Here is a 230,686-nt window from a genome sequence, read left to right as displayed (position 1 = left end):
TATTTTTCCGGGTCCAGGCCCATGTTACGCACCACGCTAGGATGTACCTGGCCAGAGCCGGACACTTCCAGCCAGCGGCCTTTCAAAGGACCACTGCCAAAGGCAATATCGATCTCGGCAGATGGTTCTGTGAACGGGAAGTACGATGGGCGGAAACGCACTTGCAAATCGTCAGTCTCAAAGAAGGCTTTGACGAAATTCAGGTACACGCCTTTGAGGTCAGCAAAGCTGATGTCTTCAGCAATCCACAAGCCCTCTACCTGATGGAACATCGGGGAGTGCGTGGCATCGCTATCGACGCGATAAGTACGACCAGGTGCAATGACCTTGATCGGTGGTTTGTTCATACGCGCATAACGCACCTGCATCGGGCTGGTATGCGTGCGCAGCAATAATTGTTTGCCCTGGCTATCTTTGCCATCGACATAAAAGGTGTCCTGCATAGAGCGCGCAGGATGGTTTTCCGGGCTATTGAGCGCGGTAAAATTGGTCCAGTCCGTTTCGATTTCGGGGCCATCTGCCACGTCAAAACCGATGGAACGGAAAATTTCTTCAACACGCTGCCAGGTACGCATGACAGGGTGGATACCGCCAACGCCACGGCCACGGCCAGGCAAGCTGACATCGATCGCTTCTGCATTCAGGCGCGCCTGCATTTGTGCATTCGCCAGGGCATCGCGTCTTTCAGTCAGGGCTTCTTCTATCTGTACTTTGGCGGCATTGATCACTGCGCCCTGTACTTTTTTTTCCTCTGGTGGCAATTTACCCAGACTTTTCATCTGTTCTGTAATCTGACCACTCTTACCAAGGTAAAGCGCTTTCGCGTTCTCTAATGCTGCAGCATCATTTGCTGCCAGAAAATCAGCACGTGCCTGGCTGACGATTTGATCTAAAGGGTTCATGCCTTGTTCCCGCTTACTGTGAAGCTGAAATAATGATCTGAAAACAAAACGGGGCATAGGATTCAACCTCTGCCCCGCTTGATATTTGCAACTGACCTTGGTCAGTCACTACGACTCACTGATTGCGATCACTAATGTGATTAAGCAGCCAGGTTAGCTTTAACTTGATTAACAATCGCAGCGAATGCTGGTTTGTCAGTCACAGCCATGTCAGCCAGTACTTTACGGTCGAGTTCAATTGCGGCTTTTTTCAGGCCGTTCATAAACACGCTGTAAGTCAGGCCATGCTGGCGAGCCGCTGCATTGATACGTGTGATCCACAAAGCGCGGAATACACGTTTCTTGTTGCGGCGATCGCGGTATGCATATTGACCAGCGCGCATAACTGCTTGCTTGGCAATACGGAATACCTTACTACGACGACCACGGTAACCTTTAGCAAGGTTGAGAACTTTCTTATGACGGGCACGAGCTGTAACCCCACGTTTTACTCTAGGCATAATAACTCCTTAAATAATGAGTATGAGGTTAAGCTGTTGGCATCATGCGCATGACGGATACCATGTTGGTGTCATGAACACCTACGGAACCGCGCAATTGACGTTTGTTCTTGGTAGTTTTCTTGGTCAGAATGTGACGTTTGAAAGCTTGACCGCGTTTAACGGTTCCACCTGGACGGACGCGGAAGCGCTTCTTGGCGCTGCTTTTCGTCTTCATTTTTGGCATAGTACTATCTGTCTTTTAAGACAGCTCCACTTTTATATGATGGTAGGTGGCAGCAACAATCGCTACTCTTGGATGCCTACTTCTCACTTATTGTGACCCACCCTGAGGATGAGTCTTTCGCAATGCGCGCAAATGCGTGCCTCACAAACCTACTCAAGAAACAAACAGAAAATAAGCAAAACTTATTCTCTGTCATTTCTCATTATTTCTTTTTCTTAGGTGCCAGAATCATGATCATCTGACGACCTTCCATCTTTGGAAACTGCTCGACCTGGCCATACGGCTCCAGATCAGCCTTCAAACGCTCCAACATACGCATGCCGATTTCCTGATGCGCCATTTCACGACCACGGAAACGCAGTGTGATCTTGGTCTTGTCGCCATCATCCAGGAACTTGGTCAGATTACGCAATTTGATATTGTAATCACCATCATCTGTACCCGGACGGAATTTGACTTCCTTGACCAGTATGACTTTTTGCTTCAGCTTGGCTTCGTGAGCTTTCTTTTGCTCCTGGTATTTGAACTTGCCGTAATCCATCAAACGGCAAACTGGCGGCTGCGCCGTCGGCGCTATTTCCACCAAATCAACATTGGCCTCTTCCGCTAAACGGAAGGCTTCACCCAGTTTTACGATGCCCAGAGGCTCGTTCTCAACGCCGGATAAGCGCACTTCTGGCGCTGTAATTTCACCGTTGATGCGATGTGACTTGTCAGTAGCTATTGCAGTTTCCTTCGAAAATAATAATAAAAGGCTATGCAGCCCTGTTTAAAACAGGGTCGCTGCTAATCTGTTAAACCTTGGTTTCAACTTCGTTTTTTAAACGAGCTATAAAGGCGTCCAGAGGCATTACCCCCAGATCCAGATTGCCACGCGTACGCACAGCCACTGTATTGGCATCCCTCTCTTTGTCGCCTATCACGAGGATATATGGCAGTTTTTGAATGGAATGCTCGCGTATTTTATAGGTAATTTTCTCATTACGCAAATCAGTATTTACTCTAAACCCTTGTTTCTTCAGGATTTCTGCAACAGATTGTGAATACTCCGCCTGCGATTCCGAGATATTCAGGACAGAAACTTGCACTGGTGCCAACCACAAAGGCAAGGCAGCAGCATGATTTTCTATCAAGATACCAATGAAACGCTCCATGGAGCCAACAATCGCACGGTGCAACATGATAGGCACTTTGCGGCTATTGTCATCTGCAACATATTCCGCACCCAGGCGACCTGGCATGAAGAAGTCGACTTGCATAGTACCAACCTGCCATGGACGACCCAGGCTGTCTTTCAGGTGATATTCGATTTTAGGACCATAGAAAGCGCCCTCGCCCGGCAATTCTTCCCACTCAACGCCACAGGAACTCAGTGCAGTACGCAGGGTAGCTTCCGCCTTATCCCAGATTTCGTCGCTACCGATGCGGTTTTCAGGACGCAAGGCCAGCTTGATGAAGATTTTTTCAAAGCCAAAGTCTTCATACACTTTCATCGCTTGCGGATGGAAAGCCATGACCTCATCCTGGATTTGCTCTTCAGTACAGAAAATATGACCATCATCCTGGGTAAAACCACGCACGCGCATGATGCCATGTAGCGCGCCAGACGGCTCATTGCGGTGACATTGACCGAATTCGCCAAAACGCAAAGGCAAATCACGATAGCTCTTCATGCCAGAATTAAAAATCTGTACATGACCAGGGCAATTCATCGGCTTCAAGGCATATTCACGGCTCTCGGATTCAGTGACAAACATATTGTCTTTATAGTTATCCCAGTGACCAGTCTTACCCCACAGGCTCTTATCCAGAATTTGCGGGCCTTTAACTTCTTGATAACCACAGTCCTGATAGACCTTGCGCATGTATTGCTCAACTTGCTGCCAGATAGTCCAGCCCTTGGCATGCCAGAACACCAGGCCAGGAGCTTCGTCTTGGAAATGGAACAAGTCCAGCGCCTTGCCAAGCTTGCGGTGATCGCGCTTTTCTGCTTCTTCCAGCATGTGCAGATAAGCTTCCTGATCTTCTTTCCTGGCAAAAGCAGTACCGTAGACACGTTGCAGCATCTCGTTTTTGGAGTCACCACGCCAGTAGGCACCGGCCAGCTTCATGAGCTTGAATACTTTCAGCTTGCCAGTTGATGGCACATGCGGACCACGGCACAAATCTGTGAAATTGCCTTCTGTGTACAAAGACACATCCTGGTCAGCAGGAATCGATTCTATGATCTCGGCCTTATAGGCTTCACCTATGGATTTGAAGTAGGCAACAGCCTCATCACGCGGCAAGACCTTGCGCGTTACTGGCTCGTCTTTTTTCGCCAGCTCAGCCATTTTCTTTTCTATCGCTACCAGGTCATCCGGCGTAAATGGGCGCTTGTAGGAAAAGTCATAGTAAAAACCATTTTCGATGACTGGGCCAATAGTGACTTGCGCATCTGGATACAATTCCTTGACGGCATAGGCCAGCAAGTGAGCAGTAGAGTGACGAATCACTTCCAGACCATCAGCATCCTTGTCCGTGACAATGGCCAGATCTGCGTCAGTATCAATCAGATGCGAGGTATCGACCAGCTTGCCATTAACGCGACCAGCCAGAGCAGCTTTTGCCAGGCCAGCACCGATGCTGGCAGCAACTTGCGCCACCGTTACCGGCGCATCGAATTGTCGTTGCGAACCATCAGGAAGTTTTACTGAAACCATGTCACTCTCCAAAGCGGAAAAAATACAAAAATAATTGAGATAAAAGATGAGTCTAAAAAACGCAGACGAAAAAAAAGCACGGCTAGCCGCGCTTTTTCAGTTTGTTTCAAACGAAAAGTATCCTCGACTAGAGTCGCTCCCAAACCAGTTTAGTGGTAGTTCGCGGTGTCATAACCTGGGATGCCTTTCTCGCTCTTAACTATAATGTTTTAATAATTTTAAAATCTTTGGTAGGCACGATTGGACTCGAACCAACGACCCCTACCATGTCAAGGTAGTGCTCTAACCAGCTGAGCTACGCGCCTAAGAAACAAGAGTATAGCAGAGGCTTTAGGGAAATTACTAGCCCCCATGGGCAAAAAAATTCCATTCACCATTTTCCTGAGTAATTTGCGCCAGCAATTAAGGCAAGTACACAGCAGAAACCCGGTATGCCTATATACAGGCGCCCACCTTCGGCTACACTAATAACATATACAAAATGACAGAATACCTATCAATGCCTACCCACTCCCACCATCAAAGTAGCGATCATTTGCATGACCATCGACGCGGTGATGCAGAACACAGGCATTACTTCGAGAATCGCAGCCAAAAAATCCTGGCGTGGGCGCTGGGTTTGACGCTGGGCTTTGCCGGAGTTGAAGTCGCTTTTGGTTTTTTATCGAATTCCCTGGCTCTGATCTCTGATGCTGGCCATATGGTGACCGATGCCGCCGCTCTGGGCTTGGCCTTGTTAGCCCAAATCATTGCTAAGCGCCCACCTACCGCAAAAAATTCTTTTGGCTTTGGCCGCGCTGAAGCACTGGCAGCTTTTGTCAATGGCCTGGCCATGCTGGGTGTAATTGCCTGGATATGCAAAGAAGCGATACAAAGACTATCTGCACCGGAGACCGTGCAAGGCGGCACCGTCATGCTGGTCGCCGGCATAGGCCTGGTTATTAATATCGCGGTTGCCTGGGTGCTGTCACATGATAAGGAAAGCATCAATACCAAGGCCGCCCTGGTCCATGTCATGGGGGATTTATTGGGCTCTATCGCCGCAATTATTTCTGGTGCTGTAATTTATAAAACCGGCTGGATGCAAATCGATCCATTGCTATCGATCTTTGTATCACTACTGATTTTGAAATCCACATTCTCCGTATTAAAAGAGTCTTACCATTTCCTGATGGAAGGCGTGCCCCATCATATAGACTACGTACAAATCGGTACCGACCTGGAGGATATCAATGGCGTACTTTCCGTACACGATTTGCATGTATGGGAAATGTCGCCTGGTTATCCTGCCCTGATAGGCCATCTTGAAATCGAAGATATCAGTGCCTGGCCGCGCATATTACAAAGCGTCAAAGCCATGCTGCTCAGCAAGCACGGGATCGATCACATTACCCTGCAGGCAGAAGTAAGCGAAGAGGAAGAATGATGCGGCTTTGCTGCAGTTAAAATTATGGCTGCCGCTGAAGCTGCAGACCCAACACCGGATAGCGCTGAGCCAGCGCCACATCAAGCTGACGCAAATAACTACTGCCAAATTGACCCAATTCAAGACCACTCAACAGCGATCCCGGAATATCAACAACATATTCTGGCGCCAATGAAGCAAGCCCCATCGCGATCGCCGCGACACTGTCTACATCACCACCGAAATTGACACAATCAAGCAAGAGTGTTGACATGCAGCGATTAGCCTGCAAGGCGGTATTAACGGCATGTAAGGTTTGCAGTGCATCACATTCCACTTCATCATGCCAGTCATCCCGCAATACAAAACCTGTTATCTTCAATATGAGGTCAGGCAACTCGGCCAGCCTTGCCTTATCATATAAAAGTGCATGCGACATGAGCGCAACAACATGTGAAGACAAAATGCCTTCCACTGTATTGTGGGTCACCATGGCTTGCTCGCGCGCAGCTTGTGCCAACAGATTCTTATCCGCAATCAAACCCAAAGGAACGGAACGCATTGCAGCACCATTGCGACGACTCTCTGGTGAAATTCGCTCTCTGAGATCAGCACCGTCCCGACACAAATCCAGCAAACCTTGCAGTCCCCTGGCGTAGCCTTGCCGCTGATCGCGCTTATAGCATCTGACATAGGCATCGGCAAATGCATTGCCTGAGTAATCACTATCCGCCAGCAAGACTTCGGCAACTGCAATACTCATCTGCGTATCATCTGTATAGTGACCAGCCGCTATACCCAGCCCATGTGGCACGTATTGTTCAAGCGTATTGCCGAGTACGATCTTTTCTCGTGGACAAAACTCGAAGCCCGCACCATAGGCATCGCCTATTGCTATCTCTAACAGCAAATCATTTCTCCACGAGCTTCTCTACCTGCAAACTCAAATTATTGGAATTCAATTCCTGCGCACTTCCAGCACACCGCTGACTTCATGCAACACATGCAGTGCCTTTTGCAGTTGTGTAGTACCACCGATTTCCACAGTAAACGACATACGCGCCTGGGATTTTGCACTCTGGGTATTGACGCCGATGACATTGATTTTTTCGCGTGAAAATACCTCGGAAATATCACGCAACAAACCTTGTCTATCTTGTGCCAGCACAAAGATATCGACGGGATAGACCGTATCCCTGCCATGATCACCCCAAGTGGTTTGTATCACCCGCTCTGGTGCCTTGTTGCGCATTTCAGCAAAGTTCTTGCAAGTCAGGCGGTGTATCGACACGCCCTTGCCACGTGTGACGAAGCCAACAATATCATCTGGCGGTGCTGGTTTACAGCAGCGCGCGAGTTGCGTCATCAAACCTTCCGTGCCAACCACCAGCACGCCGGATTTGGCACCTTGCGTAACACTGGAAGCACGGCTCTTATTTGTGAAACTGAGTTCATCCGGCTCTGCTTCGGGTACATTTTCACGCAAGACTGTTTCGATTTGCCTGAGGCTGAATTCATCTTTACCTACAGACAGGAAGAGATCATTGACATCCGCAAAACCCAGCTTGCGCGCCAACTCTTCAAGATTGACTGCCGTCTTGCCTTCGCGCTGCAGGGTTTTCTCCACCAGGGCACGGCCATTCGACAAAGTTTCTTCCTGATCGATGGCATTGAACCAAGCGCGGATTTTAGTGCGTGTACGAGTGCTGGCAGAATAATCAGGTGAGAGCCAGTCACGCGATGGGCCAGCCTGGGAAGAACCGACCTTAAGCGTAATAATCTCTACCGTCTGGCCATTTTGCAGGGGCGTGTTCAGCGGCACCATGACATTATCAACCCGCGCACCACGGCAACGATGGCCAACATCGGTATGCAAGTGGTAAGCAAAATCGACAGGCGTGGAATTGCAAGGCAGTTCTATGACCCGGGCTTGCGGGGTCAACACATAAATTCTGTCATCAAGGCTGGCAGCCTTGAGCTTTTCCACCCATTCACGCTGCAGCTCTTCCTGCTCAACGACGACATCAGTGACGTCGGTTTTCCAGGCCAGCAATTGCCTGAGCCAGGCAATTTTTTCGTCGTATTCCTGAGCAGAGAAATTCGACCCACCCGACTCTTTATAACGCCAGTGAGCAGCCACGCCATATTCAGCAAACTGGTGCATTTCACGCGTACGTATCTGCACCTCCAGTGGCCTGCCATCTTCTACCACCACGACCGTATGCAATGATTTATAGCCATTCGGTTTAGGGCGGGAAATGTAATCGTCAAACTCTTTGGGTATCGGCGTCCAGGCATTGTGCACCAAGCCAAGGACGGTGTAGCAATCCTTGATGTCATCAACGATGACGCGAAAAGCGCGCACGTCATACAACTCATCAAAGTTGACTGACTTACCCTTCATTTTTTTCCAGATACTGTAGATATGCTTGGGGCGGCCAGACACTTCTGCCTTAACGCCAGCTATCTGCAATTCCTTGTTCAGCCTTTCTATGGCATTGACAACAAAGCTCTCGCGTTCCAGCCGTTTTTCTTCCAGCATCTTGGCAATGCGTTTGTATTGTTGCGGCTCGAGAAAACGGAAGGACAGGTCCTCCAACTCCCATTTGAGTTGCCAGACACCGAGGCGATTTGCCAGCGGCGCATACAAGTCCATGGTTTCACTGGCATATTGCTGGGCCGCGCCATCTTCTCGTTTGCACTCAGCAAAATAGCGCAAGGTGGTGACCCGGGATGCCAGTCGCACAAGGACCACGCGCATATCGATGGCCATGGCCAGCACCATCTTGCGCAGGGTTTCCATCTGGCTGGCGGCTTTTTCGGCAGCGTCTTTACCACGACCTACATCGTGTTGTGTCAAAGCGGCTTCGCGCAATTTCATCAGGCGACGTATACCTGTGACCAGGTCAGCGATTTCTTTGCCAAAGCGGATTTCTATCTGCTCTGCTGCTATCGGGTTCAGGTCTGGCAATTCAAACAAAATGGCAGCGATACGGGTATCAACATCGGTACGCAACATGGCCAGCGTCGCCACCACGCCATTTACAAATTGCAGTGCATTCTGCTCCGTGATCACACATTTACTGGCATACAACGGCGTCACATATTCCAGGGCAGCCATGACGCGTTCGGCGTCGGCTTCCGACAAGCCTTCCAGAAAAGCGGCTTCTGTTGCAGTAGTCGAGATTGATACCATATGATTTATATCTGTGCTGCAGTGACAACGACCTCTATAAGCCAATCAGGATTGGCCAGCCTGGCTTCTACCGTAGCACGTGGTGGAGAATTACCTTCTGCAACCCAGGCATCCCATACCTGGTTCATGCTGCCTATCAGGCTGATATCGGATAAAAATATCTGGCAACTGAGTATGCGCGACTTGTCGCTACCTGCTTCAGTCAGCAAACGGTCTATATGGGCCAGCACTTGCGCCGTTTGTCCTGCTATATCCTGGCTGGCATCATCAGGGATTTGTCCAGCCAGGTAGACAACTTTATTAAAAATGGCAGTTTCGGACAAACGTGGGCCTACGTGAAATCTTTGGATACTCATTTTTTTCTTAATTTTGGTTTAACAAAAAATCAACAACCACTGCTATCTGCTCAGGCTGGACAAACGTTGGCGCATGACCCACGCCTGCAAACTCCACCAGTCGTGCACGCGGTCCACGCTGCGTCATCGCGTGCGCCGACTCGGCAGTCAGCAAATCTGAATCTGCCCCGCGTACCAGTAAAGTCGGGCACTGTATCGCATCATACGCCGCCCACAACATGGTTTGGGCAATTGCCGCCAGTTCTGGCGTGCTGGCCTTGATAGGCTGAGCCAGGCCTAGATCATAGTGTCGCACCCACTGTCCCTGCTCATTTTGACGCAAGACGTCACGAGCCAGTTTTTCCCACTGCGCCGGGCTATGCGGACCAAAGGAAATCGAGATCGCCTTGATATAGGCTTGCGCTTCATCAAAACTGTCAAAGCGTACGTCCTGACCTATGTAGTCGCCTATCCTAGCCAGGGCATCGGGATTGAGAACTGGCCCCACATCATTCAACACCAATTTTTTGACAGGATTATCCGGCAAGCCTGCAAGACTCATGCCTATCAAGCCCCCCATGGATGTACCAAACCAGTGCACGGTTTCAGCATCCAGTCGCGCCAGCAGGCTGACCATATCGCTGACATACTGCGGTATCTGGTAGTGCATGGGATTGCGCAAGCGCCCCGAATAACCACGGCCAACCACGTCAGGACACACAACGCGGTATTCATGGCACAAGGCTGGCGCCAGGGAATCAAAGTCTTCTGCCACACGCGACAAACCGTGCACACAGATCAGCACCTTGGGATTAAGTGGGTCACCCCACTCTTTATATGACATGGCGTGCAAGCCGGTAGGCGAGATACATTGCACTGATTTGCGTCTGGCCTGCATGGATTATCCTCTTGAACAGTATTTTTACTAGCGCTTATGACCGACATTTTACCGTTCGTTGCGCTTAAAATCATTGTTATCTACTGGAACGCATGTTTTTTAGACAAAAATAGCATGCAATATGTCTTGTTTCAGCGCAATAAAGGGAGCAAGTTAAATCAGCGGGAGCTGGAATAGTGGTGCCACAAACTCACCATCCAAGAATGCGCTACCCAGCATTTGGCCAGACCTTCATGCCGAAGGCGAGAATGCGACATATACGTTTTTTTTGCTTTCATCCTGCTTTTTTCAGATGTATAGTAATCAACACTAAAAACGGGAGCTTCTCATGCATGTTCTTGTCCGCCTCACTGGCATTTCTGCCATCCTCATGACGGCTGTCACTTGCCTCGCAGCAGACAGAATGAAACCTGGCCTGTGGGAAATGACCATGAAGTCAGACGCCATGAAGGCCATGCCCAAGATACCGCCCGAACAGCTGGAAAAAATGAAGCAGATGGGCATTAAAATGCCCGATATGCAAAATGGTGCCATGGTGCATAAAGTCTGCTACACCAAGGAAATGGTAGAACAAGACAAACCACCTTCCGGTGGCCATGACCAGCAATGTCAAAACAAGAATTTCAGCCGTTCAGGCAATACCTATTCTGGAGATATCGTTTGCGATATGCCTGAACTGAAGGGTACGGGTAATATCAAAGGTAGCTTTAGCCCTGACACCTTGAGTTCCACCTATGATTTTAAAGGTGTATCTCATGGCAAACCAGTTACCCAGCATATGGAAACCACGGGCAAGTGGCTGGGCAATGATTGTGGCGATGTGAAGCCACCGATGATGCCACCGAAAAAATAAATCTCACTAGTCCAATATCAGAAAAACAAAAAGCCGATGCAGATAACATCGGCTTTTTGCTCATAGACGGCTTAGTTCACTAGCTAATCAGGCAACAGCACTGACATCCAGTGCCGCCTCTGTCTTGGCGATGATTTCTTCCTTGCTGACGCCGCTTGCCAGTTCCACCAGTTTCAAGCCAGCAGGAGTAACATCAATCACACCCAGATCGGTGATGATACGATTCACCACACCTACACCAGTCAACGGCAAGTTGCAGATTTTCAGGATTTTATGGACATCGCCCTTGGCGACATGCTCCATCAAGACTACGACGCGGCCTACGCCTGCCACCAGATCCATGGCACCGCCCATACCCTTGACCATCTTGCCGGGGATCATCCAGTTGGCCAGGTCGCCAAACTCACTGACCTGCATCGCCCCCAGAATAGCCAGATTGATCTTGCCGCCACGTATCATGGCGAAAGAGTCAGCCGAGCTGAAGATGGATGAGCCAGGCAAGGTCGTTACCGTCTGCTTGCCGGCATTGATCATGTCGGGATCAACCTCTTCTTCTGTCGGGAACGGACCTATGCCCAGCAAGCCGTTTTCTGACTGCAACCAGACTTCCATACCCTGTGGCACATGGTTAGCAACCATGGTCGGCAAGCCTATGCCCAGATTGACGTAAAAGCCGTCTTGCAATTCTTTTGCTGCGCGCGCAGCCATTTCATCACGATTCCATGCCATGTCTTGTCTCCTGCTCTGATTATTTCGATGGGCGTACGGTACGCTGTTCTATACGTTTTTCGGGATTGGCATTGACAACAATGCGCTGCACGAAAATACCTGGTGTGTGGACTTCATCCGGGTCCAGCTCACCAATTTCGACCAGCACTTCGACCTCGGCCACGGTGACCTTGCCAGCCATCGCCACGTTGGGGTTGAAGTTGCGCGCCGTCTTGCGATACACCAGATTGCCCGCCTTATCGGCTTTCCAGGCTTTGACCAGGGATACGTCGGATACCAGTGAGCGTTCCATCACATATTTTTGGCCATCGAATTCGCGGATTTCCTTACCATCGGCAACGATAGTACCTACGCCAGTCTTGGTGAAGAAAGCCGGGATGCCGGCACCACCAGCGCGCAGTTTTTCGGCCAGCGTACCTTGAGGCGTGAATTCCAGTTCCAGTTCGCCAGCCAGGTACTGGCGTTCAAATTCCTTGTTTTCACCTACATAGGATGAAATCATTTTCTTGATCTGGCGGGTTGTCAGCAACTGGCCCAGGCCAAAGCCATCAACACCGGCATTATTGGAAATGGCGGTCAGTTCTTTAACGCCAGAATCACGCAAGGCAGCAATCAGTGCTTCAGGTATGCCGCACAGACCAAAACCGCCTACGGCGATAGTCTGGCCGTCCTTGATAATACCAGCCAGAGCACTGGCTGCATCAGGATAAACTTTGTCCATATTGTCCCCTCTCCAGGTTGTAAATCGATATTTCTTTTCGTCAATTGGCCTCTGCAAATGCAGCAGAGCACCCAACAAATCATTAGCCTTACAGGATATGATGCTGCGTTATACTGCGCAATACCGTAAAAATACGCCTTTACTACAAACCTGTCAGTGGACCGCAGAAATGAATGCCGTACAGCCCATCGATTTTGAATCCATCTTTCAACATGCACCAGTTGGTATGTGTGTGTCGCAAAACCGCATAATCCATGCCTGCAATGATGATCTGGCGAAAATGTTTGGCTATCAAAAAGACGAATTGCTGGGCCAGTCTTTCCTGGTACTTTATCCTAGTCCTGACGAGTTTGAACGTACCGGTGCACGCATCACCCCCATCATGAATGCCAAAGGCTATTATTCTGACGAACGCATCATGAAGCGCGCCAACCAGGAACTGTTCTGGTGCCACGTTTCTGGCCGCGGCCTGAACAAGGATAACCCACACGCCGCCGGCATCTGGACTTTTGAAGATCTCAGCGCCAAACGCCCGGTCACCGCAGAACTGACACCGCGTGAACGTGAAATTGCGGCCCTGCTGGTAGAAGGGAAGACCAGCAAGCTGATCGCCCGCCAGATAGACCTCAGCCCACGAACCGTGGAAATGCACAGGGCCAAACTCATGCGAAAATTCAATTCGGCGACCTCCAGCGAACTGGTACACAAGCTGCTTGGCATCATGCGCTGAGCCTTACCACTGGCGACACCAGACCTGGCTTAACAAGTTGAACTTAAATATTCACAGCCTTAGTTTTACGTTTTGCGACCTTGATTTCACTTAATTTTTGCTTGATCGCTTCAGGTAAAGCCTCAGACTTGCCAGTCTCGGCTGACACCCAGACGACTTTGGCGCCCCCCTCCGCATACAGGGCATAGCCATCCCCAACTGAGCGCATTTCCTGCATGGTTTCAAAACTGCTGCGGCCTGCTGCACCGATATAGGTACACACTTCCACCTGTCCCGGATATTTCAAGGGTTTCTTGAAGGTACAATAGGCATTAACGATGACGGGGCCATTACCCTTGTCATCCGGCAGGCAACCCATCATGCTCAACCACTCTATCCGCGCTTGTTCCATATAGCGAAAGTACACAGTATTGTTGACATGGCCCATGGCATCCATATCGCCCCACCGGATAGGAATGGTGACGGTATAGACCAGCTTCTTTTCCGTAACCTTATTCTCTATCATTGCACGCTCATACCATCATCTGCCGTGACGATGGCACCATTGAGGAAACGTGATTCTTCAGCCGCCAGCAAGAGCAGCAAGCCATCCAGGTCTTCTGGCATGCCCACCCGTTTCCTTGGCAACATGTCGACCAGCTTTTGACCGGCGTCTGTAGAAAAATAATCTGAATTGATTTCGGTAGAAATATAACCCGGGCAAATTGCATTCACATTAATGCCATACTTACCCCACTCTACTGCCATGGCCTTGGTCATATGGATGACCGCTGCTTTGCTCATGCAGTAAATGCCTATCTGCGGCAATACACGCAAGCCTGCTACTGAAGCAATATTGATGATGCGATGCTGTTTTTTGGGATCACCCTTGTGGCGGGCGATCATGCGCTTGGCTGCTTCCTGCGCTACAAAAAAAGCGCCACGCTGATTGGTATCCATGACATAGGCATAATCGTCGGGTGTTACATCGACCAGGCGTTGCGTGGTTGATACACCTGAATTATTGATCAGGATATCGATAGGGCCCGCCTCGGTCTCGGCATGGGCAATTGCTGATTTGATGCTGCCATAATCAGTGACATCCAGAGCAACTACGTGGGCTGCACCACCTTCAGATTCGATTTCAGCACGCAATTCTTTAAGCCTGTCTATGCGGCGCGATGCCAGCACGACTTGTGCACCTGCCTGCGCCAGAATTTTTGCAAATCGTGCGCCAAGACCACTGGAAGCACCAGTTACCAATGCAATCTTGCCTTCGAAATTAACTTCTATGCCCATCTGATTCTCCGCAATATTTGGAATAAATTCACTAATCTATAAGACTCTATGATGACATACTGATTATGCTTATGTTGTATGGATTTGAGTTACTTGGAAATTTTTACAGAAATTTTCCTGCTATTTTGCACGATCTTGATGCATACCAAAGTTGGCTCTGCGATAATTCTGTGTATTTTAAGTATCTACAACAATAAAAATTCGAGCCCCTCCTCGCTTGCGCAATACATTCACAGCAGATAACATGCTGACAGCAAATAAGCACGCTCGTTCGAAAATCTTCAGAAAGTGAAAATAGCCATGACACAAAGCATACTTGAACAGTACGGTCCTCGCGACGCAATGGAATATGACGTCGTCGTCGTCGGTGGCGGACCCGCTGGCCTGTCAGCCGCCATCAAGATCAAGCAACTTGCGGCAGAAAAAGGTTCGGAAGTATCTGTCTGTGTACTGGAAAAAGGCGGCGAACCTGGCGCGCACATCTTGTCTGGCGCAGTCATGGACCCCAAAGCACTGACTGAACTCTTTCCTAACTGGAAGGAAATGGGTGCGCCGCTGAATACCGAAGTCACTGAAGACCGCGTACTGGTGCTGACCGAGAAAAGCGCATACCGAGCTCCAAACTGGACGCTGCCGGCCTGTTTCGAAAATCATGGTAACTACATCGTCTCACTGGCCAATGTGACGCGTTGGCTGGGCCAGCAGGCTGAAGCCCTGGGCGTGGAAGTATTCCCAGGTTTTGCAGCAGCAGAAGTCTTGTATAACGATGACGGCTCAGTCAAAGGTGTGGCCACCGGCAATATGGGCGTAGATCGCCATGGCCAGCCAAGCTCCGCTTTCCAGCTCGGCATGGAGTTACATGCAAAGTACACCCTGTTTGCCGAAGGCGCACGTGGCCATCTGGGCAAACAAGTCATCGCCAAATACGACTTGAACAAGGGCAAAGACCCGCAATCCTATGGCATAGGTATCAAGGAATTATGGGAAATCGATCCCAAGCAGCACAAGCAAGGTCTGGTCGTACACACGACCGGCTGGCCTATGATGGATCACTACAGCGGTTCTTTCCTGTACCATCTGGAAGATAATCTGGTGGCAGTTGGCTATGTGGTTGGCCTGGCATATGAAAACCCGTATCTCTCGCCTTACGAAGAATTCCAGCGCTTCAAGACCCATCCTTCTATCCGTACCTTCTTTGAAGGCGGCAAGCGTATTTCTTATGGTGCACGTGCTATCACCGCTGGTGGCTTGCAATCCCTGCCTAAACTAGTGTTCCCGGGTGGTGCATTGATAGGCTGCGACGCTGGATTCCTCAACATGAGCCGCATCAAGGGTAGCCATGCTGCCATCAAGACTGGCATGCTGGCAGCAACAGCCGCCTTTGAAGCCGTATCTTCCAATCGCCAGCATGACGAACTGAGTGCTTATTCAACAGCGTTTGAACAATCCTGGTTGCATGAAGAGTTGTACACCGCACGCAATGTCAAACCTTTACTCAAGCGCGGTACTTATGGTTCGCCTCTGGTGTGGCTGGATCAGGTCGTCTTGCGTGGCAAGGCACCATGGACCCTGCATCATAGCAAGGCCGACCATGAATGCCTGCGCCCTGCATCAGATTTCACGCCCATTGTTTATCCGAAACCGGATGGCAAGCTGACTTTTGATCGTTTGTCCTCCGTGTTTATCTCAAACACCAATCATGCAGAAGATCAACCCATCCATTTGACTTTGAAGAATGCCGATGTGCCGGTCGCAGTCAATCTGGCCAAATTTGCAGGTCCAGAAGCGCGTTATTGCCCGGCTGGAGTGTATGAGTTCGTGAAAACCGAGGAAGGTGCAGACCGCCTGCAAATCAATGCGCAAAACTGCGTGCATTGCAAAACCTGCGACATCAAGGACCCGACACAGAATATCGTCTGGGTGACGCCTGAAGGTGGCGGAGGACCTAATTATCCAAACATGTAGCCATGAGGCGCTGATTAAGCTACTGCGCGGGGCGATTTTGAGCCTGCTGTTTTTTGCAAATTCGTCATCGTACGTTCGTACGACTGCGCTTCTTAACTCAAACTTGCGTTGCTCGCTACGTTTACTCAGGCCTTCTTGACACTACTGTTTGAAATGAAGTCCTAATGCGAAAAAGCCGCTGATCAGCGGCTTTTTCGTTTTCAAGTTTTTTACAACTTCAAGTTCTAATCACCACTTACCAGCCAGGATTTTCTCCAGCCAGAATGTGCCTATGACGGTTTTTACGTCGGTGATCTGGCCGGATTTGATCCAGTCCAGCATCTCTGGCAGCGTGGCGGTGAATACTTCGAGGAATTCTTCTTCATCGAGGGCGGCCTGCCCTGCCGTCAAGCCCTTGGCCAGGTAGATGTCCAGGTGTTCGTCTGAATACGCGATGGCGTTGTGTATGGTGCAGACGAAAGACCAGTCGCTGGCGGTATAGCCAGTTTCTTCACGCAACTCGCGCTGAGCGCACAGCAAGGGGTCTTCACCCTCATCTATTTTTCCTGCCGGGAATTCTATGAAGACTTGATGCAAGGGATAGCGGAACTGTTTTTCCAGCAGGATGCGACCATCATCAAACAGGGGAATGATAACGACGGCACCAGGGTGACGTATGTATTCACGGGTCGCAGTCTGTCCATCAGGTAAAGACACGACATCTTTATCGACATTCAGAAAACTGCCCTCATACACTAGCTCACTGCTGATCTTGTTTTCTTGCAGATCCAGCTTGCTGGTGATTTTTTCAGCCATGACTACGCTTCAGGTAGCGATATACAAAACCAGGGAAAGCCAATACCAGGAACAGGCAGGCATTGATGGCATAGAACTCCCAGCCTTGCGGGAAACGGTTGCCCGCTGCTGACTCAAGAACAAAGGCGATGGCACCAACAATGAAATAGAGAACAATCAATTCAAAGAGGCGCAGCCACAGTGATTTAACAATTACGGCAGACGATTCGTTCAAGATTTCGGTTTGAGCCGGCTCATTAAGTGAGGCATCACTGAAGGAAAATATCAGTCCGTTAGCACGTGGATCCGAGGCAGCTACATCCACTATTGATATGAGCTCAGGAGCACGGGAGAAAATAGATTTGAGGAATGCAAAGCGCTGCAAAGCAATGATGCCAAAGCAGCGCTCATTCAAGAAAGGCAGGTTGGCAGCCAAAACTGCCAACACAATGATTAACCAGGTAGATGCAGAATTACCCACTGCTGGCCGTATCAGTATTTAAGTGTATTGGAAATGGCGTTCACACAGGCTGTCATCAAGGAGCCAGGCATGAGACCTAAAACCAGTACGAGCAGACCGTTTACGCTCAAAACCATACGCATGTCAGTACTGGCAGCGATAGGACTGTGATCCAGTGGTTCATCAAAGTACATCAGTTTGACGATGCGCAGGTAGTAGAAAGTACCAATCAGCGAGAATGCCACGGCAACCAGCGCCAGCCACAATTTACCGCTGGACAGCACGGCTTGCAAGACTGACAGCTTGGCGTAGAAACCCATCATAGGTGGGATACCAGCCAGTGAGAACATCAATAAAAGCATGATGAAGGCAAACCATGGATTGCGCTTGTTCAAGCCTTTCAGGTCATCGAGGTTCTCTGCTTCAAAACCCGAGCGTGCCAGCAGCATGATGATGCCGAAAGTACCCAGCGTGGTCAACACATAGGTAATGCTATAGAACATAGAAGAACTATAGGCATCCACCGCCAGATCCGCATTGCCATTCGCCACGCCAGACAACAAGCCCAGCAACATGAAACCCATTTGTGAAATGGTGGAATAAGCCAGCATACGCTTCAAATTGGTTTGCGCAATCGCAGTCAGGTTACCTATCGCCATCGACAAGACTGCCAGCACCACCAGCATTTGTTGCCAATCGACCGCCAGCGGGAATAACCCCTCAACCAGCAAACGGAAAGTAATCGCAAACGCTGCCAGTTTAGGCGCGCCGCCCAGTAACAAAGTCACCGCAGTTGGTGCGCCCTGATAAACGTCAGGCACCCACATATGGAAAGGCACGACACCCAGTTTGAACGCCAGTCCGGCAACCAGGAAAACGATACCAAAAACCAGGATAGTTTTGTTTGCCGTCGCTGTCGCAGTGGCTTTGACGACTTCATTCAATTGCAGGGAGCCGGTAGCGCCGTACAACATGGAAATACCGTACAACATGAAACCAGAAGCCAGTGCACCGAGGATGAAATACTTCATCGCCGCTTCGGTAGACACAGTATGTTCACGACGCAAGGCAACCAGGGCATACAAAGACAGGGACATCAATTCCAGACCCAGGTAAATCACCAGGAAGTTATTACCGGAAATCATCACCATCTGGCCCAGCAAGGCAAACAAGGCCAGGACATAGTATTCACCACCAAGATGCGTATTCGTCATGGCACGGTCACTGACATACTGACGGGAGTAGATCAGGGTCATACCTACAGCAATGTAAGAGAACAATTTCAGCAGCACTGACATGGGATCAGAAACAAACATATTGTTACTGACATACTCCGACTTCACTGGCTCAGCGAGTGCTACCGTCAAGACACCACAGACCGTCAATGCCAATATGCTCAAGGCATAAGTGACATTGCGTTTGCTGTCAGGCAAAAACATATCTATCAGCAAGATGGCACAGATAGCCAACAGCAAAAAGATTTCAGGATAAAGTGGTATCAGGTTCATATTATTCATTTTTTACTAACATTGATCTGCTGCCACGCCTGCCCTAAGCAGACTGCGTGGCTTGCTTATCCAAATTCCCGGTCAAGGTGTCAGCTTAGGAACTGCCACATGTTGCAACAGATCAGTGACTGAAACCTGCATCGCATCTGTAAATGGTGCTGGATACAAACCCATCACCAATACCGCTATCGCCAATACACCCAGCATGAAGAATTCACGTTTGTTGATGTCGGTCAGATGGGCAACATGTTCATTCGTAATATTGCCGAAGACCACGCGCTTGACCATCCACAAAGAGTAAGCTGCACCAAAGATCAGGGCTGTTGCTGCCAGCATGCCTATCCAGAAATTGAACTGTACCGCACCCAGGATCACCATGAACTCGCCGACGAAACCAGAAGTTGCAGGCAAGCCGCAGTTAGCCATGGAGAACAGCACGAACAAGGCAGCAAACTTCGGCATTTTATTGACCACGCCACCGTAGTCAGCGATTTCGCGGGAGTGTACGCGGTCATACAAGACACCGATACACAGGAACATGGCGCCAGAGATAAAGCCGTGAGAAATCATTTGTACGATAGCGCCCTGCACTGACATGTCGTTGAACATGAAGAAACCCAGCGTCACGAAGCCCATATGTGCAATCGAAGAATACGCCACCAGCTTTTTCATATCCTTTTGCACCAGTGCTACCAAACCAATATAGATAACAGCAATCAGCGACAGTGTAATCATGAAACCTGCCATGTAATGGCTGGCATCAGGTGCGATAGGCAGAGAGAAACGCAAGAAACCATAAGCACCCAGTTTCAACATGATGGCAGCCAGTACGACAGAACCACCAGTAGGCGCTTCTACGTGGGCATCTGGCAACCAGGTATGTACTGGCCACATTGGCACCTTGACTGCAAACGCCATCAGGAAGGCGCAGAAAATCATGATCTGGGTGCTCAATGGCAAAGGCAGTTTATGCCATACCAGGATATCAAAGGAATGACCAGCTTTCAGGTACAGGTAAATGATGGCAATCAGCGTCAGCAAAGAACCCATCAAGGTGTAAAGGAAGAACTTGAACGCAGCATATACGCGGTTCGGGCCACCCCATACACCGACAATGATATACATAGGGATCAGCGTGGCTTCAAAGAAGACATAGAACAACATGCCATCAGTTGCACAGAACACGCCTATCATCAAGCCAGACAAGATCAGGAAAGCGCCCATGTACTGGGAGACTTGCTTTTCTATGACTTCCCATGCTGCGATCACGACGATCACCGTGATGAAGGCGGTCAAAGGCACCAGCCACAAAGAGATACCGTCTATACCCAGGGCATAGAACACATTGAAGCGTTCTATCCAGCTATGTTTTTCAACAAACTGCATGCCATGCGCAGTATTGTCAAAAAGCTTGATCAAAGGCAGTGTGACGATGAAACTGCAAATCGAGCCTATCAAGGCCACACCGCGTACCAATGCATTATTGTTATCGCGGCCAAAAGCCAGTATGAAGATACCGAAAGCTATCGGTAACCAGATCGAAAGGCTAAGTAGAGTAGAAGTTGACTGCATAATAATTATCTTTTTATAGCCGTGGTCACTTATTTAGCAAAGGGAAACAGCACTGTGTAAGCCAGGAAACCCATCACGCCGAGTATCATCACAAAAGCATAGTGATAGATATAACCACTCTGCAAATGACGTATCAATTTGGAGACCCAGCCAACCAGTTTTGCACTGCCGTTAACTACCAGGCCATCGATGATGCCTTTGTCGCCAATATTCCACAAACCACCACCCAGCATGCGTGCGCCACCGGCAAACACGATCTCGTTGAAGCGATCCATGTAGTACTTATTGTCCAGCAAAGTGTAAAGTGGCATGAAAGTACTCTTGATCTTGGCCGGTATCTCAGGCTTGACCATATAGAACACATAAGCAGTTACCACACCCGCCAGAGCAAGCCAGAACGGTGGTGTCATGAAGGAATGCAGACCCATCGCACCAGCGCCATGGAATTCATGGTGCAGCTCTTCCATCGCATGATGTGCTTCATTGACAAAAATCACGTTCTTGAAAAAGCCACCAAACAACATAGGCTCAATTGCAATCGCACCGATGAACAGCGAAGGAATCGCCAACAGAACCAAAGGCAACCAGACAACTAATGGTGACTCATGCGGTTTTTGGCCAGGAGCCAGACCATGGTGATGGTCGTCATGATGATCATCAGCAGCATGGTGGTCGTCTTTGTGTGCATCTTTGTGCGCATTTTTATGATCATCGTGATGATCATGCGCATGCGCCTTGCCAAAGTTTTCCTTGCCGTGGAAGACCAGGAAATACATACGGAAAGAATAGAAAGCCGTCACGAATACACCTGCCAGCACAGCAAACTGGGCAAAACTGGCGCCGGGTAAATGGCTGGCCTGTACCGCTTCAATAATACTGTCCTTGGAATAGAAACCAGACAAGAAAGGAGTACCTATCAACGCCAGAGAACCCGCCAGCGATGTCAGCCAGGTGATAGGCATGTACTTCCTCAAGCCACCCATGTTACGGATATCCTGATCATGGTGCATGCCGATAATCACAGAGCCCGCACCCAGGAACAACAGGGCTTTAAAGAAAGCATGTGTCATCAAATGGAATACTGCAACCGAGTAGGCAGAAGCACCCAGTGCCACGGTCATATAACCCAGTTGTGATAGTGTGGAATAAGCCACGACGCGCTTGATATCGTTCTGGATGATGCCCATGAAACCCATGAACAGTGCAGTAATCGCACCTATCACCAGAATGAAGGACAAGGCAGTGTCAGACAATTCAAACAATGGTGACATACGTGACACCATGAAGATACCGGCAGTAACCATGGTCGCCGCGTGGATCAGTGCAGAAATTGGGGTTGGACCTTCCATGGAATCTGGCAACCAGACATGCAGAGGGAATTGTGCAGATTTACCCATCGCGCCGATGAACAGGCAGATACAGGCAACAGTAATCAGCATCCAGTCTGTATGCGGCAACAACATGGCTGCCAATTCATTTTTCTTGGCAAATACTTCAACATAGTTCATGGAACCAGTATTGGCGACCAGCAAGCCTATACCCAGGATGAAACCAAAGTCACCGACACGGTTGACCAGAAAGGCTTTCATATTGGCATAGATTGCCGTTGGTTTGGTGTACCAGAAACCAATCAGCAAGTAAGAGACCAGACCCACAGCTTCCCAGCCAAAGAATAATTGCAGGAAATTGTTGCTCATGACCAGCATCAGCATGGAGAAAGTGAACAAGGAGATGTAGGAGAAGAAACGGTTATAGCCTTCGTCTTCTGCCATATAGCCTATGGTGTAGATATGCACCATCAGCGACACAAAGGTCACGACGCACATCATCATCGCTGTCAGGCTGTCCACCATGAAGCCTACTTCCAGCTTCATGCTACCGACTTGCATCCATTGATACAGGGTTGCATTGTAAGTAGCAGCACCATCCAGCAAGGCAGACAAAGTCATGCAAGATATAACCAATGCTATCAGTACGCCAAGTATGGTCGCGGTGTGCGACACTTTTCGCCCGACCACATTGCCAAAGAACTTGGTTCCTAGCAAACCTGCAATAGCAGACCCGGCCAGAGGGGCCAGTGGTACTGCCAATAATAATTGTGGGTTAAGTTGCCCCGCCATGATGACCCTTTGTTAGCTTTATTACTTTTCTAAATCGCCAGCGTATACCGGACTGCCGCAGCAGGCGACAATCCGCACCATTAAACTGATTAACCTTTTAACGCATCCAGGTCTTCGACATTGATGGTGTCCAGATTACGGAACAGCACCACCAGGATCGCCAGGCCTATCGCTGACTCAGCAGCAGCAACGGTAAGTATGAAGAATACAAATACCTGCCCTGCTGCATCACCCAGATAATGGGAGAAAGCAATGAAATTGATATTCACAGCCAGCAACATCAATTCAATCGCCATCAGCAAGACGATGATGTTTTTACGGTTGAGGAAAATACCGACGATGGAGATCGCAAACAGGATCGCGCCCAAAATCAGGTAGTGCGTCAAACTCAAAGTCAAAGCCATTTAAGCCTCCGGATTCACAGTAGCTGCCGCAGCAGTGGCATTATTCTCAGCGCGTTCGGATTCAGCTTTCATGCTGACGATACGGATACGGTCCTTGGCTTTCACTTTGACTGCCGCAGCAGGATCAAAATACTTACTGTCTTTACGACGACGCAAAGTCAAAGCAACCGCAGCAACGATAGCCAGCAATAAAATGGCCGCTGCAATCTCAAAAGCAAACTGGTAATGCGTGAAAATTTCCATGCCCAGGTATTTGGTGTTACCTATCTTGTCAGCCGCTGCTGGCACATGATTATCCGGACGCAAAAAGCCGCGCAGCAAAACTGCCGACATTTCCAGCACGATGATGACGCCAACTGCAGCAGCAACCGGAAAATGACTCCAGAACCCTTCTCGCAGTTTATCGAGATTGATATCCAGCATCATCACCACAAACAGGAACAGCACCATGACCGCACCAACGTAGACCAGCACCAGCACGATGGCCAGGAACTCCGCCTTCAGTAACAACCAGATACCTGCAGCATTGAAAAAGGTCAGCACCAGGAACAAGGCAGCATGCACAGGATTGCGTGCAGAAATCACCTGGATCGCAGCGACTATCATGATCGCTGACAAAACATAAAATAAAACGGTAGTAAATTCCATATCGAACCAGGTCCAGTTAGCGGTATGTGGCATCAGCGGCACGCGCTGCTGCAATTTGTGTCTCGTAACGATCACCTACAGCCAGCAACATCTCTTTGGTGAAATACAGATCGCCGCGTTTTTCACCGTGATATTCCAGCACATGGGTTTCCACGATGGAATCGACCGGGCAGGATTCTTCACAGAAACCACAGAAAATGCACTTGGTCAGGTCGATGTCATAACGGGTAGTACGGCGGCTGCCATCGGCACGTTGATCAGATTCGATCGTAATGGCCATTGCCGGGCAGACTGCTTCACACAATTTACAGGCGATGCAACGCTCTTCCCCATTCGGGTAGCGACGTAAGGCGTGCAAGCCACGAAAACGTGGGGACTGCGGTGTTTTTTCCTCAGGAAATTGCACCGTGATCTTGCGGGCGAACATATAGCGGCCTGTCAGGGCCAGGCCCTTGATCAGCTCGCGCAGCATCAGGCTGCCAAAAAAATCCTTGATTGCTTCCATTTTTTTAGCCTCTTACTTCCAAATATTCCATGGAGTTTGCATCCATGCTGCGACGATCACCAGATACACCAGGGTCAGCGGGATAAATACTTTCCAGCCCAAGCGCATGATCTGGTCATAGCGATAGCGTGGGAAAGATGCGCGTGCCCAGATGAACATGGAAACCACAACAAAAGTCTTGATACCGAGCCAGATCCAGCCAGGGATGAAATCCAGGAAGCTGAACGGCGCCGACCAGCCGCCGAGGAACATCAGGGATGCCATGGCAGAGATTAAAATCATGTTGGCGTATTCAGCCAGGAAGAACATGGCGAAGGACATACCGGAGTATTCAACCATGTGACCGGCAACGATTTCGGACTCACCCTCAACCACGTCAAATGGATGACGATTGGTTTCAGCAATACCGGAAATCACATACACCACGAACATAGGCAGCAACGGCAACCAGTTCCATGAGAACAGATTGAAACCATGGCTGGCAGCAAAGCCTGTGGTTTGCGCATTGACAATGTCGGTCATGTTCAGGCTGCCAGATACCATCAGCACGATGACCAGCACGAAGCCCATGGCGATTTCATAGGACACCATCTGTGCAGAAGCACGCATGGCACCGAGGAAAGCATACTTGGAGTTGGATGCCCAACCGGCGATGATGATGCCATAGACCTCCATCGAGGTGATTGCCATGATCAGCAGCAAACCGGCATTGACATTCGCCAATACAGTTTCAGGGCCGAAAGGAATCACCGACCATGCTGCCAGCGCTGGCATGATGGTCATGATAGGTGCCAGCACGAACAAGACTTTATTGGCCTTGGCTGGGATGACGATTTCTTTGAGCAACAGCTTCAGCGCATCGGCAATAGGCTGCAACAAGCCTGCAGGGCCTACTCGGTTAGGGCCAAGACGGATGTGCATCCAGCCTATCATCTTGCGTTCCCACAAGGTCAGGTAGGCAACACAACCCATCACTGGCAAAGTGATGCAGACGATCTTGATCAGTGTCCACAAAGGCAACCACAAGGCACCAAGATAGTGCTGGCCCAGTTCCTGGATAGTGAGCAGCAAATTCATTATGCACGCTCCAGTTTGATCGCACCGAACATGCCGTCCAGATTAGCTGTTAGGGCATGACCCGCAGCAATCCTGATTACATTATCAGGCAGAGATTGATCGATTCCCACAGGGATCAGGGTAGAGCCTGTTTTGCTCAGTCTCACCATGTCACCTTCGGCAATACCCAGTTTGCTGGCATCAGCCTGGCTGATCCATGCTTGTGGTGCACGCGCATCGGCTGTCAGTTGCAGAGATTCTGCACGGCGTACGATAGCGTCTGTGCTGTAGATACCAACATCGGCAATACGTTCCATGCCAGCAGCAGCGTTGGCAGGAACAGCCGGAGCCAGCTTTGCCAGATTATTCAATTGTGTAGTCAGGTCAGCTTGCGTCAATACTGTTGCACGCACTGCTTCTGCTGTTTCAAAATCAAAGTTGTCCAGGCCCAGCAAATTGCCAAGTACGCGCAAGACTTTCCATGCCGGACGGGTATCGCCCAGAGGCTTGACCACACCGTGGAAACTTTGTGCGCGGCCTTCGCAATTCACGAAAGTACCGGATGTTTCTGTGTAAGGAGAAACTGGCAGCAAGACGTCAGCATATTCTGCACCATGCTTGAATGATGACATGACGACGACCATTTCAGCATTATCCAAAGCTGCCTTGGCTTGCACCGGATGCGCGCTGTCAAGCAAAGGCTCGGCGTGCAAGACGATGTAAGCTTTTTTCGCTTCAGTGAATACAGGCTTGGCATTATCGGCAGGAATGGCATTTGCCAGGTAGCCGCCAACTGTATTTGCTGCTTCTGTCAGATAACCAAATTCAGTGCCTGCGTTTTCAGCTATCCATTGTGCCAGCGCATGCAATTGCGACGCTTCTGGGTGGTAAGACGCTGTGTTGCCCAGGAATACGCCTGCATTACCAGCCAGCAGGCTGGCCGCAATCGCTTCTGCTTTGGCAGATGCTTGTACAGCCTCAAAACCAGCTGGTTTGGCGATTTCTTTTTTGGCTGCAATAGCAACTGCAACTTCAGCCAAAAACGCTGTCCACAGTGATGGTGCAACGACTGCATTGTTGGCCAGCTTGATGAGCAATTCATCATTGGTCGCATGCAGGATACTGAGCTTGGCACCCATTTTTACTGATTGACGCAGACGCGCTGCCAGCAAAGGATGGTCCTTACGCAGGAAGGAACCGATAACGAAAACATTTTTCAACTGACCAAACCTGGCGATGCTGGTACCCAGCCAAGGCTTGACAGAGGAATTCAAAGCGAAGTCTGACTGACGCAGGCGGAAATCGACATTATCAGAACCCAGGCCGCGTACTACGCGTTGCAGCAGTGTCAGTTCTTCCAGAGTGGAGCTAGGTGCAGCAACCGCGGCGATAGCATCAGCACCATGTTCGTGCTTGACGTTACGCAGACCATGCGCAACATATTCGAGTGCTGTCTGCCAGTCAGTTTCTTGCCATTCACCGCCCTGCTTGATCATGGGCCTGGTCAGGCGTTCCGTGCTGTTCAGCGCTTCGTAAGAGAAACGGTCTTTATCAGAAATCCAGCATTCATTGATTTCTTCGTTTTCCAGCGGTACTACACGCATGACCTTGTTGTTCTTGACCTGGACTATCAGGTTGGAACCCAGGCCATCATGGGCGCTGACCGATTTACGGCGTGACAATTCCCAGGTACGGGCAGAATAACGGAAAGGCTTGGAAGTCAGTGCGCCTACCGGGCACAGATCAATCATATTGCCTGACAATTCTGAATCAACTGTCTTACCGACGAAGGACGTGATTTCAGAATGTTCGCCACGGTTGAGCATGCCCAGCTCCATGACGCCAGCGATTTCCTGGCCGAAACGAACACAGCGCGTACAGTGTATGCAGCGGCTCATTTCTTCCATGGAAACCAAAGGACCTACGTCCTTGTGGAATACCACGCGTTTTTCTTCATCGTAACGGGATGCAGTGCCACCATAACCAACAGCCAGATCCTGCAATTGGCATTCACCGCCCTGATCGCAGATAGGGCAATCCAGCGGGTGATTGATGAGCAAAAATTCCATCACAGCTTTTTGTGCTTTTACTGCCTTGTCGCTGGAAGAACGGACGATCATGCCCGCTGTCACAGGTGTGGCGCAGGCAGGCAAAGGCTTCGGTGCTTTTTCAACCTCGACCAGACACATGCGGCAGTTAGCCGCAATAGATAATTTTTTGTGATAGCAAAAGTGCGGAATGTAGGTGCCAAGCTTATTGGCAGCATCCATTACCATACTGCCCTCTTGGACTTCGACTTTTTTGCCGTCTATTTCGATTTCAACCATGGTCTACTCTAAGTGTGCTAACCGAAGCTGGCTTACATGTAAGTGGGCACCAAGCAATGCTTATGCTCGATGTGATATTCAAATTCTTCGCGGAAATTCTTGATCATGGCGCGTACTGGCATCGCCGCTGCATCGCCCAGAGCGCAAATGGTCTTGCCCTGGATATTGTCAGCGATAGAGTTCAGCATATCCAGATCATCTGGACGGCCGTGGCCATGTTCTATCCTGTGCACCATGCGATACAACCAGCCGGTACCTTCACGGCAAGGTGTGCACTGACCGCAGGATTCTTCAAAATAGAAATAAGACAGGCGCAATAGCGACTTCACCATGCAGCGTGTTTCATCCATGACGATAACGGCACCAGAACCCAGCATGGAACCAGCCTTGGCAATGGAGTCATAATCCATGTCGGTCGCCATCATCACATCACCAGTCAATACCGGCATGGAAGAACCACCAGGGATAACTGCCTTGATTTTTTTACCATCACGCATGCCGCCAGCCAGTTCCAGCAAGGTGGCAAACGGTGTACCCATAGGTACTTCGTAATTACCAGGTTTTGCTACGTCGCCAGACATGGAGAAAATCTTGGTGCCACCATTATTTGGCTTGCCCAGCGCAGCGTATTTTTCACCGCCCATGGCAAACACGAAAGGCACAGCAGCAAATGTCTCTGTGTTATTGATCGTGGTTGGCTTACCATACAAACCAAAGCTGGCCGGGAAAGGCGGCTTGAAGCGTGGCTGTCCTTTCTTGCCTTCCAGCGATTCCAGCAAGGCTGTTTCTTCGCCGCAGATATACGCACCATAACCATGGAAAGCATGTAACTGGAAGTTAAAGTCAGAGCCAGCAATCTTGTCGCCCAGCATATTGGCAGCACGTGCTTCTTCCAGCGCTTCTTCGAAACGGTCGTAGTCAGCAAAAATTTCGCCGTGGATATAGTTGTAACCCACGGTGATGCCCATGGCATAAGCGCCGATGGCCATGCCTTCAATCAGGGCATGTGGGTTATAACGGATGATGTCACGGTCCTTGAATGTACCAGGCTCGCCCTCATCTGTATTACAGACCAGATATTTTTGACCAGGGAATTGACGCGGCATGAAGCTCCACTTCAAACCAGTAGGAAAACCTGCACCACCACGACCACGCAAGGACGAAGCCTTCAACTCAGCAATCACTTGCTCAGGAGGGATTTTGTCATTCAGGATACGCTTCAAAGATTCATAGCCGCCACGTGCTACGTAATCTTGCAGATGCCAGTTTTTACCATCCAGGCCAGCCAATATCAAAGGCTTAATATGGCGATTATGCAGACTCGTCATTATTTACCCTCTTTCAATTCATTGACCAAACCGTCAATTTTTTCATTCGACATGAAACTGCACATGCGCTTGTTATTCACCAGCATGACAGGCGCATCGCCGCAAGCACCCATGCATTCACCTTCAACCAGAGTGAACTGGCCATCGGCTGTGGTTTCCCTGTAATCAATGCCGAGTCTTTGCTTCAGGTGATGTGCTGCACGTTCGCCACCAGACAAGGCGCAAGGCAGATTGGTACAGACCGAAATCTTGAACTTGCCCACCGGCTTGGTGTTGTACATATTGTAGAAAGTCGCCACTTCCTGCACTGCTACTGCCGGCATGCCGATGTAGTCAGCCAGGGTCTGCATGACTTCCGGGGATACCCAGCCAGTTTCATCCTGGGCAATAGCCAATGCGGCCATCACAGCGGACTGGCGCTGGTCAGCCGGGAACTTTGCAAGTTCACGATCAATTTTTTTAAATGCCTGCTCTGATAACACCATAGCTAATGCCTCGATTCGACGTCCTCAGGACGCCGCTTTATCTGTCAATCTCACCAAACACAATATCCTGAGTACCGATGATCGTTACCGCATCAGCAATCATGTGACCTTTTGCCATCTCATCCAAACCCTGCAAATGCGCGAAACCTGGCGCACGGATTTTCAGACGATAAGGCTTGTTAGCACCATCGGACATCAAGTAAATACCAAACTCGCCTTTTGGATGCTCCACTGCGGCATAGGCTTCGCCAGCAGGAACATGGAAACCTTCGGTGAACAGTTTGAAGTGATGGATAAGTTCTTCCATATTCGACTTCATGTTCACACGATGTGGTGGCGCAACCTTGTGGTTATCCGTAATCACCGGACCCTGGTTATTTCTCAGCCACTCTACGCATTGTTTGATGATACGGTTGGACTGGCGCATTTCTTCCACGCGCACCAGGTAACGGTCATAACTGTCGCCATTGACGCCGACTGGAATATCAAAATCCAGCAAGTCATAGACTTCATACGGCTGCTTCTTGCGCAAATCCCACTCAATACCAGAACCACGCAACATAGGACCACTAAAACCCATGGCCAGGGCACGCTCTGGCGACACCACACCAATGCCTACCAGGCGTTGCTTCCAGATACGGTTATCAGTCAGCAGTGTTTCGTATTCGTCGACATATTTCGGGAAACGGTTGGTGAAGTCTTCAATGAAATCCAGCAGGGAACCCTGACGGTTTTCATTCAGCAGCTTCATCGCTTTTTCATTCTTCAAGGCCGATACAGTGAATTGCGGCATTTGATCCGGCAAATCACGATACACACCACCTGGACGGTAGTAAGCCGCATGCAAACGTGCACCTGAGACTGCTTCATAGCAATCCATCAGATCTTCACGCTCACGGAATGCGTACAGGAACACCGCCATCGCACCCACGTCCAGCGCATGCGCGCCTATCCACAGCAAGTGGTTCAGCAGGCGCGTAATTTCATCAAACATGACGCGGATGTACTGCGCACGCAAAGGCACTTCCAGACCCAGCATCTTTTCTATGGCCATGACATAGGCATGCTCATTGGCCATCATGGATACATAGTCGAGGCGATCCATGTAAGGCACGGATTGCAGGAAAGTTTTTTGTTCAGCCAGCTTTTCAGTCCCACGATGCAAGAGACCAATGTGCGGATCAGCACGTTGTATCACTTCACCGTCAAGCTCCAGCACCAGGCGCAACACACCGTGCGCAGCAGGATGCTGAGGACCAAAGTTCAGGGTGTAATTCTTAATCTCAGCCATTATTTCATCCCGTAATTTTCTTCACGAATCACACGCGGCACATTTTCGCGTGGTTCTATCGTGACAGGCTGGTAAACGACGCGCTTTTGATCTGCGTCATAACGCATTTCAACATAGCCAGAAACTGGAAAGTCTTTACGGAATGGGTGACCGATAAAGCCATAGTCAGTCAGGATACGACGCAAGTCATTGTGACCATCAAACAGGATACCAAGCAGATCAAAAGCTTCCCGCTCATACCAGTTGGCGGCATTCCAGATATCGATCAACGAAGGCACGACTGGCATTTCGTCATCCGGCGCAAATACGCGCACACGCAAACGCCAATTATGCTTGATCGACAGCAAATGTGAGACAGCGGCATAACGCGCACCTTCCCACAAGCCATCGCCATAGGCAGAATAATCAACACCGCAAAGGTCGATCAATTCTTCAAAACTGGTTTCTGCATGATCGCGCAAGCTGCGCATCACATCCAGATAAGCAGTTGCAGAAACCACGATAGTAATTTCACCCAGCGCATTCTTCAAATCCAGAATACGCTCACCCAGGACATTCTTTACTGCCGTCTCAAGGTTTTCCAGTTTGGTAGTCATAATTTAATGTTGCTCCAGCGAGGCCGCAATTAACGAGCAATGGTATTGGTACGTTTGATCTTGTTTTGCAACTGTATGATGCCGTACATCAGCGCCTCAGCAGTTGGCGGGCAACCTGGCACATAAATATCAACAGGCACAATACGATCGCAACCACGGACTACAGAATACGAATAATGGTAGTAACCACCGCCATTAGCGCAAGAACCCATGGAAATAACCCAGCGCGGCTCTGCCATCTGGTCATACACCTTGCGCAATGCAGGCGCCATCTTGTTGCACAGCGTACCAGCAACAATCATGACGTCAGACTGACGCGGAGACGGACGAAAAACCACACCAAAGCGATCCAGATCGTAGCGTGATGCGCCAGCGTGCATCATCTCTACCGCACAGCAGGCCAGACCAAAAGTCATAGGCCACATGGAACCAGTGCGCGTCCAGTTGATCAGCTTATCAGCAGTCGTCGTTACAAAGCTCTCGTTGAATACACCTTCAATTGCCATAATCCATCACTCCCAATCCAGAGCGCCTTTTTTCCAGATGTACCAAAATCCAACGCCAAACTCGAGCACGAAGCCGAGCATAATCAGAAAACCTGTCCAACCCAGATCACGCATTGCCACCCCCCAAGGGAAGAAGAATGCCGTTTCCAAGTCAAACAAAATAAACAAAATCGCTACCAGGTAATAACGCACATCAAACTTCATGCGCGCATCTTCGAATGCCTCAAAACCGCATTCGTAAGCAGAATTTTTTTGTGAATCTGGTTTATAGGGAGCAAGAACACGCCCCAGAATTTGCGGCACCACACCAACGGCGATACCAACCAGAATAAAGAGAAGAACTGGGAAATAATTTTCGAGGTTCACGTTAGGCTACCTGTAATTGAATGCCAGATTGAAGCATTTATTTCCTAAGATCAAACCACAAGAAATAAAGCTTCCTCGACCGGGCCAGCAAAGAAAACTGACCCTATTTTTTTTGGTGCCGACGACGAGACTCGAACTCGTACAGCTTTCGCCACTACCCCCTCAAGATAGCGTGTCTACCAATTTCACCACGTCGGCTTAAGCCCAGCATTCTACTATGTATAGCCTCATTGTTCAACGCGCAATTGCAGCAATTCAACGTTTTTTGCTGGGCAAGATCAAATTATTTTGGAATCTGACCCGCTTGACCAGCGGAGGACGCTGATGCGGATGCTGCAGTTGCAGCAGAAGCCGCTGCTGGAGCACTGGCAGCAGCAGCATTTGCAGCCGGCTGAGTCACAGTAGTAACACCCTCCATCACACCACCAGAAGGCTTGCGAGCACCAGAACTAAACACTGCCAGCCCCAGCGTTGCTGCAAAAAATATTGCAGCAGCAACACCTGTTGCCTTGGACAGGAAATTGGAGGACCCTGTTGCACCAAACAGACTACCAGAAGCACCGGAACCGAAAGACGCCCCCATGTCAGCACCTTTACCGTGCTGCAACAACACCAGGCCAATAATTGCCAATGCCGACAGAATCTGAACAATAATGACCAACGTATGTAAAGTTTGCATTCAAAACATCCAAGAAAAAATTAAGTACTACAATAAATCAATCAACTGGCAGCAATAATCGCGAGAAAATCTTGCGACTTCAGTGCAGCACCGCCAATCAAACCACCATCAATATCGGGCATTGCCAATAACTCCCTGGCATTTTCCGGCTTCATGCTACCACCATACAAAATCTGTACTTTTTCTGCCGCACCAGCATCACGGGCGACTACTTGCTGACGCAGAAAATGATGCACCTCTTGCGCCATTTCCGGTGTTGCAGTTTTACCCGTACCGATAGCCCATACAGGCTCATAGGCAATCACCACACCACTCAGACTATCCAGCACATCCAGGACTGCATTCAACTGTGCAGCAACGACTGCATTGGTTTGGCCACTCTCACGCTGCTCCAGAGTCTCACCCACACAGACTATAGGCAAGACACCATGCTTCAACAATTGCTGGGCTTTATGCGCCACCAACTCATTTGTTTCAGCGTGATAAGCGCGACGCTCGGAATGTCCAACGATTGCATATTTGCATGCGCAGTCTTGCAACATTGCCGCAGAAATCTCGCCTGTATAAGCACCATGTGCATGCACAGACACATCTTGCGCACCCCAGGTGACAGCCGTACCATCGAGCAATTCTGCACATTGCGCAAAATACGGCGCAGGAGCACAAACCAATACATCGCAATGCACATTGGCAGGCAAACCCGCTTTGATTTCAGACAACAATGTACGGTTGGCAGCAAAACTACCGTTCATCTTCCAGTTACCGGCTATTAAGGTACGTCGCATAGTGGGCCAAAATATAAATAACCGTCTATTGTAGCCTCCGGCGCAAGCAGGGTCAAACCAGCAAGACCAGTTTTACATCAAGATTTGCCTCAAAGACATAATTACATCAGATATATGAACAATATAACAACGTAAAGAGTTATCGCCGCATTTAGTTAAAAAAACATCTGAAATTTTAAGACGCAAACTTAATCCAAAGCCAGCATGATCTTACCTATATGCGCCCCCTCTTCCATCATGGCATGAGCCTGAGCCGCCTGCTCCAGCGGGAAAACCTGATGTATGACCGGAGCGATCTGCCCAGATGCCAACAAGGGCCAAACGTGCTGCTGCAACTCTGCAGCGATTTTCGCCTTGAAAGCGACGGAACGCGGACGCAAGGTCGCCCCCGTCACCGTCAGACGCCTGCGCAAGACCTGCCCCAGATCAAGCTCCGCCGAATTACCGCCAAGCAGGGCAATAATGGCCAAACGCCCATCATCTGCCAGGCAATTGATTTCTTTTGACACATAGGAGCCAGCCACCATGTCGAGAATGACATCCACCCCTTTGCCAGCCGTTAATTCCTTGATGACATCAACGAAATTTTCAGTCTTGTAATTGATACCGCGCTCTGCACCCAGCTTTTCTGTCGCCCTGCACTTTTCATCCGATCCTGCTGTCGCAAACACTCTGTGACCCAGGGCTTTGGCAATTTGTATTGCTGCCACACCGATACCCGAAGTACCACCCTGCACCAGCAAGCTTTCGCCAGGTGACAGGTGCGCGCGCTGAAATACATTACTCCAGACCGTAAAATAAGTTTCCGGCAGCGAGGCTGCCTCCATCAAGGACAAACCGGCAGGCAGCTTCAAACACTGCCACGCAGGTGCTGCGCAATACTCAGCATATCCACCGCCCTGCACCAGAGCGCAAACCTGGTCACCCAACTCAAAACCACTGCCCTGCAGCTCACCTCCAACCACCTCACCCGCCACTTCCAGGCCCGGTAAATCAGATGCACCAGGTGGCACGGGATAAAAACCAAGGCGCTGCAAAACATCGGGGCGATTCACACCAGCCGCACTGACCTTGACCAATAATTCACCCTTGCCCGGCACTGGCACGGGCCTGCTACAAATCTGCAAGACTTCAGGCTTGCCATATTGGGTAATTTCTATTGCGCGCATTTCTGTTTTCATCATCAGCCTTTGGGTGAGTACAGCCTTATCAGCCACAATTGTAAGCCAATAAAAAAACGCCCGTGCAAGACGGGCGTTCCCAACTCTTACAGACAAGCAGACCGCCGAATTTAGTATCGACGGACTCCCGGGCTGCGAATTTATTACTGCTGCTGTTGCTGCTGTGGCTGAGCTTCAGTTTCAGAAGCTGCTGCTTTCATCGACAACTTGAAGCGACCACGGTCATCAGTTTCCAGTACTTTTACACGTACTTGCTGACCTTCTTTGAGGTAGTCAGCAACTGCATTCACGCGCTCATTGGCGATCTGGCTGATGTGCAGCAAACCATCTTTACCTGGCATGATTTGCACGATCGCGCCGAAGTCCAGCAATTTCAATACTGTACCTTCGTAGATCTTGCCAACTTCAACTTCTGCAGTCAGCTCTTCGATACGGCGTTTGGCTTCCTGGCCAGCTGCTGCATCAACAGAAGCGATAGTGACTACGCCTTCATCGCTGATGTCGATTTGCGTGCCTGTTTCTTCTGTCAGAGCACGGATCACTGCACCACCCTTACCGATAACATCACGGATTTTTTCTGGGTTGATTTTGATTGTGATCAGACGTGGAGCGAAGTCAGACAATTCGGTTTTACCGACTGGTACGGCCTCTTGCATTTTACCCAGGATATGGATACGACCCTCTTTGGCTTGCGCCAGAGCGACTTGCATGATTTCTTTAGTGATGCCCTGGATTTTGATATCCATTTGCAGGGCAGTGATGCCTTCTGCAGTACCAGCTACTTTAAAATCCATGTCACCGAGGTGATCTTCATCACCCAGGATGTCTGTCAGAACAGCAAACTTGTTGCCATCCTTGATCAAACCCATGGCGATACCGGCAACGTGCGCTTTCATCGGCACGCCAGCATCCATCAAAGCCAGGCAGCCGCCGCAGACGGAAGCCATGGAAGAAGAGCCATTGGATTCAGTAATTTCAGATACCAGACGAACGGAGTAGCTAAAATCTTCCGGATCAGGCAGAGCAGCTTGCAATGCACGTTTAGCCAGACGGCCATGACCGATTTCACGACGCTTAGGTGTGCCAACACGGCCTGTTTCGCCAGTAGCGAACGGAGGCATATTGTAATGCAGCATGAAGCGGTCAGAGTATTCCCCCATCAACGCATCAATTTTTTGCTCGTCACGGGCAGTACCCAGAGTAGCAATCACCAAAGCCTGAGTTTCACCGCGTGTGAACAGGGCTGTGCCATGCGTACGTGGCAAAACGCCAGTGCGTATAGTGATAGGACGCACAGTGCGGGTATCGCGACCATCGATGCGTGGCTCGCCTTCCAGGATTTGGGAGCGAACAATTTTCGCTTCCAGATCAAACAGGATATTGCCAACTTCAGATGAATCAGGAGCAGCTTCGCCTTTGGCAGCGGCTTGCTCAGCCAGTGCTGCAGCAACTGTAGACGTTGCCGCCTTCAATTGCTCAGTACGCGCTTGCTTTTCTTTAGTTTGATACGCAGTGCGCAACAGAGGCTCTGCCACTGCTGTAACAGCAGCGATCAGTGGCTCATTTTTTGCAGCAGGCGCCCATTGCACTTCAGGCTTGCCACCGTCACGTACCAGTTCATGGATCGCATCGATCACAGCTTTCATTTGCGTGTGACCGTAAACAACCGCGCCCAGCATGATTTCTTCAGACAATTGCTGTGCTTCAGACTCAACCATCAATACAGCTTGCTCAGTACCGGCAACAACCAGATCCAGCTTGGATTGCTTCAGTTGCGTTGCTGTTGGATTCAGTACATATTGGCCATCAATATAGCCTACGCGTGCTGCGCCAACCGGGCCGCTGAATGGGATGCCAGCGACAGAAATCGCTGCAGAAGCACCGATCATGGCAGCGATATCAGGATCGATTTCTGGATTGACGGACAATACATGGATGATGACCTGAACTTCGTTCAGATAGCCTTCTGGGAACAGAGGGCGGATAGGCCTATCGATCAAACGGGAAGTCAGTGTTTCTTTTTCTGATGGACGACCTTCACGCTTGAAGAAACCGCCAGGAATACGGCCGGCTGCGTAAGTTTTTTCCATGTAGTCCACGGTCAGAGGAAAGAAATCCTGACCTGGTTTTGCATCTTTCTTGGCAACGACGGTTGCCAGTACAACGGTATCTTCTATGGATACCAGGACTGCACCCGATGCCTGGCGAGCGATTTCGCCGGTTTCCAGTGTTACCTGGTGCTGACCATATTGGAAGGTTTTAGTAATTTTATTAAACACAATGTGTCCTTTCTATTTGCCGACAGATTTTCAGGCGCTGTCGTTCACCTCACCACGAGCAATCCGCCTGGACTGCTTTTTGCCTGTTTTTCAATATTTACATCAAAAACCGGGCTAAAACTGGGTAAAACCAAAACTCTAGATGGACAAAAAGCCTGCGACAGTGAACTGACGCAGGCTTTTTGCTACAAATCTTTTGCTAAATTCAGCAAGAATTACTTACGCAAGCCGAGTTTTTCGATCAGTGAGCGATAGCGATTCAAGTCTTTACCTTTCAGGTAAGACAACAGACTCTTACGACGGTTAACCATCATGATCAAACCACGACGTGAGTGGTGATCTTTAGAGTGTGCTTTGAAGTGACCATTCAGGTCATTGATGCGTGCAGTCAACAGAGCAACTTGCACTTCAGGAGAGCCTGTGTCGTTTTGACCACGGGCATTGTCCGCTACGATAGCGGCTTTTGCATTTTTTTCGATAGACATGATTTTCCTTAACATGCGATAACAATAGTCATATTAACTATACAAACCATCATTATCGTGACATAACAATTCCGCCGGAATGACAGAACGCGTGACTATAACACCGTTTTTAGCCAGAATCAAATCCGGGCTTAAATCTGTGGATTCAGCTTCTCGGTTTTTGATTGCAATTTATTCAATGCAGACAAATAAGCTTTCGCCGAAGCAACGACGATATCCGGATCAGCACCAACGCCGTTGACGATGCGGCCAGCCTTGGACAGACGCATAGTCACCTCACCCTGCGACTGCGTACCAGTGGTAATCGCATTCACCGAGAACAACAGCAACTCTGCCCCGCTCTGCACCTTGGAGTCGATGGCATTCACGATGGCATCAACCGGGCCATTGCCATTACCTTCGCATGTCACTTCTTTGCCTTCAGAAGTAAATACGACTTTGGCATAGGGCAGTTCACCCGTTTCTGAACGCTGAGACAAGGACACATAATGGAAGGCATCATTGTTATGCGCATATTCTTCGTCAGAAACCAGGGCCAGAATATCTTCGTCAAATATTTCAGACTTCCTGTCTGCCAATTCCTTGAAGCGAGCAAAAGCGGCATTGACTTCAGTTTCTGATTCCAGTGCGATACCCAACTCTTCCAAACGCTGCTTAAAGGCATTGCGACCAGACAATTTGCCAAGCACCAGTTTATTCGCGCTCCAGCCTACGTCTTCGGCACGCATGATTTCGTAAGTATCACGCGCTTTCAAAATACCATCCTGATGGATACCGGATGCATGGGCGAAAGCATTCGCGCCGACAACGGCTTTATTCGGTTGCACGGCAAAACCAGTGATTTGCGACACCAGCTTGGATGCAGGGACAATCTGGCTGATATCTATACCCAGTTGTAAATCGAAATAATCTTTACGTGTACGCACCGCCATGACGATTTCTTCCAGAGCCGTATTACCTGCGCGCTCACCCAGGCCATTGATGGTGCATTCAATCTGACGTGCACCACCTATCATAACGCCAGCCAGAGAGTTGGCAACTGCCATACCCAGGTCATTATGGCAATGCACGGACCAGACTGCCTTGTCCGAATTGGGAATGCGTTCACGCAAGGACTTCAGCATATTGCCGTACAGCTCAGGCACGGCATAGCCAACGGTGTCAGCAAAGTTAATCGTCGTTGCACCTTCTTTAATGACTGCTTCCAGCACGCGGCACAAGAAATCCATATCCGAACGGCTACCATCTTCAGGACTGAACTCCACATCATCTGTAAAGTTGCGGGCATAGCGCACGGCTTGTATGGCTTGCTCCAATACCTGATCCGGCGTCATGCGCAATTTCTTTTCCATATGCAAGGGAGAAGTTGCGATGAAAGTATGAATACGCTTGCGCTGCGCAGCCTGCAAGGCTTCTGCGGCACGGGCAATATCGCGGTCATTGGCACGCGACAAAGAGCAAATCGTCGAATCCTTGATGATGGAAGCAATCGCCTTGATGGACTCAAAGTCGCCCGGCGAGGCTGCAGCAAAACCGGCCTCAATCACATCAACCTTCATTCTTTCCAGTTGCTTGGCAATACGGATTTTTTCATCCTTGGTCATGGATGCACCAGGGGATTGCTCGCCATCACGCAAGGTTGTGTCGAATATGATGAGTTTGTCGGCCATGCTATTGCTCCTGATATAAATTAAAGTTTGAAATGTCGTAGGTGTAAAAACTGCAAACTGTGAATATTCTCCGGCCTACCCTTGCAAGACGCACATGGGTGGCGAGACTACTCAAATTGTGGGTATAGGGGGATTTAGCGCGTGAACGCTAGTAGAGATGCCAACAATAGCGATAGCAGACCAGACAGACCTGCCATAGTGTTTTTTGCTATTGATGTGGATATAGAATTCATGCAAAAGACTATAAGCGCAAAGGCAGAAAAGTGCAAGAATTTATAGCAGGAAAATCCTATTTTTATGAGGCAGAAAAGCAAAAAAGCCGCGATACATTTTTCGTATTGCGACTTTTCTTGAAAAACACCGAATTTAATCCGGAATTACGAGTTTTGATGCGAGCTTATTTATCATCATGGTGATGATCATCAACGCTGGTCTGCACGATACTGACCGGCCTGCCCTTGCGCCAACGCCACAGCAGGACGGCATAGCCAGACAAGCCATACAGGACAAACAAACCAAACAAGACCTTGGGTGGATCACTGACCACGGCAACATAAGCCAGCACGATAAGGAAAGGTGCAATGAATGGCACTGAACGACGCAGATTCACATCTTTGAAACTATAGAAAGGCACATTGGTCACCATCGTCAGACCAGCGAACAAGGTAATGCTCCAGGTACTCCAGCTCAGGTCGCGTCCAGGGAAATGCAAGTCTTCCATCAACAATATAAAGCCAGCAACCAATGCTGCCGCAGCGGGACTGGGCAACCCCTGGAAATAACGTTTGTCGACCACGCCTATATTGGTATTGAAACGCGCCAGGCGCAAAGCGGCCCCGGCACAATACACAAAAGCAGCCAGCCAGCCGAGCTTGTTCATACCCTTCAGCGACCACTCATAAGCCACTAGTGCCGGAGCCGCACCGAAGGAGATCATGTCTGACAAGCTATCGTATTGCGCCCCAAATTCACTCTGCGTATTGGTCATGCGCGCCACCCGACCATCCAGGCCGTCCAATACCATGGCGACAAATATTGCCAGGGCAGACTGGTCAAAACGCTGGTTCATTGCCATGACGATGGCATAAAAACCACAGAACAAGGCTGCGGTTGTAAAGGCATTAGGCAAAAGATAAATGCCACGTCGCGGCTTGACTGGCACATGCAGACCATCTGCTTGCGCACTTGCCTGCGTATTTTTACGCAAACCCTTAGGAAAGAGCTTAAAACTACCTTTGGGCTTACGTCTTTGTGTAGGTGCCATTCGTGATCTATAAAAAATTACCCAAATTACATGAGTAAGATATGAAAAGTGGGCGAAGTATAACGCCGATTATCTTTGATGAAAACAATGTTAATGCCGTAAGCAAAGCAGCTTTCTAATTCATCCCAGTTTGCTTACCCAGTAATTCATGCAACCATTGCCTGGCCTCATCCGCTTCATCAAAGAAGGCATATGCGCAAACACCCTCATAAATACGTTTAAACGCAGACTCAACAACACCACGCCCAGCAACATCCGGAGTGGCAACTACAACATTGGCGATACAAGCAAAAGTAGTTACTCCATTCGCGGTAATACGCCCAAGCTCTTCCATGCCTTCAGGCGTGCTGAGCATGGACTTCTTGATAATAGCCAGCCCTGCCCAAGGGCCGCCATGCATTAATTGCAAGGAATAAGGGCGTACTGCGGCACCCCACTGACGTACCAACTCAACATTCCAGGGGCCTGACACTTCTGTCACCAAAATCCGGCCCTCAAGATAAATCTTGAATTGGCCGTGAGGCGGAAACGCGGTTTCCGTTTGCTGATCCATGGGCATCACCTGATTTCATCTTCTTTTCAAGATTCTAATCCATCTATATTGCGAGCAAGGAAAACTTCAGGCAGTTGCAACATTAAGTAGCAATCTACAAAAACCAAAAGCCGCCCACGTGGACGGCTTTTAGCCTTCGAGCTGCGTGCGCCTGCGAGCGCACACTAGATGATGCCCGGCGATCTTAAAGATTAGTTCTTTGATTGATCAACCAGTTTGTTTTTAGCAATCCAAGTGCACTTAAAGACGTAAAGAAAATCGCCCTGCGGGCGATTTTTAGTCTTTGAGCTGCGTGCGCCTATGAGCGCACGCTGGATGATGCCCGGCGATCTCAGCAATTAGTTCTTGCTTTGATCAACCAGTTTGTTTTTGGAGATCCAAGGCATCATGGCACGCAATTTCGCACCCACTTCTTCGATTTGATGCTCGGAAGTCAAACGGCGGCGGGAGATCAAAGTCGGTGCGCCGGCTTTGTTTTCCAGGATGAAGCTCTTCGCGTATTCACCAGTCTGAATATCTTTCAAGCATTGACGCATGGCGTTTTTAGTGTCTTCTGTAACGACTTTAGGGCCAGTCACATATTCGCCGTATTCTGCATTGTTGGAGATCGAGTAATTCATGTTGGCGATACCGCCTTCATAGATCAGGTCAACGATGAGCTTCAATTCATGCAGGCATTCGAAGTAAGCCATTTCTGGTGCATAACCAGCTTCAACCAGGGTTTCGAAACCAGCCTTGATCAGTTCAACCGCGCCACCGCACAGAACCGCTTGCTCACCGAACAAATCAGTCTCTGTTTCTTCACGGAAGTTGGTTTCGATGATGCCAGCACGGCCACCGCCGTTCGCCATCGCGTAAGACAAGGCGATGTCACGGGCGGAACCGGATTTATCCTGATACACAGCGATCAGGTGAGGCACACCGCCGCCTTGGCTATAAGTACCACGTACAGTATGGCCTGGTGCTTTAGGGGCGATCATGATGACGTCAAGATCGGCGCGTGGCACAACTTGACCGTAGTGAACGTTGAAGCCGTGGGCAAATGCCAGCACTGCGCCTTGTTTGGCGTGAGGCGCAACGTTTTCAGCATACACCTGGGCGATGTTTTCATCTGGCAGCAAGATCATGATGACGTCAGCAACTTTGACTGCGTCGTTCACTTCAGCCACATTCAGACCGGCATTTTTTGCCTTGTCCCATGAAGCGCCGCCTTTACGCAGGGCGACAGTCACTTTACAGCCGGAATCATTCAAGTTCTGTGCGTGTGCATGACCTTGAGAACCGTAGCCGATGATAGCAACGTTTTTGCCTTTGATCAGAGAGAGATCACAATCTTTGTCGTAGAAAACTTTCATTTTGTATCCTAATAATTAAGTATTTTTGTAGGGGATGGCGTATGCCTGAAACTATTTTTTAAACCTTGAGGATGCGTTCGCCGCGTCCTATGCCTGAACCACCGGTACGTACCGTTTCCAGAATTGCCGTGCGGTCGATTGAATCGATGAAAGCATCCAATTTACCTTTATTACCGGTCAATTCTATGGTGTAGGTCTTTTCGGTGACGTCGATGATGCGGCCACGGAAAATATCTGCGGTGCGCTTCATTTCTTCGCGCTCCTTGCCGACCGCTCTTACCTTGATCAGCATCAGTTCGCGTTCTATGTGCGCGCCCTCAGTCAGATCAACCACCTTGACTACCTCAATCAGGCGGTTCAAATGTTTGGTGATCTGTTCGATGATGTCGTCAGAACCAGAGGTCACGATCGTCATACGCGACAGAGTCGGGTCTTCAGTCGGTGCAACCGTCAGGGTTTCAATGTTATAGCCGCGCGCAGAAAACAGACCAACCACACGGGACAAGGCACCGGCTTCATTCTCAAGAAGGATGGAAATAATATGTCTCATTACAGATCCTCCGAACCAAGCAACATTTCAGTCAAGCCCTTGCCTGCTTTGACCATAGGCCAGACATTCTCAGTTTGATCAGTAATGAAGTTCATGAATACCAGCCTGTCTTTCATGGCAAAGGCTTCACGCACTGCGCCATCGACGTCTGCCGGGTTTTCTATCTTCATGCCGACGTGACCATAGGCTTCCACCAGCTTGGTGAAGTCAGGCAAAGAGTCCATGTAAGACTCAGAATAGCGTGAACCATAATCAATCTGCTGCCACTGCCTGACCATGCCAAGGAAACGGTTGTTCAACAAGATGATTTTTGGTGTCAGGTGATATTGCTTGCAGGTTGCCAGCTCCTGTATACACATCTGTATCGAGGCTTCCCCAGTGATACAGGCCACCGTCGCATCCGGGTTAGCCATCTGCACACCCATGGCATATGGCAAACCTACGCCCATAGTACCCAGACCACCAGAATTGATCCAGCGACGTGGTTTATCAAAGCGGTAGTATTGCGCAGCCCACATCTGATGCTGACCTACGTCCGAGGTCACAAAGGCATCGCCCTTGGTGACTTCCCAGACTTTTTCAACCACGGACTGCGGTTTGATGACTTCATTTGAAGTCGGGTATTTCAGGCATTCACGGCCACGCCATTCATTGACCTGCTTCCACCAGGTAGCCAGCGCCTTGGGATCAGGACGTGTCTCAACTGCACTCAGTTGTGACAGCATTTCCTGCAAGACGTCTTTGACATTACCCACGATAGGAATATCAACCTTGACGCGCTTGGAAATCGACGAAGGATCAATATCAATATGAATGATCTTGCGTGGATGCGAAGAGAAATGCTTAGGATTGCCGATCACACGGTCATCAAAACGAGCACCAATGGCGATCAGCACATCACAGTGCTGCATGGCCATATTGGCTTCGTAAGTACCATGCATGCCTGGCATGCCGACGAATTTTTCATCGCTGGCACGGTAGGCACCCAGACCCATCAGGGTATTGGTACATGGAAAACCGAGCAGATCGACCAACTTGTTCAGCTCCGGCGCAGCATGCGCGAGTATCACGCCGCCACCGGTATAAATCATGGGACGTTCAGCCTGCAACAGCAGTTGCACAGCCTTGCGAATTTGACCTGCATGCCCTTTATCGACTGGCTTGTAAGAGCGCATTTCGACTTCTTTAGGGTAGCTATAGGTAGTTTTGTGCATGCTGATATCCTTGGGGATATCCACCAGCACCGGGCCCGGACGACCTGTCGTTGCAATATAGAATGCTTTTTTGACGGTCTCGGCCAGGTCCCTGACGTCTTTCACCAAAAAATTATGCTTTACGCAGGGACGGGTAATACCAACGGTGTCACATTCCTGGAAAGCATCCTGGCCGATAACGGCACTGGGCACCTGACCTGAAATGATCACCATGGGAATCGAATCCATATAAGCAGTTGCCAGCCCGGTTACCGCATTGGTAACACCAGGTCCGGAAGTGACCAGAGCCACGCCTACTTTATTGGAGGAACGGGAATAAGCATCAGCAGCATGAACTGCAGCCTGCTCGTGACGCACCAGGATGTGTTGAAACTTGTCCTGATTGAAGATTGCATCATAGATATAGAGTACGGCACCACCCGGATATCCGAATACATGCTCAACACCCTCTTCGGCAAGACACTTGACAAGTATCTCTGCGCCTGTAAATTCTGAACTCATAAATTGTGTCCTTTCAAGGTCCATAGGAGATTGATCGGATGTTCTTTCCTGGCGAAATCGACATGTAAATACCGGAAAGCTGAGATCCCTTTACGTGCGGTCACATTCCCCTTTACACATCCGTTGGATATGGTGCCAGGCAAGGCTTAGTGCACTCGTTCAATCAGTATTAAGGCTTTTACAAGGACAGACTTCTCACGCTTGTGGCATGGGTCAGAACAAACAGCTTCTTAAAGCGAACTTGTCGGCGACAGCATTGTGAGCCGTTCCAGGCAAGTATTTTGTGCTCCGAGATTTTGGAGCGGACTCAAACAGTACTGCGTCGCAGCAATTTGGTCAAGGAAAATTCTATAAGAAAAGAAACTTATTTAGCTTTAAAATGTTAGTGAATGACAAGAAATCACAAAATTCAGGACATAAGCACGTATTTTTGCTAGCATGTGCGCAATTTTGCATGGTCAGATCCTTCGAAAAGTTAAAAAAAGGGGCTGAACCTGCTATAAACAACGTAAAGCGCGTAACTGCCAACAATGGCCACAGACAAAGAATTATCCAGCTTTTTGGAAGGTGTAGAGCGTCGCGCCTTTAAACATGCTGTCTATACCGTAAGAAATGAAGAATCTGCTCTGGACATCGTCCAGGAAGCAATGATTAAGCTCGCCGAAAAATATGGTGACAAGCCAGCGGCAGAATTGCCCATGCTGTTTCAGCGTATATTACAAAATACCATTCTGGATTTTTTTCGCCGCGAAAAGGTCAGAAACACTTGGGTCAGCTTATTTTCCAGCATTACACCATCCAATAATCAAGATGATGATAATTTTGACTTATTGGAAAGTTATGCCGCAGAAGATGGTACGGAAGCATCAGAATCCAGCGCCGACAAGATAGAACGTGAGCAAGTTCTCAATATAATTGACGAAGAAATAAAAAAGCTTCCAGCACGTCAACGGGAAGCCTTTCTCATGCGTTATTGGGAAGACATGGATGTAGCGGAAACCGCCGCTGCAATGGGTTGTTCCGAGGGTAGCGTCAAAACACACTGTTCCCGGGCAACACACGCATTAGCTGTCACGCTCAAGGCTAAAGGAATTCACCTATGAACTATTCAAAAGAAGCGAAAGACCTTGAATTTGCTTACAAGGTAAGAAGAGCGCTGAATGAGTCAGCGGAAAGCCTGCCTACCCCCACCTTGGACAGGCTGGCTCAGGCGCGCAAACTGGCTTTGACACGCAAGAAACAAGAAGCACCTGTAACTGTACAAGTATTAAAGGGCGCATTTGCTGGCAATTCTGGCTTTTCTTTCCAGGGCCCAGGCTCGTGGATGGGTAAACTGGGCCTGGCATTGCCTTTACTGGTTTTGGTTGTTGGCTTGCTGGGTATTTACGAATACGAACAACAGCAAAACATCAATGAACTGGCAGATATTGATACCGCCGTTCTGGTTGATGAATTGCCGCCAGCTGCTTATGTTGACACCGGGTTCAGTGCTTATTTGAACAAAACTGAGGAGTAGTAGTGAGGTTAGCTTTAATACCGAAATCTATTTGTTTTGTTATTATTTCTCTTGCAATACCGCTGGCTTTGGCTGGCGGTATTTCTGTTCCTGCGTCCATGGCACAAAGCACTGGCAAGCCAGCTACTGGCTTACTGGGTGGCAGCACGCTGAGCAAACCCTTGTGGACTGAACTTAGCCCTGTGCAGAAACAGGCTTTGGCACCACTCAGCCCGGAATGGGACAAAATGTCCGAACTGGGTAAGAAAAAATGGCTGGAAATTGCCAATCGCTATGCAGCGATGAAACCGGATGAGCAGGCCAGATTGCAAGAGCGCATGCGTGACTGGGTGAAATTGACGCCAGAGCAACGCATGGCCGCCCGTGAAAATTACGCAAAATCAACACAACTCAAGCCTGAGCATAAATCTGCACAGTGGCAACAATACCAACAGTTAAGCGAAGAAGAAAAAAAACGTCTGGCTGATGAGAATCAAAAAAAGAAAAGCGTGACAAATTTATCATCTGACTCCGTCAAGAATCCAAAGATCCTGGCGCCCATCAAAGTTGGCCCCAAGCTTGCTACGAGTCCAGCTCTGCCTGCTGTTAAGGTAGTTACTCCCGCTGCTGTCGTCACTGCCGCACCTGCCTCGACAGCTACCGCCTCTCCCGCAGGCAACGCTGCACCCGCATCCAGCGTGGCCGATTCAACAACAGCGAGTAACCCTGCGTCCCAAGGACCAGGCAAGTAATCCTGTGAATTCTGATCTGACTGCACCAGCTATACGCCGCCGCCTCATTTGCATGGTCTATGAGGCCATGCTCTTGTTTGGTATTGTTTTTGTCTCCGACTTTTTATTTGATGTTATCACTCAGAGTCGCCATGCTTTAGCGTTGCGCCATGCCCGCCAATTTTGGCTATTCCTGGTGATCGGTGCTTATTTCGTGTTTTGCTGGAGTCGCAGTGGTCAAACCCTGGCCATGCAAACCTGGCGCATCAAAGCAACGGATCTGGACGGCGGCAAATTACCTGTTGTCAAAGCCATAGTCCGTTATTGTCTGGCCTGGATGTGGTTTTTACCCGCCATGGGACTGGTTTACCAATTAAACCTGAAAGAATGGAAAATGGCAGGCGTAGTTCTGGTCGGCATGCTGGCCTGGGCTTATACAGCACGGCTGAGCAAAGATGGTCAGTTCCTGCATGACAGGCTGGCCAAGACCAGATTGATCCATATTCCCTCAGAAAATGAGCTGAAAGCACAGTCCGAAGCCTGATACTCTTTTGATGTTGGGCTTTCAATGTTATTCTTATGAAATAATTTATCGAGAAGAATGACATGCAACACAAAGCTCCTCGTCGCACCAGGGAACGCATATTAGAGCTATCCCTGCGCCTTTTCAATGAGTTCGGTGAACCGAATATCACCACGACTGTGATCGCGGAGGAAATGAATATTTCCCCCGGCAATCTTTATTATCACTTTCGCAATAAAGACGATATCGTCAATTCCATCTTTGTGCAGTTTGAGGCGGAGATTAATAAGAAATTAGCCTTCCCTGAAGGACGTAAAGCCAATATTCAGGATATCTGGACTTATCTGCACCTGACTTTTGAACTGGTCTGGCGCTACCGTTTTTTCTATCGCGACCTGAATGACCTGCTCTCCAGGAATCGCAAGCTGGAACTCAATTTCAAAGAGATATTGACGCACAAGATCAAGGTGGCGACCGGACTTTGCACCGGCCTGCGTGCCGACGGTGAGTTTGAAGCCAGCGATATCGATATTGATGCCCTCGCCACCAATATGGTGGTAGTGGCGACTTACTGGTTGTCCTATGAATATGTGCGCAACCCTCGCAAATATACAGAATTGCAAACCATGTCCGAGTCGCTGGCGCGCGGCTGCTATCAAGTCATCGTCCTGATCAGCCCTTACCTGCGTGGTGAAACCAAGAATGTCTTCGAGAAACTGTCGCAAGACTATTTGCGTAAAATGAATCCTACATGAAGAAGATTTGCGTTTATTGCGGCTCCTCGCCCGGCATCACGGAAGACTATGCCATTGCCGCTCGCCAATTGGCAGCCGAACTGGTTGGGCAAGACCTGGGACTGGTGTATGGCGGTGGCAATGTAGGCTTGATGGGTATTATCGCGGACGAAGTCCTGCGTCTGGGTGGGCATGTCACTGGGGTAATACCACAAGCCTTGATGGATAAGGAAGTTGGTCATACCGGCCTGAGCAAACTGCACATTGTTGCCAACATGCATGAACGCAAGGCCATGATGGCCGACTTGTCCGACGCATTTATCGCCATGCCAGGTGGCATAGGAACATTGGAAGAATTGTTTGAAGTCTTGACCTGGTCACAACTGGGGTTTCATGAAAAACCAATCGGTTTATACAATACCAATCATTTTTACCAAAAATTGCATGATTTCCTGTTGCATACGGTGGAGCAAGGTTTCTTGCGCCCCGCCCATCTGGATTTACTCTATATAGAAACAGATCCGGCTCAACTATTACAGAAATTTGCTGAGTATCGCCCCAAACATGTCAAAAAGTGGCTGGAAGTCAAAGATCTTTGATTTTATTGGCGCAATTGAATCTTTACTCAAGGGGCAAAACACCATAGTCAGGTCAAAAGCAGAGTAAAATGCGGCTTCATCCGACTTTTTGTGTTTATTTCAAATTATGAAATTCTCCAAGCAATTCTCGCTGTACGAATCCGAAGCAACCAACTTCATCAAAGACTTGAAAAAAGCCAATCCTGCGCTGGAGCAAAGCCAGCGCGATGGCCGTGCCCTGCTGTGGGACAAGCAAGCGATCGATCTGGATACGCAAAAGCGCACTGAGGAATCACGTATCAATCAGCAAGCTTATGTGTATCAAAACAAGGGCTGATTAAGCCCGCTTGATACCCTGCCATATTGCAATAATCCGAAAAGCTTGTGACTACCACAACTGCTTTAACGCCAAGCGATTTACCTCTGGTTGGCACAGTCGACAGCACACCTGATGTGGTCGATGGTTTGGCGTTTGCCAAACTATATGGCGAGCCTTTGTTCAAGCTGCCAAATGATCTGTATATCCCGCCTGATGCGCTGGAAGTATTCCTGGAAGCATTTGAAGGCCCGCTGGACTTGCTGCTTTATCTGATACGCAAGCAGAACTTCAATATCCTCGACATCCCGATGGCGCAAGTCACGCTGCAATATTTGCAGTATGTCGAGCAGATACGCAAACACAATCTGGAACTGGCAGCTGAATATTTGCTGATGGCGGCCATGCTGATAGAAATCAAGTCGCGCATGCTGCTGCCGTCGAATAAAAACAAAGACAGCGAAGAAGCCGATGACCCACGCGCAGAGCTGGTGCGTCGCCTGCTGGAATACGAGCAAATGAAGCTGGCCGCCTACGACTTGAATGCAGTGCCGCAACTGGGTCGCGACTTCTTGCATGCCCAGGTCTTTGTAGAACAAAACACGGTACTGCATTGGCCACATGTCGATATCGCCGACCTGCAATCTGCCTGGGCCGATGTACTGAAACGCGCCACGCTGGTGGCTCACCACAAAATCAGCCGCGAAGAACTCTCGGTGCGCGCACACATGACCGGTATTTTACGCAAGTTGCAGTCTTCCAAATTTGTAGAATTCTCCGACCTGTTTGACATCAGCCGCGGTGCGCCAGTGCTGGTCGTAAATTTTGTTGCCTTGCTTGAGCTGGCCAAAGAAACCCTGATAGAAATCACCCAGGCTGAAGCCTTCGCACCTATCTATGTGCGCCTGGCCTATTCAGCTGCCTGATCGCATTGAATAAAACTACTCCTCACTATAGAGCCGTAACATGAAAATCATTTCCTCCATTGAAGAATTGCGCGACCAACTGAGTGGACAATTGCGTACTGCATTTGTGCCTACCATGGGCAATTTGCATGAAGGGCATTTATCCCTGATGCGACTGGCAAAAAAGCATGGTGACCCGGTTGTCGCCTCGATTTTCGTGAATCGCCTGCAGTTTGGCCCGAATGAAGATTTCGATAAATATCCACGCACTTTCCAGGCTGACGTAGAGAAGCTGGAAAAAGAAGGCGTGTATGTCTTGTTTGCCCCTACTGAAAAAGACTTATATCCAGAACCGCAAGAATACCGCGTGCGCCCACCAGATGACCTGGGCAATATTCTTGAAGGTGAATTCCGCCCCGGGTTCTTTACTGGTGTCACCACAGTCGTATTAAAACTGTTTTCTTGCGTGCAGCCACGCGTTGCAGTGTTCGGTAAAAAAGATTATCAGCAGCTCATGATAGTACGCAATATGAGCAAGCAATTTGCGTTGCCGACTGAAATCATCGCCGCAGAAACTTTCCGCGCAGAAGATGGCCTGGCCCTGTCTTCTCGTAATATGTATCTGTCGCCAGAAGAGCGTGCCGAAGCACCTGCCTTGTATAAAGTCTTGAATGAAGTCGCAGCAGAAGTGCGCGGTGGTCATCTGGATATGTTTGAACTTGAACGTCAAGCCATGGCAAAACTGGCTGCACGCAACTGGAAACCGGATTACATCTCGATACGCAAACGCTGCGACCTGCAACCACCATCTGCAGGTGACATTGCTCAACAATCCCCGCTGGTTGTTGTGGCTGCTGCTAAACTGGGCGGCACGCGTCTGATCGATAATCTGGAAATCTGATGCGCTTGCCACAAGCACTGCAATCCACAGTCAAATTGGTCGCCAGCAGCACTGCGGTGGCAGCCTGCCTTGCATCCACCGCTGCGTTTGCATCCATCACCGTGCTCGATGATGCGCAACGCCAGGTCACTGTAGATAAACCTGTGCAGCGCATCGTCAGTTTGGCGCCGCATATTACGGAGTTGCTGTTTGAGGCTGGTGCTGCCAACAATATCATTGCCGTCACTGATTACAGCGACTACCCGGAAGCAGCAAAAAAACTGCCGTCCATAGGGAATATTTTTGCCCTGGATCTGGAACGTCTGCTTGCCCTCAAACCTGACCTGGTCATCGTCTGGGGCACCGGCAATGCAAAAATCCTGGCCAATAAATTGCGCAGCAACCACATCACTGTCTTTGAAAGTGAACCGCATAATTTTGAAATGGTGGCTACCTCGATAGAGAGGTTGGCGACATTGGCTGGCACTGACAATGCAGGCAAAGCCAATGCACAAAAGTTCAGGCAGCGTCTCGACAGTCTGCGCAAGACTTATCAATTGCCCGGTTCAGCAACACCGGTCAGCGTGTTTTATCAAATGATACGCAGGCCACTGATGACCATCAATGATACGCATATGGTGTCCGACTCCATACGCCTGTGTGGTGGCAAAAATGTATTCGGCCAACTCAAAGACCTGAGCTCCACTATCACCAATGAAGCAGTGCTGGCTGCCAATCCGGACGTCATATTCAGCAGTGGCGAAAATATCGACAGCATGACGGACTGGAAGCAATACCCTGTCCTGACAGCAGTAAAGAAAAACAATTTTTATGCCGTCAAAGGCGATTGGCTCAATCGCGCCGGACCACGCATACTCGATGGTACCGAAGCTTTGTGCAAACACCTGGCCGCAGCAAGAAACAAATAGACGCTGACAGCAAACAATTTCTTTTCAAGCGATAATGGTAGCCTTGCTTGCTGCTGCAAGCTTTATTGTTGATTGCTACTCATGCGCCAAGGTATCTTGTTTGCAGGCTCTGCTTATTTTCTCTGGGGCCTGTTTCCCATCTATTTCAAAACCTTGTACGATGTCCCGGCACTGGAAATTTTACTCAACCGCATGCTGTGGTCACTGTTATTTCTACTAGGTGTTTTGACCTGGCGCAAGCAATGGACATGGGTGAAAGGTGCAGCACAACAACCGAAACTGATTGCCGGTTTTGCCCTGAGCGCCCTGCTCTTGTCAGCCAACTGGTTTGTGTATATCTGGGCAGTCAATCATGGTCACATTGTTGATGCCAGCCTGGGCTATTTCATCACACCTCTGGTCAATATTCTCATCGGTTCAGTCTGGCTGCGCGAAAAGCTGCGCCCCGGCCAATGGTTGTCGGTGGCACTGGCGGCAACGGGTGTTGCCTGGTTGACCATGCAAACCGGCCATCTGCCCTGGATAGGTCTGGTACTGGCAATGACATTTGGCACCTACGGCTTGCTGCGCAAGACCTCTGCATTGGGCGCGCTAGAAGGCTTGTCGCTGGAAACTGCCCTGCTCTTTCCATTTGCCTTTGGCTGGTTATGCTGGATGACTTTTCAAGGACAAAACAGCTTTATCGCCAGCAGCGTGGATATCAAGATGCTACTACTCATTAGTGGCCCAATTACCGCCATCCCCTTGTTACTATTTGCCGCAGGGGCCAGGCGCATTCCCATGACGACACTGGGATTACTGCAATACATCTCGCCCCTGGTGCAATTACTGCTAGGCGTATGGCTTTATCATGAACCTTTCGATTCCAACAAATTGACAGGCTTTATCGCTATATGGACTGCACTCATTGTGTATTCCTGCGAGGGTCTTTGGAATAACTTCAGATCATCCGAAAGCAAGGCAAATCCATCAGCCTGATTTGAAGGGCTGCCCTAAAAATCGAGCTGCCCTTCAGGTATAGCAAAGCCGTCATTTAATGACTGGTGCTTAATGTGACTCGCACTGGAAATTGCATTTTGCATGCAACACCCTTGCACAGAGCTGGTTTATAGCGCTCTTCCATCAAGGCCATTGCCGCTATCTTTGTCATACGCTCATCTGGAGATGTCAACACGCCAACGGCGTTCGGCGTTCCATCTGCATTGACCTCAACAACGACCGTTAAATCCCCTTTCAGGTGAAGTACATCCTGGGCTTTCATGATCACCCTCAGTATGTCTTTTGTCCCCTTCAATGGATAAGGTGGCTCATCAGTTGCATCCAGATGCTCATACAGTGAACGAACTATGGCCTTCTCCCCGTTGCTCAACTCGGCATAAGGCTTATTGATCGCTACGCTGACATTTGCCACTGCATTTCGCGGGATATGAGAACCAGTCTCCAAGCTCTCATGCTTGAGGGAATATTCTGCTGCCGGTGCAGCTTGTTGCGCATATGCAGATGCGCCATTGAACAGGCAAAAAACTAAAACCCAAGGGTGAAATTTAGACATAAGCATAGGAGTCCAATCAGTGAATTGAGTGATAATGCAGAAAATGATCAAGTAGATACGTGTACAATTTATTAATTATACAAGCCCTAATCATAAAAACCATGAGAAAACCTGGTTTTTTCTTCAATGAAATAAAAGCCCTCATTGCGGGCCAGCATGCCGCGCCAGCCTTGACATGCCGTTTCATGGTAAAGTGTGGCCTACGCTAGGGGTCCTGGGAATTATAATTTCCGGGTGAGAGAGTCCCTTCTACCTGATCTGGATAATGCCAGCGAAGGGAAGCGCAAAGTCCCGGTCGTTCTTGCTTCTTTGTTTGCTCCCGCGCTGTCATCCACAACGCAATAAGAGCAAACCATGTCTAATATCACCATACGTCCCAGCATCATCGCCTTTTCCATTGCCCAAGCTTGTCTCTTGCTGTCATCTGCCCATGCGCAAAGCAACACTGCCAATGACAAGGCACTGCCAGAAGTCACCATTACAGGTAGCAAAGTGACCGAATCCAAGGTCGAGCGCAGCAAGGTTACGGGTTTTATTGACACCGCACTGGTAGATGCGCCTTACTCGGTGAACACTTTCAGTGCAGCACAGATGCAGGACTTGCGGATACGCCAGACCACAGATGCCATGAAGTTTGATGCCAGTGTCAACGATGCCTACAACGCCATTGGTTATGCCGAGCAATTCTCCATACGCGGCTTTGCCCTCGACAATGCCAGCAGCTACCGCAAAGATGGTTTTGCCATACCAGGGGATGCCTCCATCCCCTTGGAAAACAAGGAACGCATAGAAATCCTCAAGGGTATCGCAGGCTTCCAGGCTGGCTTTGCCACGCCAGGCGGTATCATCAACTATGTGACCAAGCGCCCCACCAGCTACGCAGTTCGCTCTGCCACATTTGAAATCAGCGAGCGCGGCACAGTCTATGGTGCCGCCGATATCAGTGACAATTCCAGTGACAAGCAATTTGGCTTTCGCATCAATGCAGCAGGTGAACGCCTGCGTTCTTATGTCAAAGGTGCGGATGGCAATCGTCAATTCGTCTCCGCCGCTTTCGACTGGCATATCACGCCACAAGCACTGCTGCAAATCGATGCCGACTACCAGCACAAATCACAATTATCAGTACCTGGCTTTCAATTATTCAATGGCACGGATTTGCCACGTGGCGTCCCTGCTGACCTGATGCTCAATGCCCAGCCCTGGGCCAAACCCGTCGATACCCGCAACAGCAACCTGGGCCTGCGTTTTGAATATCAGATCAATGCTGACTGGCGCGCCAGTGTCGCCGCCAACAAACATGAGTTCAAGCGCGATGATTACACTGCCTTCCCTTATGGCTGTGGTGCGGCCAATCTGTATCCTGGTTATTGCGCGAATGGTGACTATGATGTGTATGACTACCAAAGCGTGAATGAATCCAAATCACTGTGGGGCACACAAGCCCTGCTGAATGGCAAATTCAACGCTGGTGGCATGCAGCATGAACTGGCTGTTGGCATCAGCCATTCCCAACGCAAGGATTATTTTGGTGACTATGTCTATGACTATGCAGGCAGCAGTAATTTGTTCCGCCCTGTCAGCGTGATGCCATCAGCAAATAAAACTGGTCCAGTCTTTCTGCGTCGTACTGATAAGGAATGGTCAGCCTTTGTGCAAGACATTATCAGCCTGCAAGATAATCTGAAACTGCATCTGGGCCTGCGTCATTTGAATATCTCACGTACTCAGTTTGATAATCCTGGCTATGACCAAAGCAAATTCCTGTCCACGGCAGCCCTGGTATTTAAACCAACCCAGCAAATTTCTGTCTACGGCAGCTTTGCCCAGGGGTTGGAACACGGCGGTATCGCTCCTTTCGGCACCAGCAATGCCAGCCAGATGCTGAACCCTGGCAAATCCACGCAAATTGAATTTGGTGTGAAAGCAGATGTGCAGCGTGACCTGAGCCTGTCTGCCGCCATCTTCCGCATCAAAAAACCGCTGGAATATACCAATAACAGCAATACCTATGTCAGCAATGGTGAAGCACTGCACACAGGACTGGAACTGTCTGCTCAAGGCAAACTCACGCCACAGTTGAACCTCGGTGCCAGCCTGACAGCCCTTGATGCCAAACAACAAAACACGGGAATCAGCAGCCTGGACGACAAGCGCGTCATGAACGTGCCGCGCTTCAAATCTACTGTCTATGCCGATTATGCGGTAGCGGAAGTCAAAGGTTTGAATGTCAACGCAAGCTGGCAATATGCCAGCAGCAAGGCATTCAGTCCGGATAATAGTGTAACTGTGCCTGGCTACCATGTCGTCAATCTGGGTGCGCGCTATGCGACGCAGATCGGTACGACAGCCACTACCCTGCGCTTTAATATCGACAATGCGCTGGACAAATTTTACTGGCGTGACGTGACGCAATCCCTGGGTGGTTATTTATTCCCGGGCGCACCGCGCACTTATAAAGTGTCGGCACAATTTGATTTCTGATAGCTTCCAGATAACTTCACCTCATAAAAAAGACAGGTTCAAACCTGTCTTTTTTTATGTTATCTGCACATCCTGAGTACAGCATGACTTATAGGTGCAGCAATACAGCGTTTTTACCAATTTTCATTTAAGAGCCCGAATCCGGCAAGAATATCCCAGCCCGCGTGCTCAATAATACCTGCACGGATATTGCCACGCCAATGAGCGAGTATACCCAGGAACAGACCGTGCAACATGATGGCGATTACTGAGCTGAGCCCCTCATAGGCATGCCCAATACCGAACAGGATAGCCTGGAGCAAAATGGCGACGCCGACATTTCCCGTCATTAAAGCAAGCTGACGCTGGAGATAACCCCGAAACACGATCTCTTCACATATACCGGCACTGATGGATAAACATATCCAGGCAGTGATTCCGAACAAGCCCGTCGGCCTGGAAGAAAGTATAGGATTACTGGATGGTGAAACATGATCAGGCAAGAGGTGATGCACACCATATGAACATGCAAAAATCAGTACAAGCGCCAGTACGGCATAGGCACAATCAGCGATTAATTTATTCGGCATAAAGGACTTGAATTCAAAAAATTCCAGCACTGAACGGCCATAGCCCTGCATGCCTTTATAAATAAAAAATGCCCAGTACCAAAGTATGGCGATCATGATCAAATTCGTCTTGAGCATTTGAGATGGATCAGGCGTCTGGCTAACAGCAGGCTTGTTTGAAACATTCAACACCCCAGCCACCAGCAAAATCATGACGATGCCAAACAAAGTCAAGGTATGCCTTGGTGAGGCCAATAATTTCTTTGGATTTTCTATCGTTCCGGTCGCACTTGCTGAGTTGTTATAGAGTTGGTTCATGCTGGGCATATCCTTATATTTGGTGGATACCATGTGTGATAAGACATCAGAAGAATTTACTGATGTGATGCAAACCGGACGAAGAAAGACAATGGGCTCCTGCCATTTCACCTCGCCACTATCTTCAGGTTTTTACTTCCACAAAACACGGGATGCATGATCCTTATGCTTTGAATTTTTCATTGCCTTGACTTAACAACCTGACGAAGAATTTCAATGCAGCGGTAGTGCGATCCAGATCGCCCGTACTCATATATTCCAGCACCAGGCCATCGATCACGGCACTACATAAGGTTGCGATGGTACGGCGCTCGGCTGATTCAGGTAAGCCATGCTCAAGTACCTCCAGCCAGCTGGAACTGGTATCGGATAAAAATTGTGCATAGACTGCGGGATTTTGCAGCGCCAGTACTTGAACCTCAAACAACAAGCGCACATAGCGAATATTGTCGTTGTCGGTAATCCAGCTCCAGAACAACTCCATGCTCGCTTCACCTTGAGTGGCATGCATCATTTTGATCACTGATTGCTGCACACGAGAGCGTGCCTCGTCCATCACCACCGTGATCAGTTTTTCCTTGGATTCGAAGTGGTAGATTAATAGCCGCGCACTGGTTCCAATTTGCTCTGCCAGTGGTCGCAATGACAGCTCAGCCAGGCCATTAGCCAAAAAATAGTCAAGCGCGTTGTCGCGCAGTTCATCTCGTCTAGTCATGAAACATATGTTACATGAAACGATCGTTACATACAATTAAATTCAATAAAGCTTTTGATTTATTTTTGACGTATTTAAGAATTGCCGTTCAGCCTTGTCAGGCATCGCCTGCTTATTACCCCAGTATTGATATTCAATACTTTGCAGGCAGCACGTGGCATCACAGGTAGACTGTGTCATCCTGAACCTGACATTCCAACAAACCCCGGAATGATGAGGAGTGAAAGCATGATGAACACGTTCAGGTATATTTTTCTTGTTACAGGCAGCCTGCTCGCTGGCTTTGCAGGCGCGGAAGAAGTGTTGAAATGTCGTGCCAGCTTCCCCGATTTTGGCAATGGCAAACATCAATTTGAAATACAAATCGACAAATTGGCTGATGGAAGACTGGCAGGGGAAATTGATGGCAAAGCAGCCAACCAAGACTTCAGGATGAAGGAATATCTTGTGTCCAGGAATCTTGATTATGCAACTGATCCCTATTCAGCTGCCTATGGCAAATTCAACGAGGCTGAAGTTGCACTTATCCATATCCACAAACTGCAAAGCGACCAGCACCTGGGGGAACGGACTATTATTTCATTTCCACTAAAAGAAGTCAGCAAGGTTGACTTCTATGACATGGCAGGAGGTAAGCCAAACAAATTTGGCGGTACGGTGTTATTTACAGCCTATGATAAATCAGGCAAACTTTTAGGACGGGTATTCCGCTCCATCATGGTGGCTGATTGCATTTAATCGCATTTAATTGATCTCTAGCCCGTGTCCAGGCAAAGCACAGGACAAGGAGCTGCATGCATGATCCAGTGGAAATTACACATTTGCCCTGACGAGAAAATCCATCCCTATCTCGCGCCAGCATTCAATTTCTTTTTGCAACCAATAAGCTACGGTGGGATGTACACTGACCCAGTCACGCTTCATTTCCAGCTCGACCCGGCCTTTCATTTTCAGGCGCACATCTTCAAAGTCAATTTCTGCTCGCGAGTGCATAAGCATGACAGCCAGGCGCAGGGCCAGTACTGCCTTGGCAAAATCCTGGTCAGCCAGGCCATCGCCCACTTTACGCAGGTTACCTTTCTGGCTGAGGATAAGCTTACTCATCACCCTTTGCTCGCGCGCAGTAAAGCCTGCCATATCGGCATTTTCTATCATGTAGGCGCCGTGCTTGTGATACCCAGTATGCGAGATAGCCATACCGACTTCATGCAAGATTGCACTCCATTGCAATAAGCGCACATAGGTATCGCCAGCAGGTTTCAATTGCAGGTACAGGGATTTCACCATATCTGCAACCCGGTTTGCCCGCGACATATCAGTACGGAATAAACTGGCAAAAGTTTGCACTGCCACTTCGCGACGGTCACGCTTGGTGGCGCGCAAATACAGGTCCCACATCACACCCATGCGCAAACCGGCTTCTATGGGTAGCAAGACACTGATATTAAATTCCATCATCAAACCTATGAGTATGGCCAGCCCACCGACTACCATGGCGACACGCTCAGGCTTGATGCCACTTAACTCCAGTTGATTTATTTGCCCGCATTGCACACAATATTGTTTGAGTGCATTCAGACTCTTCAGGGTCAAACTGCCGTCACCGAGTCCACCTTTACTAATGGCATCGGAAATCGCCCGCATCGTGCCTGAAGAACCATAGGCCTTGCGCCAGTGCTGGGGTTGATAAGGTGGAGCTGCATCTTCAAACATGGAACGGGCTGACAGGATGGCAGCCTCAAATGCAGCATCCGTCAAACGCCCGTCAGGAAAAAAGCTGGCACTGTGCTTGACCGTGCCTATGCTAAAAGATTCCACTTTAACGATTGCATGGCCGTGACCAAGTATCACCTCGGTAGAGCCGCCACCAATATCCAGCACCAGACGACGCTCCTCTGGTATAGCCACGGCATTTGACACGCCCATGTAGATCAGACGCCCCTCTTCTTCGCCGGAGATTACTTCTATGGGACAACCTATGGCCGCCTCGGCCAGCGGCAATAATTGCGCAGCATTTTTGGCGATGCGTATGGTATTGGTCGCGACTACGCGCAGGCTTTCTATCGGGTAGGCATTCAGGATTTCACGAAACCGCGCCAGGCAGTTGATCGCTTTTTCCATGGCCTCTGGTGTCAGGTTGCCATTTTTATCGAGGCCCGCTGCAAGGCGTATGGGGTCGCGTGCGCTTTTGATGACTTTGATGACATCGCCTTCATGCCGGGCAATGTGCATGCGAAAACTGTTGGAACCCAGGTCAACGGCGGCCAGCATGTTTTCTATCCTTTACTGTGTATGGGTATGGCGATCAACAAACGTGCAGAAAAAGCAGGTAAATACAGAATAAGCATAAATGATATTAATCATTCTTTATGACCATACAGTGACCTTGACAAGTCACGGTGGTCTGCACACCACAAAATGGCTCAAGACTGTACAAAAAATCTTCTCTGCATGGCTTCCAGCCCTGTCGTTTTCAAGACTTCGGCCAGGCGCTCTGCCGGTCTTTTGGCGGGCAAGCCCTTGTATTCGGCCACGATCAATTCGTTTTTCATGGAATGCTCCCATCCTACCAGTTCTGTGACCCTGACCTGATAACCGTGCGCTTCCAGTTGCAAACAACGCAGTACATTGGTGATCTGGCTACCGAATTCACGTGTATGGATGGGATGACGCCACATTTCTGACAAAGGGTTATCCTTGACCGCATCGCCCTTGGTCTTGCGCAGTTCTGCCGCCACTTCCGCCTGGCAGCAAGGTACCAGCACCATGAACTGGGCTTTTTTCTTGAGGGCGAACTGGATTGCATCATCAGTAGCAGTATCACAGGCATGCAAGGCAGTGACGATATCGATTGTTTCTGGCAAGGCCGATGAAGTAATGGAATCGGCAACAGACAAGTTCAAAAAAGACATGCCAGGAAAATCCAGTCGCTGCGCCAGTTCGGTGGAGCGCTGCACCAGTTCGTCACGCGTCTCTATGCCATAAATCCTGGCCTTGCTTTGCGCCTGTTCTGACTTGAAGAACAAGTCATACAAGATAAAACCCAGATAAGACTTACCTGCACCATGATCCACCAGGCTGATATTCGCATGATCTTGCTGTAATTTCAGCAATAGCGGCTCTATGAATTGATACAGATGATAAACCTGCTTGAGCTTGCGGCGGCTATCCTGGTTCATCTTGCCGTCGCGCGTCAGTATATGCAGCTCCTTGAGCAGTTCCACTGACTGTCCTGGACGTATCTCATGCTTCTCTTGCGTCTCTTGTGTCTCTTGTGTCTTTTGTATGGCCTGCTTATTGACCTTGCCAGCTTTCTTTTTCATGGTATGACGCTCACAGAGAGTATGGGGACACGATAGTCCTGCAACCGATATTAAGACAAACGACTGGAGAGACGCCAGCTCTTTATGCTGGCGCTTCAGCACATCAGAGTATGCCATCAGCCAAAGTGAAAAACAAAAAAGGACTCAGGCATGACACCTGAGTCCTTTGTTTTGGTAGGCCGTGCGGGATTCGAACCTGCGACCAACGGATTAAAAGTCCGCTGCTCTACCAGCTGAGCTAACGACCCAAAACTGCTACAAACTGCTATAAAAATTTAAAGACTTAGTAAAGCGACCTAAGTCTTTGGTATTCGTGGTAGGCCGTGCGGGATTCGAACCTGCGACCAACGGATTAAAAGTCCGCTGCTCTACCAGCTGAGCTAACGACCCGAAGACCAAGATTATAGGTGGTTTCGGGGTCGCTGTCAACGTCACTACCAGATTAAGGGATATGACCCTATTTCAAGGCTGCCAGGCGGTTCTTGGCTGCCTGGGCTGCTTCGGTATCAGGATACTTTGCAATCACGCTTTCCAGCACCTTTTTGGCGGCAGGCTTTTCTTTCAACTCTATATGGCAGGAAGCGATATTCAACAGGGCATCAGGTGCCTTGGGATGATCGGGGTAGTTCTTCACAACCTGCTGCATGTTCAAAATGGTATTGCGGAAATCACGCTGAGCAAAGTAAGCAAAACCCAACCAGTATTGCGCCGACCCGGCAAATGCTGATTGCGGATAATTCATCAGAAAGCTGGAGAAAGCTGGCGTTGCCGCCTTGTAGTCACCTGCCTTGAATAAGGCCATGGCGGCATCATAAGTGCGCTGCTCACTGACATCCACAGTAGCTTCCTGCCCATCCACAGTCATGCGCTTGGGCTCCATCTTGCGAATGCGATTGTCGAGGTCCACATAAAAATCCTGCTGGCGTTTTTGCGCATTGGCGAGGTCGTTGGTCATTACCTCGATCTGGCCACGCAGTTTGGCGATTTCAGCGTGCAATGCTTCATTCTCATTTGCCAGCGACAAAGCGGTACTTTTATCTGCCTTGGTTTCCAGCCTGGAGTCCAGCTTGGCATTCACAGCATCCACTTTTGCTCGCAAATCCAGAATGGCTTTGCGAGCCTCATCATCATCAAAAATGCCGGCAGATGCCACCGAGGGCAGAAATGCGCAGGACAGTGCTGCTGCGAGGAAGGTAGTGCGTAGGGAATTGAGTTTCATGGCAATCTGAAAAAATGGATACGCACTGCATCTTCAACATCAAAGATGCAGCGCCAAATGCAAAGAAAGCCTCAAATGAGGCTTTCAGACACGAGATTACTTGTACAGAATGTCGGAACGACGATTTTCTGCCCAGGAAGCTTCGTCGCTACCGGTTGCCTTTGGTTTTTCCTTGCCCAAAGAAACGGCTTCAATTTGTGCTTCAGATACGCCCAGCAAACTCAGGGATTTACGTACGGCTTCTGCACGTTTTTGGCCCAATGCCAGATTGTATTCACGGCCACCGCGTTCATCAGTATTACCTTGAATCAGGATGTTGCGGTTTTTGTTCGCCACCAGGAATTTGGCATGCGCATCAACCACAGGCTTGAATTCTTCTTTCACAGCATAGCTGTCATAATCAAAATACACGCTACGCTTAGCCAGTGCACCTTGCGTCAATGGGTCAACGTTTGCAGTGACTTGCTTGACTGCATTGGTGTCAGTTTGCGTATTGTTTGTTGTTGAAACTGGCTTGTCTTCAACTTTCTTTTCTTCCAGAGGAACTTTGGAAGCACAGGCAGTCATCAGGACTACGCTGGAAATCAAGATTGCCAGGGTTTTGGATTGGGATGTAAAGCGCATTTTCTCTCCTGAGTAATTAAATAATTAAGTAAATAATTGAGCAAATAACTAAGCAAATAATGAAGTACTGCTTATTTCATAAAAGGACCCCAGGTGGGCTCCCGAATATCTCCGGCCTGGACCGTCAATTTCTGCTTCACCTTGCCATCTATGGACACCACGGCGAGCGAGCCACGGCGGCCAGACTCGGTTGCATACATAATGTAACGTCCATTGGGTGAAAAACTCGGTGACTCGTCCTTGGTAGTATCAGACAATCTTAATTCCTGGCCGCTGGCCAAATCCAGCGCATATAACTGGAACTTGCCTTCACGACGTGAAATATAAGCCAAAGTCTTACCATCGGGGGATATTCTTGGGGTGATGTTATAGCTGCCGCTAAAAGTCACGCGCTTGGGCTCACCACCATCAACACTGATTTTATAAATTTGCGGGCCGCCACTGCGATCACTGAGGAAGTAAATTGACTGACCATCAGCCGCGAATTGTGGCTCGGTATCAATAGAGGAACTGGAAGTCACTTTTTGCAAATTACCGCCATTGGCACTGACAGTAAAAATCTGGGTCTGGCCATCGCGCGACAAAGCCACTGCAAGCTTACTACCATCCGGCGACCATGCAGGCGCCGAATTATTACCCTTGAAATTGGCAACCTCTGTTCTATCACCAGTGACCAGGTTTTGCACCAGAATCACAGGTTTGCGCTTTTCAAAGGACACATAGGCAACCTTGGTACCATCTGGTGACCAGGCTGGAGAAATGATAGGTTCTGCCGAACGCAGGGCAACTTTGATGCCTTCACCATCAGCATCAGCCACTTCTAGTCTGTATTCGGAACCAGCCTTGGTCACATAGGCGATGCGGGTAGAAAATATACCGCGTACACCCGTCAGTTTTTCATAGATATCGTCAGCAATTTTATGGGCTGTCAGGCGTATATTGGCAGGAGGTGCAGATACTGCAAAGCCAGACAAGGTACTGGACTTCACGGTATCGAGCAGTTTATAGCGCACATCGAAGCGGCCATCAGCCAGGCTTTGCACACTGCCCACTACCAGTGCATCTGCGCCTTTGGATTTCCAGTCGCCGAAATTAACGACAGCGTTTTCATTCAGGACGACATTGGCATCAATAATCTTGAAATAACCACTGCGCGTCAGATCATCCTTGATGATACTGGTGACTTGTTGAGGTGTCAGTGCTTCGTCAGTGAAAGCGGCGATGGCAATGGGGATCTGGTTGGAGCCTACACCAGAAACCTCTACCCTGATTTGGGCATTCGCCGCTGCAAAACCAGATAAATTAGCTACCGCAGCAATAACTGCAGTAACAGCAATTTTTTTCAACATGGACATCATTGGAGTTTATTCTTCCTTCATACGATAAACCAGCGTCAGGCTGGTAGGTACTTGACCAGTCTTGTCACGCGGAAAAGGTGCAGACTTTTCTATGCCTGCAGCCACGGCGTCGTCAAAACTGGCAATCCCCGAGGATTTAACTTTGCGTATTGCACCACGGAGTGATCCATCTGGCAATAGGTTAATGCTGTATTCCACTGTAGGATTACCGGCCGTGCTATCAATTCCGCCAAAAACTGTATTGGATCTGACCTTGGCAGCAATTTTTGCGATATAGCTAGGGTCACCCCGGTTATTCCCGGTTGATTTCTCACTGACACCAGCCCCCCCACTACCTACCTTGGCAGCCTGATTGGCAACACGCGTCAATTCTTCTTTGTATAAGTCGTCGGATTTTTTCTTATCCTTGGCCAGCAATTTCTTCTTCTCGGCAGCATCTAGTGCAAGCTTTTCTTCCTTGCGTTTTTGCTCGGCAAGTTTTTCCTGTTGTTCCTCTTTGCGTTTTTTCTCTGCTAATTCGCGCTGATGCTCTTCTTCTTTTTTCTTTTCGAGCAATTTACGTTTTTTTTCCTGTGCCAAGGCGATTTCCGGGTCTTCCTGCCGCACTTCTTCCTTGACGGGGACAGGTTCTTTCGGTTTTTCTTCTACGACTGGTTCAGGTACCGGGACAGGTTTAGGTGCAGCTTCGCGCGTCGTCATATCCCACAGCTCGGCTTCGGTTTCGTTACTAGCCTTATTTTGCCAACTCACGCCCACCCACAAAAAACTTAACAAAACAATATGAACAAGGGCAGCCAGTACGATGGCTCGCAGCCGCCCTGTCTGATGCTGATGAAAATCCGGATGTGCTTGATTGGAAACCTGATTCATAGTCCTTAAGACTTTATTGGCATGACTTGGTTCCGGAATTGTTGACCACGTCAGTGACAAAAAATGCGCATTAATGTTGTAACAGCTGAAATTATAAACCGCAATCGGCTTTTTACCCCAGAGTTCGTCTCTATCTCTTATCTTAGCGCATAACAAAAAGCTATTCCGTGTAAAATTTGTAAGCAATTTGCGCCCACATAAAAGAAGACGATATGAATACACCTTCATCCAGCCCTTCCGCATTGAAGCAATTGAAAATCGAACGTGGCAGCGTCAATCCCGTTAGAAAAATACGCTGGGGTCGCTGGCTAGCTGCTTCTATCATCCTGGCCGGATTAATTGGCTTTGCCCTGAAACCAGGCAAAACTGAAGTACAGATCACCTCGGTGATCACCACCTACCCTTCCCAGCAATATGCACAACTCACTGCCTCTGGCTATGTGGTTGCACAAAGAAGGGCCGCTGTCGCCAGCAAGGCGACGGGTCGCCTGATACAACTAAACGTGCGCGAAGGTAGCCAGGTGAAACAGGGAGATCTGCTGGCCAAACTGGATGCCAGCGACATACTTGCAGCCAAAGCCCAGGCGCAGGCGGGCATCCGCCAGGCCGAGGCTGGAGTTGCCCAGGCAAATGTAGAATTACTCAATGCCGAGTCCGAGCTGAAACGCAGCCAGGGACTGCGTGCTCAGGGCTTCCTGTCACCACAAGCGCTGGACACCGCAAGCAATCGGGTGAATATGGCAAGAGCCGCTATTAAATCAGCACAAGCTGCTGTTGGGGTCGCTCAGGCACAATATAAGGTACAGCAGGTCAGCCAGGACTTCACTGAAATCCGCGCCCCTTTCGATGGTGTGGTATTGGTCAAGAATGCCAATGTTGGCGACATCATTACTCCATTTTCGAATGCTGCAGGGAGCCAGGGAGCGGTCGTCACGATGGCAGACATGACGACGCTGGAGGTGGAGGCGGATGTATCCGAAAGCAATCTGGCCAAGGCAAAGATAGGCTCACCTGTTGAAATAACCCTGGACGCCCTGCCAGATAGCCGCTTCAAAGGCAGTATCGTTGGCATTGTTCCCACAGTAGACAGGGCCAAAGCCACAGTCATGACCAAGATACGGTTTGAAAAACTTGATCCGCGCATCTTACCGGAGATGAGTGCCAAGGTCACCATCTTGTCGCAAGCCATTACTGATGCCGATCAGCTATCCCTGCTGGCTATTAACCCCAAGGCAGTCGTGGAGCATGAGGGTAAAAAACAGGTTTATCGCCTGAAAGACGAGAGCGTGGAATTGATTCCTGTCACCCTGGGCCGGAAAATAAGTGACAACATTGAAGTCAACGGTGCCTTGAAATCAGGCGACAAGCTGGTCTTGTCTCCGCCGGACAAACTAAAACCTGGCGTACACGTCATGGTGGCAACAAAATGACAAGTGACCCACATGAAGTCCTGATACGCATAACGCAGCTCAGTAAATCCTACGAGCGCGGCGGTCAGCATATACCGGTTCTCGAAGGCGTTGATCTGGATGTGCATGCTGGAGAATTTGTTGCCCTGATGGGCCCCAGCGGTTCAGGCAAGAGCACCCTGCTGAACCTGATCGCAGGAATCGACAAGCCCACCAGTGGCTGCATAGAGATAGGCGGTATCAATATTGCCAATCTGAGCGAATCAGCGCTGGCAGACTGGCGTGCCGCCAATGTCGGATTTATTTTTCAGTTCTACAATCTCATGCCAGTACTGACTGCCTATGAAAACGTAGAACTGCCGCTATTGCTGACGCGACTGACACGAAGTGAGCGCAAAACCCATGTTGAAGCCGCACTAGGCATGGTCGGTCTGAGCGACAGGATGGATCATTATCCAAATGAGCTATCGGGAGGACAGCAGCAGCGTGTTGCCATTGCCCGTGCTTTGGTGACCGACCCTACGCTGATCGTTGCCGATGAGCCTACGGGGGATCTTGATAGGGTAACGGCCAGTGAAGTACTTGATTTACTTGAGGAGTTACATAGTGAGTTAGGAAAAACTATCGTCATGGTGACCCATGATCCCAAGGCCGCCGCACGGGCAAAGCGCCTGGTGCATCTGGAAAAAGGGGTACTGGTGCCGGATGAAGCCATGGACACTAGCAGCAATGTAGCGGCACATTAAAAATATTCACGCACAACCATCATGTTCATCCTGCGCCTCTTGCTGAAAAATGCCTTTCGTCACAAATTGCGTACCTTGCTGACCATGGTCGGCCTGGTTGTAGCGATTTGCGCTTTTGGCTTGCTACGCACCATCATCGATGCCTGGTATGCTGGCGTCGAAGGCACTTCCAGCACGCGGCTCATCACGCGCAATGCCATATCACTTACCTTCCCCTTGCCTCTGAACTATGCCGACAGGTTGAAAACAGTGGAAGGCGTGACTGGCATCAGCTGGTCGAACTGGTTTGGCGGCATCTACATTACCGAAAGAAATTTCTTTCCTCAATTTGCAGTAGAGCCAGCCAGTTATCTGGCGCTCTACCCTGAATATGTTTTAAAGGATGAAGAAAAGAAAGCTTTCTTGCTCGACCGACAAGGGGCTATCGTCGGGCGCAAGCTGGCAAATCAGTATGGCTGGAAGCTGGGCGACCAGATACCGATACGCGGCACCATCTTCCCAGGCACCTGGAATTTCACCTTGCGCGGCATCTGGGATGGTATAGATGCCAAGACAGATGAATCACAAATGCTGTTTCACTGGCAATTTTTGGCTGAGTCGGTACGCAAACGTGCAGCCAGGAGTGCTGACTATGTCGGTGTATACGTGGTGCGCATCAATGAACCAAACAACGCACCGATTATTTCCGAACGTATAGATGCCCAGTTCAAGAACTCATTAGCCGAAACCCTGACAGAAACCGAGAAGGCATTTCAACTTGGTTTTGTTTCCATGAGCGAGGCTATCCTGGTGGCGGTAAATGCTGTCAGTTTCGTGATTATTGTTATCATCATGGCTGTCATGGCCAATACCATGACCATGACCGCACGCGAACGTCTGGCAGAATACGCAACACTCAAGGCCTTGGGATTTTCACCTGGCTTTGTGGTTAAACTCTTGTTTGGCGAAAGCCTGGTGATAGCCTTGCTAGGCGGTGGTATGGGCCTCTTGCTGACCATCCCTATCGCCAATGCTTTTGCCAAGGCTGTCGGAACATTGTTTCCTGTCTTCATGGTGTCAGATCTGACCATGCTGCTGCAATTATTGGCTAGTGTCATCGTCGGTGTGGTTGCTGCAACCTGGCCTGCATGGAAAATGAGTCGCATTGATATCGTCAACGGACTGAGGCATGTCGCATGAAGGCAATACCGCTTTCTTATATCGCCCGCAACCTCTGGGTAAGACGCGTTACGACACTACTGACTGCTGGCGGCATGGCTCTGGTCGTGTTTGTTTTCACTACCGTGTTGATGATGAGTGAAGGCATACGGGCCACCCTGGTCGCCACAGGTCAACCAGACAATGTGCTGGTCTTGCGCAAGGGGGCTGGTGCAGAAATCAACAGCGGTATTTCGCGCGAGCAGGCTGCGATTGTGGAAAGCCTGCCCGGCATTGCCACCAATGGCAAAGGTGAGCAGCTGGTCAGCAAGGAGCCTGTGGTATTGAATAACCTGCCCAAGCGTAGCAATGGCAAACCCAGCAATGTCACTGTGCGCGGCACCTCGGTACTGGGTCTGGAGTTGCGGCCGCAGGTCAAGCTGGTGCAGGGTCGTATGTTCCGGCCCGGCACATCTGAAATCATTACAGGCAAATCCATTGCCAGCGGCTTTCGTGGCACGGATCTGGGTGAAACCCTGCACTTTGCACAGCGTGACTGGGTCGTCGTCGGTGTTTTTGATTCGGGCAAAACTGGATTTGACAGTGAAATCTGGGGGGATGCGGAACAAATGATGGCAGCCTTCCGTCGCAATGCTTATTCAACAATGGTATTTCGTCTGGCAGATAAAACAGCCTTTGAGAAAACAAAAGCGGCGATTGAAGCTGATCCGCGCCTGCAAATTGAAGCCAAACCAGAAATTCAATTTTATGCAGAACAAAGTGAAGCACTAGCAACCTTTATACGCATACTTGGTCTCAGCCTGTCGATTATTTTCTCCATAGGTGCCATTGTCGGTGCCATGATCACCATGTTTGCCACCGTAGCACAGCGGGTAGGAGAAATTGGCACCTTGCGCGCACTGGGCTTCCGACGCAGTGCGGTGCTGATCGCTTTCTTGCTGGAATCTCTTTTGCTATCTTTGGTTGGAGGTTGCATAGGCTTGTTTGCTGCATCCTGGATGCAGACTGTGGACATATCAACAACCAACTTCCAGACTTTCAGTGAATTGGCGTTTCAATTCAAACTGACGCCCGGTATCGCCATGCAAACTATCGTATTTTCTTTATTCATGGGCTTCATAGGTGGCTTTATTCCATCCTGGCAAGCGGCTAGAATGAAGATAGTCGATTGTTTGCGTGCCAGTTAGCACAGTTTCATTTTTCTTTTACCCATGTCAAAGAACAAAGGAAAATCATGTCTCACTTAACTACCCCCGGCGCAGTCATCTACGCCAAAGATTTGAGCAAAGTCAGTTGTTTTTATGAGCAACTCCTGCAATCCATAGCAACACATGCAGAAGACGAGTATACCGTCCTGGAATTACCGCATTTCCAATTAGTTATCCATGCAATACCAGACCGCATTGCCAATACTTTCCAGATTAGCTCCCCCCCGAAAAGACGGGGGGAAGCCGCCACCAAATTAATGCTCCCGGTTGCCAGCATCAGCAAAGCCAGGGAAGTTGCTGCCAATTTGGGAGGGCAAATCGATGCAGTCGATCGTGAATGGGAATTCCAACATTGCCGCATCTGCGATGGTCACGATCCTGAAGGTAATGTTATTCAAGTCAGGGAATTGATATCCAGGTAAATGAAAAAATATTTAGCTGCCCTGAATTGATCTTGAAACTTCTGTGCCCCTATTCTGTCTATCCTCTTTTAAACTGACGAGTAAACGAGATGATGGATACAGCAAACCGGCTCAGCAAACTCACTATTTCTTTGCACTGGATCGTCGCCATCCTCATCGTGGTTTTATGCGCTGTGGGCTTGTACATGACCAGGGCTGAGGCTTGGTCGCTTTATCCCATACACAAATCCCTGGGCGTGCTGGTCTTGATTATTGCCATTGTGCGCATCATCTGGCGCATAATCAATGGCTGGCCTGTAGCGGCGGCAAACTATACAAGCTTGGAACAAGTAACGGCGAAGATCATTAAATGGGCCTTGATCCTGGGCACAATAGCCCTGCCCCTGAGTGGCATGCTGTTTTCCGCTGCCAGTGGTCATGGCTTTGGCCTGTTTGGCCTGGTCCTGGTACCTGCCCAACATATACCCGGCAATCCGGCAGAAGTTTTGGCGTATAGCGAATTTTGGGCAAACACTGGCGAAACCATGCATCACGTCAGCGCCTATGTCCTGATTGCTGCCATTCTCTTGCATATGGCAGGCGCATTCAAGCATCACTTCATCGACAAGGATGCAACACTGAAGCGCATGCTGGGTAAATAAGGCACTTCATTTTTTTACAGCATATATGTTCCGCAAATCCTGGATAAGCGGCTCTTGTTTGCCTTTGTCTTGCCCGCCACCATCTCGCAAACCAGCCCCCCGCCTTGGATGCCTGGTTGACAAATAATGCCAGTGATGACTATGCAGGCTGAGCTGACATCTTACTTGCAGCAAGGCTGTATTGAACTACCAGGCGCTGGGGCAATATGGTATGTACTTATCAATAGCACGTTTTATCTAAACTAGGTCACCTGTAGCAAACCATGAGACTGGCAATGGATGCAGCCCTCTACTTTTCGATAAACGACTTATAAAAATCAATAAAAGCCCTGACCTTGGCTGGAATATGTCTGCCTGGAGGTAATACGGCATACACCCCACCTCTGGGCAATTCATAGCCAGGCAAGAGGCGCTGCAGCTTGCCCGCCTTGATTGCCGCCGTGGAGCTCAACTCCTCCATGGCAGAGATGCCCGCACCACTTTGCAAAAGTGCCAGCAAGGCAGTCGGGGAATCTACCTGCATGCGTGACTTCATATGCAAGCTGTGCACGTTACCGTTAGCATCGCTGATTTTCCAGGTCAAAGGGGTCGGCAACAGGGACAATGCTATCCATCGATGCTCACGCAGATCTTCAGGAATTTTGGGTGTGCCATGTTTCTTCAAGTAGCAGGGCGCAGCCACGATATATTGTTGAAACTCGCCCAGTTTGATGGCTCTTTGTGAAGAGTCACGCAACCAGCCCATGCGAAAAGATAAATCTATGCCATCAGCAACAAGGTCTGATATGCGGTCACCAGTACGCATATCTATGCTCAATTGTGGATGAAGTCGAGAAAATTCAGCGACTGCTGGCGCAATAGCCAGGGTAGCATGACTGACACTGGCAGATAAACGAAGTAAACCAGTCAATTCCCCCTGCTGACTACCCACTTGCGTTAATGCATCGCGCAGGCCAGAGAGCAGGGGCTGACACTGCTCATGCAAATGTCGCCCTGCATCTGTCAAGGCCATCTGACGCGTGGTGCGCGTAAATAAGCTTAAGCCTAACTGGCGTTCCAGCCTGTTGATTTGCACACTGATCTTGGCCTTTGCCACATCCAGTCTGTCGGCTGCCGCGGTAAAACTACCCGCCTCAACAACAGCAGCAAATATCGTCAGGCTATTCAGATCAATCTGGTCCAGCGTTGCCACCTACATCCTCCACTTGTGCTCTTCATTCCAATCATTTTACCTTGGCAATGATGATTGATAAGAATTTTCTAACAATGAATTAATAATTATGACGTTTATCTATGCAATCAAAAATGTCAAACTGCATCCCATCAACTCATCGTTTAAGGAAAAACAAATGAATATTGCCCTCATAGGTGCCAGTGGCTTCATAGGATCCGCCATTTTGAAAGAAGCTTTATCGCGTCAGCACAAGCTTAGCGCTTTTGTCGCACATCCAGAGAAATTGGCAGCGACTGACAATCTGCAAGTATTTGCCACCGATGTACAGGATCTGGATACACTGGGCAAACAGTTGACTGGCTTTGATGCCATCATCAGCGCCTTCAGCGGCCATGCCAACGGTGATACCCTGGCTTATTATGTCAGCGGCATCAAGAACATCATTGCAGCAGCCAAACACGTACACACGCCACACCTGCTGGTCGTTGGCGGTGCAGGCTCGCTGGAAGTTGCACCTGGTGTACAAGTACTCGATACGCCGGATTTCCCTGAAGCGTATAGAGCATCTGCAGAAGGTGCCCGTACTGCTCTGCAACTTTTGCGCCAGGAAGGGACGCTCAACTGGACCATGCTCAGCCCTTCCGCCATGATTGCACCAGGACAACGCACTGCGAAATTTCGCCTCGGCAAAGACAATTTATTGGTCGCTGCAGATGGCAAAAGCCATATTTCGGTAGAAGACTATGCCGTCGCCATGCTCGATGAGCTGGAAAAACCTGCGCATCAGGGACAACGATTCACGGTCGGATATTGATGCAATGAGTGATGCGTTGAGCCAGAAAATTCCAAGGCATACTTAGGTATGGTGGTTGATACGGACAGGATTTAGTGTGATATCTTTCGATCTCACCCTAATCTGGCTTCCCGGTTGATTAACCGTTGTAGCCTCCACCTAATCACTTTGGAAAAGTTCTTATGAGCGCACTGGTAATCAAGGAATGGAAAGTTGGCACTAAGGCCATCGATGATAAAAACAATTTCATCAGCATCACAGGCCGCCAAAGCGGACTCATTGCCTGGATTTTGTCTTTGATGGGTGTAGATCCAACTACCAGAATTTTGGTTGGCTTGGACAGAGTGGAATTCACCTCCAACTCCCTGGCTGGAACAGAATCACGTATGTTACCGCTGCAAGGTATTTGTTCCACTTATTACGGCTATCACAAACCTTGGAAGAAGGCACTGAGCTTCTTTGCAATAGCTTTCTTTATTGCGTCTAGCTTGATGAAGGAGCAATTGTTTACTCCCGCAGTTGTAGTATTTTTAGCTGGGGCGCTTATAGGTCTGGTGTACTATTTTTTAAACCGCGAACTGACCATGGGTTTTGTTGAAAATAGTGGATTTATTAATGGTATACGATTCAAGCGCTCTGTCATTGAAAATATTGATGTCAATGAAGAACAAGCAAAGTCGGCCTGTGTCATCATACAAAAATTGATAGAAGCCAAGGACAAACGAACTACGACCAGCAGTAGCTAAATCACGGACCCACCTATTTCAAGAACCAGAATTGCAGGCGGGCTTGTCTACATTGACGTAGACAAGCCCGTTTATTTTCAACACCCTCAGCTTCAGCTAAGACGCTTCAAACGCCTTAAATATTGCCCAGGTGTCCCTACATTCAGATAATCCTTGCCATCAAACACAAAGCTGCGTTTTTGCACCGTCCCGGTATAAGCGCGCATGACATCGGCAAATACATTCATGACTATCGTGCCGCCCAGATGCGGGTGATTGGTATCCATCTCTACCGTATAGGTGCCAAAATAAGCATACGGGCTGGCAGTGGCAAAGCTATCCATCAGCAGGGAATGCGGCACTTCCCAGGGCTTTTGCGGTGTCAGCCACGACGATTGTGGTTGACCGCTAAACGGGTCTGCTGGTATCGCCAGCGGCGGATTTTGCGAAATCATCAGGCTGAAATTGCCGCTCTTGTCATACACCCAGTAACCTGCAGATGGGTTACCCCAGGGATAGGTTTTTTTGGTCGGGTCGCTGGGGTCATCACCTATATCCCAGGCTTCGACCATTTCCCAGCTACCGATGAGGGTTTGTGCATTGAGGCTCATGTGCGTTTCCTTTTGCAAGTTGCTTGGATAACTATTTTGGGTAACCTTCATTGATCCAGGTTTGGAACATCGCAACCTGTTCTTTGGTAAAAGGTGGATAAGGCGGTGGTGGCATGCCCCCCTGCAACTGGCTCAGCACCATGCTGGCGTTAAGCCTGACATCATCGTATTTGGTCAGGTCCAGCCGCCACATCATGGATGCGCGAAACTGATTGAACAGAGGCGCAATATCTTTTTCAAATGAAACCTGGTTCATGATGTCAGCTCCATATTATTGACGGGAATTTTCCAGACACAGCCACTACCAGCGCGTGCGCGTATATCTTTTTTTGCAGTAAATTCAAAATCACCAAAATCAACCACATACATGAAGCTGCCATCTGGCGAAAAAGCGACATCAATGGGCCGATGCCAGGGCACAGATGTCAATGCAGGCAAGGCATGCTTGCTCCAGTCGCTGGTATCTACACGGATAAGATTGCGCCCTACTCTTGGCCCCGGCGGCCCGGTCATGGGACGTTCATCGCCAAATTGCGCAACGATGAGATCACCGGCATGGCGCAAACCGGCAGGTATCTGCGCCATTTTCACAGCACAGGCATTGACGTCGAAGGCCAGCAAAGGTGTTTCTGGAGCTGGCAGTTCTGTATGATTAGCCAGCACAAAGGCCTGGCCTTCACCTTGCGGATTACGATAGACTGGCGCGTTAATGGGTAAGCCGCCGAGATAATCTGGCCAGCCATACCAGGCACCTGGCTTTACTTCAAACAGAAAATCAGGGCAATTCCAGATTGGCCGCACACCGCGTACATCAGTACCCTGCTCAGTCGCGATGAGTCTGCCATCCGGCAGGAATAACAAGCCAAAAGCATTGCGTATGCCCCAGGCTACCAGCTCCAGGTCTGTGCCATCCAGGTTGCAACGCATGATGCTGGCGGTGCATGGAGTCTGGCCTTGCAAGCGGGTCCCGCCTGCATGCACTTGTCCAAAACGGGCAAATGCACTGGTAGATATTTGCTGGCCTTCAGGGTCGCTGACTGTCGCTACATGATCACTGAGCGCAATGTCATAGCCAGGTATATCAGGCGCATGCCTGGTCTCACGCAGCCAGGCCAGGTCGTGTGAATCCCTGCCTATGATGCCGCTATTGGTCATCGCACCCTGGCCGAAATACATTTTATTGTCTGGCCCTACTGCCACCATATTAGTGTGGTAATTGCCAAAACCGGGCAAATCATCGAGCAACACTGTCCAGGTACTCGTGTGCAAATCAAGGCAACTGATGCGACCTGGGTAACCGCCTTCAGAAATGATAAGGCTATTGTCATGCCAGACCAAGCCATTCACTGGCTGGCGCAAATTATTCAATAATTCCTCGACCCTGCCATCTTCATTGACGCTGAGTACTCGCCCGCCCTTGGCAGAACCATCAAATGGCAAACCCGTCTCAGCAATATATACCTGCCCGGCAGGGGAAACAGCCACACTGCTGGGGAAATTAAGATGGCGCACATAGGCATGCATGGCCGTGCGCTCGCTTTGGTCTTTTGGCATACTCAAGCGCCCAATCGTCAGTCGTTATAAATCATGCGCACTGCCAGAAAACACATATAGGCACCGGCCAGCAATTCCACGCGTTTGGGCAAAAAATTGCGTATCCAGTTGGCGAAATACAGGCCAAAGCAAGCCATGCCCGCACTGATGACACCGATGATGATGGCCGAATTCATCACAGGTGCACTGGAAAAGCTGACACCTGCGCCAGCGACGACGTTGTCAAGGCTTAACGCAAGCGGTAAGCCCAGCAAAAAGCCTGGGTGATTGACAAATTGCGGCAAGCCCCTGGCTTCACTCCTGTAAGCCAGCCACAAGATAATCACACCGCAAGCCAGCATCGCAAATGGTGCAATTGTTGAGGCGACCGGTCCCAGCATGCTGATCAGGCCACGCCCGAGCATCAGGCCAAGGATGGCAGCACCCAGTTCACAGACACAGAACGCGATTGCCAGCATATGCATGCGTTTGCGTTGCATGGGCAAGAGCCCCAGGGAGCTGCTGGCCTGCAAATTGTCGAGCCCGGCGACAATACCAAACAAGATGACTTCAAGCATGTTGATTCTCCTGGTCTTTCAAACCATAGATACGCAATACTCCGCCCTGCTTGCCAAATACCAGCGCACCTGCCACCATGTAATTGCCCGCCACTGCTGGCCCCAGGCAATAGCCATAACCGCCATTCATGCCACCGGTCTGGTCACCCAGATTGTCTTGCCAGAGCATCTTGCCGCTATAGGCATCAAATGCATACACGGCCACTTTGGAAGTGGAGAAGAACACCAGATCATTGACGACCACAGGCGAGCTCAAACCAGACTCACCGGGTGTTCTGTACATGGGAGGCTGGGATTCTATATATAATCGCGGATCACTATCGTCCATGGCCCAGGCATCCTCCAGGGTCTCCCAGTCAAGCGCACGCATGAAGGGTGTGGTGCGATAATCAATGCCAGCTTCGACATTGTGATAGTTGTTGCCGCCTACGCCGATAAACAAGCGTCCCAGGCCAGTGTGCACAGCAGCTGTACTATAGGTGCCAGAGTAGTTTTCCTGATCCACGTCATCCGATGCCTGGTTTGGTACATACGGGTCCATACGTTGGTCATTGCCGGAAACATGCGGATCAACTGTAGGGATCTGGCTACCGTCATTGTAATAAGGCAGCAGTTGTCGCCATTGAATCAACTCCAGTGTGGCCGCATCCAGCATGAAGAAGCCACCATTCTTGCAACCTGCGGTGACTACCCGGCGACCATTGATCGTCAACAGGGTTGGCGATCCGCCAAAATCAACATCCACATCAGTTGCACGATAACTACTTTCTGGTGGCGGCTGGAAGAAACCGCAGAATTCACCAGTCGAGGCATTCAATGACAGTATGCCGTTGGAAAACCCCTTGCTGGGCAAGGCTGAGTCGGGGACAGGATTGCCTGTAGCACAGTAAAGTCGATCCAGTCTTTCATCGTAAGCAATGGATGACCAGACCGAAGCCCCACGAATTGCAGGGTTATTCGGCCCAACAGAATACATGGCCGGCAATGCAACACCTGCCACCGATTCAGGAGGCAAGATATTGGGCAGGTTGGGCACACCCTCTTCATATTGGCAAGTGCAGTATATCCATTGCACCTGTCCGCTCTGCGCATCCATAGCGTAGACAAATCCAAAACAACCTGGATTCTCGCCCTCCCCCATACCGACAAAGACCAACCCCTTGCTACCATCAACCGCAGCAATCACGGGCGATGACCAGCCAGCTGCAGGCACACCCACTGTCACGTCACCGAGATTGGTTGTGGGCTGATTGAAACAGAGATCGGCATGACGCAAATCGACTACCCAATTCAAACTCAGGTCTTGAGCCTGAAGACAATAGAATTTGCCATTGAAGGCGCTAAAGTAGATTTTTTCGTCCCAAATCGCGGGTGTACATCCCATCCCCATAAAACCATGCGTATCACCTTCAGCAGGGTCTATAGGCCATTCATAATGAGCCACAGTCTTGCCCGTGGCCAGATCTATCTTCATGAATTTGCCGCCGTTTGCCCCAGGTAATTCATGGTTGTTGGCTAAACCGACATAGAGATAGCCGTCAACAATAGCCGGCACAGACAGGACAGGGCCAGGAATGGCCAGGTCATGCAACAAGGTAAACTCGTCGAGCTTGGCGCGACAAATGCCGCTCCCCTGCACTTCGCCTGTATGTGCTGTATCACCATGAAACATCCACCAGTTTGTTTGCGTCATTGCATATCTCCAGAAAATCAGGCGGGAATATAGTCAAATGTCGGGCCGGCTGTCTGACCAGGAACAACTTCCTGCGTCATCAGCAATTGCGCCTGTTCTCTCAGCGACTGCATGGAAAGCAAGCTCAATGCGAGTTTGTCTGGTTGTCCATTGAAAACATGGTGTAATTTACGCAGCATGTCTGAATAGGTGCGGTTAAAAGTCCGGTTTAAATCTTCAACCCTTGGCTGGCTCTCATAACTATGACGGTTTGGGTTGCTAATGACAGGGTAGACACCACAAGGGTCAAACACTATCCTATGGCCTTCAAATAACCATTCCGGCTGACCAGCTTCCGGTGTTGGATTGGGTATCAGTTTTCGGCCATGATAAATTTCTGCAAATTTATAGTAATGCGCCAACTCATGCTCCGTATCGATGGGGCTGCTCGTGCTACCTTCACCTTGATCTATGATTAATTTAAGAGCGTTCGTAGCAGTATTCTCATCGTACACACCCTGATTCTGCAATTCTGCAAATCCGGTGACCAGCTGTCTTTCGGGGTTTCCTGTGAAGATGTTTCCCATCTTCGATAGCTCAGTTATCTCGTCAATGATGTGTTGGTAAAACTCTCCTATGGTTACACCGTCAGGTGGTGAAGCGTCGCCGTCGACTGTTTGCTCTGGCTCCTCTATCACCATGAACACATCAGACACCAGTTGCTTGGATAAAGCAGCCAAAGGAACAATTAAACTGTCTTCCACACTACCGGGCAAGGTGCCAGGGTAATGCGGAATAAAACGAGGATGATCGATTTTTGGGTGCCCACCTATGGCATTGAGAACATTGCAATCCAGCGACATGTGAAGCATTTCCTGCTTGACGATGGATTTGATGAGGTGAGCTATCTCAAGATTCTCTGCTGTCTTAATTGAATACAAAGCATACAGATAAGGCGGGATAGTAGCGTGCTCCAGCTCTATGGCTGTTTGCAGGGAGTGCTTGAGTAACTTCAGCCGATGTTCGAAGCTGTTGTCAGAACGTTCCATTAATGCTTGTTTGAGGCGAATCATGAATTCTCCCGACGGGTAATAATCATTAACGCTTGATGTCTTCTCATATTCAAGAGACATATTTAACATTTTTACTAGCCTATTTAACATCATCTCTCATGATTATAAAATACGCAAGTGATTATCTAAAAAACAAATAAAAATCAACTTGTTGTGTCTTTCATGTAACTCGTTTCAGATATGCCAGGGCCAGCTACAAACTTTCTGCTACTGCATCACAGGCTGCAAAATCGTCACAAGTACCGGATTTCAATACGTATTGTCCAAGCATGCAGGGCCTGCAATTTTCCATTGGCATAGTTTTTTTAACTTTGCGAGACTTCGCTCCGAGCTCTCCGCCGGAGAGTAGTTGTGCGGCAAGAATGCCGCCTGGACTGTTTAGCTTCCATTGATGAAAAGGGTTCACCATGAAACATATTTTTAAACTGACAGCCATCGCTTTCTCCAGCTTCATGGCAATGTCATTTTCTGCCCAGGCACAAGACAAACCGGCACAAGAACCTGAGTCTACCTCGGTCATAGGTGCCGGTTTTTTCTATGCCCCTGAATACCTGGGTGCAAAGAAAAATCGTTTTGGCCCTGCCTTGTATGGCGAATACCAGAACAAGAACGGCTTCTTTGTCAGCTCTGCCCGCGGCATAGGTTATGGCCAGAAAGTCGGTGATTTTTCTCTGAGCGCAGGATTGGGTTATCGCGCTGGCCGTGAAGACTCACGTGACTCAAAATCCCTGTTCAGCTCTGATGATTTGAAAGGCATGGGGGATATCTCAGGTTCGGCAACTCTGAATTTGAATGCGAGTACCACATTTGCTGGCGGCATCAGTGCCAGCTTCGGTACCAATCTGGCCCTCTCTCGCAGAGAAAACGGTAACGCCTACCATTTTGGCTTGTCGGCCCCAGTGTTTCAAACTACTTCAGACAAAGTCGAAATCGGCGGTTCTTTGACTTATAGTGACGCCAAATACAACCAGACATATTTTGGTGTAACACCTACTCAAACTGCCAATTCCGGCTACAAGACATTTAGCCCTAAAGCGGGTTTTTCCCAGGCCGTGGGAACAGTCTCCTGGACGCATGTCATAGACAAGAACTGGTCAGTACGTAGCGCAGCTGGCGTCTCGCAAGTATTAGGTGATGCTGCGGACAGCCCTTTAACCAAAAAGAAAACCAGCCCTATCTTGTTGACTACGGTAAATTATACTTTCTAATTTTTTGGGTTGAATAGACTCTTATCCTATAAAAACCAGGCCTGATACCCACTGGATTCAGGTCCGGTTTTTATTAAGCAGCTTGTAAAGCAGGATGCGCATTCCTGATTTTTTTGCGCAGATAAGTATTTGCTGGCTCAGCAACATAGCGAGCCACTAAACCAGCCAGTACTGCACTCAGTAGCAGGAACAAAAAGAGGCAAGGCAAACGCATTTCATATGACAATTCCTTCTTGCTGATGACATTGCGCATCAGCGCCAGCACGATGATGTGAAACAGATACAGCTCATAGCTATGCCGCCCCATCCAGCCTAGCCACGCCATACCTTTGCGAATGGCCCAGGTCTGTTGAACTGGCTGTTTTGTCGCTATCAGGAAAACAGCACTAAAGAAAGCGATCAGCGTAAATCCTTCAATTTCATGCCCCCCTACGCCACGTAAATAAACCGTCGCCAAAGCCAGCATGGCAAACCAGCGCACACAAATCGCGACAGTTTTTCTCAACTCAATTTTTTGTGCGAGCAATGCAGTCAGACAGCCTATTGCAATCGCGTCAAAACAGGCGAAATAGGCGTACATGTATTCAATTTCATTTTTCAGATGCTGGCTGCGGAAAATAGGTGCATACACGATCAAAGCCAGGCAAAACAAAATGAACCAGCTCTGCTTGCGTAAAGTGATGCAAAGCAAAGGTAGGCAAAGATAAAACACTTCTTCAACAGACAACGACCAATAAATATTGAGGCAGTAATTAAAATACCCGACTGACTGCATCAAGACGTTATGCCAGAAAGTCAGCACGGAACCCGTCGCGATGAAGAAATAAGAGGCTGGTAGATGATTCCCATTGTCGGAGTTATCAAAATACGGCACACCCAGACTACCCAGTGTAACGATGATGAATAGCGCCAATAACAATGGTGGCATGATGCGGGCAATTCGCAACAGATAAAATTCGCGCCAATTGATTTGCGCCAGGCTGCCCCAGCGCTTGAAGGAATTGGAAGTAATCAGGTAACCGGAGATAGTAAAAAAGATAGTGACACCATAATTGCCGTTCAAGACGATGGAGCGCAATAAATCTGGCCCCAGCAAACTCCCTACAGGGCTATCCTTCAAACCCAAGGCCAGAGAAAAATGCAAAAGCAAGACCAGCAAAATGGCCAGGCCACGTAAAAAATCAATTCCTGCATTTCTGCTGCTTATATTTTCCTGCATGGACAAACATCCTTCAAATCCGGTGGATACACAAAGAAGAGAGTTGATTCTGAATCAACGCATTCGTTTCTTTGTATACCATATTTCCAGGGATGAACGACCTGCAGAACAGTTGAAGCAAATTCTTAGTGAATAGCTTGAGGTTTTACGCGCAAAGCAGTCACAACACCAACAATCAATAAAATGATGCCAAGTAAAACCATGGGCTCGGGTATGCGTTTGCTCAGGATGAAGGCATAGGCCAGCGCGGCCAGGGTTTCAAACACAATGAGTTGCCCGGCCAGATTGGTAGGCAAACGCTGGCTGGCCTGGTTCCAGCACATCGTGCCCAGCCATGAGGCAAACAAACCGATGATGAGCATCAATGTGATGAAGTATTGTGGCCTGGGCCCAAATGGCATGGAAAAATCCTGGCCAGTCACTCCCATGTATATCCATAGTCCAAGATAACCGAGCAAGGCCAGCGGCAAGGTTGCAACGCCCTGGGCACTGGCCCAGACCCTGGGATTGCGGTCGGGGTGGTGACGCAGCCAGTCGGCATTTCTTAATGGATACCAAGTCCAGCAAGCCACCGCAACCAGGGCGAACAAGCCACCGATGATATAGGTCTGGATATCTTTGTCAGAAGCTGCCTGCAATGCGGCTATTTCTACACTGTTGACGCAGGCAACACCCGCAAAAATAATCAATAGCGATGGCAGCATGCGTCGCCAGGCTATGCTGCCATCGCGCCGGGCATTGCGGTAATTGGCAGTGATGGCGATGACGACGGGTAGCGTACCTATCAGCATGGTAGGCAATGGCGCGCCTGAGCGTTGTATGGCACTGGCCAGGCACAGGTAGTAGAGTATATTGCCGACGGCGGCCAGTTTCAGTGCCTCCAGCCAGTCTGACTTATTCAACAAACGCAATTGTCGTCTGTCCATCCAGGCTATCGGCAAAGTGATCAAGCCAAATGCCAGGTAGCGGCCAAATGATTGCAAAGCAGCCGGATATTCAGGCAAGAGCAAAGGACCGATGAATACCAGTCCCCACATCAGACCCGCTGCCATCGCATATAAAACGCCTATACCCATACTGTTCATCTCCTGAAAAGAATCAGCTTAAAACAATACGGGATAGTAGTCTTGTACCAGATTGCGCTTGCAGTCAGTTTTGCAGCGATTTATGCACGCATCTGCTGTTGATAACGAGACGGCGTCACGCCATAACGACGCACGAAGGCCTTGTTCAAATGCGACTGGTCTGTCAGACCAGTTGCTGCTGCCACCTGCGCCGGTGGCAGACCCTTGCCCAGCAGGCATTTGGCCTCATACAAGCGCAAGGCCATCAGCATTTGCTGAGGTGTCGCATGATATTGCGCCTTGAAGCTGCGCAAAAAATGAAATGGGCTGAAACCCGCAACCACCGCCAGTTGTTCCAGGCTGATGCGCTCTGCCATGCTGGCGCGCATATAATCGAGCACAGCAGCAAAGCGTTGTTTGGCTAAGGACACTGGTGCTTGCGGTGCACTGGCAAAGCGTTTGAATTCAAACAGGATATCAAACAAGAGGCTGTCAAAACTCAGTTTATCCGGCGCTTGCCAGATTTGTTCCAGCATCACGCTCAGCCTGCGGGCACTGATGGCATCATGGGCTACTGCATCCCTGAACCACCAGCCACGCTCACCTGTCACCTCTGCCACCACTTGCGGGTCTATATACATCATGCGATAGCGCCAACCAGTATCAGTCTCGGCCCTGCCGGTATGCAATTCATCCGGGTTCATGAGGACTACAGAATCCTGTGGTGCCAGATGCTCACTACCCAGATAACGAAAACGCTCCACCCCGCTGGCGATAGACCCCAGACCAAAAGCTTCATGCGTATGTGGCTCAAAGGCATGGGCGACGATATGGGCGCGGTAAAGTTCTACGCCAGGGCGATGCTGCGCTCTCTTGAATTCAGCGCGGTCGCTCACATGCTCAAAGCTCTCAGGTACACCGGGCATGGACAAAGCATCGTGGTCGCCCTGTTGTATGCTTTTGTGGATGTCGGCTATGCCCATGGAAGATCTTGTTTGTTTTTACAATACCGTTTCAACGCCGCGGTTAGCCAGCTGATCCGCTCTTTCGTTGCCGGGGTGACCGGTATGGCCTCGCACCCAGCGCCAGTCGATTTCATGGATAGTACGCGCAGCATCAAGTTGCTGCCACAGATCGACATTCTTCACCGGTGCCTTTGAGGCGGTTTTCCAGCCCTTGGCTTTCCAGCCTGTGATCCATTCAGTGATACCTTTTAAGACATACTGGCTATCGGTATGCAGGGTGATATGACAGGGGCGCTTCAATGCACTCAGAGCCTGTATCACCGCCATCAATTCCATGCGGTTATTCGTCGTTTCTTTTTCGCCACCAAATAATTCTTTTTCTTTATTGCCAGCGATCAGCAAAGCGCCCCAGCCACCGACGCCAGGATTACCCTTGCAGGCGCCATCTGTGTAAATTTCTATATTATCCATTTGATTCTTTTGATTTGTTTGCTACTGGCAAGGCATGTGCACTAGTGAGCCGTTTTTGTTTCCAGGTAGGGCCTATCAAATGCATGCCTTTGACTCTTTTCACGGCTTGCAATATATACACTGCACCAAAATAAGGCCACCAGCGTTGCCCCGCTTTTTCCATGAAACGATAGCGATGCAACCATTTTTCCGATTTGAAAGGGGGAGCATAGCAACCAAAGTCACTGCTGCCCACTTCCATATTCAATAATTTCAGCCAATCCTTCAAGCGCGGTGGGCTGATGAATTCCCCTTCCTGGGGTAAAAAATAATTCTTGCTCAAACGCCCGGCAGCCTGCCTGGCCCCCCAAAGACTGGCGCGATTGAAACCAGTGATGATGACCCGCCCCTCAGGTATCAGTACCCTTTCCACTTCGCGCAAGATCTGGTGAGGTTCTTCAGCAAATTCCAGAACATGTGGTAAAACTATCAAGTCTATGCTGTGTGCGTCAAAAGGCAATTCAGCAAAATCATGCACCACCACAACAGGTCGTTTTTGTCCAGGCGGACTATCACCAGGCATGCTGGAATTGGTCAGCCAGCGATGTGGCATGCGACTGGCAGCCAGCGCATCAATTTGCGGCAAACCTATTTGCAAGGCATTGAAACCAAAGATGTCCACCGTCAATTTGTCGAGCATGGCCTGCTCCCATTGACGGATATAGCTGCCTGCTGGCAGCTCTAACCATGTTCCAAGGTCTATAATGTTTTTTTCCAAAGCATCCATGCCTGATATGAAGAATTCCCTGAGTATATTGACTGTCCCCGCCTTTGACGACAATTATCTATGGATAATCCATGATGGCCAGCACGCTGCCGTGGTTGACCCTGGCGATGCCATGCCAATTTTACAAGCCCTGGCACAGCATCAACTCACATTGTCCGCTATTTTACTCACTCATCACCATGCAGATCATATAGGCGGTGTACCACGCCTGCTGGAACATGCGGCAGTCCCCGTGTTTGGCCCCAGTAATGACAAGATAGCCGTAGTCACGCAAAAACTGCAGCAAGATGATGTAATAACCGTGCCTGGCATCAACTTGGAGTTGAAAGTACTGGACGTACCCGGCCACACTTTAGGCCATATCGCCTATTTCGCCCCTGAACAACATTGGTTGTTTTGCGGTGACACCCTGTTTGCCGGTGGTTGTGGCCGTCTGTTTGAAGGCACACCTGCACAAATGCTGCATTCGCTGGACCGACTGGCTGCCTTGCCTGACGATACAGCCGTCTATTGCGCCCATGAATACACCCTGTCCAATCTGCGCTTTGCCAAAGAAGTGGAACCAGGCAATCAGGATTTGCTGGAACGCATCAGGCGCGAACAGGCCAGACGTGAACAAGGCATACCTACCGTGCCCAGCCAGATAGGCCTGGAAAAACAGACCAATCCCTTCTTGCGCAGCCGCGAAAGCACAGTCATCAGCCGCCTTTTGGAAAGCGGTAAAATCCCTGCCGCACAAAATGATGCCGACCATTTCGCTGCCTTGCGTGAATGGAAAAACCGCTTTTAAGAACGCTTTTAAAAACAATTGCAATGCAATCGACAGAAACAAATACAAATCCCGCAGCAAAATCTTTAGCCTTGTTCTGCAAGGTTGTCGATAATTTTGGTGATATAGGAATATGCTGGCGCATGGCCAGGCAACTGTATGTAGAACATGGCATCACCGTCACGCTATGGGTAGACGATTTGCTCAGCTTCCAGCGCATCTGCCCGCAAGTGCATATTGATGCCGAAGTGCAGGAAATTGCAGGCGTCATCGTCAGACACTGGCGTGATCAGCAAGGCACATTTACCACTGCCGATATTGCCGACATCGTCATAGAATTTTTTGCCTGCGATATCCCGCCAGGCTACATTCAAGCCATGGCAAAGTGTGAGCCACGCCCGGTCTGGCTCAATCTTGAAGGCTTGACAGCAGAAGAATGGGTGGAAGGCTGCCATACCCTGCCCTCGCCTCATCCGTCTTTGCCCTTGACCAAACATTTCTACTTTCCTGGCTTCAACAACAAAACCGGTGGCCTGTTACGCGAAGCCAGCCTGGGCCATGAAAGAGCTGCCTTTCAAGCTGACACTCCGACTGTGGCCGCCTTCCTGCAGCAATTGGGATTGACCGAAGCTGAGATCAATAGCACCAAAGTATCGCTATTTTGCTACCCACATGCACCAGTAACTGAGCTGCTTAAGGTCTGGAAAAGTGGTGACAAATCCATGACTTGCCTGGTGCCTGAAGGTGTAACGAGCGAAGCCATAGCAGCATTTTTGGGGCAGCCCTCCAAGGCAGGTATCAGTGGCGTCCATGGTGCATTGACAGTACGCGTCCTGCCCTTCATCCCACAGGCAGATTACGATAAATTGCTATGGGCCTGCAATATCAACTTTGTCCGTGGTGAAGACTCCTTCGTGCGCGCCCAGTGGGCCAATAAACCCTTCATCTGGCATATCTATCCCCAGGATAAAAACCTGCATCATGTGAAATTGAATGCATTTTTAAAAACCACTGCTTCTGCCACGGCAAGCCTGATTGCCTTGTCACATGCCTGGAATGGCGTCAGCCATCCGCCGCTGGACTGGGCAGAAATATGGCAAGACTTTCAAGCAGATCTGCCTGAAATTGCCCGACTGTCCACGCAATGGCAGGAAAAAATGCAAGAAAATGGGGATATGACGAGCAATTTATTGAAGTTCGTCAATACAGTTCGGGTAGCAAGCCAAAAAGATGCAGTATAATGTTGGGTTAATTTTTAACCTGTTTTAAATCTCAATCAAACGTGGGCTTGCGGTGATTTTTTGCCAGTAGGCAACAGATGATTTTTATGCAACCTACTTTTTACGTATACTCGCTATGAAATTTGCAAAAGAAATTCGCGTTGGCAACATCATTATGGTCGATAGCAAGCCAATGATCGTATTGCGCTCTGATGTCAACGGCTCCAGCCGTACAGGTTTCACTTACAAGTGGAAAATGAAAAGCTTGTTGACCAACAGCCCACAAGAAAACGTCTTCCGTGGCGACGACAAATTTGACGTAGTTGTATTGGACAAAAAACCAGTTACTTACTCTTACTTCGCTGACCCACTGTTCGTATTCATGGATCAAGAATACAACCAGTATGAAATCGAAGCAGAAAACATGGGTGAATCCCTGAATTACCTGAAAGATGGCATGGAATGCGAAGCCGTGTTCTATGACGGCAAAGCGATCTCTGTTGAATTGCCTACCACTATCGTTCGCCAGATCATTTACTCTGAGCCAGCAGTCAAAGGCAATACTTCAGGCAACGTCCTGAAAGAAGCCAAGATCGAAAATGCAATCGAAGCAAATTGCCATATCGTTCAAGTTCCACTGTTCGTCAGCCAGGACGACATGATCGAAATCGATACACGCACTAATGAATACAAAAAAGTCGTACGTAACTAATACGTAAGATCGAAAAAAACGCTGCTTATTTATTAAATAAGCAGCGTTTTTTTTCGCCTTGAATTTAAGCTTGCCCAAGTGGGATAAGCTTAAACCTGGTATCAGAATGCAGGAACAACTGCACCCTTGTATTTCTCTTCTATGAATTTTTTGACTTCTGGCGAATTCAATGCAGCGACCAGCTTTTTGAATGCAGGGCTGTTTTTATTGTCTTCACGTGCTACCAGCAAATTTGCATAAGGTGAATTGGCATCTTCGATGAACAGTGAGTCTTTGACAGGATTGAGTTTTGCTTCTATCGCATAATTTGTATTGATCAAGGCCAAGTCAACCTGGTTCAATACGCGTGGCAAAGTTGCGGCTTCCAGTTCCTTGAATTTCAGTTTCTTAGGATTTTCAAAAATATCTTTTTGCGTCGCAGAGATATTTTTTGGGTCCTTCAATTTCAACAAACCCTGTTTTGCCAGCAACAGCAAAGCGCGGCCAGAATTGGATGGATCATTTGGGATGGCAATAGTCGCGCCATCAGGCAAGTCAGCCAGTTTTTTATACTTACTGGAGTATGCAGCGAAAGGTTCTACGTGTACCTTGGCGATAGGTACTTCGATATCGTTCTTGTGGCTTTTCTTGAATTCATTCAGGTAAGGCTGGTGCAAAAAGAAATTGCCATCCAGATGTTTTTCATTGACCTGCACTGCTGGCTGTATATAGTCAGTGAATACTTTCACTTTCAAATCCACGCCCTCTTTGGCGAGTTGCGGCTTGATGAATTCCAGTATCTCGGCATGTGGCACCGGGCTGGCAGCGATGTTCAAGGTTTCTACTGCAAATGCAGTTGGTGAAAACACGGCAGCAGCTGTCAGGCTAGCAGCCAGTGTCAGGGTAAAACGGCGTTTCAGGTTCAAAGACATAGAAGCTCCCATTAATAAAAAAACAAAAAAATTTACTTACGTGTGAATTTCAACACCAGCTTGTCACCCACGAATTGCAGCAACTGCACCAGTACAATCAAAATAAATACCGTGACCACCATGACCTCGGTCTGGAAACGCTGGTAACCATAACGCAGCGCCAGGTCACCCAAACCACCACCGCCGATCACACCCGACATGGCTGCATACGACACCAGAGCAATCGTCGTTACTGTTGCTGCAGCCAGCAAACCCGGTAAAGCTTCTGGCAGCAATGCATGCCAGATAATCTGCCAGGTCCTGGCACCCATGGCCTGGCAGGCTTCAATAATTCCCTTATCTACTTCCCGCAATACGTTTTCTACCAGGCGTGCAAAAAATGGTGTTGTTCCTATTACCAGTGGCGGTATGGTTCCTGGCACTCCCAGCGATGTTCCCATCAACAGCAGCGTGAAAGGTATCAATACGATCAGCAAAATAATGAAAGGGATAGAGCGCAAAATATTCACGACTACCGACAGCACCGCATACAACAAGCCCTGTTCCAGCAATTGCTTTTTACCTGTCAAAAACAGCAGCACGCCCAAGGGCAAACCCAGCACTATGGTGAACAACAAAGAGGCACCCGTCATCGTCAAGGTATCAAGTGTCGCCAGTGCGATATCACTCCAGTCAATTTGAGAAAAGTCCATCATTGCACCCCTGCTGCTGCGCTGACTCTTGCCACCCTGACACCAGCATTCGTCAATAAATTCTCGACAGTCGCGGACTGTTCCTGCGTACTGTGCAACTCCACCAGCAATTGCCCGTAAGGCGTATCCTTGATGCGTCCTATCACGCCTTGCAGAATGGCGATATCGACACCTGCTTGCGCCGCGATACGGGTGATGATGGGCTCATGCGTACTGGCACCTACATAGCTCAAACGCAGCAAGTGACGGTCTGCATCCTGATCACTGCGCTCCAGCACAGACAGGTCCAGCGCCTGATTTTCTGCTACCAGGCTTTGTGTCACCGCATGCTGGGGATGCAGGAACACATCAACGACATCGCCCAGCTCAACAATCTCTCCCGCATCTATCACTGCCACCTTGTCACAGATAGTGCGTATCACCTGCATTTCATGAGTGATCAGGACGATGGTCAAACCCAGTTTTTTATTGATATCCAATAGCAGACGCAAGATCGCTTGCGTGGTTTCCGGGTCTAGTGCCGAAGTCGCCTCATCACACAGCAACAGGTGCGGATAATTTGCCAGTGCACGTGCTATGCCCACCCTCTGCTTTTGCCCACCCGACAACTGCGAAGGATACTTGCTGCCTTGATCGTGCAAACCTACCAGCTCCAGTAATTCTGCTACCCTTGCCTGGATTTCCTGTTTGGTATATTTGCCACTCAGCTTGAGCGGAAAGGCAATATTCTCGATAACCGTTTTTGCATGCAGCAAATTGAAATGCTGGAACACCATACCCACACGCTGGCGCAAGGCATGCAGTTGTTGCGTATCAAAACTGGTGATGTCTTCATCATCAATCACGACTTTGCCGGCGCTGGGACGTTCCAGTAAATTCAAGGTGCGCAGCAAAGTGCTTTTACCCGCACCGGATCGCCCTATGATGCCAAAAACCTGACCCGTTTCTATGTTGAAATTAATATTATGCAAGGCCCTTACTTCGCGGCCCTGATGGCTATAAATTTTTGCTAACTGCTCTATACGTATCACTGAATATCTGACCGGCTGTTGTTGCTGTTGGACTCAACTTTATCGAAGGCAACGAGTTTTTTCCAATCATATATATGCATTTGTATATACAACTATTCGTATAAGCAAAGTTGAAAAATGAATACGCACTATCAATTGCGCGGGCTTGATTAAAATTGACGCATGGCAATAAACGGCTATTTATGATTAAATCGCTTGTAATTTGCGTCCAGGCTCACTATGGTGAAATGATCCTGGTTATAGTTTTAGGAGTTAATTTCATGGTCACTTCCGTTACATCTTCAAGCGCAGCGCAAGCTGCACAACAACAGCAACTCTTGCAGCAAGCTGCTGCCGGGCAGCAGAAACAAAGTGCGGAAACCATAGGCGCAGCAGCAGACCGCGACTCCGGTGCCGCTGATGCTATTGCAGATCAAAAAAGAATTACCGCCTCGCAAGCTGAGCAACAGGCGCAACTGGCCAGCAAGCAAAATGTAAAGCAGCCCGAGCCACCGCCGCCTGAGCAGCCAAAACCCGTCATCAATACCAGCGGACAAGTGACTGGCACAACCATCAATACCACGGCCTGAACACCGTACGCATGCAAAAAAGCCACTCGGGATTAATCCTGAGTGGCTTTTTTACTTACTATAATCAGCAATCAGGCTTTGTTCACAAATAAATTAAAACTGGACCTGGCATAAGATTGTTCAGGAAAAACCTTGAGCAGTTGATTGTCAGACAAACCCATATGACGCTCGCAGACTTGCGTCAATACCGAACGAAAATCGGTAGTTACAGGCACATCACGACCCTCATATAACTGATTATTGCCAAGGCCGTGCCAGTCGCCGTATACCTTGCCGCCAGCAACTTTGCCACCGAGCACCCACATGACATTGCCATGTCCGTGATCGGTGCCGCCATTGCCATTCTGTTTGGCAGTACGGCCAAACTCTGACATCACGACTATCGTGGTGTCATCAAACATGGGGCCAAGACGTCTGGCCAGATTCGTCAGGCCCAGACCCAGCGGTGACAGACGATTGGCCAACTGACCTTTACCTGCCCCCTGGTTAGCATGGGTATCCCAGCCGCCCAATGCCATGAATACCATCTGGATTTTAGGATCATTCTTGAGTAAGGTGGCAACGCGGGTACTGTCATCAGGAAAACCATTGGGCAAAGGCGCGCCACCATCCGCAGCCTGCTGCTCTTTTTCCATGGACGCGCCCATCATTTCCTGATGCGCTTCTTTGGCATCACTGAAGGCTTTGGCGTATTTATCGTTGTCCTTATACATCTGCTCAAAAGCTGCACCGACCTTGGGTCTGTCCAGTACATTCGCCTTGGTGCCCGCCGCACCGCTGGCGATATTGCTGGCGGCAACCGTGCCCGACAAGATACGGGGCATGACCGCACCGACACTGACTGCACGCGTTGGCGTCGTCGTACCCGGCAAGTTACCAAGCAAACGATTCATCCAGCCATCTGTCGTGCCTTTACGCCCAGGCGTGCCAGACTCCAGATAATCCTGGGCATCAAAATGTGAACGGGTAAAATCCGGTGAGCCACTGGCATGCACGAAAGCCAGTTTCTTTTGTTGCCAGAGATCTTGCAAGTCTGCCAGTGCGGGATGCAGACCAAAATAGCCATCAAGATCTATTGCACCATCGGCCTGCCCCGGCCTTGCCAGCGCGATGGTCGGGCGCAGGCGCGCATAGTTGGCATCACCATACGGAGCCACCACATTCAAGCCATCGACTGCGCCTCGCAACATGATGACGATGAGCTTGTTTTTTGTTGCTGCTTCCGATGCTGCGCCATTCGCCCTAGCAGCCCAGGCAGCCTGCCCCACAGGGACCAGCAAACCCGCTCCGGCGGCCATGGAATATAAGAAATTTCTGCGTTTCATTTTGCTCTCTTTATCTGCACGGTTTGGACGATCAGCACGATCTAGACGACCTATACGATTACCTGCTTCAATGTTGCATAAAATCCGGGCTGCCTAATATCAGTGAGGCACGCAAGGCTTCTGGATTGCCATTCACAATTTCTATGCTGCGAGCAGACAAACCTGGCCCCAGTGTCTGCAACAAGGCAGCAGCACTGACAGCAGGCATGACTGCGGGCCGGTCTGATTTTTCCTCAGCCTGTTTTGCCAACTGCTTCTTGCCCATTTTGTCTCCATCCTCTATCTCTTTATCGAATGGCAGGCGACCCGTTGCGAGTGCGGTGGCAAAGTTGATGCGGCGACTGATGGCATCCGGGTTCATCCAGGCATCCTGGGTGTTTTTATAACCATCGGGTGTCTGGCTACCGTATAAAGGCATGCCGAGTTGTGCCAGCACACCCAGGGCTGGCCTGACATTTTGCACGTTGACATCACTGGCCCGGATAGCGGACACCACATATTGATACGGGGTTTTATATTTCACACCAATGTTTTGAGGATCGCGAAACTCGGCACTGGCAAATAAGGTTTGCAAGACTGCGCGCATGTCACCACGGGCATCGAGATAACGCCTGGCCAGTTTCTCGACCAAGGCTGGTGCAGGTTTGTCAGCGACAAAATATTGCGCCAATTTAAAACTAAGGTGATGGGCAGTAGATGGATGGGTTGCCAGTACATCGAGTGCGAATTCTGCTTCTGCCTGACCACGGGGCGCTATGGTTTTACCCAGCCATTGCTTGCTACCGTTATCATGCCTGCTCGCATCGAAGTAAAAATTCTGGTTATTCCTGACCATGGCACGCGGATCGAAGGTCCAGCCTGTCAACATGCGCGCGAGTTCGGTGACATCTTTCTGGGTATAGCCACCATCCACACCCAGAGTATGCAATTCCATGACTTCACGTGCATAGTTTTCATTCAGGCCACTGGACTTGGCCTTTTGTCCGCCGCCCTTGCCCTGCTTGCCATTGGCATGAAAGTCTGCCGACGTGGATAACCAGTTATCCAGATAAAACAGCATGGCAGGATGCTTGGCCGTTGCGCCCAGTAAATCACGGAAGTTGCCAAAGACATAGGGACGTATGGCATCGCGCTCATAGCTGGCGACAAGTGCACGGTCCAGACCTTTGCCATTGAAGACATTGAAATGATTGAACCAGAAATCGACCATCACTTCTTCCAGCTGATGTGAGCTTTCTATGGCACGGTATAGCCTGGATTCTGCGGTTTGCTCAATGATGCGACCAACCAGTTCACGGCGCTTCTTCTGCGCGGCATCGGATTCATCGCTGGTATCTTTCAAGGCTTTTTGATAATCAAACAAGACCGAGCCGGCACTCTGGCTCATGACATCGAGTGATTTCAATTTCTTTTGCAAGCCTTCTGGCAAAGGGAGAAATTGTGGATTCAATTGCTGCTCTATATAGGCATCTACCCCCATTTTCCTGACCCGCTCTATGTCGCCAGGACGAGGTCCATAAGCGAGACGATTCAATGCATGCAGAGCTTCAGCATCCGTAGATGGAGTAGCCGGAGTGGCTGCATATACCGGAAAAGCGCAAATATTGACGGCAATCGCCAATAGCAGGGAGCCAGAAATTTTTGTCAGGTTTTTCATATGTTTTTACACCTATTTTTGAGGCTGTGGCAAATGTTTGCCTGGAGGAAGAATGTCTTAGCTTATAGCTCCATCCCATGTCCTCAATATAGAGTCAAGCAAACAGCTTCTACAAGTAACGATATGTAAATCAGATTAAGCAAAACTGCGGATTGTTACAGCCCAGGCATGGCACGCCTTGCGCAAGATACGATACATGTCGCTCATGCAGAATATGCTTCCATTTGTAAGTTGAAGCTCAATTCAGCTTATCAAAATCATCAGCTTCTGATGAAATACTCGGGCAATGGTAAGCTTGCAATATTGAAGCTTGAAAGTTGCCTATGTTTCTCAAATTAAAAAAATTCTCTTCCTCTACTTTATCGGCTGTTGTTGCAACCACTTTGTTGGCGACTTCCTTACCTACCATCAGTCACGCAGCCAATCTCAAGATTGCTTTGGCAGCAGATGTAAACTCCATGGACCCGCATTATTTCAATAGCGGCCCGAATAACGCTATGGCATCGCATTTGTTTGAAGCGCTGGTCAGCGTTGATTCCGATGGACGTGTTGCACCTGGCCTGGCATTGTCCTGGAAGGCTATCAATCCGACTACCTGGGAATTCAAATTACGGCCCGGAGTGAAGTTCCACGACGGCAGCGAAATGACGGCTGAAGATGTGGTGTTTTCTTTGGACAGGCCTGCGCAGATAAAGAATAGCCCTGGCCCCTACACCAGTTTCACCAAGCAGATTCTTAGCAAGCAAATTGTTGACCCCTATACCCTGCGCCTGAAAACGCTAACGGCTTACGGCCCATTGCCGCTGGACATGAGTTCCATCTTCATCGTTTCCAGGAAAGCGGCACAACAAGCGAGCACTGATGATTTCAACAGCGGCAAAGCCACCATCGGTACTGGCCCTTATAAATTCGCCGCATTCAAACGTGGCGATGCAGTGGAATTGACGAAAAACGATGCCTACTGGGGTGAAAAGTCCGCCTGGGACAAAGTGACTTTCCGCATCATCACCGCAGGGGCGCCGCGCATGGCAGCCTTGTTGTCGGGTGATGTCGATGCGATAGAGAGTATCCCTCCAGCAGATTTGAGCAAGCTCAAAAGCAATGCCAAATTTAAGCTGGAACAAAAAATTTCCTGGCGCACCCTGTTCTGGCAATTGGATCATCAGGCCAGGGTCTCACCCTATATCACCGACAAGGCTGGCAAGCCGCTGGCGACCAATCCTTTGAAAGACATACGCGTGCGCAAGGCGATTGCCAAGGCTATCAACCGCACCGCATTGACAGAGCGCATACTGGAAGGCCTGGCAGTGCCTGCATCCAACCTGGTCGGGCCTGGCGTGTTTGGCTATAACGATAGCCTGAAGGTAGAAGCCTATGACCCAGAAGGCGCTAAAAAATTGCTGGCGGAAGCCGGCTATCCCAATGGCTTTGCCATCACCCTGCACGGGCCGAACAATCGCTATATCAATGATGAGCAAATAGTGCAAACCGTCGCACAATTTCTCAGCAAGATAGGCATACAGGCCAAAGTGGAGACGCAACCGCTGGCAGTGTATTTCCCCAAAGCGTCCAAGGGTGACTACAGCATGGCCTTGCTGGGCTGGGGTTCGCTGGCGGGCGATTTTGCCCTGCGTACGACTTTAGGCAGCGTCAATGCCGAGAATGGCTGGGGCAGCTGGAACTGGGGCAAATACAGCAACCGTGCACTGGATGAGGCGATACAGTCTTCCCTCGCATCTGTTGAAGCAGACAAGCGTGAAGGCTTTGCCAAAACAGCCATGGCGACAGCCTTGCAGGACTACGCAGCCATCCCACTGCATCATCAATACGCCAGTTGGGCTATGCGCAAAGGCTTGCACTATAAAGCCAGGACCGATGAATTTACCTTTGCTCATCAATTCAAGCCAGACTGACTTGCAAGTGTAAATTATTAAGTACAAAAAAATCCCGCGATATCAAATCGCGGGATTTCTATTTTAAGCCAAAGACTGCAATCAGGATTTATGTATCAAGATTTATTAAGCACACTCTGGCAAACTGCTTTTTGTGGATCACTCGCTGACAACTTGCCGCAAATGCCATCGAGTTGTGTGCGCGCTTTTTGATAGGCGACCTGGTGTTTGCCTTCTTTATTCCAATCTGTCAGTTTTTTACCCATTTTTTCCAGGTAGGCGCGGTTACGCTCATAGAAAGCATTATCGATTTTCGCAGCTTCGCCAAAAACGTTTTGCACCGCTTTTTCTATACGGGCGTCATCATTGGGTGCCAGTTCAACCAGGCTGCTGACGTAGTTGGAACCCCATTGCAAACGGGTGGCCGGGCCTTTGGCGGCGTTATAAGCCTGTTCATACCAGTTTGCAGCACCCACTTTATCACCACGTTTCTTGGCATTCGAACCCAGGGTGGACATGAAATAATAAGGCGAATGTGAACGCTTGAGCTCAGCCTTGAGCAAGCTGTCTGAATCATCCAGCAAGCCAGCATCACCCAGAGCATGAGCAGCCGCATTGACGACAGACTGGCGCTCATAGGCATCGGTGGTTGCCTGCTCTATCAAGCCCACGCGTTTTTGCACGTCCTTTTGCAAGGCTGCTTCTGGCTTGGCATTATCCAGGCTGGCCAGGGCAACCTGGGCACCGACTGCGCCCAGCCTGTCAGTTTTGGAAATCGTGGCATCATCGGCCAGCTTGACCAGGGCGGTGTTCCAGGCACGTACCAGCTTGTTGCGAGGTTCTGATTTGGCTGTGGTCAGGAACTCGGTGATTTCCCCGGCGGCATTGCTCAACAAATCCATATTGTCGCGCGCTGTCTTGGGGTCATTAATGGCTTTCAAGACTTTCTCTGTTGCCTGTGTCTTGTCTATATTTGGCACAGTCTGGCCAGGCTTGGCCGTGGCTGCAGCGTAAATACCTCGCATATACAAACGTGTGGCATGCAAACCAGCCGGGCTTAACTCAGATAACTTCAATAGAGTAGGAACCAGTTCTTTGCCGGGCACCAGTTTTTGCTCAGGATCATCCCATGAATAATCAGCAAGCAAGCTCCAATCCTCATCCTTGAGATTTTTATTACTAGCCAGTGCCAGCTTCATGGTGTCTTGCACGGACAGCGTGGTATTCAGGGCCTGGGTCAGGACTTGCAGATAGCGCTCAGAATCAACTTCGCCTGGCAGGCGTGTGATCTCGGTGCCGTCAGGCTTGAACAGGATCATGGTGGGATAGCCGCGCACCTTGAATTGTGAAGCAAATTTTTGCGCACCCGGCGTATCACCATCCAGATACACAGGAATGAAATGACGCGATTTATCGATGAACTCCTGGCGATTGAAGATCGTTGCCTTTACTTGGTTACAAGGCGGACACCAGATTGCGCCCCAATACAAAAACAAGGGTTTATTACTGGCCTTGGCCTGGGCAAAAGCCGCTTCAACATTATTATCTTTGCGCCAGTCTATGCCACCCTGCGCGGCATTGGCAGCATGGGCAGAGGCGCTGGCTGCCTTGCTATCGACGGCATGGGCTGGCAAGCTGGCAATGCTACTGGCGAGTAAAGCAAGTATCAGGGAGGGAGTTATCTTCATGGATTTGGACCCGGGATAAATATATCAGGCGTCCAGTGTAACAAAATTAATGTCCCTGTTGTGCAGCAGACCTGGCCTGTTATAAGACTAATTTTGAGCTTGCATATTTGTTTTCTTAGGCTTGATGAGCCAGTTTGACTAAGTGAACTGCGTATTGCCAATGGGCTTGGAAGTTGTCACCTTGAGTGCTATCTGCTATCTTAACGCGTCATTTAACCTTAGCTATTTAACAAATTTCACTATGATGAAACGCTACTTTATTTTACTGATCTCCATACTACTGACCGCATGCGCAGCAACGGGTCCTGCATATCAAGCAGCCAGGGCACCTGACAACGGTAAGGCCTTGGTCTATATATACCGAATTAATACTGCTGCTTTCGGTGCCAGAGATGCCTATTTTTACTTGGACAACAAAAACATCGCTGACTTAAGTGTAGAAGGATATACATGGTTTCATGTACCAGCAGGAGAGCATAAATTTGAACAGAAATGGCCCGTAGATACATTGGCCGGCAATCCTGTCAGGGCAAAATTGCAGCAGCTTTTCACGAAGAAAGCTAACGAAGAGAATGCAGATAAGATGACCTTGAGCGAGGGCTATGTTAATTGGGAGGCAGGAAAAACCTATTACTATCGTTTGGCAACCGCTCTGCCTAGTGTGTACCCAATAATGAAAATTCAATGGCTATTGCAAGAAGTCACTGCAGAGCAAGCCTTGCCAGAGTTAAAAAAATCAAAATTACAAAGCTCTTTCGTAAAATGATGGCTGCGTATTTCGCATTTGATGCAACATACTATGACCGACGTGATCGGACATAACTGCACCAAGAATTCAGCACTCCAGTCTAGACAGCTACCCCCGACACACTGCTTCGCAGTGTGAGCATGATTGAAATGCTGAAATTCAAACTACTCCAATGCAGGCGCTGCCTGCATATGATCTGATACTATCTGCAGCATAGAATGCCAACTACGCCCCCCCCAAAAAAAACACGTGATTTTACGCTCTTGAAAGCCATCGCTTGTTTATCACATTAACACCCCATTCTACTTAAGCAAACCGAACGACTTGCTTGTCACGCCCCTCAATGAAACTGAGCTTGCGCAGCCTAGTACAGCAACACATCAACATCATCCATAGTCAGAAAACGTCTTGCACCTATCATTTCCCCCTTAGGCATGTTCATCGACAGCCTTTAGTCAGCAATCCTTAGTCAGCCCCCTAATCAGCAAGCTTTACTCACAATTGCTTATGCGTTCCTGATCTAAACATGTAGCAATATCATCGTTCACAAGCTAGTTCTTTTTGAGCATCATGGCTGGTCTGCAATTGGAAAGTAAATGATGAGAAAAATTGAGCACGTAAAACAATTAATCAAAACCCGTCAGCGCCAGCGCCGAACCAGTTTCACTGCCGCATTGCTGATCGCAGGCGTCAGCTTGTTCGTTTTCTATAGTACTGCACAGGCCGCCACAGGCAGCATCCTGAATGCATCGTATGACGTCACCCGGGAATTGTTCAAGGACATCAACCCGGCTTTTGTCGCCGACTGGAAAAAGAAAACCGGTGAAAGCATCAGCGTCAACCAGTCCCATGGCGGCTCCAGCAAACAGGCACGCTCCGTCATTGATGGGCTGGAAGCATCCGTAGTCACCATGAACCAGGCCAATGATATCGACATCCTGGCCGACAAGGGTTTGTTGCCACAAGACTGGGCCAAGCAATTTCCCAACAATGCCGCGCCGTTTTATTCGACCATGGTATTCCTGACCCGCAAGGGCAACCCTAAACATATCGCCAGTTGGGAAGACCTTGGCAAACCCGGCTTGAAAGTCATCATCCCCAACCCAAAAACCTCAGGTAATGGCCGCTATAGCTATCTGGCAGCCTGGGGCTCAGTCATCAAGACTGGCGGCACAGAAGCGCAAGCACGGCAACTGGTAGAAAACCTGTTCAAGAATGTCCCTGTACTCGACGGTGGCGGACGCGGTGCCACCACCACCTTCACCCAGCGCGAAATTGGTGATGTACTGGTGACCTTTGAAAACGAAGTGCAACTCGTGCGCCAGGAATTTGGCGACAACTTTGAAGTCGTTTATCCAAAAATCTCCATCCTGGCAGAATCGCCGGTCGCGGTAGTCGATAAAGTCGCAGATAAACTAGGCACCCGTAAAATTTCTACCGCCTATCTGCAATTCCTGTATACCGAAGCTGGCCAGGATTTGATCGCCAAACACTATCTGCGCCCACGCTCAGAAATCGCAGCCAAGAAATATGCAGCCTCTTTCAAACCTGTGAATTTGTTTACTGTCGATGATGTATTCGGCGGCTGGAAACAAGCGCAAAAGAAGCACTTTGATGATGGCGGTGAATTTGACCGCATTTATCATGTGAAAAAGTAAGTGGAAATTTAAAACGGTAAAACCGGGTATATGGAACGGGTAAATTGAAGCGGGTAAATGCCAAATCATTTACCCGTTTTTTAAGGAGCAAACTCTGGAAAGCAAAAAAGCCTTGATTTCTCAAGGCTTTTTTGTTTCTCTTAACGAGAGCTTACTGGCGTCCCCAAGGGGATTCGAACCCCTGTACTCACCGTGAAAGGGTGATGTCCTAGGCCTCTAGACGATGGGGACATATTCTGTCCGTGTTACTGACCTAAACTACAACAACTTGTTGTCCACAATAAGCATTAAGTTTATTGGCGTCCCCAAGGGGATTCGAACCCCTGTACTCACCGTGAAAGGGTGATGTCCTAGGCCTCTAGACGATGGGGACAACAAGTATGTTTTCTGCTCTGCCACATTTTTTGGTGGAGGTAAGCGGGATCGAACCGCTGACCTCTTGCATGCCATGCAAGCGCTCTCCCAGCTGAGCTATACCCCCGACGCTGCAGAACAGAAACAAGATTATAGGGGATACATCGTCAGATGTAAAGCCCCCAGACTTTCTAGCCTGCAATTACGCTCAGGCGCTGCGTAACAACTTCACGACCAAACAGCTCGATCACGGCGTCAATAGATGGTGTTTGCAATTGACCTGTCAGCAGCAAGCGCAAAGGCATGGCCAGTTGCGGCATCTTCAGGGAGAAGTCGGCCAGGGTTTGTTTCATGGCGGCAGACAGGGCAGCCTTGTTCCATTCCACTGTTTTGCACAGCTCGGCGTAGTGACGCAAGGCTGGCAAGATCGCTTCAGTCACATGCTGGGTCATCAATGCAGGATCTGCTGCTGGCTGGCGATAGAACAGCATGGCAGCCTGCCCCAGCTCTACTGTCGTATTGGTGCGCTCTTTCAACAGGGCGATCACGGCTTCCAGTGCAGGAGCATTATCAAACTGCGCGCCATCATCCAGCATTGGCTGTTTGATCAGATCAGCCAGGCGCGCATTGTCGGCGACCTTGATGTAGTGGTTGTTGATCCACGCCAGTTTTTCAGGATTGAACTGCGCAGCAGAACCAGATAAATGGCTTAAATCAAACCAGCTGCACATTTGTTCCATGGAGAATATCTCATCATCACCATGGCTCCAGCCCAGGCGGGCCAGATAATTCAGCATGGCTTCTGGCAGATAGCCCTGTTTTGGATACTCCATCACACTGACAGCGCCATGGCGCTTGGACAGTTTTTGACCATCAGGGCCTAATATCATGGGCAAATGGCCATAATGCGGCAGCGTTGCGCCCAGCGCATTGAGGATATTGATCTGGCGCGGTGTGTTATTGACATGATCGTCACCACGGATGACGTGGGTGATTTGCATGTCCCAGTCATCGACCGCAACACAGAAGTTATAAGTAGGCGTGCCATCAGGGCGGGCAATGACCAGGTCATCCAGCTCACGGTTACCAATAGTGATTTGCCCCTTGACGACATCCAGCCAGCTGACTTCGCCATCCAGAGGATTTTTGAAACGTATCACCGGTTTGCGGTCAGCCGGAATCGCTGGCAAGGTCTTGCCAGCTTCAGGACGCCAGGTGCCATCATAGCGTGGCTTTTCACCGGCTGCGCGTTGACGTTCACGCATGGCTTCAACTTCATCCGGCGAAGAATAACAGTGATAGGCAGTGCCTTTTGCCAGCATGTCAGCCAGCACTTCGCTATAGCGCTCCATGCGTTTCATTTGATAAAACGGGCCTTCGTCATGATGCAGGCCCAGCCAGTTCATGCCATCCAGAATGGCTTGCACGGCTTCTGGCGTAGAGCGTTCGAGATCAGTATCTTCTATGCGCAGCACGAAAGTGCCGCCGAAATGACGGGCAAATGCCCAGCTGAACAAGGCAGTGCGGGCACCACCAACATGGAGATAGCCGGTAGGGCTGGGAGCAAAACGGGTACGTACAGTCATGAGATCACTAGCCTGCGCCCTGCTGCCGATGTAACTGACATACAAGAACGCGATAATGGTTAAAACCAGCATTTTACCGTTTTAACATCCCGGGCGGATAGTTTCATGATGCCAGACAGCCCACCAAACTCCTCCCCCATGCCTGCATGATAGTATGGCGACGAAAACAGACCACTCAATAATCGATCAGACATGCAAGTCCAGCCCCTTCAAACCCTGCCATTGCCAGTACGCGATGGTATCGCGCCCAGCTATATCTGGATACCAGAAGGCCATTGGGACAATCTCTTCCATTTTTTGCAAGCCCAGTTCCCGGATGTGGATGCCAGCACCTGGCAAGCACGGCTGGATAAGCAAGAGGTAGTCGATCAACACGGCAAGGCTCTGCTTACTGACAGCGCTATCAAACGTGGCATGTGTATTTACTATTATCGTGAAATCGAGAACGAAACACCCATCCCGTTTCATGAAGAAATCCTGTTCCAGGATGCGCATTTGCTGGTGGTAGACAAGCCGCACTTCTTGCCCGTTATTCCATCAGGACGGTTTTTGCGAGAAACCCTGCTGGTCAGGCTAAAGAAACATACAGGTTTGATGGATCTGACGCCCATACACAGGCTGGACAGAGAAACCGCAGGCGTTATGCTGTTTTCCCATAATCCAGTCACCCGCGGACAATATCAATCCCTGTTCCAGCGCAAAAGCATGGCAAAGACCTATCATGCAGTTGCAAAGCATTTGCCTGAACTGGCTTTCCCGCTACGACATTACAGCCGCATGGAAGAAGCAGACAAGTTCTTTGTCATGCGTGAAGTGGCGGGCATGGCAAATTCAGAAACCCTGGTTGATATCAAGGAAAGGCGTGGCGGACATAGTCTTTATCAATTGCAGCCGGTAACCGGTAGAAAACATCAATTGCGCCTGCACATGAGCAGCCTGGGTGCCCCCATCCTGAACGATGCATTTTATCCAGTCGCCCTGCCCTGCAAGGCAGATGACTTTTCTGCGCCTTTGCAGTTGCTGGCAAAATCCATCTGTTTTGATGATCCGATTACTGGACAGCAACGCTATTTTGAAAGTAAAAGATCCCTGTAATCGCCTGCCATAGAGGGCCAGACTGGCAAACGGGTTGACAGCAAGTCTCTAAAGCAGTAATATTGCGGTCTTCGGAGTGTAGCGCAGCCCGGTAGCGCACCTGCTTTGGGAGCAGGGGGTCCAAGGTTCGAATCCTTGTACTCCGACCAGATTCCAGGGATCGTCAAAGACGATCCCTTTTATTTCGGCAGATTCAGATCTTGTTTTTCAAGCTGCATCAACCGAGATAATAAATGATAGACCAGTTTTTCGGAGTGTAGCGCAGCCCGGTAGCGCACCTGCTTTGGGAGCAGGGGGTCCAAGGTTCGAATCCTTGTACTCCGACCAAGTTAAAAAGGATCGTTGATTATTCAACGATCCTTTTTTCTTTTCTGCCTTACCTTTTCCTGCTTTACATATAAATGATTTATCTGAAGCGCGCCAATACCCGCAAATCATCTCCTACCTGGCTAACCTCCTGGAAGTGCAAACCCCTGGCCTGATCCACATGCGTTAATTCAGGTAAATTAAATAAACCAGCCCCACTCCCCAGTAGCCTGGGTGCCAGGTACAGCAATAATTCGTTGACACAGTCTTGCCTGATTAACGCACCATTCAATGTCGCCCCAGCTTCCACGTGCAATTCATTGATTTGCCTGCGACCCAGCTCTTGCATCAGAGCTGGCAAGTCGACTTGCTGATTTGCACCTGGCAGGCAAATCACTTCTGCCCCCGCCTGCTCCAATTGCGCCTGCTTTTCAGTATCTGACACAGCACAAATGATCAAGGCACCACCTTGCAACACCCTGGCTTGTGGCGAGATGCGCAGATGTGAATCAACAATGATTTTTTGTGGCTGGCGTGGAGTATCCACGCCCCGCACATTCAGCATGGGGTCATCTGCCAGCACCGTGCCTATGCCAGTCAAAATTGCATCTGCGCGTGCGCGCCAGTGATGGCCATCCTGCCTTGCTGCTGACCCGGTGATCCACTGACTTTGGCCATTACTCAAAGCAGTGATGCCGTCGAGGCTGCCAGCAACTTTCATTCTGACCCAGGGCTTGCCAGTCTCCATGCGCTGGAAAAAACCTATGTTCAATTCCCGCGCCTGCAAGGCAAGATCAGGAAAAGTACCACATTCAACTGCGATACCGGCTTCACGCAAGATACTCAAACCGCGCCCAGCCACCTGTGGATTGGCATCCTGCATGGCCGCTACCACGCGTGCGATACCTGCATCACGCAAACCGTTCGCACAAGGTGGTGTACGGCCAAAATGGCTGCAGGGTTCCAGTGTGACATAAGCAGTAGCGCCACGCACATCATGGCTCTTAGCGGCAGCATCGCGCAGAGCTTGCACTTCTGCATGTGCCTGCCCTACTGGCTGAGTCCAGCCCTGCCCCAGCACCTGGCCATCACGCACTATCACGCAACCCACTTTGGGATTGGGTGACGTTTCTATGCTGGCGCGCCTGGCCAGCTCCAGTGCTTGCTGCATGTAAGCATAATCAGCCTGCTTATCCATACTATCCATACTCGCCTGCACCTCAGGTATTTTGTATGGTGATAGTCGGGAATTTGCTGGTCATATCCTTGGCTTTTTCAGCGACCTTGATAGCAACTTTGCGGGCGATGTCTTTATACAGGCCAGCGATTTGCCCATCAGGCTCGGCAACTACGGTAGGCGTGCCTGAATCAGCTTGCTGGCGTATCGTCATCGTCAAAGGCAGGCCACCGAGAAAATCAACGCCAAAGTCTGCGCACATTTTATGACCACCACCCTCGCCAAAAATATGTTCTGCATGACCGCAATTGGAACAGATATGTATGCTCATGTTCTCGACGATGCCGAGGATGGGGATACCAACCTTTTCAAACATTTTGAGACCCTTGCGCGCATCCAGCAAGGCGATGTCTTGCGGTGTCGTCACGATGACGGCACCAGTCACTGGCACTTTTTGCGACAGTGTCAGTTGCACATCACCCGTACCCGGTGGCATATCAACAATGAGATAATCCAGGTCACGCCAGTTGGTTTGCCCCAGCAATTGCTGCAATGCCTGGGTAACAATAGGGCCGCGCCAGACCATGGGTTCATCCGGATCTATCATAAAGCCTATAGAAGATACTTGTAGTCCATGGTTTTCCAGCGGCTCCATGGTTTTGCCATCGACCGTTTCAGGGCGGCCAGAGATGCCCATCATCATGGGTTGCGAAGGACCATAGATGTCAGCATCCAGAATACCAACAGCCGCACCTTCAGCGGCCAGGGCCAGGGCCAGATTGGCGGCAGTAGTCGATTTGCCGACTCCGCCCTTGCCCGAGGCCACGGCAATAATATTCTTCACATTGGGCATGAGCTTGATGCCTGGCTGCACAGCATGGGCAATGATTTTTGAAGTCACATTGACTGCGACCTTGCCCGCGCCTGGCAAGGCAGTAATGGCTGCCACAACAGCAGCGCGTATCAGTTCAAACTGGCTTTTGGCAGGATAACCAAGCTCCACATCCAGGCTCACGTCTGCGCCTTCTATCTTGATATTTTTTACTGACTTAGTCGCTATCAGATCTTTATTGGTGTTTGGGTCTGTTACTTTTGCCAATACGGCTTTAATGTCGTCAACTGTAATACTCATGCAATTCTCCATAGATATGTCGCAAGTCTAGCGCAATTTGCGTATCAAGGCTGCATCTGTCCTGATCTGTCCTGATTGCCAGGGCTGTTGCAAGTAAGCATATTGAAGTATCGCAAACTTCCCTTGCCCATTAGAGTTCAAGCATAATGACTCTGCCCGTATTTGTACTTATCAAAAAATCAGGAGACATTAATGTCCATTCAAACAAAACTGCAAGCGCGTAAATTCTGCCTGTCATTGGCCGCACTGGGCCTTTGCAGTTATTCCCTGGCTGCCCAGGCTGGCTTGCTGGTGGGTCATTTGACCGACAAGAACGGGCAAGCCATGGGCAATGCCGTTCTGTTTGCAACACCACTGGACACACCCTCACCCGCAAAAAAACCTGGAGATACCAGTGTGGTGGCGCAAGAAAATTATGCTTTCAGCCCATATTTAACTGTCATACGCGCAGGCACTCAAGTTCGCTTCCCCAACAAGGATAATCACGAACATCATCTGAAATCATTTTCCCCGGCCAAGACTTTTGAATTGCGCGTGAATAGCAAAAAAGAAGAGCCTGCCCCTATCTTATTTGATAAAGTCGGTGAAGTTGCCCTGGTCTGCCACTTCCATGACTGGATGCGCGGCTTTATCTATGTTGTTGATGCACCGTATTTTTCCAAGACCGATGCATCGGGCAGCGTAGCCCTCAACAACCTGCCAGCAGGCAAGTATGAAGTCAAAGCCTGGGCGCCAAATATGTTTGGTGAAGCTTTGGCGCAAACCGTACAAGTAGGCAACGATGGCCCGACCAACGTTAAATTCCAGTTCAATTTCGTGCCCAAGACACCTCCAGCACCGCGCAATTTAAGCAAGAGTGCGACATTTGGTTATGACTGATTGCTTCTGATTTACAGAGTGTCTGGCATTGCACCGGGCACTCGTAATCAGCTTAATGAGAGCTTAGCTGGTTTGCATTTGCTGCTGGAAAGTCAGCACAATAAATTCTGCAGGATGCACCAGTGCAACCTTGACCATGACATTCATCACGCCATCGAGTATGTCTTGTGCAGTCATGGTACTGCCAAACCCCACACTAACGCTGTAGGCGTCCGTTGCATTGCTGCCGACCAGGCCACCTTCTTTCCACAAGGCATTCAGGAAATTGCTGATGGCGGCACTCACACTGGTCCAGGTCAGACTGTCGTTGGCCTGAAACACATAGGCCTGCAAGGCAAGTTTAATCGATTGCTCTATCATCATCACCGTACGCCTGACATTGATATAACGCCAGTCATCACTATTCCCCGCCAGGGTACGTGCTCCCCAGACCAGCAGGCCATAATTAGGGAACGTGCGTATGGCATTCACGGCCAGACCATTCAAGGGTACATTCAAGGCAGACTGCTGCTGATCATTGATGACGACCACAGGAGAAATAGCATTGATGATGGTTGTGTTGGCTGGTGACTGAAACACGCCAAAAGTATGGTCGGTACGCGCATATACACCCGCCATCGCCGCTGCCGGTGGCAGCAGGTTCACGCTGGTAGCGATATTGCTCATGCAGAATTGATATAAGGGCGATACCGCCATCAGGCTTTGATGACGCTGGCGCACCGCCACTGCATCACCGCCCTGCGTCAATGCGTTGACGATGTTGAGATAAGACTGCAACTTTGGAGACGGAGCACTTGAATTAGACGGTGGAAATAAAGTAGGCGCTTCTACACTCAAGTCCGCCACCAGCAGAGGCAAGCTAGCTACTGAAATCCAGCTGTAATCTATCTCACCAAGGCTGACGATATTCGTGTTCAACCATGGATAATAACTGACACCATATTTATTGAACTCATCACCCAGCCCGGCAATCTTGTAGAAGCCACCGCTGCCGGTGCCACCTGTGATGGGGTCTTGCGCACTGCCATCGGCAGCTAAATAGCCATTGTGCACATCCAGTAAGCATATGATGTGTTGCGATTGCTCACAGCTTTGCAATGCCAGTTGCGACACACTGGCCCAGTCATCCAGGCCAAGATGTACGGCATCTGGCATGACCAGCAAATCTGCTTCTGCACAGCCAGCAGCTATGGGCAGTGCATTCGTATAGTCGTCTTTATTGAAAGCACCAGCGGCAATCACTTCGCCATAAGTACCAAGAGATAGCACGTAGCAGATACCGCCACCATTATTGAAAAACAATTCCAGACCATAGTAGAGACCGAAAGCTGGCGCGGCTTTATTGGCCAGGTATGGCGGTGTTGCCTGGCTATTGCTGACGTAGTCATACTCTATCTGCGCAGCAGCACCGAAGATATCAATGTATTCTGCCAGCGATGAAATGCGTACGGGCAAAGCTGTGCTGGCTGTCTTGGCACTGTCTTTTGCTGTATAGCCAAGAAATACCGGAATACCGGTGGGCACTGCCACCACGGCACTGGAAAAACCATCTACTTCCGTGACATAAACACCTGGTGTTGCACGTTGCTCTATCATGCCTGGGTACTCCCTGGTAGTTACTAGAAAGATGAGCCGGGTCCAGCCAAGAATGTCAATTCATCTGCGGTAGATGTGCGTCCGAGTATCGCATTCCTGTGCGGGAAACGGCCAAAGCGGCCAATGATCGCGCGGTGCTTTATCGCAAACTGATAAAAACCATCAAAAATCTCGCGCTGTGCTTCTGGCACCTCGCGGCGCAATGCATCATACAAGGCAACCGATTTATCCTGATCAGCCAGCGACTCTGAATGTTCAAGTGGCAAATAAAAGAATACTCTTTGTATGGGGCGCAACTGACGGTCTGCCTGCAATTGCAGGCCAGCCTCACAATAAACCCTGGCCTGCGCATCGTAGGCAAAGGACTCAGGCAGGTTCCTGTACATATTCCTGGGAAACTGGTCGCAAAGGATAATCAATGCCAGCCTGCCTTCAGCAGTATTTTCCCAGCCTGACAATTCACCCTGTATGGCTTGCTCAGTCAGGTTGGCAAAGCCATCCCTGATCGCCGCATCCAGGTCATCGCTCTTGGACCACCATAGCTTGGCCTGGGATTGCGCAGTCTTTGCATCGTCGTCATCCAGGCCAAACCAGAAATTTAATACTGCATGCACATCATCCATCTATGTCCCTCTCAGATTTAAGCCTCATTAAGCCACATACTGAGCAATTTTATCTTTTCATCAAGGAAATTAATAATTCTTTTATTTCTGTCTTGACTGAAATAAGGGAATTAACTACACTGTGTTCATGGAACTTACACCCGTCAAACAAAAATTTATCCTGCACTGGGGCGAAATGGGCACCTTATGGGGTGTTAACCGTACCGTGAGCCAGATACACGCCCTGTTGTATATCGTCGGCTGCCCCATGCAGGCAGAAGAGATTGCAGACACCTTGGGCGTAGCAAGATCGAATGTGTCAAATTCACTCAAAGAGCTGCAAAACTGGAAACTGGTGAAACTGGCGCATGTCATGGGTGACCGCAGGGCGCACTATGAAACCTCGCTGGATGTCTGGGAATTGTTTCGCACAGTGGTGCGCGAACGCAAGGAAAGAGAATTCAATCCTACCATCGCCACCTTGCAACAATGCCTGGATAGCCCTGACCTGGATCAGGAAGATAAGGCTACACAGTTGCGCATAGCAGAAACCCTGGCGCTGATGAAGACCGTCACCACCTGGACCGATGAAATGCTGCGACTGGAACCAAATACCCTGATGAAGCTCTTGAAGATGGGTGCGGCAGTACAAAAATTTGTGCGTGGGGATGACAAGCAATAAGCTTGCTGCAACAGCATTCATCTGAGTCGCACAAGGAAAAAATGCTTAGGCATTTTTTTTGAAAACAAATTTCTGTTTTGACAGAAATGTCAGAAATAATAGTTAGGATGGAGAAAGAGCAAAATGAGCGACTACCCACTGACCCTGCTTTACGATGCCTCATGCCCAGTCTGCAAGCTGGAAATGGATAACTTGCGCGAACGCGATCAATTGCATCAATTGAATTTTGTCGATGCCTCTGCACCTGGTTTTGATGCTGCTAAATATGGCGTGAGCCTGGCAGAAGCGATGCGCATTCTCCATGGCGTCAAGCCTGATGGCACGGTAGTAACTGGCGTAGAAGTCATCCATCTTGCCTATCGTGCCGCAGGTCTGGGCTGGCTGACTGCATTCAGTAATTTACCCTTACTCAAACCCATCTGCAATTGGGGCTACGAACATTTCGCCAAAAATCGCCACTGGGTTTCTGAAGTATTTGCAGATACCATACTGCGCATCGCCGCCAGACGCGCTGAAAAACGTAGTCGCGCCTGCAAAGAAGGTAAATGCACAATTAAATAAGTATCATCATGAAAATTCTTATCTGCGGCGCGCAAGGTTTTCTGGGCCGCCATATCAGCCAGGTTTTGCAAGATGCGGGGCATGAAGTCTGCCACGGTGTACGCAAACCCAAACTGCCTGAACGCCTGACTGATCCTGAAGAAATAGAGATCAATTATGCCCAGGATATCGAGCCAGCCATCTGGGAAAAACGTCTGCGCAGCCTTGGGAAAATTGATGCCATCATCAATGCAGTCGGCATACTCAATGAAACGCCAGAACTCAGTTTCGATGCCATCCATCGCGATGCGCCTGCTACCTTGTTTTATGCGGCAGCCAGATGTGGTGTTAAATCCATCGTTCAAATATCTGCGCTGGGTGCTACGAACGAAACTGAGCACCCGGAAGCCATGACAGCTTATATGCAAAGCAAGCGTGCTGCTGACAAGACACTCATCACCAGCGGCCTGAACTATCTGATCCTGCGCCCCTCTTTAGTGGTTGGCCTTGATGGCGGCAGTAGTCAGTTATTCCGCGGCATGGCCAGCTTGCCTGTGCTTGGCTTGCCAGGTCGTGGTGAACAGCAGGTGCAACCCCTGCATGTAGATGATCTGTGCGCAGCGATCGCACTCTGGCTCGCTGATGAAAACCGTCAAAGCATGATCTTGCATGCAGTTGGCCCGCAAGCCATGTCTTACCGGCGCATGCTGGAAATTTATCGCCTGGCCATGGGCATGCCTGCGCAATGCATGTTTTCTATCCCCATGCCTGTCATGCGCATGGCTGCCAGCGCGGCAAGATTGCTACCGCAAAATCTGCTGACACCAGATAGTTTGCGCATGCTGGAACAAGACAATGTTGCTGATGCTACTGCACTTGCAACACATCTGGGCAGACCAGCGAAATCACATAAGGATTGGTTCACTGACATCCCTGCCCATATGCTCGCCAGCAGTGCGATTGCAGGCTGGAGCCTGCCGCTGTTTCGCTATGTGCTGGCCCTGGTCTGGTTTGTCACAGCTGCGCTGTCGTTTGGGATCTACCCTATCTCAGGCAGTCTGGCTTTATTACAACCCATGGGCCTTAGCGGTGCATCTGCGATGTTCATGCTGATGGCCGCATCGACCCTGGATTTGTGTCTGGGTCTGGCCACCCTGTTCTGGCCACGGCGTATTTTATGGCTGATGCAAATTGCCCTGATTGCGGGTTACAGCAGCATCATTGCGATTTATTCGCCTGAATATTATTTACACCCTTTTGGCCCGGTCTTGAAAAACCTGCCGATACTGGCTTTACTCGCTTATTTATTTGCTCATCAAACAGACACACGAAGAGACACAAAATGAACACCTATCTCTTGCTTAAAACCCTGCACGTCCTGTCTTCTGTCTTACTGGTTGGTACCGGTTTTGGCTCGGCATTTTATATGTTCTTCACCAACCGCAGCAGACAATTCAGGGCACAGGTCGTGGTTGCGCGGTTGGTGGTTCTCGCGGACTGGTGCTTTACTACGCCCGCCGTAATCATTCAGCCCCTGACCGGCTTTGCCATGGTGCACATGGCAGGCTGGCCTTTAAGCACACCATGGATCATGTGGTCCTTTGTCTTGTACCTGTTTGCCGGTGCCTGCTGGTTGCCGGTGGTGTGGCTGCAAATACGCATGAAAGCCATGCTCGAAGTTGCTGATGCGAATAACACCAGCACACTGCCTGAGCAGTACTGGCGTTATGCAAAGATATGGGAATGGCTGGGCTATCCGGCATTCATCGCCATGATAGGCGTGTACTTTTTGATGGTGAACAAGCCCAGTTTTTAAAGCTGCTTAGAACCTGTTTACGATCTGTAGCGAGCGAGCGTCAGCGGGGTCAGGGTAACAAAAACGCAGCGCAAAAAGCGGAATGTACTTTAGTACATGAGCATTTTGAGCAGCACATGAACCCCCTCATTAATTCTGTTTGCGCTCGCGCTTAAGATCGCAAACAGGTTCTTAAATGCCTTTGACCTGGCGTGTAGCCTGCACCATTTCATGCACATCGTTGGTCATCACCGCCAGGAAGCCCAGCAAGATCAGGTAATAAGCAGCATAGGTAAAACGCACTTCGGCCGACATATTGTAGTAAGCCTTGTTTTCTTCCGCCTCAGGATCATATTTCCAGGCGCGCCACAATTGCGGCCAAGCCAGAAGTCCAATGATGATGAGCATGGGACTGGGGCGGTAGTAAAACAAGGCCAGCAAGACGGGCACGCCAACAAACCAGATGCGTGGTGTCAGCACGGCAGTAATGCGCCCACCGTCGAATGGCGAGAGCGGTATCATATTAAACAAGTTTAAAAAGAAACCTGAATACGATACTGCCAGCAATAAATCGCTATTGTAATTACGGGCCAGAAAATAACACAGGATGGAGCCGACCGTACCTGCCAGTGGCCCACCCAGGCCAATATAAGCCTCGGTCTCGGCATCGTGTGGCATGTCTTTCAATTCTATCCATGCCCCCAGAAAAGGGATGAAGGTAGGCAAGCCCACATCCAGCCCGCGCTGACGGGCGGCGATGTAGTGCCCCATTTCATGCACGAACATGAGCAAGACAAACCCCACCGCATACCACCAGCCAAATATCCAGGCGTAAAAAGCGATGGAAATAATCATGGTGCCACCCGAAGTCAACAGCTTGCCAAACTTGACGCCAGAAAACAGCAGAAACAACAATTTCATCATGATTAATTCACTCTCACCTGGATTTGATACCAATACTGCTATTCAGTTTTTATTCCGCTTTTTTGCGCCCAAACAGCTTGCCTATCATTGCACCCAAACCTACTACAGCCAGCAAAGCCAGCTTGGCAAACTTGGCGAGGAAGGCAAAGATGATGGCAAACAAACCCAGCTTTTTAGCTGCCACACCTGCCACAAGCGCGGCCAGGCCATATTCAGCCACCTTGTCGGTACTGATATTAAAGTCACTATAACGCTTGCCTTCTGAAAATTGCAGTTGGCCCAGCAAGTTTTTGGCGATGGATTTCTGTTGCGGCAAATCTTTCAAGTCCGTCACCAGATTCATACTGATATAACCTTCGCGACCCAGTGCATAGGTATTGTAGTTGACGCCCTGGCGATCATTGCTACCTAGTTTATCCTTGGTGATGGCGGACCACACCAATCTATGCGTAGGTGCTTCATAATTTGGTTTTTCTGCCCAGCCTACCAATTGCATTTCAGGGATACCGCGCTGGCGGCGCTCCTTATTGCCTTCTTCCGTACCTTCTTGCAGGTTCTTCAGCAAATCATCGGCATTCCACTCCTTGGCATCATCATCTTTGATATAACCAGACTTTTGATAGCGCGCAACGATCATCCAATTGCCATCTTCAGGGAAGATGGCACCTAGCAAACTCGGGTCAGAAGAGTTACCCATGGCATGCATGATGCGCCCTGCCTGAGGCATGGGAATGTAAATTTGACCTGCAGGCAATTTCAAAACTGCCTGATCTATCATCTTGATTTCTGCAGGTCCAGCCTGCATGACTTTCTTGGCATCCTCAAATGCAGCTTTGACCTCTGCATCAGCAGCCGCATTTTGCGCGCAAGCAAAATGGCTGAACATGATTAAAAATAAGCCTGCTACCCACTTTAAAAACTGCTTGGCGATCATATTTATTCCCTGTAAATTTATAGACCTTGACAGGTATTACCCATTGCCGTGGCCACTTGTTATTGCAATTATTTCATGGTTTTTGTGTATTTATACACATTTTATTTCCATAACGCTATGCATAATGCCTTGAAGGTTAGACTAAATCAAATCCATACTTAGGTATTAGGCGCTAAAATAGCGCCCCCGGCTTAGCTATCAAATACAAGTGTTTGCCATCTTTACAAAAAGACAAACATAAGCAGACTCATGACTTCCTCCGCCAGTAATACCGACACAACCATCAATCAAACTGTGGAGAACCTGCCTGCCGCCGTTATTAGGATGGCCGAACACAATTTGCGCGATATTTTGCAACTGGCATTCGAACACACCGAGCAACAGCAAGCCGTAGTTGTGTATGACCAACGCTGCCCTTTGGCAGTGGCACTGACCAGCGCCTACCGCGCTTGCCTTCCTGACGCACGCTTTATCGATTTTGATGCAGAAACACCTGAGCTTATTTTATCGACCTTGAATGCCTTGCAGGCGTCTGATCTGGCGGTGTTGATACAGTCTACGAATTTTCGCCTCGAAGCCTATAGGCTTAGAGTTGAGTTATTCAAGCGCGGCCTGAAAGTCATAGAACACCCTCACCTGGCGCGCATGGAAGGCGACGAAAACCTGTATTACATAGAGTCACTGGCTTACGATGCCAACTACTACCGCGGCACAGGCAATGCGCTCAAACAAAAAATTGATAGCGCCAGCCGTGGCATCGTTGACAGTGGCGGTGCTGAACTGATCTTCAGTGGCCGCTTTGAACCAGCCAAGCTCAATGTTGGCGACTATAGTCAGATGAATAATGTCGGTGGCCAATTCCCTATCGGTGAAGTGTTCACGGAATCGGTAGCACTAGAAGACGTTTATGGTCAAATCCGTATCTTTGCCTTTGGCGATACGACTTTTACCGTCAATCGCCCTGAACAGCCCATCACCCTGATTGTGGAAAAAGGTCAGGTCGTTGATACCATCAATTCCACGCCTGAATTTGACCAGGTACTGGCTAATATCCGCGCTGACGATAGTGTAGTCTGGGTGCGCGAACTGGGTTTTGGCATGAACAAGGCTTTTTCCAAAGACAAGACCGTGCGCGACATAGGCACTTATGAGCGCATGTGCGGCGTCCATCTGTCTCTAGGGGCTAAGCATGGCAGCTATGCCAAGCCGCATATCAAACGCGGTGAAGGCCGCCATCATGTCGACGTTTTCGCAGTTACTGAAGCAGTAAAACTGGATGATGAAGTTGTCTACAGGAATGGTGCCTGGGTAGTTTAAACAGCATCCCTTAGCAAAACAATACGAAAATCCCCTTACTATCCCCCAGGATCAGGGCATAGCGGCTGCAATTTGTGCTTTCGCTGTTAGAATAATGCTCTTGTCCGTTCATAAAAAGTGCATCAACCATGACCCGTAAGCTGTTTGTTACCACCGCCCTGCCCTACGCTAATGCGCCCTTCCACCTTGGTCATATCATGGAATATATCCAGGCTGACATCTGGGTAAGGCATCAGCGAATGTCGGGTCACGAGGTACATTTCGTCGGCGCGGATGATGCACACGGTGCACCTATCATGATTGCGGCTGAAAAAGCCGGTATTACACCACAGGCTTTTGTGGCGCAGATCGCTGCTGGACGCAAACAATACCTAGACGGTTTCCATATACAGTTTGATAACTGGCATTCAACCGATGGCGAAGAAAACCATCAGTTGTCCCAGGACATCTATCGCAAGCTGAAATCTGCTGGTTTCATCACCAGCAAGACCATAGAACAGTTCTTTGACCCGGTCAAAAACATGTTCCTGCCTGACCGTTACATCAAGGGTGAATGCCCTAAATGTGGTGCCAAGGATCAGTATGGTGATTCCTGCGAAGTTTGCAGTGCCGTATATGCGCCTACAGAATTAAAGAATCCTTATTCTGTCCTGACCGGTGCAACACCGATCATGAAATCGTCCGAGCATTTCTTCTTTAAACTGTCGGATGAAAAATGCGTGGAATTCCTGCGTGGCTGGGCCTTGAAAGACAATCGCCTGCAATCCGAAGTGGCGAACAAATGCAAGGAATGGCTGGAAGGCGAAGGCGGTCTGGGCGACTGGGATATCAGTCGCGACGCACCTTATTTTGGCATCGAGATTCCTGATCAACCGGGCAAGTATTTCTATGTCTGGCTGGATGCGCCTGTCGGTTACCTGGCGTCGCTGAAGAATTACTTCGGCAAGACCGGTCGTGATTACGATGCTTTCATGGCTGACCCTACGACGGAACAAATCCATTTCATCGGCAAGGACATTACCTATTTCCACACCCTGTTCTGGCCAGCGATGCTGAAGTTCTCTGGTTATAAAACACCAGACAATGTGTATGCCCATGGCTTTGTGACGGTCTCTGGCGAAAAAATGTCCAAGTCACGTGGCACTGGCATTTCGCCACTGCGCTACCTGGAAATCGGCATGAACCCTGAATGGCTGCGTTATTATTTCGCCGCCAAACTGAATGCCAAGGTCGAAGATCTGGACATGAATCCCGAGGACTTCGTCGCGCGTGTCAATTCTGACCTGATCGGCAAATACATCAACATCGCCAGCCGCGCTGCCGGCTTCATCAGCAAGCGTTTTGATGGTGTAGTGGCGACAGACTGGGCGACGGCTGATGATGCCTTCCTGAATAATCTGCGCAATGTAGCACCAGAAATCAAAGCCTTGTTCGAAGCACGTGAATACGGCAAAGCCCTGCGCGCTGCGATGGAACAGGCTGACCTGGTGAATGCCTATGTCGATTCCAACAAACCTTGGGAACTGGCGAAAAAACCAGAGAACGATGCCAAGCTGCAAGAAGTCTGCAGCCGCTTGCTGGAAGCATTCCGCATCCTGACTATCTTCCTGAAACCGGTCTTGCCACAACTGGCAGCACAGGTAGAAGCACAATTGAATATCGCGCCACTGCAATGGGCTGATGTTACTACCCCATTGCCGCATCAACACAAGATCAATCCTTATACGCACTTGATGCAAAGGGTGGATTTAAAGATATTTGACGACTTGTTTGATGCACCAGCCCCGGTAGCTGTGGCTGCTTCTGAAATAACAGAGGCTACAGAAGTTACCACTTCTGACATCGAAGCATTGGCAGAAGAAATCAAGATTGATGACTTTGCCAAAGTTGATCTGCGCATTGCCAGGATCGTCAATTGCGAGCATGTAGAGGGTTCAGACAAGCTCTTGCGCCTGACGCTGGATGTGGGCGAAGGCCGCACCCGCAATGTGTTCTCAGGCATCAAGTCTGCTTACCAGCCAGAACAATTGATAGGCAAATTCACCGTCATGGTGGCTAATTTGGCACCACGCAAGATGAAATTTGGCATGTCAGAAGGCATGGTATTGGCAGCCTCTGCCGCTGACGAAAAAGCCAACCCAGGTTTGTATATACTGGAAGCCTGGCCTGGTGCACAGCCTGGTATGCGTGTACGTTAATATCTTGACCGAGTATGAATATTGTAGTCCGTGAAGCTGCTCTAGAAGATGCGCAACTCATCGCGCATCTGACCCGCACTTGCTGGAACAATAAGGTTGCAGCAAGTTCTACGGGTCATCATGAAAGCAGTGAACGCGTCTGCAATGATTTGATGCTAGGCGGTGGTTTTATTTTATTGCTGGATGATGAGCCCATTGCCTCAGTACGCTGGCTGCCACTGGATACAGAAACTCAGTGCTGGGAAATGCTGCGCATGGGCGTGCTACCTGCCTTCCGCGGTTCAGCCCTGTCCCAGCATTTGCTGGAAGCCGTCATCCATGCGGCCCAGGCATCTGGCATAGAAGAATTACGCCTCGGTGTACGCAGTGACCAGCCCCGCTTGCTGGACTTGTATGCCGCATTTGAATTCGAGCTCGCGCCTGAGCTTGAATACTCTCACGCCAATCCGAATGAACCTGCCCCACATGTTATGCGGCGTTTCCTGAAAAATTAGAGAAATCGGCATACTTGCTCACATCTAATATATTTTAGGTATACTGCTCTATAGTTATGTTAATTCAGGTTAATGCTGGCATTTTATCAATGCAGGCAAACTTGACCTGCATTGACAGCGTCTTCGTATTAAACTTGCCCTCACTCCCGTCTATCCTGCTTTGGAACTTCATCCATGAACAGCCCTGTTAGCCCTTCTGCCATCACCTCCCCCATCCCTGCCCGCCTGGTGCAATTACGCGCTGCCATGCAGGCGCAAGGGCTGGATGCCTATATCGTGCCATCCTCTGACCCGCATTTGTCTGAGTATTTGCCGGATCGCTGGCAAGGTCGCAGTTATTTCTCAGGCTTTACCGGCTCGGTAGGCACGCTGATCGTTACGGCAGATTTTGCTGGCTTGTGGGTAGACAGCCGTTACTGGAGTTCGGCAGAGGTAGAACTGGCGCCAACTGGCATCAAGATGATGAAAATCGCCTCAGCCGCAGCCACCCTTTATATAGATTGGCTTGCCAGCAATCTACAAGCTGGGCAAACGGTGGGCGTGGATGGCGCAGTATTGGGGCTGGCAACTGCCAGGGCACTGGAACAGGCTTTGCACAGCAAGGGCATCACATTCAATACCAGCCATGATCTTTTAGATAAAGTATGGAACGAACGTCCCAGCCTGCCACAGGCTGCGATCTACGAACATATAGCACCCTATGCCGTAGTGGCCCGCGCCGATAAGCTGGCGATGCTACGTGAGCAAATGCGCGCTAAAAAAGCTGACTGGCACTTTATTTCTACTGTCGATGACCTGGCATGGATTTTCAATTTGCGTGGCGCTGATGTCAGTTATAACCCGGTCTTTGTTGGTCATGCGCTGATCAGCCAAACCGAGGCAAAACTGTTTGTATCCGCAGGCAAAGTCCCGGCAGAGCTGGCAGCGATACTGGCAAAAGATGGCGTCACCCTGGCTGACTACAGCGAAGCAGCATCCACACTGGCCGCCCTGCCAGCAGATAGCAGCATCATGATAGACCCGCGCAGGATTACTTATGGTTTCCGTCAAAGTATCCCGACAAACGCCAAAATCATAGAAGCCATCAACCCTTCTGTATTTGCCAAATCCCGCAAGACGGCAGAAGAAGCGCAATTCGTGCGCGAAGCCATGGAACAGGATGGTGCAGCGCTATGTGAATTCTTCACCTGGTTGGAAGGCGCATTAGGCAAGCAGCGCATTACTGAACTGACCATCGATGAAGAAATTTGCGCCGCCCGTGCGCGCCAGCCTCAGTTTGTCTCACCCAGTTTTAATACCATCGCTGGCTTTAATGCCAATGGTGCCATGCCTCATTATCGTGCGACCAAGGAATCACATTCCGTGATTGAAGGTGATGGCCTGTTGCTCATCGACTCCGGTGGTCAATACCTGAATGGCACGACGGACATCACCCGCGTGGTTCCTGTAGGCCAGGTATCAGAAGCGCAAAAGCGTGATTTCACCCTGGTCTTGAAGGGTATGATCAACCTCTCGCAAATGCGTTACCCGCGCGGCACCTTGTCACCCATGCTCGATACCGTAGCCCGCGCACCTATCTGGGCAGATGGTGTTAACTATGGCCATGGCACAGGCCATGGCGTAGGTTATTTCCTGAATGTGCATGAAGGTCCGCAAAGCATTTCCCCGGCGATAGCAGAAGCGCATATGGCGATGGAACCGGGCATGATCACCTCGAATGAACCCGGCATTTACCGCCCGGGCAAATGGGGCGTGCGTATAGAAAACCTGTTGCTGAATGTGCCTGCCCTGCAAACAGAATTTGGCGAATATCTGGAATTTGAAACCCTGACACTCTGCCCCATAGACACGCGCTGCATTACGGTAGATTTATTGCGCGAAGATGAAATCAAATGGCTCAATGATTACCATGCCATGGTCTTGCAACGCCTGTCACCACGTGTCAGCGGTACTGCATTGGAATGGTTGAAGGAAAGAACTCAGCCTCTACTGCGTTCAGGCACATGATAGTCTGTTTACCCGTTTGACAAATATTGCTCGAATTGAATGAGGTACAGGATGGAAGGTAGCGCTTAGGCTACCTTCTGTACTCTGCTGAGCTATTTCTTTGCTCCGTCTGCTAACACTTGCAAGCGCTGAACGGCATTCTGATTTTGCGGATTGAGTTCCAGGGACTTTTGGTAATTGCTCTTCGCAAGCTCAATCATGCCTGCCGCTTCATAGGCTTCTGCCAGGCTATCGTAAGTATTCGCACTTTTTGGATACAGGTAAACACTCAGTTTGAATAACTCAACAACCGATTGCGGCGTCCCGGTTTTCATTTTGGCGTAAGCCCATTCATTCAAGACTTCCTCACGCAAAAAGAAATCTGCATCTTTGTCTTTTAAATCCTGATAGACAGCAAGTGCCTGATCGTAACCCGCTTTCTCTATTGCTTGCACGAAGCTGGACGGTATTGTCCATTGCCGCAAACGGTACTCGCTATTAATGATCTTGCTACCTATATCATCTACATCTGTCGTAGCATTAGATAGCACTACTACGCCTTTGCCAGCTTTCCTGTCAAATCCGATATAGCTACGGTAACCACCAGTACCACCAGAGTGATTGATAATTTCACTCCCATATCTATTGCCGCCACCCCAAGCTAACCAGACTGGTTTTCCTGGCCCTTGGGGCTCCAAAGGCTCCTGCATTTTATCGACGATGGTTTGCACGGAACTCTTTTGCTTCCCCATATTGGCAGCAAGGAATTTAAGCATGTCCGTGGTGGAAGAGCGCAATCCACCTGCCCCATTGAATATTCCCAAATCCCAATTAGAAACGTGTGTCAATTTTCCTTCGCCAGCAAACTCTTGGGTCACGCCATAAGGGCTGGCCAGGTGCTTCTTCATATCCGAGGTCAGATTAATGCCTGTGCTCTGCATATTCAAAGGCATGAGAATGCGGACTTGTACCAGCGCCTCATAATCCATACCTGTTCTCAAGCTCAACGCATGGCCCAGCAAACCCACCCCAAGGTTTGAGTACTCGCTTTTGGAACCTATATCACGCGGCAATTGATAGGTGGATAAAAATTGGTAGAGTAAATCCTGGGTATAGTCTACGTAAGGATTCTTTGGGTCTTTGGGTGCAAAATTGCCTGGCATTCTGGGCAAACCAGATACATGAGTAGAGAGATCGCGCAGGCTGATCTGCTTACCAGCACGGCCAGGTATAGTCACTGTTGCCGGTAAATATTTTGCCACCGGATCATTCAAGCTGAGCTCGCCTTTTTCGACCATATCCACCAGGATCAGACTCGTGAATACCTTGGTGATCGAACCGATTTCAAACACGGTATCAGCATCTGCCAATATATGATCTTCCAGATTGGCATAACCATGGCTGATGACGCGACTGCCTTTATCATCGATGATGCCGACAACAATACTCGCACCCATTTTTTCCTGGTCTATGCGCTGCTTAAGAATGTCACGAATTTGCGCATCACTTAGTGCGGTAGCGGCATGCGCAATCGCTGCACTAAGTGTCAGGGCAATGATGCTCAGTTTAAAAGCCTTAGACAGGATCCGGTATTTCAATCTATCTCTCTCCATAAAATAAGAGCAATGATATTGACGACCACCATTCGATCGACAAGTTAGTAGCACTGCAACTCATGAGCCCACAGCACAAAATATGCCAGCGCCTGAATGCTCAATTTTATATGGAAGTCTGATGAATACGTCTGTCCGGCTGACACAGGCGGACAAGAGCGGACAATGAGCGGACAGCAAATGCAGGGAAATGCCATCGGCAATTCACACGCTATCACTGTCTCTATTGGACTGTAACTGCTAAATAGTGACCGCCGAACCCGGAAACTGCACGCAGAATTTACTACCTACATCTGGCGCAGATTCAATCAGCAAATTCGCCTTATGCCTGAGTAGTACATGCTTGACAATGGCCAGCCCCAGGCCAGTACCCTGAGTTTCGCGCGAGCGGCTTTTATCGACGCGATAAAAGCGCTCAGTCAGGCGCGAGATATGTTCAGCGCTGATGCCTATGCCATCATCCTGTACGGCAAACTTTGGGCCATTAGCAGTATCTGCCCAACTGATCTTGATACTGCCATTCTCAGGTGTATAGCGGATCGCATTTGTCACCAGGTTAGTCAAAGCGCTGCGAATTTCGTCATTGCTGCCACGGATATCCGGGCCAGTACAATCCAGGGTAATCGTATGTTTTCCTGCCGACAGTGCATGCGCCTCTTGCAAAATCTGTTCTAGCAGGCCCAGCATATTGATACGTTCTGGACGCGGCGGATAATCAACAGATTCCAGCCTGGTCAGGGTCAGCATATCTTCTACCAGGCGTTGCATGCGTTCGCCCTGCTCTGTCATCAGTTTCAAGTGCATGCTACGGGTGTGGTTATCCAGATCATCCTGCATGGAAGCGATTTCCAGGAAACCATTAATGACCGTTAGTGGCGTGCGCAACTCATGCGAGGCATTGGCGATGAAGTCGCGGCGCATCATGTCTATGCGCTCAGATTCTGTGACATCATGGGTCACCAGAATCTGGCGACGGTTTTCAAATGGAATGATATGAGCAATCAGCTTGCGATCACGGAAAGACAGGGTCAGCGGCGTCTCATAGCGACCGAGAATAATGTAATCCATGAACTCCGGGCTACGCACCAGATTGGTCACGCGCATACCTTTGTCCTGAGCATGGCTCAAACCGAGATGGTTTTCTGCTGCCGGGTTACACCATTCCAAAAACAGTACATCATCCATGATGACAACACCATCAGGCAAAAGCGTCATAGCTTGACGAAAGCGCGCCAGCCATTCTGCCAGTTCGGCCTGGTTTTTTTCGTCGCCACGACGCAGCCTGTAAAGACGCGAGAAGATATCCGTCCATGCCCCCCATCCATCAGGCAGGCGAGAGCTATTTGGATGGTCCAGCCAGTCGGCCAGACGCTGCAAATAAAATAGCTGCACACAAAACAGGACAACCATCCCTATCATGCCTATCACCAAGCCAGCAACCGGTCCCCACAAATAAATAGCGCATGCGGTTCCCATGAAAACCAGGAAGATGCGTACAAATGCAGAAATCCAGAAAATAAGGCGTGGAGACATGTTGAGTCCTGATGGTCCTGAGTATTGCTTGGAATATAAAGAGCTATGCAATGAGTGTATGCAATGATATACGGTTTGCTCATCTCGGTGAGCAGTATGTGTGGCCATCCCTTGCGGGAATAGCACCGCCGCACTGCATAAGGCTACACAGTGGGCGACACACTATGAACCCTTGATTTATTTTTCAGACAGCATATAACCTACACTGCGCACTGTCTTGATCAGCGACTCTGCATTCTTCAAGACCTTACGTAGACGCAGCACATGCACGTCTACCGTACGCTCTTCGATGACGACATGGTCGCCCCAGACTTTGTCGAGCAACTGGCTACGTGAAAACACGCGCTCAGGGTGGGCCATGAAGAATTTCAGCAATTTGTACTCGGCATGGCCGATATCAACCTTGTTGTCTTCTATCTTGACAGTGCAACTGACGGGATCCAGCACGACAGGGCCAGCAGTCAAGGCTGTTTGTGCATGCTCGGGACTCTTGCGACGCAGCAAGGCCTTGATCCTGGCTGTCAGTTCACGCGGTGAAAAAGGCTTGGTGACATAGTCATCTGCACCATGGTCAAGTCCGGCGATCTTGTCTTCTTCCATGCTTTTTGCAGTCAGCATGATGACAGGTATTTCATTGAACTGGCGGTCCGAGCGTATCTTGGATAACAGACGCAAACCACTCTGATCAGGCAACATCCAGTCCAGTAAAATCAATTGTGGCGTGCGGCGCTGCAAATAATCCCAGGCTTCTGCCGTGGTATTGACAGCAAAGGTGTTCCAGCCTGCGGCACGCAGGGAAAAACTGACCAATTCTACAATTGCCGGTTCATCTTCTACGATGAGTATTGTTGTGTCTGTAGCCATTATCAATAATTAATTCTGTTGTTCCTGCTTGCTTGCCACATAGTCTGAATGACGGATGTCTTTGCCTTCAACGATATAAATCGTATGTTCGGCAATATTTTTTGCATGATCGCCGATGCGCTCTATCGCTTTCGCCACCCACAGGGCATCCAGCGAAGATGATATGGTACTCGGGTCTTCCATCATGAAGGTAATCAAATTACGCATGATGGAGCGGAAATCATTATCAATGATGGCATCATGGGCGATCAATTGTACTGCCTTTCCGCCGTCGAGGCGGGCGAAGGCGTCCAGCGACTGATGCAACATGTCGGCCACGCTGCTGGCCAGCACGCGCACGGTTTCATAACCACTGAACATAGGCGCGCCACGTTTGCTGGTCGCTGCATCTCTTGAGATACGTGCAATTTTAGTCGACTCATCACCTATGCGTTCAAGATCAGTGATGACCTTGCCAGTCGCCATGACAGTACGCAAGTCATTGGCTGCCGGCTGGCGCTTGACGATGAGGTGGCTGCACATATCATCAAGTGACACTTCGAGACGATTAACTTCCAGGTCAGATTGAATGACAGCCTCGGCCTGCGCTGCATTGCCTGTGCGGAAGCAAGACATGGCATCATGAAAATGGCTTTCCACCAAGCCGCCCATCAACAAGACCTTGGAACGTATCGTCTCCAGGTCCATATCATATTGTTTTGAAGAGTGTTCGCCTGTCACAGGTTTCTCCTGAATTCGCAATTGCAAAATGTAAACGTCACTAGTTCGCGCAACATGGTCTATCCATGTTCACATGGATAGACCTGCGCAAACATGTTCCGTCTGTTAGCCGAAACGGCCAGTAATATAGTCTTGAGTTTCTTTCTTCACAGGATTCATGAAGATATGATCAGTCTCACCAAACTCGACCAGTTCACCCAAGTACATATAGGCAGTGTAGTCAGAGCAACGGGCTGCCTGCTGCATATTATGGGTAACGATGGCGATTGTGTATTCTTCTTTCAGTTCATTGATGAGTTCTTCAATCTTGACTGTAGAGATAGGGTCAAGCGCAGAGGTTGGCTCATCCAGCAGCAAGACTTCTGGCTTCACGGAAACACCGCGGGCGATGCACAGACGCTGCTGCTGACCACCAGAGAGACTCAGGCCACTCTTATTGAGCTTGTCCTTGACCTCAGTCCAGATCGCAGCCTTTTTCAAAGCCCATTCAACACGCTCATCCATCTCGCCTTTAGAGAGGTTTTCATACAAGCGTACGCCAAAAGCGATGTTGTCGTATACCGACATGGGGAAAGGTGTAGGCTTCTGAAACACCATGCCTACGCGGGCGCGCAGCAAGTTGATGTCCTGGTCCGCATCCAGGATATTTTTGCCGTTGTAAATGATGCTGCCCTCTGCACGCTGGCCAGGATACAGGTCATACATGCGGTTCAAGGTACGCAACAAAGTCGATTTACCGCAGCCAGATGGGCCGATGAAAGCGGTGACTTTTTTGTCATAGATATTCAGATTGATATCGCGCAGGCTGCGTGTCGCGCCATAAAAGAAATTCAGCCCGCCGATTTCGATTGCTTTTTTCTGTGTAGAGTCTTGTGTAGTAGTCATATCGAGGCCAGTATTAATGCTGTGTTTTTTGGTTAAACAAAGTACGCGATAAAATATTCAAACCGAGAACGCTGAAGGTAATCAACAAGGCACCACCCCATGCAAGTTCACGCCAGTTGTCGTAAGGGCTCATGGCGAACTGGTAAATCACGACAGGCAGGTTGGCCATAGGCTGATTCATATTGCTGCTGAAGAATTGATTATTCAAAGCAGTGAACAGCAAAGGTGCCGTCTCACCAGAGATACGCGCTACCGCCAACAAAATACCAGTCACGACACCAGCTTTGACGGCACGCAAGCGTATCAGCAATGCTACCTTCCAGCGTGGCGCACCAAGGGCAAATGCTGCTTCACGCAAGTTTGCAGGCACCAGTCCCAACATATTGTCTGTGGTACGCACGACCACGGGAATGGCAATGAGAGAGATGGCGATACTGCCAGCCCAGCCAGAGAAGTGCTTGACGTTGGCAACGTAGATCGCATACACAAACAAACCGACTACGATAGATGGAGCCGACAACATAATGTCAGTCACAAAACGGGTGACGCCACCAAACCAGCTCTTGTCACCATATTCTGCCAGGTAAATACCTGCCAGTATGCCTATGGGAGTGGAAATCAGTGTAGCAATACCCACCATCACAAAGCTGCCGAAGATGGCATTCATCAAACCACCACCATCACTACCTGGCGCAGGTGTGGATTCTGTAAACATGGAAAAATTAATCGCCGTAGCGCCCTTGAGCAGCAAGGTAAACAATATCCACATCAGGAAAAACACACCCAGCACCATGGCGATGGAGGACAGTGTGATACCTATTTTGTGCATCAGCAAACGTCGGCGATATACCGGATTGCTGGCAGATTGCATTGTGGAGTTTTCCATTATTTTGCCCCTTCTTTACGTGACAGGCCAAGCAACATCAATTTCGCAGCAGACAAGACAATGAAAGTGATGACGAACAAGATCAAGCCCAGCAAGAACAAGGACGAAGTATGCAAAGGTGTTTCAGCTTCGGCAAATTCATTGGCCAGCGTGGAAGCAATACTATTACCAGCAGCAAACAGCGACCAGGACAGATGATGGGAATTACCAATCACGAAGGTAATCGCCATGGTTTCACCCAGAGCACGGCCCAGGCCCAGCATGACGCCGCCGACGACACCAATTTTGGTGTAAGGCAAAACGATCTTGCGTACCACTTCCCACTTGGTGCAACCCAGACCATAGGCAGATTCTTTCAAGACTGGCGGCACGACTTCAAACACATCGCGCATGACTGAAGAGATGAAAGGAATAATCATGATGGCCAGGATCACGCCTGCTGGCAAAATACCCATGCCTATCATGGGACCAGAAAACAAGATACCGATAACTGGCAACTTACCCAAAGTCGCCGCCAACACCGGCTGCACATATTGTGAGAACAAGGGGGCGAATACAAATAAACCCCACATGCCGTAAATGATACTGGGCACACCAGCCAGCAACTCGATTGCCGTACCCAATGGGCGCTTGAGCCAGTTAGGGCAAATTTCGGTGAGGAACAGGGCAATACCAAAACTGACAGGGAAAGCAATCAGCAAGGCGATGACCGAAGTCACCAATGTACCGACGATGGCGATCATGCCACCGAATTTGTCATTGACAGGGTCCCATTCTATCGTCCAGATGAATGGCAAGCCAAATTCCTTCATGGCCGGAATGGCACGCAGGAATAAAGAAATAATGATACCGACCAGCACTACCAATACCAGGGCAGCGAAGCTAAAAGTCAGTTTATGAAAAAAGAAATCTTGCCAACGCTGACGGCGCATGACAGCGGCCATTCTCGCAGGATCGATTTGTTCGATCTGATGCGGTATTGCGTTTGCAGAAGGTGGGATTGCAGTTGGTGCAGTCATGTTGACGGAGGACATGTGAGTAGTCATGGGTGTCTTTTCCACCGGAAGGTAATCCGGACATTTCCGGATTACCTCATTCAATGTAATTCAATCGTTTGTATCTATTTTTACAGCTCTTTCCTAGCAGGAATTACCAGATTGCCTTACCGCTGGCATCCTTGACTTTTGCTTTCCAGTTGTCTTCGATCAACTTGACGACTGCAGGTGGCAGGGCAACATATTCCAGTTCAGCAGCCATGGCGCCACCGTTTTTGAATGCCCAGTCAAAGAACTTCAAGACTTCTTTACCTTTTTCAGCATCAGCCTGCGCTTTGTGGATCAGGATGAAAGAAGCACCAGTGATAGGCCAGGTGATTTTGCCAGGCTGGTTAGTCAACACCAGGTACATGCCTGGTGCCTTGCTCCAGTCAGCGCCAGCAGCGGCAGATTTAAAGTTCTCATCATCTGGTTCAGCAAACTGGCCATCTGCATTTTTCAACAAGGTGTAAGTCATCTTGTTTTTCTTGACGTAGGCGTATTCAACATAGCCTATGGAGTTTGGGATTTGCTTGACACTGGAAGCAACGCCTTCATTGCCTTTGCCGCCTACGCCAACTGGCCATTTGACAGCAGTCGCAGAACCAACTGCAGTTTTGAATTCTGGGCTGACCTTGGTCAGGTAATCTGTCCACAGGAAAGTCGTACCAGAACCGTCAGAGCGATGAACGACAGTGATGTCTTCCGCTGGCAATTTCAAACCAGCATTGATGGCTGCGATTTCTGGCGCATTCCATTTAGTGATCTTGCCCATATAGATAGCGGCCAGCACTTCGCCAGTCATCTTCATTTTTCCTGGGGCAACGCCATTCAGATTAACAACCGGTACGACACCACCGATAACGGCTGGGAACTGCACCAAACCCTCGGCATCCAGCTCTTCTAATTTCAGAGGTGCATCAGATGCGCCGAAATCAACAGTTTTAGCTTTGATTTGCTTGACACCGCCGCCAGAGCCTATGGATTGATAGTTCAGGCCATTACCACTGGATTTTTTGTATGCCTCAGCCCATTTTGCATAAATTGGATAAGGGAAAGTCGCGCCAGCACCTGTAATATCGGCGGCTTGAGCAGCGCCAAATGTGACAGCGACGCCAATTGCAGCGATGAGAGTTTTGACAACACGTTTGATTTGCATGTTCACCTCAGAGTTAAATAACAGTATTCAGTACTACGAGGCGCACTGTACAAGCCAAATATGACAAGATTATGACTTAAACCAAAGCCTGTGAAATAATTGAACTTATTATCATTTTTTTGTCATAAACTTGTCATTTAAGCCGTCTAGAATGCTTGCGTATATATATGACGGCTTTTATGACATGCAAAAAACTATGCCAAACCAAGAAGCCCCCTCTTCAACGACAGTGTTGGAAGAAGTGAAGCAAGATAACCATCCAGAAATCAAGGCTGTGACCAAGCCTGCCAAGCCAAATGTGACAGAGTTGTCGCGCTCTGTGATTTTCCTGGACCGGGAAATGTCACAGATCGCTTTTAACTGGCGCGTGCTGGCGCAGGCGGAAGACCGCAGCATCCCCCTACTGGAAAGATTGAAATACTTATGCATCGTTGGTAGCAACCTCGACGAATTCTTTGAAGTCAGGGTAGCCAGCCTGCTGGCACAAAACACTGTCGATGGAGAACTGGTGGAACATCCGGCTTTCCAGGCCATGCTCAAACGTGTCAGCAATGAATGTCATCAACTGGCAAAAAGACAATACGAATTGCTGAATCAGGAAATCCTGCCCCAGCTATCCAAAAAAGGTATACATCTGCTGCGTCACTCTGAACGCAATGAAGCGCAGCGCGCCTGGGTCAAATCGTATTTCGAGCGTGAAGTCAGGCCCTTGCTGACACCAATAGGCCTGGACCCTGCTCACCCCTTCCCGCAAGTGGTGAACAAAAGTTTGAATTTCATTGTCTCACTGGCAGGTAAGGATGCTTTTGGCCGTGGTACGGCCATCGCCATTGTCAAGGCACCTCGCGTTTTGCCACGCATCATCCGTTTGCCTGATGAATTATCAAATGACGGCATGGCTTTCTGCCTGCTGTCTTCCGTGATTCACTCACATATAGAAGATTTGTTCAATGGCCGTGAAGTTTTAAACTATTCTCAATTCCGCGTCACCCGTGACAGCGATCTGTGGGTAGATGAAGAAGAAGTCAAGAATCTGCGCCAGGCTTTGCAGGGTGAGTTGCAAACCCGCCAGTTTGGTGCGGCAGTACGTCTGGAAGTGGCAAAAAACTGCCCCGAGGATCTGTCACGCTTTTTGCTCGAACAATTCAATCTCGACAGTGACCGTCTGTATCCAGTCGATGGCCCGGTGAATATGGTCAGGCTCGGTGAGCTGGTCGATCATGTCAAGCAACCAAACCTGCGCTTCCCGCCTTTCTCTGCCAAAGCAATCGGCAAATATGCGCATGCTGATATTTTCACTTTGCTACGCAAGCAAGACATACTCCTGCACCACCCCTTCCAGCCTTTCCAGACCGTTATTGATTTCATACGCTCAGCCTCGCAAGACCCCAGCGTAGTTGCGATCAAGCAGACTATTTACCGTACCGGCATGAACTCTGACTTGATGGAGTCATTGATCACGGCAGCCAGACTAGGCAAGGAAGTCACTGTCATTGTTGAGTTGATGGCACGTTTTGATGAAGAAGCGAATATCAACTGGGCCGATAAATTGCAACGCGCCGGTGCGCAAGTGGTGTATGGCGTAGTCGGCTTGAAAACCCATGCCAAGCTGGCGCTGGTGATACGTCGTGAAGAAGGTGGCACCCTGCGTCATTATGCCCATCTGGGTACAGGTAATTACCATCCTTCCACCACGCGTTTTTATACTGATTTTGGTTTATTGACGGCGCATCCGGGCATGGCGGCAGAAGTCAATGAAGTTTTCATTCATCTGACCGGTTTGACCAAGCCCAAGAAGCTCGATTATTTGTGGCTAGCACCGTTTGCCCTGCAACCGCAAATCATCAAGGCCATACGCAATGAAGCGCGCATAGCACGCGAAGGTCGCCCGGCGCGCATCATCGCCAAGATGAATGCCTTGCTGGATGAATCCGTCATCCGTGCCCTGTATGCAGCGTCAGCAGATGGTGTCAAGATAGACCTCATCATACGGGGCGCCTGCGCCTTGCGCCCTGGCGTGCCGGGCCTGTCAGAAAACATCAAAGTGCGCTCCATCATCGGCCGCTTTCTTGAGCATAGCCGCATCTATTACTTCCGTAATGACCTGGCACATGACGTGTATCTGGCCAGCGCCGACTGGATGAACCGCAACCTGTTCCGCCGCATAGAAGTGGCTTTCCCGGTCTTGGAAAAGTCCCTGAAAAAACGCGTCATTTCTGAAGGTCTGGAACCCTACCTGAAAGACAATGTGAACGCCTGGACATTAGATTCAGATGGTCGTTACGAACGCAAGAAAGCCAGGGCAAAGCAAGTGCGTTTCTGCGCCCAGCAACATTTGATGTTAAGCCTGGGCTCACTGTCGGATACGGATAATTGACAATGGACCTTATCCTCTGGCGTCATGCAGAAGCAGAACCGGCAACTGCTGAAATAACAGATGAATTCAGAAAGCTGACAGGCAAGGGAAACAAGCAAGCCAGCAAGATTGCTTTCTGGCTTGACAGCACCCTGCCAGAGACTTGCCGCATACTGGCCAGCCCGACTATACGCACCCGTGACACTGCCGAGGCCCTGATTGCTTGCGGTAGAAAATACAAAGTTATCCCAGAGCTGGGTCCGGAGGCGACAGTCAAAGATGTACTGACAGCCGCCAATTGGCCCAACAGCCGCGAACCGGTACTCATCGTCGGCCACCAGCCTTACCTGGGCCAGGTCGCGGCTGAATTGCTCGGGCACCCCTTGCAAGAGTACAGCGTGCGCAAGGGCAATGTCTGGTGGATCACGCAAAAGCAGCGCGAGAATGCCATAGTACAGACTTACTTGAAGGCCATCATGTCACCCGACCTGGTGGTCAAGTAAACGCACCAGGCACTGGTAAAAATACCGGGTGTCTGCAGCGATTCGCCGCAACTGTTAGTATGTAGGCCCGTCTTTACGCATAAAGCACGATGAAACCCACGCACATACTGGCCGCCCTGCTCGCTGTTATCACCTGGGGCATCAATTTCGTCGTTATCAAGATAGGCTTGCAGGGCTTGCCGCCCGTGCTGTTTACCGCATCGCGTTTTGTATTTGCTGCCCTACCCCTGATATTTTTTGTCCCCCGTCCAAAGACATCCTGGAACTGGGTAATTGCCTATGGCATGTTCCAGTTTGCCTTCCAGTTCACGCTACTGTTTTGTGGTATCAAACTCGGTTTTCCGGCAGGGCTGGCCTCTCTGGTCATGCAATTGCAAGCCTTTATCACCATGGGTCTGGCAGTCTTGATGCTGGGTGAAAAACCGCAACTCATGCAAGTCCTGGGGGCCTTGATAGCCTTGTCCGGGATGGCACTGGTGGCCATGCATCTGGAAGCACAGGCAACCATCGTCGGTTTTCTGCTGGTCGTCGCTGGTGCGGTGTGCTGGGGTATCGCCAATATCGTCACCAAAAAAATAGGTGTAGTCAATCCCCTGTCCATGGTGGTCTGGGGCTCGGCAATAGCCAGCCCTCCTTTGCTGCTGGCCTCTTTCATGATGGAAGGCATGGATGCCTGGCAAGCCGCTTATACGCAATTGAACTGGACCTCGATAGGCGCTATCGCTTATCAAGCCTACCCCAATACCATAGTCGGCTTTGGCATATGGTCCTGGCTGATGCGTAAATATCCGGCTGCCACAATCGCCCCCTTTACGTTGCTGGTGCCGGTAGTGGGCATGCTGACAGCCTCTATCGTTTTGAATGAAACTTTATTCTGGTGGAAAATTTGTGCGGGTTTATTGGTACTTGGTGGCCTGGCTTGCAATCAGTTTGGTTTGCGTATCTGGTCCTGGGTCAGGCCGGCGACGGCAAGCTGATCAGGCACTTGCCACTTCAAGTTCGCTTTCCAAGCCCTTTTCCTCTTCCCTCTCCTGCTCCACATAGCTATCTGCCACCTGGTCCGGGTGACAGATATCATGCCATGTAATCAATCTGAGTTCCCCCTTGGCATCTTCTACCAGGGCTGACAAACTCTCGACCCAGTCACCATCATTGCAATACAAGATGCCACCTATGTCGCGAATTTCCGGCTTGTGGATATGGCCGCAGATAATCCCATCCAGGCCCTTGCGACGGGCTTCATCTGCCAGTGCATCTTCAAATTGGGTAATGTAGCTGACAGCGTTCTTAACCTTTTGCTTCAGGTATTGTGACAGCGACCAATAAGGCATGCCAGCACGGGCGCGCCAGTTATTGAATATCTGGTTGAATTTCAGGATCACGGTGTACAGGCTGTCGCCCACATAGGCCAGCCATTTGGCGCAGGCGATGACACCATCAAACCTGTCACCATGCAAGACCAGCATGCGTTTGCCTGCAGCAGTGGTGTGCACCAGCTCATCCCTGATCTTGATGCCGCCAAAATCGAGGTCAATGAACTGGCGCACAGATTCATCATGATTGCCGGGCACGAAAATCACATTCGTGCCTTTCTTGGCTTTTTTCAAAACAGTCTGCACGACGTTATTGTGGGTCTGGTCCCAGTACCAGCGACGCTTGAGTTGCCAGCCATCGATAATGTCACCAACCAGGTACAGCGTTTCTGAATCGGTGGCACGCAAGAATTCCAGCAACTTGGCCGCTTGGCAGCCGCTCGTTCCCAGATGCAAATCTGAAATCCAGATAGTGCGGAAACGCTGGGTTTCTTTCTTACCGGTTTTATACAATTTGCTATTAAGGAACTGATCGGCTGGTTTCATCTTTATTGCTCCCCTGTGCCGTAATGGCGTGCGTAACGGTTGTCCAGATTCGCCAGCGGCAGCATGACGAATAAATCAGCACTATGAAAATCAGGGTCCCAGGCCGGGTCACCACAAACCCAGGCACCAGCGCGCAAATAACCTTTCAACAGCGGCGGGATGCGCGCCTCGGTAGAACTGCTATCGATTTCATCAAGAGGAAAAGGTGTGTGTGGCGTGACACGGTATTCCAGCGGGGAGAAATCTGCAGCAGACAAGCCACGGTAGATTGCCGCTGCATTCTGGCCGCCATCAGTCAGGCTGATACTGGCGCAACCTATCAGGTGCGAGCAACGTTCGCGGCGCATATAAGCGGCCAGGCCAGCCCACAGGAGCATGATGACGGCACCACTGCGATAATCAGGGTGGATGCAGGCGCGACCTGCTTCTGCCACGCTATTGCGTATATGCTGCAGACGGGAAAGGTCAAATTCAGTTTCGGAATAATAGCGACCCAGTTGACGGGCAGCGTTTGGCCCCAGTATGCGGTAAGTGCCTACCACTTTCAGGGTCTTGGAGTCGCGCACTATGAGGTGATCGCAATGCTCGTCAAATTCATCCTTATCCAGGCCATCTGGATTGGATAAGGCAGACAGGCCCATGCTTTCTATAAAGACTTTATAGCGTAGGCGCTGCACTTCTTTGACTTCTTTTGCCGTGGTAGCAAGGCTCAGATTAAGCTTGGAAAAACTGGGATTAGCATCGGCGGGTATCGTGAGTAATCGCATTCATCGTCCTTGTCATGTTGTTCGTTGATCCGACGAACGAAGAATAATCAAGGATTACTTCAGCAAGATGACAGACAGATGTCGGTTTGATGACAAGTCAAAAAAACAACAATCCTTGCTGATGTGTATCATGCAAGGATTGTTTTTGCGAAATTATCAGGGCCTGTTGCTTTTGGCGGCAAAACCTGACCTGCCCTATGCCGGGAAGAATAATTAAAGCAAGCAGAACTGATCTTACTTTTCTTTCTTTGGTCTGCCCGCTTTGAGCGGTGCCAGGCCAGCAATCAATTTCTTCAGGCTAGGCACGTCAGTCCTGCTCAACAAGGCAACACCTATGCGCAACAACTGGCTTTTCTTGACTTCCACACCCGCCTTCAGGCAGGCTTTTTTGACGGCACCCAGAGCTGCGTATTCGCTTTCTGGCATGGTGAAGCTATCACGTACCAGCTTGGCTTTCTTGACTTTTTCCAGCACCTCAGCCACTACTTTCACTTCTGTGGCTTTTGCCGCTGGCTTGCTGCGGACACTGGTTTTTGCCGCTGCCTTTACCGGTGCTTTTTCCACGGCAGCAGGTTTGCTGACGATTTTTTTCTTGAGAGCGGCGACTGGACTCTTCTTCACAGCCACGACTTTTTTCTCTGTACTTGCTGCTGCCACTACCGGACTTAATTTCTTCGATATTGCGGTTGCCATTCCAGCCTCCAGGTTAAAAAACATGTAAACAATATAAACAATTTATTGTTGATATGCAAGGAAGAAGCATAGCCAGCAGAAATGACAAGACCATTACGAAAAAACCGCCGCCAGCAATAATTTCTCATGTCATGAGATAATCCGCGCCATTTCACCGGGTAGCAATGCCCCACTCCTTTGGCATTAAATTTTTATTATGATTACACGCAATTCTCTCTTCTTGCCCCTGGCTTTACTCCTTACTCCCGTCATTTCTCATGCTGACATCCAGGGTTCCGGCTCATCTGCCGCTGCCCCCTTGTATCAAAAATGGGCCGACGCATATAGTAAAAATGGCGGCCCCACCATCGCCTACCAGGCGAGCGGTTCATCTGCAGGTATCAAGAAAATCAAGGAAAACACAGTAGAATTTGGCGCCAGCGATGCTGCGATGAGCCAGGCAGAACTAAAAAAAGAGAAATTGATACAATTTCCATCAGCCATTTCTGGTGTCGTACCTGTTATTAATTTGCCTGGCATCAAGACAGCGGACTTGCGCCTGACAGGTGAAGTACTGGCCAGCATATTTTCTGGCGATATCACAGTATGGAACGATGCGGCCATCACAGCCCTGAATCCCGGCCTGCGCCTGCCAAACAAGAATATAGAAGTGATCGTGCGCCAGGAGGGTTCAGGCACGACTTATAATTTTTCCGATTACCTGAGCAAAGTTAGCAAAAACTGGCAAACAAAATTTGGCAAGGGCCTCACCATCGTCTGGAACACCAGGCTGACACAGGTCAAGGGCAGTAGCAATATCGCCAGTACAGTCAAGAAAACACCCTACTCCATCAGCTATATAGATTATAACTACGTGAGCCAGGAAAAACTCGACTTTGCCCTGCTGCAAAATCGTGATGGCAAATTCATTGCCCCTTCTGCCGAGGCATTTTCATCCGCCCTGACGAATAGCAGCTGGAAAACCGATGCCAATTTTGAAGAGATGCTGACAGACAAGCCAGGCGCGAAATCCTGGCCCATCACCATGGGCACCTTCATCGTCATGCAGCAACGCGCCAAGGATGTACAGCAAACCACGGCCACCATGCAATTTTTTACCTGGGCCTTCATGCGTGGCGATCGCTATGTCAACAGCGTGGATTTTGTGCGCCTGCCGGATAGCCTGCAAGCCAGGATATTCAAGGAAATGACCACGGTCACCGATAAAAAAGGGGAAGTATTGAACTGGAATTTGCGTACCGACATGCACGCAAAAAATTAAGCAAGCCCCTGACTGCTTCCTCTGGCCCTGGCGATCAACAAGGCAGCAATCGTCAACAAGACTGCAAAGCCGCTAGTCGCGCACAAGGCCAGGCGAAAGAGAAATGCCTCATTCGCCTGGCTGGACATGTAAAAGGCAATTGGCAATGCCAGCAAGAATGCCGTCAATGCAGTGCTGACAAATAGTATGTAGCGCCACTGATCGTTCTCCCGGGGTTCCAGGATCACGATATGTGGTAGTTTCTCCAGCCATTGCCAATAGCAATATACCAGCCCCGTCACTCCCACCACGCTACTCAGATGCTGTAACAGGTGAAAGACTTGAGTATGAAAACCTGCAACCACGATGGTCTCACGCAAAACATCGAAGTAAGCAACGGCGAAACCATGGTCATGGGTAAAGGCATCCCAGACGATATGTGTCATTGCGCCCGAGAGCAAAGACAACGAGATCCAGAGGATTTGTGACCTCGACAAAGCTTGCGGCAAAGACGCATGTGCCTGCAGCGCCTGCCTCTGCATTTGTGGCAGCAAATAAATGAAATGCGCCTGCATCAGACGCATGAACATGAACACCAGCCAGCCCGCCGGCAGGCAAACCAGTAGCAAACCCAGCCATTGATGAGCTAGCGTGGCGAGATCAAAAGCAAATACGTAATAGCCGAGGTCCGGGGCTATGCTACCTATCACCAATGCCATGAGATTGAAACGCTGGGGGGCAAGACGCCGCAAGGGAAGTATGGCGAGCGGATGAGCAAAGGTCCAGGGCATGATGTTTGGTCTTAATTCTTTTTCAGAAAATATCAATACCGGCCCAATACCGGTTATAGCAATTCAAGACAATATTCTCGGTCCGACTGGGGTCTGCACATGTGCTAATAATTGTGGTGCCTGCGTTGCAGGAATTGCTGTGACCACGATATCACCCTTTATTTTCAAGTCTTGCAGGAGTTGTGAAATCCTGGCCGCATCAGGATGCAATAATTCCAGTTTCAGCAGGCTCATGCCCAGATCTTGCATATGTACGGCAGGGTGTGCCGCAGTATGCCACTCTATCAGTGCTGGCGCTATGCCATGGAGTGGCAAGGAACCGTCTTCCGGTATAGTGATCAGCCAGTGATTGCTGCCACGGCTCATAGGTTCGACCTTGCCCAGGTCTTCATGGCTAAGTTTCAAGCTCGCCTGGATGTTGCTGCTGCGTGCCACCCAGTTAGACAAGCGTGGCTGGCTACCAGGCTGCAGGGTATCGAGTGCAAACCAGCGTGGTCGCTCTGGTTTGCTAGCAGCAGGATTGATGGCGATCACTTCAAGGAATAATTCAGGTCCCAGACGCACAAACATATTGTGCGTGCCCATGCGCACATGTTCGCCACCTGTGCTGGGGTCTACCCCCAATACTTCCTTGACATAGGCTGCGCCCGAGATTAAATCAGGCGCAGTGATGGTGATGTGATCGAGTTCACAATACAACAAGTTGTTCTCCATATTTTCGAGGGATGATGTCAACTTGCTTCGCGCTTATTTTGCTTCTATGGCCTTGACTGGTGCAGGCACAGCCGGGGCTACTGGAAATGCATTTCTCCAGTTCTCTGGCGTGCATTGATCCCATTTCGCATTCGACACGTAAAACAATGCCGCCTGTTTGTGGGACAGGAAGTGGAAAGATGGCTGCTGGATTGCTTTTACTGAACCATCAGCAATGAAATATTCTATGGAAAAACGCGGATAAGCCATGACCAGACCACCTACGGCAAAAGACACATCTTCCGGCTTGATAATCTCTGCCACTTTATCTTCACTGGTACCAGTGGTAACTTCCATCAGACGCAGCCTGGTTTTTTCGAACAGTTCGCGCTCAGCCATGGATTCACGCGCATTATTAAGCTTGCGCAAAATTCCGAAAGGATTGGTGCCTATATCCACCAGGGAACCGATTTGTGACAGCGAAGGATTATTGACAACTTCGACAATACTACGCCAGGTAGACTTACCCGAAAATTGCAGAGTTACTGCAGTAGCGCTCTGGCTAGCCGCCAGCAAACCCTCTATCCAGGCATTGGCATCCTTGGCCCAGTGATATTTGGTAGCCGAGGTATAGCCACGGCAGCTATAAAATGCCAGGGCATCCTGTTTGGAGACTATACCCGAGAGTTTATTGTCGACAAACACCAGGCCACCGACCTCGCCATCCGTCATCGCCACGTAGGCGATATTGCGGCCCTGGGCATCTTTCATCTCGAAACGCTCCATGGCAGACTCTGGTGGCACTGTCGTGACGATATAGCGTGCATCTGATTTTTGATCGACCGCCAGGCTTTTGATAGGGCCAGTATTTTTATTGGGCTGGTCTACATTATTAGCAGCTAGAACAGGAGAGGATATGCACAGCGCGAGCGCAGGCAGGCAGGCAAGTAGAGTTGGTCGCATATGATGAAAAAGATTTATAAAGAAACAATCTTAACTTAAATTACTTCTTTATAGCATTTTTCATCTGCGAACTACAAGACAGCATTGCAATTTGTTACGATCAAACTTAACAATAGTCAAAGAAATTAATTAACGATGACTTCCATAATCTGGAAGATTTCAGGAAAATCATCACGCTGCGCCTTGACATGGTAGACACCAGCTTTATCTGGCGCTGTATAGCGGCCCAGTATATCCATGCTGCCCGCATTGACCTCCACCAATGACCAGCTTACAGGTTGCCGTATAAAGAAAATATCTGGCGGATAATTGATACTAGCAGAAAAGAAATACTGAGAACCCGCCTTGACGGTGACGCTTTTGGTTTCAACATGCAAATAGGGAGTAAACACTGTGGCTGCTCCACTTTCTACCTTAACTGTAGCAAGAGCTATCAGCACCGGGAAATCCTCTCTTTGTACTTGCACATGATAGACGCCAGGCTTATCTGGCGCAGTGTACTCACCATTGCTAGTGATGCTGCCTCCATTCGCCTCTTGCACCGTCCACGTCACTGGTTGACGCAGGTAATTAATATTGGGCGGATAATTGATAACTGCGGCAAAACTCAGCTTGCCGCCGGCCGCAACCACCGCAGCGGCTGGAGAGAGTTCCAGTATGGGTTTAAGGATTATCCAGTGGCTGCCCGACGGCAATGGCCCTGACCAACAATTCCAGCGCCTGCGTTTGTTGAGCAACACTCATTTTTGCTTTCAGCGCATCCAGTAATTTATCCTGGACGTCACCGCCACCAGTATTGGCTGCGGTTGCGGCTTTCAGTGGCGTGCTATAAAAATCAGGTAATTTACTGACATCAATAAAATTCAACAAGGTCAGACTGACATCGGTCTGAGCTTGCTTGATGGCAGCGGCTGTCACGGTTTTTTCTATCGCTGCAGCATCCGGGCTAGCAAATATTGTGCGCATGTCGCCACGCATCAGGCGAGTGGACAACATATCAGTCAAAGGGGTCAGGTTAATGGTTCCTGCATTGATGGTAATTGCATGCAACTTCTTACCATCTGCCGGATTAATGATCTGCAAAACACAAGGCAATGCGCCGCCAGTTATCGTTAAAGCAAAACCACCATCGGAAGCTGTTGTGGTGGTGCTACTACCAGTGCGACATTTGACATTGACAGGGGCGCCGGATAACGCCATTCCTGTCGCAGCCGTGCCGGACAAATTCAATCCAGCCACAGTCGTTACTACGCCAGAGCTCACACTAGTGCTCGCACCACCACCACACGCCGCCAACAAAGCTGTATATACGCAAAAAGTCAGGGCCAAAACGCTTTTCAATTGCCTTGCCTTGCAAATATTTTTGATATGAGCCTAGTGTAAGACCTGCTAGCATTCAAATATGTTGAAAAATGTATTTAAATTGTCACCAAATTGTATTTACCACTGAATTTGTAACTACCTGGCCAGACTCAGTCATTGGCCGCGGTGCGGTAGCGATTGACTTCTGCCGAAGTCAGCACAGCTGCCTTATTACCCCAGGCATTGCGCGCATAGCTGAGCACCAGCGCGACTTCGCTATCATTGAGCATATGGGCAAATGGCGGCATGCCATACGGACGGGGATTGCCACTGGTCACAGGCGGGAAACCACCTGACAACACCATGCGCACAGGATTCGATACAGCCTGGCTGAGCAATGCCGGGTTGGCTCTGAGGGCAGGATAAATATTGGGCACGCCCTCCCCCTGTTCGCCATGACAATCCATACAGTGGGTTTTGTACAATGCAGCGCCTTGCTTCATGACACTGCCCATATTTTCCGCACTCAGTTCAGGGCCAGCCATGGCCTGGTCAAACATATCTTTTTCTGCTGCCTGCACAGTAGGAATCGCTTGCAGATAAGTCACTATGGAATTGATATCGGCATCAGACAAATGCTGGGTACTGCCTGCCACTACCTCAGCCATGGGGCCAGATACAGCGGTATGCTGATTGACGCCGGATTTCAGCAAGGCGACCAATTCTTGCGCAGGCCACCTTGCCAAACTGACTTCCTTGCTGTTGGTCAGTGCCGGTGCATACCAGCTCGTCAATTCGCCACCAGACAAATCACTGACACCCGCATTGGCGCCCAGACCATTGCGACTGCTATGGCAGGCACTGCAATGGCAGGCACTGCAATGACCCAGGCCCTTGACCAGATAGGCACCGCGGTTCCATTCTACTGATTTGCTTTTGTCTTCCTGGTAGCTAGTGGGTCTGAAATAAGCAGCGCGCCAAAATGCCAGCAAAGCCCGTTGATCATAAGGGAAGCGCAATTCATGCGCCTGGTTTGCTTTGTCCACTTTGGGCAAGGACATCAGGTAGGCATACATGGCATCTGCATCATTGCGTGACACCTGGGTGTAATTGGTGTAGGGGAAAGATGGATAGAGCATGCGCCCACCCTTGGATTTACCATTATGCAAGGCTTGCCAGAAATCCTCAGCCGTCCAACTGCCTATGCCAGTCTTGGCGTCGGGCGTGATATTAGGTGTTTTGAAGTTACCAAACTCGGTCTGTAGTAAACGTCCGCCAGCAAAGGCTGTCTCGCCTTTTACCGTGTGGCAGCCCATGCAATTTCCAGCCTTGACCAGATAGGCCCCCTTACTGATTTGATCAGTTGTAGACAACTTATCGGGGATGCTGGTCGCACTTTTATCGTCAACCAGATAATAACCAAAACCAGCCACGGCGGCGGCCCCTGCCAGCAATAACAATAAAACAGACAATACAATTTTTTTCATAAACTTGTTACGACTAAGTGATTCACCATTGGAGATAAATGCCCTGCACCAGCTTACCGCGCCACGCTACCGCAATTGAGCGGCAATTGTGCATATTCATCCGCCCTCAAAATAGGGGCAACGCTATCAGTCGGCACGTTCTGCACTGCCAGCCAACTGGAGACGGCAGCAATATCCTCGGGCCTAAGCTTGCCAGCGACTTGCTGCATGCAATCAGGAGCATGGGCTTTGCGGCTACCGGTTTGCCAGGCACCCAATTGGGCTATCAGATAATCACGCGGCAAACCCAATAAGCCGGGAACAAAGGGAGCAAGCCCCGTCATACCCTTGCCGTGGCAAGACACGCACGCAGGCAATCCACGCGCTTTGTCGCCTTGCACTACCAGCAGCCTGCCCTGCTCCAGCAGACTGGCATTGGCTAGGCTGGCTTGTGGTGCAGAATAAGGTGGATGCTGGCTGGCAAAATACTCAGCAATCTCTTTCAGGTAAGCATCCGACATATGGGCAACCATATAACGCATGGCAGGATAAGTGCGTTTACCATCCCTGAAATTGAGTAATTGATTATATAAATAGCCAGCAGGCTTGCCAGCAATGCGCGGATAAAAACCATCGCTATTCGCCCTGCCCTCGGCCCCATGGCAGGCGGTGCAGGCTTTCAGCCTCTGCTCCAGAGTATCAGGTACTTTTTGCGTAAGCTGTGCAGACGCCATCAATGGCACGCCCAATAGCAGATAAAGTAGACTGGATTTCAAACGGGATTTCAAATGAAATTTGAAATAAGATGCAATGGACATGGTGATAACAACAAATGTTTGCACAAAGACGCTAGCTTAACAGTTTGTCCAATTTCTTTGCCAAACACTGCAACAAACACTGATCTACATCAAACCTTGCCAAGTAACACACTACTTGAAGCCTAAAGCAAATTGCCTTAAAACCCAGGCATGACCTACATCTCTGCGCCCTACCGCAGTTTGTCTGACAGCCTAGCCAGTGGCAGCAAGAAATTTTCTGCAAAAGAAAGCAAAGTCTTGCTTGTCAAGAACGCCTAAGCCGAGGATAATTCTGCCCTTTCGTCTCTTTTGAGGCCCAGATTCAGCAAGATGACCTGGCCCGCTTTTACCAGCGGGCTTTTTTATCCGCGCCGCGCCTGCCGTTGATCTGCAAATGATGATCGCCAGCAGCTTTTCGCCCTTGCTATTGCCAAACACCATTGACAAGCATTTGTTGTCGTATTCGAATTTGTTACATGAAAAATAGCTTAACTGACTCAAACACTGCACCTCCTACAACAAAAACAGGTTCAACCCTCACCCTAGGCAAGAAACCACCATTGCAACTGAACCGCCAGCCGCTCAGCCTTGCGCGCACGGCTACGGTACAAACTGTGCAAATGGTGGTTCCAGTTGTAGACACAACTGAAGACACGCCTACCCTGGTGACGACACCTGTGACTGTGATTACCAAGCGTCGCTCAAGATTGGCCTCAGCCTCGGCAGATGGCACGACAGATGCGACTGAAGATGCAGTGGATGCTCCAGTAGCCACAGATATTGAAAGTGCAGACGATGCCAGCGCGACATTCGCAACTCCTTCGTCAGATTTCGCTGGCGTACAAGTTGCAGAAGCGGTAGAGGCTGGCAATAAGCCAGAAACCGTTGCGACCACTGCCGATGCTGAAGTGGCCAAGCCACGTGTCGTAGTGATACGCAAAAGCGGTCCAAAACTGGCCAAGAAGTTATTGCTGGCTGACCAGCCTGCGACTCCTGCACCCACGCTGATCAAGCGCGAGGCACGCATAGGCTCAGGTAAGCTGGCGCCACCGGCACCTGTAGTAACACTGAAACCTGTAGCCCCAGCCACACCTGGCGCAGTTGCCGGATTTGTGGCATCAGCGACGCCAGCCACATCCTCTATTCCTGCCAGAACTGTCGCATCGGTGGCACCTATGACTCCTGTGGCACGCACTACTCCGGTAGCCATGGACGTAGCCACTGCCCTGAATGCCATCGTATCGGCTTCGCCTGCAGCAGCCGCAACCAGCATCAAGGATATAGATACATCGGCTTATGTCTTGCCAGCCATGCGCGAGCCTGCCAAACGTGGCCGCAAGTCTTCTGAATTTCATTTTGAAAATGATGAAATCCAGGCGCTGAATGCAGCTGAATCAGCAGAAATGAAGCGCGCGGCCCGTGTCAAGGCCAAGAAGCCTAGCGCAGCCAATGCGGCCAGCCAGGAAGCGCAGCTGGAGCTGTATCGCAAGCAATTGACTAAATTGATCAATCTGGGTAAGGATCGCAGTTACCTGACCCACGCAGAAATCAACGATCATCTGCCCGATGATGTTGCCGATGCCGAGATGATACAAGGCGTAGTCAGCACCCTCAACGACATGGGTATTGCTGTGTATGACGCAGCACCAGATGCCGCCATGATGCTGTTGACTGACAACGTCGCCAACAATGTCACGGAAGATGAAGCAGAAGCCGCTGCTGCTGCCGCCTTGGCGACGGTAGATTCTGACTTTGGTCGCACCACTGACCCGGTACGTATGTACATGCGTGAAATGGGTGGTGTAGAGCTGCTGACACGTTCAGGTGAAATTGAAATCGCCAAACGCATAGAAGATGGCTTGAAAGACATGGTGCAAGCCATCTCTGCCTGCCCTGGCACCATACAAGAGATACTGGTGATTGCTGACAAGATCGCCAAAGATGAAATCCGTGTGGATGACATCATTGACGGCTTGCTGGACCCGGATGCAAGCGATGCACCGGCTATAGAACTCAGCGACAATGATGATCTCGACGATCTGGATGACGACGATGATGCAGTAGCAGAAAACGCCAGCGGCATCAGCGATGAGCAATTGCAACACATGAAAAATGTGGTCTTGCAAAAATTTGCCATCGTCAGCATGCGCTTTGAGCAAATGCAGGCTGCCCGCGCTGCAGATGGCTACAAATCGCCTGCCTACCAGCAGGCACAATTGGCCATCACGCGTGAATTGCAAGGTATGCGTTTCAGCGTCAAGACGGCAGAAAAGCTGTGTGACTCTTTGCGCAAGCAAATGAAGACCATGCGCCAGACTGAAAAGCAGATGTTGGAATTGATGGTCAATAAATGTGGCATGCCACGCGCTTATTTTGTTGAGCATTTCCGTCAAAATGCGACCAACCCTGAGTGGCTGAACAAAGAAATCAATGGTACATCCAGCTATGCCGCCATCCTGGGTCGCAACATCCATGCAGCCCGTGAATTGCAGCAAAAGCTGATCGACCTGGAACACAATGTCAGCCTGCCCTTGCATGATCTGCGTGAAATCAACAAGCAGATGGTGGCCGGTGAAAAACGTTCCAGCGAAGCCAAGGCCGCCATGACTGAGGCCAACTTGCGCCTGGTGATTTCCATCGCCAAGAAATATGTCAACCGTGGCCTGCAATTCCTGGACCTGATCCAGGAAGGCAATATCGGTTTGCTCAAGGCCGTGGATAAATTTGAATACCGTCGCGGCTATAAATTCTCTACCTATGCAACCTGGTGGATCAGGCAGGCAATTGCCCGCGCGATTGCTGATCAGGCACGCACTATCCGTGTGCCAGTGCACATGATAGAAACCATCAATAAGATGAACCGCGTGCGTCGCCAGCTCTTGCAAACCACCGGTCTGGAACCAGAACCTGCAGCGATCGCCGAAAAAATGGGCCTGCCAGAAGGCAAGGTAAGGGAAATCCTGAAGATCGCGAAAGAACCGGTTTCCCTCGACGTGCCTATCGGTGACGACGGTGATTCACAATTGGGTGACTTCATTGAAGACAGCATGACCCTGTCGCCTATGGCAGCGGCAATGCAGGCTTCTGTACAAGAAAAATTGAAAGAAGCACTGGACTCCTTAAGCCCACGCGAAGCCAAGGTCTTGCGCATGCGCTTTGGCCTGGAAACCAGTACAGAATTCACGCTGGAAGAAGTGGGCAAGCAATTTGAAGTCACGCGTGAACGCATACGTCAAATTGAATCCAAGGCCATGAAAAAACTGCGCCACCCAGCCCGTGCTGACCACCTGAAGAGTTTGATGGAAAGCAGCTAAGTCATCATAGCTTCAAATCAAAAAGCACTGCATCTTCATGATTGCAGTGCTTTTTTTATTGGCGCAGCTCTATTAAAACACCATGATGAAGTACTGACAGCCAAGCTGTAAGCTAAGGAGCAATGCTTTTAAAAACAAAGTGTAATCAGCACTCTCGTAATTTCGTAGGAGCGGCTTTAGCCGCGAACAATGTGCCGTGCCAATGATTATCGACAGTAACAGGCATTCACGGCTGAAGCCGCTCCTACATAAGGGTACTTAAGGGATTTCTACATTAACTGAGCAGGAAAGACAGGGCAAACTGTACCTGTTCCAGCCGTGCCTGCGTGCTGCCCTCAACCAGCAAGAAAGGAATTTCTCGCTCATCGAGCACATTCAACACTTCTTCATGCACGCGATCACGCACATAGGCAGACTCACGCTGCAAGCCATCGGCCTGCCAGGGAAAATCCGGTGCAGTGACGAGGCAAAAATCATAGTGATGCGAGAGTTCCAGCTCCGCCAGTTCTGCATCCGGCTCACCAAAATAATGACGGCTATAGATGGCGGTCATGATGGGGCCGGTATCACAAAACAGCCATTGCCTGGCCTGCTTCACCAGCTCTGCTTCGCGCTGCACCTGCGTCCTGGCAATCAGGATTTGCTCTTCCTGCTTTGGCACTCGCTGATGCTGCTCGACAAATTCACGCAAATATTCAGGCACCCACAAAGTTTGATAATGGGCAGCCAAAGCCTCTGCCAGTATGGATTTACCGGAAGACTCTGCCCCCAGAATGACAACGCGATTTACCGGGGACATGCTTTACTCCAGACACGCAGGCCAGCGATGGCCATGAAAATGAAAATAGCATACAGCACGGCTGTCAACATCAAGCCCTTGTACACATACAAGCCCACATACAGGACATCGACGATAATCCAGACATGCCAGTTCTCCAGTTTTTTACGGCTCAGCAAAACCTGGCCCAACAAACTGCCTGCCGTCAGGAATCCATCGGCATAGGGCACATCGGTATCTGTATAGCGCTTCAAAAACCAGGCCAGCAAGACAAAAGCCAGCAGCGTCACTCCCACAGCAGCCCATCTGCCCTGCGCTTGCAAACGCGTCACAGGCAAGTGCTCATGCCCATCATCGCCACGCAACCAGCACATCCAACCCCAGACAGATACCAGGATAAAAACAAACTGCAAACCCATGTCACCATATAGTCTGGCGTCAAAAAATACCGCCGCATACAAGCCAGACGAAATAATGGAAAACAGCCATGCCCAGTGCAACTGCCTTATATTCAAAGCGACAGTAATAATGGAAAGTGCAAACGACAGCAGTTCCAGCAAGCTGGTGCTGAAGCCAAACAGGGGGATAGGATCATTCATCATGCATAAGAAAATTGGCTAGCCCGCATTATCAACGATAGTGCCATCGATGTCATAGTCAATTGCGCAACATGAGCGAGGCCAGGTAATGACAAATCCAGTATCATCCTGCACTACAGCTATATTTAGATTGTGATAAGCAATACTTATCCGCTATATTCCTAGAAACACACAACATTAATAGTATCAAGAGAAAACTGGCACCATGAAAAAACATTCGGGATTTACGCTATTGGAAATGATGGCAGTCATAGGGATTATTGCCATTTTAGCCTCAATGGCTGTTCCTTCCTATATGTTCAAGATCATCAGGGAACAACTGGAAACCGGGATAAAGTTTGCAGACATCGCCAAGAAGCCAGTGGAAGCAGCCTGGCTGCTTGAGCACAAATTTCCGGCCGATAATAAGACTGCAGGCTTGCCAGCGGCAGATAAGATAGTCAGTAATCTCATCAGCTCGGTTGCTGTTCAGGACGGTGTTGTCAATATCACCTTTGGAAATAGCGCCAATAGCGTACTCAAAGGCAAGGTCATCAGCTTGCGCCCGGCCGTGGTTGACGATGCTCCCATCGTACCGATTGCCTGGGTCTGTTCCACCGGCCCAGTGCCTGAAAAAATGACGGTCAAGGGTATAGACAGCACTACCGTCGCCCCAGCCAATCTACCGTCTTACTGCCGCCCTAAGGTAGAAGGAAAAAAATAAGCGGCACTTCGCAAGATACAGCGCTGTATAAGAAATACCAAAGACCAGCAAGGGCACTTCAGGGATGAAGTGCCCTTAATTATTTCAGAACTTATGTTCAAACATGACGCGGGCAGTCACTGTGGTAGGCGTGATATTGGTTTGAACCGAACCGTTACTGCCCGTATAGCTGCCAACACTGATGTTGTCCTGATGCAGAAGATTGCCCAGAGACACACGCAAATTTGTCTTGGGATCAAACTTCCACAGGGCGTATACATCCAGTACACGCTTGGGCACAGAATACGAACTCTGAACATCAGAAATTTTGACCTGACCACCGTCCTGGAAGCTGGCATTACCGCCTATGGTTAAAGGTATCTTGTCCAGTTTGTAATCTATACCAAGATTGGCGCTGACAGGTGTTTGTGAATCCAGACGATTATTTGGCCCAGCCACACTGCTAAGGCTAGACCAGTTGAAAGAGACATTCGCCCTGAAATCGATAGCCGGGGCCCCTTCTATCATTGCACGCAGAGGGAATTTGGCTTCCAGCTCTATGCCCTTGGTCGTTGCCTGACCATCATTGACTGGCATACTTACCCACTTGCCATTCGTATCCTGAGATAAATCTGTGCGGGTAATATCATTGATCCTGCGGAAAAATACACTGGCACTCAGCATACCGCCACCTGGCAGATAATGTTCATAGGCCATATCGAGGCCCCAAGCCAGTTCCGGCTTGAGGTTAGGATTGCCCTGAGTATCTGGATTACTGGCGCTGTTTTCATTCGAATAGAAACGACGCGGTATCAAACGGCTGGTATCGGGTGCTTTGTAGGTGCGGGTAATACCCAAGCGGACCTGGTCATTTTTACTATCTGGCAGCTTATACAAAGTCTGCAATATCGGGCTCCATACACTGGACTTGTTATGTATGCTGTAAGGAGTATTGTCCGAATTCGGACCAAGCGCTTTAAAACTACCACTGCTACGAGTATCAATACCCTCCCAGCGCAACCCACCATACACGGACCACTGCTTGGTTACATTCCATTCGTCCTGGGCAAACACCGCCATGCGGGTTACATCTGCATTGAAGTTTTCGTCAAGATCATTCGCTAATAAGGGGTAAAGCTTAAGTGTATTTGCGAGGAAATTAACATCGTCTTTTTGAGCTCGTGTCTCGCTGCGTTTGCTAAACGCACCATCCCAGCCAAATACAAATGAGTGATCCTGAACGAATGGCGCACTATATTTGCCACTCATGGTCAAGCCTTTGTCGGTCGCTCCGGAAACACTCTTGCGATCCAGTATTTGCGCATGATCCTCGTTATATCCTGCAAACCCGACATCCGAATTACGTTTGTTATAGTTCACACCCAATTTGACATCCAACTTGGCACTATCAGCCAACTTGTGTATCCAATTTAAATTAGTGCGCAGCATGGAAAATTCGGAATGTATTTTTTGCAAGTCGCTGCTATACACTGGCAGGAAACCATTGAACTGTGGATCATTTGACCTCACATCGCTGGAATAGCCATCAAAACGGTTCGCATTGACAAAGCTTTGTGTTGTTAGCGTATCACCATTTTCAAAATTCCAATTTACCCGAGGTGAAAAGCCCACGCTGTTGAAAGTCCCCCAACCAAGGTTGTAGGTATGGGTTTTGACATATGGATTGCCATTGGCATCTATACGGACTTCATCCGAATACGAAGGGCGCTCATATTGCCCATGATTGAGATTGCCGGAGATGGAATAAGACATGCGCCCGGCCTTGTCGGAGACCTGGTAATTGATATTCTCACCAAATTTGCCGCCATCCTCAAACAAACCAAGCTTGAGTTCCTTTTGTGCTGTCTGTACAGACTTTTTCAAGACAATATTGATCGAACCCGCAATTGACGCGGTGCTGAGGTCGGCTGTCGCTGCACGAATAACTTCTATGCGCTCTATCAAATCCGGCGACAAAGAATCCAGCGAAAAGCCCGGCGGGCTAGGTTCACCGTTGAGCATGATCTGGGTATACCCGGCACCCAGGCCACGCATGCGTATATCACCGCCGCGCCCCTGCACGCCGCCTATGGTAACGCCAGGCAAGCGCTTGAGCACTTCGCTGACCGTAGTATCGCCATAACGCACTATGTCTTCCTGGGTGACGACGATCTTGGTGGCGGTATCCTGGCGGCGCTCGTCATAATTACGTGTGCCCTGCACCTCTACTTTTTGCATCTTGGGTTCTAATGCTTTGGCATCTGCTTTTTCAGCAGGTTCAGGCTTGGCCGGATTGATGGTTTGTGCAAAAGAAGACTGGCTGAAAGCTGCCATGATCGCCAGAGATAAAATAGTCGGGCGCAAAGAAAGACTGGATACTGGCATATGATATTATTGTAACAACAGTGATATAGAGTGAACTTAAGACCATATCACATCAACCGAGTTCCTCCATGCAACAATTCGTTACTTAAGCTGCAAGCTCACTACGCCACTTAGTTTATTCAACATACCGCAATATACTTCCATCATGGCAGCTTTCTTGAAATACCTGATACAGAGATTTACACTATAGTTGTCAACGCAAAGATCCTGTCAAACATTGAATACTGAGTAGTACAACAGGAGTCAATCATGCGAATTAAACTCATTACCATGACAGCCATTATCTTGGGGATGACCAGCTTGTCAGGCTGTGTCGTGGCACCAGCAAACGGGTACGGATATGGTTATGGATCGCGGGTCTATATCAGCCCGCCCCCTATCATTATTGAAGGCGGTTCTTACTGGGGTGGCAGGCATTGGCGACGCTGGTAGCAACAGTACGGGAACAGCTAATTCTGCCTTCCACCGAATTAGCTGTTAAAGTCGGTATTTGCTGATTTTTGCTTGCCTTTACTTACTTATCGCTCACTCAAACAGCGGCGCTATGGCGATAGGTGTTTGCGGTGTCAGCAACTGGCCTTTTTCCGGCACTTCGGCAAACCGCAGTGTCGCGGTTTTATAAGCCTTGTTAGACTCATCAGGGAAAGCACTATTATCCAGCAAGGCAAGCAAATGCATTTGCGCATCTGCACCCCTGAATTTTAGCCCTGCATGTGACAGATTTTTGGGGTAAGAAAAACGCACTCCAACGCAAACTTTGTTGGCCACTTTAACATCCCCTATGCTTTTTAGATAAGTCTGTGCCTGCTCACAGGCCAGACGCAGGTCAGTCAGCTCATACATGCCGTCTGCCCTGGTTAGTATCGATATCCTGCTTTGAAAACTGAACTGCCCCGCTGCCTGATTAATTGTCAGTTCTGCGTTTTCATCATAGGCAGATTTCAGCAAAGGAAAACTGGCACGACCCAGCACGTCCAGAGGCAAATTCAGCCGCATGGTTTTACCGACCAGATTTAATTGCAGATTGTCTGGCAAGGTATTTCCGGTTTTGCTGGAAACCTGGAAATGACTTTGAATCAAATGTTTTGCTTTGCCATATTTTTCAAACTGTATCATCAGTCTATAGGCATTGCGGTAAGCTATCCATTCAGTATCTGCCTGGCTTTCCGATGCCTGTAGCGCTGCCTGCTTCATGCCGGACAATGCGCTATTCGATTGCGCAAAAACCTGCATGGCAGCAAACTGCATCATGACAAAAATGGAGGCGTACTTGATGATCATGCTTTTATAAAATTAAAATCGATATGCCAGTCCCGAATACACGGTGACATAATTTCTTTTACCCAACCACAAACTATCCTGGTCTATATCAAACTGATGAGTTGCCGTTACTTGCGAGGTAATGATCCAGGACGAACTCAAGTCCCAATTCCAGTGCACACCCAGGTAAATATTTCTGACGTTGGCATTATTATTTGGCGCAGGCTTGCTCGTTTTCCAGGTTAAGGTCTCGCCACTCGAAGTCGCGAAACCATTTCCAGAACCAGCGATGCCGGCGACAGTTGCCATGGAACCATCAGCAAGATTGGGATCAAATCTTGAGTTGGCGTTATCGTAATAACGTCTGCTCCAGGTCAGGCCAGACGACAATGCAAGCCCGTGATGATCAGCAATTCTGTAATAACTGCGACCTTCTATATTCAGGTAAGTCGTCTTTTTCCCGGCACCGGCGCCCAGCAGCAGTTTGGTAGCGATGCGCAGATTATTCAAAGGGCGCAAGTTAAAGAAACCGCCTACCTGAAAACTACCATCCACATCCCCATATCCTGCCAGCTTGCGCGCGGCCGATGCACTGCAGCCTCTTTGATAAGATAGCAAAGGGCCAAACTCGTAAGCATCGGTCCGGCTCAAATGCATGCCAAAATTGGTATTACGCAAGAACACACCATTACTCCACTGCATTTGCACGTTAGGCATGAGGCGGGTTGTTTGTTCCCCGCCCACTTCGCAACTGGGTTCAGACAATACCCCCAGGCCGATATACATATCAGAACTACCGTCCGGCAAGCTACTTGAAGCCGGAGTCTGGGCACAGGCAACATGGGCGACACAAAAAAGGGATGCAAATATTATAGATTTCATGCTGATCAATTGTAGTCGTGTATATACCCAGCCTATCGTCAATACCATCAAAAAAGCGAAGCGATACTACAGGTATAGAGGCAAGGGAAATCCGCATCATAGACAGCTCTTTCCAATTTCGCAACGACCATACCCAAGCACCCTCCGCTCAAGGTGCTTTCGCATCTCCTGAAATCACATCGACATACAAGCGCACATAATTTTTTGCCATCATTTCAGCCCTGAATACCGTCTGATAACGTGCCTGGGCAAACTTGCCCAGGCGCTCTGCCAGTTCTGGCTGGTCCCATATACGGCTCATGGCTGTACGCAAAGCAAGCACGTCTCCAGACGGCACAAGCAAGCTGGTTTCACGAGCAATATTGTCATAGCTGGCGTCCCCATCCATCTCGCCGGGTAACTCAGTCGATATCATGGGCTTGGCAAACATCGCTCCTTCCAGCAGCGATATATCCTCGCCATCCGACCCCACATGGGATGGCAACAACAGCCCACAGCAAAGACCCAGTAAAGCGACTTTATCTTCTTCAGGCAAAGCCCCCAGAAAATGCACCTTATTGAGCCGCAAGTCCCTTGCTTGCTGCTGCAAATTTGCCTGCTCCGGGCCATCACCCACTATCAGGACGGTCATGGTACTGCCTGCCACGGCCTGCAGCAAAATAGGCAAACCCTGCTGCGCACTCAGCGTTCCTGCGAACAAAAAGAAACGTCCGGCAAAGCGTTGCCGCCATTTATTCAACATGGCAGGTAGTGGCTCCCTGCCCGGGAGAGCCTCACTGTCGTCACGCAACTGAGCCAAGTGGATGTTACCGGCCAGATAATCCGGTGCATCCAATGCCAGCTTGTCGATATCGTTCAAAAACCAGTGACGCAGCGGCTGGTACACTTTTTCAAGAAATTTTTGTCGCACGATGTTTGAGTGAGGGCTCACGATTACAGGTTTCCTGATTCCACAAAACAGATGCATTAATCCATGAGAATGCGCACTAACCTACAAGCGCGAGATCAAGGAATACGAATGAAATACGAAAGAACATACAACAGCACACCATGAAGAGAATGATAGAGAGCAGCAGGCTACAAATCTTCCCCAACTTGTCTGGCAAATGTCATCAATTTGTACGTCTGTGGCTTAGTTGGACTAATCAGGCCTGTAAAGGTAAAGAAATGATAAATCTGGCACCTCCAAATTGTCCCTCTTGCACGATAATTTGACCGCCATGGGCCTCAATGGCTTTCCTTGCAATGGCCAGGCCCAGGCCAAAACCGCCAGTGTTGCGGTCACGACTACGGTCCAACCTGTAAAAAGCATCAAAGACACGTTCCCGTTCACTGGCAGGTATACCTGGGCCATCATCTTCCAGGCTAATGTCGATATTGCCATCCACTCTCCTGGCGTCTAACCAGATACGTCCGTTGGCATATTTGGCGGCATTGCGCAAAAGATTGCTGATAGCCCGCATCAGCAAACGCTGGTCTGCCTGCACATTGCCAAGACCGGCAGAAAAATCTGTCACTAGCTCGTGAGCCACCAGCACGTGCTGCAAACTGCTGACGCAGTTATGCAAGCTCATTCCAAGGTCAAACTCACTGCAATCCAGCTTGGCATCCTGATCCAGTTTACCCAGGTCCAGCAATTCACTGACCAATGCATTGAGCTCACTGATATCCGCCTCCATGGCCAGCATGCGCGGCTCAAGCTGGGGATTTTTTGCAGCGTTTCTTAATAATTCCAGGGCAAATTCCAGCCTGGCGATGGGGGTGCGCAATTCATGGGATACCGAATGCAAGAGATTCTTTTGCGCCGCCAGCAAAGCCTCTATCCGCGTTGCCATCTGGTTCATGCGCTGCGCCAGCGGGTAGATACTGTCGCGCTCGCTGGTTTGCGCCCTGACCTTCAAATACCCAGCGCCAAATTCGTCGGCGACTTTTGCCAGCGCCTGCAAACCGCGCCAATGGCTGCTGGACCAGACGGCAATCGGTATCAACAAACACAGGGCGACTATGATGTAGCGCAGCAATTCGGTTTTTAGTACAGGCACGACATCGATGGGTAAATCCTGCGCCAGCAAGACTTCTTCATCACTGCCGATATAGCGCTCACCATTCAAGTCGACACGGCGATAAAAGGATTTGGCAGCCACATCCATGACCACATCCCCCCGCATCAATTGCGCCTGCTTTGTCTTGCTCATTTTTTGCTGCGCCATTTGCAAAGGGATCAGCTCTATCCTGGCGTGGGTAATTTCCCGTATCTTGTTGAGGCGTGTCAGCCACTCATTGGGCCCGGCCTGGTCGACATATTCCGTCAACAATAAAATCTGTCCTGACGCCTGCTGCAGCGCCACTTCTTCCAGGGGATCACCAAAAAAGAGGGTGATGGAAGCGTAAATGGCGATCGTGGCGACGCTGATGGACAGCATCACCAAAGCAAAGAAGCGCAGGAACAGGCGATTCATCCCCTGATCCCATTAATCCCAGGCGGACGGGCTGAACAAATACCCCTCTCCCCAGACTGTCTTGATCTTGTCGGCATCTGCATCGTCAAATTTGCGCCGCAAGCGAGAAATTTTATTGTCTATGCTGCGGTCCAGGCCATCAAATTCTATGCCACGCATCTGTATCAGAATATCATTGCGCGACAAGACCTTGCCAGCAGCCTCTGCCAATACCAGCAGCAGTTTATATTCAGCACTATTGAGCGCAACGGGTTGATCGCGCCAGAATACCGTGCGGTCATTGCGGCACAGGCGAAAAGCACCAAAGACCAGTTCGCCACTGTCATCTTCAGGCTCATCCTTGACACGCCTCAGCAAAGCACGCAAACGTGCCAGCAATATCCTCGGTTGCACAGGTTTGTTGACATAGTCATCTGCGCCTTGCTCCAGGCCAGATACTTCATCAAAGGCATCTTCACGTGCAGTCAGAATCAAAATCGGTACAGTACTGATGGCGCGCAACTGGCGGCAAACCACCATGCCATCCATGCCGGGCAACATCAAATCAAGAATCACGATATCTGGCGAACTTTGCTGGAAATGCCCAAGAGCTGCATCACCACGGCTGACGATGTCTATTGTAAATTCATATTCACCCAAATATTCGGCAACCAGCGCCGCGAGCTTGGCATCATCTTCCACCAGCATTACACGAAACATACATTTCTCCTTGGCCCGCATTGTTATTAGCAGGCCGCGATTTTACGCAAAAAGCCAGGTATGTAGAGGCCGCTTACAATTTTCAGACAATTTCAGAGCTGCGCCGAATCTACAAATTTAAGACAAATATTCTACATTTCGAGAACGATTTTCTTCATCCCCGAAGCTATTCTCTGCTCCATCAAGCTCTTATTAACTGAGGCCTCTTGTCAGGCCATCCCCTTATACCCTTAGGTTCTTCCATGAATTTACCAAAGCACTTACTCTTCGCCATCTTCGCCAGCGCTGTCCTGACTGCCTGTGGAGGCAGCAGTGATTATATTCCCAAGCCCCTTCCTGCGCAGCTCACCATAGATTTCAGTGGCGAACCAACGGGCTGGGCCTTTGGCACCTCGGACTTTAGCAGCGAAACCCGGCCCACTGACATCATCACTGAATACCGCACCCTGCCCCTGCCATTTAGTGGTAAAGGTTTATACACCTATGGCACCAACCGTAGCGATGATTTATTTATCTACATCAAGAAAAAATATTCAGGCTTTGCCCCCAATACCGAATATGCCCTGAGTTTTCAAACCACCATCGTCAGCAATGTCGCCTCGGGCTGCTTCGGTGTAGGCGGCTCACCTGGCGACAGCGTGTGGTTATTTGCCGGTGCCTCCCCGACAGAACCGTTGACAGTACAAAAAGGGGATGAGTTCATCATGAATATAGACAGAGGTGGCCAGTCAGGCTCGGGCAAATATGCCCTGGTGCTGGGCACCATAGGCAATGCCAGCACAGATTGTGGCCGAGCGCCCTATATGGAGAAAAAACTCAGTAATCAAACACCATTAAACGTCAAGACCGATGTCGACGGCAGCCTGTGGCTCTTGCTGGGCATAGACTCCGGCTTTGAATCCACCAGCCACATCTATTACAAAAGCATCATAGTAAACGCCGTACCCGTCGCTAAATAAGGCGAAGACAAGGTCAAAGCTGCCGTTTGCCTGTACGCCGGGCACGCGGCACAGTAAAATTCTCTATCGTGAAAACCATAGATGAATTCCATGTCAGCAGTTAATACAGATAAGCCAGACAATCCAACAGCAGCAGAACTATCCGGCATCAGCGCACAGATACAAGCCGCCGCCCTGCAGGCCGGCCTGACACTGCGCCTGGCTGCCAAGGGCTATACCAATGGCCCAGTCTATCTGAAGGCAGAAAAAATCCTTGGCCATAAACTAAGCTTTCGCAACGCCACCGTGGCAGATGCCGACTACATCGTGGCTTTACGTACCGACGAGCAAAAATCCAGGTTCATTTCCAGTACGTCAGCAAATGTTGAGGCACAGAAGCAATGGCTGGAAAAATATGCCCATGATGACAGGCAAATTTACTTCATCATCCAGGATATGGCAGGAGAAAAGATAGGCACGGTGCGCCTGTACGACCAGCAAGCGGATTCATTCTGCTGGGGCTCGTGGATCATACAAGCTGGTTCAGCCAGCAGCAGCTCGATAGAATCCGCCTTGATGGTGTATCACTATGCACTGGCCCTGGGTTTCCAGCAGGCGCATTTCGATGTGAGAAAAGCCAATGAATCCGTCTGGAAATTCCACGAACGCTTTGGCGCAAAAAAAACCGGCGAAACGGCAGACGACTTGCTTTACACCATCGCCGCCAGCGACATCATCCACTCCCTGGACAGGTACGCAAAATTCCTGCCCAGGGGTATACAAATCCAGTTTTGATTCAGTATTGCCAACGCATCAGTATGTCAGCGCATCAGCCGTCTTGATTGATACGGCTAATGAGCGTCGCCAACACCTGCTCTGCCTGTTCATTACCGACCTGGCAAGTACCGGCATTTTCATGACCACCGCCGCCAAACTCCAGCATCAAGGGACCAATATTGGTTTTGGAACTGCGGTTCAAAATCGACTTGCCAGTCGCAAACACGGTATTCTGGTTTTTTAAGCCCCAGAGTACATGGATGGAAATATTGGTCTCAGGGAATAAGGCGTAGATCAGGAAGCGATTACCTGCAAAAATGGTTTCTTCATTGCGCAAGTCCAGTACCACCAGGTTTTTATGCACGGTAGCGCAGCGCAGGATTTGCTCCTTGCACTTTTCTTCATGCTCAAAATACAGGTCCACCCTCTCTTTGACATCCAGGTTTTGCATGATTTCCGCGATGCCCTGGGTCTTGCAGAGATCAATCAATTCCATCATCAAATTGTAGTTTGATATCCTGAAATCACGGAAGCGCCCCAGGCCAGTACGCGCATCCATCAGGAAATTCAGCAAATCCCATTCTTGCGGATGCAAGACTTCCTGGCGATTGAATTGCGCAGAGTCACCCTTATCGACCGCCGCCATCATGCGGTCCCAGGACGCCGGGAAAGCCTTCAGCCCGCCATAATAGTCATATACCACTCTGGCTGCCGACGGTGCCTCGGGCGCGATGACATGGTTCGTCCTGGCACCACCCTCTGCATTGCGCAAAGTCTCAGACAAGTGATGGTCAAACGCCATATGTATTCCATCGACATAGGGCAAATTAGTGCTGATATCATTGTCGCTGACAGCAATCTTGCCATCCTGCATGTCTTTAGGATGAACAAAGAGAATGTCATCTATCAAATCCAGATGCTTGAGCAAGACTGCACACACCAGCCCGTCAAAATCACTACGCGTAATCAAACGAAATTTTTTGGCATTGTCAGACATGAATACTCCCCCAAGGTAGTGGTTTATTCCTGATACAACAAAACTCGCCTTACTAAAGTGCCAACATATTAAAACTGGCTAGATTTGTTTAATGTAATCACTTTCCCCGCGCTTGTCCATGAACTCAGTGAATATGTAACAAGACATCATGTTTGCAGCAAAATAGTTCGATCTTAAACCACCGCTTCGTCAAACATGACATTGATTTGTCTGGATAATTTTTTCTTTGCCTGGATTTCGGGCATACCTCATAACCTGAGCTAGCGAGACGGACGAGGCCAACCAGAATCCTTGGCAACCGACGATCTGGGTTCATTGCCGCCTTACGCCTTTTTGCTAAAGCGGCTGCCTTAGCTTTGTGTCCTGTACTGGTTACAGCTCCTGCATTGAATTATTCAAAACGCTCCTTGACGATACCGCGATAAATCAGGAAGGTCGCCAGCAAGCCTATGCCGCCAGCCATGGCCAGCCAATATCCTGGTGCAGCCTTATCGCCGGTGGTTTCTATCAACCAGGTTGACACCAGAGGTGTCAAACCACCAAAAAGCGCCGTGGCCAGGCTATAGGCCAATGAAAAACCTGCAGTACGAATGCGTAAAGGGATAATTTCAGTCAGGGCAACTACCGTGGCACCGTTATAGCTACCGTACAGGAAAGACAGCCATAATTCCACGATCAGCATATGCTCATAACTTGGATTGGCGATCAGCCATGACAACAAGGGATAAGCCGTGACCAGCGTCAGGCCAGAGAATAATGCCATCAACGGCCACCGGCCTATGCGGTCTGACAGCGCCCCCATGACAGGTAACCAGATGAAATTGGAAACACCCACAAACAAAGTGACCAGCAGGCTTTCGACTGTCGTCAGTTTCAAGACACTCTTGCCAAACGTAGGCGTATAAACTGTAATCAGATAGAAAGATACGGTAGTCATGACTATCAGCATCATGCCGGTTAACACCAGTGGCCAGTTCAGCGAAATCGTTCTCAGCATTTCCTTGAATGTGGGATGCGTTTTTTGTGCCAGATAGGCTTCGGTTTCCTGCAATGAGCGCCGGATATAAAACACCACTGGAATAATAGAACAGCCGATAAAAAACGGGATGCGCCATCCCCAGTCTGCAATAAATTCCTTGCTCAGGTTTTCATTTAAAAAATAACCCAGGCTGGCAGAAAAAATGATGGCGACCTGCTGGCTTGCTGATTGCCAGCTCACATAAAAACCTTTGTTTCCCGGCGTCGCCATTTCCGACAAATAGACCGAGACCCCGCCCAACTCAACACCGGCAGAAAAGCCCTGCAACAAACGCCCTATCAATACCAGCAAGGGGGCCAGCAAACCTATCGTGGCATAACCCGGCACGAATGCGATCAATGCCGTGCCCGAAGCCATGATCCCCAAGGTCAGCACCAGACCTTTACGGCGGCCTATGCGGTCTATATAGCCCCCCAGGATAATGGCACCCAGAGGGCGCATGAAGAAGCCTGCACCAAAAGTGGCAAAGGTCATCATCAGAGCGGCATATTCACTGCTGGCCGGAAAAAATGCCTTGGCGATGTAGGTCGCATAAAAGCCAAACAAGAAAAAATCGTACATCTCGATGAAATTCCCACTGGTGACGCGTATCACGGTAAAGAATTTCGATTGCTGCGGGCTGGCAGTTGTACTCACCTGAAGTCTCCTGAATGCTGCTGATAAGAATGCAAAGAATAGCGTAAATAGTAACGTGACTTAAGCGTCATGGTCACATTTACTACTTTACGTTACAGTTCTTATTGTTTATTTGCATGCAAGGCTGGCGCTTGCAGCGAGACAGTTTTATGTTAAAGAAATGTGTGAATTTAAGGTCTGCCCCTCTTATTGGCTCACGATTACGACCCAGGTTTCGCGAGTTATGCGGCTTATCTTGACGAGTAGAAGAAAGGAGTGCTTGACATGACATTGCCAGGCAATATTCGCCGCTGACACAATTGTGAGCAGATTCCGTTACGGGAAGTCGCCAGACGACTGACATCCCTCGCAACACGGCCCATTGCTACCCGTGCGCTACTATTTACGCTCTGAAGTCACAGAGCCAGCCTAGGCGTAGCGACAAGTATGCATTACAGCTTTCAAGCTGACTTAGAAACCGAAGCCAGCAAAAACTGCAAACAACGACGCAGCGTAAAACAGCTTTACTTGAATCTGAACGAGCTGGGATTTAAGGTGGTGATGGCCGGTTGGCGAGCCTCATCAGGAAGCGGAAGGTGAATCAACTGACAGAATCAACTCAGCTAACAAACAAACAGACGTAACAATCCGATCAGATATCTTCTTAAAAACGGAAGCCCGGTATTGATGACATACCAAGTGGCAGGAATATAGATAATCGTTAAAAAAGAAAAAGCCCCTGGTTACCCAGGGGCTTTTTCAGTATTGCTGGCGGAGATGGTGAGATTCGAACTCACGATTCAGGTTACCCCAAATGCTTCCTTAGCAGGGAAGTGCCTTCGGCCACTCGGCCACATCTCCACACTATTGCAACCGCCAAAAGCTCAGCTGCAATTGAGACCGTGATAATAGCTGCTTGTGTGACTTTGGTCAACAGTCAAGCCAGAAAATTTTTTAAGCGCTTTCCAGACCAAATGCTTTATGCAGGGAACGGACTGCCAATTCCATGTATTTTTCATCGATCAGGACCGAGATCTTGATTTCTGAAGTGGAGATCATCTGGATATTGATGCCCTCTTCCGACAAGGTGCGGAACATCTGGGAAGCGATACCTACGTGGCTACGCATGCCTACGCCAACGACGGAGACCTTGGAGACCTTGGAGTCACCCACGATGCTGCCCGCGCCGATATGCGCCTTGACGCTGCTTTCCAGCACGTCCATGGCCTTTGTGTACTCACCGCGTGGCACGGTGAAGGTAAAGTCAGTCTTGCCTTCGACAGACTGGTTCTGGATGATCATATCGACTTCGATATTGGCATCGGCAACCGGGCCTAGGATTTGATAGGCAATGCCTGGCCTGTCTGGTACGCCCAAGACGGTGATTTTTGCTTCATCACGGTTAAACGCGATGCCGGTGATGGTAGCTTGTTCCATGTGTGTATCTTCCTCAAACGAAATCAGGGTGCCGGAATTCGCTTCTTCTTCCAGCGGCATTAATGGGTCGGTCAGTGATGACAAGACGCGGGTAGGCATGCGGTAGTTACCGGCAAATTCGACGGAGCGAATTTGCAGTACTTTGGAACCCAGCGAAGCCATTTCCAGCATTTCTTCAAAGGTAACGGTATTCAGGCGACGTGCATCAGATACCACGCGCGGATCAGTCGTGTAGACACCGTCAACGTCAGTATAAATCAGGCATTCTTGCGCCTTCAAGGCAGCAGCCACGGCCACAGCAGAAGTATCAGAGCCACCGCGACCCAGGGTCGTGATATTGCCCAGTTCATCCACACCCTGGAAGCCAGTGATGATGACGATCTTGCCTGCATCCAGGTCAGCCTTGACCTTGGCTTCATCAATCGAGGCTATTCTGGCCTTGGTATGGGCAGAATCAGTCTTGATGGCAACTTGCCAGCCAGCATAGGAAACGGCTTGTTTGCCTATCGCTTGCAGGGCAATGGCCAGCAAACCGACGGAGACTTGTTCGCCGGTGGAGGCGATCATGTCGAGTTCACGAGGATCTGGCTGGGCAGAAATTTCTTTTGCCAGACCGATGATACGATTTGTTTCACCAGACATTGCTGAAGGCACCACGACTATCTGGTGACCGGCATCATGCCATTTGGCGACGCGCTTGGCGACGTTCTTGATGCGTTCTGTCGAACCCATCGAAGTACCGCCGTATTTGTGGACGATTAAAGCCATAGATATAGAGACTGAGATAGAAGACTAAAGGGTGAAAAATGCGGAAAATCAACCTCTTACTGTACATGCTGCTCTGCAAAATAACAAGGCACTTAGATCCAGAAAAACGGAAGAAACGCTGGTCCGGGATTTGGCGCAAGCCGATTTTTTACAGAAAGATGGCAATAGAAATAAGGGATTTGCAGGAAAATAGCATTGAATAAGGCTGGATGCAGCGTGGAGGCTTGCCGTTATTTGCCCTCTGACAGCAAATAACGGAGTAGATAAAAGGAAATTTTTAGATATTTCCTTTAAAAATCAAAAGCTTAAAAACACATACTCCCTATCAGTATATTCATTTTTAATGATTTACGCTGATTAGCGATAAAAAGTAAATTGTAAATTACTTATTTGCATATCAATATAAGAATTGAATAGATTGATATGCAAACTGCTTTTGTTGACGCTTTTCTTGACGCTTTCTTGATTTTACTGATCCAGGCTTACTTTTTTTCGTATTTGGAAAACAGGCGACGCCAGCCTTCATGGCCCAGTTCGCGCATGGTTTCCATGTTCTTTTCATAGATTTGCTCTGCTTCCGGGAAAGCTTCTACTGCCTTGTCTATGCTTTCTTCACGCAGCAAATGCAGGGTCGGGTATGGTGAGCGATTGGTATAGTTTTCTATATCATCCTGCTCGGTGCCAGCAAACTGATAATCCGGATGGAAGCTGGCAACTTGCAGGATGCCATCGAGTTCCATTTCTTCCAGCATGCCATCGGCCACATCAAGAAAATCATTGAAGTCGAGGAAATCATTCAATGCCAGGGGATGAATGAGCAAGGTGGTTTCTATTTTCTCTGGATTGGCTTCGGCCAGTAATTCAAGTTCACGCTCCAGGTCTTCCAGCAAGGCTTCTGGTGTTTTAGCCAGGCTGACGACATAGCGCACTTGCTGCTTGATTTGCACAGCCTTGGCGAATGGGCAGAGATTCAAACCGATGACGGCTTTGTCCAGCCAGGCTGCGGTTGAGGAAATGACGTCGTCGGTATCGATGAGATTGCTGGGCATGATGGTCATAAAAGAGCTGAAGGCCTGAGGATACCATGCCAGATTTTCAGATGCATGACATCCGACAAGTTTGCATGGTATTTACCAGCCTGCAGCGCTTGCGCCCTGCCCAGTCTTACCCTGGCTTATTTTGCTTCGCCAGCAATCGCCTTATAGCTGACTGCACCCAGCACTGCACCAACGATAGGGGCGACCCAGAACAACCATAATTGCTGCAAAGCCCAGCCACCAACATAGATGGCAACACCGGTACTTCGCGCAGGATTGACTGAAGTATTGGTGACAGGAATACTGATCAGATGGATCAGCGTCAAACCCAGGCCGATGGCGATAGGAGCAAAACCTTGTGGTGCGCGGCTATCGGTAGCACCGAGTATGATGACCAGGAACATCATGGTCATGACCACTTCTGTGACCAGTGCTGCCACCATGGAATAACCGCCAGGAGAATGTTCGGCGAAACCGTTAGAAGCAAAACCACCCGATACATCAAAACCTGCCTTGCCACTGGCGATCAGGTACAAGACACCACCAGCAACGATGCCACCCAAAACCTGGGCGACGATGTAAGGCAGTAATTTATTCGCTGGAAAACGGCCACCAGCCCACAGGCCGATAGAGACAGCTGGATTCAAATGGCAGCCAGAGATATGGCCTATCGCATAAGCCATGGTCAGTACAGTCAGGCCAAAAGCCAGTGACACGCCATGCAAGCCTATGCCCACACCAGGGAAAGCTGCTGCCAGCACGGCACTGCCGCAGCCGCCTAGTACCAGCCAGAATGTTCCCAAAAATTCAGCACCATATTGTTTCATCTTTTCACTCACTTTTCTAAGGTATGGGGTTGCCCGGATTTGCTGTGCAGAAGACCACAAGTTGCGCCAGCACAGTGGCAACAATATAACAAACTTATATTGCCTTATTGTTAAAATGTGTGATGTATTGCTACTTTTTTCCTGAGCAGGCTAATGAATTAAACATGTTTTTCAAAAATCATTGCCCACCTTTACTAAAAAGCAATTAAAAAAGCGAACACCCAGGTGTTCGCTTTTTTGGCATCCCGCAGTCTTGGGAGAAGGCTGCAATATTACTACGACATCAGATTTCTTCGTACAAAGGCAAAGTCAGGAATTCAGCAAAATCTTCAGAAGTCGACATTTCCTCAAAAATTTGCGCGGCACGGTCATAAGTTGCACCATTACCAGCGACCTCTTTGACTTTGACCAATTCTTCCGGGATCATGGCGCGCACCATGTCGGCCGTGACTTTGCGGCCATCTTCCAGATTGCCCTTGACAGAACGTATCCATTGCCAGACTTGGGAACGGCTGATTTCTGCGGTTGCTGCATCTTCCATGAGGTTATGGATAGGCACGCAACCATTGCCAGCCAGCCATGCGCCGAGGTAATGAATTCCGACGTTGATGTTATAACGCAGGCCCGCTTCAGTGATCGGTGTTTCAGGCTGGAAGTTCAGCAAATCTTTGGCACTGACTTCGATATCTGGGCGTTGTTTGGAGATCTGGTTAGGTGCGTCGCCCAATACTTTCTTGAACTCTGTCATCGCCAGCTCTACCAGGCCCGGGTGAGCTACCCAGCCGCCATCGTAACCATCGGTCGCATCACGGGCTTTGTCATTACGTACACCGCCCATGGCGATCTCGTTTTTCTCTGGATCATTCTTGATAGGGATCAGTGCTGCCATGCCGCCGATAGCCGGTGCATTACGCTTGTGGCAGGTTTTCAGCAACAGCAAAGCATAAGAACGCATGAAAGGCGCTGTCATGGTGACCTTGGCGCGGTCTGCCAGGCAGAAGTCTTTATCGTTCTTGAATTTTTTGATGCAAGAGAAAATATAATCCCAGCGACCAGCATTGAGGCCTGAGCTATGTTCGCGCAATTCATACAAAATCTCATCCATCTCAAAGGCGGCAACGATGGTTTCGATCAACACTGTGGCCTTGATGGTGCCTTGCGCCAGGCCGATTTCATTTTGTGCCATGACGAAAATGTCATTCCACAGGCGCGCTTCCAGGTGGGATTCCATCTTGGGCAGATAGAAGTAAGGGCCAGCGCCGCGTGCCAGTTGTTCTTTGGCGTTATGGAACAGGAACAGGGCAAAATCAAAGATGCCGCCAGAGATGCGTTTGCCATCGACGAGTACATGTTTTTCATCGAGGTGCCAGCCACGTGGGCGCACGACCAGGGTGGCGATCTTGTCGTTCAGTTTGTAGGATTTGCCGTTTTGTTCCAGGCTGATGGTGCGGCGCACGGCGTCGCGCATATTGATCTGGCCGGTGATCTGGTTATCCCAGTTTGGCGTATTGGAATCTTCAAAATCTGTCATGTAACTGTCAGCGCCAGAGTTGAAGGCGTTGATGACCATCTTGCGCTCTACCGGGCCAGTGATTTCTACACGGCGGCATTCCAGTGCTTTAGGAATAGGTGCGATCTTCCAGTCACCTTCGCGGATATGCAGGGTTTCTGGCAGGAAGTCTGGTGTCTCACCGGCATCCAGGCGCTTGGCACGTTCTACGCGGGCAGCCAGCAATTCCTGACGGCGTGGCTCGAATGCACGGCTCAGTTTGGCAACCAGGGCCAGGGCTTCCGGTGTCAGAATCTCGGCAAAGCCTGGCTTGATTTCGCCGCTGATTTGCATGCCTTCAGGTAAAGTCAGTTGTGTCATTATGGTCTCCAAAAAATGAATTAAAACGAAATCAGTTGCGATGTTTTGCTATAAAGGGAATCAAGTCTTGCAGCGTGTTCCCTACACCATGCGGCGTCACGCCCAGTTGTTCCAGCGGTGCGTTTTGCCGGTTGACCCAGAAGGTGGTGTAACCAAACCATGTCGCGCAGCAGGCATCCCAGCAATTGCTGGACACAAACAAAATATTTTTTGCGGGCACACCATATACATCAGGTGCCATTTGATAGGCTTCAGGTGCAGTCTTGAATTTCTTGACGACTTCGACCGACAGCAAATGGCTGAATATGCCCTGCATGCCTGCCGCATCGACAGCCGACTGTAGCATGTGCAAGTTACCGTTCGATAAAATCGACATTTTCATGTCTTGTGCCTGCAAGGCTTGCAGGACAGGCAGATTTTCAGGAAAAGCTTTCAGCCTCGCATACTGACCCATAAGGCTGTTTTGCGCATCCAGTGTCAATTCCAGCCCCAGCTTCTGGCAGCAAAATATCAATGCATCCTGGGTCACTTCCCAGAAGGGCTTGTACATGCTGCACATGGTACGCAGGCGCGTGTATTCAATCTGCTTGTCACGCCAGAGTTCAGCCAAGGCTCTACCCTTACCGGGAAACAACTTATCTGCCTGTTCGCTGATGGAATAGACATCGAACAAAGTACCGTAGGCGTCAAAAGCGATGGCAGAGATGGTCATGGTTTTATTTATTGTCCTGACAATATGAGGCTGGCGTAACTGCAAAAAATTGAATGCTAAGTATCATGAAAGCAGTATATTCAATATAAAATACTATAATCATTGAATTTCATCACTACATCTTTTCATTTTAGTTGCAAATGAAAAGATCACGAACAAAGCTTTCATGGATCAATTCAAACAAATCTCTACTTTTGCCGAAGTGGCAACGCGCGGCAGCCTGTCGGCTGCAGCACGGGCTGAAGGCGTGGCCCCGGCCATGATAGGCCGCCGCCTTGATGCACTGGAAGAACGCCTGGGCGTCAAGCTCTTGCAGCGTACAACCCGCAAACTGGCACTGACCAATGAGGGCGAGGCCTTCCTGGAAGATTGCCAGCGCATCCTGGCCGATCTGGAAGCAGCGGAAGGCGCAGTATCGGAACGCAGCGCCCGTGCCAGTGGCACGCTGACGATCTCGGCCCCTGCCGGTTTTGGCCGCCAGCATGTGGCACCACTGATGCCCTCCTTTTTAAGCGAACACCGCGATGTGAAGCTGACGCTGAGTTTGAATGACCGCGTCGTGGATTTGATTGGTGAAGGCATTGATGTTGCCATACGTATTGCCGCCTTGACCGACTCCAACCTGATAGGCGTCAAGCTGGCAGATAATAAACGGGTAGTAGTCGCCTCCCCTGCCTATATCAAGCGCTATGGCACACCGCAAACCCTGGATGAACTCAGCAAGCACAATTGCCTGGCTTTTAGTGCCGACGGCAGCCAGCGCGGCTGGACTTTTCGCCAGAACGGCAAGAATGTCACGCTGAAGGTGGAAGGCAATATGGTCTGCAATGACGGTGAAGTCTTACATGACTGGGCGCTGTCAGGCAAGGGCCTGGCCTGGCGTTCCATGTGGGAAGTGGGAGCTGAAATTGAATCGGGCAAACTAATGACGGTGCTGGATGAATTCAATGCGCCGGGCAATGATATTTATGCGATCTTTGCCCAGCGCCGTCACCTGCCCTTGCGCATACGGGCCTTCATCGACTTTTTACGTCACGCCTACAGCCAGCCCAATTACTGGAATAAGTCCTGAGCTGCCTCCCCCGATCAGGCTTTTTTACTCTTTTGCTTATAGGACTTACGCAAAATTGTCCCAGCAAGGCGTGGCGACGAAGACAGTACTTCAGTACGTCTAGGAGCTGCAACGCAGCTGGGGCGGTTTTGCGTAAGTCCGAGCTTATTTACCTACCGCAAACAGCACTGCATTATTGATGGCATATACTGCGCCATCTGCTCCTATGGCAGTTGGAGTATAGGATTCGCCCAGGCCACTGGTCAGGCGTATTCTTTCACTGAGGGTATTCGTCGCCAGGTCCCATCGATATAAATAACCATCTTCACTGTTGACCAGGATGGAACGGGTAAAGGGATCGACTGCTGCCGTATTAATACACCATTCATAAACACCACCCGGCCAGTTGGGGTCGGGTGTGGCACCCAAGATAGTCAAGACTTCTGTCATGACTTGCTGTTCAGAGACACTGTCTTTCTGGCTGGTATTCGGGTCCAGTATGGCTATCCGGTTTTTTGAATCACCAGTACCAGAACGCGCATAATTATTGTATTTGACCATGATCAAATAAGGGGAGATGCCTTTGTAACTGGGCAGCATGCTGCTTGGCACAATGGAAGCTGTGTCATCCCAGCCGAAGGAGCCAGGCAATTTTGTTTGCGACAAATCTGCATTGAAATGCAGCATCCAGCCTCGCTGGTTATGGGCACTGGCGGTGGTTTCCAGCACGCCTATATAGACATCGCCATCTGGCCCTATGGTGGGGGATGCGGTGCTGTCATCAGAGACAAAGGCTGCCGCTTTTTCCTGCGGGTCCATCAGGCGCACCTTGCCCTTGACTGCCAGCGTTGCGCTATCCAGGGCCAGCAAATAACCCGCCTGACGTATCCCCGTTGCGGCGTCAGCATTGACGACCACATACAAGGTTTTTTGATCAGCAGAGACAGCGGGGGCACTATTAGTGGCTGGCTTGACGATGCTGGCATCCTCAGTCATGCCAGCTACAGCTACCCAGGTCGCCTTGCCGTCAGCGGTGATGCGGGCAAAGCCGCTACTCACCCCAGCAGGATTGCCTGCATTGGCAACAAAGCCAAAATAAATATTGTTTTGCGCATCTGCTGTAACAGGGGTATTGATAAAGACTGCGGCATCCAGGGCTGCTTTGGCAGCTGTGTATTTTGCGTCACCGTAAAACACTGTAGTCTGGGTAGTCGCCGTGGCAGAGTCTGCATCATCACGGTAATACAGTTTGCCACCGGCACCGGGAGCATAGACGCGGTTATTGCTGGTCAGTGTCAGGTTGTAGCTTGGTGTCCAGCGATGTGTGGGCATGATGTAATCGCTAGGTACGCTCCAGATTTGCGCACCTGTACTGCCAGAACGTGCCTCAAAACGATAGGTATCTGCCGCCTCAAATTTGACAGGCAAAATCACGGTATTTTTTGCTGTGATCACTGGCGAGCCGTAGTGATAAAACAAATAACCAGCCGCCGAATATTGCGGCGCCAGATCAACGCCGGTTTTCCAGAGTATGCGGTTCAGGGGTTGGGTGGCAATACCAGAAATCGCATCATGCTGTGCATTGCGGCCCAGGCCAAACCAGGCAGGTCCATTGACCTGGGTTTCTTTGGGCGGGATGACATCGCCACCACTGACTACGGTACTACCGCCGCTGCTACTACCACCACCGCAAGAAACCAGGACAAGACCCGCCATCAAACTCAGCGCACATTTAATCGCCTTGTCTTGCCATGAATAGCGCTTATTCAAATTGATCTGTGCGCTTGTTTGCATACCTATTAGCGTATTCATTCGTATCCCCAGTTCCCGACATGTCATCGCATTGATATCAACGGTACACGGCAAACTTGAACCCTGGATCTGGATAAGATCAGGACATGAATTGACGTGACAAAAACCAAACTCACAATATTGCAATAGCACACAAGATTGACTTAATTTTGCCAAAAATTCAAGAGTGATTTCAATGTCAGGCTACAATTTGCGTATATTGTTTAGCCCGGCCACGTCTTCATGCGCAAAAATCCCGCTACTATCATCTTCCTCGCAGCCAGTCTGCTTATATCTGCCTGTGGCCAGGACGACAAAGCACCAGCGAAAATAATTCAGTCACCGCCCTTGGCTATACTGTCGTTTACTGCAGAAAAACCCATGACAAATGCCGGCGAAAACAATCACTTGCATTGGCTGGTACAAGGTGCCAAGAAACTGCAGATCAGCCCTGACATAGGGGAAGTCAGCAGTGAACAAAATGTGATTGTGCATGCAGATATTTCCAAGGTATATACGCTGACTGCCACTGATGCGTCAGGTAATGTCGCCAGCGCCACTCTGACGCTTGATGTCAATCAGGAGAGCGGGAAACTGCAGTCTTACCCCATCATGTTTGTCACCCAGGTCCCATTGCAAACAGACCAGGCCGGACGCCTGTCCGCCTTTGCCAATCATTTGACGGATATACATCAAGTACCGCGTGGCGGTGATTTGATGTTGCATTACCCTGATGGCAGCCTGCGCAACCTGACCAGGGAAGCAGGTTTTGGCATGCCTGCCTTTCAGGGCGCAAAAGCGATCGCGGTGCGCGAACCGGCTATACACTGGGATGGGCAAAAAGCACTGTTCAGCATGTTGATTGGCGCACAGGATCAGCCCGGCCAACCCACCAAGACGCGCTGGCAAATCTATGAAGTCACAGGCTTGGGTCAGCATCAAAAAGCAAAGATCAACAAGCTGGCTTTTCAGGATGAAAATTTCAATAATCTGTCGCCACTGTATGCCAGCGATGAATCCATCATCTTCACTTCCGACCGCCCCCATAATGGGCAAGCTCATCTCTATCCACAACTGGATGAATATGAAGCGACGCCGTCCATCAGCGGCATATGGAAATTGAATCCGGCGAATGGACATTTGCAGTTGCTCAGTCACACACCCAGCGGTGCTTTCAATCCCATCATCGACAGTTATGGCAGATTATTGTTTACCCGCTGGGATCATTTGCAACAAGACCAGCTTGCAGATCGCGATCGCGATGCACAAAACAATGGTTTCGCTCTGCCCTTTCACTCATTTAATTATGTAGATGAAAGTCTGAATGCACGCAAATTATCTACACGTGCTGAGGTATTCCCGGAATCTAGAATCGGTAGCACTGGCCCCTATGGGAAAATCAGCGGCTTTCGCAGTAATTTTTTCACGATCTGGCAAATCAACCAGGATGGCACGACAGAAGAGACGCTGAATCACCTGGGCCAGCATGAACTGGCCTTTGGCCCTATGTCAGTCAGCTTTAGTGGCGACGTGCACTTAAAGACACGAACGACTGCTGATCTGCAAGCCAATCGCTTTTCCCTGCGTCGTGAAGCGGGTCTGTTTCATTTGCGAGAAGACCCACTGCATCCAGGAACTTACTATGCCACTGATGCACGAGAAGCGGCATCCTACACCACTAATCACCTCGTCAAACTGCAAGCCAGCCCGGACATGAATCCAGAAAAAATCATGATTACGCCAATAACGATAACTGCAGCCAATGACATCTTGCCAGGTGGCCGCTATCGCAATCCTCTGCCATTGTCAGATGGCAGATTCATCGCCAGTCATACCTCAGACGTGTCGCCACCAGCCGATGGTCTGGGTTTAAGTGATTTGCGCTTGAAGTTCTTGAACAAAGATGAAAAGTCCGGCTTGTATAGTGCAGGATCAAGCTTGACTGGCGGCTTGCATAAATCGCTGAGCTGGTGGGAGGGAAAGGAAAAGAAAAGCTATCAAGGTGCCTTATGGGAACTGGAAGCCGTAGAAGTCAGGTCACGCCCCAAACCCTGGCGTGCCAGTTCTCAACTGGAAGCTCCAGAGCGCGCCGTACTGGCGGAAGAAGCTGTCAGCGAAGCGGCATTACAACAATGGCTCATCAACAATGAGCTGGCCCTGATCGTGACACGCGACCAAACCAGTCGTGACCGTGCCGACATGCAGCAGCCTTACAACTTGCAAGTCCCAGGCGGCAAGAAAACCATTTCCAGCACAGAGAAGCAAGCCAGGGTCTACGATATTTCGCATTTCCAGATAGTCGAAGCCAGCTTGCTCAGGGCATATGAGAACAAGCCGGGGCGACGTGCACTTGCCAGCTTTAGCGATTTACAGAAGATGCATAATCCAGCGTTGGCAGAAGCACCACCAGGCAGTGTGAAAATCGCCAGTGATGGCTCTACCGCCGCCTTTGTTCCTGCAGGCAAAGCCCTGAGCTGGCAAACCACCGATGAAAAAGGCAATGCCATCGTGCGTGAACGTAACTGGATTACTTTCCAGCGTGGAGAAATGCGTGTCTGCACATCCTGCCATGGCGTGAATAGTCTGAACCAGGCGGGCTTGACTACGCCCACCAATAAACCTCAGGCTTTGCGCGAATTGCTGGGCTTGTGGAAGGCACTCGCAAAGTAAAGGCTTGTGACCTTATTTCAAGCGATAAAGGGAAAACTAAAACTCTTCCCAATCATCCTGCCCTGCTGGTGCCGCAGCTTTGGTCGCGCTCTTTGCTGCAGGTGCAGGTGCTCCTGGCAGTGACTTTACAGGAGCACGTTTTGCGACTGGCCTTTCTTTAACAATAGCCCTGGCAGGTGAAGCCTGCGGCGCTTTGGCAACATGATCATTGGCATCAATCTTGAAAATACTGACCGCATTATTCAAATTATTGGCCTGGTCACGCATGCTGCTGGCTGCTGCCGCAGCCTGCTCCACCAGTGCGGCATTTTGCTGTGTTGCCTCATCCATCTTGCCTATAGCCAGGCTGACCTGGTTGATACCATCCCTTTGCTCAGCACTGGCGGCGGTGATTTCGGCCATGATATCAGCCACGTTTTTGATCGATACAACGATCTCATCCATGGTCTTACCGGCATCATCCACCAGACGCGAACCCACCTCGACCTTGTCAACAGAACTACTGATAAGTTCCTTGATTTCTTTCGCCGCATTGGCAGAGCGTTGCGCGAGATTACGCACTTCGGTTGCCACCACCGCAAAGCCCCTGCCCTGCTCACCGGCGCGCGCAGCTTCAACGGCGGCATTCAAAGCAAGAATATTGGTTTGAAAAGCGATGCCATCAATAACGCCAATAATATCAACAATTTTTTTCGAGCTTTCCTTGATCGATGACATGGTATGCACCACGTCACCTACCACCTGACCACCTCTGCTGGCGACTTCAGATGCATTCGATGCCAGGGTACTGGCCTGACGCGCATTGTCGGCATTCTGTTGTACAGTCGAAGTCAGTTCTTCCATGGAAGAAGCCGTTTCTTCCAGGCTGGCAGCCTGTTGCTCAGTACGGCTGGACAAGTCCATATTGCCAGTGGCAATTTCTTCAGAAGAGATAGCAATAGATCCACTTGACTGGCGCACCATGGTCACGGTTTGCATGAGGCTTTGACGCATGTTTTCCAGTGCCGAGACCAATTGCCCCATTTCATCCCTGGATGTTGGCTTCAGTTGCTGCGTCAGGTCACCATTGCCTATGGCTTCAAACTGGGTGATTGCCAATCTCAAAGGGTGGGAGATAGCTGCCAGCAAAAAGTAGGCTGCGACAAATACAGCAACCAGACCACCAATGACACCCAGCGCATCAACCCAGACAAAAGTTGTAAAGGCTTCTTCGCTAAGCTTAAGTGAGTTTGCGGCACTTGAAAATTGATAGTCGCTGAGCTTGGCCATCTGGTCTGAATAGGCACTATAGGCAGGCGGCACTATCTTCATATTGATATTGTCTGCTTCTTCCTTATTGCCAGACTTGATGGCATTAAACATAGGCAGATGGGCGTCCTTGATGTATTTGTCGCGCAATGCAGCAACGCCATCAGAAATTTTTTTCTCTTCCTCATCCTGGGGTAAGGTCAGATATTTTTTCCAGGAGACTTCAGACTGGTTTAGAAATTCTTCCGAACGTTTGATGGTATCAGCGGTATCAGGATAATCAGGATGGGCGATTGCCCGGTCAAGAGCAGTGCGGGAACGCAGGATAAAGACCCGGGATTGCCCCAATGCCTCTACTGAAGGTAATTGATTGGAAAAAATGTCCTTGATAACGGCATTGCTATTCCTGACGCCGTATATTCCCATCAATCCACCAATGACCAACATAATGGCCATGAAAGCCATTGCACCTATCAGCCTTAATCTGATCGTCAGATTGAACATCTTCACTTCCCCTTTTAACGTTCCAGTTTGGAACAAGAATACAAAAATTCTTATCAAGAGTATTGATCCGAGACAACTTTAGTGCATCTGCTGCAAATTAAGTATAAATAAGTTTGCAAGTAATAGGTTAAGAAAATTTTGTGCTTTTGCAAAAAAAAATCCCCGATAAATCGGGGATTTTTTAGAGCAAATCTGGTGCGACACCAGACATCAGCAGACTAACAAAGAAGCAATTAGATTGCTTGGATGTTAGAAGCTTGCTTGCCTTTAGGGCCTGTCGTTACTTCGAAAGAAACGCGTTGGTTTTCTTTCAAAGATTTGAAGCCATTAGATTGGATAGCGGAGAAATGAGCAAACAGATCTTCACCGCCTTCATCTGGAGTGATGAAGCCGAAACCTTTTGAATCATTGAACCATTTAACAATACCTGTTGCCATTACAATTTCCTATTTCAGTTAATGTGGGCATATGCCCGATAGATCGTTTCAACCAAGTAAGAAATGACAGACTGATACTGCACTACCACTTTGAATCTCAACGACTGAACGATTATACGCAGAATTTCGGGGAAAAGTAAAATAAAACACTACACTTTGAATTTATCTTGCGTTTCCAGATGGAAAAACCGACTTTCAGGCATAAAACCCGTCATTAAACTGTCACATTCGCTCTTTCAGAGCCAAATTACCATCCTCAGTTCAGCTTGCAACCAAAATGTGCGGTACGCTTATCCAGGAAGGCTGATACACCCTCCGCAAAGTCTGCAGTCATGGTAACTGAAGCAAAAGCCTCTATTTCGTCGTTGACCTGCTGCTCCAGCGAAGTTGCATCTGATTGATAAATCAGGCGCTTCATCCTGGCATAGCTCTCCTGCGGACCACGCAGCAGCCGCATTGCCAGCTTTTCTGTGACATCTTTCAATTGTTCTGGCGGCACGACAAGATTAATGAGACCAAAGGCAAGTGCTTCATCGGCATCAAAATTTTCTGAAAACAATAACCATTCCAGCGCCTTGCGGTTACCAACCAGGCGTGGCAAGAACCAGGTATTGCCCACATCAGGGCTGGCACCTATCTTGGCATAGGCCATATTAAAGCGTGTGCCCTTGGCCGCGACGACCAGGTCAGCCGCATTCATGGTGCCCATGCTGCCACCAGCTACCGCGCCATGGACCGAGGCAATCACAATCGCAGGCAGTTGGTGCAAGCGTAATATCGCCTGGTTCAACTCAGCACCAATTTCACGTATGGCTTCAGGGGATGCAGGATCGCCGGGCTTGAAGCTGGCAATGTCGCCGCCAGCACCAAATACCTTGCCCTCGGCACGGATAATGACGACGCGTATGCTACGGTCTTCTGCCAGCAACTCGGTCAACTGGTTCAGGGAACGTATTTCTGCCGCCCCCATCACATTCATGCAGTTTGGATTATCAAAAATCATGGTGGCCAATCCATTGGCTTTTTCCAAGCGTATGCTCATGTCATCCCCCTAGTTATGATTTATATCTATCATCCTAGTAACAAGCGGGCAGAAAGGCAATCAGGCACGGCCATGTAACATGAAAGCAGCAGCACCTGTCGCAATTCTGTCACCTTTTTCATTCCGTAAATCCATAAGGACATTAGCAACACGCTTGCCCAGCCTGGTGACTTCGGCAGTGGCAACAAAATGCTTGCCGCGTCCTGGCTGCAAATAATCGATGCGCAAATCTATGGTGCTCATCTTGCCAAACTCCTTGATTTGCGACATGACATCATCTTGCGGGCTTTGCTGCGCCATTTTGAGCAAGATGGCAAAACCTGCCACGCTATCCAGTACAGAAGCGATCACACCGCCATGCAACATGCCCTGGGCAAAATTACCCAATAACTCGTCGCGCATGCCTATGGATAGGCGAGGCGCATCCGGGTCAAAACTATCGAGCTTCATGCCCAGTAAATGACAGAACGGGATTTTTTCCTCAATGACAATCTTGAGCACACCTTGAAACTCGGGGTTATTAATGATGTTTTGTGTCATTACTACTGTCCTCATGTTCTGTGAGCAAATTTAAAACACAGCATTTAATCAAGCATTTGCTTTATTAATTGTATCATCATACACTTGAGCAGCAATAAAGCCATCTATCCACTCATATACAGACTAGCAGACAGGAGAAAACAAATGACCGAAGCCTATCTTTTTGATGCGCCGCGCACGCCGCGTGGCAAGGGCAAGAAAGATGGTTCGCTGCATAGCGTCAAACCCATCTCATTACTGTCTGGCCTGATGCAGGATATGCAGCAACGCTTATCCCTCGATACTGCACTGATTGATGATGTAGTTCTTGGCTGTGTTACCCCCATAGGTGACCAAGGTGCAGATATTGCCAAGACTGCCGCACTTGCCGCCGGCTGGGACTGGCAAGTCGCAGGCGTGCAACTGAACCGTTTTTGCGCATCTGGCCTGGAAGCAGTCAATCTGGCGGCGCAAAAAGTACGTTCTGGATGGGAAGACCTGGTGGTTGCTGGCGGTGTTGAATCGATGTCGCGCGTGACCATGGGATCAGACGGTGGTGCCTGGGCAGCCGACCCGCACACCAGCATGCAAACCGACTTTTTGCCACAAGGCATAGGGGCCGACCTGATCGCTACGCTGGAAGGTTTCAGCCGTGAAGATGTCGATGCCTTTGCCTTGCGCTCGCAAGAAAAAGCGACGGTGGCGCGGGCTGCTGGCCGTTTCAAATCACTGCGCCCGGTGCGCGACATGAATGGCCTGGTGATACTGGCAGAAGATGAATTCATCAAACCGCAATCCAGCATGGCTGCGCTGGCCTCGCTCAAGGCTTCATTTGAAATGCCGGGCAAGATGGGTTTTGATAGTGTGGCCATACGCAAGTATCCACACATAGAAAGAATCAACCATGTACACACTGCCGGTAACTCTTCCGGCATTGTTGATGGCGCGGCTCTCGCCCTGATAGGTACTGAAGCCATGGGCATACGCCTGGGCCTGAGCCCGCGTGCCCGCATCGTTGCGTCTGCCGTGACAGGCACTGACCCCACTATCATGCTGACCGGGCCGGGGCCGGCTACTTTAAAAGCCTTGAACAAGGCTGGTCTGCGTATAGAAGACATCGATCTGTTTGAAGTCAATGAAGCTTTTTCTGCGGTCGTCATGAAGTTCATGAAAGACCTCAAGGTGCCGGAAGAAAAAGTGAACGTGAATGGCGGCTCGATTGCACTCGGCCACCCGCTGGGGGCAACTGGTTGCATGTTGCTGGGTAATCTGATTGATGAGCTGGAAGCGCGTCAGTTAAAACGTGGCCTCATCACCTTGTGTGTAGGTGGTGGCATGGGCATTGCCACCATCATAGAGCGCGTATAAATCAGAACATAAGAACGAGAAAAACATCATGATCAATTACAGCAAAGACGAACAACAAATAGTCACTCTCAACATCGATATGCCAGGCTTGTCGGTCAACACCATGAATGCCGCATTTCGTGATGCACTGGCATCAGCCGTAACCAGGCTGGAAGAAGAAAAAGAGCAATGCAGCGGCGTCATACTAACTTCTGGCAAGGACAGTTTTTTTGCCGGTGGTGACTTGCGTGAACTTATCAGCATACGAGACGCGAAATCCTGTCTGGAGATGGTGGAGAAAAACAAGGCCGTGCTGCGCCGCCTGGAAAAACTGGGCAAGCCTGTAGTTGCCGCCATCAATGGCAGCGCCCTTGGCGGTGGACTGGAGCTGGCACTGGCCTGTCACTACCGCATCGCCCTGGATAATGCCAAAGCAAAAATCGGTTTCCCGGAAGTAACGCTGGGACTATTGCCTGGTGCAGGCGGTGTGGTACGTACTGTGCGCCTGCTGGGCTTGCAGGAAGCCATGCCTTACCTGTTGGAGGGCAAGCAGATTTCCCCGGCAGCCGCCGTCAAGGCTGGTCTGGTGCATACCCTCGCCAGCAGTCATGAAGACATGTTGCAACAGGCTCGTTCCTGGATACTGGCCAAGCCACAGGCGCAACAGCCTTGGGACGATGCAGCCTATAAACTGCCAGGTGGTGCAGCCAATTCTGCCAAGTTGCTGCCGATGATCATGGTGGCACCTGCCATGTTGCGCGAAAAAACCCGGGGCAATTATCCTGCGCCAGAAGCCATATTGGCTGCGATGGTAGAAGGGGCACAAGTCGACTTTGACAATGCACTGAAAATTGAAGGGCGCTATTTCACCCATCTGGCAACAAGCCAGGTCGCCAAGAACATGATAGGCACCCTGTTCTTCCAGATGCAGGAAATCAGCTCAGGCAAAAGCCGCCCGCGAGATATTGCAAAATCCAAAGTCAACAAACTCGGCGTGATAGGTGCAGGCATGATGGGTGCTGGCATAGCCGCTGTCAGCGCAGCGCGCGGCATAGCTACGGTATTGAAAGAGCAGACACTGGAGAAAGCCGAGCAAGGCAAAACCAAGATTGCCGATAGCCTGCATAAGAAAGTAGACCAGGGCCGTTTGTCTGCAGAAAAGGCCGCGAGCCAACTGGAACTGATACAGCCTACAGCAAGCACCAGTGATTTTTCTGGATGTGATCTCATCATCGAAGCCGTGTTTGAAAATCGTGAACTCAAAGCAGCAGTCAGCAGCGAAGCGGAAAGCATGCTGGCAGCAGACGGCGTCATGGCCAGCAATACCTCCACCCTGCCGATTACTGGACTGGCAAAAGCAGTCAGCAATCCTGAACGTTTTATAGGCATACACTTCTTTTCACCCGTCGATAAAATGCAACTGGTGGAAATCATCAAGGGCAAACAAACCAGCGAAGCGACACTGGCGCGCGCCTATGACTATGTACTACAAATAGGCAAGACACCCATCGTCGTCAATGATGCACGCGGCTTTTTCACCAGCAGGGTGTTTGCCAGCTTTGTCAACGAGGGTTTGAGCATGCTGGCAGAAGGCTTGCCAGCAGCGCTCATAGAAAACTCCGCACTCTCAGTCGGCATGCCGGTAGGCCCACTGGCAGTGCAGGATGAAGTATCACTGAGCCTGTCACGCCATGTCGCGGCGCAAACCAAAGCCGATCTGGAAGCAGAAGGCAAGAGCTGGCAAGTACCCGCATCTGCCACCATCATCAATACCATGCTCGATGAACATCAGCGCGCAGGCAAGGCTGCTGGTGCGGGCTTTTATGAATATCCTACAGATGGTGGCAAGAAGTATCTGTGGCCGGAACTAAGCACATTAGTTGGCAAGGCCGACGTCAGTCTGCCTTATGTCGATTTGCAAGACAGGTTTTTATACATGCAGGCGATAGAAACCCTGCGCTGCCTGGACGAGGGTGTACTGGAGTCGACCCGTGATGCGAATATAGGTTCCATCTTTGGCATAGGCTTCCCGGCCTGGACTGGCGGTGCCGTGCAATTTGTCCATCATGTGGGGGTACAGCGATTTGCTGAGCGCGCAGCAGAATTGCAAGCCCTGTATGGTGAGCGCTTTGCCTTGCCAGCCAATTACCAGGTGCTTGCGGCCGACAGTTAACAATATTGAGATTACAGCATCATGTAAAATTTCAAGAAAGCGGGCTTCCCTGCACCCTTAAATCCTGTGATAATCAGCGCTCGACTAATTCAGGGCGGTGCAACTATGTGGTCAGGTGAAAGATGGTGGGGAGGCAGTCTTGTTGTATTCAGCAGTCTTTTATTGATGACCATGCCATGCGCAGCCAAGCCGCTCTTGCGCTGCTATGTCAGCTACGCTGGCAGCATGCAAACCATAGAGAGCCAGTTAGTCTCTGATCCCTATGATGTAAAAACCACTGACGTAGGTGAGCGTTTTACCTTCAAGGCTGTCATGGTAGGCAAAGCGCAGCAGATAGACTATATCAAGCTGTATGCGTATTTTCAAACCCGCCGCAGTGATATCCCCGTCCACCAGGCAACTTACCATCCGCCCTTTAAAATCACGAAGAAAGAAAGCTTGCTGACACCGCAAAATTCTATCTATGCAGGTGATATAGAACGTGAATTGCAGTACCGCTGCACTTTGCAGGAGGTACAGCAATGATGAGACTCAAGCATGTAAGCAAACTGTTAGCGGCATTTACACTGGCGGGCGCACTCACCCACACTGCCCTGGCGCAAGACGACAGCGTCAGCATACTGTTTGCTGGCGACGTGGTCCTCGATGGCAAGCCAGGCAAAATGATTGCCGAAGGCAAGGACCCTTTTTTTGCCTTTGCCAAATTATTCAAAAGTACAGACATACGCGTGGTCAACCTGGAATGCGTGGTTGCCACGACAGGTGATGCTGCCGACAAGAATTTCACCTTCCGCGCGCATCCCCGCACCCTGGCTACGCTGAAGCAGCATGTCGATGCAGTGTCGATTGCGAATAATCATTCAGGCGATTTTGGTCGTGCGGCTTTCCAGGAAATGCTGGGTTTGCTGGATCAGCAGCATATCGGGCGCTTTGGCGGTGGCAATAATCTGCGCGAAGCACATACCCCACTGATCATAGAAAAGAAAGGTTTGCGTATAGCCCTGCTGGGCTATAACGAGTTCATGCCACGCAGCTTTGAAGCAGAGGCAGAGGCTGCAGGTGTCGCCTGGAGTGAAGATGAGCAAGTCGTGCTTGACATTCGCAATGCGCGTCAGCAGTACCATGCCGACCTGGTCATCCCCTTCATGCACTGGGGTTGGGAAAATGACAAGCTCGCCGTTGACAGGCAGCGCCAGTTAGCGAGATTGATGATAGATGCAGGTGCCGATGCCATCATAGGTGGCCATCCTCATGTGATACAGGATGTAGAACATTACAAGGGTAAGCCCATCATTTACAGCCTGGGTAATTTTGTCATGGATGAACTCGACAATGAACCACAAACCCGCGGCTGGGTGATACGGCTGCAACTGGATAAACAAGGTGTCAAAGCCTGGGACACCCGTTTGGCCAAGATAGAGAATGATGGCGTGCCCCACCCAGTGCCAGAAGCCAGTACAGCCTGCTGGAACCGTAAAGATGGGCAACTCAAGCAATGTAGTAATGCAATGGACTAATTTTCCTCATTAAACACTTTGACTGCAGCTGGCACATCCAACACCACATCCGAGCAGGCCTGGGCGACACAGGGCAGTATCCAGCCCTCCTGCTTTTCTTCCAGGCTCAGTCCAGGCCAGGCTATCTGGTAGCGAATCTCCCCTGCCAGCATCTGGCACATGCAAGTGCGGCAAGTACCATTGCGGCATGAGTTGGGCATACGTATGCCCTCCAGCAAGGCGGCTTCCAGCAAGCTGAGTCCTTCCACAGCATCGCAGGACCAGCTCTGGGGCTGTACCGTCAGTGTCCACACCTTATTAACTAATGCATCTGGCTCACTCATTTTTTCTCGCTATCGTCCTTGTCTTCATGCCCGAATTTTACTAGATTGAAAGTCTGCCCTCCTGTTGACTGTCAGCAGCGGCAGAAGTCATTCCAGGAGCTCAACATGATGGCAGCCAGTGCAAGTCAACTTTCCCAGCAGCAAGATATTTATTCAGAAAGGCGTAATGTCCGTGCACCAGATTTTATTCTGCTGCAGCTCGATCCCCGCGACGTCATAGAAGGAGTAATGTTAAAAGAAGGTTTTCAATCCGAGGATGCGCCCTCGGCAGGTAATATGCGTGAGCATTGCCCCCATTGCAGTGGTGTGCAGCTGCAACTGATATTGCGCTATAAATTCGTCAAACGTTCCCACTTGTTTTGCAGTAGTTGCACACGCTGCTATGATGCCCTGTACCCAGATGGCACTTCGGCACTGGCTTTAAGTGCGATGTCGCTGGTCTAGTGCATATTTCGAACGCATATTGCAGGTGCAAAATGAAAACGGCATTTCCTCGCTATCGCTAAAGGAAATGCCGCTCTGTTCAGGTGGGTCTGTAAGACTGGTTCTTACACCACAGTCTGCAAACGCATGGCGACGCTCATGTCGCCGGAAACTTTCAACTTGCCCATCATGAAGCCGTTCATAGGATTCAATTGACCAGTCAGCAAGGCTGCCAGGTTTTCCAGGGAAATGGAGATGGTGCAGCCAGCTTCCTTGTTTTCATTGCTGACCGTATTTGGTGTCACCAGCGCATCAACAAATACCACGCCTTCATCAGCGCAATCAAATTTCAGGGTGGCATTCAAACCACTATCATCACCAACTTTAGCGCGTATCGCTTCTGTGCAAGCTTGCAGATCCATGAATTACTCCAGAAAAAATTTTAACGACTTGCAATGTATCACGGCAGGCTTTCGAGGGACAATACTAGAAGTGCGTTGAACTCATTTCATCAAGAACCTACTTCAATACGCAAGTCAGCATCCAGTAGTAAGTGTTCCTGAAAATACGGATATCCCGCACGGCAGGACCAAACTTTTTGCGCAATGCACTATCGGTAGGGAAGTTCTTGAGTATCTCTACCCTGCTGCCATCTTCCTGCTTGCGTAACTGGAAGGTATTGCCCTCAAGATCGGTGCGGGCAATCACGGTGCTGCTGCCTTCGACGTAATTATTGTCGATCAGTACCAGGGTAGTGCCTTTACCTGTCACCTTGCTGAGATGCCCCAACAAGCTGGTCTGGTCATCACGCATGACATGTGACCAGAAAAAACCGGCAAAGCAAGCCGTATATTGGTCTGCCTTTGCTGCGGGCAGGTCATGCAAATCTGCCAGGGCAAATTGTACTTTGCCTTCTGGATAAGATTTGGCCTGCGCCACATCCAGCATGGGCTGGCAATAGTCAGTCGCCACAACGCTTGTTGCCTGTGGCACAAAACGCTCAGTCCAGTAGCCTGTGCCGCAGGCGACTTCCAGCACACGCTGGTCTTTCAATACGTCCAGTACTTTGCCCTGGATTTCACGCAAGTCTTGTTGGCGCTCAGGCTTCTGATACACTTTTTCCAGAGTCTGGGCGCGTTGCGCATAGTATTCGCGCATTTTATTTTCACTCATTTTTATCTTTCAACAGAAAATCTACCAACTCTACAAATCCCTCGCCAAATTCAGCATTGCAGACATAGGCCGGGTGGGCCTCAAACCTGTCCAGGTATTTGCGTATATTTGCCACCCCGACCGAAAGCGGGTAGTGGGCAAACATGCTGGCATCATTGGCAGAATCGCCAATAAATACATAAGTCTTTTTTGCAGCTTCATCGCTGACGCCAAAGACTTCGCCTAGTACCCTTTGGCTCATGCTTTGCTTGCTGAACGGTGCAACCGAGGCATGGGCATGGATACTGCTGGTGGTCGCATGAAAACCATGCTCACGTATCAGGGCCACGACTTCATTCAATTGTGACAGTGGTATCGCAGGAATATTTTCCGCAATATCAAATGCCAGATCACCTATGCGTTGTGCCGCATCGGCAGCAGGTAATACATCCGGAAAATGCTGGCGCATGATGTCAGCAAAATCCAGCAGGCGCTGCCTGTGCTGCGCACGGGTTGCTGCATCAGCATAGTACATGGCTTGTTGCCTGCCCTCTCCATCTATCCAGAAAGCACTCGCGCCATTTTCTGCAATGACAGCATCAAAATCACATAGTCTTAATAAGGGCAAAGTCCAGTAAGTAGGCCGCCCTGTCACAGCTATGCGCCGCAAACCCGCATTTTTTGCCCGGTCCAGCGCAGCCAGTGCAGCTACGGTCAATTTGCCATGGCTACTGAAGGTGTCATCAATATCCGTCAATATGCCGCGCACCTGCCGGCGTTGCTCTGCAGGCCAGTGACTCAGTGCCTGCATGCTCATAGATCGTAGGTATCTTTATTGCCCTGCATGACATTGTCTATCATTTTGCGGTTCAGGGTAGGGTTCAACAACTCTATGAAGGTATAAATATAGCTACGCAGATAAGCGCCCTGCTTGATCGCTACTCGCGAAATATTCATGCCAAACAACTGGCCCACAGGTATGGCGCGCAAATTCTTATCGCGCTCTGCATCAAAGGCCATGCCAGCAATAATACCAACCCCCATCCCCAGCTCTACATAAGTTTTGATGACATCAGCATCAATGGCTTCCAACAAAATATCCGGTTTCAGGTTACGTATCTGGAAAGCATGGTCTATCTTGCTGCGACCTGCAAAAGCTGCATCATAGGTAATCAAGGAATAATGGGCAATTTCTTCCAGGCTGATGTTCTTTAATTTCAACAAGGGATGCTCAACCGGGACGACAACCACATGCTCCCATTGATAACATGGCAAGGAAATCAAGCCATCAAAGCCAGCAATGGCTTCTGTCGCAATCGCAATATCTGCCTGGTCGCGCATGACCATTTCGGCAATTTGCTTGGGGTTACCTTGCAACAAGGACAATCTTACCTTGGGATATTTTTGCATGAAGGCTTGCACTACCTTGGGCAATGCATAACGTGCCTGGGTGTGGGTGGTGGCAATGGTGAAGCTGCCACTGTCCTGCGCTGCGAATTCCTTGCCTATGCGTTTGAGTCCATCAATTTCTTGCATGATGAGCTCAACCGACTTCAACACCGCCCTGCCCGGCTCCGTCAAACCACGTATGCGCTTGCCATGTCGGGTGAAAATATCAACGCCCAACTCCTCTTCCAGCTCAATAATTGCCTTGGAAACACCGGGCTGCGATGTAAATAAGGCCTTGGCAGCCTCAGTCAGATTAAAATTCTGTCTTACAGCTTCGCGTACAAAGCGCAATTGATGTAGGTTCATGGGTAGTTTTTTTGTAAAGGCGAGGATAATCTCGTAGAACCTGTTTTCTATCTTAAGCGCGAGCACAATTGGAGTTAATGCGAGGGCTCATGCGCTGCTCAAAATACTCATGTACTAGAGTACATTCCGCTTTTTGCGCTGCGCTTTTGTTACCCTGACCCCGCTGACACTCGCTCGCTACAGATCGCCAACAAGTTCTTATGCAATTATACCTAGGTTAGCATCGTTTTATATGCATGCGTTAGTATATAGACCCTGAGCCAAGAATTCCATGTTTCCACCAATTACAACATGCATAAATCATTTTTACATCTAGTTTTCAGCCTTGTCAGCAGTTTGCTGATCCCACATCTATCCCACGCTGAAAGTATTACAGTCCCTGCAACACCAGTAAAGCACCCCAGGATATGCCTAGCCTTGTCTGGCGGCGGCGCACGTGGCTTTGCCCATGTAGGTGTACTCAAGGTACTGGAAGAGTTACGTATTCCGATTGATTGTATCGCTGCTACCAGTATGGGAGCGGTGGTAGGCGGTCTGTATGCAGCAGGTTTTTCTGCCAGCGAAATCGAAGCTAAGCTGGATGCATTGAAACTCAATGACATTGCCCTTGATCGCGTAGAAAGGCGCTACCTTCCACAAAGCGTCAGGGAAGAAGATGAACAATACCCGCTGGGAGCAACCCTGGGCCTGAGTACCAATGGGGTCAGGTTACCAGCGGGCGTGGTGCAAGCCAGCCAGTTTCTCGAAATCTTGCAGAATTGGACAGCACATCTACAGCCTGATATTGATTTTGACAAGCTTCCCATCCCTTTCCGCACACTGGCCACAGATATGGAAACCGGGAAAATGGTGGTCTTCACCAAAGGCCCCCTGCATAAAGCCATACGTGCCAGCATGGCTGCGCCGGGCGTATTTGCCCCCATAGAAATCGATGGCAGATTATTGTCCGATGGTGGTCTTGTCAGAAACCTGCCCGTGGATATAGTAAAACAGATGGGTGCAGATGTGGTAATTGCCGTCAACATCGGCACCCCCTTGATGCCACGCGACCAGTTACTGACCCTGTTCAATGTTAGCCAGCAAATGGTTAACATATTAACCGAGCAAAATGTGGAAGCCCAAAAAGCACTGCTTGCGCCCAATGACTTATTAATAGAACCCAATCTGGGCAATATCAGCTTCATGGACTTTGCCAGATCAAAGGAAGCTGTACTCATCGGTGAAAAAGCCACCTATGCCCTGAATGCAAAACTGGCCGCGTATAGTCTGCCAGCCGAAGTTTATGCCATCAGGCATGAGATACGTCTCAACCCTCAACTACCGCCGATCAAAATACAATTTGTCGACGTCGTCACCAACGGCGCAGTGCCTGAAAGTGACATACGCCGCCAATTAAACATACACGCAGGTACAGAATATAAGGCTGAAGACATTAACCGCAAGCTGGCCATACTGAATAATGCCCGCGAATTTGACAGTATCAACCACGAGCTGGTGGAGCGTGATGGCGAATATGGCATACGCGTGAATGCCTATGGCCGCAACTGGGGACCGCATTTCCTGCGCTTTGGTTTGGCGTTATCAAGTGGCTTTGAAGGCACAGGAGGCTTCAAGCTGCAGGTTGGTCACAGACGCCCCTGGCTGACCGATGGCGGTCTGGAATGGCGCAATGACCTGGAATTTGGCAATAGCATCAAATACCATACCGAGTTGCGACAACCCCTGTTTGAGCGTGAGGGTATGTACCTCGCACCATTTGCAGAGATTGGACAAAACACCAGAAATTTATATAGCGACAATACCCGCATTGCTGAATATAACTTCCGTAGTGACAAGCTGGGGCTGGATCTTGGTTTCCGCTTAGGTGAACAAAGCATACTGGGTGAAGCCAAGCTGGGCTTGAACTTCAACCACTACCGCGTACGACCCAAGATAGGCGGTTACTTGCTGCAAAATCAAGATGGCAGTGTAAAAGTGGAGTCACTGCCCAGCGCAGACTTGCAGCAATTTGGCCTGAAGACGGCAATCGTCATAGATCAGCTCAGTGATGTCAGTTTCCCGCGCTATGGCTATAAAGTAGATGCCAGCGCCTTCCTCGGCACAAGTGACACCCATAAAAACTTCCAGGAAGTGGCAATCAATACCACCTGGGCCAATAGCATCAATAACCACAGCATCAACCTGAAACTGAATGCAGCCGGGCTGTTCCAGAAAGGGACAGATGTGCGCGGCATAGGCTCTACCCTTGGTGGCTTTCAGCAATTGTCTGCCTATCAGCCTGACCAGTTCACTGGTGACTTCATGGTCTACGGTAGCCTGACATATTTGCTGCGCGCCGTGAAGTTTGATTTGGCGGGACAAAGTCTCTTTCTTGGTACATCTCTGGAAGCAGGCAATGTCTGGGAACGAGGGGAATATATGTCGTTTAAGTCATTGCGCAAGAGTGTCAGCCTGTTTGCTGGTTTCAACAGTTTCATAGGCCCTATCTACCTGGGTTTTGCAGTGGGGCAAAGTGGCGCAAAAAATGTTTTCTTCCAGTTAGGCAGGCAATAAAAAAGCTCCTCTTAAGAATTGAGCTTTTTACTTTATGTATTAAGCAGGTAAATTAAGCGCCATAGGCATACACAAACTTCCCACCCAGGATTTTACCCATGACGCGTGAGCGCTGATCCAGACCTACATGATCCGTCGCACTCATATTAATGACACCTTGTGGCACCACCAGGCCCCTGGTGTTTTCCAGTGCAGCACGCAAGGCCAGCCGGAAAGCCTTGCTGCCTGGCTGCGCAGTTTTCAAAGCCTCAGGAATAGCATTTGCCAGCAACATGTATGCTCCCCAGGCGTCACCGGCAAACTGGGTGGTGCTGCCTGCGCCATACGCAGCTTCATATTGACGCACAAAATCAACAGAGATTTTTTTGACGGGATGCTTGTCGGGCAGTTGCATGGCAACCACGGCTGGCCCGGTAGGGAATAAAGTGCCTTCTACATCCTTGCCACCGAGCTTCAAAAACTCCAGACTGGCAATACCATGGGTCTGGTAAATCTGTGCCTTGAAACCTCGCTCTATCAAGGTTTTTTGTGGCAAGACTGCGGGCGTGCCAGAACCGGCGATGAGCACGGCATCTGGTTTGGCTGCCATCATTTTCAACACTTGCCCGGTGACGCTGGTATCGGTACGGGCAAAACGCTCATTCGCGACGATCCTGATATGGCGCAGTTCGGCCAGCTTGGAAAACTCACGCCACCAGCCTTCCCCATAGGCATCGGAAAAACCAATAAAGGCCACAGTCTTGACGCCATGGTCGGCCATATGCTGCGTCAATATGGTCGTCATATGGGTATCATTTTGCGGCATCTTGAAAACCCAGGCACGCTTGGCATCCATGGGTTCAACGATGCTGGCTGATGCCGCCAGGGTAATCATGGGCGTCTCGTTTTCAGCCACGGTTTCCAGCATCGCCAGCGCACTTGGCGTGGTATTCGGGCCAACGATGGCATCGACCTTTTCTTCAGTGATGAGCTTGCGCGCATTCTTGACTGCATTGCCGGGATCACTGGCATCATCAAGCAGGATGTACTCGATTTTTTTACCCGCAATTTCTTTGGGCCACAGCATGACAGTGTTCTTGGAAGAAGCCCCTATGGCTGCAGCTGGGCCGGTAGTCGACAGATTGATGCCGACCCTGATCTGTGCCTGCGCCTGCAGACTGCCCAGGCTCAGTGCTGCGAGCACAGCACTCCGAAAAGAATATGAAAAAATCAAAGACATGCAGCACTCCAGGACAGTTTATTGAAACAGCGGATTACCAGGGGTAGTTTCCAGAATACTGCACCATCCTGGAAATTTACACGTCTGGCTCGACCACGCTTTGATCGATGGCGCCAAAGATGGATTTGCCATTTTTATCCAGCATTTCTATCTTGATGCTGTCACCAAATTTCATAAATGGCGTCACTGGTTCGCCAACAGCGATCATTTCCAAAGCGCGTTTTTCAGCGATGCAGCTATAACCCTTGCTGGCATCCTTGTTCGACACCGTGCCAGAACCTATGATAGTGCCCGCCCTGGCATTCCTGGTCTTGCACAGGTGGGTAATCAATTGTGGGAAAGAAAATACCATGTCCACCCCGGCATTCGGTTGACCGACCAGCATGCCATTGACACTGGAACGCAGGGCCAGATGGACTTTGCCAGCCTTCCATGCTTCACCCAGCTCATCTGGCGTCACCGCAACAGGAGAGAAACTGGAAGCAGGCTTGGACTGGAAGAAACCAAATCCTTTCGCCAGTTCAGCCGGGATCAGGTTGCGCAAGGATACGTCGTTGACCAACATCAGCAAGCGTATATGGTCAGCTGCGTGTTGCACCTTGACGCCCATGGGCACATCGCCAGTCACTACGGCGATTTCGCTTTCAAAATCTATGCCCCATTCTTCAGAGCCCATGACAATATCATCACAGGGGCCGATGAAATCATCGCTGCCCCCCTGATACATCAGGGGGGCATGCCAGAAGCTCTCGGGCATCTCGGCATTCCTGGCCTTGCGCACCAGTTCCACATGATTGACATAGGATGAGCCATCTGCCCATTGAAATGCGCGCGGCAAAGGGGCCATGCAGTTTTTTGGTTCAAACTCAAAACTGTTGGCTGCCCGTCCGGCGTTCAGGCGGTTATACAATTCTTCGAGTTGAGGCTGGATAAAATTCCAGTCATCCATGGCGCGTTGTAAAGTCGGCGCAATGCCATCAGCAATCGCAGCAGTTTTTAAATCGCGTGAAACAACCAGTAATTGTCCATCCCTGGAGCCATCCTTCAGTGTTGCCAGCTTCATAATTCCCCTATTTTCATCAAGTATTCTTCGATTTTACATGAAGGAAAACATCAAACTGTCAGGAAACAGACAACTGGCGCGACTAATTATCAGTTTACTCTGCAAAGCCTCCCGATTTTAGGTATGCTGAAAACAAAAATAAGCCACAAATCGCCGTCGTCCGTTTTTCTAAAACTGATCTGTACAGGAATCCCAACCATGAACTTCAGTAACTTTAAAATCAGGGTTCGCCTTAGCTTTGGCTTCGGCCTGACGTTGCTGACCATGCTGCTGATGGTCGCTATCAGTGTGGTAAGGCTCAACGAGATTGCCGACCGCAATAAACAAATCCTGGAAAATGATGCGGTAGGTGTCACCAGTGCACTGGAGATTTCTGCTTTGATTCAGGAAAACGGCAGCCGCACACTGGAATTGTTTATTACTCCAGATCAAAATTCCCGCACTGGCCAATACGGCGCCATAGACGCCAATAAGAAGAAAATTAACGCCTTGCTAGAAACCCTGAAAAAATTGGCTCAGAGTGCAAAGGAAAAAGATGCGGTTGAAAAACTCGCTGCGTCTAACGCGGCATTTGTAGCAGCATTCAGCAAAACTGGCGATTTGATAGAGCTTGATCAAAAAGATGAAGCCATCGCCATGATGGGAAAATCCACCTTCCCAGCACTCAAACAGTCTCTGATCGACATAGAAAAACTCAGCACCCTGCAAAAAACGGACATGAATGCCAATGGTGAAGAAATCAAACGCATCATCATGTTTTCACGCAATCTGATGATCATCCTGGGCATAGTTGCCTTACTCATCAGCGCCGCCTTTGCCGCCTGGATTTCACGCTCAATTACCAATCCGCTGGATGAGGCCGTCAAGGTAGCGACCAAGGTTGCCAATGGCGATCTGACTGGCCGTATAGAAGTGCGCACTCGTGATGAAACCGGTCAACTCTTAAGTGCACTGGCGGATATGAATAATAGCCTGGTCATGACCATCACCCAGGTGCATAGCAGCACCGCAATGATCTCTACTGCCTCCAGTGAAATTGCCTCTGGTAACGCTGATTTGTCCAGCAGGACAGAGTCGCAAGCCAGCTCGCTGGAAGAAACTGCCTCCTCCATGGAAGAACTGACATCCACCGTCAAGCAAAATGCCGATAATGCGCGCCAGGCTAATCAACTGGCGATCTCTGCCACGCAAGTCGCTACCAAGGGTGGGCATATTGTTGGCCAGGTCGTCAATACCATGGGCTCCATCAAGGATAGCTCGGGCAAGATCGTCGACATCATTGGTGTGATCGATGGTATCGCCTTCCAGACAAATATCCTGGCATTGAATGCCGCTGTCGAAGCAGCCCGTGCCGGTGAGCAAGGCCGTGGCTTTGCCGTAGTCGCTGCCGAAGTCAGGAACCTGGCGCAACGCAGTGCCAGCGCCGCCAAAGAAATCAAGACCCTGATTGATGACTCAGTAGAAAAAGTCAACCTGGGTAACAAGCTTGTGGATGAGGCTGGCATGACCATGGATGAAATCGTCACCTCGATCAAGCATGTGGCAGATATCATGAGTGAAATCACTGCCGCCAGCCAGGAGCAGAGTGCGGGCATAGAACAAGTCAATCTCGCCATTACCCATATGGATGAAATGACGCAGCAAAATTCCGCCCTGGTAGAACAAGCGGCGGCAGCAGCTGAGAGTATGCAGGAACAAGCCGGTGCGCTGGCCCAGGCTGTCAGTGTTTTCAAACTTGATAACGTGGTAAAAACTCAGCCTGCTGCGGCTGTCAGTAAAGCCAGTCCCAAACCGCAAAAAACAGCAAGTAGCACTTTAAGAATAAGCAAAGCACCAGCCGCGGCGAGCAAACCGGCAGAGAAACCAGCCACCAGAAAATCCAGCATGGAAAAGCCATCTGCAGGTGGTAATGATGACTGGGAAGAATTCTAATAACCTGATTCGTCCTGAACGACAATGACAGGTGGGTGGCCGGATAATTGTGTAGGATGCGCCATACGCACCGTCCCCATAGGAAAAAATTTACCAGGAATGCGGGCCTTGTACACAGTTGCGCATGCATATGCAAAAATGGTGCGCGCAGCCCCTACAAGCTGCGGCCCCTGCAAAAACGCAATACTGGTAAAAGCCCAATAAAGACAACAACAGCTCTTTATAGGAGCTGTTTTTTTAATGCCTACACATAACTCAAACCGATAAATCAACTTGCTGTAAATTATGCGCCTTGCCATCTTCACTGAGCCAAATGCCTGAGGAGCGGATTTGTCCGTTTGACTGGTTTTGCGCATTGTTCAATGCAAAATCTGTACTTACATTCCCGAGATATAGCGCCCCTACATTTGCCTGCTTTAGAGTTTGCAATTGATCCTTGCCAGCACTATCTTTGGTCCATACTTTTAATTTTTGGTATATCGCGTCGTTTTCATCTATCCAGTGATTACCATCTTTGTCATAAGCCGCCAGCTCGGAAAAACCATTACCTGTGCCCGGCCCAAACAATTCGCTGCCGTCATTGATCTTGCCATCATTGTTTTTATCCAGCGCCAGGAAGCCTGCGCCTTTGACAAAAGAAATATCTTCTTTTTTACCATCTGCATTCAAATCAAAAGAAAATTTCTGCGATGTCAGTTGTGCAGAATTACCATCGAAATTGATGACCAGCGGATCTACTTTCTTGCCATCGCCGAGGCGTATACTGGCACTGCTTTCTTCATGATAGCTGCGGCTAAGCTGGAAGGAGAGATCAAAATCAATTTCCTTATTATCTGCAGTGACTATCTTGCCACTGGCCTGGAAGGAAGTCTGTTCTGTTTCGGTGTAGGATTGATGCGTATCCACTTCAACACCCCATCCTTGCGGCTTGGGCGCTGGAGCTGGTGTTCCAGCATCTGTCGTCGCGGGTGCGGCGCTGGCAGGTGTAGCAGTGCTGGCATCCGACTTGATGTCTGCGCTGTTAAACAAATTGATTTTTTTTCCTGTCATCAGTTCTATGATGTACTTGATCAAACGTATGCGTGGGTCGTTATCAGCCTCATCACTGGCACTCTGAACCGAATCGGCAGGAGCAGTTGTGTCTGCAACTGGCGCCGCCTGGGCTGCTCGTGCAGCATCGGAGATTTGTACATCGGCAGAAGAATTCCTTAAATTGGCAGGGGTGTTGGCATTCCTGCCCTCGAAATCAGGGCGTTTGTTACCTATCCAGGCACGCAGCTTTTCCTGCGTTTCCAGAGTCGCTGTTGCTGCATGTTGAGATGAGAGAGAGATATCCGAGGAAGCAATTTTCATGATGCGCTCCAGCCTTGACCTGCCAATAAAGAAAGTACCGGAACCCACACAGGCGCATTACGCTTTATGCATTTTATAAGCAATAGCAAACCCTCGCATCCCCAAAAAGAACGCGACCACGCATGACAGGCTTGCCCTGTCCTATATCAGTTCCATCCGCACGCATTTCAAAACGATGACCATTCAAATGGAATATGCGTGATCTACAAGGATAACGGTAGGAGAACAAAAAGCTTTATGCAAAAAGACAAAAATGGCAGGATTTATTTTTATCACTGGTGCCTGGCTTTCTGCGGAACCACGCAGGCTTGCGCAAAGTCATAGCAGGCATGACGCATGCACAGTGGTATGCTTGCATTTATTTTTTACTATTCTCCGGGAAATTTTCATGCGCAAATTACGTTTACTGCCAGGCATACTCTTTTCAGCAGGCATGATCGGCTCTGCCCTGAGTGCAACAAACGCCATGGCAGCAACCAAAATGCCACATCCTACGGTTCAAACTATCATACCGGCGGCAACACTGGAAGAAGGTAAACGTCTGAACAAGCTGGCCGACGAGTATTATGAAAAACAAACTGCTTTTGACCCTATAGGTGCCAGCTACAACGGGGATACTCGTTACGACGACAAACTGCCCACGAATATGTCAGCACCAGTCCAGGCAAGACAAGTCGCCATGTGGCGCGATATCTATAGCAAACTGGCGCATATCAAACGTGAGCAATTATCAGCCACTGATATGGTCAGTTATGATTGTCTGGACTATGAACTCAAGTCCAGTCTGGAAACCAGCAAATTCGGCTGGTATCTGCTCCCCATCAATCAAATGGATAGCCTGCCAGTGACCCTGGCCCATTTTGCCTCAGGCCAAAGTGCCCAGCCCTTGAAAACAGTGAAGCAATACCAGATCTTTTTACGTCGCCTGGCACAATTACCAAGCTGGCTGACGATAGCCAAGGGCAATATGCGTGAAGGCATGAAGCGGGGCATCGTCCTGCCAAAAGCATTAGTTGATTCTGCACTGCCGCAATATACGCAATTGGTGACAGATAAAGTGGAAGAGCATGCCTATTTTGCCCCCATCAAGAATTTCCCTGCCGATTTTAGTGATGCAGATAAACAACGTTTGAGTAAAGAATACAAACTGGTTCTGGCGACCAGGGTATTACCTGCCTTACGCCAATTTAATCAATTCCTGTCTCACGAATATCTGGCTGCCAGCCGCAGCAGCAGTGGCCTGGGTGCATTGCCAGGTGGCAATGACTGGTATCGCGCTCTGGTTCGTGACCAGACCACCACCAATCTGGATCCGGAAACCATACACGCCCTGGGCTTGAAAGAAGTCGCTCGCATACAAAGTGAATTTGTCGCCCTGGGTCCCAAACTGGGCTATACCGGCGACCCGGTAGGCTTGCCAGCCTGGATAGATACACAAAATCAGTATCGCCCCTACAAGACAGAAGCAGAGGTGCTGGATGGTTACAGGCAGATAGAGAAAATGGTGAAAGCCAAGTTACCTGAACTGTTTAACAAGATGCCAAAGGCAGCGCTGGACATCCGCGCCGAGCCGGAAATCAGTCGTGCGACGGCATCCGACCATTATACCCAGCCTGCCTTTGATGGCTCCCGCCCCGGGGTATTCTGGGCCGTCATCAACAACCCGGCAGACTACAGCACAGTAGGCATGAAAACCCTGTACTTGCATGAAGGCCAGCCTGGCCATCATTTCCATTTGGCAACATCGCAGGAATTGGATATCCCCAAGTTCCGCAAATTTGGCGGCAATAATGCCTATACCGAAGGCTGGGCTCTGTATGCCGAAACCCTGGGCAAGGACATGGGCCTGTTCGAGAACGACCCTGCCGCCTATCTTGGCCACCTGACCGATGAACTCTTGCGTGCCACCAGGCTGGTGGTAGATACCGGTTTGCATGCCAAGGGCTGGACACGTGAGCAAGCCATACAGTACCAGCAAACCACTTTGGGCTATAGCGAAGCCGCCTCGCGCCAGGCAACCGAGCGTTATATGGCTTGGCCTGGCCAGGCACTAGGTTACAAAATAGGCTCACTGAAAATCATGGAACTCAGGCAAAAAACCAGTGCGGCCCTGGGCTCTCGCTTTGATTTGCGTCAATTCCATGACGTCATACTCAGCGATGGCACCTTGCCTCTGGCATTATTGGAAGCCAAAGTGAATAAGTGGATAGACAGCCAAAAGACAAATTGAGCGAGTTTGGATTTATTTTCTATTGCTTGATTGACCTGCATCACTATCTGAAGCAGAATGAAATCATGTGAATTCATTCTGCAAACACAGACAATGAATAGAACCCAGCACAGAATTTATTAAGTAAAAAACAAGATAAGTCCTGAGCTGACCGACCGGGTGTCAATTGCACCCACCATATATGTTTGTTTAACGTGTGCAAAAGACATTGCGATGAATAAAATCGATGCGCTCAACAGCATAGCTGAACAAGCCAAACGGGGTGAACTGGTCTTCCCCACGAATGTTGCGGCTTCCCTCAAGATACAACAAACTCTGGATGATCCTGATTGCAGTATTGAAACTGCAAGCAAGCTAGTCCTGAATGAACCTTTCCTGGCGGCCCGCATGGTGGCCATTGCCAACTCTGCTGCTTACAACCGGGGCAATGATGTCACTAATGTCAAAGCAGCCATCAGCAGACTAGGCTTCCGAACCTTGCGTGCTGTCGTCGCTTCGCTGGTAGTCCGGCAACTGGCGGGTAGCAGCAAGAACAAGCAGCTGCAAGCCATGACGAACAAGCTATGGGAGCACACGGCTCAGGTGGCCGCTTTGTCCCGTGTGATTGCGCGCCGCATCACCAAACTTGATCCAGACACCGCGATGTTCGCAGGTATCGTGCATGAAGTGGGTAATTTCTACCTGTTGTCGCGGGTCGATGAATACCCCTCCTTGCTTGAGCGTGATGAACCTGCGCCAGATTCCAATCCTGATGACCTGCCTTCATTCCTGGACACCATCATAGATCGTGAATCGTCTGAATCACAAATCGGCTCAGCCGTCATCAAGAGCCTGATGTTGCCCCAGGCTGTAGTGGAAGCGGTAGAAGCCCTGTGGTTCGGCTTGCGTGCCATGCCACCAGAAACCCTGGGAGATATCCTGTTGCTGGCCAATGAGCTGGCAACGACACATTCACCCATGGACATCCATTCTTATGCGGAAGAGTCTGAGCAATATACTTCTGAAATTGACTTTGTCGTAGGCGATGGCACTCTCAATAGCATACTGGAAGAATCAGAAGAAGAAGTACAAACCCTGGCCGCAGCTCTGCAAATCTGAAGTTCTACCTGGCTTTAAAAAAACGGGAAGCATTTGCTTCCCGTTTTTTATTCAGAACCTGCCTGGCACTCAAGCCAACAATGCTGCCTGAATTTGCTGCAAGGAAGCTGGATCTTCTATCGTCGTCAAATCCCCTGCTTCGCGCCCCTCGCAAATCGCTTGTATCGAACGACGCAGCAACTTACCAGATCGGGTTTTCGGCAGCATGCTGACAAAATGCACCCGTGACGGCCTGGCAACAGCACCCAACTGCTTGTCAACCACACTCATGACCGCTGCCTCCAGCGCGCGTTTTTTTTCCGGCGTTTCCGCAAGTTCAGGGTTTTTAAGTATCGCAAAAGCAACTGCCACCTGCCCCTTGAGCTTATCCTCAACGCCCACCACCGCCACTTCAGAAATTTGCGGATGGCTGGAAATGCTTTCTTCTATCTCACGCGTACCTAGCCTATGTCCCGCAACATTGATGACATCATCGGTACGACCGAGGATGAAGTAATAGCCGTCAGCATCCCTGATGCCCCAGTCAAAGGTGGAATACAGTTGCTCATGAGAGAAATTGGACCAGTAAGTATTGACGAAGCGCTGGTCATCGCCATACACGGTTTGCATGCAACCGGGTGGCAGTGGTCCCTTGATGGCAACCACGCCTTTTTCATTAGCAGCACACTCTGCACCTGTGTTTTCATTGATGATGCGCACGTCGTAGCCATACATGGCAATGCCCGGGCTACCAAGGCGGGTGGCAGTCTGCTCCACACCACGTGCCACGGTCAGGATGGGCCAGCCAGTTTCGGTCTGCCAGTAATTATCGATGATGGAGACGCCCAGTTCACTGGCTATCCAGCTGGATGTGGTTTCATCGAGAGGCTCACCGGCCAGATACAGGGCTTTGAGTGAAGAAAGATCATATTTACGCATCAGCTCAGATGGATGCTTTTTCAAGACACGCACTGCGGTTGGTGCCGAGAACATGCGCGTGACCTTGTACTTCTCGACGATGCTCCACCAGATGCCCGCATCAGGGCGTATCGGTGTGCCTTCATACATGATGGTCGCCATGCCAGCGATCAGTGGGCCATAGACAATATACGAGTGGCCAACCACCCAGCCTATGTCTGAAGTCGCAAAATAGGTTTCCCCCGGCTTGCCACAGAAAATATGTTTCATCGATGAAGCCAGAGCCACCGCGTAACCGCCAACATCACGCTGCACGCCCTTGGGCTTGCCTGTCGTGCCTGAGGTGTACAAGACATAAGACATGGCATTGGATTCCAGCCAGGTCACATGTACCTGCGCATCCATATGCTGCGCTCTCGCTGCCGCATAATCTACGTCTCGCCCAGCCACCAGTTGCATGGCATCGAGACCTCGGTCTACCAGCAAGACATGTGCAGGCTTGTGCTCAGCCAGGGCGATGGCTTCATCCAGCAATGGTTTGTAGGGCACAGCCTTGCCACCACGCATACCGGCATCAGCCGACACTACCAGCACAGGCTTGGCATCATCAATGCGTGTGCCCAGGCTCTTGGAAGCAAAACCGCCAAACACTACAGAATGCACCGCACCTATGCGTGCGCAGGCCAGCATGGCAAAAGCTGCTTCAGCTATCATGGGCATATAGATCAATACCCTGTCACCTTGCCTGACACCCAGACTCAACATGATGGCAGCCATGCGTTGCACTTCTACGTGCAACTCGGCAAAACTATAGGTTTTTTCGGTATTGGTTTCGGTAGAAATTGCGATCAGCGCAGGCTGGTCTGCCTGGGTGGCGAGCCAGCGATCGACAGCGTTATGGCAGAGATTGGTTTCACCACCGACATACCATTTGGCAAATGGTGGATTGCTGTGATCAAGCACCTGTTCATAAGGCTTGTGCCAGTCTATCAGTTTGGCTTCCTGATCCCAGAAAGCCTCAGGTTCTTGTATGGATTTTTGATAAAAAGCTGCATAAGACATGGTATCTCCTTCATTTTATTATCACTAAAACCGCGTTCTGCACAATCAGGACTCAGGCAAAACCGCTCCTGCGCTGTAGTGCCAGGGGGCTGAATTCCACCCATGTAAACAAGTACATGATGGCCAGCTTGGTGACGGCACTGACCGTCGCCAAAAACAATAAAGGCCAGCCTGTTTGCAAGCCCATGGCAAAGGCAAACAAGATCGTCGTCACATCCATCGCCAAAATAAATTGACTCATTTTCAAAGAGACCGCGCCGGTCTTGCCTGACTTCCAGATCAGACTGATCTGATGCGCATATCCCTGGGCTAAAAACAGGGTGACCAGCAAGATCAGGCTTTGAGAAACCCTGCGACCTTCATCTATAAAAGTACCCCCAAAGATCAATCCCGACAAAGCGAGCAACATGATGGCAGCCGCCATCATGGAAGAAGCAAAAGCAAGCCTGGTCTTGCGGTCTCTATAAATTTCCCACAACAAAGCCAGTATCAGCATCGCTGCTATCATCCTTGGCCAGACGATGAAATGATTGAATGGCCGTATGGAGTAACCATAAACAAAGAATGCGCAATACGCCAGGAAGCTGACAGTGAACTGGTTCAGCGACAGCAAGTCAGTCGGCTTTTCGCTTTCACTCTCGTTCACGTCGCACACAGTCCGCGCCGCTGCCTTTCTATCCCAGACCATCTTTACTTGTGACCAGATACCATACAGGCTGATCAGTATAAAGATGGAATTCAAACTACCGGCGAAGGTGTACCACATGGCTATCCTTTATTTCACAGCCTTGCAAAAAATCCGGGCGCAAGCCTGCCCTGCTCTCAGGCGTTTCCATCTGAGAGTCGGATGTGTTTATCTTGAATGACTTTGCTTGCTACAGCCTTACCAGGCGAGCTGACAGCAACAAAAGATTCAGAAACTGCTGCCTGGTACGCGTACCCAGCCTTCCATCAGCACACGTGCGCTGCGACTCATGATGGCCTTGGTCACACTCCATTCGCCGTTGACTTGCGTAGCCTCAGCCCCTACCCGCAAAGTCCCGGATGGGTGGCCAAAACGCACCGCAGTGCGTGCACCACCACCAGCCGCTTGGTTCACAAGCGTGCCCGGGATAGCTGCCGCAGTACCGATGGCCACAGCTGCCGTACCCATCATCGCGTGGTGCAGCTTGCCCATCGACAGGGCGCGTACCAGCAAATCGATATCAGTCGCATTGACTTGCTTGCCGCTGGATGAAGTATAGGCTAGCGCCTTGGCAACGAAGGCCACCTTGGGAGTGTGCTGGCGTTGTGCCGCTTCGGAGATATCCTTGATGAGTCCCATGCGCAGTGCGCCATAGGCACGTATGGTTTCAAACCTGGCCAAGGCTTCGGCATCACCGTTGATGGCGTCCTGCAATTCCGTGCCTGTATACCCTATTGCTTCTGCATTGATGAAGATGGTCGGAATACCAGCATTGATCATGGTCGCTTTCAGCGTACCCACACCCGGCACTTCCAGGTCATCGACCAGATTACCAGTCGGGAACATGGAACCACCTGCGCCATCTTCATCAGCGGCAGGGTCCATGAATTCAAGCTGCACTTCTGCTGCTGCAAAGGTCACACCATCGAGTTCAAAATCACCCGTCTCCTGCACTGCCCCATCAGTCACAGGTACATGCGCAACGATGGTCTTGCTGATATTCGCCTGCCATACCCTTACGGTGGCGATGCCGTTGTGCGGTACGCGTTCAGCATCCACCAGGCCAGCACTGATGGCAAAAGCGCCTACTGCCGCAGACAGATTGCCGCAATTGCCGCTCCAGTCAACAAAGGCCTTATCTATAGCCACCTGGCCAAACAGGTAATCAACATCATGATCCGGCTTGCTGCTTTTTGACAGGATGACGGTTTTGCTAGTGCTGGAAGTCGCACCGCCCATGCCATCGATCTGCTTGCCATAAGGATCGGGGCTGCCGATTACACGCAACAACAAGGCATCACGTGCTGCACCCGGTTGCTGTGCTGCTTGCGGCAAATCCTGCAGGCGAAAAAACACGCCCTTGCTGGTGCCACCGCGCATATAAGTCGCCGGGATTTTGATCTGTGAAAGATGGGCCATAGTTTTGAACTCTTTAAAATTTGATTCAGAAGCAGCACTACTCCATCAAGAGTAGTGCTTGCAAACAGCATAAGTGAAATTACGCAGCCTTCGCAGATTCCAGGAAGTCTTGCGCAAAACGCTGCAAGACGCCACCGGCTTCATAAATCGAGACTTCTTCTGCAGTATCCAGGCGACACAGCACGGGCACTGCCACTGATTCACCATTCTTGCGATTGATGATCAGGGTCAGGGTTGCGCGTGGCATGCGCTCGCCTATGACGTCGAAGGTTTCTGTACCATCGATGTTCAGCGTCAGGCGGTTCACACCCGGCAAGAACTCCAGCGGCAAGACACCCATGCCGACCAGGTTGGTGCGATGTATACGCTCGAAACCTTCAGCAACTATCACTTCTACCCCAGCCAGGCGCACACCCTTGGCTGCCCAGTCACGCGAAGAACCCTGACCATAATCGGCACCGGCGATCACGATCAGCGGCTGCTTGCGTTCCATATAGGTTTCTATGGCTTCCCACATGCGAGTGATCTGTCCTTCTGGTTCTATGCGGGCCAGTGAACCTGCCTTGACTTTGCCATCAACCACGACCATTTCATTCTTCAAAGTCGGGTTGGCAAAGGTGGCACGTTGTGCTGTTAAATGATCGCCACGGTGGGTCGCATAAGAATTGAAATCTTCTTCCGGCAAACCCATCTTGGCCAGATACTCACCAGCGGCACTGTCGAGCATGATGGCATTCGATGGTGACAGATGGTCAGTCGTGATGTTGTCACCCAATACCGCCAGCGCACGCATGCCCTTCATATTGCGCGCGCCTGCCAGTGCGCCTTCCCAATACGGTGGGCGGCGGATATAGGTAGTCTGTGGACGCCAGTCATACAGGGGGCTGACTTTTTCACCATCATCTGCCTGCTTGGCAAACATGGGGATATACACTTTACGGAATTGCTCAGGCTTGACGCTGGCTGCAACCACGGCATCAATTTCTTCATCCGTCGGCCAGATATCTTTCAGCGTTACTGGCTTGCCCGCTGCATCCAGACCAAGCACGTCTTTCTCGATATCAAAACGGATAGTGCCAGCAATCGCATAAGCCACCACCAGCGGTGGCGATGCCAGGAAAGCCTGTTGCGCATATGGGTGGATACGGCCATCAAAATTGCGGTTACCTGACAACACAGCCGTCGCATACAAATCACGGTCTATGATTTCTTTCTGGATGACAGGATCAAGCGCGCCGGACATGCCATTGCAGGATGTGCATGCATAGGCGACCACGCCAAAGCCCAATTGTTCCAGCTCGGGCATCAAATTAGCCTCTTCCAGATACAGGGTCACAGCCTTGGAACCTGGCGCAAGTGAACTCTTGACCCAGGGCTTGCGAGTCAGCCCCAGCTTGTTGGCATTGCGTGCCAGCAAACCAGCAGCGACCATATTGCGCGGGTTATTGGTATTGGTGCAGCTGGTAATCGCAGCGATGATGACTGCGCCGTCAGGCATGAGGCCAGGCTCGTTTTCTACTGTACCGCTGATGCCGCGCGCTGCCAGTTCAGACGTTGGCACACGCTTGTGCGGGTTGGACGGCCCCGCGATATTGCGCACGACAGAAGACAGATCAAACTTCAGTACGCGTTCATATTCTGCATTTTTCAGGGTATCTGCCCACAGACCAGTTTCCTTGGCATAGGTTTCTACCAGCTTGACGAGTTCATCATCACGGCCTGTGAGTTTCAGGTATTTGATGGTTTGCTCGTCGATATAAAACATGGCGGCAGTGGAACCAAATTCTGGTGCCATGTTGGAAATGGTGGCGCGGTCACCCAGGGTCAGGTGAGATGCACCTTCGCCATAAAATTCCAGATAAGACGACACGACTTTTTGATTGCGCAAGAATTCTGTCAAGGCCAATACCGTGTCAGTTGCTGTAATACCTTCTTGCGGTTTACCTGTCAGTTCTACACCGATGATGTCTGGCAAACGCATCCAGGATGCACGTCCCAGCATGACGCTTTCTGCTTCCAGACCACCGACACCAATCGCGATGACGCCAAGCGCATCCACCATAGGTGTATGACTGTCGGTACCGACCAGGGTATCTGGATAAGCCACACCATCAGTCACTTGCACGACCGGCGACATGCGTTCCAGATTGATCTGGTGCAGGATGCCATTGCCAGGCGGGATCACATCGACATTCTTGAATGCCTTCTTGGTCCAGTTGATGAAGTCGAAACGATCTTCATTGCGCCTGTCTTCAATCGCACGGTTTTTGTCGAACGCATCGGGATCAAAACCACCGCATTCAACCGCCAGCGAATGATCGACCACCAGTTGGGTAGGTACGACAGGGTTGACCAGCGCCGGGTCACCACCTTGCAGGGCTATCGCATCGCGCAAACCAGCCAGATCGACCAGGGCCGTTTGGCCGAGGATGTCATGGCAAACTACGCGAGCCGGGAACCAGGGGAAATCCAGGTCGCGCTTGCGTTCTATGAACTGGCGCAGGGAATCGTTCAACGTAGCCGGGTCACAGCGACGCACCAGGTTTTCTGCCAATACACGTGAAGTGTAGGGCAGCTTGTCATAAGCCCCTGCCACGATGGCATCTACTGCTGCACGTGTATCAAAATAATCCAGAGTAGTGCCGGGTAGTGGCTTGCGGAATTGAGTATTCATGGCTCGCTATTTTTAAATATTAGTATTTGGTGTTCTGGGCAGTTCAAGTTAATTCATAGAACAACTCAGAGCTGCAATTTGAAGCCTTCATGTGATGCTGTGAAGCCCATGCTTCCATAGAACCTGTGCGCCTGTATGCGCTTTTTGTCGCTGGTCAGTTGCACCAACTGGCAACCGCGCTCACGTGCAAGGGCTATGGCCTGTTCTATGAACCAGTGGCCTATGCCCTGCCCGCGCAGATAGCCATCAACCCGCACGCTTTCTATCATGGCGCGGGTAGACCCTTTCCTGCTCAGGCCAGGGATGAAAGTGACTTGCTGCATGGCGATGATGCGGCCATCCAGTTCGGCCACCATCAGGAACTGATTGTCATCGGCTGTTATACGCTCAAAGGCCTTGGTATAACATGCGTCCTCCGAGCCCACGCCTTCACGGTTTTTGCCCAGGTCATCGTCAGCGATGAGTTCCAGCAGGCGCGGCAGATCTTGCCTCACAGCGCGTCTGGTGCTGAGTTTCGAGAAATCTGCCTGCACTTTCATATGCAACCTCTGCCTTGCTTATTTACGCTTATTTATTTACGCTTATTCAAGGGAACAAACTTCAGATCTTCAGGACCTACATAATTGGCGCTAGGACGAATGATCTTGTTATCGATACGCTGTTCTATGATGTGCGCCGCCCAGCCTGAGGTACGCGCAATCACGAACAAAGGCGTGAACATGGCAGTTGGCACACCCATCATGTGGTAAGACACAGCAGAGAACCAGTCCAGGTTGGGGAACATTTTCTTGATATCCCACATCACGGTTTCCAGACGTTCGGCAATATCAAACATCTTCATTGCGCCCGCTTCTTTGGACAGATTGCGTGCCACTTCCTTGATGACCTTGTTGCGTGGATCAGAGATGGTATAAACAGGGTGGCCGAAACCGATCACGACTTCCTTGTTTTCCACGCGTTTCTTGATATCTGCTTCTGCTTCATCAGGATTGTCGTAACGCTTCTGGATTTCAAACGCCACTTCATTCGCGCCACCATGTTTAGGGCCGCGCAGGGCACCGATAGCACCAGTGATGGCGGAATACATATCAGAACCCGTACCAGCGATTACACGGCCAGTAAAGGTCGAGGCATTGAATTCATGCTCTGCATACAGTATCAATGAAGTATGCATGGCTTTTTCCCACGATGCGCTTGGTTTTTCACCGTGCAGCAGGTGCAGGAAATGGCCGCCTATGGATTCATCATCAGTTTCTGTTTCTATACGCTTGCCGTTATGGCTGTAGTGATACCAGTACAGCAGCATGGAACCCAGTGAAGCCATCAAACGGTCAGCGATATCGCGCGCACCAGGGTGATTATGGTCATCTTTTTCTGGCAATACGCAACCCAGTGCAGACACACCGGTACGCATGACATCCATAGGATGGGAGGATGCCGGCAAGCACTCCAGTGCTGCCTTGACATTGGCTGGCAAGCCACGCAGGGCTTTCAATTTGGTTTTGTAGCCACGCAATTCTGCGACGGTAGGCAATTTACCGTGTACCAGCAAATGGGCAATTTCTTCAAACTCGCAGGCGTCAGCCACGTCCAGGATGTCATAACCGCGATAATGCAGATCATTACCGGTTTTGCCTACAGTACACAGGGCAGTATTGCCAGCGGTAACGCCAGACAGGGCGACGGATTTCTTAGGTTTGAAAGGAACTGCTTCAGTCATGATTATTTCTCCAGAGGTTCATATTCAAGGCTGTTCCTGCCCTCTCACTTGATGCAGCGCAAGGACGGGACAGCTTAGAACCTGTTTGCGATCTTACTGCGCCTGCGTGATCGGGACTCATGTGCTGCTCAAAATGCTCATGTACTAGAGTACATTCCGCTTTTTGCGCTGCTCTTCACCCCGCTGACGCACGCTCGCTACAGATCGCAAACAGGTTCTTACATCATTATTATTTGGCTTTTTGCTGCGCAAACAGAGCATCGAGCTTTTGCTCAAAGTCGTGGTAATTAATACGCTCATACAATTCCATGCGGGTTTGCATGGTGTCGACGACATTCTTTTGCGTGCCATCACGCCGTATCGCGCCATAGACGTTTTCTGCTGCCTTGTTCATGGCGCGGAAAGCGGACAATGGGTACAAGACCAGGCCCACATCCACTGCAGCCAGTTCTTCGACGGAGTATAAAGGAGTAGCGCCAAATTCAGTGATATTTGCCAGGATAGGTACTTTGACGGCATTGGCGAATTGCTTGTACATCGCCAGTTCAGTGATGGCTTCCGGGAAGATCATATCTGCACCCGCCTCTACGCAAGCCAGGGCACGGTCTATCGCCGCTTCCAGCCCCTCAACAGCCAGCGCATCAGTACGCGCCATGATGACGAAGTTGTCATCTGTACGCGCATCGACTGCAGCTTTCACGCGGTCCACCATTTCCTGCTTGCTGACGATTTCCTTGCCAGGACGATGGCCGCAACGCTTGGCACCAACCTGGTCTTCGATATGGATGGCTGCAGCGCCAAACTTGATCATGGACTTGACAGTACGTGCCACATTGAAGGCGGATGAACCAAAGCCGGTATCCACATCGACCAGCAAAGGCAGATCGCAAACGTCAGTAATGCGGCGTACATCAGTCAGGACATCGTCAAGATTGGAGATGCCCAGATCAGGCAAACCCAGGGAACCGGCAGCAACACCGCCGCCAGACAGGTAGATCGCCTTGAAACCGGCACGTTTTGCCAGCAAGGCATGGTTGGCATTGATTGCTCCGACGACTTGCAACGGGGATTCTTCCTGCATCGCCTTGCGGAAGGCGGCACCTGCGGAGTATGTACTCATGTGTATGCTTTCAGGTTAATGAACAGATTCTGGGATGCGTATTGCAATCAGCGTGCCAGCAGCCCTGCTCTGACTGCCGTTTCAGGCCGATATGCATATAAATCAAATACTTATTCGCCATGCACGCATATTAAATCCTGTGCAAGGCCGCAGATTTGTTTCATAATAACGTTTCACATTGAATTTCGAAACATCAATTGAAACATATATGAAACATCCACCTGCGCTGCGCGATACCCACGACAAACCTGTCATCTGGACAGTCTCCATCTCACGCCTGTTCGACATGTTCCGTGACATCATGGTTGAATATGATGTCAGTGCTGACATAGAGCCCATACACATGGGTTTTGAAGAAGCCGCCCAATACCTGAAAGAGCGCCTGCAAACCGAGAGATGCGATGCTGTCATCGCGGCGGGCTCGAATGGGGCCTACCTCAAGAATCGCCTGCCCGTCCCGGTCGTTATCGCCAAGGCCAGTGGCTTTGACGTCATGCAGGCCCTGGCCAGGGCACGTAAGGTTTCGCCCGCCATTGGTCTCATCAATTACCAGGAGACTATGCCAGAGCTGGCGGATTTCAAGACAACTTTCGGTTTCCCGCTGGAGCAACGCACCTATGTCACCGAAGAAGATGCGCGCGCTCAGATCAGTGAACTCAAGGCTGGCGGCATCAAGGTCATCGTCGGCGCGGGTCTGATTACTGACCTGGCTGAAGAAGCTGGCCTGACTGGCATTTTCATGTATTCCGCCACATCGATACGACAAGCCTTTGACGACGCACTGGAAATCGCTCGCCTGACCAGGCTGGAATCCAGCAGAGGTCGCCAGCATCCGGCAGCAGAATCATTACGTGCAAAACACAATTTGCATGATTTGCGAGGTGACTCTGCCATCATGCAGGCGACCCGCAAGTCCATCGCCTTGTTCGCCCGCTCCCCCGCCACAGTGCTCTTGCAGGGTGAAACTGGCACCGGCAAGGAATTAGCTGCCCAGGCATTGCACCGCGAAAGCACGCGGGCACGCCAACCCTTTGTTGCTGTCAATTGTGGTGCGATTGCCGAAAGTCTGCTGGAATCTGAATTGTTTGGTTATGAAGAAGGTGCTTTCACAGGTTCAAAACGTGGCGGTCATGCTGGTTTGTTTGAAATTGCCCACAGAGGGACGGTGTTTCTGGATGAAATTGGTGAAATGCCGCTCACACTGCAGACTCGCCTGCTGCGCGTGCTGGAAGAACGTGAAATCAACCGCGTGGGCAGCATGCGCCCGATACCGGTCGACGTGCGCATTATCAGCGCCACCCATTGCGACCTGGAAGTGAGGGTAAAAGAAGGAAAGTTTCGCGCAGATCTGTATTTTCGCCTCGCCGTATTGCGCCTGCACTTGCCAGCATTACGCGAACGTGCCGATGATTTACTGCCACTGACAGAATGGTGCCTGAAGCATGCCTTAGCTGCCATGGGTGTCAGGCCTCATGCCAACCTGCATGCAGAAATCGCCAGTTGCAGCAGGCTTTTGCAAGACTACGCCTGGCCAGGAAATGTAAGAGAATTACGCAATCTCATGGAACGCCTGGCCTTGTTTTTGGCTGCTGAACCGCTCCAGGCATTGACACCAGCCTTCGTGGCAAAAACATTGCCAGAATTAAATATCGCGCAAAATTCATCCATTAATTCAGATACACAGCCACCTTCAGAGTCACTGGAACTGGTCATGGAAAAGTTCAATCACAACCGCGAAGCAGCCGCCGACTACCTGGGTATCAGCAGAACAACCTTGTGGCGACGCCTCAAGCAAAAATCGTAATCATTTGAAACATTAATTGATCATCTGGAAGGCGAATTTTGTGTCGCACTAAGGTAAAATGAATTTACGCTACCACTCACCATTCTTGGGTGCATTTGTCTTACATAAAATACATTATGAAAAAAATACTCATTGTTGACGATAGTAAAGTTTCTCGCATGGTTATTCGTGCGCATGTCAAAGCAGTGCATCCTGACTGGGAATTTTTTGAAGCTGCCAGTGGAGAAGAGGCTATCAAGTCCGTCGTAGAGCACAAGCCCGACTTTTGCACCATGGACATCAACATGCCAGGTATGCTGGGGACTGACGCAGCAGAGCAGATTTTGCAAAATTATCCACAAATGCGTATCGCCATTTTTTCAGCGAATGTACAAGACACCATGCAAAACCGGGCGACATCCATAGGCACCATTTTTGTCGCCAAACCGGTGACTGAGAAGTCCATCACTATCGTTCTCAATTATTTCGCGAGCGGAAAATGAATTCCCTGACCGAACTTCATCTCGATGCATTAAGCGAGGTCTTCAATGTCGGCGCTGGCAGAGCTGCAGCCAGCCTCAGTGATATTGTGGGTGAAGAAGTTCGCCTGTCGGTGCCTTCTGTCGAAATCCGAAAATCCTCGGAGATTGATGTCTCATCCATGGGTTTGCAAAGTGAACGCTTTGGTGCTGTACACCAAACCTTTAGCGGCTCGTTTGAGGCTGAAGCTATCCTGCTATTCACTGAAGAGCATGCACTGGAAATCGTGCGTGACATGATGGGTTCACAAATCAGCCTGGAAGACCTGGCCGAATTTGAACAAGAAGCCATGTGCGAACTGGGCAATATCATCCTCAATGCCTGCCTGTCTGCGATGGCGGATATGCTGAACATCCCCTTGAATTGTTCCTTGCCGGATTACTCGGTGGCAACGACGGAAGAAATATTCCGCCGTGTTAGCGACGATCTTGAGCAACCCTATGTCTTGTTGCTGCATATAGACCTGGCGATAGAGAGAAGGCATTCAGAAGGACATTTGATTTTCCTGCTTAGCTCCACATCCCTAAAAGATTTGATTATCCAGCTTGAGCGCTTTCTGGGAGCAGTTTAATGGCGCAGTTGTTGTCCCCCTCACCATTCGCGATGGAACAAATATTCAATTCCATCAGCCTGGGCCTGATTGTGCTTGATGCACAACAGACTGTGCGCATGTGGAATGGCTGGGTGGAAAGACATACTGGTATTCCTGCAAATCTGGCCATAGGCAAGCATATTTCCGAAGCCTTTGAAGAATTGCCAAGTCGCGCCATCTTGAACGCCATCACCAATACGCTTAATTACGGCTTGCCTGTCGTCTTGTCTAACGCTCTGCATCGCTCGCCTTTGCCTTTGTTTCAGCGCAATGAGCACGAACATGACAACGAAAAGAATCGTATAGATCAATCCATCACCATCACGCCTATCTTTGCAGAATATGGTGAACGTCACTGCCTGATACAGATCAGTGATTCAACCACATCGATCAAACGCGAAAAAATCCTGCGCACGCATTCTGAAGCGCTCAAGCGCGAAGCCACGACCGACAGCCTGACTGGCATTTACAATCGCCGCTTCTTTGATGAGCATTACAAAATGGCGTTGGGCCATGCAGTGCGACATAACGTCCCCTTGTCAGTTTTCATGGTCGATATAGACTACTTCAAAGAATACAATGACAGCTATGGACATGTGGCTGGCGACAAGGCACTGATACAAGTCGCTGCTGCCCTGCGCAAGCAATTGCTGAGGGCAACCGATGTACTGGCTCGTTTTGGTGGCGAGGAATTTATCCTCATGCTGCCCAATATGGCGCCCGATTCAGCCATGCTATTTGCAGAAAAATTACGGACAGCTGTCTGGGACTTGAATATACCGCATATCAATTCCCGTATCAGCCAGCGCATCAGCGTCAGCATAGGCTTTAGCAATTTCTATAAACATCCTGATGTCGATGCCAATTCGCTGCTGAAATGTGCCGATGCTGCCCTGTACGAAGCCAAGAAAGCTGGCCGGAATCAAAGCCAGTATTTGCCTCTGCAACACTTCAATGTACAAAGCATGGCACCTGCTGGTACTTTACATAAAACTGCCAGTAATTAGATCCAGGTCGCCCATATTAACCTTGCAGCCCCTGTTTTAATTAAGTTAGCCTTCTAGGAAAAAACATGTCTAATCCTGCCACTCGCTTTGCTGTGTGCCGTCGTTACATCATGATTGCTGCCAGCTTGCTGGCATTCACCGGCCTGGCTCAGGCACAACAGGTATTACGCGTATCTGCCATACCTGACGAAGCACCGACAGAATTACAACGCAAGTTCAAACCCCTGGGTGCCATGTTGGAAAAAAAGCTGGGCATGAAAGTAGAATTTATACCTGTCACTGACTATGCCGCATCGGTGGAAGGACTTATCAATAAAAAACTGGACATGGTCTGGTTTGGCGGCTTTACTTTCGTACAGGCCAAAGTGCGCAGCAAAGACCAGGTCATACCGCTGGTGCAGCGTGAAGAAGATGAAAAATTTAAATCAGTGTTCATCACCACCGATAAAAACATTACTAAACTCGAAGACCTGAAAGGCAAGACATTTACCTTTGGGTCGGAATCATCTACTTCCGGCCATCTGATGCCACGCTCTTATTTGCTGGCAGCCAAGATCAACCCTGACACGGACATGAAACGCATCGCCTTTTCTGGCGCGCATGATGCGACCGTGGCTGCTGTATCTGGCGGCAAGGTAGATGCAGGTGCCCTGAATATTTCAGTCTGGGAAAAACTGCTAACACAAGGCAAGGTCGATACCAAACTGGTACACGTCTTTTACACCACGCCAGGCTATTTTGACTATAACTGGTCAGTACGTACCGACATGCCAGCCGATATGCGCAAGAAAATCACAGATGCCTTCATGAGCCTCGATCCAGCCAATCCGCAAGACAAGGAAATCCTGGATCTGCAACGTGCGACACGCTTCATCCCTACCAAGGCCGACAACTACAAGGCCATAGAAGCGGCAGCGCACAATGCCGGTCTGCTGAAGTAATGTCAGTAGCACCGCTGCTTTTGCAGCAAGTGAGTGTGGTATTTCCCGGTGCAGCACACACTGCTTCGGTGGCAGGGCAAGGGCAAGGGCAACAGCAGTACATACTTGAAAACCTTAACCTGACCGTAGCACAGGGTGAACAAATTGCCATCATAGGGCCGTCAGGCGCAGGCAAAACCACGCTGCTGCATACCCTGGCTGCAGCCCATCAACCGGCCAGCGGCCAATTCCAGTTCATGGACCGGGATGTCTGGGCCTTGTCACACAGGGCACGCCATGCTCTGCGCCGTCATCTGTTTCTGGCACCACAAACCCCACCGTTGCCAGCGCGCCAGCGCGTAGTGACCGCAGTACTGGCGGGCCGCCTGCCACATTGGACACTGGCACAGGCACTGCACAATCTGATCAAGCCCACAGACCCACTGGCTGCCTGGCATGCCTTACAGCGTTTTGATCTGCAACACAAGCTCTATGCCAGGGTCGATAAACTGTCTGGCGGTGAACGCCAGCGCTGCGGACTGGCACGTCTTCTATTGTCTGATGCCAGCCTGCTGCTGGTGGATGAACCCCTGTCTGCGCTAGACCCTACGTTGGCACTACAAACTTTGAACACCCTGCAGCAGGAAGCAAAGCAACGCAATGCGACGCTGATCTGCAGCCTGCATCAGGTAGAACTGGCACGCCAGCACTTCCCGCGCATCATAGGCTTGCGCGCCGGTAAAATCCTGTTCGACAGTGACAAGGTCGATGACCAGATGATCGCCGACCTGTACCGGAATACGGGTAGTCCCGGGCAACAGTCTTTGGATATGGCAGCGCCAGATCAGGCTGATTTTTCTGACGCACCACGCTGTTTTTAAGCACGATGACACAGCAGGCGAGCCATCCAGAGATACAACATGATCCCGCATGGCGCATGCGGGCGACGGTCACCTTTTGCATGCTGGTGCTGCTCTGGCCCATGCTGATCATCACTGAGTTCAAGCCCTGGCAACTGATCGATGCGCAAAGCCTGGGTGCGACCTGGCGTTTCTTGTCCAGCTTCTTTCCACCAGCGCATTCAACAGATTTTTTACTCATCGTACTGGAAGCGACCTGGCAAACCATCGCCATTGCCACGGCGGGCCTGACGCTGGCACTGCTGGGTGCAATCCCCATGACCCTGATCGTCAATGAACATTTATCGATTTCACGTATAGGCAGCGGGCGCATGCATGGCATGGCAAGGCTGTTGCGCCAGATCGTGCGCTGGAAGCTGGTCTTGCTGCGCAGCGTGCCCGAGCTGGTCTGGGCCTTGTTGTTCGTGCGCCTGGTCGGGCTGGGGCCAACTGCTGGTGTATTTGCCATCGCCCTCACCTATGCAGGCATGCTTGGCAAGGTTTATGCTGAAATACTGGAAGCCAGTGATACCCACGCCACCGACAGCCTGCTGAGGAATGGCAGCAGCCGTCTGACGGCATTTCTTTACGGAGCATTGCCCAATGCCGCGCCAGAACTGATTTCCTACACCATCTATCGCTGGGAATGCGCGATACGCGGTTCTGTCGTCATGGGCTTTGTCGGCGCCGGTGGGCTAGGTCAGCGTATGGATGAATCGATGAAAATGTTGTCTGGCGCTGAAGTGTCAACCATGCTGATCGTCTTCGTGCTGCTGGTTGGCATTGCTGATCTGGCCAGTAAATTATTCCGCAAGGCACTGGCATGAGTACGCAAGATAACAACATGCCAGTCGCACCGGCACTATTCAGCCCGCTCAAACTGGCATTAAGCGCAGGCATCATGCTGCTGATCGTGGCCAGTTTTGTCAGTCTGAATATGGAATGGCGCGCCCTCTTCAGCGACGATGCCGCAGGCAAAACCTGGGAATTCCTGCAAGGATTTGCACCGCCCGATACCAGCCCTGCCCTGCTGACAAAAACCGCCCTGGCTTCTTTTGAAACCCTGGCCATGTCGGCACTGGGTACCTTGATTGCCTCCATCCTGGGTCTGTTGCTGGCCCTGCCAGCCAGCGGCCGCTTTGGCGAAATTGCAAAAAGCAGCACGCGCTTATTTTTAAATGTAGCGCGTGCCATACCCGAACTGGTGTGGGCTTCCATCATGCTGATTGCCGCTGGCCTGGGGCCATTTGCCGGCACCATCGCGCTGGCCGCCCATACCACAGGTGTACTTGGCCGCCTGTTTGCAGAAGTACTGGAAAACGCCGCGCCGCCGGCAGAATCCACATTGCGCCTGAATGGTGCCTCTGCCATCAATGCCTTCCTGTACACCACCCTGCCCCAAAGCCTGCCGCAAATGCTGTCCTACACCCTGTACCGCTGGGAAAACAATATCCGTGCCGCCGCCATCTTGGGTGTAGTCGGTGCTGGTGGCCTGGGACAGATGTTGAAGTACCATCTGTCACTATTCCAAATGCAGACTGCGGCCACAGTCATCATCGCCATGCTGATACTGGTTGCCATGGTAGATGCATTGAGCTTCGCGGTGCGGCGCTGGTTGATGCACTAACACTACCCATTAACACCGCCCATTAGCACTACCAACTGATCGCGCAAGACAAAGCCAGCAAACCCAGGGCCAGTACAAAGTACAGTAACTGCAAAGGTATCATCCACTTCGCCCAGGGTATGCGCGCCAGTGCCAACACGCCAACCAGGTCAGCCAGGGGTGCCATGATAGGCATGGTCAATGCCGCCTGCCCACTACCAGAATGAATAAAGAAATTGATGACAGACTGGATCACAAACATCTTGTGCGCTGCAAAGATGGGGTGAGAAGACTGCACGAAGGGCATGAGGAAATTCAACATCGTGTCGATGATATTTGCGTCACGCGCCAGGGCTATCACGACCAGAATGCACTGGCTGATGGCAGCACCCGCGATGTGCCTGCCTATGTCTTGTGGGATTTGAGTGGCAGCTATAAGTTCAGCAAGGCATTCAGCCTGCGTGCGGGGATCAAGAACCTGCTGGATACCAACCCGCCACGCTCCAACCAGGTATATAGCTTCATCGCTGGCTATGACCCCAGCTATACCGCCCCACGTGGTCGCTTCGTCTACATATCTGCTAACTACTCATTTAAATAATCAGTATTAATAATCACTTCCAAAGCAGCGCCTGCGTGGATATTAGGGGCAACACTTGGTGTTGTCCCTTTTTTTAAACTCATACGCATAGTGGTGAATTGAATCACTTACAATAGCAAAAAATCAGGATGAAAATAATGACAATTTCTCTGAAAAATAATCACTGGCTACCTGGCAGCTTATATGGTTTGCTCAGTTGTCTGGCAATCTTACTCTGGCAATTACCCATGAATGCACATGCAGAAAACAAGTCACAGCAACCATTGAAAGGCTCACTCGTCATCATAGGTGGTGCATTACGGGCAGATAATGCCGTGGTCTGGCAGCGCATCGTGCAACAGGCCGGGGGCAAAGGTGCCAAGATTGCGGTCATCCCGGCGGCCGCAGGCAATCCGGAAAAATCCGGGGGATTTGCCGTGGAATCTCTGAATCAGAATGGTGCCCAGGCTTTTTTGATTCCCCTTTCGGTGAAGCACGCGCAATTCAAACCAGAAGATATCGTCAACAACACAGCCTGGCTGGATAAGCTCAAAGATGCCAGCGGCGTTTTTTTCACTGGCGGCGACCAGTGCCGCATCGTGCAGGCGCTGGTCAGGGCAGATGGCAGCAAGACTGCAATGCTGGAAGCAATCTGGGCGCTATATCAACGCGGCGGTGTCATCGCTGGCAGCAGTGCCGGTGCTGCCATCATGAGTACCACCATGTTTTATGATGCCAAACCTGTGCTGCCCACGCTCAAGCTTGGTGTCACCGATGGCAAGGAGATTGCGGCTGGCCTGGGTTTTATCGGCCCCGATGTATTCATAGACCAGCACCTGATCATCCGTGGCCGCTTTGCCCGCATGTTGCCTGTCATGCTGAAGAAGAATTACAAACTGGGTCTGGGTGTTGATGAAAATACCGCCATGGTAGTCAGCAATCAGGGCGAGGTTGAAGTCATAGGCTATAAAGGTGCCATTCTGTTTGACTTGAGTCAGGCGACGACCGATAGCACGCAAAAGAATTTTAATATCAGCAATGCCCGCATCAGCTACCTCGACCGTGGTGACCGTTTCAATTTGCGTAGCAAGACCCTGACGCCATCAGCAGACAAACTCAAGTCCAAACTCATTCCTGCTCATGCTTACCATGCCGACCAGCGTTTTTATGCCGACATATTGGCCAATACTGTGCTCACCGACCTGATGTTCCATTTAATCGACAGCAAGCAAGAGCGCACCTTGGGCCTGGCTTTTGGCATGGATGCACCAGTTGAACTTGGTTTTGAATTCAGCTTCAGCAAACAGGCTGACAGTCTTGGTTATTATTCAAATGCTTCGGGTACAGACAGCTATACCATCCATAATTTGCATCTGGACATACGACCTGTGACCATGCAGCTGCCGCTCTATAAATAAACAACTTTGCACAAACCGAACCTGAAAAAGCAAGCTACACCGCAGTTGCCTTCCCGCTTGCCTCCACAAGCTTGGTAGGACAGACAATATTCCTTTTTAGAATTGTCGTTTGTTTGCAAATTATCTCTCCCAAGCCCGTGGCCATCACTTACAATCCGCTTAAGGCCCTGTCCATCTTCAGGAGAGCCCAAAGACGGGACTGCATTTACAACATTTAACAAGGTATGCAGACCGGCTGGCAGATTTTGGCGAAAATATATAGCCGAGATAATTAATTAAAAATTAATACGCCATCTCTCGCCATTACGCACAAAAACTGCAGCACCATGCATCCAACCAGTGAGACCACACCATGAAACTCAGCACCCGTATTATTCTGCTGTGCGCCATCACCCTCTTTGGCATTTCAGTTATTTCCGCCATTTCCCTGTACTCCTTGCGCCAGACCATGACGAAGGAGCGCACTGAGCAGATTTCCAATATGGTGGAAATGGCCCATGCCGCTATAGCAAAAGCCTATGCGCTGGAGCAGGCGGGCAAGCTTTCACGAGAAGAAGCGCAAAAACAAGCCAAGCTGGCGATTTCCAGTTTCCATAAAGATGAAATGTATTTCTTCGTACGCGGCTATAACGATGATTTGTTGCTCGTGCATCCCAAGGCAGACCGCATCGGTGTGCCGCAAAAGGACATGAAGGAATCTGGTGACCGCTATCGCGCCTCCCTGGAAAAAAACAAAATAGGTGTAGTACAGGCCTTGGGCACCAGACCAGGCGTACAAGGCCAGGTAGAAAAAATCTATGCCGTCATGCGCTTCGCACCATGGGAATGGCTGGTAGGTACAGGCACTTATCTGGATGACATTAACGAAGCCTTCTGGCAGCAGGCCGGCATCATGCTAGGCGTAGGCTGCATCATGATGGCCATGGTAGGTGCATTGGCCTGGCACATGACACGTTCGATTCTCGGGCAACTCGGTGGTGAGCCAGCTTATGCCGCGGAAGTGGTTGGTCATATTGCCGAAGGTGACCTGACTGCGGATATACAAGTCAAGGACAATGACCAGTCCAGTCTGCTGTTTGCAATAAAGAGCATGCGCGACAAACTGGCCTCTGTCGTCAGCGAAGTGCGTACGGGATCTGAATCCATCGCCACTGCGTCGGGTGAAATTGCGTCTGGCAACCTGGATTTATCCAACCGCACCGAGCAACAGGCTGGCGCACTGGAAGAAACTTCGTCTACCATGGAAGAGCTGACTTCCACCGTCAAACAAAATGCCGATAATGCCAGACAGGCAAATCAACTCGCAATCTCGGCATCTGAAGTGGCGACCCAGGGCGGCAGCGTCGTGGGTAGAGTTGTTGCCACTATGGGCTCCATCAATGAATCATCGAAAAAAATTGTCGACATCATCAGCGTGATTGACGGCATCGCCTTCCAGACCAATATCCTGGCCTTGAACGCCGCAGTAGAAGCAGCGCGGGCCGGCGAACAAGGCCGCGGCTTTGCCGTCGTTGCCAGTGAAGTACGTAACCTGGCACAACGCTCTGCATCGGCAGCCAAAGAAATCAAGACCCTGATAGACAGCTCGGCAGAAAAAGTGGAAGAAGGCGGCAAGCTGGTTGCCATTGCCGGCTCCACCATGGATGAGGTTGTTGCCAGCGTCAGGCGCGTGACCGACATTGTGGCAGAAATTGCCTCAGCCAGCCAGGAACAAAGCTCAGGTATAGAACAGGTCAATCATGCCATCGTTGATATGGATAATATGACACAGCAAAATGCTGCGCTGGTAGAACAGGCTTCAGCCGCCGCCCAGGCCATGAACGAACAAGCAGCCAGTCTGGCGCAGGTCGTGAATATCTTCAAGGTGCATACGGCAACAGCCCCCCAGATTCATCCGGCACGCGCTCAGGCAAGAACGAATTCAGCACAAGCGACGCAAACAGCTCAGCCGCGTCGTTTGCGCTAAGGACGAACTCTCTCAATCAAGGAATATTTGATTCCTCAAGCTATCAACCATGCGCAGGCGCTGCAGTGCCTGCTCACTCGCTGAAGCATGCGGGCCAGTATTGACTTGCAAGTTGATCTTGCTATCTTGTTTGTCTGGATGAGTTTGCGTGCTGACCAGCCTGCCAAACTCGAATCTGGACACTGATAACAAACGGTCGCTACTCTTTTCCAGGCTGGCACTATGCAGTTGGTTTTTATCAAAGCCCAGGACCAGCTTGCTGCTGGCATGATCTTCGACCGTGGAATAGCGGTAACTTTGCGAATTCTTGTCATTAGTTAACACTGGCTTCACATCTGACTTTAATTCCTGATGAAAAGCAGCACTCAATCTGGAATCAAGTATCTGGCTGATATTGCCATTTGCCGCATGGCCCTGCTGTGTCGTTTTTTGACTGACCTGATAATTGAAATAATCGCTTTCCTGCAAATGCGCAGGATTGGGTGTACTCACCACGCCGCTGATTTTCGCACTGAAATCAGCAAGCCCTGTGAGCAAAGGCTGAGCAGCATCATCCCAAAAACTTGGCGCGCGACCTGGCAACTGCGTGCTCAAATCAGAACTATCTTCCTCAGTATTGATTTTTTGCATGATGGAGAATGCATCTTTGTAGAGCGATATCAGCTCTTTGTCAGCGCTGCCACGATTGCCTGCATTATCGATCTGCCCAAGAAATAGCAATATCGCCTTATTCCTTTGCGCAGTATTACCGCGTAAGCCAGGATTATCATGGCTGACATCAATATCTATCTGTCCACTGGCAGACTTTATGTTGAGCTGATGATGGGATTGATCAATATTAAAATTCAATTCCTGCTCACCGACTTTGATATCCAGCTTGAGTGAACTGATGGCAAAAGTATCGAAGCTTGCCAGTGCATCGAGATTGATACGCTGGTCAACAAAATAGCTATTGGCGGTTTTCTCCAGGCCAGCCGCCAGCTTTTCCAGCGCCCTGCTCTCGGACTCAGTCAGTTCGGCACTACTGCTGGCTTCCACACTCAGGCCATCAACATTACTTTTGATAGAAAAATCTATGCTCCGTCCGGATGCCAGCGTGACGCTCAGGCCCAGACTTTGATCCGCATGCTCGCGCAAATTATTCAACCTGGCTTGGCTCAGGTCTGCCACATTCTGACTGGCACCTGCCTGGGCGGGATAATTGCCAATCACTGCCTGCTTGAAATCACCATGCGTGGTTTGAAAACGCTCAATCAAGCCAGAGGCAAGGCCATTGAAACGCCCAGCCACTGTCGGCAACCTGGCATTTTGTTCCAGCATATAGCTGAAAGCATCATCGCTTTTGTTTTCCAGCCACTGAGTAGCTGGAGCTGGCACAAAGCCGGTCTCATCATATGTTTGTGACACCAACACTGTGCGAGCCGCACGCAAATTCAACTGATAGGAAGGCGTTGCCGTTGATGTATTTGTGGCGTCCAGTGACAATGCTGTGCCACCCGCTGGTTTATCCAGCCCCAGGGCCTGGCTTGCACCGACAGCCACATTGACCTGTGTCGTGGTAGCGCTCAGACCAGAAAGAGTAGTCGTCATATCAAGTGTGCATCCCGGAAATAAATTCTTGCATTACGTTCAATTAATTAACGGCAAGATTTTTTATTTCTTTAGTAAATACACATCAAAACTGATGACAGGAGAAGAAAAAATTTGTGCTGCATCATCCATAAAAAAAGAGATGTCAAAGCATCTCTTTTGAACTGTCTTACTGATATGGATGATCAGCAAGGATTACATCAGGACAGGCTCCAGACATATTCCAGCTTGGTCCAGGCTTGCTGAGGTTTGCCATCTTTGGCACCTGGTTTGAATTTGCAGGAAGAATAAATCTTTTGAGTTGCCTTATCCAAAGCCTTGGAACCACTGGACTTCTCTACTTTTGAATCAACCACCGCGCCATCAGGTCCAACCAACACAGACAAAACTACCGTCCCTGTTTCTTCATTCATCAATGCTGATTTTGGATAAACTGCTTTTTCGCAAGATTGCTTATCTACAGTAGGAGCGACTTCACTTGCAAATGCAGTGAAAGAAGAAACGAGTAGCGCAGTGAAGAGAATTGATTTTTTCATGAGAGTGATGGAATAGACGAAATACAGAGATAAGAAATAGATTGCCATGCGGAAACATGTGCATATTTTACTGCACAATTTTTCCGCAGGGCAATTCTTTTCAGTCCGAATGCCGCTCTTGAATGTTAAAGATTGTGCCTCCTATTGTTCCCCTTAATATCACATCAAGCCTTGCATTAAATGATGGCAATACTGGCTAGCAAGCTGTTGCTTATTAACATGAACACTTTGCCTTTTTCGCCTATCTCCACTAGTCTTAATCATGCAGCAAGTGCCAGACCACACGATCAATAAAAATAATGATAGCGAGGGAGACAAAAATGACATTCATCAAATTATTGCTTGCATTGTTGCTGGCAAGCCAATTCTCAATGGCAATAGCGGAAGACAATCCGGCAGATGCTGTTGCCATGGTAGACAAAGGTCTGGCCTATATGCAAAAGAATGGCAAGGATGCGCTGGTGCAGGAAATCAACAACAAGAACCCTGAATTCATCAATGGCTCTATCTACCTGTACTTGCGTGGCCTGGATGGCATCGTCATCGCTCACCCCATCAACCCTAAACTGGTAGGTAAAAACATGCTGGACTTGCCCGATGCCGATGGCAAATACTATCGCAAAGACATTATTGCCCTGGCTAAAAGCAAGGGTAAGGGCTGGGTAGACTATCGCTACAACAATCCTGTGTCCAAGCAGATAGAGAACAAGACTACTTATATCTTTCGCAATAATGATGTGATACTGGAAGCCGGTATCTATAAAGCTAAATAGATTTAGTTATTTTTCAATCAGGCTTAAATAAAGGTATCGATAAGATCGATACCTTCCTCCTCTTTTAAGTGCCCCGCTGTTTTCACTCCTATCCCACGCACTCGTCTAAGCCTTGCGTGCGGCATCGCACAGACACCCAGCTCGACCTGCAGTAACTTCTGATCATGCTTCATGGCAAAAGACGGTTTGCATGGGCAATAATTTATAGAAAAAAAGCCTGGTATTTCACCAGCTTAGATTGTCTATACCTTACTTGCGACTGTCTTTGGCTGCTTTCATTCTGCAAATGCTTTATAAGGAACCAGTTCATGGTCAAGCGAATTCTCGTTGTTACACCTGTCATTGCCGATGCCCTGGCACTACAGGATGCGCTGCTCAAAGCCCGCGATGGTTATTATGAAACGGCATTTGCAGACACCCTGGCTACGGCCATTGAACATCTGCATGACAAAACCAAGCCTATAGATATCATCTTGCTTGACTGTTTCCTGCCGGACAGCAAGGGTATCGCCAGCTTCCAGCACTTATTTGCAATAGTCCCCAAAATTCCCATACTGACTATCTGTGACACAGATCATGCGCTGGCAATCGAAGCTGTTGAACTGGGTGCACAAGGTTTCCTGACCCGGGGTCATTTTTCCAGTTACCTGGTGCCGCAATCCTTGCGCAATATCATTCAGCGCAAAGCGGTTGAGGACGCTGCCTTCCTGGAAAAAGCACGAGCAGAAATCACCCTCAATTCCATCAGTGATGCCGTCATAGGCACAGACATGGCGGGTAATATCGATTACCTCAATGTCGCCGCTGAACATATCACTTTGTGGAAACGTGAAGAAGCGCAAGGCCAGCCCATAGGCACGGTCATGCCACTGATACAAAGTGAAAACCGGCAGCCTAAAGCCAATCCTGTCGTACAGGTATTGCAACAGGATACGGCCACCACCCTTACTCCCGGGACCATTTTGCTCAGACGTGATGGCAGCGAGGTAGCCATAGAAGATTCCACGGCGCCTATCCACGATTCTTACGGTAACCTATCCGGTGCTGTCATGGTGTTCCGCGATATCACGGCGACCCAGGCCATGGCAGTGAAAATGGCGCATCTGGCGCAACATGATTTCCTCACCAACCTGCCTAACCGTGCTCTGTTGAATGACCGCATTGCCCAGGCCATAGGTCTGGCCAAACGTCGCGAAACCCACCTCGCCGTACTCTTCCTGGACCTGGACAATTTCAAGCATATCAATGATTCTTTAGGTCATGCTCTGGGCGACATGCTGCTGAAATCAGTCACTGAACGCCTGTGCGCCTGCGTGCGCAGTTCTGACACTGTCAGCCGCCAGGGTGGCGATGAATTCGTCATACTGGTGACAGATGACAAGTCTGCCGAGAATGCGGCCTTTACTGCCGAAAAATTATTGAAGTCGCTGGCAACACCACATAGTATCAATGGCCATGAGTTGTATGTCACCACCAGCATAGGCATCAGTTCCTATCCGGCCGACGGTGCAGATGCAGATACCCTGATCAAAAATGCTGATACGGCCATGTACCAGGCCAAGGAAAAAGGCCGCAATAACTACCAGTTCTTCAAACCAGAAATGAATGTGCGTGCAGTTGAACGGCAAGTCATAGAAGCTAATCTGCGACTGGCAATAATACGCAATGAATTCTCGCTGCATTACCAGCCCAAGATTAATCTTGAAAGCGGCGCCATCACTGGCGCAGAAGCCTTGTTGCGCTGGGATCACCCACAATGGGGCATGGTGCCACCAATACGCTTTATTGGCATTGCAGAAGACTGTGGTGTCATCATCCCGCTAGGCCGCTGGGTCTTGCGTGAAGCTTGTATCCAGACCAAGAAATGGCAGGATGCAGGTTTAACGATTGCCGAAATCGCTGTCAATATTTCTGCAGTTGAATTTCGCCGCCAGGATTTTGTTGAAGCCGTACGTACCATCTTGCAAGAGACGGGGCTTTCACCAAGCTGCCTGCAACTGGAAATCACCGAAAGTGTCTTGATGCGCAATGCAGAAAGTAGCATCGCCATACTCCAGCAATTGAAAGACATGGGGATACAACTGGCAGTCGATGATTTTGGCACTGGTTATTCAAGCCTGAGTTACCTGAATCAATTCCCGATTGATGTATTGAAAATCGATCAGTCATTTGTCAATGAAATAGGTGCAAGTAAAGCCGGAGGTGATGGCATCATCGTCAGCGCCGTCATCGCGATGGGCAATAGCCTGAAACAAAAAGTCATTGCAGAGGGTATAGAAAAGCAGGGGCAACTATCTTTCTTAAAAGCCCAGCATTGTGAAGAAGGACAAGGCTATATTTTTAGCCGGCCACTGGCGGCAGAACAATTTGCCAAAATGCTGCGTCTGGGTGTGACCGCGCATGCGCCTATCCCTGTACTGATGCCGAATTGAATGATTATCTGATGAAGAAAAACGGACATGCAAGCATGTCCGTTTTCATTTATAGCAAAGCAGTCAAGACTTATTCGTAATCACTAACTGGTATGCAAGAGCAGAACAGATTGCGATCACCATAGACATTGTCAGCACGGCCAACCGGCGCAAAGTATTTATTCTTGCGCAGTGAAGCAACCGGGTAAGCTGCCACTTCACGGCTGTAAGCATGCGGCCACTCATTGGCGATCAGCACTTCTGCTGTATGCGGCGCATGTTTCAGAGGATTGTCTTTGGCATCGAATTCACCACTGGCTACCTTGGCGATTTCTTCACGGATGCTGATCATGGCATCGATGAAGCGGTCGAGTTCGGCTTGTGATTCGCTTTCTGTCGGTTCTATCATCAGCGTGCCAGGCACAGGGAAGCTCATGGTTGGTGCGTGGAAGCCAAAGTCGATGAGGCGTTTTGCCACGTCTTCATTGGTAATGCCAGTCGCATCTGTCAATGGACGCAGATCCAGAATGCACTCATGCGCCACCAGGCCATCATGACCGCTGTACAGTACAGGGTAATGCGGGGCCAGGCGTTTGGCGATGTAGTTAGCTGCCAGGATCGCTGTTTCTGTCGCTGCCTTCAAGCCTTGCGCGCCCATCATGGCGATGTACATCCATGAGATAGGCAAGATGCTGGCAGAGCCAAATGGTGCGGCGCTGACGGCAGAGATACCATCTTCACCACGGACATAGCCTGTGGATTTCTGATTAGGCAAGAACTTCGCCAAATGGGCACCAACTGCAACCGGGCCTACGCCTGGGCCGCCACCACCGTGAGGGATACAGAAAGTCTTGTGCAGGTTCAGATGGCTGACATCGCCACCAAATTTGCCCGGTGCGGCTACGCCAACCAGCGCATTCATGTTCGCACCATCGACATAGACCTGACCACCGTGGCTATGCACGATTTCGCACAATTGCTGTATGCCTTCTTCAAACACACCATGCGTGGATGGATAAGTCACCATCGCTGCTGCCAGGTTGGCGCTGTGCTTTTCTGCCTTGGCTTGCAAGTCAGCCAGATCAACGTTGCCCTTGTCATCGCAAGCCACCACGACCACGTCCATGCCCACCATGCTGGCGGATGCCGGATTGGTACCATGGGCAGAAGACGGGATCAGGCAGATATTACGGTGTGCTTCACCACGGGATGCGTGGTAAGCCTGGATCACCAGCAATCCAGCGTATTCCCCCTGGGAACCGGCATTTGGTTGCAGGGATACAGCGTCGTAACCAGTCGCTGCACACAGCATGGCTTCCAGCTGATCGATCATTTCGCGGTAACCGATAGTTTGGTCATTTGGCGCAAATGGATGGATGCTGGAGAACTCTGGCCAGGTCACAGGAATCATTTCGCTGGTGGCGTTCAGCTTCATCGTGCATGAACCCAGCGGTATCATGGTGCGGTCCAGCGCCAAATCCTTGTCAGCCAGGCTGCGCAGGTAACGCAGCATTTCATGTTCTGCGTGATAGCGGTTGAAAGTTGGGTGTGTCAGGTAAGTCGTGCCGCGTGTCAGTGCTGCCGGGTATGCATCATTGACGCCTGCTTCTATCGCTGCAAAATCCGGCGCTGTCGTGACACCGCTGGCCTTGGCAAAAATCGTCCACAAAGCTTCAACATCAGCACGTGTGACTGTCTCGTCAAGAGAAACGCCAACTTGTGTTGCGCTGATCTGGCGCAGATTGTAGCCCGCAGCCTGGGCAGCCTGATGGTAGGCAGCAGCATTGGCGACATTGACTGTCAGGGTGTCGAAGTAAGTAGTGTTGGCAATAGCCAGACCCTGTTGTTTCAGGCCGCCAGCCAGCACACCAGTCAGGCGGTGTACCCGCAAGGCGATCTGGCGCAGGCCTGCTGGGCCGTGATAAACGGCATACATGGAGGCAATCACTGCCAGCAACACCTGTGCTGTACAGATATTCGAGGTAGCTTTTTCACGGCGGATATGTTGTTCGCGTGTTTGCAGGGCCAGGCGATAAGCCTTGTTGCCTTGTGCATCAACCGTCACGCCAACCAGACGGCCAGGCATGCTGCGCTTGAATGCATCGCGCGTACCCATATAACCTGCGTGCGGGCCACCAAAGCCCAGCGGTACGCCAAAGCGCTGGCTGTTACCAACGACCACGTCAGCACCCCACTCGCCTGGGGAAGCGATCAGTGTCAGTGCCAGCAAATCGGCAGCAGTGATGACCATCGCGCCTTTTGCATGCAAGGTGGCAGCAAATTCGCGGTAATCGCGGATGGCGCCGTCCACGCCAGGGTATTGCAGCAAGATACCAAAGCAATCATTGTCCAGTGCTTCTGTACCCGTGCAAGTACGCACCTCGATACCCAGCGGCTTGGCGCGGGTTTCTATGATTTCGCGGGTCTGTGGCAAGACATCATCGCCAACATAAAACACATTGGATTTGGATTTGCCTACACGCTGTATCAGCGTCATTGCCTCAGCAGCAGCCGTGCCTTCGTCCAGCATGGATGCATTGGCGATATCCATGCCAGTCAGGTCAGTGATGACTTGCTGGAAATTCAGGATGGCTTCCAGGCGGCCCTGGGAAATCTCTGGCTGGTAAGGTGTGTAAGCTGTGTACCAGGCAGGGTTTTCAAAGATATTGCGCAGGATCACGCCAGGAGTATGCGTATTGTAATAACCCTGACCGATCAAGGACTTCAGTACACGGTTTTTCGACGCCAGTGCCTTCAATGTGGCCAGTGCTTCCTGTTCGGACTTGGCTTCTGTGAATTGCGCCAGTGGCAGCACATCGTGACGGCGGATATTGGCCGGGACGATGGCATCAATCAGGGCTGTGCGGTCAGCATAGCCCAGGGTTTTCAGCATGGCGGCTTGTTCTGCTTCAGAAGGGCCGATATGGCGAGCGATGAAAGCGTCATGCGCTTCCAGTTGGGTCAGTGAAGGACGGGTCATGGTATATGGGGTACGGAAGAGTAACGTGGAATATCAGGCGGAGCTATGCGGGACAAACCGCAACAGGCAAATCCATATTAAAAGAGGCAGCCACAGGGCCACCTCTTTTAACTACATAATCAAGCGATGTTCTTGGCGTAAGCTTCAGCATTCATCAAGGCATCAACATCAGCAATATTGGCTGGTTTCAGTTTGAACAGCCATGCTGCAAACGCGTCAGCATTAATGGATTCTGGTGCATCGGCCAATTCTTCATTGATGGCGACAACTTCGCCAGTCACTGGTGCATAGATGTCGCCAGCTGCTTTAACAGACTCAACCACGGCGCAATCCTTGCCAGCTTCGAGTGCTGTGCCAACTTTAGGCAAATCAACGAAAACGATATCGCCCAAAGCATCCTGAGCAAATGCTGTAATGCCGACAGTGATCGTGCCGTCTGCTTCTGTGCGTACCCATTCGTGGGATGTTGTGTATTTCAGGTCTGCTGGTACGTTCATGATGGGCTCCAGTTAAATAAATTGTTTTAAATAATAATGAGTGGCTAATCAATAGTAGTCAGTACCAGTGCGCTGTACTGACTGCAGATCAAATTATACGGCCAGGATTTTGCCGTTACGGACAAAAGGCAGTTTGACAACGGATGCTGCCAATTGCTTGTCACGGATAACAACATGTACAGTATCGCCGACAGACACGCCCATAGGCAAACGTGCCAGTGCAATTGCCTGTTCCATGGTAGGGCTGAAAGTACCGCTGGTGATTTCGCCTTCGCCTTGTGCGCATACTACTTTTTGATGGGCGCGCAAGATGCCGCCTTTTTCACGCAGGATCAGACCCAGGAACTGGGCGTTCTGGCCTTGTGTTTGCAGTGCTTGCTTGCCAACGAAATCGCGTTCACTGACCAGGTCTATGGTCCAGGCCAGACCAGCATCAAGCGGGTTGACTGTTTCATCCATGTCCTGTCCATACAGATTCATGCCCGCTTCCAGACGCAGGGTGTCACGTGCACCGAGGCCAGCAGGTTTGACACCGGCTGCAACCAGGGCATTCCAGAAATCAGTCACGCGATCGGCAGATACAGCAATCTCGAAACCATCTTCACCGGTATAACCAGTGCGTGCCACCATGACTTCACCAAAGGAAGTATCAGCGACGATGACTGCGTTGAAGGGTTTGATTTCTGCGCTAGCTGCTTTGGTTTCTGGCAAGACTTCCCATGCCTTGGCGCGGGCGTTCGGGCCCTGCACTGCCACCAGGGCAAAAGCGTTAGCACCATCACGGCGCTGGGTAATGGTCAGGCCGCTATTGGTTTCTGCATTGCGGGCATTCATCCAGGCGATGTCTTTTTCTGCCGTGCCAGCATTGACGACGAGGCGGAACCAGTTTTCGCTGAAGAAATAAATGATGAGGTCATCAATGACCGTGCCTTCAGGCTTCAACATGCAGGAATACAGGGCCTTGCCCGCTACCTGCAATTTATCAACATTATTCGCTACCAGGCCACGCAGGAAGCTGCGAACATTTTCGCCCTGGAGATCAACGACACACATATGAGATACATCAAACATGCCGCAATCAGTGCGCACTGCATGATGTTCTTCGATTTGGGAACCATAGTTGACGGGCATGTCCCAACCGCCAAAATCAACCATTTTTGCGCCAGCCGCACGATGGGCTGCATTGAGGGGAGTTGCCTTGAGTGATGTCGCTGCTTGCGTCATGAGTGCCTCATTACCAGATTGAAGGGACGAACAAACGCACGACGACGAATAAACGCCGCATGCGCTGAAATCGCATACCCCTCTGTCCTGGTACCTGAGAGATTACGGGAGCCATGTATGTTTGCTGCCCGCGCGCACCTTCGGTGGGTAGTCCGGCGAATATTTATAAAAATAAACGTATCTGCCGCTACCGCTCTCCAGAGTTGGGGCAACTTTTAACTACCCCGTCGATCGGTCCTTTGTGCCTGAGAGTTTTTTGGGTATTAGCCCCTTCGGCGGCAACTTTCGTCACGCTCTCCCGATCAAGTAGCGCGATTATATAAGGCTTGCAAGGGCTTGGGTAGTTGAGTGTGGAAATATTTACAGAAAAGTGCTTAGTTCATGCTGGATTTGTTAAATTGGCAAATAAAATTTTATTTTAACGAAATTCTTGTATTTGCTTCCATTGCCAAATCGACTATTTAAATATACTTTCCATTTACCGCCTATATTTACCTGATAGTAAATCTCATCCTTGCAGACTGATTTGAATCTTGCATTTTGCGTGAGGCAAATATCTTAAATGCTTTTGCCAAGCTGAAATTAATAACCAGTATTCGTGAAATTATGATTGCAGGCCGGGGGTAGCAATCTTAAATGACGTGTGCAAGTATTTGAAAATCCGAATGCTCAAACACTAGGGATCAGAAATTAGCTCACGCAATAGTTGACCACGAACGCCACTGGATTCCAGCCAAAAGCATGCTGGAATGACGTCAATATGTGCGTTGCATCATTGCCGGATTATGCTTCGGTGATGACGGTAACAGCCCCCCCTATTTCCCCCTCAACACAAGCACACTCTTCGCATGTCCCACAACATCCTTCTCACTCAAATACTGCTGCACATAAGTCCCAGCCGCAAACCCTGCCGCCTGATCATTGTAATGTGCATCAAACAAAACCCCGCTCTGCCCCACAGGATTAATGCCTAGCGCTTTCGAAGCATCAGCAAAATCAATCAGACGTCGTGTTGATGGCCCATACACGACATCCCAGGGTGCTGGTCCTATAGGCCCGGACAAATTATTTGGCACTTCACGCCCACCTGCAACTTCAAACGGGCCTATGTTGAATAGCTTGTCCAGCGGCTTTTGCTGCGCCAAGGGGTGCTTATGTGTCAAGGTATGCGCCTTGCCCCAGGTCCATTGCTTGCTGTCGGCACCAAAGGTTTTTTGCAAATGCGCGATGCTGTCGCGCCAGGCCAGTGCCAGGATATCGTCGCGAGTTTCTACTGCTGGCGTAGTACGGTTATCCCACCAGGGTGAATGCGCATCTGCCAGCAAACGTGGCAAGGCATAGTCAAGCGCGCGGGTACGCAAGAGGTTTTTGAACTGGACTTCACCGACTTCATCTGCCATTGCCGCATAGGTGATCTGATACAGCAATTGACTAAAGATGGTGGGTGCTATGCTATTCGCCTGGTAACTGCCATCCCATTTTTCCAGCAGTTCCAGCAGACGTTTGCCGTCTGCATCAGTTACTTGCTTGCGCAAGGTGGGCAAGATAGAGGGCAAAATCTGCGCAGCATAAGCTGTCTTGTTATCAAGCTGCAAAGCCTGGCTGTTTTTGGTCTCCCACTTGATGCCTGGTTGCGCTAATAAAGCTTCCAGCCTGCGTGCACGTTCATTCAGATTGTAATAGCCGGGGATGGCAAAATCGCCTGATGGCAAGGGTTGTTGATTGGCCGAGACAATGTAGCCGCGCGCAGGATTGACTTCATGCGGATTATCAGCAAAATCAGTAAAGCCAGGCTTGTCTGCCTCTGCTGTACTGCCATCAAGAATAAAAGCCGGGTTGACATCCGATGGTCGCTTGACCAGTTTCGCCGCAGCCCACCAGGCGATGTCGCCTTGCGTATTCGCCCAGACGACATTCAAACCTGGTGCATGGATATTGCTGGCTGCATGGGCTGCTATTTCTTTTGTGCTGGCGCGGTTCAATTCATAAAAGGCATCGAGTACAGGGTTTTCAGTTTCCAAAAATGCCCACCACATGGCGATGGGTTTGGCAGTCAGATCTTCACCCCATGCTTCACGGAAGGCGTCGCTGATGATAGGGCCATGCGCTGATGTTCTCAATTGCAGTTTGAGGGACTCACGCCCTTTGACCTTAATGATTTCTTCGCGGCTTTGCATATCCACCCACTGCCCCTTGATCCAGACTTGATTGGGATTTTGTGGATTGACTTTCTCGGCTATAAAATCGAGATCGTCATTCTGGAACATGGTCAGGGTCCAGCCAAAGTTCTGGTTGTGACCTAACAAGGCAAAGGGATTGAGTGCCTGATGATGGCCATATAATTCAAAACCCGGCATTTTGAGATGAGCTTCATACCAGACCGCGGGTGCCGAGTAAGCGATGTGCGGATCACCCGCCAGCAAGGGTTTACCACTGCCAGTATTTTTACCGGCGACCACCCAGGCATTGCTACCCTCGAACTGAGGCAGGCCAAATTCCTCCAAAGCTTGCTGGCTGGTAGTGGCGATACGATTCATCTTGCCCCAGTCTGCGGCACCCAATTGCAAGGGTTTGATAACACCTTCTGGATGCCAGGCCAGATCGAAAATGCGCAAATAGTCTGCGCCTAGTTTGTCACGTATCTGAGTCAATACTGGTTCAGTACGAAAGGCCGCCGCAAAGCTGTATGCCATATAGCCAGATACAACAACCGTATCTTCTGCAGTAAATGGCCGTTTGGGTATGCCCAGCAATTCAAATTCCAGAGGTGCTGCGTGCGTGGCCTGATATTGATTGATACCATCAAGATAGGCTTTCAGGGCTTTGACTGCAGGAGAGTTTTTATCAAGCCTGGCAGCATAGTCAGCCGCATGCTTGCGCAAACCCAGGGTGCGGAATAAACGGTCGGTATCGAGCAGTTTGGGGCCAAGAATTTCTGCCAGCTCACCTTTGGCCAGGCGACGCACCATTTCCATTTGAAATAATCTATCCTGCGCATGCACATAACCGAGAGCACGATACAAGTCTGCCTCACTTTTTGCTTCTATATGCGGCACACCGCGTTCGTCATATTGCACCGTCACTTCGGCTTGCAAACCCGTGAGCACCTGATTACCTGAGCGCTGCACGCGCTTGCCATACAGATAAACAGCAGCAGCAATGAAGGTAATCAGTAACAGACCTGTCAGTATGAGCAAACTCCATTTCAGCACACGTTTCATCTGTAAGCCTTCTATGCGGTATATTGTTTTTTGATTTTACACTGATGGTCAAAATTACACTCAAACGCTGTTAACTCATAAGTATTGACAATAGTTTATCACCAGAAAAAGACTAGAAGCATGCTATTGATATTCGCCTGCATATCATCATCTATATCTTTCGTTATTGTTTAGCCCGCGGCCCAGCCGACGCTTGCCCTTAGTTTGTCTATCCTTTAGGACTGCGCATGACCACTCCCCCTCCTACCGCTGAAATTTCCCAGCGCAGCAGCTTGCAAACCCTCAAAGGCCTGCTCCCCTTTCTCACGCCCTACAAGATGCAGTTTGTATTGGCAGGCATTGCCTTGCTGGTTGCTGCTGGCGCTACACTGGCAATACCCTATGCTTTCCGCCAGATGATAGACCTGGGTTTTGGTGCCGGCGACCGCAGCATCAAGCATGTGGACCTGACCTTTATCGCCTTGTTTGGGGTGGCCTGCGTACTGGGCATAGCCACGGCCGCCAGGTTTTATATGGTGTCATGGCTGGGTGAAAGAGTGACAGCCGATATACGCAATGCCGTGTATTCGCATGTGGTGACACAAAGCCCGGAATTTTTTGAAACCACACAAACCGGTGAAGTGCTGTCACGTCTGACGACCGACACCACGCTGATACAAACCGTGGTGGGCACCAGCATCTCAATGGCCCTGCGCAATTTCTTGCTGTTCCTCGGCGGCCTGGTGATGTTATTCATTACCAGCCCTAAACTGTCGTCCATCATCATCGTCATGCTGGCGGTAGTGGTCTTGCCCATCATCCTGTTTGGGCGCCGTGTGCGCACCTTATCGCGTGATTCGCAAGACCGGATTGCCGATGCATCAGCAATTGCAGGTGAAATACTGAATGCCATGCCTACCGTGCAAGCCTTCACCCATGAACATATAGAAGCGCAGCGTTTTTCTGGCACAGTGGAAGGCGCATTCAAAACTGCCATGCGCCGCATACGTGCGCGCTCACTGTTGACAGTCATGGCTATCCTGCTGATCTTTGGTGCGATTGTGTTTGTCTTGTGGCTGGGTGCCCATGCAGTAATGCAAGGCCGCATGAGTGGTGGCGAACTGGGTCAGTTCATCCTGTATGCATCCATCGTCGCAGGTGCTGTTGGCGCTTTGTCGGAAGTCATGGGCGATGCCCAGCGCGCTGCCGGTGCAACCGAGCGCTTATTGGAATTGATCGAGGTCAAATCGCCGATACAGAATCCTGTAAAAGCACTGAGTTTGCCTACCCGTGCCGAGCATGATCCCAGAGGGGCAGCACTGTCATTGCAAGGGCTGGAATTTCATTATCCTTCACGCCCCAAGACTGCGGCCTTGCTGAACCTGAAGCTGGATATACAGCCTGGCGAAACTGTTGCCATCGTTGGCTCTTCAGGTGCTGGCAAAACGACGCTATTCCAGATGCTGCTGCGTTTTTATGATCCGCAGCAAGGCAGGATCACCCTGGACGGCATCAATATCCGTGAACTGAATTTGCATGAATTGCGTGGCGCGATAGGCGTGGTGCCACAAGATACCGTCATCTTCTCAGCTAATGCCATGGAAAACATACGCTATGGCCGCGCCGATGCCAGTGATGCAGAAGTGATAGCAGCAGCAAAAATGGCGGCCGCGCATGAGTTTATAGAAAGACTGCCAGAAGGCTATCAATCCTTTCTTGGTGAGCGTGGCGTGCGTCTGTCTGGCGGACAAAAACAGAGGATAGCCATCGCCCGCGCCCTGCTGAAAAATCCCCCATTGCTGTTACTAGATGAAGCCACCAGCGCCCTGGATGCAGAATCAGAACGCCTGGTGCAAGGCGCGCTGGAAGTAGCCATGCAGGGCCGCACTACCCTCATCATTGCCCACCGACTGGCCACTGTGCAGCGTGCCAACCGTATCATCGTCATGGAACATGGCCGCATAGTAGAAACTGGCACCCACGCCTCGTTGGTCGAGCAAGGCGGTGTATATGCAAAATTGGCTGCCTTGCAGTTTGATTTGCATAAAAATGAAGAGTAGAGCCGAATCAATAAAACAT

At 50.0% G+C, this 230,686-nt stretch carries 211 protein-coding genes, 10 tRNA genes, 2 pseudogenes and 3 riboswitches (1 of these 226 only partly in view); of the genes and pseudogenes, 80 read left to right on the top strand and 143 right to left on the bottom strand.

Annotated features, from left to right (window positions below; all coding sequences use genetic code 11):
• The 6 genes from pheS to ACO0LC_RS04165 all read right to left on the bottom strand — a co-directional run.
• Positions 1–902: the 5' portion of a phenylalanine--tRNA ligase subunit alpha gene (gene pheS, locus ACO0LC_RS04190; RefSeq protein WP_110253940.1), read on the bottom strand. It extends 115 nt beyond the left edge of the window; 902 of the gene's 1,017 nt are visible here — the first part of the coding sequence; the start codon lies at positions 900–902; the stop codon falls past the left edge of the window.
• Between the two features lie 140 nt (positions 903–1,042).
• A complete protein-coding gene (gene rplT, locus ACO0LC_RS04185) occupies positions 1,043–1,402 on the bottom strand; it encodes a 50S ribosomal protein L20 (protein WP_110253941.1) in 360 nt (119 codons plus the stop codon).
• Positions 1,403–1,430: 28 nt separating this feature from the next.
• On the bottom strand, positions 1,431–1,628 hold the full coding sequence (gene rpmI, locus ACO0LC_RS04180) for a 50S ribosomal protein L35 (RefSeq protein WP_110253942.1): 198 nt from the start codon (positions 1,626–1,628) through the stop codon (positions 1,431–1,433).
• Positions 1,629–1,830: 202 nt separating this feature from the next.
• The gene (infC, locus tag ACO0LC_RS04175; protein WP_110253943.1) at positions 1,831–2,352 is read right to left on the bottom strand and encodes a translation initiation factor IF-3; all 522 of its coding nucleotides are present in this window, start codon (positions 2,350–2,352) and stop codon (positions 1,831–1,833) included.
• A gap of 70 nt (positions 2,353–2,422) precedes the next feature.
• Positions 2,423–4,330: a threonine--tRNA ligase gene (thrS, locus tag ACO0LC_RS04170; RefSeq protein ID WP_423000896.1), complete on the bottom strand. Its 1,908-nt coding sequence runs from the start codon at positions 4,328–4,330 to the stop codon at positions 2,423–2,425.
• A 228-nt stretch (positions 4,331–4,558) separates the two neighbouring features.
• Positions 4,559–4,635 (bottom strand) — tRNA-Val (locus ACO0LC_RS04165).
• Positions 4,636–4,811: 176 nt separating this feature from the next.
• On the opposite strand from ACO0LC_RS04165, the gene ACO0LC_RS04160 reads away from it, so the two are divergent.
• A complete protein-coding gene (locus ACO0LC_RS04160) occupies positions 4,812–5,756 on the top strand; it encodes a cation diffusion facilitator family transporter (RefSeq protein WP_423000894.1) in 945 nt (314 codons plus the stop codon).
• 22 nt (positions 5,757–5,778) lie between these two features.
• Here the strand turns inward: ACO0LC_RS04160 and ACO0LC_RS04155 are convergent, their stop codons facing one another.
• The 4 genes from ACO0LC_RS04155 to ACO0LC_RS04140 are packed head-to-tail and all read right to left on the bottom strand — an operon-like array spanning position 5,779 to position 10,164.
• Entirely contained in the window at positions 5,779–6,645 is an 867-nt protein-coding gene (locus ACO0LC_RS04155; protein ID WP_423000892.1) for an ADP-ribosylglycohydrolase family protein, read from the bottom strand.
• 48 nt (positions 6,646–6,693) lie between these two features.
• Positions 6,694–8,931 (bottom strand): RelA/SpoT family protein, encoded by a 2,238-nt coding sequence (locus ACO0LC_RS04150; RefSeq protein WP_423000890.1) that lies wholly within the window; start codon positions 8,929–8,931, stop codon positions 6,694–6,696.
• Between the two features lie 5 nt (positions 8,932–8,936).
• A complete protein-coding gene (locus ACO0LC_RS04145) occupies positions 8,937–9,287 on the bottom strand; it encodes a RidA family protein (protein ID WP_423000888.1) in 351 nt (116 codons plus the stop codon).
• Between the two features lie 7 nt (positions 9,288–9,294).
• Positions 9,295–10,164, bottom strand: coding sequence for an alpha/beta fold hydrolase (locus tag ACO0LC_RS04140; protein ID WP_423000886.1), 870 nt, complete (start codon positions 10,162–10,164; stop codon positions 9,295–9,297).
• A gap of 328 nt (positions 10,165–10,492) precedes the next feature.
• Between ACO0LC_RS04140 and ACO0LC_RS04135 the strand changes: the two genes are divergently transcribed.
• Positions 10,493–11,017 carry a DUF3617 domain-containing protein gene (locus ACO0LC_RS04135; RefSeq protein ID WP_423000884.1) on the top strand — a complete coding sequence of 175 codons (525 nt, stop codon included), beginning with the start codon at positions 10,493–10,495 and terminating at the stop codon, positions 11,015–11,017.
• Between the two features lie 87 nt (positions 11,018–11,104).
• On the opposite strand, the gene ACO0LC_RS04130 is transcribed toward ACO0LC_RS04135, so the two are convergent.
• Both ACO0LC_RS04130 and ACO0LC_RS04125 read right to left on the bottom strand, forming a co-directional pair.
• Entirely contained in the window at positions 11,105–11,746 is a 642-nt protein-coding gene (locus ACO0LC_RS04130) for a CoA transferase subunit B (protein WP_423000882.1), read from the bottom strand.
• A 19-nt stretch (positions 11,747–11,765) separates the two neighbouring features.
• Positions 11,766–12,467: a CoA transferase subunit A gene (locus tag ACO0LC_RS04125; RefSeq protein WP_423000880.1), complete on the bottom strand. Its 702-nt coding sequence runs from the start codon at positions 12,465–12,467 to the stop codon at positions 11,766–11,768.
• Positions 12,468–12,636: 169 nt separating this feature from the next.
• On the opposite strand from ACO0LC_RS04125, the gene ACO0LC_RS04120 reads away from it, so the two are divergent.
• On the top strand, positions 12,637–13,197 hold the full coding sequence (locus ACO0LC_RS04120) for a LuxR C-terminal-related transcriptional regulator (RefSeq protein ID WP_423001053.1): 561 nt from the start codon (positions 12,637–12,639) through the stop codon (positions 13,195–13,197).
• A 43-nt stretch (positions 13,198–13,240) separates the two neighbouring features.
• Here ACO0LC_RS04120 and ACO0LC_RS04115 read toward each other — a convergent pair whose 3' ends face one another.
• A complete protein-coding gene (locus tag ACO0LC_RS04115; RefSeq protein WP_423000878.1) occupies positions 13,241–13,702 on the bottom strand; it encodes an acyl-CoA thioesterase in 462 nt (153 codons plus the stop codon).
• Positions 13,699–14,475: an SDR family oxidoreductase gene (locus ACO0LC_RS04110; RefSeq protein WP_423000876.1), complete on the bottom strand. Its 777-nt coding sequence runs from the start codon at positions 14,473–14,475 to the stop codon at positions 13,699–13,701. The genes ACO0LC_RS04115 and ACO0LC_RS04110 overlap by 4 nt, the downstream gene beginning before the upstream one ends.
• A 342-nt stretch (positions 14,476–14,817) precedes the next feature.
• Here ACO0LC_RS04110 and ACO0LC_RS04105 point away from each other — a divergent pair, with 342 nt between their 5' ends.
• Complete coding sequence (locus tag ACO0LC_RS04105; RefSeq protein ID WP_423001051.1) at positions 14,818–16,440, top strand: electron transfer flavoprotein-ubiquinone oxidoreductase; 1,623 nt, start codon at positions 14,818–14,820, stop codon at positions 16,438–16,440.
• A gap of 228 nt (positions 16,441–16,668) precedes the next feature.
• Here the strand turns inward: ACO0LC_RS04105 and ACO0LC_RS04100 are convergent, their stop codons facing one another.
• The 29 genes and pseudogenes from ACO0LC_RS04100 to ACO0LC_RS03960 form a co-directional block, all read right to left on the bottom strand.
• Complete coding sequence (locus ACO0LC_RS04100; protein ID WP_423000874.1) at positions 16,669–17,235, bottom strand: NUDIX domain-containing protein; 567 nt, start codon at positions 17,233–17,235, stop codon at positions 16,669–16,671.
• Positions 17,228–17,443: pseudogene (locus ACO0LC_RS04095) on the bottom strand (DUF2818 family protein); the annotation flags it as partial. The pseudogene ACO0LC_RS04095 and the gene ACO0LC_RS04100, both read right to left, overlap by 8 nt.
• A gap of 153 nt (positions 17,444–17,596) precedes the next feature.
• A pseudogene (locus ACO0LC_RS04090) lies at positions 17,597–17,695 on the bottom strand (DUF2818 family protein); the annotation flags it as partial.
• Positions 17,696–17,706: 11 nt separating this feature from the next.
• A complete protein-coding gene (gene nuoN / locus ACO0LC_RS04085) occupies positions 17,707–19,191 on the bottom strand; it encodes an NADH-quinone oxidoreductase subunit NuoN (protein ID WP_423000872.1) in 1,485 nt (494 codons plus the stop codon).
• Positions 19,192–19,263: 72 nt separating this feature from the next.
• Complete coding sequence (locus tag ACO0LC_RS04080; protein WP_423001049.1) at positions 19,264–20,757, bottom strand: NADH-quinone oxidoreductase subunit M; 1,494 nt, start codon at positions 20,755–20,757, stop codon at positions 19,264–19,266.
• A 26-nt stretch (positions 20,758–20,783) separates the two neighbouring features.
• Positions 20,784–22,874: an NADH-quinone oxidoreductase subunit L gene (gene nuoL / locus ACO0LC_RS04075; RefSeq protein WP_423000870.1), complete on the bottom strand. Its 2,091-nt coding sequence runs from the start codon at positions 22,872–22,874 to the stop codon at positions 20,784–20,786.
• Positions 22,875–22,963: 89 nt separating this feature from the next.
• On the bottom strand, positions 22,964–23,278 hold the full coding sequence (gene nuoK / locus ACO0LC_RS04070; RefSeq protein WP_162041807.1) for an NADH-quinone oxidoreductase subunit NuoK: 315 nt from the start codon (positions 23,276–23,278) through the stop codon (positions 22,964–22,966).
• A complete protein-coding gene (locus ACO0LC_RS04065; RefSeq protein ID WP_423001047.1) occupies positions 23,279–23,926 on the bottom strand; it encodes an NADH-quinone oxidoreductase subunit J in 648 nt (215 codons plus the stop codon).
• Positions 23,927–23,942: 16 nt separating this feature from the next.
• Positions 23,943–24,431, bottom strand: coding sequence for an NADH-quinone oxidoreductase subunit NuoI (gene nuoI, locus ACO0LC_RS04060; RefSeq protein WP_110253963.1), 489 nt, complete (start codon positions 24,429–24,431; stop codon positions 23,943–23,945).
• A 12-nt stretch (positions 24,432–24,443) separates the two neighbouring features.
• On the bottom strand, positions 24,444–25,508 hold the full coding sequence (gene nuoH, locus ACO0LC_RS04055) for an NADH-quinone oxidoreductase subunit NuoH (protein ID WP_423000867.1): 1,065 nt from the start codon (positions 25,506–25,508) through the stop codon (positions 24,444–24,446).
• Positions 25,508–27,814, bottom strand: coding sequence for an NADH-quinone oxidoreductase subunit NuoG (gene nuoG / locus ACO0LC_RS04050; RefSeq protein WP_423000865.1), 2,307 nt, complete (start codon positions 27,812–27,814; stop codon positions 25,508–25,510). Before nuoG ends, nuoH begins: the two co-directional genes overlap by 1 nt.
• Before the next feature lie 32 nt (positions 27,815–27,846).
• Positions 27,847–29,142, bottom strand: coding sequence for an NADH-quinone oxidoreductase subunit NuoF (gene nuoF, locus ACO0LC_RS04045; RefSeq protein ID WP_423000863.1), 1,296 nt, complete (start codon positions 29,140–29,142; stop codon positions 27,847–27,849).
• Entirely contained in the window at positions 29,142–29,627 is a 486-nt protein-coding gene (nuoE, locus tag ACO0LC_RS04040; RefSeq protein WP_423000861.1) for an NADH-quinone oxidoreductase subunit NuoE, read from the bottom strand. The genes nuoF and nuoE overlap by 1 nt, the downstream gene beginning before the upstream one ends.
• A gap of 37 nt (positions 29,628–29,664) precedes the next feature.
• Positions 29,665–30,918 (bottom strand): NADH-quinone oxidoreductase subunit D, encoded by a 1,254-nt coding sequence (locus tag ACO0LC_RS04035; RefSeq protein WP_423000859.1) that lies wholly within the window; start codon positions 30,916–30,918, stop codon positions 29,665–29,667.
• Entirely contained in the window at positions 30,918–31,514 is a 597-nt protein-coding gene (locus tag ACO0LC_RS04030; protein ID WP_423000857.1) for an NADH-quinone oxidoreductase subunit C, read from the bottom strand. The genes ACO0LC_RS04035 and ACO0LC_RS04030 overlap by 1 nt, the downstream gene beginning before the upstream one ends.
• 29 nt (positions 31,515–31,543) lie before the next feature.
• Positions 31,544–32,020 carry a NuoB/complex I 20 kDa subunit family protein gene (locus ACO0LC_RS04025; protein ID WP_423000855.1) on the bottom strand — a complete coding sequence of 159 codons (477 nt, stop codon included), beginning with the start codon at positions 32,018–32,020 and terminating at the stop codon, positions 31,544–31,546.
• 6 nt (positions 32,021–32,026) lie between these two features.
• Positions 32,027–32,386: an NADH-quinone oxidoreductase subunit A gene (locus ACO0LC_RS04020; protein WP_110253971.1), complete on the bottom strand. Its 360-nt coding sequence runs from the start codon at positions 32,384–32,386 to the stop codon at positions 32,027–32,029.
• Between the two features lie 113 nt (positions 32,387–32,499).
• Positions 32,500–32,584: transfer RNA gene (locus ACO0LC_RS04015), tRNA-Leu, on the bottom strand.
• An 85-nt stretch (positions 32,585–32,669) separates the two neighbouring features.
• Positions 32,670–33,065, bottom strand: a complete 396-nt coding sequence (gene secG / locus ACO0LC_RS04010; protein ID WP_423000852.1) for a preprotein translocase subunit SecG — start codon at positions 33,063–33,065, stop codon at positions 32,670–32,672.
• A 41-nt stretch (positions 33,066–33,106) separates the two neighbouring features.
• Positions 33,107–33,850, bottom strand: coding sequence for a triose-phosphate isomerase (gene tpiA, locus ACO0LC_RS04005; protein ID WP_423000849.1), 744 nt, complete (start codon positions 33,848–33,850; stop codon positions 33,107–33,109).
• 188 nt (positions 33,851–34,038) lie between these two features.
• Entirely contained in the window at positions 34,039–35,019 is a 981-nt protein-coding gene (locus ACO0LC_RS04000) for an NAD(P)H-quinone oxidoreductase (RefSeq protein WP_423001045.1), read from the bottom strand.
• Between the two features lie 155 nt (positions 35,020–35,174).
• Entirely contained in the window at positions 35,175–37,310 is a 2,136-nt protein-coding gene (gene pnp / locus ACO0LC_RS03995) for a polyribonucleotide nucleotidyltransferase (protein ID WP_423000847.1), read from the bottom strand.
• A gap of 215 nt (positions 37,311–37,525) precedes the next feature.
• On the bottom strand, positions 37,526–37,795 hold the full coding sequence (rpsO, locus tag ACO0LC_RS03990; protein WP_110253976.1) for a 30S ribosomal protein S15: 270 nt from the start codon (positions 37,793–37,795) through the stop codon (positions 37,526–37,528).
• 131 nt (positions 37,796–37,926) lie between these two features.
• Entirely contained in the window at positions 37,927–39,465 is a 1,539-nt protein-coding gene (locus tag ACO0LC_RS03985) for a 2-isopropylmalate synthase (protein WP_423000845.1), read from the bottom strand.
• 397 nt (positions 39,466–39,862) lie between these two features.
• Complete coding sequence (gene pssA / locus ACO0LC_RS03980) at positions 39,863–40,729, bottom strand: CDP-diacylglycerol--serine O-phosphatidyltransferase (RefSeq protein WP_423000843.1); 867 nt, start codon at positions 40,727–40,729, stop codon at positions 39,863–39,865.
• Between the two features lie 115 nt (positions 40,730–40,844).
• Entirely contained in the window at positions 40,845–41,282 is a 438-nt protein-coding gene (locus ACO0LC_RS03975; protein WP_423000841.1) for a hypothetical protein, read from the bottom strand.
• Between the two features lie 338 nt (positions 41,283–41,620).
• Entirely contained in the window at positions 41,621–42,637 is a 1,017-nt protein-coding gene (ilvC, locus tag ACO0LC_RS03970) for a ketol-acid reductoisomerase (protein ID WP_423000839.1), read from the bottom strand.
• Between the two features lie 58 nt (positions 42,638–42,695).
• On the bottom strand, positions 42,696–43,187 hold the full coding sequence (gene ilvN / locus ACO0LC_RS03965; RefSeq protein ID WP_110253980.1) for an acetolactate synthase small subunit: 492 nt from the start codon (positions 43,185–43,187) through the stop codon (positions 42,696–42,698).
• On the bottom strand, positions 43,187–44,902 hold the full coding sequence (locus ACO0LC_RS03960; RefSeq protein ID WP_422950397.1) for an acetolactate synthase 3 catalytic subunit: 1,716 nt from the start codon (positions 44,900–44,902) through the stop codon (positions 43,187–43,189). The genes ilvN and ACO0LC_RS03960 overlap by 1 nt, the downstream gene beginning before the upstream one ends.
• Before the next feature lie 530 nt (positions 44,903–45,432).
• Here ACO0LC_RS03960 and ACO0LC_RS03955 point away from each other — a divergent pair.
• From ACO0LC_RS03955 to rarD, 11 genes are all read left to right on the top strand, one after another.
• Entirely contained in the window at positions 45,433–46,005 is a 573-nt protein-coding gene (locus ACO0LC_RS03955; protein ID WP_423000836.1) for an RNA polymerase sigma factor, read from the top strand.
• Positions 46,002–46,418 (top strand): DUF3619 family protein, encoded by a 417-nt coding sequence (locus ACO0LC_RS03950; RefSeq protein WP_423000834.1) that lies wholly within the window; start codon positions 46,002–46,004, stop codon positions 46,416–46,418. The genes ACO0LC_RS03955 and ACO0LC_RS03950 overlap by 4 nt, the downstream gene beginning before the upstream one ends.
• Positions 46,419–46,420: 2 nt before the next feature.
• Entirely contained in the window at positions 46,421–47,149 is a 729-nt protein-coding gene (locus ACO0LC_RS03945) for a DUF3106 domain-containing protein (RefSeq protein ID WP_423000832.1), read from the top strand.
• A 4-nt stretch (positions 47,150–47,153) separates the two neighbouring features.
• Positions 47,154–47,672, top strand: coding sequence for an RDD family protein (locus ACO0LC_RS03940; protein WP_423000830.1), 519 nt, complete (start codon positions 47,154–47,156; stop codon positions 47,670–47,672).
• Between the two features lie 62 nt (positions 47,673–47,734).
• The gene (locus ACO0LC_RS03935; protein WP_423000828.1) at positions 47,735–48,406 is read left to right on the top strand and encodes a TetR/AcrR family transcriptional regulator; all 672 of its coding nucleotides are present in this window, start codon (positions 47,735–47,737) and stop codon (positions 48,404–48,406) included.
• Complete coding sequence (locus tag ACO0LC_RS03930; protein WP_423000826.1) at positions 48,403–48,984, top strand: TIGR00730 family Rossman fold protein; 582 nt, start codon at positions 48,403–48,405, stop codon at positions 48,982–48,984. Before ACO0LC_RS03935 ends, ACO0LC_RS03930 begins: the two co-directional genes overlap by 4 nt.
• Before the next feature lie 106 nt (positions 48,985–49,090).
• Positions 49,091–49,300, top strand: coding sequence for a DUF3460 family protein (locus tag ACO0LC_RS03925; protein WP_423000824.1), 210 nt, complete (start codon positions 49,091–49,093; stop codon positions 49,298–49,300).
• Between the two features lie 47 nt (positions 49,301–49,347).
• Positions 49,348–50,205, top strand: a complete 858-nt coding sequence (locus ACO0LC_RS03920; RefSeq protein WP_423000822.1) for a segregation and condensation protein A — start codon at positions 49,348–49,350, stop codon at positions 50,203–50,205.
• 40 nt (positions 50,206–50,245) lie between these two features.
• Complete coding sequence (gene panC / locus ACO0LC_RS03915; RefSeq protein WP_423000820.1) at positions 50,246–51,085, top strand: pantoate--beta-alanine ligase; 840 nt, start codon at positions 50,246–50,248, stop codon at positions 51,083–51,085.
• Positions 51,085–51,993, top strand: a complete 909-nt coding sequence (locus ACO0LC_RS03910) for a cobalamin-binding protein (RefSeq protein WP_423000818.1) — start codon at positions 51,085–51,087, stop codon at positions 51,991–51,993. Before panC ends, ACO0LC_RS03910 begins: the two co-directional genes overlap by 1 nt.
• An 81-nt stretch (positions 51,994–52,074) precedes the next feature.
• Positions 52,075–52,971, top strand: coding sequence for an EamA family transporter RarD (rarD, locus tag ACO0LC_RS03905; RefSeq protein WP_423000816.1), 897 nt, complete (start codon positions 52,075–52,077; stop codon positions 52,969–52,971).
• 55 nt (positions 52,972–53,026) lie between these two features.
• On the opposite strand, the gene ACO0LC_RS03900 is transcribed toward rarD, so the two are convergent.
• Entirely contained in the window at positions 53,027–53,596 is a 570-nt protein-coding gene (locus ACO0LC_RS03900; RefSeq protein ID WP_423000814.1) for an energy transducer TonB, read from the bottom strand.
• A 146-nt stretch (positions 53,597–53,742) separates the two neighbouring features.
• Positions 53,743–53,842, top strand: a riboswitch (TPP riboswitch).
• A gap of 57 nt (positions 53,843–53,899) precedes the next feature.
• Here ACO0LC_RS03900 and ACO0LC_RS03895 point away from each other — a divergent pair.
• Entirely contained in the window at positions 53,900–56,029 is a 2,130-nt protein-coding gene (locus ACO0LC_RS03895) for a TonB-dependent siderophore receptor (protein ID WP_423000812.1), read from the top strand.
• Positions 56,030–56,142: 113 nt separating this feature from the next.
• Here the strand turns inward: ACO0LC_RS03895 and ACO0LC_RS03890 are convergent, their stop codons facing one another.
• Both ACO0LC_RS03890 and ACO0LC_RS03885 read right to left on the bottom strand, forming a co-directional pair.
• Positions 56,143–57,006 carry a CPBP family intramembrane glutamic endopeptidase gene (locus tag ACO0LC_RS03890; RefSeq protein WP_423000810.1) on the bottom strand — a complete coding sequence of 288 codons (864 nt, stop codon included), beginning with the start codon at positions 57,004–57,006 and terminating at the stop codon, positions 56,143–56,145.
• Positions 57,007–57,058: 52 nt separating this feature from the next.
• The gene (locus ACO0LC_RS03885) at positions 57,059–57,610 is read right to left on the bottom strand and encodes a TetR/AcrR family transcriptional regulator (protein WP_423000808.1); all 552 of its coding nucleotides are present in this window, start codon (positions 57,608–57,610) and stop codon (positions 57,059–57,061) included.
• A 141-nt stretch (positions 57,611–57,751) separates the two neighbouring features.
• On the opposite strand from ACO0LC_RS03885, the gene ACO0LC_RS03880 reads away from it, so the two are divergent.
• The gene (locus ACO0LC_RS03880) at positions 57,752–58,348 is read left to right on the top strand and encodes a hypothetical protein (protein ID WP_423000806.1); all 597 of its coding nucleotides are present in this window, start codon (positions 57,752–57,754) and stop codon (positions 58,346–58,348) included.
• Between the two features lie 75 nt (positions 58,349–58,423).
• On the opposite strand, the gene ACO0LC_RS03875 is transcribed toward ACO0LC_RS03880, so the two are convergent.
• The 8 genes from ACO0LC_RS03875 to ACO0LC_RS03840 form a co-directional block, all read right to left on the bottom strand.
• Complete coding sequence (locus tag ACO0LC_RS03875; protein WP_423000804.1) at positions 58,424–59,881, bottom strand: Ppx/GppA family phosphatase; 1,458 nt, start codon at positions 59,879–59,881, stop codon at positions 58,424–58,426.
• Positions 59,882–60,033: 152 nt separating this feature from the next.
• Entirely contained in the window at positions 60,034–60,933 is a 900-nt protein-coding gene (locus ACO0LC_RS03870; RefSeq protein ID WP_423000802.1) for a class I SAM-dependent methyltransferase, read from the bottom strand.
• A 172-nt stretch (positions 60,934–61,105) separates the two neighbouring features.
• Positions 61,106–61,181: transfer RNA gene (locus ACO0LC_RS03865), tRNA-Lys, on the bottom strand.
• Positions 61,182–61,247: 66 nt separating this feature from the next.
• Positions 61,248–61,323 (bottom strand) — tRNA-Lys (locus ACO0LC_RS03860).
• Between the two features lie 67 nt (positions 61,324–61,390).
• Complete coding sequence (gene ybgF / locus ACO0LC_RS03855; RefSeq protein WP_423000800.1) at positions 61,391–62,152, bottom strand: tol-pal system protein YbgF; 762 nt, start codon at positions 62,150–62,152, stop codon at positions 61,391–61,393.
• A gap of 96 nt (positions 62,153–62,248) precedes the next feature.
• Positions 62,249–62,776 carry a peptidoglycan-associated lipoprotein Pal gene (pal, locus tag ACO0LC_RS03850; RefSeq protein WP_423000798.1) on the bottom strand — a complete coding sequence of 176 codons (528 nt, stop codon included), beginning with the start codon at positions 62,774–62,776 and terminating at the stop codon, positions 62,249–62,251.
• A gap of 71 nt (positions 62,777–62,847) precedes the next feature.
• Complete coding sequence (tolB, locus tag ACO0LC_RS03845) at positions 62,848–64,125, bottom strand: Tol-Pal system beta propeller repeat protein TolB (protein ID WP_423000796.1); 1,278 nt, start codon at positions 64,123–64,125, stop codon at positions 62,848–62,850.
• Between the two features lie 15 nt (positions 64,126–64,140).
• On the bottom strand, positions 64,141–65,160 hold the full coding sequence (locus ACO0LC_RS03840) for an energy transducer TonB (protein WP_423000794.1): 1,020 nt from the start codon (positions 65,158–65,160) through the stop codon (positions 64,141–64,143).
• Positions 65,161–65,216: 56 nt separating this feature from the next.
• On the opposite strand from ACO0LC_RS03840, the gene ACO0LC_RS03835 reads away from it, so the two are divergent.
• The 6 genes from ACO0LC_RS03835 (at position 65,217) to ACO0LC_RS03810 (ending at position 70,588) form a co-directional block, all read left to right on the top strand.
• Positions 65,217–66,434, top strand: a complete 1,218-nt coding sequence (locus tag ACO0LC_RS03835; protein WP_423000792.1) for an efflux RND transporter periplasmic adaptor subunit — start codon at positions 65,217–65,219, stop codon at positions 66,432–66,434.
• Entirely contained in the window at positions 66,431–67,159 is a 729-nt protein-coding gene (locus tag ACO0LC_RS03830; protein ID WP_423000790.1) for an ABC transporter ATP-binding protein, read from the top strand. The genes ACO0LC_RS03835 and ACO0LC_RS03830 overlap by 4 nt, the downstream gene beginning before the upstream one ends.
• Before the next feature lie 21 nt (positions 67,160–67,180).
• Entirely contained in the window at positions 67,181–68,338 is a 1,158-nt protein-coding gene (locus ACO0LC_RS03825) for an ABC transporter permease (protein WP_423000788.1), read from the top strand.
• On the top strand, positions 68,335–69,504 hold the full coding sequence (locus ACO0LC_RS03820) for an ABC transporter permease (RefSeq protein ID WP_423000786.1): 1,170 nt from the start codon (positions 68,335–68,337) through the stop codon (positions 69,502–69,504). Before ACO0LC_RS03825 ends, ACO0LC_RS03820 begins: the two co-directional genes overlap by 4 nt.
• 47 nt (positions 69,505–69,551) lie before the next feature.
• Positions 69,552–69,947: a hypothetical protein gene (locus ACO0LC_RS03815; RefSeq protein ID WP_423000784.1), complete on the top strand. Its 396-nt coding sequence runs from the start codon at positions 69,552–69,554 to the stop codon at positions 69,945–69,947.
• Between the two features lie 89 nt (positions 69,948–70,036).
• Positions 70,037–70,588 (top strand): cytochrome b, encoded by a 552-nt coding sequence (locus ACO0LC_RS03810; RefSeq protein WP_423000782.1) that lies wholly within the window; start codon positions 70,037–70,039, stop codon positions 70,586–70,588.
• 289 nt (positions 70,589–70,877) lie between these two features.
• Here the strand turns inward: ACO0LC_RS03810 and ACO0LC_RS03805 are convergent, their stop codons facing one another.
• Complete coding sequence (locus tag ACO0LC_RS03805) at positions 70,878–71,780, bottom strand: LysR family transcriptional regulator (protein ID WP_423000780.1); 903 nt, start codon at positions 71,778–71,780, stop codon at positions 70,878–70,880.
• A 157-nt stretch (positions 71,781–71,937) separates the two neighbouring features.
• Here ACO0LC_RS03805 and ACO0LC_RS03800 point away from each other — a divergent pair, with 157 nt between their 5' ends.
• Positions 71,938–72,576 carry an NAD(P)-dependent oxidoreductase gene (locus ACO0LC_RS03800; protein ID WP_423000778.1) on the top strand — a complete coding sequence of 213 codons (639 nt, stop codon included), beginning with the start codon at positions 71,938–71,940 and terminating at the stop codon, positions 72,574–72,576.
• A 161-nt stretch (positions 72,577–72,737) separates the two neighbouring features.
• Entirely contained in the window at positions 72,738–73,301 is a 564-nt protein-coding gene (locus ACO0LC_RS03795) for a hypothetical protein (RefSeq protein ID WP_423000776.1), read from the top strand.
• 92 nt (positions 73,302–73,393) lie between these two features.
• On the opposite strand, the gene ACO0LC_RS03790 is transcribed toward ACO0LC_RS03795, so the two are convergent.
• The 6 genes from ACO0LC_RS03790 to ACO0LC_RS03765 are packed head-to-tail and all read right to left on the bottom strand — an operon-like array spanning position 73,394 to position 78,747.
• Positions 73,394–73,891, bottom strand: a complete 498-nt coding sequence (locus ACO0LC_RS03790) for a lipocalin-like domain-containing protein (protein WP_423000774.1) — start codon at positions 73,889–73,891, stop codon at positions 73,394–73,396.
• 31 nt (positions 73,892–73,922) lie between these two features.
• The gene (locus ACO0LC_RS03785) at positions 73,923–74,147 is read right to left on the bottom strand and encodes a hypothetical protein (protein ID WP_423000772.1); all 225 of its coding nucleotides are present in this window, start codon (positions 74,145–74,147) and stop codon (positions 73,923–73,925) included.
• Positions 74,144–75,445: a PQQ-dependent sugar dehydrogenase gene (locus tag ACO0LC_RS03780; protein ID WP_423000770.1), complete on the bottom strand. Its 1,302-nt coding sequence runs from the start codon at positions 75,443–75,445 to the stop codon at positions 74,144–74,146. The genes ACO0LC_RS03785 and ACO0LC_RS03780 overlap by 4 nt, the downstream gene beginning before the upstream one ends.
• 17 nt (positions 75,446–75,462) lie before the next feature.
• Positions 75,463–76,002, bottom strand: coding sequence for a manganese efflux pump MntP family protein (locus tag ACO0LC_RS03775; protein WP_423000768.1), 540 nt, complete (start codon positions 76,000–76,002; stop codon positions 75,463–75,465).
• Positions 75,995–77,695: a PQQ-binding-like beta-propeller repeat protein gene (locus ACO0LC_RS03770; protein WP_423000766.1), complete on the bottom strand. Its 1,701-nt coding sequence runs from the start codon at positions 77,693–77,695 to the stop codon at positions 75,995–75,997. Before ACO0LC_RS03770 ends, ACO0LC_RS03775 begins: the two co-directional genes overlap by 8 nt.
• A 17-nt stretch (positions 77,696–77,712) precedes the next feature.
• The gene (locus ACO0LC_RS03765; protein ID WP_423000764.1) at positions 77,713–78,747 is read right to left on the bottom strand and encodes a ferritin-like domain-containing protein; all 1,035 of its coding nucleotides are present in this window, start codon (positions 78,745–78,747) and stop codon (positions 77,713–77,715) included.
• Between the two features lie 407 nt (positions 78,748–79,154).
• Between ACO0LC_RS03765 and ACO0LC_RS03760 the strand changes: the two genes are divergently transcribed.
• Positions 79,155–79,955: a MipA/OmpV family protein gene (locus tag ACO0LC_RS03760; protein ID WP_423000762.1), complete on the top strand. Its 801-nt coding sequence runs from the start codon at positions 79,155–79,157 to the stop codon at positions 79,953–79,955.
• A gap of 73 nt (positions 79,956–80,028) precedes the next feature.
• Here the strand turns inward: ACO0LC_RS03760 and ACO0LC_RS03755 are convergent, their stop codons facing one another.
• The 5 genes from ACO0LC_RS03755 to ACO0LC_RS03735 all read right to left on the bottom strand — a co-directional run bounded on the left by ACO0LC_RS03755 (position 80,029) and on the right by ACO0LC_RS03735 (position 84,440).
• Positions 80,029–81,174: an acyltransferase family protein gene (locus ACO0LC_RS03755; RefSeq protein ID WP_423000760.1), complete on the bottom strand. Its 1,146-nt coding sequence runs from the start codon at positions 81,172–81,174 to the stop codon at positions 80,029–80,031.
• 125 nt (positions 81,175–81,299) lie between these two features.
• On the bottom strand, positions 81,300–82,250 hold the full coding sequence (locus tag ACO0LC_RS03750; RefSeq protein ID WP_423000758.1) for a DMT family transporter: 951 nt from the start codon (positions 82,248–82,250) through the stop codon (positions 81,300–81,302).
• 89 nt (positions 82,251–82,339) lie between these two features.
• Positions 82,340–83,164, bottom strand: a complete 825-nt coding sequence (locus tag ACO0LC_RS03745) for an AraC family ligand binding domain-containing protein (RefSeq protein ID WP_423001043.1) — start codon at positions 83,162–83,164, stop codon at positions 82,340–82,342.
• Positions 83,165–83,239: 75 nt separating this feature from the next.
• A complete protein-coding gene (rnhA, locus tag ACO0LC_RS03740; RefSeq protein WP_423000756.1) occupies positions 83,240–83,674 on the bottom strand; it encodes a ribonuclease HI in 435 nt (144 codons plus the stop codon).
• Positions 83,667–84,440: a class I SAM-dependent methyltransferase gene (locus ACO0LC_RS03735; protein ID WP_423000754.1), complete on the bottom strand. Its 774-nt coding sequence runs from the start codon at positions 84,438–84,440 to the stop codon at positions 83,667–83,669. The genes rnhA and ACO0LC_RS03735 overlap by 8 nt, the downstream gene beginning before the upstream one ends.
• Here ACO0LC_RS03735 and gloB point away from each other — a divergent pair.
• From gloB to ACO0LC_RS03720, 3 genes are all read left to right on the top strand, one after another.
• Entirely contained in the window at positions 84,418–85,230 is an 813-nt protein-coding gene (gloB, locus tag ACO0LC_RS03730) for a hydroxyacylglutathione hydrolase (protein ID WP_423000752.1), read from the top strand. The genes ACO0LC_RS03735 and gloB overlap by 23 nt on opposite strands.
• A gap of 23 nt (positions 85,231–85,253) precedes the next feature.
• A complete protein-coding gene (gene earP, locus ACO0LC_RS03725; RefSeq protein WP_423000750.1) occupies positions 85,254–86,450 on the top strand; it encodes an elongation factor P maturation arginine rhamnosyltransferase EarP in 1,197 nt (398 codons plus the stop codon).
• A 115-nt stretch (positions 86,451–86,565) separates the two neighbouring features.
• Positions 86,566–87,141: an elongation factor P gene (locus ACO0LC_RS03720; RefSeq protein ID WP_422950438.1), complete on the top strand. Its 576-nt coding sequence runs from the start codon at positions 86,566–86,568 to the stop codon at positions 87,139–87,141.
• Between the two features lie 101 nt (positions 87,142–87,242).
• Here the strand turns inward: ACO0LC_RS03720 and ACO0LC_RS03715 are convergent, their stop codons facing one another.
• Genes ACO0LC_RS03715 through ACO0LC_RS03705 form a run of 3 tightly spaced genes read right to left on the bottom strand, consistent with a single transcriptional unit; the run spans position 87,243 to position 89,775 of the window.
• Positions 87,243–88,052, bottom strand: a complete 810-nt coding sequence (locus tag ACO0LC_RS03715) for a MetQ/NlpA family ABC transporter substrate-binding protein (protein ID WP_423000747.1) — start codon at positions 88,050–88,052, stop codon at positions 87,243–87,245.
• A 32-nt stretch (positions 88,053–88,084) separates the two neighbouring features.
• Positions 88,085–88,744 (bottom strand): methionine ABC transporter permease, encoded by a 660-nt coding sequence (locus ACO0LC_RS03710; protein ID WP_423000745.1) that lies wholly within the window; start codon positions 88,742–88,744, stop codon positions 88,085–88,087.
• Positions 88,744–89,775 carry a methionine ABC transporter ATP-binding protein gene (locus tag ACO0LC_RS03705; protein ID WP_423000743.1) on the bottom strand — a complete coding sequence of 344 codons (1,032 nt, stop codon included), beginning with the start codon at positions 89,773–89,775 and terminating at the stop codon, positions 88,744–88,746. The genes ACO0LC_RS03710 and ACO0LC_RS03705 overlap by 1 nt, the downstream gene beginning before the upstream one ends.
• Before the next feature lie 260 nt (positions 89,776–90,035).
• Here ACO0LC_RS03705 and ACO0LC_RS03700 point away from each other — a divergent pair, with 260 nt between their 5' ends.
• Positions 90,036–90,344 (top strand): hypothetical protein, encoded by a 309-nt coding sequence (locus ACO0LC_RS03700; protein WP_423000741.1) that lies wholly within the window; start codon positions 90,036–90,038, stop codon positions 90,342–90,344.
• 71 nt (positions 90,345–90,415) lie between these two features.
• Here the strand turns inward: ACO0LC_RS03700 and ACO0LC_RS03695 are convergent, their stop codons facing one another.
• Both ACO0LC_RS03695 and ACO0LC_RS03690 read right to left on the bottom strand, forming a co-directional pair.
• The gene (locus ACO0LC_RS03695; protein ID WP_423000739.1) at positions 90,416–91,669 is read right to left on the bottom strand and encodes a DUF1501 domain-containing protein; all 1,254 of its coding nucleotides are present in this window, start codon (positions 91,667–91,669) and stop codon (positions 90,416–90,418) included.
• A gap of 67 nt (positions 91,670–91,736) precedes the next feature.
• The gene (locus ACO0LC_RS03690) at positions 91,737–93,326 is read right to left on the bottom strand and encodes a DUF1800 domain-containing protein (RefSeq protein ID WP_423000737.1); all 1,590 of its coding nucleotides are present in this window, start codon (positions 93,324–93,326) and stop codon (positions 91,737–91,739) included.
• 323 nt (positions 93,327–93,649) lie between these two features.
• Between ACO0LC_RS03690 and ACO0LC_RS03685 the strand changes: the two genes are divergently transcribed.
• Entirely contained in the window at positions 93,650–95,239 is a 1,590-nt protein-coding gene (locus tag ACO0LC_RS03685) for an ABC transporter substrate-binding protein (protein WP_423000735.1), read from the top strand.
• Positions 95,240–95,334: 95 nt separating this feature from the next.
• Here the strand turns inward: ACO0LC_RS03685 and ACO0LC_RS03680 are convergent, their stop codons facing one another.
• Positions 95,335–96,906 (bottom strand): thioredoxin family protein, encoded by a 1,572-nt coding sequence (locus ACO0LC_RS03680; protein ID WP_423000733.1) that lies wholly within the window; start codon positions 96,904–96,906, stop codon positions 95,335–95,337.
• 241 nt (positions 96,907–97,147) lie between these two features.
• Here ACO0LC_RS03680 and ACO0LC_RS03675 point away from each other — a divergent pair, with 241 nt between their 5' ends.
• Positions 97,148–97,672 (top strand): DUF2846 domain-containing protein, encoded by a 525-nt coding sequence (locus tag ACO0LC_RS03675; protein ID WP_423000731.1) that lies wholly within the window; start codon positions 97,148–97,150, stop codon positions 97,670–97,672.
• 581 nt (positions 97,673–98,253) lie between these two features.
• Positions 98,254–99,312 carry a sulfate ABC transporter substrate-binding protein gene (locus ACO0LC_RS03670; RefSeq protein ID WP_423001041.1) on the top strand — a complete coding sequence of 353 codons (1,059 nt, stop codon included), beginning with the start codon at positions 98,254–98,256 and terminating at the stop codon, positions 99,310–99,312.
• A 155-nt stretch (positions 99,313–99,467) separates the two neighbouring features.
• Here ACO0LC_RS03670 and ACO0LC_RS03665 read toward each other — a convergent pair.
• The 4 genes from ACO0LC_RS03665 to gltX form a co-directional block, all read right to left on the bottom strand.
• Positions 99,468–99,543 (bottom strand) — tRNA-Glu (locus tag ACO0LC_RS03665).
• A 66-nt stretch (positions 99,544–99,609) separates the two neighbouring features.
• Positions 99,610–99,685, bottom strand: a tRNA-Glu gene (locus ACO0LC_RS03660).
• 32 nt (positions 99,686–99,717) lie between these two features.
• Positions 99,718–99,793: transfer RNA gene (locus ACO0LC_RS03655), tRNA-Ala, on the bottom strand.
• A 64-nt stretch (positions 99,794–99,857) separates the two neighbouring features.
• Entirely contained in the window at positions 99,858–101,252 is a 1,395-nt protein-coding gene (gene gltX, locus ACO0LC_RS03650) for a glutamate--tRNA ligase (protein ID WP_423000729.1), read from the bottom strand.
• Positions 101,253–101,444: 192 nt separating this feature from the next.
• Here gltX and ACO0LC_RS03645 point away from each other — a divergent pair, with 192 nt between their 5' ends.
• The 3 genes from ACO0LC_RS03645 (at position 101,445) to ACO0LC_RS03635 (ending at position 102,674) form a co-directional block, all read left to right on the top strand.
• Positions 101,445–102,347 carry a pseudouridine synthase gene (locus ACO0LC_RS03645; protein ID WP_423000727.1) on the top strand — a complete coding sequence of 301 codons (903 nt, stop codon included), beginning with the start codon at positions 101,445–101,447 and terminating at the stop codon, positions 102,345–102,347.
• 72 nt (positions 102,348–102,419) lie between these two features.
• Positions 102,420–102,496: transfer RNA gene (locus tag ACO0LC_RS03640), tRNA-Pro, on the top strand.
• Between the two features lie 101 nt (positions 102,497–102,597).
• A tRNA-Pro gene (locus ACO0LC_RS03635) sits at positions 102,598–102,674 on the top strand.
• A gap of 79 nt (positions 102,675–102,753) precedes the next feature.
• Here the strand turns inward: ACO0LC_RS03635 and ribD are convergent.
• Both ribD and apbC read right to left on the bottom strand, forming a co-directional pair.
• Positions 102,754–103,851 (bottom strand): bifunctional diaminohydroxyphosphoribosylaminopyrimidine deaminase/5-amino-6-(5-phosphoribosylamino)uracil reductase RibD, encoded by a 1,098-nt coding sequence (gene ribD / locus ACO0LC_RS03630; protein WP_423001039.1) that lies wholly within the window; start codon positions 103,849–103,851, stop codon positions 102,754–102,756.
• A 22-nt stretch (positions 103,852–103,873) separates the two neighbouring features.
• On the bottom strand, positions 103,874–104,962 hold the full coding sequence (gene apbC, locus ACO0LC_RS03625; protein WP_423000725.1) for an iron-sulfur cluster carrier protein ApbC: 1,089 nt from the start codon (positions 104,960–104,962) through the stop codon (positions 103,874–103,876).
• Between the two features lie 192 nt (positions 104,963–105,154).
• Between apbC and ACO0LC_RS03620 the strand changes: the two genes are divergently transcribed.
• On the top strand, positions 105,155–105,841 hold the full coding sequence (locus ACO0LC_RS03620) for a carboxypeptidase regulatory-like domain-containing protein (RefSeq protein WP_423000723.1): 687 nt from the start codon (positions 105,155–105,157) through the stop codon (positions 105,839–105,841).
• Between the two features lie 63 nt (positions 105,842–105,904).
• Here the strand turns inward: ACO0LC_RS03620 and ACO0LC_RS03615 are convergent, their stop codons facing one another.
• Both ACO0LC_RS03615 and ACO0LC_RS03610 read right to left on the bottom strand, forming a co-directional pair.
• Positions 105,905–107,437: a phage tail sheath family protein gene (locus ACO0LC_RS03615; protein ID WP_423000721.1), complete on the bottom strand. Its 1,533-nt coding sequence runs from the start codon at positions 107,435–107,437 to the stop codon at positions 105,905–105,907.
• A 23-nt stretch (positions 107,438–107,460) separates the two neighbouring features.
• Positions 107,461–108,060: a DUF924 family protein gene (locus ACO0LC_RS03610; protein WP_423000719.1), complete on the bottom strand. Its 600-nt coding sequence runs from the start codon at positions 108,058–108,060 to the stop codon at positions 107,461–107,463.
• A gap of 127 nt (positions 108,061–108,187) precedes the next feature.
• Here ACO0LC_RS03610 and ACO0LC_RS03605 point away from each other — a divergent pair, with 127 nt between their 5' ends.
• The 4 genes from ACO0LC_RS03605 to ACO0LC_RS03590 all read left to right on the top strand — a co-directional run bounded on the left by ACO0LC_RS03605 (position 108,188) and on the right by ACO0LC_RS03590 (position 111,077).
• Complete coding sequence (locus tag ACO0LC_RS03605) at positions 108,188–108,721, top strand: GbsR/MarR family transcriptional regulator (RefSeq protein WP_422950456.1); 534 nt, start codon at positions 108,188–108,190, stop codon at positions 108,719–108,721.
• Between the two features lie 123 nt (positions 108,722–108,844).
• Positions 108,845–109,282: a thiol-disulfide oxidoreductase DCC family protein gene (locus ACO0LC_RS03600; RefSeq protein WP_423000716.1), complete on the top strand. Its 438-nt coding sequence runs from the start codon at positions 108,845–108,847 to the stop codon at positions 109,280–109,282.
• 8 nt (positions 109,283–109,290) lie between these two features.
• Positions 109,291–110,607, top strand: coding sequence for an SDR family oxidoreductase (locus tag ACO0LC_RS03595; protein WP_423000714.1), 1,317 nt, complete (start codon positions 109,291–109,293; stop codon positions 110,605–110,607).
• Positions 110,604–111,077 carry a DUF2269 family protein gene (locus ACO0LC_RS03590; protein ID WP_423000712.1) on the top strand — a complete coding sequence of 158 codons (474 nt, stop codon included), beginning with the start codon at positions 110,604–110,606 and terminating at the stop codon, positions 111,075–111,077. The genes ACO0LC_RS03595 and ACO0LC_RS03590 overlap by 4 nt, the downstream gene beginning before the upstream one ends.
• Positions 111,078–111,248: 171 nt before the next feature.
• On the opposite strand, the gene ACO0LC_RS03585 is transcribed toward ACO0LC_RS03590, so the two are convergent.
• Positions 111,249–111,980: a site-2 protease family protein gene (locus tag ACO0LC_RS03585; RefSeq protein ID WP_423000710.1), complete on the bottom strand. Its 732-nt coding sequence runs from the start codon at positions 111,978–111,980 to the stop codon at positions 111,249–111,251.
• 49 nt (positions 111,981–112,029) lie between these two features.
• A complete protein-coding gene (locus tag ACO0LC_RS03580) occupies positions 112,030–112,914 on the bottom strand; it encodes a DUF2167 domain-containing protein (protein WP_423000708.1) in 885 nt (294 codons plus the stop codon).
• 249 nt (positions 112,915–113,163) lie between these two features.
• Between ACO0LC_RS03580 and ACO0LC_RS03575 the strand changes: the two genes are divergently transcribed.
• The 4 genes from ACO0LC_RS03575 to ACO0LC_RS03560 all read left to right on the top strand — a co-directional run bounded on the left by ACO0LC_RS03575 (position 113,164) and on the right by ACO0LC_RS03560 (position 118,930).
• Entirely contained in the window at positions 113,164–114,231 is a 1,068-nt protein-coding gene (locus ACO0LC_RS03575; protein ID WP_423000706.1) for a hypothetical protein, read from the top strand.
• Positions 114,232–114,359: 128 nt separating this feature from the next.
• Positions 114,360–116,429: a methionine--tRNA ligase gene (metG, locus tag ACO0LC_RS03570; protein ID WP_423000704.1), complete on the top strand. Its 2,070-nt coding sequence runs from the start codon at positions 114,360–114,362 to the stop codon at positions 116,427–116,429.
• A gap of 14 nt (positions 116,430–116,443) precedes the next feature.
• Positions 116,444–116,923 (top strand): GNAT family N-acetyltransferase, encoded by a 480-nt coding sequence (locus tag ACO0LC_RS03565; protein WP_423000702.1) that lies wholly within the window; start codon positions 116,444–116,446, stop codon positions 116,921–116,923.
• A gap of 174 nt (positions 116,924–117,097) precedes the next feature.
• A complete protein-coding gene (locus tag ACO0LC_RS03560) occupies positions 117,098–118,930 on the top strand; it encodes an aminopeptidase P family protein (protein WP_423000700.1) in 1,833 nt (610 codons plus the stop codon).
• A 92-nt stretch (positions 118,931–119,022) separates the two neighbouring features.
• Here the strand turns inward: ACO0LC_RS03560 and ACO0LC_RS03555 are convergent, their stop codons facing one another.
• From ACO0LC_RS03555 to pstS (ACO0LC_RS03520), 8 genes are all read right to left on the bottom strand, one after another.
• Positions 119,023–120,507 (bottom strand): serine hydrolase, encoded by a 1,485-nt coding sequence (locus ACO0LC_RS03555; RefSeq protein ID WP_423000698.1) that lies wholly within the window; start codon positions 120,505–120,507, stop codon positions 119,023–119,025.
• A gap of 255 nt (positions 120,508–120,762) precedes the next feature.
• Positions 120,763–122,055 carry a phosphate regulon sensor histidine kinase PhoR gene (gene phoR, locus ACO0LC_RS03550; RefSeq protein ID WP_423000696.1) on the bottom strand — a complete coding sequence of 431 codons (1,293 nt, stop codon included), beginning with the start codon at positions 122,053–122,055 and terminating at the stop codon, positions 120,763–120,765.
• 177 nt (positions 122,056–122,232) lie between these two features.
• Positions 122,233–122,919: a phosphate regulon transcriptional regulator PhoB gene (gene phoB, locus ACO0LC_RS03545; RefSeq protein WP_423000694.1), complete on the bottom strand. Its 687-nt coding sequence runs from the start codon at positions 122,917–122,919 to the stop codon at positions 122,233–122,235.
• 9 nt (positions 122,920–122,928) lie between these two features.
• A complete protein-coding gene (gene phoU, locus ACO0LC_RS03540; RefSeq protein WP_423000692.1) occupies positions 122,929–123,639 on the bottom strand; it encodes a phosphate signaling complex protein PhoU in 711 nt (236 codons plus the stop codon).
• Between the two features lie 105 nt (positions 123,640–123,744).
• The gene (pstB, locus tag ACO0LC_RS03535) at positions 123,745–124,524 is read right to left on the bottom strand and encodes a phosphate ABC transporter ATP-binding protein PstB (protein ID WP_423000690.1); all 780 of its coding nucleotides are present in this window, start codon (positions 124,522–124,524) and stop codon (positions 123,745–123,747) included.
• 13 nt (positions 124,525–124,537) lie between these two features.
• A complete protein-coding gene (gene pstA, locus ACO0LC_RS03530; protein WP_423000688.1) occupies positions 124,538–125,410 on the bottom strand; it encodes a phosphate ABC transporter permease PstA in 873 nt (290 codons plus the stop codon).
• Positions 125,410–126,444 (bottom strand): phosphate ABC transporter permease subunit PstC, encoded by a 1,035-nt coding sequence (gene pstC, locus ACO0LC_RS03525; protein WP_423001037.1) that lies wholly within the window; start codon positions 126,442–126,444, stop codon positions 125,410–125,412. Before pstC ends, pstA begins: the two co-directional genes overlap by 1 nt.
• A 115-nt stretch (positions 126,445–126,559) precedes the next feature.
• On the bottom strand, positions 126,560–127,603 hold the full coding sequence (pstS, locus tag ACO0LC_RS03520; protein ID WP_423000686.1) for a phosphate ABC transporter substrate-binding protein PstS: 1,044 nt from the start codon (positions 127,601–127,603) through the stop codon (positions 126,560–126,562).
• 196 nt (positions 127,604–127,799) lie between these two features.
• Here pstS (ACO0LC_RS03520) and ppk1 point away from each other — a divergent pair, with 196 nt between their 5' ends.
• From ppk1 to ACO0LC_RS03505, 3 genes are all read left to right on the top strand, one after another.
• Positions 127,800–129,980: a polyphosphate kinase 1 gene (gene ppk1, locus ACO0LC_RS03515; RefSeq protein WP_423000684.1), complete on the top strand. Its 2,181-nt coding sequence runs from the start codon at positions 127,800–127,802 to the stop codon at positions 129,978–129,980.
• Between the two features lie 2 nt (positions 129,981–129,982).
• Complete coding sequence (gene sixA, locus ACO0LC_RS03510) at positions 129,983–130,462, top strand: phosphohistidine phosphatase SixA (protein ID WP_423000682.1); 480 nt, start codon at positions 129,983–129,985, stop codon at positions 130,460–130,462.
• A gap of 89 nt (positions 130,463–130,551) precedes the next feature.
• Positions 130,552–131,439: an EamA family transporter gene (locus tag ACO0LC_RS03505; protein WP_423000680.1), complete on the top strand. Its 888-nt coding sequence runs from the start codon at positions 130,552–130,554 to the stop codon at positions 131,437–131,439.
• Here the strand turns inward: ACO0LC_RS03505 and ACO0LC_RS03500 are convergent, their stop codons facing one another.
• From ACO0LC_RS03500 to ACO0LC_RS03490, 3 genes are all read right to left on the bottom strand, one after another.
• Complete coding sequence (locus ACO0LC_RS03500; RefSeq protein ID WP_423000678.1) at positions 131,440–132,321, bottom strand: UDP-2,3-diacylglucosamine diphosphatase; 882 nt, start codon at positions 132,319–132,321, stop codon at positions 131,440–131,442.
• A 2-nt stretch (positions 132,322–132,323) separates the two neighbouring features.
• On the bottom strand, positions 132,324–133,088 hold the full coding sequence (locus ACO0LC_RS03495) for a GNAT family N-acetyltransferase (protein ID WP_423000676.1): 765 nt from the start codon (positions 133,086–133,088) through the stop codon (positions 132,324–132,326).
• A gap of 234 nt (positions 133,089–133,322) precedes the next feature.
• Positions 133,323–133,781 carry a hypothetical protein gene (locus ACO0LC_RS03490; RefSeq protein ID WP_423000674.1) on the bottom strand — a complete coding sequence of 153 codons (459 nt, stop codon included), beginning with the start codon at positions 133,779–133,781 and terminating at the stop codon, positions 133,323–133,325.
• A 196-nt stretch (positions 133,782–133,977) separates the two neighbouring features.
• Here ACO0LC_RS03490 and pstS (ACO0LC_RS03485) point away from each other — a divergent pair, with 196 nt between their 5' ends.
• Positions 133,978–135,042, top strand: coding sequence for a phosphate ABC transporter substrate-binding protein PstS (pstS, locus tag ACO0LC_RS03485; protein ID WP_423000672.1), 1,065 nt, complete (start codon positions 133,978–133,980; stop codon positions 135,040–135,042).
• On the opposite strand, the gene ACO0LC_RS03480 is transcribed toward pstS (ACO0LC_RS03485), so the two are convergent.
• From ACO0LC_RS03480 to ACO0LC_RS03450, 7 genes are all read right to left on the bottom strand, one after another.
• On the bottom strand, positions 135,039–135,812 hold the full coding sequence (locus ACO0LC_RS03480) for a DUF4184 family protein (RefSeq protein ID WP_423000670.1): 774 nt from the start codon (positions 135,810–135,812) through the stop codon (positions 135,039–135,041). The two genes, pstS (ACO0LC_RS03485) and ACO0LC_RS03480, sit on opposite strands and share 4 nt — an antisense overlap.
• Before the next feature lie 63 nt (positions 135,813–135,875).
• Positions 135,876–136,526 carry a VOC family protein gene (locus tag ACO0LC_RS03475; protein WP_423000668.1) on the bottom strand — a complete coding sequence of 217 codons (651 nt, stop codon included), beginning with the start codon at positions 136,524–136,526 and terminating at the stop codon, positions 135,876–135,878.
• A gap of 33 nt (positions 136,527–136,559) precedes the next feature.
• Positions 136,560–137,468 (bottom strand): hypothetical protein, encoded by a 909-nt coding sequence (locus ACO0LC_RS03470; RefSeq protein ID WP_423000666.1) that lies wholly within the window; start codon positions 137,466–137,468, stop codon positions 136,560–136,562.
• 125 nt (positions 137,469–137,593) lie between these two features.
• Positions 137,594–138,100, bottom strand: a complete 507-nt coding sequence (locus ACO0LC_RS03465) for a hypothetical protein (protein WP_423000664.1) — start codon at positions 138,098–138,100, stop codon at positions 137,594–137,596.
• 31 nt (positions 138,101–138,131) lie between these two features.
• Entirely contained in the window at positions 138,132–138,809 is a 678-nt protein-coding gene (locus ACO0LC_RS03460; RefSeq protein WP_423000662.1) for a hypothetical protein, read from the bottom strand.
• 131 nt (positions 138,810–138,940) lie between these two features.
• On the bottom strand, positions 138,941–140,257 hold the full coding sequence (locus ACO0LC_RS03455; RefSeq protein WP_423000660.1) for a cytochrome c: 1,317 nt from the start codon (positions 140,255–140,257) through the stop codon (positions 138,941–138,943).
• 53 nt (positions 140,258–140,310) lie between these two features.
• Positions 140,311–141,054 (bottom strand): c-type cytochrome, encoded by a 744-nt coding sequence (locus ACO0LC_RS03450; RefSeq protein WP_423000658.1) that lies wholly within the window; start codon positions 141,052–141,054, stop codon positions 140,311–140,313.
• Positions 141,055–142,208: 1,154 nt separating this feature from the next.
• On the opposite strand from ACO0LC_RS03450, the gene rpoD reads away from it, so the two are divergent.
• Positions 142,209–144,347, top strand: a complete 2,139-nt coding sequence (gene rpoD / locus ACO0LC_RS03445) for an RNA polymerase sigma factor RpoD (RefSeq protein WP_423001035.1) — start codon at positions 142,209–142,211, stop codon at positions 144,345–144,347.
• A gap of 274 nt (positions 144,348–144,621) precedes the next feature.
• Here rpoD and ACO0LC_RS03440 read toward each other — a convergent pair whose 3' ends face one another.
• On the bottom strand, positions 144,622–145,146 hold the full coding sequence (locus ACO0LC_RS03440; RefSeq protein WP_423000656.1) for an AAA family ATPase: 525 nt from the start codon (positions 145,144–145,146) through the stop codon (positions 144,622–144,624).
• Positions 145,134–145,724 (bottom strand): nicotinamide riboside transporter PnuC, encoded by a 591-nt coding sequence (pnuC, locus tag ACO0LC_RS03435; RefSeq protein WP_423000654.1) that lies wholly within the window; start codon positions 145,722–145,724, stop codon positions 145,134–145,136. Before pnuC ends, ACO0LC_RS03440 begins: the two co-directional genes overlap by 13 nt.
• A 205-nt stretch (positions 145,725–145,929) precedes the next feature.
• On the opposite strand from pnuC, the gene ACO0LC_RS03430 reads away from it, so the two are divergent.
• Positions 145,930–146,427 carry a pilin gene (locus ACO0LC_RS03430; protein WP_423000652.1) on the top strand — a complete coding sequence of 166 codons (498 nt, stop codon included), beginning with the start codon at positions 145,930–145,932 and terminating at the stop codon, positions 146,425–146,427.
• A gap of 84 nt (positions 146,428–146,511) precedes the next feature.
• Here the strand turns inward: ACO0LC_RS03430 and ACO0LC_RS03425 are convergent, their stop codons facing one another.
• A complete protein-coding gene (locus ACO0LC_RS03425) occupies positions 146,512–148,791 on the bottom strand; it encodes a TonB-dependent receptor plug domain-containing protein (RefSeq protein ID WP_423000650.1) in 2,280 nt (759 codons plus the stop codon).
• A 249-nt stretch (positions 148,792–149,040) separates the two neighbouring features.
• Here ACO0LC_RS03425 and ACO0LC_RS03420 point away from each other — a divergent pair, with 249 nt between their 5' ends.
• Complete coding sequence (locus tag ACO0LC_RS03420) at positions 149,041–149,223, top strand: hypothetical protein (RefSeq protein ID WP_423000648.1); 183 nt, start codon at positions 149,041–149,043, stop codon at positions 149,221–149,223.
• Positions 149,224–149,316: 93 nt separating this feature from the next.
• On the opposite strand, the gene ACO0LC_RS03415 is transcribed toward ACO0LC_RS03420, so the two are convergent.
• From ACO0LC_RS03415 to ACO0LC_RS03395, 5 genes are all read right to left on the bottom strand, one after another.
• The gene (locus tag ACO0LC_RS03415; protein WP_423000646.1) at positions 149,317–150,072 is read right to left on the bottom strand and encodes a hypothetical protein; all 756 of its coding nucleotides are present in this window, start codon (positions 150,070–150,072) and stop codon (positions 149,317–149,319) included.
• Positions 150,073–150,084: 12 nt separating this feature from the next.
• Positions 150,085–150,933, bottom strand: a complete 849-nt coding sequence (locus tag ACO0LC_RS03410; protein ID WP_423000644.1) for a MipA/OmpV family protein — start codon at positions 150,931–150,933, stop codon at positions 150,085–150,087.
• A 148-nt stretch (positions 150,934–151,081) separates the two neighbouring features.
• Positions 151,082–151,843, bottom strand: coding sequence for a glycosyltransferase (locus ACO0LC_RS03405; protein ID WP_423000642.1), 762 nt, complete (start codon positions 151,841–151,843; stop codon positions 151,082–151,084).
• 235 nt (positions 151,844–152,078) lie between these two features.
• Positions 152,079–153,392, bottom strand: coding sequence for an ATP-binding protein (locus ACO0LC_RS03400; protein WP_423000640.1), 1,314 nt, complete (start codon positions 153,390–153,392; stop codon positions 152,079–152,081).
• A gap of 12 nt (positions 153,393–153,404) precedes the next feature.
• Positions 153,405–154,091, bottom strand: coding sequence for a response regulator (locus ACO0LC_RS03395; RefSeq protein ID WP_423000638.1), 687 nt, complete (start codon positions 154,089–154,091; stop codon positions 153,405–153,407).
• Between the two features lie 242 nt (positions 154,092–154,333).
• Here ACO0LC_RS03395 and ACO0LC_RS03390 point away from each other — a divergent pair, with 242 nt between their 5' ends.
• The gene (locus ACO0LC_RS03390) at positions 154,334–155,050 is read left to right on the top strand and encodes a hypothetical protein (protein ID WP_423000636.1); all 717 of its coding nucleotides are present in this window, start codon (positions 154,334–154,336) and stop codon (positions 155,048–155,050) included.
• 90 nt (positions 155,051–155,140) lie between these two features.
• Complete coding sequence (locus ACO0LC_RS03385) at positions 155,141–155,824, top strand: GNAT family N-acetyltransferase (protein ID WP_423000634.1); 684 nt, start codon at positions 155,141–155,143, stop codon at positions 155,822–155,824.
• 34 nt (positions 155,825–155,858) lie between these two features.
• On the opposite strand, the gene ACO0LC_RS03380 is transcribed toward ACO0LC_RS03385, so the two are convergent.
• The 4 genes from ACO0LC_RS03380 to ACO0LC_RS03365 form a co-directional block, all read right to left on the bottom strand.
• Complete coding sequence (locus tag ACO0LC_RS03380; RefSeq protein ID WP_423000632.1) at positions 155,859–156,803, bottom strand: exopolyphosphatase; 945 nt, start codon at positions 156,801–156,803, stop codon at positions 155,859–155,861.
• Positions 156,804–157,194: 391 nt separating this feature from the next.
• The gene (locus ACO0LC_RS03375; RefSeq protein ID WP_423000630.1) at positions 157,195–158,478 is read right to left on the bottom strand and encodes an MFS transporter; all 1,284 of its coding nucleotides are present in this window, start codon (positions 158,476–158,478) and stop codon (positions 157,195–157,197) included.
• A gap of 748 nt (positions 158,479–159,226) precedes the next feature.
• Positions 159,227–159,318 (bottom strand) — tRNA-Ser (locus ACO0LC_RS03370).
• Between the two features lie 93 nt (positions 159,319–159,411).
• Positions 159,412–160,662: an aspartate kinase gene (locus ACO0LC_RS03365; protein ID WP_423000628.1), complete on the bottom strand. Its 1,251-nt coding sequence runs from the start codon at positions 160,660–160,662 to the stop codon at positions 159,412–159,414.
• A gap of 31 nt (positions 160,663–160,693) precedes the next feature.
• Here ACO0LC_RS03365 and ACO0LC_RS03360 point away from each other — a divergent pair, with 31 nt between their 5' ends.
• Complete coding sequence (locus tag ACO0LC_RS03360) at positions 160,694–160,855, top strand: hypothetical protein (protein ID WP_423000626.1); 162 nt, start codon at positions 160,694–160,696, stop codon at positions 160,853–160,855.
• Between the two features lie 289 nt (positions 160,856–161,144).
• Here ACO0LC_RS03360 and ACO0LC_RS03355 read toward each other — a convergent pair whose 3' ends face one another.
• From ACO0LC_RS03355 to ACO0LC_RS03340, 4 genes are all read right to left on the bottom strand, one after another.
• Positions 161,145–161,711 (bottom strand): DUF1415 domain-containing protein, encoded by a 567-nt coding sequence (locus ACO0LC_RS03355; RefSeq protein ID WP_423000624.1) that lies wholly within the window; start codon positions 161,709–161,711, stop codon positions 161,145–161,147.
• 125 nt (positions 161,712–161,836) lie between these two features.
• The gene (aqpZ, locus tag ACO0LC_RS03350; protein ID WP_423000622.1) at positions 161,837–162,526 is read right to left on the bottom strand and encodes an aquaporin Z; all 690 of its coding nucleotides are present in this window, start codon (positions 162,524–162,526) and stop codon (positions 161,837–161,839) included.
• A 283-nt stretch (positions 162,527–162,809) separates the two neighbouring features.
• On the bottom strand, positions 162,810–164,396 hold the full coding sequence (gene aceB, locus ACO0LC_RS03345; protein WP_423000620.1) for a malate synthase A: 1,587 nt from the start codon (positions 164,394–164,396) through the stop codon (positions 162,810–162,812).
• Positions 164,397–164,427: 31 nt separating this feature from the next.
• Positions 164,428–165,108: a haloacid dehalogenase type II gene (locus ACO0LC_RS03340; RefSeq protein WP_423000618.1), complete on the bottom strand. Its 681-nt coding sequence runs from the start codon at positions 165,106–165,108 to the stop codon at positions 164,428–164,430.
• 166 nt (positions 165,109–165,274) lie between these two features.
• Between ACO0LC_RS03340 and ACO0LC_RS03335 the strand changes: the two genes are divergently transcribed.
• Positions 165,275–166,180: a LysR family transcriptional regulator gene (locus ACO0LC_RS03335; RefSeq protein ID WP_423000616.1), complete on the top strand. Its 906-nt coding sequence runs from the start codon at positions 165,275–165,277 to the stop codon at positions 166,178–166,180.
• A gap of 144 nt (positions 166,181–166,324) precedes the next feature.
• Here ACO0LC_RS03335 and ACO0LC_RS03330 read toward each other — a convergent pair whose 3' ends face one another.
• Positions 166,325–167,971, bottom strand: coding sequence for a hypothetical protein (locus ACO0LC_RS03330; protein WP_423000614.1), 1,647 nt, complete (start codon positions 167,969–167,971; stop codon positions 166,325–166,327).
• 360 nt (positions 167,972–168,331) lie between these two features.
• On the opposite strand from ACO0LC_RS03330, the gene ACO0LC_RS03325 reads away from it, so the two are divergent.
• On the top strand, positions 168,332–170,620 hold the full coding sequence (locus ACO0LC_RS03325; protein WP_423000612.1) for a hypothetical protein: 2,289 nt from the start codon (positions 168,332–168,334) through the stop codon (positions 170,618–170,620).
• A 36-nt stretch (positions 170,621–170,656) separates the two neighbouring features.
• Here the strand turns inward: ACO0LC_RS03325 and ACO0LC_RS03320 are convergent, their stop codons facing one another.
• The 4 genes from ACO0LC_RS03320 to ACO0LC_RS03305 all read right to left on the bottom strand — a co-directional run bounded on the left by ACO0LC_RS03320 (position 170,657) and on the right by ACO0LC_RS03305 (position 174,391).
• Positions 170,657–172,372, bottom strand: a complete 1,716-nt coding sequence (locus ACO0LC_RS03320; RefSeq protein ID WP_423000610.1) for a methyl-accepting chemotaxis protein — start codon at positions 172,370–172,372, stop codon at positions 170,657–170,659.
• 233 nt (positions 172,373–172,605) lie between these two features.
• Positions 172,606–172,809 carry a cold-shock protein gene (locus tag ACO0LC_RS03315; protein WP_007878889.1) on the bottom strand — a complete coding sequence of 68 codons (204 nt, stop codon included), beginning with the start codon at positions 172,807–172,809 and terminating at the stop codon, positions 172,606–172,608.
• Between the two features lie 256 nt (positions 172,810–173,065).
• Positions 173,066–173,851: an enoyl-CoA hydratase/isomerase family protein gene (locus tag ACO0LC_RS03310; RefSeq protein WP_423000608.1), complete on the bottom strand. Its 786-nt coding sequence runs from the start codon at positions 173,849–173,851 to the stop codon at positions 173,066–173,068.
• 60 nt (positions 173,852–173,911) lie between these two features.
• A complete protein-coding gene (locus ACO0LC_RS03305) occupies positions 173,912–174,391 on the bottom strand; it encodes a thioesterase family protein (protein WP_423000606.1) in 480 nt (159 codons plus the stop codon).
• 144 nt (positions 174,392–174,535) lie between these two features.
• Between ACO0LC_RS03305 and ACO0LC_RS03300 the strand changes: the two genes are divergently transcribed.
• The 4 genes from ACO0LC_RS03300 (at position 174,536) to ACO0LC_RS03285 (ending at position 179,407) form a co-directional block, all read left to right on the top strand.
• Positions 174,536–175,738, top strand: a complete 1,203-nt coding sequence (locus ACO0LC_RS03300; RefSeq protein WP_423000604.1) for an acetyl-CoA C-acetyltransferase — start codon at positions 174,536–174,538, stop codon at positions 175,736–175,738.
• Between the two features lie 28 nt (positions 175,739–175,766).
• A complete protein-coding gene (locus ACO0LC_RS03295; RefSeq protein ID WP_423000602.1) occupies positions 175,767–177,890 on the top strand; it encodes a 3-hydroxyacyl-CoA dehydrogenase NAD-binding domain-containing protein in 2,124 nt (707 codons plus the stop codon).
• A 171-nt stretch (positions 177,891–178,061) separates the two neighbouring features.
• Entirely contained in the window at positions 178,062–178,415 is a 354-nt protein-coding gene (locus ACO0LC_RS03290; protein ID WP_423000600.1) for a hypothetical protein, read from the top strand.
• Positions 178,415–179,407, top strand: coding sequence for a CapA family protein (locus ACO0LC_RS03285; RefSeq protein ID WP_423001033.1), 993 nt, complete (start codon positions 178,415–178,417; stop codon positions 179,405–179,407). Before ACO0LC_RS03290 ends, ACO0LC_RS03285 begins: the two co-directional genes overlap by 1 nt.
• Here ACO0LC_RS03285 and ACO0LC_RS03280 read toward each other — a convergent pair.
• Positions 179,404–179,730 carry a 2Fe-2S iron-sulfur cluster-binding protein gene (locus ACO0LC_RS03280; protein WP_423000598.1) on the bottom strand — a complete coding sequence of 109 codons (327 nt, stop codon included), beginning with the start codon at positions 179,728–179,730 and terminating at the stop codon, positions 179,404–179,406. The genes ACO0LC_RS03285 and ACO0LC_RS03280 overlap by 4 nt on opposite strands.
• A gap of 105 nt (positions 179,731–179,835) precedes the next feature.
• On the opposite strand from ACO0LC_RS03280, the gene ACO0LC_RS03275 reads away from it, so the two are divergent.
• Positions 179,836–180,174 (top strand): hypothetical protein, encoded by a 339-nt coding sequence (locus ACO0LC_RS03275; RefSeq protein ID WP_423000596.1) that lies wholly within the window; start codon positions 179,836–179,838, stop codon positions 180,172–180,174.
• 104 nt (positions 180,175–180,278) lie between these two features.
• Here the strand turns inward: ACO0LC_RS03275 and ACO0LC_RS03270 are convergent, their stop codons facing one another.
• The 4 genes from ACO0LC_RS03270 to ACO0LC_RS03255 all read right to left on the bottom strand — a co-directional run bounded on the left by ACO0LC_RS03270 (position 180,279) and on the right by ACO0LC_RS03255 (position 183,060).
• On the bottom strand, positions 180,279–180,575 hold the full coding sequence (locus ACO0LC_RS03270) for an SCP2 sterol-binding domain-containing protein (protein WP_423000594.1): 297 nt from the start codon (positions 180,573–180,575) through the stop codon (positions 180,279–180,281).
• A gap of 97 nt (positions 180,576–180,672) precedes the next feature.
• Positions 180,673–181,326, bottom strand: a complete 654-nt coding sequence (locus ACO0LC_RS03265; RefSeq protein WP_423000592.1) for a class I SAM-dependent methyltransferase — start codon at positions 181,324–181,326, stop codon at positions 180,673–180,675.
• On the bottom strand, positions 181,319–182,122 hold the full coding sequence (locus ACO0LC_RS03260; protein WP_423000590.1) for an HAD family hydrolase: 804 nt from the start codon (positions 182,120–182,122) through the stop codon (positions 181,319–181,321). The genes ACO0LC_RS03265 and ACO0LC_RS03260 overlap by 8 nt, the downstream gene beginning before the upstream one ends.
• Positions 182,119–183,060: a CysB family HTH-type transcriptional regulator gene (locus ACO0LC_RS03255; RefSeq protein WP_423000588.1), complete on the bottom strand. Its 942-nt coding sequence runs from the start codon at positions 183,058–183,060 to the stop codon at positions 182,119–182,121. The genes ACO0LC_RS03260 and ACO0LC_RS03255 overlap by 4 nt, the downstream gene beginning before the upstream one ends.
• 336 nt (positions 183,061–183,396) lie before the next feature.
• Between ACO0LC_RS03255 and ACO0LC_RS03250 the strand changes: the two genes are divergently transcribed.
• A complete protein-coding gene (locus ACO0LC_RS03250) occupies positions 183,397–185,613 on the top strand; it encodes a patatin-like phospholipase family protein (RefSeq protein ID WP_423000586.1) in 2,217 nt (738 codons plus the stop codon).
• A 52-nt stretch (positions 185,614–185,665) separates the two neighbouring features.
• Here the strand turns inward: ACO0LC_RS03250 and ACO0LC_RS03245 are convergent, their stop codons facing one another.
• Both ACO0LC_RS03245 and ACO0LC_RS03240 read right to left on the bottom strand, forming a co-directional pair.
• Positions 185,666–186,832, bottom strand: a complete 1,167-nt coding sequence (locus ACO0LC_RS03245; protein ID WP_423000584.1) for an ABC transporter substrate-binding protein — start codon at positions 186,830–186,832, stop codon at positions 185,666–185,668.
• Positions 186,833–186,908: 76 nt separating this feature from the next.
• Entirely contained in the window at positions 186,909–187,895 is a 987-nt protein-coding gene (locus ACO0LC_RS03240; protein ID WP_423000581.1) for a fumarylacetoacetate hydrolase family protein, read from the bottom strand.
• Positions 187,896–188,093: 198 nt separating this feature from the next.
• On the opposite strand from ACO0LC_RS03240, the gene ACO0LC_RS03235 reads away from it, so the two are divergent.
• Positions 188,094–189,827, top strand: a complete 1,734-nt coding sequence (locus tag ACO0LC_RS03235; protein WP_423000579.1) for a methyl-accepting chemotaxis protein — start codon at positions 188,094–188,096, stop codon at positions 189,825–189,827.
• A 255-nt stretch (positions 189,828–190,082) separates the two neighbouring features.
• On the opposite strand, the gene ACO0LC_RS03230 is transcribed toward ACO0LC_RS03235, so the two are convergent.
• Positions 190,083–191,180, bottom strand: a complete 1,098-nt coding sequence (locus tag ACO0LC_RS03230) for a hypothetical protein (protein WP_423000577.1) — start codon at positions 191,178–191,180, stop codon at positions 190,083–190,085.
• 388 nt (positions 191,181–191,568) lie between these two features.
• On the opposite strand from ACO0LC_RS03230, the gene ACO0LC_RS03225 reads away from it, so the two are divergent.
• Complete coding sequence (locus ACO0LC_RS03225; RefSeq protein ID WP_423000575.1) at positions 191,569–193,410, top strand: DUF885 domain-containing protein; 1,842 nt, start codon at positions 191,569–191,571, stop codon at positions 193,408–193,410.
• Positions 193,411–193,623: 213 nt separating this feature from the next.
• Positions 193,624–194,508, top strand: coding sequence for an HDOD domain-containing protein (locus ACO0LC_RS03220; RefSeq protein ID WP_423000573.1), 885 nt, complete (start codon positions 193,624–193,626; stop codon positions 194,506–194,508).
• Positions 194,509–194,577: 69 nt separating this feature from the next.
• Here ACO0LC_RS03220 and ACO0LC_RS03215 read toward each other — a convergent pair whose 3' ends face one another.
• The 7 genes from ACO0LC_RS03215 to prpB all read right to left on the bottom strand — a co-directional run bounded on the left by ACO0LC_RS03215 (position 194,578) and on the right by prpB (position 204,085).
• On the bottom strand, positions 194,578–196,467 hold the full coding sequence (locus tag ACO0LC_RS03215) for a propionate--CoA ligase (RefSeq protein WP_423000571.1): 1,890 nt from the start codon (positions 196,465–196,467) through the stop codon (positions 194,578–194,580).
• Positions 196,468–196,519: 52 nt separating this feature from the next.
• On the bottom strand, positions 196,520–197,233 hold the full coding sequence (locus ACO0LC_RS03210) for a hypothetical protein (RefSeq protein ID WP_423000569.1): 714 nt from the start codon (positions 197,231–197,233) through the stop codon (positions 196,520–196,522).
• Positions 197,234–197,380: 147 nt separating this feature from the next.
• On the bottom strand, positions 197,381–198,571 hold the full coding sequence (gene prpF, locus ACO0LC_RS03205) for a 2-methylaconitate cis-trans isomerase PrpF (RefSeq protein WP_423000567.1): 1,191 nt from the start codon (positions 198,569–198,571) through the stop codon (positions 197,381–197,383).
• 79 nt (positions 198,572–198,650) lie between these two features.
• On the bottom strand, positions 198,651–201,245 hold the full coding sequence (gene acnD / locus ACO0LC_RS03200; protein WP_423000565.1) for a Fe/S-dependent 2-methylisocitrate dehydratase AcnD: 2,595 nt from the start codon (positions 201,243–201,245) through the stop codon (positions 198,651–198,653).
• A 65-nt stretch (positions 201,246–201,310) separates the two neighbouring features.
• Positions 201,311–201,784: a GNAT family N-acetyltransferase gene (locus ACO0LC_RS03195; RefSeq protein ID WP_423000563.1), complete on the bottom strand. Its 474-nt coding sequence runs from the start codon at positions 201,782–201,784 to the stop codon at positions 201,311–201,313.
• A gap of 32 nt (positions 201,785–201,816) precedes the next feature.
• Positions 201,817–202,965 (bottom strand): bifunctional 2-methylcitrate synthase/citrate synthase, encoded by a 1,149-nt coding sequence (prpC, locus tag ACO0LC_RS03190; RefSeq protein WP_423000561.1) that lies wholly within the window; start codon positions 202,963–202,965, stop codon positions 201,817–201,819.
• A gap of 229 nt (positions 202,966–203,194) precedes the next feature.
• On the bottom strand, positions 203,195–204,085 hold the full coding sequence (prpB, locus tag ACO0LC_RS03185) for a methylisocitrate lyase (RefSeq protein ID WP_423000559.1): 891 nt from the start codon (positions 204,083–204,085) through the stop codon (positions 203,195–203,197).
• A 208-nt stretch (positions 204,086–204,293) separates the two neighbouring features.
• Here prpB and prpR point away from each other — a divergent pair, with 208 nt between their 5' ends.
• From prpR to phnE, 8 genes are all read left to right on the top strand, one after another.
• Positions 204,294–205,889, top strand: a complete 1,596-nt coding sequence (prpR, locus tag ACO0LC_RS03180; protein ID WP_423000557.1) for a propionate catabolism operon regulatory protein PrpR — start codon at positions 204,294–204,296, stop codon at positions 205,887–205,889.
• A 116-nt stretch (positions 205,890–206,005) separates the two neighbouring features.
• Complete coding sequence (locus tag ACO0LC_RS03175) at positions 206,006–206,371, top strand: response regulator transcription factor (protein WP_423000555.1); 366 nt, start codon at positions 206,006–206,008, stop codon at positions 206,369–206,371.
• Entirely contained in the window at positions 206,368–206,979 is a 612-nt protein-coding gene (locus tag ACO0LC_RS03170; RefSeq protein ID WP_423000553.1) for a chemotaxis protein CheC, read from the top strand. Before ACO0LC_RS03175 ends, ACO0LC_RS03170 begins: the two co-directional genes overlap by 4 nt.
• Positions 206,979–208,007: a diguanylate cyclase gene (locus tag ACO0LC_RS03165; RefSeq protein WP_423000551.1), complete on the top strand. Its 1,029-nt coding sequence runs from the start codon at positions 206,979–206,981 to the stop codon at positions 208,005–208,007. The genes ACO0LC_RS03170 and ACO0LC_RS03165 overlap by 1 nt, the downstream gene beginning before the upstream one ends.
• A 110-nt stretch (positions 208,008–208,117) precedes the next feature.
• A complete protein-coding gene (locus tag ACO0LC_RS03160; protein WP_423001031.1) occupies positions 208,118–208,948 on the top strand; it encodes a putative selenate ABC transporter substrate-binding protein in 831 nt (276 codons plus the stop codon).
• The gene (locus ACO0LC_RS03155) at positions 208,948–209,808 is read left to right on the top strand and encodes a phosphonate ABC transporter ATP-binding protein (protein ID WP_423000549.1); all 861 of its coding nucleotides are present in this window, start codon (positions 208,948–208,950) and stop codon (positions 209,806–209,808) included. Before ACO0LC_RS03160 ends, ACO0LC_RS03155 begins: the two co-directional genes overlap by 1 nt.
• Before the next feature lie 5 nt (positions 209,809–209,813).
• Positions 209,814–210,653 (top strand): PhnE/PtxC family ABC transporter permease, encoded by an 840-nt coding sequence (locus ACO0LC_RS03150; protein WP_423000547.1) that lies wholly within the window; start codon positions 209,814–209,816, stop codon positions 210,651–210,653.
• Positions 210,650–211,453: a phosphonate ABC transporter, permease protein PhnE gene (phnE, locus tag ACO0LC_RS03145; protein ID WP_423000545.1), complete on the top strand. Its 804-nt coding sequence runs from the start codon at positions 210,650–210,652 to the stop codon at positions 211,451–211,453. The genes ACO0LC_RS03150 and phnE overlap by 4 nt, the downstream gene beginning before the upstream one ends.
• A gap of 28 nt (positions 211,454–211,481) precedes the next feature.
• Here phnE and ACO0LC_RS03140 read toward each other — a convergent pair whose 3' ends face one another.
• Positions 211,482–211,739 (bottom strand): hypothetical protein, encoded by a 258-nt coding sequence (locus ACO0LC_RS03140; protein WP_423000543.1) that lies wholly within the window; start codon positions 211,737–211,739, stop codon positions 211,482–211,484.
• On the opposite strand from ACO0LC_RS03140, the gene ACO0LC_RS03135 reads away from it, so the two are divergent.
• From ACO0LC_RS03135 to ACO0LC_RS03125, 3 genes are all read left to right on the top strand, one after another.
• Positions 211,716–212,033 (top strand): TonB-dependent receptor domain-containing protein, encoded by a 318-nt coding sequence (locus tag ACO0LC_RS03135; RefSeq protein ID WP_423000541.1) that lies wholly within the window; start codon positions 211,716–211,718, stop codon positions 212,031–212,033. The genes ACO0LC_RS03140 and ACO0LC_RS03135 overlap by 24 nt on opposite strands.
• 137 nt (positions 212,034–212,170) lie before the next feature.
• Entirely contained in the window at positions 212,171–213,430 is a 1,260-nt protein-coding gene (locus ACO0LC_RS03130; RefSeq protein WP_423000539.1) for a cyanophycinase, read from the top strand.
• A gap of 352 nt (positions 213,431–213,782) precedes the next feature.
• On the top strand, positions 213,783–215,396 hold the full coding sequence (locus ACO0LC_RS03125) for a methyl-accepting chemotaxis protein (RefSeq protein WP_423000537.1): 1,614 nt from the start codon (positions 213,783–213,785) through the stop codon (positions 215,394–215,396).
• 12 nt (positions 215,397–215,408) lie between these two features.
• Here the strand turns inward: ACO0LC_RS03125 and ACO0LC_RS03120 are convergent, their stop codons facing one another.
• Positions 215,409–216,986, bottom strand: a complete 1,578-nt coding sequence (locus ACO0LC_RS03120) for a hypothetical protein (RefSeq protein ID WP_423000535.1) — start codon at positions 216,984–216,986, stop codon at positions 215,409–215,411.
• A 200-nt stretch (positions 216,987–217,186) separates the two neighbouring features.
• Complete coding sequence (locus ACO0LC_RS03115; RefSeq protein ID WP_423000533.1) at positions 217,187–217,522, bottom strand: energy transducer TonB; 336 nt, start codon at positions 217,520–217,522, stop codon at positions 217,187–217,189.
• Positions 217,523–217,842: 320 nt separating this feature from the next.
• Here ACO0LC_RS03115 and ACO0LC_RS03110 point away from each other — a divergent pair, with 320 nt between their 5' ends.
• Together ACO0LC_RS03110 and ACO0LC_RS03105 are read left to right on the top strand one after the other, a co-directional pair.
• Complete coding sequence (locus tag ACO0LC_RS03110; protein WP_423000531.1) at positions 217,843–218,295, top strand: cache domain-containing protein; 453 nt, start codon at positions 217,843–217,845, stop codon at positions 218,293–218,295.
• A 308-nt stretch (positions 218,296–218,603) separates the two neighbouring features.
• A complete protein-coding gene (locus tag ACO0LC_RS03105; protein ID WP_423000529.1) occupies positions 218,604–220,727 on the top strand; it encodes an EAL domain-containing protein in 2,124 nt (707 codons plus the stop codon).
• A 70-nt stretch (positions 220,728–220,797) separates the two neighbouring features.
• Here ACO0LC_RS03105 and gcvP read toward each other — a convergent pair whose 3' ends face one another.
• The 4 genes from gcvP to ACO0LC_RS03085 all read right to left on the bottom strand — a co-directional run bounded on the left by gcvP (position 220,798) and on the right by ACO0LC_RS03085 (position 228,628).
• The gene (gene gcvP / locus ACO0LC_RS03100) at positions 220,798–223,686 is read right to left on the bottom strand and encodes an aminomethyl-transferring glycine dehydrogenase (RefSeq protein ID WP_423000527.1); all 2,889 of its coding nucleotides are present in this window, start codon (positions 223,684–223,686) and stop codon (positions 220,798–220,800) included.
• Positions 223,687–223,805: 119 nt separating this feature from the next.
• A complete protein-coding gene (gene gcvH, locus ACO0LC_RS03095) occupies positions 223,806–224,183 on the bottom strand; it encodes a glycine cleavage system protein GcvH (protein WP_423000525.1) in 378 nt (125 codons plus the stop codon).
• 93 nt (positions 224,184–224,276) lie between these two features.
• Entirely contained in the window at positions 224,277–225,407 is a 1,131-nt protein-coding gene (gcvT, locus tag ACO0LC_RS03090; RefSeq protein WP_423000523.1) for a glycine cleavage system aminomethyltransferase GcvT, read from the bottom strand.
• Positions 225,408–225,479: 72 nt separating this feature from the next.
• A riboswitch (glycine riboswitch) is annotated at positions 225,480–225,618 on the bottom strand.
• Positions 225,619–225,629: 11 nt separating this feature from the next.
• A riboswitch (glycine riboswitch) is annotated at positions 225,630–225,718 on the bottom strand.
• 504 nt (positions 225,719–226,222) lie between these two features.
• Positions 226,223–228,628, bottom strand: coding sequence for a penicillin acylase family protein (locus ACO0LC_RS03085; RefSeq protein WP_423000521.1), 2,406 nt, complete (start codon positions 228,626–228,628; stop codon positions 226,223–226,225).
• A 227-nt stretch (positions 228,629–228,855) separates the two neighbouring features.
• Here ACO0LC_RS03085 and ACO0LC_RS03080 point away from each other — a divergent pair, with 227 nt between their 5' ends.
• Entirely contained in the window at positions 228,856–230,667 is a 1,812-nt protein-coding gene (locus ACO0LC_RS03080; protein ID WP_423000519.1) for an ABC transporter transmembrane domain-containing protein, read from the top strand.
• The last annotated feature ends 19 nt before the right edge of the window (positions 230,668–230,686 follow it).

The organism is Undibacterium sp. JH2W (genome assembly GCF_049340425.1).
Lineage (GTDB): Bacteria > Pseudomonadota > Gammaproteobacteria > Burkholderiales > Burkholderiaceae_D > Undibacterium.
This window is presented reverse-complemented; position numbering and strand designations above follow the sequence as displayed.

What these genes read in the sequence shown, in the direction of transcription:
- rplT (WP_110253941.1), bottom strand. Translation starts at nt 1,402, where the DNA reads ATGCCTAGAGTAAAACGTGGGGTTACAGCTCGTGCCCGTCATAAGAAA.
- rpmI (WP_110253942.1), bottom strand. Translation starts at nt 1,628, where the DNA reads ATGCCAAAAATGAAGACGAAAAGCAGCGCCAAGAAGCGCTTCCGCGTC.
- thrS (WP_423000896.1), bottom strand. Translation starts at nt 4,330, where the DNA reads ATGGTTTCAGTAAAACTTCCTGATGGTTCGCAACGACAATTCGATGCG.
- ACO0LC_RS04160 (WP_423000894.1), top strand. Translation starts at nt 4,812, where the DNA reads ATGACAGAATACCTATCAATGCCTACCCACTCCCACCATCAAAGTAGC.
- ACO0LC_RS04150 (WP_423000890.1), bottom strand. Translation starts at nt 8,931, where the DNA reads ATGGTATCAATCTCGACTACTGCAACAGAAGCCGCTTTTCTGGAAGGC.
- ACO0LC_RS04145 (WP_423000888.1), bottom strand. Translation starts at nt 9,287, where the DNA reads ATGAGTATCCAAAGATTTCACGTAGGCCCACGTTTGTCCGAAACTGCC.
- ACO0LC_RS04140 (WP_423000886.1), bottom strand. Translation starts at nt 10,164, where the DNA reads ATGCAGGCCAGACGCAAATCAGTGCAATGTATCTCGCCTACCGGCTTG.
- ACO0LC_RS04135 (WP_423000884.1), top strand. Translation starts at nt 10,493, where the DNA reads ATGCATGTTCTTGTCCGCCTCACTGGCATTTCTGCCATCCTCATGACG.
- ACO0LC_RS04130 (WP_423000882.1), bottom strand. Translation starts at nt 11,746, where the DNA reads ATGGCATGGAATCGTGATGAAATGGCTGCGCGCGCAGCAAAAGAATTG.
- ACO0LC_RS04125 (WP_423000880.1), bottom strand. Translation starts at nt 12,467, where the DNA reads ATGGACAAAGTTTATCCTGATGCAGCCAGTGCTCTGGCTGGTATTATC.
- ACO0LC_RS04120 (WP_423001053.1), top strand. Translation starts at nt 12,637, where the DNA reads ATGAATGCCGTACAGCCCATCGATTTTGAATCCATCTTTCAACATGCA.
- ACO0LC_RS04115 (WP_423000878.1), bottom strand. Translation starts at nt 13,702, where the DNA reads ATGATAGAGAATAAGGTTACGGAAAAGAAGCTGGTCTATACCGTCACC.
- ACO0LC_RS04110 (WP_423000876.1), bottom strand. Translation starts at nt 14,475, where the DNA reads ATGGGCATAGAAGTTAATTTCGAAGGCAAGATTGCATTGGTAACTGGT.
- ACO0LC_RS04105 (WP_423001051.1), top strand. Translation starts at nt 14,818, where the DNA reads ATGGAATATGACGTCGTCGTCGTCGGTGGCGGACCCGCTGGCCTGTCA.
- ACO0LC_RS04100 (WP_423000874.1), bottom strand. Translation starts at nt 17,235, where the DNA reads ATGGCTGAAAAAATCACCAGCAAGCTGGATCTGCAAGAAAACAAGATC.
- nuoN (WP_423000872.1), bottom strand. Translation starts at nt 19,191, where the DNA reads ATGAATAATATGAACCTGATACCACTTTATCCTGAAATCTTTTTGCTG.
- nuoL (WP_423000870.1), bottom strand. Translation starts at nt 22,874, where the DNA reads ATGGCGGGGCAACTTAACCCACAATTATTATTGGCAGTACCACTGGCC.
- nuoK (WP_162041807.1), bottom strand. Translation starts at nt 23,278, where the DNA reads ATGGCTTTGACTTTGAGTTTGACGCACTACCTGATTTTGGGCGCGATC.
- ACO0LC_RS04065 (WP_423001047.1), bottom strand. Translation starts at nt 23,926, where the DNA reads ATGGAATTTACTACCGTTTTATTTTATGTTTTGTCAGCGATCATGATA.
- nuoI (WP_110253963.1), bottom strand. Translation starts at nt 24,431, where the DNA reads ATGGAAGCAATCAAGGATTTTTTTGGCAGCCTGATGCTGCGCGAGCTG.
- nuoH (WP_423000867.1), bottom strand. Translation starts at nt 25,508, where the DNA reads ATGAATTTGCTGCTCACTATCCAGGAACTGGGCCAGCACTATCTTGGT.
- nuoG (WP_423000865.1), bottom strand. Translation starts at nt 27,814, where the DNA reads ATGGTTGAAATCGAAATAGACGGCAAAAAAGTCGAAGTCCAAGAGGGC.
- nuoF (WP_423000863.1), bottom strand. Translation starts at nt 29,142, where the DNA reads ATGACGAGTCTGCATAATCGCCATATTAAGCCTTTGATATTGGCTGGC.
- nuoE (WP_423000861.1), bottom strand. Translation starts at nt 29,627, where the DNA reads ATGGTGTTATCAGAGCAGGCATTTAAAAAAATTGATCGTGAACTTGCA.
- ACO0LC_RS04035 (WP_423000859.1), bottom strand. Translation starts at nt 30,918, where the DNA reads ATGGCTGAGATTAAGAATTACACCCTGAACTTTGGTCCTCAGCATCCT.
- ACO0LC_RS04030 (WP_423000857.1), bottom strand. Translation starts at nt 31,514, where the DNA reads ATGACTACCAAACTGGAAAACCTTGAGACGGCAGTAAAGAATGTCCTG.
- ACO0LC_RS04025 (WP_423000855.1), bottom strand. Translation starts at nt 32,020, where the DNA reads ATGGCAATTGAAGGTGTATTCAACGAGAGCTTTGTAACGACGACTGCT.
- secG (WP_423000852.1), bottom strand. Translation starts at nt 33,065, where the DNA reads ATGCAAACTTTACATACGTTGGTCATTATTGTTCAGATTCTGTCGGCA.
- tpiA (WP_423000849.1), bottom strand. Translation starts at nt 33,850, where the DNA reads ATGCGACGTACCTTAATAGCCGGTAACTGGAAGATGAACGGTAGTTTT.
- ACO0LC_RS04000 (WP_423001045.1), bottom strand. Translation starts at nt 35,019, where the DNA reads ATGCGCGCAATAGAAATTACCCAATATGGCAAGCCTGAAGTCTTGCAG.
- rpsO (WP_110253976.1), bottom strand. Translation starts at nt 37,795, where the DNA reads ATGTCTATCGAAAAAAATGCAAAAGCCGCTATCGTAGCGGACAATGCC.
- ACO0LC_RS03985 (WP_423000845.1), bottom strand. Translation starts at nt 39,465, where the DNA reads ATGGCCGACAAACTCATCATATTCGACACAACCTTGCGTGATGGCGAG.
- pssA (WP_423000843.1), bottom strand. Translation starts at nt 40,729, where the DNA reads ATGGCACCTACACAAAGACGTAAGCCCAAAGGTAGTTTTAAGCTCTTT.
- ACO0LC_RS03975 (WP_423000841.1), bottom strand. Translation starts at nt 41,282, where the DNA reads ATGGATCAGCAAACGGAAACCGCGTTTCCGCCTCACGGCCAATTCAAG.
- ilvC (WP_423000839.1), bottom strand. Translation starts at nt 42,637, where the DNA reads ATGAAAGTTTTCTACGACAAAGATTGTGATCTCTCTCTGATCAAAGGC.
- ilvN (WP_110253980.1), bottom strand. Translation starts at nt 43,187, where the DNA reads ATGAGACATATTATTTCCATCCTTCTTGAGAATGAAGCCGGTGCCTTG.
- ACO0LC_RS03960 (WP_422950397.1), bottom strand. Translation starts at nt 44,902, where the DNA reads ATGAGTTCAGAATTTACAGGCGCAGAGATACTTGTCAAGTGTCTTGCC.
- ACO0LC_RS03955 (WP_423000836.1), top strand. Translation starts at nt 45,433, where the DNA reads ATGGCCACAGACAAAGAATTATCCAGCTTTTTGGAAGGTGTAGAGCGT.
- ACO0LC_RS03950 (WP_423000834.1), top strand. Translation starts at nt 46,002, where the DNA reads ATGAACTATTCAAAAGAAGCGAAAGACCTTGAATTTGCTTACAAGGTA.
- ACO0LC_RS03935 (WP_423000828.1), top strand. Translation starts at nt 47,735, where the DNA reads ATGCAACACAAAGCTCCTCGTCGCACCAGGGAACGCATATTAGAGCTA.
- ACO0LC_RS03930 (WP_423000826.1), top strand. Translation starts at nt 48,403, where the DNA reads ATGAAGAAGATTTGCGTTTATTGCGGCTCCTCGCCCGGCATCACGGAA.
- ACO0LC_RS03925 (WP_423000824.1), top strand. Translation starts at nt 49,091, where the DNA reads ATGAAATTCTCCAAGCAATTCTCGCTGTACGAATCCGAAGCAACCAAC.
- panC (WP_423000820.1), top strand. Translation starts at nt 50,246, where the DNA reads ATGAAAATCATTTCCTCCATTGAAGAATTGCGCGACCAACTGAGTGGA.
- ACO0LC_RS03910 (WP_423000818.1), top strand. Translation starts at nt 51,085, where the DNA reads ATGCGCTTGCCACAAGCACTGCAATCCACAGTCAAATTGGTCGCCAGC.
- rarD (WP_423000816.1), top strand. Translation starts at nt 52,075, where the DNA reads ATGCGCCAAGGTATCTTGTTTGCAGGCTCTGCTTATTTTCTCTGGGGC.
- ACO0LC_RS03895 (WP_423000812.1), top strand. Translation starts at nt 53,900, where the DNA reads ATGTCTAATATCACCATACGTCCCAGCATCATCGCCTTTTCCATTGCC.
- ACO0LC_RS03885 (WP_423000808.1), bottom strand. Translation starts at nt 57,610, where the DNA reads ATGACTAGACGAGATGAACTGCGCGACAACGCGCTTGACTATTTTTTG.
- ACO0LC_RS03875 (WP_423000804.1), bottom strand. Translation starts at nt 59,881, where the DNA reads ATGCTGGCCGCCGTTGACCTGGGTTCCAACAGTTTTCGCATGCACATT.
- ACO0LC_RS03870 (WP_423000802.1), bottom strand. Translation starts at nt 60,933, where the DNA reads ATGAAAAAGAAAGCTGGCAAGGTCAATAAGCAGGCCATACAAAAGACA.
- ybgF (WP_423000800.1), bottom strand. Translation starts at nt 62,152, where the DNA reads ATGAAACTCAATTCCCTACGCACTACCTTCCTCGCAGCAGCACTGTCC.
- pal (WP_423000798.1), bottom strand. Translation starts at nt 62,776, where the DNA reads ATGCGCTTTACATCCCAATCCAAAACCCTGGCAATCTTGATTTCCAGC.
- tolB (WP_423000796.1), bottom strand. Translation starts at nt 64,125, where the DNA reads ATGTTGAAAAAAATTGCTGTTACTGCAGTTATTGCTGCGGTAGCTAAT.
- ACO0LC_RS03835 (WP_423000792.1), top strand. Translation starts at nt 65,217, where the DNA reads ATGAATACACCTTCATCCAGCCCTTCCGCATTGAAGCAATTGAAAATC.
- ACO0LC_RS03830 (WP_423000790.1), top strand. Translation starts at nt 66,431, where the DNA reads ATGACAAGTGACCCACATGAAGTCCTGATACGCATAACGCAGCTCAGT.
- ACO0LC_RS03825 (WP_423000788.1), top strand. Translation starts at nt 67,181, where the DNA reads ATGTTCATCCTGCGCCTCTTGCTGAAAAATGCCTTTCGTCACAAATTG.
- ACO0LC_RS03820 (WP_423000786.1), top strand. Translation starts at nt 68,335, where the DNA reads ATGAAGGCAATACCGCTTTCTTATATCGCCCGCAACCTCTGGGTAAGA.
- ACO0LC_RS03815 (WP_423000784.1), top strand. Translation starts at nt 69,552, where the DNA reads ATGTCTCACTTAACTACCCCCGGCGCAGTCATCTACGCCAAAGATTTG.
- ACO0LC_RS03810 (WP_423000782.1), top strand. Translation starts at nt 70,037, where the DNA reads ATGATGGATACAGCAAACCGGCTCAGCAAACTCACTATTTCTTTGCAC.
- ACO0LC_RS03800 (WP_423000778.1), top strand. Translation starts at nt 71,938, where the DNA reads ATGAATATTGCCCTCATAGGTGCCAGTGGCTTCATAGGATCCGCCATT.
- ACO0LC_RS03795 (WP_423000776.1), top strand. Translation starts at nt 72,738, where the DNA reads ATGAGCGCACTGGTAATCAAGGAATGGAAAGTTGGCACTAAGGCCATC.
- ACO0LC_RS03790 (WP_423000774.1), bottom strand. Translation starts at nt 73,891, where the DNA reads ATGAGCCTCAATGCACAAACCCTCATCGGTAGCTGGGAAATGGTCGAA.
- ACO0LC_RS03785 (WP_423000772.1), bottom strand. Translation starts at nt 74,147, where the DNA reads ATGAACCAGGTTTCATTTGAAAAAGATATTGCGCCTCTGTTCAATCAG.
- ACO0LC_RS03780 (WP_423000770.1), bottom strand. Translation starts at nt 75,445, where the DNA reads ATGCCAAAAGACCAAAGCGAGCGCACGGCCATGCATGCCTATGTGCGC.
- ACO0LC_RS03775 (WP_423000768.1), bottom strand. Translation starts at nt 76,002, where the DNA reads ATGCTTGAAGTCATCTTGTTTGGTATTGTCGCCGGGCTCGACAATTTG.
- ACO0LC_RS03770 (WP_423000766.1), bottom strand. Translation starts at nt 77,695, where the DNA reads ATGACGCAAACAAACTGGTGGATGTTTCATGGTGATACAGCACATACA.
- ACO0LC_RS03765 (WP_423000764.1), bottom strand. Translation starts at nt 78,747, where the DNA reads ATGATTCGCCTCAAACAAGCATTAATGGAACGTTCTGACAACAGCTTC.
- ACO0LC_RS03760 (WP_423000762.1), top strand. Translation starts at nt 79,155, where the DNA reads ATGAAACATATTTTTAAACTGACAGCCATCGCTTTCTCCAGCTTCATG.
- ACO0LC_RS03755 (WP_423000760.1), bottom strand. Translation starts at nt 81,174, where the DNA reads ATGCAGGAAAATATAAGCAGCAGAAATGCAGGAATTGATTTTTTACGT.
- ACO0LC_RS03750 (WP_423000758.1), bottom strand. Translation starts at nt 82,250, where the DNA reads ATGGGTATAGGCGTTTTATATGCGATGGCAGCGGGTCTGATGTGGGGA.
- ACO0LC_RS03745 (WP_423001043.1), bottom strand. Translation starts at nt 83,164, where the DNA reads ATGCCCGGTGTACCTGAGAGCTTTGAGCATGTGAGCGACCGCGCTGAA.
- rnhA (WP_423000756.1), bottom strand. Translation starts at nt 83,674, where the DNA reads ATGGATAATATAGAAATTTACACAGATGGCGCCTGCAAGGGTAATCCT.
- gloB (WP_423000752.1), top strand. Translation starts at nt 84,418, where the DNA reads ATGTTTTTTTCCAAAGCATCCATGCCTGATATGAAGAATTCCCTGAGT.
- ACO0LC_RS03735 (WP_423000754.1), bottom strand. Translation starts at nt 84,440, where the DNA reads ATGGATGCTTTGGAAAAAAACATTATAGACCTTGGAACATGGTTAGAG.
- earP (WP_423000750.1), top strand. Translation starts at nt 85,254, where the DNA reads ATGCAATCGACAGAAACAAATACAAATCCCGCAGCAAAATCTTTAGCC.
- ACO0LC_RS03720 (WP_422950438.1), top strand. Translation starts at nt 86,566, where the DNA reads ATGAAATTTGCAAAAGAAATTCGCGTTGGCAACATCATTATGGTCGAT.
- ACO0LC_RS03715 (WP_423000747.1), bottom strand. Translation starts at nt 88,052, where the DNA reads ATGTCTTTGAACCTGAAACGCCGTTTTACCCTGACACTGGCTGCTAGC.
- ACO0LC_RS03710 (WP_423000745.1), bottom strand. Translation starts at nt 88,744, where the DNA reads ATGGACTTTTCTCAAATTGACTGGAGTGATATCGCACTGGCGACACTT.
- ACO0LC_RS03700 (WP_423000741.1), top strand. Translation starts at nt 90,036, where the DNA reads ATGGTCACTTCCGTTACATCTTCAAGCGCAGCGCAAGCTGCACAACAA.
- ACO0LC_RS03695 (WP_423000739.1), bottom strand. Translation starts at nt 91,669, where the DNA reads ATGAAACGCAGAAATTTCTTATATTCCATGGCCGCCGGAGCGGGTTTG.
- ACO0LC_RS03690 (WP_423000737.1), bottom strand. Translation starts at nt 93,326, where the DNA reads ATGAAAAACCTGACAAAAATTTCTGGCTCCCTGCTATTGGCGATTGCC.
- ACO0LC_RS03685 (WP_423000735.1), top strand. Translation starts at nt 93,650, where the DNA reads ATGTTTCTCAAATTAAAAAAATTCTCTTCCTCTACTTTATCGGCTGTT.
- ACO0LC_RS03680 (WP_423000733.1), bottom strand. Translation starts at nt 96,906, where the DNA reads ATGAAGATAACTCCCTCCCTGATACTTGCTTTACTCGCCAGTAGCATT.
- ACO0LC_RS03675 (WP_423000731.1), top strand. Translation starts at nt 97,148, where the DNA reads ATGATGAAACGCTACTTTATTTTACTGATCTCCATACTACTGACCGCA.
- ACO0LC_RS03670 (WP_423001041.1), top strand. Translation starts at nt 98,254, where the DNA reads ATGAGAAAAATTGAGCACGTAAAACAATTAATCAAAACCCGTCAGCGC.
- gltX (WP_423000729.1), bottom strand. Translation starts at nt 101,252, where the DNA reads ATGACTGTACGTACCCGTTTTGCTCCCAGCCCTACCGGCTATCTCCAT.
- ACO0LC_RS03645 (WP_423000727.1), top strand. Translation starts at nt 101,445, where the DNA reads ATGCAAGTCCAGCCCCTTCAAACCCTGCCATTGCCAGTACGCGATGGT.
- ribD (WP_423001039.1), bottom strand. Translation starts at nt 103,851, where the DNA reads ATGGATAAGCAGGCTGATTATGCTTACATGCAGCAAGCACTGGAGCTG.
- apbC (WP_423000725.1), bottom strand. Translation starts at nt 104,962, where the DNA reads ATGAGTATTACAGTTGACGACATTAAAGCCGTATTGGCAAAAGTAACA.
- ACO0LC_RS03620 (WP_423000723.1), top strand. Translation starts at nt 105,155, where the DNA reads ATGTCCATTCAAACAAAACTGCAAGCGCGTAAATTCTGCCTGTCATTG.
- ACO0LC_RS03615 (WP_423000721.1), bottom strand. Translation starts at nt 107,437, where the DNA reads ATGATAGAGCAACGTGCAACACCAGGTGTTTATGTCACGGAAGTAGAT.
- ACO0LC_RS03610 (WP_423000719.1), bottom strand. Translation starts at nt 108,060, where the DNA reads ATGGATGATGTGCATGCAGTATTAAATTTCTGGTTTGGCCTGGATGAC.
- ACO0LC_RS03605 (WP_422950456.1), top strand. Translation starts at nt 108,188, where the DNA reads ATGGAACTTACACCCGTCAAACAAAAATTTATCCTGCACTGGGGCGAA.
- ACO0LC_RS03600 (WP_423000716.1), top strand. Translation starts at nt 108,845, where the DNA reads ATGAGCGACTACCCACTGACCCTGCTTTACGATGCCTCATGCCCAGTC.
- ACO0LC_RS03595 (WP_423000714.1), top strand. Translation starts at nt 109,291, where the DNA reads ATGAAAATTCTTATCTGCGGCGCGCAAGGTTTTCTGGGCCGCCATATC.
- ACO0LC_RS03590 (WP_423000712.1), top strand. Translation starts at nt 110,604, where the DNA reads ATGAACACCTATCTCTTGCTTAAAACCCTGCACGTCCTGTCTTCTGTC.
- ACO0LC_RS03585 (WP_423000710.1), bottom strand. Translation starts at nt 111,980, where the DNA reads ATGATGAAATTGTTGTTTCTGCTGTTTTCTGGCGTCAAGTTTGGCAAG.
- ACO0LC_RS03580 (WP_423000708.1), bottom strand. Translation starts at nt 112,914, where the DNA reads ATGATCGCCAAGCAGTTTTTAAAGTGGGTAGCAGGCTTATTTTTAATC.
- ACO0LC_RS03575 (WP_423000706.1), top strand. Translation starts at nt 113,164, where the DNA reads ATGACTTCCTCCGCCAGTAATACCGACACAACCATCAATCAAACTGTG.
- metG (WP_423000704.1), top strand. Translation starts at nt 114,360, where the DNA reads ATGACCCGTAAGCTGTTTGTTACCACCGCCCTGCCCTACGCTAATGCG.
- ACO0LC_RS03565 (WP_423000702.1), top strand. Translation starts at nt 116,444, where the DNA reads ATGAATATTGTAGTCCGTGAAGCTGCTCTAGAAGATGCGCAACTCATC.
- ACO0LC_RS03560 (WP_423000700.1), top strand. Translation starts at nt 117,098, where the DNA reads ATGAACAGCCCTGTTAGCCCTTCTGCCATCACCTCCCCCATCCCTGCC.
- phoR (WP_423000696.1), bottom strand. Translation starts at nt 122,055, where the DNA reads ATGTCTCCACGCCTTATTTTCTGGATTTCTGCATTTGTACGCATCTTC.
- phoB (WP_423000694.1), bottom strand. Translation starts at nt 122,919, where the DNA reads ATGGCTACAGACACAACAATACTCATCGTAGAAGATGAACCGGCAATT.
- pstB (WP_423000690.1), bottom strand. Translation starts at nt 124,524, where the DNA reads ATGACTACTACACAAGACTCTACACAGAAAAAAGCAATCGAAATCGGC.
- pstA (WP_423000688.1), bottom strand. Translation starts at nt 125,410, where the DNA reads ATGGAAAACTCCACAATGCAATCTGCCAGCAATCCGGTATATCGCCGA.
- pstC (WP_423001037.1), bottom strand. Translation starts at nt 126,444, where the DNA reads ATGTCCTCCGTCAACATGACTGCACCAACTGCAATCCCACCTTCTGCA.
- pstS (WP_423000686.1), bottom strand. Translation starts at nt 127,603, where the DNA reads ATGCAAATCAAACGTGTTGTCAAAACTCTCATCGCTGCAATTGGCGTC.
- ppk1 (WP_423000684.1), top strand. Translation starts at nt 127,800, where the DNA reads ATGCCAAACCAAGAAGCCCCCTCTTCAACGACAGTGTTGGAAGAAGTG.
- sixA (WP_423000682.1), top strand. Translation starts at nt 129,983, where the DNA reads ATGGACCTTATCCTCTGGCGTCATGCAGAAGCAGAACCGGCAACTGCT.
- ACO0LC_RS03505 (WP_423000680.1), top strand. Translation starts at nt 130,552, where the DNA reads ATGAAACCCACGCACATACTGGCCGCCCTGCTCGCTGTTATCACCTGG.
- ACO0LC_RS03500 (WP_423000678.1), bottom strand. Translation starts at nt 132,321, where the DNA reads ATGAAACCAGCCGATCAGTTCCTTAATAGCAAATTGTATAAAACCGGT.
- ACO0LC_RS03495 (WP_423000676.1), bottom strand. Translation starts at nt 133,088, where the DNA reads ATGCGATTACTCACGATACCCGCCGATGCTAATCCCAGTTTTTCCAAG.
- ACO0LC_RS03490 (WP_423000674.1), bottom strand. Translation starts at nt 133,781, where the DNA reads ATGGCAACCGCAATATCGAAGAAATTAAGTCCGGTAGTGGCAGCAGCA.
- pstS (WP_423000672.1), top strand. Translation starts at nt 133,978, where the DNA reads ATGATTACACGCAATTCTCTCTTCTTGCCCCTGGCTTTACTCCTTACT.
- ACO0LC_RS03480 (WP_423000670.1), bottom strand. Translation starts at nt 135,812, where the DNA reads ATGCCCTGGACCTTTGCTCATCCGCTCGCCATACTTCCCTTGCGGCGT.
- ACO0LC_RS03475 (WP_423000668.1), bottom strand. Translation starts at nt 136,526, where the DNA reads ATGGAGAACAACTTGTTGTATTGTGAACTCGATCACATCACCATCACT.
- ACO0LC_RS03470 (WP_423000666.1), bottom strand. Translation starts at nt 137,468, where the DNA reads ATGCGACCAACTCTACTTGCCTGCCTGCCTGCGCTCGCGCTGTGCATA.
- ACO0LC_RS03455 (WP_423000660.1), bottom strand. Translation starts at nt 140,257, where the DNA reads ATGAAAAAAATTGTATTGTCTGTTTTATTGTTATTGCTGGCAGGGGCC.
- ACO0LC_RS03450 (WP_423000658.1), bottom strand. Translation starts at nt 141,054, where the DNA reads ATGTCCATTGCATCTTATTTCAAATTTCATTTGAAATCCCGTTTGAAA.
- rpoD (WP_423001035.1), top strand. Translation starts at nt 142,209, where the DNA reads ATGACTCCTGTGGCACGCACTACTCCGGTAGCCATGGACGTAGCCACT.
- ACO0LC_RS03440 (WP_423000656.1), bottom strand. Translation starts at nt 145,146, where the DNA reads ATGTCCCCGGTAAATCGCGTTGTCATTCTGGGGGCAGAGTCTTCCGGT.
- pnuC (WP_423000654.1), bottom strand. Translation starts at nt 145,724, where the DNA reads ATGAATGATCCTATCCCCCTGTTTGGCTTCAGCACCAGCTTGCTGGAA.
- ACO0LC_RS03430 (WP_423000652.1), top strand. Translation starts at nt 145,930, where the DNA reads ATGAAAAAACATTCGGGATTTACGCTATTGGAAATGATGGCAGTCATA.
- ACO0LC_RS03425 (WP_423000650.1), bottom strand. Translation starts at nt 148,791, where the DNA reads ATGCCAGTATCCAGTCTTTCTTTGCGCCCGACTATTTTATCTCTGGCG.
- ACO0LC_RS03420 (WP_423000648.1), top strand. Translation starts at nt 149,041, where the DNA reads ATGCGAATTAAACTCATTACCATGACAGCCATTATCTTGGGGATGACC.
- ACO0LC_RS03415 (WP_423000646.1), bottom strand. Translation starts at nt 150,072, where the DNA reads ATGATCATCAAGTACGCCTCCATTTTTGTCATGATGCAGTTTGCTGCC.
- ACO0LC_RS03410 (WP_423000644.1), bottom strand. Translation starts at nt 150,933, where the DNA reads ATGAAATCTATAATATTTGCATCCCTTTTTTGTGTCGCCCATGTTGCC.
- ACO0LC_RS03400 (WP_423000640.1), bottom strand. Translation starts at nt 153,392, where the DNA reads ATGAATCGCCTGTTCCTGCGCTTCTTTGCTTTGGTGATGCTGTCCATC.
- ACO0LC_RS03395 (WP_423000638.1), bottom strand. Translation starts at nt 154,091, where the DNA reads ATGTTTCGTGTAATGCTGGTGGAAGATGATGCCAAGCTCGCGGCGCTG.
- ACO0LC_RS03390 (WP_423000636.1), top strand. Translation starts at nt 154,334, where the DNA reads ATGAATTTACCAAAGCACTTACTCTTCGCCATCTTCGCCAGCGCTGTC.
- ACO0LC_RS03385 (WP_423000634.1), top strand. Translation starts at nt 155,141, where the DNA reads ATGTCAGCAGTTAATACAGATAAGCCAGACAATCCAACAGCAGCAGAA.
- ACO0LC_RS03380 (WP_423000632.1), bottom strand. Translation starts at nt 156,803, where the DNA reads ATGTCTGACAATGCCAAAAAATTTCGTTTGATTACGCGTAGTGATTTT.
- ACO0LC_RS03365 (WP_423000628.1), bottom strand. Translation starts at nt 160,662, where the DNA reads ATGGCTTTAATCGTCCACAAATACGGCGGTACTTCGATGGGTTCGACA.
- ACO0LC_RS03355 (WP_423000624.1), bottom strand. Translation starts at nt 161,711, where the DNA reads ATGCCCAGCAATCTCATCGATACCGACGACGTCATTTCCTCAACCGCA.
- aqpZ (WP_423000622.1), bottom strand. Translation starts at nt 162,526, where the DNA reads ATGAAACAATATGGTGCTGAATTTTTGGGAACATTCTGGCTGGTACTA.
- aceB (WP_423000620.1), bottom strand. Translation starts at nt 164,396, where the DNA reads ATGACACAACTGACTTTACCTGAAGGCATGCAAATCAGCGGCGAAATC.
- ACO0LC_RS03340 (WP_423000618.1), bottom strand. Translation starts at nt 165,108, where the DNA reads ATGACCATCTCTGCCATCGCTTTTGACGCCTACGGTACTTTGTTCGAT.
- ACO0LC_RS03335 (WP_423000616.1), top strand. Translation starts at nt 165,275, where the DNA reads ATGGATCAATTCAAACAAATCTCTACTTTTGCCGAAGTGGCAACGCGC.
- ACO0LC_RS03330 (WP_423000614.1), bottom strand. Translation starts at nt 167,971, where the DNA reads ATGAATACGCTAATAGGTATGCAAACAAGCGCACAGATCAATTTGAAT.
- ACO0LC_RS03325 (WP_423000612.1), top strand. Translation starts at nt 168,332, where the DNA reads ATGACAAATGCCGGCGAAAACAATCACTTGCATTGGCTGGTACAAGGT.
- ACO0LC_RS03320 (WP_423000610.1), bottom strand. Translation starts at nt 172,372, where the DNA reads ATGTTCAATCTGACGATCAGATTAAGGCTGATAGGTGCAATGGCTTTC.
- ACO0LC_RS03315 (WP_007878889.1), bottom strand. Translation starts at nt 172,809, where the DNA reads ATGGCAACAGGTATTGTTAAATGGTTCAATGATTCAAAAGGTTTCGGC.
- ACO0LC_RS03310 (WP_423000608.1), bottom strand. Translation starts at nt 173,851, where the DNA reads ATGAGCATACGCTTGGAAAAAGCCAATGGATTGGCCACCATGATTTTT.
- ACO0LC_RS03305 (WP_423000606.1), bottom strand. Translation starts at nt 174,391, where the DNA reads ATGACACAAAACATCATTAATAACCCCGAGTTTCAAGGTGTGCTCAAG.
- ACO0LC_RS03300 (WP_423000604.1), top strand. Translation starts at nt 174,536, where the DNA reads ATGACCGAAGCCTATCTTTTTGATGCGCCGCGCACGCCGCGTGGCAAG.
- ACO0LC_RS03295 (WP_423000602.1), top strand. Translation starts at nt 175,767, where the DNA reads ATGATCAATTACAGCAAAGACGAACAACAAATAGTCACTCTCAACATC.
- ACO0LC_RS03290 (WP_423000600.1), top strand. Translation starts at nt 178,062, where the DNA reads ATGCCATGCGCAGCCAAGCCGCTCTTGCGCTGCTATGTCAGCTACGCT.
- ACO0LC_RS03285 (WP_423001033.1), top strand. Translation starts at nt 178,415, where the DNA reads ATGAGACTCAAGCATGTAAGCAAACTGTTAGCGGCATTTACACTGGCG.
- ACO0LC_RS03280 (WP_423000598.1), bottom strand. Translation starts at nt 179,730, where the DNA reads ATGAGTGAGCCAGATGCATTAGTTAATAAGGTGTGGACACTGACGGTA.
- ACO0LC_RS03275 (WP_423000596.1), top strand. Translation starts at nt 179,836, where the DNA reads ATGATGGCAGCCAGTGCAAGTCAACTTTCCCAGCAGCAAGATATTTAT.
- ACO0LC_RS03270 (WP_423000594.1), bottom strand. Translation starts at nt 180,575, where the DNA reads ATGGATCTGCAAGCTTGCACAGAAGCGATACGCGCTAAAGTTGGTGAT.
- ACO0LC_RS03265 (WP_423000592.1), bottom strand. Translation starts at nt 181,326, where the DNA reads ATGAGTGAAAATAAAATGCGCGAATACTATGCGCAACGCGCCCAGACT.
- ACO0LC_RS03260 (WP_423000590.1), bottom strand. Translation starts at nt 182,122, where the DNA reads ATGAGCATGCAGGCACTGAGTCACTGGCCTGCAGAGCAACGCCGGCAG.
- ACO0LC_RS03255 (WP_423000588.1), bottom strand. Translation starts at nt 183,060, where the DNA reads ATGAACCTACATCAATTGCGCTTTGTACGCGAAGCTGTAAGACAGAAT.
- ACO0LC_RS03245 (WP_423000584.1), bottom strand. Translation starts at nt 186,832, where the DNA reads ATGTCTTTGATTTTTTCATATTCTTTTCGGAGTGCTGTGCTCGCAGCA.
- ACO0LC_RS03240 (WP_423000581.1), bottom strand. Translation starts at nt 187,895, where the DNA reads ATGAAGCTGGCAACACTGAAGGATGGCTCCAGGGATGGACAATTACTG.
- ACO0LC_RS03235 (WP_423000579.1), top strand. Translation starts at nt 188,094, where the DNA reads ATGAACTTCAGTAACTTTAAAATCAGGGTTCGCCTTAGCTTTGGCTTC.
- ACO0LC_RS03230 (WP_423000577.1), bottom strand. Translation starts at nt 191,180, where the DNA reads ATGAAAATTGCTTCCTCGGATATCTCTCTCTCATCTCAACATGCAGCA.
- ACO0LC_RS03225 (WP_423000575.1), top strand. Translation starts at nt 191,569, where the DNA reads ATGCGCAAATTACGTTTACTGCCAGGCATACTCTTTTCAGCAGGCATG.
- ACO0LC_RS03220 (WP_423000573.1), top strand. Translation starts at nt 193,624, where the DNA reads ATGAATAAAATCGATGCGCTCAACAGCATAGCTGAACAAGCCAAACGG.
- ACO0LC_RS03215 (WP_423000571.1), bottom strand. Translation starts at nt 196,467, where the DNA reads ATGTCTTATGCAGCTTTTTATCAAAAATCCATACAAGAACCTGAGGCT.
- ACO0LC_RS03210 (WP_423000569.1), bottom strand. Translation starts at nt 197,233, where the DNA reads ATGTGGTACACCTTCGCCGGTAGTTTGAATTCCATCTTTATACTGATC.
- prpF (WP_423000567.1), bottom strand. Translation starts at nt 198,571, where the DNA reads ATGGCCCATCTTTCACAGATCAAAATCCCGGCGACTTATATGCGCGGT.
- acnD (WP_423000565.1), bottom strand. Translation starts at nt 201,245, where the DNA reads ATGAATACTCAATTCCGCAAGCCACTACCCGGCACTACTCTGGATTAT.
- ACO0LC_RS03195 (WP_423000563.1), bottom strand. Translation starts at nt 201,784, where the DNA reads ATGAAAGTGCAGGCAGATTTCTCGAAACTCAGCACCAGACGCGCTGTG.
- prpC (WP_423000561.1), bottom strand. Translation starts at nt 202,965, where the DNA reads ATGACTGAAGCAGTTCCTTTCAAACCTAAGAAATCCGTCGCCCTGTCT.
- prpB (WP_423000559.1), bottom strand. Translation starts at nt 204,085, where the DNA reads ATGAGTACATACTCCGCAGGTGCCGCCTTCCGCAAGGCGATGCAGGAA.
- prpR (WP_423000557.1), top strand. Translation starts at nt 204,294, where the DNA reads ATGAAACATCCACCTGCGCTGCGCGATACCCACGACAAACCTGTCATC.
- ACO0LC_RS03175 (WP_423000555.1), top strand. Translation starts at nt 206,006, where the DNA reads ATGAAAAAAATACTCATTGTTGACGATAGTAAAGTTTCTCGCATGGTT.
- ACO0LC_RS03170 (WP_423000553.1), top strand. Translation starts at nt 206,368, where the DNA reads ATGAATTCCCTGACCGAACTTCATCTCGATGCATTAAGCGAGGTCTTC.
- ACO0LC_RS03165 (WP_423000551.1), top strand. Translation starts at nt 206,979, where the DNA reads ATGGCGCAGTTGTTGTCCCCCTCACCATTCGCGATGGAACAAATATTC.
- ACO0LC_RS03160 (WP_423001031.1), top strand. Translation starts at nt 208,118, where the DNA reads ATGATTGCTGCCAGCTTGCTGGCATTCACCGGCCTGGCTCAGGCACAA.
- ACO0LC_RS03155 (WP_423000549.1), top strand. Translation starts at nt 208,948, where the DNA reads ATGTCAGTAGCACCGCTGCTTTTGCAGCAAGTGAGTGTGGTATTTCCC.
- ACO0LC_RS03150 (WP_423000547.1), top strand. Translation starts at nt 209,814, where the DNA reads ATGACACAGCAGGCGAGCCATCCAGAGATACAACATGATCCCGCATGG.
- phnE (WP_423000545.1), top strand. Translation starts at nt 210,650, where the DNA reads ATGAGTACGCAAGATAACAACATGCCAGTCGCACCGGCACTATTCAGC.
- ACO0LC_RS03140 (WP_423000543.1), bottom strand. Translation starts at nt 211,739, where the DNA reads ATGCCCTTCGTGCAGTCTTCTCACCCCATCTTTGCAGCGCACAAGATG.
- ACO0LC_RS03130 (WP_423000539.1), top strand. Translation starts at nt 212,171, where the DNA reads ATGACAATTTCTCTGAAAAATAATCACTGGCTACCTGGCAGCTTATAT.
- ACO0LC_RS03125 (WP_423000537.1), top strand. Translation starts at nt 213,783, where the DNA reads ATGAAACTCAGCACCCGTATTATTCTGCTGTGCGCCATCACCCTCTTT.
- ACO0LC_RS03120 (WP_423000535.1), bottom strand. Translation starts at nt 216,986, where the DNA reads ATGACGACTACTCTTTCTGGTCTGAGCGCTACCACGACACAGGTCAAT.
- ACO0LC_RS03115 (WP_423000533.1), bottom strand. Translation starts at nt 217,522, where the DNA reads ATGAAAAAATCAATTCTCTTCACTGCGCTACTCGTTTCTTCTTTCACT.
- ACO0LC_RS03110 (WP_423000531.1), top strand. Translation starts at nt 217,843, where the DNA reads ATGACATTCATCAAATTATTGCTTGCATTGTTGCTGGCAAGCCAATTC.
- ACO0LC_RS03105 (WP_423000529.1), top strand. Translation starts at nt 218,604, where the DNA reads ATGGTCAAGCGAATTCTCGTTGTTACACCTGTCATTGCCGATGCCCTG.
- gcvP (WP_423000527.1), bottom strand. Translation starts at nt 223,686, where the DNA reads ATGACCCGTCCTTCACTGACCCAACTGGAAGCGCATGACGCTTTCATC.
- gcvH (WP_423000525.1), bottom strand. Translation starts at nt 224,183, where the DNA reads ATGAACGTACCAGCAGACCTGAAATACACAACATCCCACGAATGGGTA.
- gcvT (WP_423000523.1), bottom strand. Translation starts at nt 225,407, where the DNA reads ATGACGCAAGCAGCGACATCACTCAAGGCAACTCCCCTCAATGCAGCC.
- ACO0LC_RS03085 (WP_423000521.1), bottom strand. Translation starts at nt 228,628, where the DNA reads ATGAAACGTGTGCTGAAATGGAGTTTGCTCATACTGACAGGTCTGTTA.
- ACO0LC_RS03080 (WP_423000519.1), top strand. Translation starts at nt 228,856, where the DNA reads ATGACCACTCCCCCTCCTACCGCTGAAATTTCCCAGCGCAGCAGCTTG.